General features: G+C 64.1%; 199 protein-coding genes, 3 tRNA genes and 4 pseudogenes (1 of these 206 only partly in view). 80 read left to right on the forward strand and 126 right to left on the reverse strand.

The window, feature by feature from the left end; genetic code table 11:
- Window positions 1–158: 158 nt before the first annotated feature.
- The gene (locus tag EJB06_RS32525; RefSeq protein WP_126074677.1) at window positions 159–809 is read right to left on the reverse strand and encodes a DUF4124 domain-containing protein; all 651 of its coding nucleotides are present in this window, start codon (window positions 807–809) and stop codon (window positions 159–161) included.
- 256 nt (window positions 810–1,065) lie between these two features.
- On the opposite strand from EJB06_RS32525, the gene EJB06_RS14080 reads away from it, so the two are divergent.
- The 11 genes from EJB06_RS14080 (at window position 1,066) to EJB06_RS14130 (ending at window position 11,221) form a co-directional block, all read left to right on the forward strand.
- Window positions 1,066–2,553 (forward strand): B12-binding domain-containing radical SAM protein, encoded by a 1,488-nt coding sequence (locus EJB06_RS14080; RefSeq protein ID WP_126074678.1) that lies wholly within the window; start codon window positions 1,066–1,068, stop codon window positions 2,551–2,553.
- Window positions 2,554–2,658: 105 nt separating this feature from the next.
- Window positions 2,659–3,792 (forward strand): MlaE family ABC transporter permease, encoded by a 1,134-nt coding sequence (locus tag EJB06_RS14085; RefSeq protein WP_126074679.1) that lies wholly within the window; start codon window positions 2,659–2,661, stop codon window positions 3,790–3,792.
- Window positions 3,793–3,848: 56 nt separating this feature from the next.
- Entirely contained in the window at window positions 3,849–4,664 is an 816-nt protein-coding gene (locus EJB06_RS14090; RefSeq protein WP_126074967.1) for an ABC transporter ATP-binding protein, read from the forward strand.
- Window positions 4,665–4,667: 3 nt separating this feature from the next.
- On the forward strand, window positions 4,668–5,627 hold the full coding sequence (locus tag EJB06_RS14095; protein WP_126074680.1) for an MlaD family protein: 960 nt from the start codon (window positions 4,668–4,670) through the stop codon (window positions 5,625–5,627).
- A gap of 8 nt (window positions 5,628–5,635) precedes the next feature.
- Window positions 5,636–6,271: an ABC-type transport auxiliary lipoprotein family protein gene (locus EJB06_RS14100; protein WP_307720451.1), complete on the forward strand. Its 636-nt coding sequence runs from the start codon at window positions 5,636–5,638 to the stop codon at window positions 6,269–6,271.
- Window positions 6,268–7,464 carry a VanZ family protein gene (locus EJB06_RS14105; protein ID WP_126074682.1) on the forward strand — a complete coding sequence of 399 codons (1,197 nt, stop codon included), beginning with the start codon at window positions 6,268–6,270 and terminating at the stop codon, window positions 7,462–7,464. Before EJB06_RS14100 ends, EJB06_RS14105 begins: the two co-directional genes overlap by 4 nt.
- Window positions 7,461–7,778: a (2Fe-2S) ferredoxin domain-containing protein gene (locus EJB06_RS14110; protein ID WP_126074683.1), complete on the forward strand. Its 318-nt coding sequence runs from the start codon at window positions 7,461–7,463 to the stop codon at window positions 7,776–7,778. Before EJB06_RS14105 ends, EJB06_RS14110 begins: the two co-directional genes overlap by 4 nt.
- A gap of 26 nt (window positions 7,779–7,804) precedes the next feature.
- On the forward strand, window positions 7,805–8,470 hold the full coding sequence (locus EJB06_RS14115; RefSeq protein ID WP_370660130.1) for an alpha/beta hydrolase: 666 nt from the start codon (window positions 7,805–7,807) through the stop codon (window positions 8,468–8,470).
- 55 nt (window positions 8,471–8,525) lie between these two features.
- Window positions 8,526–9,671 carry a D-alanyl-D-alanine carboxypeptidase family protein gene (locus EJB06_RS14120; RefSeq protein ID WP_126074684.1) on the forward strand — a complete coding sequence of 382 codons (1,146 nt, stop codon included), beginning with the start codon at window positions 8,526–8,528 and terminating at the stop codon, window positions 9,669–9,671.
- Between the two features lie 306 nt (window positions 9,672–9,977).
- Window positions 9,978–10,904, forward strand: a complete 927-nt coding sequence (locus EJB06_RS14125; protein ID WP_126074685.1) for an aldo/keto reductase — start codon at window positions 9,978–9,980, stop codon at window positions 10,902–10,904.
- Between the two features lie 17 nt (window positions 10,905–10,921).
- Window positions 10,922–11,221: a metal-sensitive transcriptional regulator gene (locus tag EJB06_RS14130; RefSeq protein WP_126074686.1), complete on the forward strand. Its 300-nt coding sequence runs from the start codon at window positions 10,922–10,924 to the stop codon at window positions 11,219–11,221.
- Window positions 11,222–11,227: 6 nt separating this feature from the next.
- Here the strand turns inward: EJB06_RS14130 and pssA are convergent, their stop codons facing one another.
- A complete protein-coding gene (pssA, locus tag EJB06_RS14135) occupies window positions 11,228–12,007 on the reverse strand; it encodes a CDP-diacylglycerol--serine O-phosphatidyltransferase (protein WP_229427082.1) in 780 nt (259 codons plus the stop codon).
- 149 nt (window positions 12,008–12,156) lie between these two features.
- Between pssA and EJB06_RS14140 the strand changes: the two genes are divergently transcribed.
- Window positions 12,157–13,104 (forward strand): CAP domain-containing protein, encoded by a 948-nt coding sequence (locus EJB06_RS14140; RefSeq protein WP_126074688.1) that lies wholly within the window; start codon window positions 12,157–12,159, stop codon window positions 13,102–13,104.
- A 74-nt stretch (window positions 13,105–13,178) separates the two neighbouring features.
- Window positions 13,179–13,811: an Hpt domain-containing protein gene (locus EJB06_RS14145; protein WP_164557917.1), complete on the forward strand. Its 633-nt coding sequence runs from the start codon at window positions 13,179–13,181 to the stop codon at window positions 13,809–13,811.
- A 14-nt stretch (window positions 13,812–13,825) separates the two neighbouring features.
- Here EJB06_RS14145 and EJB06_RS14150 read toward each other — a convergent pair whose 3' ends face one another.
- The 14 genes from EJB06_RS14150 to rpmH form a co-directional block, all read right to left on the reverse strand.
- On the reverse strand, window positions 13,826–14,032 hold the full coding sequence (locus EJB06_RS14150) for a hypothetical protein (protein WP_126074690.1): 207 nt from the start codon (window positions 14,030–14,032) through the stop codon (window positions 13,826–13,828).
- A gap of 273 nt (window positions 14,033–14,305) precedes the next feature.
- The gene (locus EJB06_RS14155; RefSeq protein WP_126074691.1) at window positions 14,306–14,857 is read right to left on the reverse strand and encodes a DUF1439 domain-containing protein; all 552 of its coding nucleotides are present in this window, start codon (window positions 14,855–14,857) and stop codon (window positions 14,306–14,308) included.
- A 48-nt stretch (window positions 14,858–14,905) separates the two neighbouring features.
- Window positions 14,906–16,198, reverse strand: a complete 1,293-nt coding sequence (locus EJB06_RS14160; protein WP_126074969.1) for an RNA polymerase sigma factor — start codon at window positions 16,196–16,198, stop codon at window positions 14,906–14,908.
- 15 nt (window positions 16,199–16,213) lie between these two features.
- Window positions 16,214–17,062, reverse strand: coding sequence for a YciI family protein (locus tag EJB06_RS14165; RefSeq protein WP_126074692.1), 849 nt, complete (start codon window positions 17,060–17,062; stop codon window positions 16,214–16,216).
- Window positions 17,063–17,148: 86 nt separating this feature from the next.
- Window positions 17,149–17,562 carry a YciI family protein gene (locus EJB06_RS14170; protein ID WP_126074693.1) on the reverse strand — a complete coding sequence of 138 codons (414 nt, stop codon included), beginning with the start codon at window positions 17,560–17,562 and terminating at the stop codon, window positions 17,149–17,151.
- Window positions 17,563–17,575: 13 nt separating this feature from the next.
- Window positions 17,576–18,061, reverse strand: a complete 486-nt coding sequence (locus EJB06_RS14175; protein ID WP_126074694.1) for a VOC family protein — start codon at window positions 18,059–18,061, stop codon at window positions 17,576–17,578.
- A 30-nt stretch (window positions 18,062–18,091) separates the two neighbouring features.
- Window positions 18,092–18,271, reverse strand: coding sequence for a hypothetical protein (locus EJB06_RS14180; RefSeq protein ID WP_126074695.1), 180 nt, complete (start codon window positions 18,269–18,271; stop codon window positions 18,092–18,094).
- 102 nt (window positions 18,272–18,373) lie between these two features.
- Complete coding sequence (locus EJB06_RS14185; protein WP_126074696.1) at window positions 18,374–19,165, reverse strand: EAL domain-containing protein; 792 nt, start codon at window positions 19,163–19,165, stop codon at window positions 18,374–18,376.
- Window positions 19,166–19,279: 114 nt separating this feature from the next.
- Window positions 19,280–19,837 (reverse strand): riboflavin biosynthesis intermediates N-glycosidase, encoded by a 558-nt coding sequence (gene ybiA, locus EJB06_RS14190; RefSeq protein ID WP_126074697.1) that lies wholly within the window; start codon window positions 19,835–19,837, stop codon window positions 19,280–19,282.
- Window positions 19,838–19,881: 44 nt separating this feature from the next.
- Window positions 19,882–21,261, reverse strand: coding sequence for a tRNA uridine-5-carboxymethylaminomethyl(34) synthesis GTPase MnmE (mnmE, locus tag EJB06_RS14195; RefSeq protein WP_126074698.1), 1,380 nt, complete (start codon window positions 21,259–21,261; stop codon window positions 19,882–19,884).
- 110 nt (window positions 21,262–21,371) lie between these two features.
- A complete protein-coding gene (gene yidC, locus EJB06_RS14200) occupies window positions 21,372–23,045 on the reverse strand; it encodes a membrane protein insertase YidC (protein ID WP_126074699.1) in 1,674 nt (557 codons plus the stop codon).
- An 11-nt stretch (window positions 23,046–23,056) separates the two neighbouring features.
- Window positions 23,057–23,317, reverse strand: coding sequence for a membrane protein insertion efficiency factor YidD (gene yidD, locus EJB06_RS14205; RefSeq protein WP_126074700.1), 261 nt, complete (start codon window positions 23,315–23,317; stop codon window positions 23,057–23,059).
- On the reverse strand, window positions 23,314–23,742 hold the full coding sequence (gene rnpA / locus EJB06_RS14210) for a ribonuclease P protein component (RefSeq protein ID WP_126074701.1): 429 nt from the start codon (window positions 23,740–23,742) through the stop codon (window positions 23,314–23,316). The genes yidD and rnpA overlap by 4 nt, the downstream gene beginning before the upstream one ends.
- 32 nt (window positions 23,743–23,774) lie before the next feature.
- Window positions 23,775–23,909 (reverse strand): 50S ribosomal protein L34, encoded by a 135-nt coding sequence (gene rpmH, locus EJB06_RS14215; protein WP_010401996.1) that lies wholly within the window; start codon window positions 23,907–23,909, stop codon window positions 23,775–23,777.
- A gap of 518 nt (window positions 23,910–24,427) precedes the next feature.
- Here rpmH and dnaA point away from each other — a divergent pair.
- The 12 genes from dnaA (at window position 24,428) to EJB06_RS14275 (ending at window position 40,526) form a co-directional block, all read left to right on the forward strand.
- The gene (dnaA, locus tag EJB06_RS14220; protein WP_126074702.1) at window positions 24,428–25,843 is read left to right on the forward strand and encodes a chromosomal replication initiator protein DnaA; all 1,416 of its coding nucleotides are present in this window, start codon (window positions 24,428–24,430) and stop codon (window positions 25,841–25,843) included.
- A 181-nt stretch (window positions 25,844–26,024) separates the two neighbouring features.
- Window positions 26,025–27,131 (forward strand): DNA polymerase III subunit beta, encoded by a 1,107-nt coding sequence (gene dnaN, locus EJB06_RS14225; RefSeq protein ID WP_126074703.1) that lies wholly within the window; start codon window positions 26,025–26,027, stop codon window positions 27,129–27,131.
- A gap of 170 nt (window positions 27,132–27,301) precedes the next feature.
- Window positions 27,302–29,794 carry a DNA topoisomerase (ATP-hydrolyzing) subunit B gene (gyrB, locus tag EJB06_RS14230; protein WP_126074704.1) on the forward strand — a complete coding sequence of 831 codons (2,493 nt, stop codon included), beginning with the start codon at window positions 27,302–27,304 and terminating at the stop codon, window positions 29,792–29,794.
- A gap of 38 nt (window positions 29,795–29,832) precedes the next feature.
- Complete coding sequence (locus EJB06_RS14235) at window positions 29,833–30,390, forward strand: YcxB family protein (RefSeq protein WP_126074705.1); 558 nt, start codon at window positions 29,833–29,835, stop codon at window positions 30,388–30,390.
- Between the two features lie 304 nt (window positions 30,391–30,694).
- Entirely contained in the window at window positions 30,695–31,012 is a 318-nt protein-coding gene (locus EJB06_RS14240; protein ID WP_126074706.1) for a cupin domain-containing protein, read from the forward strand.
- A 5-nt stretch (window positions 31,013–31,017) separates the two neighbouring features.
- Window positions 31,018–31,617 (forward strand): TetR/AcrR family transcriptional regulator, encoded by a 600-nt coding sequence (locus tag EJB06_RS14245; RefSeq protein ID WP_126074707.1) that lies wholly within the window; start codon window positions 31,018–31,020, stop codon window positions 31,615–31,617.
- A 160-nt stretch (window positions 31,618–31,777) separates the two neighbouring features.
- A complete protein-coding gene (locus tag EJB06_RS14250; RefSeq protein WP_126074708.1) occupies window positions 31,778–32,935 on the forward strand; it encodes a hypothetical protein in 1,158 nt (385 codons plus the stop codon).
- Between the two features lie 252 nt (window positions 32,936–33,187).
- Window positions 33,188–33,799, forward strand: a complete 612-nt coding sequence (locus EJB06_RS14255) for a DUF2760 domain-containing protein (RefSeq protein ID WP_126074709.1) — start codon at window positions 33,188–33,190, stop codon at window positions 33,797–33,799.
- A complete protein-coding gene (locus EJB06_RS14260) occupies window positions 33,796–35,637 on the forward strand; it encodes an Hsp70 family protein (RefSeq protein ID WP_126074710.1) in 1,842 nt (613 codons plus the stop codon). The genes EJB06_RS14255 and EJB06_RS14260 overlap by 4 nt, the downstream gene beginning before the upstream one ends.
- Window positions 35,638–35,645: 8 nt before the next feature.
- Window positions 35,646–38,474 (forward strand): Hsp70 family protein, encoded by a 2,829-nt coding sequence (locus EJB06_RS14265; RefSeq protein WP_126074711.1) that lies wholly within the window; start codon window positions 35,646–35,648, stop codon window positions 38,472–38,474.
- Window positions 38,475–38,555: 81 nt separating this feature from the next.
- Entirely contained in the window at window positions 38,556–39,350 is a 795-nt protein-coding gene (locus EJB06_RS14270; RefSeq protein WP_126074712.1) for an HNH endonuclease, read from the forward strand.
- 177 nt (window positions 39,351–39,527) lie between these two features.
- A complete protein-coding gene (locus tag EJB06_RS14275) occupies window positions 39,528–40,526 on the forward strand; it encodes a phospholipase A (protein ID WP_229427084.1) in 999 nt (332 codons plus the stop codon).
- A 220-nt stretch (window positions 40,527–40,746) separates the two neighbouring features.
- Here the strand turns inward: EJB06_RS14275 and EJB06_RS14280 are convergent, their stop codons facing one another.
- From EJB06_RS14280 to EJB06_RS14290, 3 genes are read right to left on the reverse strand one after another with little or no spacing between them, the layout of a single operon-like run.
- On the reverse strand, window positions 40,747–41,511 hold the full coding sequence (locus EJB06_RS14280; protein ID WP_126074714.1) for a hypothetical protein: 765 nt from the start codon (window positions 41,509–41,511) through the stop codon (window positions 40,747–40,749).
- A 45-nt stretch (window positions 41,512–41,556) separates the two neighbouring features.
- Window positions 41,557–42,345, reverse strand: a complete 789-nt coding sequence (locus EJB06_RS14285; protein WP_164557918.1) for a DUF2491 family protein — start codon at window positions 42,343–42,345, stop codon at window positions 41,557–41,559.
- 1 nt (window position 42,346) lies between these two features.
- On the reverse strand, window positions 42,347–42,919 hold the full coding sequence (locus EJB06_RS14290) for a hypothetical protein (RefSeq protein WP_126074715.1): 573 nt from the start codon (window positions 42,917–42,919) through the stop codon (window positions 42,347–42,349).
- Between EJB06_RS14290 and EJB06_RS14295 the strand changes: the two genes are divergently transcribed.
- Window positions 42,912–43,328 (forward strand): hypothetical protein, encoded by a 417-nt coding sequence (locus EJB06_RS14295; RefSeq protein WP_126074716.1) that lies wholly within the window; start codon window positions 42,912–42,914, stop codon window positions 43,326–43,328. The two genes, EJB06_RS14290 and EJB06_RS14295, sit on opposite strands and share 8 nt — an antisense overlap.
- A gap of 65 nt (window positions 43,329–43,393) precedes the next feature.
- A complete protein-coding gene (locus tag EJB06_RS14300; RefSeq protein ID WP_126074717.1) occupies window positions 43,394–43,879 on the forward strand; it encodes a phage regulatory CII family protein in 486 nt (161 codons plus the stop codon).
- Window positions 43,880–43,900: 21 nt separating this feature from the next.
- Here EJB06_RS14300 and EJB06_RS14305 read toward each other — a convergent pair whose 3' ends face one another.
- Together EJB06_RS14305 and EJB06_RS14310 are read right to left on the reverse strand one after the other, a co-directional pair.
- Entirely contained in the window at window positions 43,901–44,314 is a 414-nt protein-coding gene (locus EJB06_RS14305; RefSeq protein WP_126074718.1) for a hypothetical protein, read from the reverse strand.
- 120 nt (window positions 44,315–44,434) lie between these two features.
- On the reverse strand, window positions 44,435–45,622 hold the full coding sequence (locus EJB06_RS14310) for a GGDEF domain-containing protein (protein ID WP_126074719.1): 1,188 nt from the start codon (window positions 45,620–45,622) through the stop codon (window positions 44,435–44,437).
- A 160-nt stretch (window positions 45,623–45,782) separates the two neighbouring features.
- Between EJB06_RS14310 and EJB06_RS14315 the strand changes: the two genes are divergently transcribed.
- From EJB06_RS14315 to EJB06_RS14330, 3 genes are all read left to right on the forward strand, one after another.
- The gene (locus EJB06_RS14315) at window positions 45,783–46,784 is read left to right on the forward strand and encodes a 2-hydroxyacid dehydrogenase (RefSeq protein ID WP_126074720.1); all 1,002 of its coding nucleotides are present in this window, start codon (window positions 45,783–45,785) and stop codon (window positions 46,782–46,784) included.
- A gap of 847 nt (window positions 46,785–47,631) precedes the next feature.
- The gene (locus EJB06_RS14325) at window positions 47,632–49,860 is read left to right on the forward strand and encodes an AAA family ATPase (RefSeq protein ID WP_164557919.1); all 2,229 of its coding nucleotides are present in this window, start codon (window positions 47,632–47,634) and stop codon (window positions 49,858–49,860) included.
- The gene (locus tag EJB06_RS14330; RefSeq protein ID WP_126074722.1) at window positions 49,842–51,740 is read left to right on the forward strand and encodes a UvrD-helicase domain-containing protein; all 1,899 of its coding nucleotides are present in this window, start codon (window positions 49,842–49,844) and stop codon (window positions 51,738–51,740) included. Before EJB06_RS14325 ends, EJB06_RS14330 begins: the two co-directional genes overlap by 19 nt.
- 564 nt (window positions 51,741–52,304) lie before the next feature.
- Here EJB06_RS14330 and EJB06_RS14335 read toward each other — a convergent pair.
- The 6 genes from EJB06_RS14335 to EJB06_RS14360 form a co-directional block, all read right to left on the reverse strand.
- On the reverse strand, window positions 52,305–52,694 hold the full coding sequence (locus EJB06_RS14335; RefSeq protein WP_126074723.1) for a contractile injection system protein, VgrG/Pvc8 family: 390 nt from the start codon (window positions 52,692–52,694) through the stop codon (window positions 52,305–52,307).
- A gap of 405 nt (window positions 52,695–53,099) precedes the next feature.
- Window positions 53,100–53,840 (reverse strand): DUF4142 domain-containing protein, encoded by a 741-nt coding sequence (locus EJB06_RS14340; protein ID WP_126074724.1) that lies wholly within the window; start codon window positions 53,838–53,840, stop codon window positions 53,100–53,102.
- 250 nt (window positions 53,841–54,090) lie between these two features.
- Window positions 54,091–54,900 (reverse strand): response regulator, encoded by an 810-nt coding sequence (locus EJB06_RS14345; RefSeq protein WP_126074725.1) that lies wholly within the window; start codon window positions 54,898–54,900, stop codon window positions 54,091–54,093.
- Window positions 54,901–54,927: 27 nt separating this feature from the next.
- The gene (locus EJB06_RS14350; protein WP_126074726.1) at window positions 54,928–55,269 is read right to left on the reverse strand and encodes an Hpt domain-containing protein; all 342 of its coding nucleotides are present in this window, start codon (window positions 55,267–55,269) and stop codon (window positions 54,928–54,930) included.
- Window positions 55,266–55,652 carry a response regulator gene (locus EJB06_RS14355; protein WP_126074727.1) on the reverse strand — a complete coding sequence of 129 codons (387 nt, stop codon included), beginning with the start codon at window positions 55,650–55,652 and terminating at the stop codon, window positions 55,266–55,268. The genes EJB06_RS14350 and EJB06_RS14355 overlap by 4 nt, the downstream gene beginning before the upstream one ends.
- Window positions 55,653–55,676: 24 nt before the next feature.
- Window positions 55,677–57,704 carry a PAS domain S-box protein gene (locus EJB06_RS14360; protein ID WP_126074728.1) on the reverse strand — a complete coding sequence of 676 codons (2,028 nt, stop codon included), beginning with the start codon at window positions 57,702–57,704 and terminating at the stop codon, window positions 55,677–55,679.
- Window positions 57,705–58,019: 315 nt separating this feature from the next.
- Here EJB06_RS14360 and EJB06_RS14365 point away from each other — a divergent pair, with 315 nt between their 5' ends.
- The 7 genes from EJB06_RS14365 to EJB06_RS14395 all read left to right on the forward strand — a co-directional run bounded on the left by EJB06_RS14365 (window position 58,020) and on the right by EJB06_RS14395 (window position 64,947).
- Window positions 58,020–58,607 carry a hypothetical protein gene (locus EJB06_RS14365; protein WP_126074729.1) on the forward strand — a complete coding sequence of 196 codons (588 nt, stop codon included), beginning with the start codon at window positions 58,020–58,022 and terminating at the stop codon, window positions 58,605–58,607.
- A 125-nt stretch (window positions 58,608–58,732) separates the two neighbouring features.
- Window positions 58,733–58,803: transfer RNA gene (locus EJB06_RS14370), tRNA-Cys, on the forward strand.
- Between the two features lie 45 nt (window positions 58,804–58,848).
- The gene (locus EJB06_RS14375; protein ID WP_126074730.1) at window positions 58,849–59,997 is read left to right on the forward strand and encodes a DUF1565 domain-containing protein; all 1,149 of its coding nucleotides are present in this window, start codon (window positions 58,849–58,851) and stop codon (window positions 59,995–59,997) included.
- A 372-nt stretch (window positions 59,998–60,369) separates the two neighbouring features.
- Window positions 60,370–62,253 (forward strand): carbohydrate-binding module family 20 domain-containing protein, encoded by a 1,884-nt coding sequence (locus tag EJB06_RS14380; protein WP_126074731.1) that lies wholly within the window; start codon window positions 60,370–60,372, stop codon window positions 62,251–62,253.
- 147 nt (window positions 62,254–62,400) lie between these two features.
- Window positions 62,401–63,705 (forward strand): cation:proton antiporter, encoded by a 1,305-nt coding sequence (locus tag EJB06_RS14385; protein ID WP_126074732.1) that lies wholly within the window; start codon window positions 62,401–62,403, stop codon window positions 63,703–63,705.
- Between the two features lie 95 nt (window positions 63,706–63,800).
- Window positions 63,801–64,463 carry a hypothetical protein gene (locus EJB06_RS14390; protein WP_126074733.1) on the forward strand — a complete coding sequence of 221 codons (663 nt, stop codon included), beginning with the start codon at window positions 63,801–63,803 and terminating at the stop codon, window positions 64,461–64,463.
- A gap of 37 nt (window positions 64,464–64,500) precedes the next feature.
- Window positions 64,501–64,947: a hypothetical protein gene (locus EJB06_RS14395; protein ID WP_126074734.1), complete on the forward strand. Its 447-nt coding sequence runs from the start codon at window positions 64,501–64,503 to the stop codon at window positions 64,945–64,947.
- Window positions 64,948–64,997: 50 nt separating this feature from the next.
- Here EJB06_RS14395 and EJB06_RS14400 read toward each other — a convergent pair.
- Window positions 64,998–65,273, reverse strand: a pseudogene (locus tag EJB06_RS14400) (transposase); the annotation flags it as partial.
- 55 nt (window positions 65,274–65,328) lie between these two features.
- Window positions 65,329–66,720 (reverse strand): thioredoxin family protein, encoded by a 1,392-nt coding sequence (locus EJB06_RS14405; RefSeq protein WP_164557920.1) that lies wholly within the window; start codon window positions 66,718–66,720, stop codon window positions 65,329–65,331.
- Window positions 66,721–66,831: 111 nt separating this feature from the next.
- Between EJB06_RS14405 and EJB06_RS14410 the strand changes: the two genes are divergently transcribed.
- Both EJB06_RS14410 and EJB06_RS14415 read left to right on the forward strand, forming a co-directional pair.
- Complete coding sequence (locus EJB06_RS14410; RefSeq protein WP_164557921.1) at window positions 66,832–68,679, forward strand: AsmA family protein; 1,848 nt, start codon at window positions 66,832–66,834, stop codon at window positions 68,677–68,679.
- A 112-nt stretch (window positions 68,680–68,791) separates the two neighbouring features.
- Window positions 68,792–69,610 carry a hypothetical protein gene (locus tag EJB06_RS14415; RefSeq protein WP_126074738.1) on the forward strand — a complete coding sequence of 273 codons (819 nt, stop codon included), beginning with the start codon at window positions 68,792–68,794 and terminating at the stop codon, window positions 69,608–69,610.
- A 64-nt stretch (window positions 69,611–69,674) separates the two neighbouring features.
- On the opposite strand, the gene nudC is transcribed toward EJB06_RS14415, so the two are convergent.
- Window positions 69,675–70,487 (reverse strand): NAD(+) diphosphatase, encoded by an 813-nt coding sequence (gene nudC, locus EJB06_RS14420; protein ID WP_126074971.1) that lies wholly within the window; start codon window positions 70,485–70,487, stop codon window positions 69,675–69,677.
- Between the two features lie 211 nt (window positions 70,488–70,698).
- Here nudC and EJB06_RS14425 point away from each other — a divergent pair, with 211 nt between their 5' ends.
- Window positions 70,699–71,700 (forward strand): glycosyltransferase family 9 protein, encoded by a 1,002-nt coding sequence (locus EJB06_RS14425; RefSeq protein ID WP_198420834.1) that lies wholly within the window; start codon window positions 70,699–70,701, stop codon window positions 71,698–71,700.
- Between the two features lie 200 nt (window positions 71,701–71,900).
- On the opposite strand, the gene EJB06_RS14430 is transcribed toward EJB06_RS14425, so the two are convergent.
- From EJB06_RS14430 to EJB06_RS14445, 4 genes are all read right to left on the reverse strand, one after another.
- Window positions 71,901–72,995: a glycosyltransferase family 9 protein gene (locus EJB06_RS14430; protein WP_229427085.1), complete on the reverse strand. Its 1,095-nt coding sequence runs from the start codon at window positions 72,993–72,995 to the stop codon at window positions 71,901–71,903.
- Window positions 72,992–73,798 (reverse strand): glycosyltransferase family 2 protein, encoded by an 807-nt coding sequence (locus EJB06_RS32530; RefSeq protein ID WP_229427086.1) that lies wholly within the window; start codon window positions 73,796–73,798, stop codon window positions 72,992–72,994. The genes EJB06_RS14430 and EJB06_RS32530 overlap by 4 nt, the downstream gene beginning before the upstream one ends.
- Complete coding sequence (locus tag EJB06_RS32535) at window positions 73,795–74,412, reverse strand: DUF4254 domain-containing protein (RefSeq protein WP_126074740.1); 618 nt, start codon at window positions 74,410–74,412, stop codon at window positions 73,795–73,797. Before EJB06_RS32535 ends, EJB06_RS32530 begins: the two co-directional genes overlap by 4 nt.
- 99 nt (window positions 74,413–74,511) lie before the next feature.
- Window positions 74,512–75,735 (reverse strand): pyridoxal-phosphate-dependent aminotransferase family protein, encoded by a 1,224-nt coding sequence (locus EJB06_RS14445; protein WP_126074741.1) that lies wholly within the window; start codon window positions 75,733–75,735, stop codon window positions 74,512–74,514.
- A 746-nt stretch (window positions 75,736–76,481) separates the two neighbouring features.
- Here EJB06_RS14445 and EJB06_RS14450 point away from each other — a divergent pair.
- The 3 genes from EJB06_RS14450 (at window position 76,482) to EJB06_RS14460 (ending at window position 82,135) form a co-directional block, all read left to right on the forward strand.
- On the forward strand, window positions 76,482–77,834 hold the full coding sequence (locus EJB06_RS14450) for an NAD(P)-binding domain-containing protein (RefSeq protein WP_126074742.1): 1,353 nt from the start codon (window positions 76,482–76,484) through the stop codon (window positions 77,832–77,834).
- Between the two features lie 250 nt (window positions 77,835–78,084).
- Entirely contained in the window at window positions 78,085–81,309 is a 3,225-nt protein-coding gene (locus EJB06_RS14455; protein ID WP_126074743.1) for an AAA domain-containing protein, read from the forward strand.
- Window positions 81,310–81,601: 292 nt separating this feature from the next.
- Entirely contained in the window at window positions 81,602–82,135 is a 534-nt protein-coding gene (locus EJB06_RS14460; RefSeq protein WP_126074744.1) for an isochorismatase family protein, read from the forward strand.
- Here the strand turns inward: EJB06_RS14460 and EJB06_RS14465 are convergent.
- Window positions 82,132–83,001, reverse strand: coding sequence for a DUF2306 domain-containing protein (locus EJB06_RS14465; RefSeq protein ID WP_126074745.1), 870 nt, complete (start codon window positions 82,999–83,001; stop codon window positions 82,132–82,134). The two genes, EJB06_RS14460 and EJB06_RS14465, sit on opposite strands and share 4 nt — an antisense overlap.
- A 141-nt stretch (window positions 83,002–83,142) precedes the next feature.
- Here EJB06_RS14465 and EJB06_RS14470 point away from each other — a divergent pair, with 141 nt between their 5' ends.
- Window positions 83,143–84,186 carry a sensor histidine kinase gene (locus EJB06_RS14470; protein WP_126074746.1) on the forward strand — a complete coding sequence of 348 codons (1,044 nt, stop codon included), beginning with the start codon at window positions 83,143–83,145 and terminating at the stop codon, window positions 84,184–84,186.
- Window positions 84,183–84,953 (forward strand): LytR/AlgR family response regulator transcription factor, encoded by a 771-nt coding sequence (locus EJB06_RS14475; RefSeq protein WP_126074747.1) that lies wholly within the window; start codon window positions 84,183–84,185, stop codon window positions 84,951–84,953. The genes EJB06_RS14470 and EJB06_RS14475 overlap by 4 nt, the downstream gene beginning before the upstream one ends.
- Before the next feature lie 38 nt (window positions 84,954–84,991).
- Here EJB06_RS14475 and EJB06_RS14480 read toward each other — a convergent pair whose 3' ends face one another.
- The 3 genes and pseudogenes from EJB06_RS14480 to EJB06_RS14490 form a co-directional block, all read right to left on the reverse strand.
- Entirely contained in the window at window positions 84,992–85,354 is a 363-nt protein-coding gene (locus EJB06_RS14480; protein WP_126074748.1) for a glyoxalase superfamily protein, read from the reverse strand.
- Between the two features lie 172 nt (window positions 85,355–85,526).
- A pseudogene (locus EJB06_RS14485) lies at window positions 85,527–85,685 on the reverse strand (M24 family metallopeptidase); the annotation flags it as partial.
- A gap of 57 nt (window positions 85,686–85,742) precedes the next feature.
- Window positions 85,743–86,195, reverse strand: coding sequence for a hypothetical protein (locus EJB06_RS14490; protein ID WP_126074749.1), 453 nt, complete (start codon window positions 86,193–86,195; stop codon window positions 85,743–85,745).
- Between the two features lie 158 nt (window positions 86,196–86,353).
- Between EJB06_RS14490 and EJB06_RS14495 the strand changes: the two genes are divergently transcribed.
- Window positions 86,354–86,578, forward strand: coding sequence for a hypothetical protein (locus EJB06_RS14495; protein ID WP_126074750.1), 225 nt, complete (start codon window positions 86,354–86,356; stop codon window positions 86,576–86,578).
- A gap of 43 nt (window positions 86,579–86,621) precedes the next feature.
- Window positions 86,622–87,269: a hypothetical protein gene (locus EJB06_RS14500; protein ID WP_126074751.1), complete on the forward strand. Its 648-nt coding sequence runs from the start codon at window positions 86,622–86,624 to the stop codon at window positions 87,267–87,269.
- Between the two features lie 32 nt (window positions 87,270–87,301).
- On the opposite strand, the gene EJB06_RS14505 is transcribed toward EJB06_RS14500, so the two are convergent.
- The 4 genes from EJB06_RS14505 to abiEi form a co-directional block, all read right to left on the reverse strand.
- The gene (locus tag EJB06_RS14505; RefSeq protein ID WP_126074752.1) at window positions 87,302–87,991 is read right to left on the reverse strand and encodes a glutathione S-transferase family protein; all 690 of its coding nucleotides are present in this window, start codon (window positions 87,989–87,991) and stop codon (window positions 87,302–87,304) included.
- Between the two features lie 85 nt (window positions 87,992–88,076).
- Window positions 88,077–88,634: a hypothetical protein gene (locus EJB06_RS14510; protein WP_126074753.1), complete on the reverse strand. Its 558-nt coding sequence runs from the start codon at window positions 88,632–88,634 to the stop codon at window positions 88,077–88,079.
- Between the two features lie 270 nt (window positions 88,635–88,904).
- On the reverse strand, window positions 88,905–89,819 hold the full coding sequence (locus EJB06_RS14515; protein WP_198420835.1) for a nucleotidyl transferase AbiEii/AbiGii toxin family protein: 915 nt from the start codon (window positions 89,817–89,819) through the stop codon (window positions 88,905–88,907).
- Window positions 89,812–90,351 (reverse strand): type IV toxin-antitoxin system AbiEi family antitoxin, encoded by a 540-nt coding sequence (gene abiEi, locus EJB06_RS14520; protein ID WP_126074755.1) that lies wholly within the window; start codon window positions 90,349–90,351, stop codon window positions 89,812–89,814. The genes EJB06_RS14515 and abiEi overlap by 8 nt, the downstream gene beginning before the upstream one ends.
- 209 nt (window positions 90,352–90,560) lie before the next feature.
- On the opposite strand from abiEi, the pseudogene EJB06_RS14525 reads away from it, so the two are divergent.
- Window positions 90,561–91,444, forward strand: a pseudogene (locus tag EJB06_RS14525) (IS3 family transposase).
- A 272-nt stretch (window positions 91,445–91,716) separates the two neighbouring features.
- Here the strand turns inward: EJB06_RS14525 and EJB06_RS14530 are convergent.
- Both EJB06_RS14530 and EJB06_RS14535 read right to left on the reverse strand, forming a co-directional pair.
- Window positions 91,717–95,526 (reverse strand): DUF4132 domain-containing protein, encoded by a 3,810-nt coding sequence (locus EJB06_RS14530; RefSeq protein WP_126074756.1) that lies wholly within the window; start codon window positions 95,524–95,526, stop codon window positions 91,717–91,719.
- 130 nt (window positions 95,527–95,656) lie between these two features.
- A complete protein-coding gene (locus EJB06_RS14535) occupies window positions 95,657–95,845 on the reverse strand; it encodes a hypothetical protein (RefSeq protein ID WP_126074757.1) in 189 nt (62 codons plus the stop codon).
- Window positions 95,846–96,205: 360 nt separating this feature from the next.
- On the opposite strand from EJB06_RS14535, the pseudogene EJB06_RS32540 reads away from it, so the two are divergent.
- Window positions 96,206–96,428: pseudogene (locus EJB06_RS32540) on the forward strand (IS3 family transposase); the annotation flags it as partial.
- An 89-nt stretch (window positions 96,429–96,517) separates the two neighbouring features.
- Here EJB06_RS32540 and ssb read toward each other — a convergent pair.
- Window positions 96,518–97,024: a single-stranded DNA-binding protein gene (ssb, locus tag EJB06_RS14540; protein ID WP_126074758.1), complete on the reverse strand. Its 507-nt coding sequence runs from the start codon at window positions 97,022–97,024 to the stop codon at window positions 96,518–96,520.
- Window positions 97,025–97,406: 382 nt separating this feature from the next.
- On the opposite strand from ssb, the gene uvrA reads away from it, so the two are divergent.
- Complete coding sequence (gene uvrA / locus EJB06_RS14545; RefSeq protein WP_126074759.1) at window positions 97,407–100,253, forward strand: excinuclease ABC subunit UvrA; 2,847 nt, start codon at window positions 97,407–97,409, stop codon at window positions 100,251–100,253.
- 10 nt (window positions 100,254–100,263) lie between these two features.
- On the forward strand, window positions 100,264–100,752 hold the full coding sequence (locus EJB06_RS14550; RefSeq protein WP_126074760.1) for a P-loop NTPase family protein: 489 nt from the start codon (window positions 100,264–100,266) through the stop codon (window positions 100,750–100,752).
- 119 nt (window positions 100,753–100,871) lie between these two features.
- On the opposite strand, the gene EJB06_RS14555 is transcribed toward EJB06_RS14550, so the two are convergent.
- The 4 genes from EJB06_RS14555 to EJB06_RS14570 all read right to left on the reverse strand — a co-directional run bounded on the left by EJB06_RS14555 (window position 100,872) and on the right by EJB06_RS14570 (window position 107,175).
- On the reverse strand, window positions 100,872–102,248 hold the full coding sequence (locus EJB06_RS14555) for an efflux transporter outer membrane subunit (protein ID WP_229427087.1): 1,377 nt from the start codon (window positions 102,246–102,248) through the stop codon (window positions 100,872–100,874).
- A complete protein-coding gene (locus EJB06_RS14560) occupies window positions 102,245–103,447 on the reverse strand; it encodes an HlyD family secretion protein (protein ID WP_126074761.1) in 1,203 nt (400 codons plus the stop codon). The genes EJB06_RS14555 and EJB06_RS14560 overlap by 4 nt, the downstream gene beginning before the upstream one ends.
- A gap of 3 nt (window positions 103,448–103,450) precedes the next feature.
- The gene (locus tag EJB06_RS14565) at window positions 103,451–105,127 is read right to left on the reverse strand and encodes an MFS transporter (protein WP_229427088.1); all 1,677 of its coding nucleotides are present in this window, start codon (window positions 105,125–105,127) and stop codon (window positions 103,451–103,453) included.
- A gap of 182 nt (window positions 105,128–105,309) precedes the next feature.
- On the reverse strand, window positions 105,310–107,175 hold the full coding sequence (locus tag EJB06_RS14570; protein ID WP_126074762.1) for a phosphoenolpyruvate carboxykinase (GTP): 1,866 nt from the start codon (window positions 107,173–107,175) through the stop codon (window positions 105,310–105,312).
- Between the two features lie 367 nt (window positions 107,176–107,542).
- On the opposite strand from EJB06_RS14570, the gene EJB06_RS14575 reads away from it, so the two are divergent.
- Window positions 107,543–108,577, forward strand: a complete 1,035-nt coding sequence (locus EJB06_RS14575) for a D-2-hydroxyacid dehydrogenase family protein (protein ID WP_126074763.1) — start codon at window positions 107,543–107,545, stop codon at window positions 108,575–108,577.
- 65 nt (window positions 108,578–108,642) lie between these two features.
- Here the strand turns inward: EJB06_RS14575 and EJB06_RS14580 are convergent, their stop codons facing one another.
- Complete coding sequence (locus EJB06_RS14580) at window positions 108,643–109,407, reverse strand: L-asparaginase (RefSeq protein WP_126074764.1); 765 nt, start codon at window positions 109,405–109,407, stop codon at window positions 108,643–108,645.
- A 151-nt stretch (window positions 109,408–109,558) separates the two neighbouring features.
- Here EJB06_RS14580 and EJB06_RS14585 point away from each other — a divergent pair, with 151 nt between their 5' ends.
- Window positions 109,559–110,044 carry an asparaginase domain-containing protein gene (locus tag EJB06_RS14585; protein WP_126074765.1) on the forward strand — a complete coding sequence of 162 codons (486 nt, stop codon included), beginning with the start codon at window positions 109,559–109,561 and terminating at the stop codon, window positions 110,042–110,044.
- Between the two features lie 135 nt (window positions 110,045–110,179).
- On the opposite strand, the gene EJB06_RS14590 is transcribed toward EJB06_RS14585, so the two are convergent.
- The 3 genes from EJB06_RS14590 to EJB06_RS14600 all read right to left on the reverse strand — a co-directional run bounded on the left by EJB06_RS14590 (window position 110,180) and on the right by EJB06_RS14600 (window position 113,067).
- Window positions 110,180–111,076: a recombination-associated protein RdgC gene (locus EJB06_RS14590; RefSeq protein WP_126074766.1), complete on the reverse strand. Its 897-nt coding sequence runs from the start codon at window positions 111,074–111,076 to the stop codon at window positions 110,180–110,182.
- A gap of 147 nt (window positions 111,077–111,223) precedes the next feature.
- Window positions 111,224–112,297 carry a DNA polymerase IV gene (gene dinB / locus EJB06_RS14595; protein WP_126074767.1) on the reverse strand — a complete coding sequence of 358 codons (1,074 nt, stop codon included), beginning with the start codon at window positions 112,295–112,297 and terminating at the stop codon, window positions 111,224–111,226.
- Between the two features lie 92 nt (window positions 112,298–112,389).
- The gene (locus EJB06_RS14600) at window positions 112,390–113,067 is read right to left on the reverse strand and encodes a TetR/AcrR family transcriptional regulator (RefSeq protein WP_229427089.1); all 678 of its coding nucleotides are present in this window, start codon (window positions 113,065–113,067) and stop codon (window positions 112,390–112,392) included.
- Window positions 113,068–113,353: 286 nt separating this feature from the next.
- Between EJB06_RS14600 and EJB06_RS14605 the strand changes: the two genes are divergently transcribed.
- On the forward strand, window positions 113,354–114,265 hold the full coding sequence (locus tag EJB06_RS14605; RefSeq protein ID WP_126074768.1) for a lipase family alpha/beta hydrolase: 912 nt from the start codon (window positions 113,354–113,356) through the stop codon (window positions 114,263–114,265).
- A 10-nt stretch (window positions 114,266–114,275) separates the two neighbouring features.
- Window positions 114,276–115,196, forward strand: coding sequence for a lipase secretion chaperone (locus EJB06_RS14610; RefSeq protein WP_229427090.1), 921 nt, complete (start codon window positions 114,276–114,278; stop codon window positions 115,194–115,196).
- A gap of 77 nt (window positions 115,197–115,273) precedes the next feature.
- Here the strand turns inward: EJB06_RS14610 and EJB06_RS14615 are convergent, their stop codons facing one another.
- The 5 genes from EJB06_RS14615 to EJB06_RS14635 form a co-directional block, all read right to left on the reverse strand.
- A complete protein-coding gene (locus EJB06_RS14615; protein ID WP_126074769.1) occupies window positions 115,274–117,097 on the reverse strand; it encodes a S8 family serine peptidase in 1,824 nt (607 codons plus the stop codon).
- Window positions 117,098–118,458: 1,361 nt separating this feature from the next.
- Window positions 118,459–119,328, reverse strand: coding sequence for an REP-associated tyrosine transposase (locus EJB06_RS14620; protein ID WP_126074770.1), 870 nt, complete (start codon window positions 119,326–119,328; stop codon window positions 118,459–118,461).
- A gap of 283 nt (window positions 119,329–119,611) precedes the next feature.
- On the reverse strand, window positions 119,612–121,831 hold the full coding sequence (locus tag EJB06_RS14625) for a TonB-dependent receptor (protein ID WP_126074771.1): 2,220 nt from the start codon (window positions 121,829–121,831) through the stop codon (window positions 119,612–119,614).
- A 216-nt stretch (window positions 121,832–122,047) separates the two neighbouring features.
- A complete protein-coding gene (locus EJB06_RS14630) occupies window positions 122,048–122,902 on the reverse strand; it encodes a helix-turn-helix domain-containing protein (protein WP_126074772.1) in 855 nt (284 codons plus the stop codon).
- A gap of 130 nt (window positions 122,903–123,032) precedes the next feature.
- Window positions 123,033–124,340 (reverse strand): glycerate kinase type-2 family protein, encoded by a 1,308-nt coding sequence (locus EJB06_RS14635; RefSeq protein ID WP_126074773.1) that lies wholly within the window; start codon window positions 124,338–124,340, stop codon window positions 123,033–123,035.
- Between the two features lie 104 nt (window positions 124,341–124,444).
- Here EJB06_RS14635 and EJB06_RS14640 point away from each other — a divergent pair, with 104 nt between their 5' ends.
- From EJB06_RS14640 to EJB06_RS14660, 5 genes are all read left to right on the forward strand, one after another.
- Window positions 124,445–126,574, forward strand: coding sequence for a S9 family peptidase (locus EJB06_RS14640; protein ID WP_229427091.1), 2,130 nt, complete (start codon window positions 124,445–124,447; stop codon window positions 126,572–126,574).
- Between the two features lie 151 nt (window positions 126,575–126,725).
- Window positions 126,726–126,801 (forward strand) — tRNA-Val (locus tag EJB06_RS14645).
- Window positions 126,802–126,849: 48 nt separating this feature from the next.
- A tRNA-Asp gene (locus EJB06_RS14650) sits at window positions 126,850–126,926 on the forward strand.
- A gap of 76 nt (window positions 126,927–127,002) precedes the next feature.
- On the forward strand, window positions 127,003–128,088 hold the full coding sequence (locus EJB06_RS14655) for a hypothetical protein (RefSeq protein ID WP_126074775.1): 1,086 nt from the start codon (window positions 127,003–127,005) through the stop codon (window positions 128,086–128,088).
- Window positions 128,079–128,714, forward strand: a complete 636-nt coding sequence (locus EJB06_RS14660) for an ABC transporter ATP-binding protein (protein WP_126074776.1) — start codon at window positions 128,079–128,081, stop codon at window positions 128,712–128,714. Before EJB06_RS14655 ends, EJB06_RS14660 begins: the two co-directional genes overlap by 10 nt.
- Before the next feature lie 81 nt (window positions 128,715–128,795).
- On the opposite strand, the gene EJB06_RS14665 is transcribed toward EJB06_RS14660, so the two are convergent.
- The gene (locus EJB06_RS14665; protein ID WP_126074777.1) at window positions 128,796–129,956 is read right to left on the reverse strand and encodes a GGDEF domain-containing protein; all 1,161 of its coding nucleotides are present in this window, start codon (window positions 129,954–129,956) and stop codon (window positions 128,796–128,798) included.
- Between the two features lie 237 nt (window positions 129,957–130,193).
- Between EJB06_RS14665 and EJB06_RS14670 the strand changes: the two genes are divergently transcribed.
- Both EJB06_RS14670 and EJB06_RS14675 read left to right on the forward strand, forming a co-directional pair.
- Window positions 130,194–130,676, forward strand: a complete 483-nt coding sequence (locus tag EJB06_RS14670; RefSeq protein ID WP_126074778.1) for a cyclic nucleotide-binding domain-containing protein — start codon at window positions 130,194–130,196, stop codon at window positions 130,674–130,676.
- Window positions 130,673–131,791 (forward strand): AI-2E family transporter, encoded by a 1,119-nt coding sequence (locus tag EJB06_RS14675; protein ID WP_126074779.1) that lies wholly within the window; start codon window positions 130,673–130,675, stop codon window positions 131,789–131,791. Before EJB06_RS14670 ends, EJB06_RS14675 begins: the two co-directional genes overlap by 4 nt.
- A gap of 125 nt (window positions 131,792–131,916) precedes the next feature.
- On the opposite strand, the gene EJB06_RS14680 is transcribed toward EJB06_RS14675, so the two are convergent.
- The 10 genes from EJB06_RS14680 to EJB06_RS14725 form a co-directional block, all read right to left on the reverse strand.
- A complete protein-coding gene (locus EJB06_RS14680) occupies window positions 131,917–134,724 on the reverse strand; it encodes an EAL domain-containing protein (protein ID WP_126074780.1) in 2,808 nt (935 codons plus the stop codon).
- Between the two features lie 298 nt (window positions 134,725–135,022).
- Window positions 135,023–137,302 carry a YgiQ family radical SAM protein gene (locus tag EJB06_RS14685; protein WP_126074781.1) on the reverse strand — a complete coding sequence of 760 codons (2,280 nt, stop codon included), beginning with the start codon at window positions 137,300–137,302 and terminating at the stop codon, window positions 135,023–135,025.
- A gap of 152 nt (window positions 137,303–137,454) precedes the next feature.
- Entirely contained in the window at window positions 137,455–137,826 is a 372-nt protein-coding gene (locus tag EJB06_RS14690; protein WP_126074782.1) for a DUF4404 family protein, read from the reverse strand.
- A gap of 7 nt (window positions 137,827–137,833) precedes the next feature.
- A complete protein-coding gene (locus EJB06_RS14695) occupies window positions 137,834–138,049 on the reverse strand; it encodes a VF530 family protein (RefSeq protein WP_126074783.1) in 216 nt (71 codons plus the stop codon).
- Between the two features lie 100 nt (window positions 138,050–138,149).
- Window positions 138,150–138,533, reverse strand: a complete 384-nt coding sequence (locus tag EJB06_RS14700) for a hypothetical protein (RefSeq protein WP_126074784.1) — start codon at window positions 138,531–138,533, stop codon at window positions 138,150–138,152.
- A 65-nt stretch (window positions 138,534–138,598) separates the two neighbouring features.
- On the reverse strand, window positions 138,599–139,024 hold the full coding sequence (locus EJB06_RS14705; protein ID WP_126074785.1) for a hypothetical protein: 426 nt from the start codon (window positions 139,022–139,024) through the stop codon (window positions 138,599–138,601).
- Entirely contained in the window at window positions 139,021–139,395 is a 375-nt protein-coding gene (locus EJB06_RS14710) for a hypothetical protein (protein WP_126074786.1), read from the reverse strand. Before EJB06_RS14710 ends, EJB06_RS14705 begins: the two co-directional genes overlap by 4 nt.
- Window positions 139,383–139,661 carry a hypothetical protein gene (locus tag EJB06_RS14715; protein WP_126074787.1) on the reverse strand — a complete coding sequence of 93 codons (279 nt, stop codon included), beginning with the start codon at window positions 139,659–139,661 and terminating at the stop codon, window positions 139,383–139,385. Before EJB06_RS14715 ends, EJB06_RS14710 begins: the two co-directional genes overlap by 13 nt.
- A 46-nt stretch (window positions 139,662–139,707) precedes the next feature.
- Window positions 139,708–140,370 carry a dUTP diphosphatase gene (locus EJB06_RS14720; RefSeq protein ID WP_126074788.1) on the reverse strand — a complete coding sequence of 221 codons (663 nt, stop codon included), beginning with the start codon at window positions 140,368–140,370 and terminating at the stop codon, window positions 139,708–139,710.
- On the reverse strand, window positions 140,351–140,716 hold the full coding sequence (locus EJB06_RS14725; RefSeq protein WP_164557922.1) for a helix-turn-helix domain-containing protein: 366 nt from the start codon (window positions 140,714–140,716) through the stop codon (window positions 140,351–140,353). Before EJB06_RS14725 ends, EJB06_RS14720 begins: the two co-directional genes overlap by 20 nt.
- Before the next feature lie 66 nt (window positions 140,717–140,782).
- Between EJB06_RS14725 and EJB06_RS14730 the strand changes: the two genes are divergently transcribed.
- Entirely contained in the window at window positions 140,783–141,994 is a 1,212-nt protein-coding gene (locus tag EJB06_RS14730; protein WP_126074790.1) for an N-6 DNA methylase, read from the forward strand.
- Window positions 141,995–142,033: 39 nt separating this feature from the next.
- On the opposite strand, the gene EJB06_RS14735 is transcribed toward EJB06_RS14730, so the two are convergent.
- The 17 genes from EJB06_RS14735 to EJB06_RS14815 form a co-directional block, all read right to left on the reverse strand.
- Entirely contained in the window at window positions 142,034–142,939 is a 906-nt protein-coding gene (locus tag EJB06_RS14735) for a hypothetical protein (protein WP_126074791.1), read from the reverse strand.
- Window positions 142,939–144,891: an ORC-CDC6 family AAA ATPase gene (locus tag EJB06_RS14740; protein ID WP_126074792.1), complete on the reverse strand. Its 1,953-nt coding sequence runs from the start codon at window positions 144,889–144,891 to the stop codon at window positions 142,939–142,941. Before EJB06_RS14740 ends, EJB06_RS14735 begins: the two co-directional genes overlap by 1 nt.
- Window positions 144,892–144,896: 5 nt before the next feature.
- Window positions 144,897–145,796, reverse strand: coding sequence for a phosphoribosyltransferase-like protein (locus EJB06_RS14745; protein WP_126074793.1), 900 nt, complete (start codon window positions 145,794–145,796; stop codon window positions 144,897–144,899).
- A 267-nt stretch (window positions 145,797–146,063) separates the two neighbouring features.
- Window positions 146,064–146,552 carry a hypothetical protein gene (locus EJB06_RS14750; protein ID WP_126074794.1) on the reverse strand — a complete coding sequence of 163 codons (489 nt, stop codon included), beginning with the start codon at window positions 146,550–146,552 and terminating at the stop codon, window positions 146,064–146,066.
- Window positions 146,553–146,562: 10 nt separating this feature from the next.
- On the reverse strand, window positions 146,563–147,840 hold the full coding sequence (locus EJB06_RS14755; protein WP_164557923.1) for a tetratricopeptide repeat protein: 1,278 nt from the start codon (window positions 147,838–147,840) through the stop codon (window positions 146,563–146,565).
- 55 nt (window positions 147,841–147,895) lie between these two features.
- The gene (locus EJB06_RS14760) at window positions 147,896–148,933 is read right to left on the reverse strand and encodes a hypothetical protein (protein WP_126074796.1); all 1,038 of its coding nucleotides are present in this window, start codon (window positions 148,931–148,933) and stop codon (window positions 147,896–147,898) included.
- Window positions 148,934–149,054: 121 nt separating this feature from the next.
- On the reverse strand, window positions 149,055–151,211 hold the full coding sequence (locus EJB06_RS14765; protein ID WP_126074797.1) for a M3 family metallopeptidase: 2,157 nt from the start codon (window positions 151,209–151,211) through the stop codon (window positions 149,055–149,057).
- 98 nt (window positions 151,212–151,309) lie between these two features.
- Window positions 151,310–153,433, reverse strand: a complete 2,124-nt coding sequence (locus EJB06_RS14770) for a M3 family metallopeptidase (protein ID WP_126074798.1) — start codon at window positions 153,431–153,433, stop codon at window positions 151,310–151,312.
- Between the two features lie 184 nt (window positions 153,434–153,617).
- Window positions 153,618–153,821: a SlyX family protein gene (locus tag EJB06_RS14775; RefSeq protein WP_126074799.1), complete on the reverse strand. Its 204-nt coding sequence runs from the start codon at window positions 153,819–153,821 to the stop codon at window positions 153,618–153,620.
- Between the two features lie 37 nt (window positions 153,822–153,858).
- The gene (locus EJB06_RS14780; RefSeq protein WP_126074800.1) at window positions 153,859–154,740 is read right to left on the reverse strand and encodes a DUF4214 domain-containing protein; all 882 of its coding nucleotides are present in this window, start codon (window positions 154,738–154,740) and stop codon (window positions 153,859–153,861) included.
- A gap of 61 nt (window positions 154,741–154,801) precedes the next feature.
- Window positions 154,802–156,439: a DUF4214 domain-containing protein gene (locus tag EJB06_RS14785; protein ID WP_126074801.1), complete on the reverse strand. Its 1,638-nt coding sequence runs from the start codon at window positions 156,437–156,439 to the stop codon at window positions 154,802–154,804.
- Window positions 156,440–156,685: 246 nt separating this feature from the next.
- Window positions 156,686–159,898, reverse strand: coding sequence for an Ig-like domain-containing protein (locus EJB06_RS32230; protein WP_126074802.1), 3,213 nt, complete (start codon window positions 159,896–159,898; stop codon window positions 156,686–156,688).
- Window positions 159,899–160,137: 239 nt separating this feature from the next.
- Entirely contained in the window at window positions 160,138–162,573 is a 2,436-nt protein-coding gene (locus EJB06_RS14795) for an Ig-like domain-containing protein (RefSeq protein WP_126074803.1), read from the reverse strand.
- Between the two features lie 168 nt (window positions 162,574–162,741).
- Window positions 162,742–163,227 carry a cache domain-containing protein gene (locus EJB06_RS14800; RefSeq protein WP_229427093.1) on the reverse strand — a complete coding sequence of 162 codons (486 nt, stop codon included), beginning with the start codon at window positions 163,225–163,227 and terminating at the stop codon, window positions 162,742–162,744.
- 76 nt (window positions 163,228–163,303) lie between these two features.
- Complete coding sequence (locus EJB06_RS14805) at window positions 163,304–165,364, reverse strand: UvrD-helicase domain-containing protein (protein WP_126074804.1); 2,061 nt, start codon at window positions 165,362–165,364, stop codon at window positions 163,304–163,306.
- A gap of 98 nt (window positions 165,365–165,462) precedes the next feature.
- Window positions 165,463–167,046 (reverse strand): integrase, encoded by a 1,584-nt coding sequence (locus tag EJB06_RS14810; protein WP_229427094.1) that lies wholly within the window; start codon window positions 167,044–167,046, stop codon window positions 165,463–165,465.
- 170 nt (window positions 167,047–167,216) lie between these two features.
- Complete coding sequence (locus EJB06_RS14815) at window positions 167,217–168,209, reverse strand: zinc-binding alcohol dehydrogenase family protein (protein ID WP_126074805.1); 993 nt, start codon at window positions 168,207–168,209, stop codon at window positions 167,217–167,219.
- Between the two features lie 100 nt (window positions 168,210–168,309).
- Here EJB06_RS14815 and EJB06_RS14820 point away from each other — a divergent pair, with 100 nt between their 5' ends.
- Window positions 168,310–169,245: a LysR family transcriptional regulator gene (locus tag EJB06_RS14820; RefSeq protein ID WP_126074806.1), complete on the forward strand. Its 936-nt coding sequence runs from the start codon at window positions 168,310–168,312 to the stop codon at window positions 169,243–169,245.
- On the opposite strand, the gene EJB06_RS14825 is transcribed toward EJB06_RS14820, so the two are convergent.
- Window positions 169,242–169,778: a DUF1003 domain-containing protein gene (locus EJB06_RS14825; RefSeq protein WP_126074807.1), complete on the reverse strand. Its 537-nt coding sequence runs from the start codon at window positions 169,776–169,778 to the stop codon at window positions 169,242–169,244. The two genes, EJB06_RS14820 and EJB06_RS14825, sit on opposite strands and share 4 nt — an antisense overlap.
- A gap of 143 nt (window positions 169,779–169,921) precedes the next feature.
- On the opposite strand from EJB06_RS14825, the gene EJB06_RS14830 reads away from it, so the two are divergent.
- Window positions 169,922–170,407 carry an SRPBCC family protein gene (locus EJB06_RS14830; RefSeq protein WP_126074808.1) on the forward strand — a complete coding sequence of 162 codons (486 nt, stop codon included), beginning with the start codon at window positions 169,922–169,924 and terminating at the stop codon, window positions 170,405–170,407.
- Window positions 170,408–170,433: 26 nt separating this feature from the next.
- On the opposite strand, the gene EJB06_RS14835 is transcribed toward EJB06_RS14830, so the two are convergent.
- Window positions 170,434–171,876: a dihydrolipoyl dehydrogenase gene (locus EJB06_RS14835; protein ID WP_126074809.1), complete on the reverse strand. Its 1,443-nt coding sequence runs from the start codon at window positions 171,874–171,876 to the stop codon at window positions 170,434–170,436.
- A gap of 182 nt (window positions 171,877–172,058) precedes the next feature.
- Here EJB06_RS14835 and EJB06_RS14840 point away from each other — a divergent pair, with 182 nt between their 5' ends.
- Entirely contained in the window at window positions 172,059–172,958 is a 900-nt protein-coding gene (locus EJB06_RS14840) for an ArgP/LysG family DNA-binding transcriptional regulator (RefSeq protein WP_126074810.1), read from the forward strand.
- 240 nt (window positions 172,959–173,198) lie between these two features.
- On the opposite strand, the gene EJB06_RS14845 is transcribed toward EJB06_RS14840, so the two are convergent.
- Window positions 173,199–175,220 (reverse strand): primosomal protein N', encoded by a 2,022-nt coding sequence (locus tag EJB06_RS14845; protein WP_126074811.1) that lies wholly within the window; start codon window positions 175,218–175,220, stop codon window positions 173,199–173,201.
- A 739-nt stretch (window positions 175,221–175,959) separates the two neighbouring features.
- The gene (gene hemE / locus EJB06_RS14850; RefSeq protein ID WP_126074812.1) at window positions 175,960–177,045 is read right to left on the reverse strand and encodes a uroporphyrinogen decarboxylase; all 1,086 of its coding nucleotides are present in this window, start codon (window positions 177,043–177,045) and stop codon (window positions 175,960–175,962) included.
- A 131-nt stretch (window positions 177,046–177,176) separates the two neighbouring features.
- On the opposite strand from hemE, the gene EJB06_RS14855 reads away from it, so the two are divergent.
- From EJB06_RS14855 to EJB06_RS14880, 6 genes are all read left to right on the forward strand, one after another.
- Window positions 177,177–179,165 carry a dipeptidyl-peptidase 5 gene (locus EJB06_RS14855; protein WP_126074813.1) on the forward strand — a complete coding sequence of 663 codons (1,989 nt, stop codon included), beginning with the start codon at window positions 177,177–177,179 and terminating at the stop codon, window positions 179,163–179,165.
- A complete protein-coding gene (locus EJB06_RS14860; RefSeq protein ID WP_126074814.1) occupies window positions 179,162–183,301 on the forward strand; it encodes a DEAD/DEAH box helicase in 4,140 nt (1,379 codons plus the stop codon). Before EJB06_RS14855 ends, EJB06_RS14860 begins: the two co-directional genes overlap by 4 nt.
- Before the next feature lie 67 nt (window positions 183,302–183,368).
- Entirely contained in the window at window positions 183,369–183,854 is a 486-nt protein-coding gene (locus EJB06_RS14865; RefSeq protein ID WP_126074815.1) for a hypothetical protein, read from the forward strand.
- A gap of 111 nt (window positions 183,855–183,965) precedes the next feature.
- Complete coding sequence (locus EJB06_RS14870) at window positions 183,966–185,837, forward strand: DUF885 domain-containing protein (RefSeq protein ID WP_126074816.1); 1,872 nt, start codon at window positions 183,966–183,968, stop codon at window positions 185,835–185,837.
- A gap of 10 nt (window positions 185,838–185,847) precedes the next feature.
- Window positions 185,848–186,636 (forward strand): alpha/beta hydrolase, encoded by a 789-nt coding sequence (locus EJB06_RS14875; protein ID WP_126074817.1) that lies wholly within the window; start codon window positions 185,848–185,850, stop codon window positions 186,634–186,636.
- A gap of 148 nt (window positions 186,637–186,784) precedes the next feature.
- On the forward strand, window positions 186,785–187,384 hold the full coding sequence (locus EJB06_RS14880; RefSeq protein WP_126074818.1) for a hypothetical protein: 600 nt from the start codon (window positions 186,785–186,787) through the stop codon (window positions 187,382–187,384).
- 7 nt (window positions 187,385–187,391) lie between these two features.
- Here the strand turns inward: EJB06_RS14880 and EJB06_RS14885 are convergent, their stop codons facing one another.
- Together EJB06_RS14885 and EJB06_RS14890 are read right to left on the reverse strand one after the other, a co-directional pair.
- On the reverse strand, window positions 187,392–187,928 hold the full coding sequence (locus EJB06_RS14885) for a DinB family protein (protein ID WP_164557933.1): 537 nt from the start codon (window positions 187,926–187,928) through the stop codon (window positions 187,392–187,394).
- 19 nt (window positions 187,929–187,947) lie between these two features.
- Window positions 187,948–188,409 (reverse strand): hypothetical protein, encoded by a 462-nt coding sequence (locus EJB06_RS14890; protein WP_126074820.1) that lies wholly within the window; start codon window positions 188,407–188,409, stop codon window positions 187,948–187,950.
- 318 nt (window positions 188,410–188,727) lie between these two features.
- Between EJB06_RS14890 and EJB06_RS14895 the strand changes: the two genes are divergently transcribed.
- From EJB06_RS14895 to EJB06_RS14905, 3 genes are all read left to right on the forward strand, one after another.
- The gene (locus EJB06_RS14895) at window positions 188,728–190,461 is read left to right on the forward strand and encodes an extracellular catalytic domain type 1 short-chain-length polyhydroxyalkanoate depolymerase (RefSeq protein ID WP_126074821.1); all 1,734 of its coding nucleotides are present in this window, start codon (window positions 188,728–188,730) and stop codon (window positions 190,459–190,461) included.
- 201 nt (window positions 190,462–190,662) lie between these two features.
- Complete coding sequence (locus EJB06_RS14900) at window positions 190,663–191,220, forward strand: hypothetical protein (protein WP_126074822.1); 558 nt, start codon at window positions 190,663–190,665, stop codon at window positions 191,218–191,220.
- A gap of 33 nt (window positions 191,221–191,253) precedes the next feature.
- A complete protein-coding gene (locus EJB06_RS14905) occupies window positions 191,254–191,907 on the forward strand; it encodes a hypothetical protein (RefSeq protein ID WP_126074823.1) in 654 nt (217 codons plus the stop codon).
- A gap of 113 nt (window positions 191,908–192,020) precedes the next feature.
- On the opposite strand, the gene tatC is transcribed toward EJB06_RS14905, so the two are convergent.
- The 30 genes from tatC to EJB06_RS15055 all read right to left on the reverse strand — a co-directional run bounded on the left by tatC (window position 192,021) and on the right by EJB06_RS15055 (window position 222,658).
- Complete coding sequence (gene tatC, locus EJB06_RS14910) at window positions 192,021–192,776, reverse strand: twin-arginine translocase subunit TatC (RefSeq protein WP_126074824.1); 756 nt, start codon at window positions 192,774–192,776, stop codon at window positions 192,021–192,023.
- A 6-nt stretch (window positions 192,777–192,782) separates the two neighbouring features.
- Window positions 192,783–193,268, reverse strand: coding sequence for a Sec-independent protein translocase protein TatB (tatB, locus tag EJB06_RS14915; RefSeq protein ID WP_126074825.1), 486 nt, complete (start codon window positions 193,266–193,268; stop codon window positions 192,783–192,785).
- A gap of 48 nt (window positions 193,269–193,316) precedes the next feature.
- On the reverse strand, window positions 193,317–193,535 hold the full coding sequence (tatA, locus tag EJB06_RS14920) for a Sec-independent protein translocase subunit TatA (protein WP_126074826.1): 219 nt from the start codon (window positions 193,533–193,535) through the stop codon (window positions 193,317–193,319).
- An 88-nt stretch (window positions 193,536–193,623) separates the two neighbouring features.
- On the reverse strand, window positions 193,624–193,995 hold the full coding sequence (locus EJB06_RS14925) for a histidine triad nucleotide-binding protein (protein ID WP_126074827.1): 372 nt from the start codon (window positions 193,993–193,995) through the stop codon (window positions 193,624–193,626).
- Window positions 193,996–194,019: 24 nt separating this feature from the next.
- On the reverse strand, window positions 194,020–194,358 hold the full coding sequence (locus tag EJB06_RS14930) for a phosphoribosyl-ATP diphosphatase (RefSeq protein WP_126074828.1): 339 nt from the start codon (window positions 194,356–194,358) through the stop codon (window positions 194,020–194,022).
- A 10-nt stretch (window positions 194,359–194,368) separates the two neighbouring features.
- Window positions 194,369–194,800, reverse strand: coding sequence for a phosphoribosyl-AMP cyclohydrolase (gene hisI / locus EJB06_RS14935; protein ID WP_126074980.1), 432 nt, complete (start codon window positions 194,798–194,800; stop codon window positions 194,369–194,371).
- A 17-nt stretch (window positions 194,801–194,817) separates the two neighbouring features.
- Window positions 194,818–195,579 carry an imidazole glycerol phosphate synthase subunit HisF gene (gene hisF / locus EJB06_RS14940; protein ID WP_126074829.1) on the reverse strand — a complete coding sequence of 254 codons (762 nt, stop codon included), beginning with the start codon at window positions 195,577–195,579 and terminating at the stop codon, window positions 194,818–194,820.
- A 16-nt stretch (window positions 195,580–195,595) separates the two neighbouring features.
- Window positions 195,596–196,372, reverse strand: a complete 777-nt coding sequence (gene hisA / locus EJB06_RS14945; RefSeq protein ID WP_126074830.1) for a 1-(5-phosphoribosyl)-5-[(5-phosphoribosylamino)methylideneamino]imidazole-4-carboxamide isomerase — start codon at window positions 196,370–196,372, stop codon at window positions 195,596–195,598.
- Between the two features lie 65 nt (window positions 196,373–196,437).
- Window positions 196,438–197,076, reverse strand: coding sequence for an imidazole glycerol phosphate synthase subunit HisH (hisH, locus tag EJB06_RS14950; RefSeq protein ID WP_126074831.1), 639 nt, complete (start codon window positions 197,074–197,076; stop codon window positions 196,438–196,440).
- A 77-nt stretch (window positions 197,077–197,153) separates the two neighbouring features.
- Window positions 197,154–197,756: an imidazoleglycerol-phosphate dehydratase HisB gene (gene hisB, locus EJB06_RS14955; RefSeq protein WP_126074832.1), complete on the reverse strand. Its 603-nt coding sequence runs from the start codon at window positions 197,754–197,756 to the stop codon at window positions 197,154–197,156.
- An 11-nt stretch (window positions 197,757–197,767) separates the two neighbouring features.
- Window positions 197,768–198,862, reverse strand: coding sequence for a histidinol-phosphate transaminase (gene hisC / locus EJB06_RS14960; RefSeq protein ID WP_126074833.1), 1,095 nt, complete (start codon window positions 198,860–198,862; stop codon window positions 197,768–197,770).
- A gap of 89 nt (window positions 198,863–198,951) precedes the next feature.
- Complete coding sequence (locus EJB06_RS14965) at window positions 198,952–199,767, reverse strand: DNA-methyltransferase (RefSeq protein ID WP_126074834.1); 816 nt, start codon at window positions 199,765–199,767, stop codon at window positions 198,952–198,954.
- Window positions 199,764–201,086 carry a histidinol dehydrogenase gene (gene hisD, locus EJB06_RS14970; RefSeq protein ID WP_126074835.1) on the reverse strand — a complete coding sequence of 441 codons (1,323 nt, stop codon included), beginning with the start codon at window positions 201,084–201,086 and terminating at the stop codon, window positions 199,764–199,766. Before hisD ends, EJB06_RS14965 begins: the two co-directional genes overlap by 4 nt.
- 26 nt (window positions 201,087–201,112) lie before the next feature.
- Window positions 201,113–201,790, reverse strand: coding sequence for an ATP phosphoribosyltransferase (hisG, locus tag EJB06_RS14975; RefSeq protein WP_126074836.1), 678 nt, complete (start codon window positions 201,788–201,790; stop codon window positions 201,113–201,115).
- A gap of 11 nt (window positions 201,791–201,801) precedes the next feature.
- The gene (murA, locus tag EJB06_RS14980; RefSeq protein WP_126074837.1) at window positions 201,802–203,052 is read right to left on the reverse strand and encodes a UDP-N-acetylglucosamine 1-carboxyvinyltransferase; all 1,251 of its coding nucleotides are present in this window, start codon (window positions 203,050–203,052) and stop codon (window positions 201,802–201,804) included.
- Between the two features lie 13 nt (window positions 203,053–203,065).
- The gene (locus tag EJB06_RS14985; protein WP_126074838.1) at window positions 203,066–203,302 is read right to left on the reverse strand and encodes a BolA family protein; all 237 of its coding nucleotides are present in this window, start codon (window positions 203,300–203,302) and stop codon (window positions 203,066–203,068) included.
- 15 nt (window positions 203,303–203,317) lie between these two features.
- On the reverse strand, window positions 203,318–204,082 hold the full coding sequence (locus EJB06_RS14990) for an ABC transporter permease (RefSeq protein WP_126074839.1): 765 nt from the start codon (window positions 204,080–204,082) through the stop codon (window positions 203,318–203,320).
- Window positions 204,079–205,008: an ABC transporter ATP-binding protein gene (locus tag EJB06_RS14995; RefSeq protein ID WP_126074840.1), complete on the reverse strand. Its 930-nt coding sequence runs from the start codon at window positions 205,006–205,008 to the stop codon at window positions 204,079–204,081. The genes EJB06_RS14990 and EJB06_RS14995 overlap by 4 nt, the downstream gene beginning before the upstream one ends.
- Window positions 205,009–205,157: 149 nt before the next feature.
- On the reverse strand, window positions 205,158–205,454 hold the full coding sequence (locus EJB06_RS15000) for an STAS domain-containing protein (protein ID WP_229427095.1): 297 nt from the start codon (window positions 205,452–205,454) through the stop codon (window positions 205,158–205,160).
- A gap of 13 nt (window positions 205,455–205,467) precedes the next feature.
- Window positions 205,468–206,106: an MlaC/ttg2D family ABC transporter substrate-binding protein gene (locus EJB06_RS15005; RefSeq protein ID WP_126074842.1), complete on the reverse strand. Its 639-nt coding sequence runs from the start codon at window positions 206,104–206,106 to the stop codon at window positions 205,468–205,470.
- 71 nt (window positions 206,107–206,177) lie between these two features.
- Entirely contained in the window at window positions 206,178–207,044 is an 867-nt protein-coding gene (locus EJB06_RS15010) for an MlaA family lipoprotein (RefSeq protein WP_126074843.1), read from the reverse strand.
- A 5-nt stretch (window positions 207,045–207,049) separates the two neighbouring features.
- The gene (gene mlaD / locus EJB06_RS15015; protein WP_126074844.1) at window positions 207,050–207,514 is read right to left on the reverse strand and encodes an outer membrane lipid asymmetry maintenance protein MlaD; all 465 of its coding nucleotides are present in this window, start codon (window positions 207,512–207,514) and stop codon (window positions 207,050–207,052) included.
- Window positions 207,515–207,566: 52 nt separating this feature from the next.
- The gene (gene mlaE / locus EJB06_RS15020; RefSeq protein ID WP_126074845.1) at window positions 207,567–208,346 is read right to left on the reverse strand and encodes a lipid asymmetry maintenance ABC transporter permease subunit MlaE; all 780 of its coding nucleotides are present in this window, start codon (window positions 208,344–208,346) and stop codon (window positions 207,567–207,569) included.
- Complete coding sequence (locus tag EJB06_RS15025; protein WP_126074846.1) at window positions 208,343–209,146, reverse strand: ABC transporter ATP-binding protein; 804 nt, start codon at window positions 209,144–209,146, stop codon at window positions 208,343–208,345. The genes mlaE and EJB06_RS15025 overlap by 4 nt, the downstream gene beginning before the upstream one ends.
- A 1,050-nt stretch (window positions 209,147–210,196) precedes the next feature.
- Window positions 210,197–211,660 (reverse strand): glutamate synthase subunit beta, encoded by a 1,464-nt coding sequence (locus EJB06_RS15030; RefSeq protein ID WP_126074847.1) that lies wholly within the window; start codon window positions 211,658–211,660, stop codon window positions 210,197–210,199.
- A 66-nt stretch (window positions 211,661–211,726) separates the two neighbouring features.
- Complete coding sequence (locus EJB06_RS15035) at window positions 211,727–216,481, reverse strand: glutamate synthase-related protein (protein ID WP_126074848.1); 4,755 nt, start codon at window positions 216,479–216,481, stop codon at window positions 211,727–211,729.
- Window positions 216,482–216,707: 226 nt separating this feature from the next.
- Window positions 216,708–217,409 carry a transposase gene (locus tag EJB06_RS15040; RefSeq protein WP_126074849.1) on the reverse strand — a complete coding sequence of 234 codons (702 nt, stop codon included), beginning with the start codon at window positions 217,407–217,409 and terminating at the stop codon, window positions 216,708–216,710.
- Between the two features lie 134 nt (window positions 217,410–217,543).
- Window positions 217,544–218,227, reverse strand: coding sequence for a response regulator transcription factor (locus EJB06_RS15045; protein ID WP_126074850.1), 684 nt, complete (start codon window positions 218,225–218,227; stop codon window positions 217,544–217,546).
- 44 nt (window positions 218,228–218,271) lie between these two features.
- Window positions 218,272–219,459: a PAS domain-containing sensor histidine kinase gene (locus EJB06_RS15050; protein WP_126074851.1), complete on the reverse strand. Its 1,188-nt coding sequence runs from the start codon at window positions 219,457–219,459 to the stop codon at window positions 218,272–218,274.
- Window positions 219,460–219,547: 88 nt separating this feature from the next.
- Complete coding sequence (locus EJB06_RS15055) at window positions 219,548–222,658, reverse strand: DEAD/DEAH box helicase (RefSeq protein WP_164557934.1); 3,111 nt, start codon at window positions 222,656–222,658, stop codon at window positions 219,548–219,550.
- Window positions 222,659–223,024: 366 nt separating this feature from the next.
- Between EJB06_RS15055 and EJB06_RS15060 the strand changes: the two genes are divergently transcribed.
- Complete coding sequence (locus EJB06_RS15060) at window positions 223,025–223,495, forward strand: YegJ family protein (RefSeq protein WP_126074853.1); 471 nt, start codon at window positions 223,025–223,027, stop codon at window positions 223,493–223,495.
- On the opposite strand, the gene EJB06_RS15065 is transcribed toward EJB06_RS15060, so the two are convergent.
- The gene (locus EJB06_RS15065) at window positions 223,414–223,950 is read right to left on the reverse strand and encodes a serine hydrolase (RefSeq protein WP_126074854.1); all 537 of its coding nucleotides are present in this window, start codon (window positions 223,948–223,950) and stop codon (window positions 223,414–223,416) included. The two genes, EJB06_RS15060 and EJB06_RS15065, sit on opposite strands and share 82 nt — an antisense overlap.
- Before the next feature lie 161 nt (window positions 223,951–224,111).
- Between EJB06_RS15065 and EJB06_RS15070 the strand changes: the two genes are divergently transcribed.
- The 4 genes from EJB06_RS15070 (at window position 224,112) to EJB06_RS15085 (ending at window position 228,019) form a co-directional block, all read left to right on the forward strand.
- Window positions 224,112–226,463 (forward strand): Tex family protein, encoded by a 2,352-nt coding sequence (locus EJB06_RS15070; protein WP_126074855.1) that lies wholly within the window; start codon window positions 224,112–224,114, stop codon window positions 226,461–226,463.
- Between the two features lie 3 nt (window positions 226,464–226,466).
- A complete protein-coding gene (locus EJB06_RS15075; protein ID WP_126074856.1) occupies window positions 226,467–226,949 on the forward strand; it encodes a GNAT family N-acetyltransferase in 483 nt (160 codons plus the stop codon).
- A gap of 160 nt (window positions 226,950–227,109) precedes the next feature.
- Complete coding sequence (gene grxD, locus EJB06_RS15080; RefSeq protein WP_126074857.1) at window positions 227,110–227,421, forward strand: Grx4 family monothiol glutaredoxin; 312 nt, start codon at window positions 227,110–227,112, stop codon at window positions 227,419–227,421.
- Window positions 227,414–228,019, forward strand: a complete 606-nt coding sequence (locus tag EJB06_RS15085; RefSeq protein WP_126074858.1) for a UbiX family flavin prenyltransferase — start codon at window positions 227,414–227,416, stop codon at window positions 228,017–228,019. Before grxD ends, EJB06_RS15085 begins: the two co-directional genes overlap by 8 nt.
- Window positions 228,020–228,136: 117 nt before the next feature.
- On the opposite strand, the gene EJB06_RS31890 is transcribed toward EJB06_RS15085, so the two are convergent.
- The 3 genes from EJB06_RS31890 to EJB06_RS15095 all read right to left on the reverse strand — a co-directional run.
- Window positions 228,137–228,307 carry a hypothetical protein gene (locus EJB06_RS31890; protein ID WP_164557924.1) on the reverse strand — a complete coding sequence of 57 codons (171 nt, stop codon included), beginning with the start codon at window positions 228,305–228,307 and terminating at the stop codon, window positions 228,137–228,139.
- Between the two features lie 333 nt (window positions 228,308–228,640).
- Entirely contained in the window at window positions 228,641–229,048 is a 408-nt protein-coding gene (locus EJB06_RS15090) for a hypothetical protein (RefSeq protein ID WP_126074859.1), read from the reverse strand.
- 253 nt (window positions 229,049–229,301) lie between these two features.
- Window positions 229,302–229,962, reverse strand: partial view of an MBL fold metallo-hydrolase gene (locus tag EJB06_RS15095; protein WP_126074860.1) — the 3' portion only. Its footprint extends 392 nt past the window's final position; only the last 661 of its 1,053 coding nucleotides appear in the window; its start codon lies off the right edge, out of view; the stop codon is at window positions 229,302–229,304.

The raw sequence follows: 229,962 nt of genomic DNA on the forward strand, positions 1-229,962 counted from the left end.
TGCAGCGTTTCGCGTTTCTCGTCAACCCCTTCTTTTTTACTACCGCCTCGTTCGAGACGCCCTTTACAAGCCGCCAACTACTTGATTTCGTTAACGTTTTCTGCGGGGAGGCGAACTATAGCAAAGGGGCGGGATTTCCACAAGCCATCTTCGGCAAATTACCGGGGCTTGTAAGTGATCAGCGGCAGGGCCACGTCCGGATTATTGACAACATCATTGCCGCCACCCGACATATCGATGGTTGCCTTGTCGCACCATTTGATCTGGCCAGCATGGCTCTGGGCCAGCACCTCGGTCATGGCTTCCTGAATCTTGGCCGCCACTTCATTTTGTAATGCCGTCCGCCTGGCGGGCGCCATATCCGCCATGGCGCGCCGCTGCTTCTCGATAAAACTGCCATTGCGCAGCGTCCAGCCATTGCCTGCGGTCACGAATCGCTTACTCTGGGGCAAAGCCTTGGTGCACACGGGCTCGAACTTGACAGCCACTTCCGACATGAGCGACACCACCAGCACCGCATGCTGGAGCTCGGGCGACGGTATGCCGGCAGCCGAGATGCCGCTGCCCGGCCCATCAGCCGCGCCCGACTTCGACGGCGCTGCGATCTTGGGCTGGGGCGGCACCGGGCCTTCGACCGCGCGCAGCACCGAGCCCTTCATCACACTGACCTTGAGCTTCTCGCCGTTTTGAGGGCGATCGGAAAACGTGATCTTCCCATCCGGACCGACGGTCTTGTACATTTGCTGCGCGGATGCGGCGCAACAAACCAGGGCAGCGGCGATGACAAAAATGGGCGGTAATTTCTTCATGTGACAAAAAGTGGCAGGACGCACCACGCGATGAGGTTCGATTCATATACTAACGTAGCATGCGCTCAGGAGATGTAAATATATTTCCCATACGCACGTTCCTGAGCTAAAAACACAACAGCTTGCTCATCGCCCCTATCCGCATGCAAGATGTATGCCCGATTACTTTGCGCCATAGCAACATCCCGCTGCCGGCTGCCTGAGCGCCTGGGCTTCACGCAGGTAGAATGGCAGCTTTCTCCAACGCCGCCCTGCCATGACCATCCTGCTCTCGACCCTGAACGCCCGCTACGCCCATGCATCGCTGGGGCTGCGCTATCTGCTGGCAAACATGGGGCCCCTGCAAGAGCAGACCAGCCTGCACGAATTCGTGATCGGCGCCAAGACCACCGAAATCGTCGAACGCCTGCTGGCGCAGTCGCCGCGCATCATCGGCTTCGGCATCTATATATGGAACGTGGAAGAAAGCACCAGGGTCGTCGCCATGCTCAAGCGCGTCGCGCCGCAGGTGACCATCGTGCTGGGCGGGCCGGAAGTGTCGCACGAGCCGGGCGAGCAGGAGATCGTGCGGCTGGCGGACTACCTGGTGACCGGCTGGGGCGACGTGACCTTCCCCAAGCTGTGCGGCGAGATCCTGCACGGCCCCAAGCCGCTGATGAAGGTCCACGCCGGCGTGCAGCCGCCGATGGCCGAGATCGCCATGCCCTACTCCCTCTACACGGATAACGATATCGCCAACCGCACCCTGTATGTGGAAGCCTCGCGCGGCTGCCCCTTCAAGTGCGAGTTCTGCCTGTCGGCGCTGGACAAGACGGCCTGGCCCTTCGGCCTCGACACCTTCCTGGGCGAGCTCGACACCCTGCACGCCCGCGGCGCGCGCCTGTTCAAGTTTGTCGACCGCACCTTCAACCTGAATATCAAGACCAGCCTGAAGATCATGCAGTTCTTCCTCGACAAACTCGCAGCGAACCCGGACGACCCGGTCTACGCCCACTTCGAGCTGGTGCCCGACCACCTGCCCGATGCGCTCAAGGACGGCATCCGCAAGTTCCCGCCCGGCGCGCTGCAGTTCGAAATCGGCATCCAGAGCTTCAACCCGGCGGTGCAGGCGCTGGTCAGCCGGCGCCAGGACAATGCCAAGGCCGCCGAGAATATCCGCTGGCTGTGCGAAGAATCGCACGCCCACCTGCACGTCGACCTGATCGCCGGCCTGCCGGGCGAAGACATCGACAGCTTCGCGCGCGGCTTCGACCAGCTGGTCTCGCTCAAGCCGCACGAAATCCAGTTCGGCATCCTCAAGCGCCTGCGCGGCACCCCGATCATCCGCCACACCGAAGAACACGGCCTGGTGTTCGATCCCTACCCGCCTTACACCATCCTGGCCACCAAGCTGATCGACTTCCAGACCATGCAGCGCCTGGTGCGCTTTGCGCGCTACTGGGACCTGGTGGCCAACTCGGGCCGCTTCGCCAACACCCTGGCGCAGTTGCTGGGCGAGTCGCCGTTCGCCAATTTCATGGCCTTCTCGGACTGGATCTACGCCAGGACCGACGCCACCCACCGCATCGCGCTCGAGCGCCTGGCCAAGCTGGTCGCGCAATGGCTGGAGACGCGCGGCATGCAGCGCAGCGACGCCGAAGCGCTGGTCGGCAGCGATTACGCCGGCCGCGTCGACGCCCCGGCCGAAAAAGCCAGGCCGGCGGCCAGCGTGCCGCAGCGCCAGGCGCGCCACCTGGCCGCTTAAGCGGCGTGCATACAGCGGCCCGGCCACGGTGCGCTGCCGCACCCTGCGCCGACCCGCGCACGAACTCCTATAGCGGCCGCGGCGATTCTCTTTTACACTGGCGCAATGCAGATTGAAAATGCGCCAACTTTAACCCTCCAACCGCCTGATGCAGGCTCGCCCCAATCGGTCGTCGCCAACGGGATCTGGCAGGTCCACGCGCTGGCCCAGTGCGGCGCGATCAAGACCATCAACGCCACCCTGGCCTCGCTCAAGGACAAACCGGAGCTGGTGTGGGACCTGAGCCAGATCGTCCGCCTCGACCACATCGGGGCCCAGATGTTCTGGAACGCCTGGGGCAAGAAGCGCCCCGCCCAGCTGCAACTGGCCGAAAAACAGGAAGAACTGTTCAATCGCATCGAAGAAGCCGGCAAGCTGCAGCTGCCGCGCCCGCGCGCCAGCCGCTTCAACTGGGTCATGACGCTCGGCAGCGGCATGCTCCACTTCTTCGAGCACGCGCAAGGCTTCATCCGCCTGATCGGCCAGGTGGTGCAGGATATCGGGCGCTTCATCCGCCATCCGATGACCGGGCCGTGGCGCGAGGTGTCGGCGAATATTTTCCACTCCGGCTTCCAGGCGCTCGGCATCACCGCGCTGGTCGGTTTCCTGATCGGGGTGGTGCTGTCCTACCTGTCGGCCCAGCAGCTGCGCATGTTCGGCGGCGATATGTACCTGGTCAACATCCTCGGCATGAGCGTGATCCGCGAACTCGGACCGCTGCTGGCGGCGATCCTGGTGGCGGGCCGCTCCGGCTCCTCGATCACCGCGCAGCTCGGGGTGATGCGGGTGACCGAGGAACTCGACGCCATGCTGGTCATGGGCATCTCGCACGGCTACCGCCTGATCATGCCGAAAGTGGTCGCGCTGGCGATCTCGATGCCGCTGCTGGTGGTGTGGACCGACGCCATGGCCCTGATCGGCGGCATGGTCTCGGCCAAGGTCGAACTGAACCTGTCGGCGCGCTACTTCCTGCAAAAGCTGCCGGACGCGGTGCCGCTGTCGAACTATGTCATCGGCCTGCTCAAGGGGACCACGTTCGGCATGCTGATCGCGCTGGTATCCTGCCACTTCGGCCTGCGCATCAAGCCGAATACCGAAAGCCTCGGGCGCGGCACCACCACCTCGGTCGTCACCGCGATCACGGTGGTGATCCTGGCCGACGCGGTCTTTGCCATCATCTTCAGCGGAGTCGGTTTCTGATGGACGAACAGAAGACAGAAGCGCACGACGCGGAACCCAAGCGCCAGCGCCTGAACATGCGGCCCGACGAAGATGTCGGCCCGCCGGTGGTCCAGATCACCAAGCTGTGGACCAAATTCGGACGCACCGTGGTGCACCAGGACCTGAGCCTGGATATTTACCAGGGCGAGATCCTGTCGATCGTGGGCGGCTCGGGCACCGGCAAGACCGTGCTGCTGCGCCAGATGCTGGGCCTGGAGACGCCCGCCAAAGGCTGCGTGCGCGTGTTCGGCGAAGACATCAGCGAGGCCGACGCCGAACAGCTGCAACGCATGCGCAACCACTGGGGCATGCTGTTCCAGCAGGGCGCGCTGTACTCGGCGCTGACCGTGTTCGACAACATCGCCCAGCCGCTGCGCGAACTGCGCGCCCTGCCCGAGGACGTGATCCGCGACGCCGTGCTGCTGAAAATGAACATGGTCGGGCTGGGCATCGAGCACGCCATGAAAATGCCGTCCGATCTGTCGGGCGGCATGATCAAGCGGGCCTCGCTGGCGCGCGCGCTGGCGCTCGAGCCGCAACTGCTGTTCCTCGACGAACCGACGGCCGGCCTCGACCCCGACCTGTCGGACGCCTTCGTGGCCCTGATCCAATCGCTGCACCGCGAACTGGGCCTGACCGTGGTCATGGTCACGCACGACCTGGACACCCTGTTCGCGCTGTCGACCCGGATCGCGGTGCTGGCCGAAAAACACGTGATCGCGATCGGACCGACGCGCGACTTGCTGAAAGTGGACCATCCCTTCATCAAACAATTCTTCCTGGGTGCGCGCGGCCAGCGCGCCCTCGAAGTGCTCGACGAATACGACGCCGAGCACGCACCGGAGCACTAGCATATGGAAAACAGATCGCACGCCCTGATGACAGGTTTCTTCACGATTGCCCTGCTGGTGGCCACGGTCCTGGCGGGCATCTGGTTCAACCGCGACCGGGTCGAGCGCGTGCCCTACCAGATCGCCACCATCCAGTCGATTCCCGGCCTGAACCCGCAGGCGGCGGTGCGCTACCGCGGGCTGGAAGTGGGCAAGGTCGACGCCATCAGCTTCGACACCAATACCCCCGGCCAGATCCTGATCCACCTGGCGGTCGACGCCGAAGCGCCCATCACCAGCAGCACCTTCGCCACCCTCGGCTACCAGGGCGTGACGGGGATCGCCTTCATCCAGCTCGACGACGACAAGACCGGCTCGCCCCTGATGGCCAGCAGCGAAGAGAAACTGGCGCGTATCCCGCTGCGTCCGGGCCTGCTCGACCAGCTCGAAAAACGCGGCCTGGTCATCCTCGACAAGGCCGAAGAACTGGCGACCCGCCTGGACGCCATGGCCGCGCCGGAAAACCAGAAGATCATCCTGGACGCCTTTGCCAATGTGAGCAAGGCGGCCATCGCCTACGGCGAGATCCCGGCCAAGCTGGAACCGACCCTGGCGCGCCTGCCGCAGCTGACCGCCAAGGCGGAACAGAGCTTCGCCGCCTTCGACACCTTCAGCAACAACGCCAGCACCATGACGCGCAGCTACACCAAGCTGGCCGAGGACCTGCAGGCGCCCGACGGCGCCATTGCGCGCCTGAACAGCACCGTGGACCGGGTCGGCGGCTCGCTCGAAGCGGTCACCACCGATCTCGAAATGCAAACCCTGCCCCACTTCGTGGCCATGACCGACGAAGCGCGCACCTCGCTGCGCGCGGTACGGCGTACCATGAATTCGCTCAACGACCGTCCGCAAAGCCTGCTGTTCGGCGCCGCGCCCCCGACCCCGGGGCCGGGCGAGCCAGGATTTACCGCACCGACCAAATGAGGACCACCGTGAATCACACCCCGCGCCCATCCACCCCTGTCCGCCGGCTGCTGCTGGCCGCAAGCGCCGGCGCCGTCCTGCTGCTGGCCGGCTGCGCCAGCGACAAGCCGGCCCAGAACACCACCTTCGACTTCGGCCCGGCCGCCAACCCTGTGCAAAGCGCGCGCGCGCCGATCGCCGCCGTCGTGGTGGGCGAGGTCACCGGCTCGGCGGCCCTCGACAGCGAGCGCATGTACTACCGCCTGAACTACAGCGACCCGCTGCAGGCGCGCGCCTACGCCAACAGCCGCTGGAGCGCGACGCCCTTGCAGATGGTGACCCAGCGCCTCAAGTCGCGCATCGCGCAGTCGGGCGCCAAGGTCCTCAGCGTGAGCGACGCCTCCGACGGCGTGCCGATCCTGCGCCTCGAAATCGACGACTTCAGCCACCACTTCGAGAGCCAGACCAGCAGCCACGGCCAGCTGGTGCTGCGCGCCTCGCTGTTCCAGGGGCATAAGCTGATCGACCAGAAAACCTTCGACCGCAAGACCCCCGCCACCAGCGCCGACGCCGGCGGCGGCGCGCGCGCGCTGGCCGGCGCCACCGACACGGTCGCCTCCGACGTCATCGCCTGGCTCGCCGCGCTGCCCCTCAAAAAAGAATGACCGCGCCGGACGCGCCCGCGCACGACACACCGGCCAGGGCCGCCGCGCGCGGCTCGCCGGTGGCGCGCGCCTCGCTGCTGGCCTACATGCTGCTGATCGTCTACGCCAGCTGGTTTCCGTTTTCGGGCTGGCGCGGCAGCGGGCTGTCGCCCTTCATTTTCCTGACCCTGTCGATGCCGCGCTACTGGACCGGCTTCGACGTGATGGTCAACATCATCGGCTACATCCCGCTCGGCACCCTGCTGGTGCTGGCCCTGTACCCGCGCGTGCGCGGGGTGTGGGCGGTCCTGCTGGCCGCCGTGCTCGGGGTGCTGGTCTCGGGCACGATGGAAGCGGTGCAGACCTACCTGCCCAGCCGCGTGCCATCGAGCCTGGACTTCATCACCAACGCGGCCGGCGCGCTGGCGGGGGCGGTCATCGGCGCCCTGGGCGCCCGTTCCTTCCTCGACCAGAGCCGCCTGTACAAGCTGCGCCAGCGCTGGTTCGCGGCGCACGCCAGCCAGGGCCTGGTGCTGCTGGCCCTGTGGCCGCTGGCCCAGATCTACCCGCTCGGCTACATGTTCGGCCATGGCCAGCTGCTGCCGATCTTTTCGGAATGGCTGTCGGCCTGGCTCGACACCGACATCGACCTGGTGACCATGCTGCGCCCCGGTGCGGCCATGAGCGTGGAGCAATACTGGCTGTCGGAAACCATCATCACCGCCTGCGGCATGACCGGCGCCGTCCTCACCATGCTGTGCCTGCTGCGGCGCGGCGCCCCGCGCCTGCTGCTGATCGGCGCCATGCTCGGCGCGGCCCTGCTGACCAAGACCCTGGCCAGCTCCCTGCTGTTCCGGCCCGACAATGCGCTGGCCTGGATCACGCCCGGCGCCCAGGGCGGCTTTTTGATCGGCCTGATCATGCTGTCGGGCCTGGCGTTCGCGCCGGAAGCGACGCAGCGGCGCCTGGCGGTGCTCACCCTCGTGCTCAGCCTGCTGGTAGTAAACACGATCCCGGTCAACCCTTACTTTAGTGCCACGTTGCAAGGATGGGTCCAAGGCAAGTTCCTGAACTTTAATGGCGCGGCGCAATTCCTGTCCCTGCTCTGGCCGTTTTTTGCGATCTGGTTCCTGCTGCTGCCCTCGCATAAACTCAATCGGCGCGAAGAACGCGTATCATTGCGCCAGCCTTCACAGAAACAGGAACCACCATGAGCGATACCCCCTACTTCGAGCAGCACGTCTTTATCTGCATGAATGTGCGCGAGGATGGCCGCCAGTGCTGCGGCAAGCTCGGCGCGGAAGTTGCGCAAAAGCACGCCAAACGGCGCATGAAGGAACTCGGCCTGAACGGGCACGGCAAGGTGCGCATCAACCAGGCCGGCTGCCTCGACCGTTGCGACGAAGGCCCGGTGCTGGTGGTCTATCCGCAAGGCACCTGGTACACCTATGTCGACACCAGCGACATCGATGAAATCATCGACTCCCACCTGGTTGGCGGCAAGGTCGTCGACCGCCTGAAAATCTGACGCCTCCCACTTGATTCTTCCGCTACATGAACACTGCCACGCATAATCTGCTGAACAAGAACGCCGAAAAATTCACCCTGGCCGGCGGCGCCGGACCGATGGAATGCCTGCTCGACCTGCCCGCCGGCGCGCCGCGCGGCATCGCCCTGGTAGCCCATCCGCACCCGCTGTACGGCGGCACCATGGACAACAAAGTGGCCCAGACCCTGGCCCGCACCTTCGTCGCGCTCGGCTACGTGGTGGCGCGCTTTAACTTTCGCGGCGTGGGCGCCTCGGCCGGCGTGCACGACGACGGCATCGGCGAGACCGACGACATGGCCCTGATGCTGGCGCACATGCAGGCGCAGTATCCGGGCCTGCCGGTGGCGCTGTCGGGCTTCTCCTTCGGCACCTTCGTGCAAGCCCAGCTGCAGCAGCGCCTGATCGCCGAAGGCCGGCCGGCCGAGCGCCTGGTGCTGGTCGGCACCGCCGCCGGCAAATGGCCGATGCCCGAGGTGCCGGCCGACACGATCCTGATCCACGGCGAAGTCGACGACACCATTACATTGACGCAAGTGCTGGACTGGGCGCGGCCGCAAGACATCCCGGTCATCGTCATTCCCGGCGCCGATCATTTCTTCCACCGCAAGCTGGGCCACATCAAGACACTGGTGGTCCAACTGTGGCGGCGTGAGGGCGCAGCTGCGTTGTAGCCACTATAATTGGGCGCCCTTTTTTTCGCACCACCTTTATTGAGTACACCTTCCCATGAGAAAACTAATTGCCGCACTGGCTGCCAGTGTCCTGGCGCTATCGACCGCCGTTGCGCAAACCATGCCGCCGCCGACCATCGCGGCGCGCTCCTGGCTGCTGCTCGACGCCACCAGCGGGCAAGTGATCGCCTCGCAGGATCCGAACGCCCGCATCGAACCGGCCTCGCTGACCAAGATCATGACGGCCTACCTGACCTTTGCCGCGCTCAAGGAAAAGAAGCTGGCCCTGAACCAGATGATCAACGTCTCGGTCAGGGCCTGGAAAGTCGACGCCAGCAGTTCCAAGATGTTCATCGACCCGGCCACGCCGGTCTCGGTGGACGACCTGCTGCACGGCTTGATGGTGCAGTCCGGTAACGACGCCGCCGTGGCCCTGGCCGAAGCGGTGGCCGGCGACGAAAGCGCCTTCGTGTTCCTGATGAACCGCGAAGCCCAGCGCATGGGCCTGAAAAACACCCGCTTCGCCAACCCGCACGGCCTGCCGCATCCCGACAACTTTTCCACCGCACACGACCTGTCGGTGCTGGCCGCGCGCGTGATCGCCGACTACCCCGAGTACTACAAGATCGACTCGGTCAAGAGCTTCACCTACAACAAGATCACCCAGCCGAACCGCAACCGCCTGCTGTGGCTCGATCCGACGGTGGACGGCATGAAGACCGGCCACACCGAAGCGGCCGGCTACTGCATGATCGCCTCGGCGCGCCGTCCGAACGGCGCCAGCCAGCGGCGCCTGATTTCGGTGGTGCTCGGCACCAACTCCGACCAGGCCCGCACGCAGGAAAGCCAGAAGCTGCTGAACTGGGGCTTCCAGAACTTCGACACGGTCAAGCTGTACGCCAAGGGCCAGGCGATCCAGACGCCGGAAGTGTGGAAAGGCTCGGCCAACACGGTCAAGATCGGCTTCAACAACGACGTGCTGGTGACGGTACCGAAAGGTGTCGCCGGCAAGATGAAACCGGTCCTGGAGCGCAACGACCCACTGGTCGCCCCGCTCCCGCTCAACAGCAAGGTAGGGACCCTGAAGATGATGGTCGACGGCAAACCGGTCCTCGAGTTGCCGGTGATGGCGCTGGAAGAGGTGCCGCAAGCCTCGATCTTCGGCCGCGCCTGGGACTCGATGCGCCTCTGGCTCAAATAAGCCGCAAAAGTTGCTTCATCACAGTCAGGCCCCAGCACCGGGGGTCTGACCTCCGACTAGCCAGTACCGCCTACAACCGCGATCAGAACTCCTACAACCGGGGTCAGAGCTTTTATTAGCAACTAGTTGCTGAACAGACTGATTGCACGGTGAATCCAGCGAAATACTGCGCACTGGCAGCATTCAACGTCGCCAAGTGAATAAACCGTCGTCATAATCGGACGACTAGCCCCAGGGCAGTATTTTTGTTGCTAATTAAAGCTCTGACCCCGGTTAGGACATGTTTTTAATAGAAGAAAGAAAACGATGACTGCTGCCTTGCCCGCCGATCTGTTTTGCCCGCGCGCCCATACCCGTGCGCAGGGACCCGCCCTGTCGCGCATCGTGGCCGGGATGTGGCGCATGGGGGAGTGGGGCATGTCCGCCGAGCAGCGCGTCGCGTTCATCGAGCAGTGCCTCGCGCTCGGTGTCACCAGCTTCGACCATGCCGATATCTACGGCAATTACGGGGTCGAGGGCTTGTTCGGCGATGCCCTGCGCCTGCAACCCTCGCTGCGCGATCGCATCGAACTGGTCAGCAAGTGCGGGATCAAGCTGGTCTCGCCGCAACGCCCGCAACATGCGATCCAGCACTACGATACCAGCGCCGCCCACATCGTCGCCTCGGTCGAGGAATCGCTGCGCCAGCTGCACACCGACCGCCTCGACCTGCTGCTGATCCACCGTCCCGATCCGCTGATGGAGTTCGACGAGATCGCCGCCGCCTTCGCCAGCCTGCGCCAGGCCGGCAAGGTGCTGCATGTCGGGGTGTCGAATTTTTCGCGCCACCAGTTCGAGTCGCTCAACCGCCGCATCGCCCTGGCCACCAACCAGGTCGAGTTCTCGCCGCTGCACACGGCGCCGATGTTCGACGACACCTTCGACGGCCTGCAAGACCTCGGCGTGGCGCCGATGATCTGGTCGCCGCTGGCCGGCGGACGCCTGTTCGCCAGCAGCGACGACCATGCCGACCGCCTGCGCCTGGTGATCAAGGGGATCGCCGACGAGCTGAACCAGCCGTTCGCCAGCGTGGTCTTCGCCTGGATCATGCAGTTGCCATGCCGCCCCCTTCCGCTGACCGGCAGCGGCCGCATCGAAGCCATCGCCGTGGCCGTGGCCGGCACGCGCTTCACACTCAGCCGCAGCGACTGGTTTACCATCCTGCGCGCCGCGCGCGGGCACGAAGTCGCCTAGGCAAGGCGGGCGCGGACATGTCGGACATCGTCGAAAGCAGCGCCCTCGGCGCCATGCAAAAGAAAGACTTGCTGCACCGCCTGGCGCGCATCGAGGGCCAGTTGCGCGGGGTCCAGAAGCTGGTCGCGCTGGCGGCCACGCCGGCCGACTGCGATGCCGTGGCCCAGCAGATGGCGGCGGCGCGCAAGGCGCTCGACCGCTCTTTCGTCCAGTTGCTCACCAATACCATGCAAACCCAGAGCGCCAACGCGGCGACCCTGGCCGAGGCGCAGGCGGCCGCCGCCAGGCTGGCCGCCATGCTCGATAAATTCGCGTAGCCGTCCCTAGTCTTCGTACACCGCCGGCGCCGGCACGCCGCGCCAGCCGAGTTGCCATGCGATATTGAGCAACAGGGTGAAGCTGATGTACAGCACGAAAAACAGCACGAAGAAGCGCGTCTGCAGCCAGGCCAGCAGCGCCAGCCCGACCCCGATCACGAGGAACAGCCCCAGGCTTTTCGGCTGCTTGGAGCTGGGAAAGCGCACGGTCGAGACCATCAGCGTGCCCACGCCCACCATCAGGGCCATCACCAGGTAGCCCTGCAGGGCGGTGGTCAGCGGCGCCGGCCAGGCCACCACGACGGCGGCCACGCAGGCCGCGCCGGCCGTGATCGGCATGCCGACGAAGTAGCGCGGATCGGTCCGCCCCACGTTGACGTTGAAACGGGCCAGGCGCAGCGCGCCGCAGGCGACGAACACGAAACAGGCCAGGCCGCCGGCGCGCAGCAGGGTCGGATGGTCGACTCCGAGTTGCACGAAACCGTAGCAGTACAGCAGCATCGCCGGGGCGCAGCCGAAGTTCATGACGTCGGCGATCGAGTCGAGCTGCATGCCGAATTCGGACGAGGTATTGGTGGCGCGCGCGACAAAGCCGTCGAGCGCGTCGAACACGCCGGCCAGCACCAGCAGGATGGCCGACATGCGGTAGTCGGCGGCCAGGCCGACGTGGGCATTGTCGACCGACATGACAATGCTGCCGAAGCCGCAGGCGATCGATAGCAGCGTGACAAAGCTCGGCAGGGCAAACTTGGCGCGCGCGAGGCGCTGCTGGCGGGTGGGTTTCAAGTGGTTTCGCAATCGCATCAAAGAGGGTGTTGGTATTTTACAGCGTGATCCTGTCTGCGCCAGATCAATCCCGGGCAAACAAATCTCACCGATTTTCAAATTCCCCTAGAATCGATTCTCAGGGAATTTTTCTGCACGGAGAGCTCGGTATGAACGGATTTCAACGCTCCAGCATGGCCGCCGGTCTGGCATGCGCGCTGTTGCTGTCCGCCTGCGGCGGCGACAACGACACGCGCACCACCTCGCCCCAGAGCAATGCATCGGCCGCGCTGGCCCAGATAGCGGGCGCGCCCCTCGCGACCAACCAAACCGCCATCGACGGCTTGAACTGGATTAATTTTCGCCGTACCCAGATCGGCCTTCCCGCACTGGCGCGCAACGTCAGCATCGACCGCGCCGCCCAGGGCCATTCCGACTACCAGAAGAACAATAACAAGGTGACCCACGACCAGGTCAGCGGCGCCGCCGGCTTTACCGGCGCGCAGCTGATCGACCGCCTGAACGAGGCCGGCTACGTGTTCGCGCCGACCGAGCGCGCGTATGGCGAGGTGATTTCGGCCACCTCGAACGCGTCCGGCTTTTACATGGCGGAAGAATTGATCACGGCGATCTATCACCGCTTTGTGATGTTCGAGCCCAAGTTCAAGGAAATCGGGACCGGCGCGGCGGCCAATGCGAGCGGCTACATCTACTTTACCAGCAACTTTACCGCCAATAACGGCTATGGCCCGGGCATGGGAAGCGGCAAGATCGCCACCTGGCCGGGCGATGGCCAGACCGGCGTGACGCCCAATTTTTTCAGCAACTATGAAGAACCGGACCCGGTCGAGAACCTGAACGAAGTCGGTTATCCGATCAGCGTGCACGCCGACCTCGACGCCGCGCTGACGGTGGAAAGCTTCACCGTGCGCCCGCGCGGCGGCGCGCCGCTCGCCGTCAAGCTGCTCAAGCTCGGCGTCGACAGCCATACGCCCAAGTCGGCGGCAGCCATCATACCGCTCGGCGTGCTGGCCGCGCGCACCGTCTACGACGTGCGTTTTTCGGGCACCATCGACAATACGCCGATCACGAAAAACTGGTCTTTTACCAGCAAATAGGCTGCGATCGCTGCGGTTTCGGATGCAAAGTCTGCTATCTTTGTACTCTCCAGCTCATGAATACCGCCCCCGCCATGCTACCGAGAGACCCGCCGCCCGCCGCCATCGCCCTGCGCGCCGACGCCGCCACGCGCGAGGCGATCGACATGGCGGACGGCATCGACCGCATCATGGGCGACCGCGAGCTGTACGCGCGCATGCTCAAGCGCTTTCGCAGCGACTATGCGCATGGCGCTCTGCCGATCGGCGCGGCCCTGGCCGACGGCGATGCGGTCCTGGCGCACCGCCTGGCCCATACCCTGAAAGGCGCGGCCGGCATGATCGGCGCGCATCGCCTGCACCGCCACGCCTGCGCGCTGGAACTGGCGATCCGCACCGATCCTCCCGCCCAGCAGGCGGCGCTGGCGGCGCTCGCCGTTCCCTTCGACGAGGTCTTGCACCTGCTCGACCAGGTGCTGGCGGGCCGCGCGCCCGAGGGGTGTGCGCTGGAGATGCCGCAGCGCTCCCTGATGCAGGATCCGGCCTTGCTGGCGCGGCTGGTGCAATTGCTGATCGACGCCGATGGCGCGGCGGTCGACCTGCTGGAAGAGTCGGGAGCGAGCCTGCGCGTGATCCTGGGCGAGGCCAGGCTGGCGCGGGTCGCAAAGGCGGTGAATGACTTCGATTTCGATGGCGCCCTGCATGCGCTCAGGCAATCGGGGGCCTGAGCCGGACCAGCGCTTCAGCGCGTGTATTCGGCTTCCTCGTCGAAGGCGTCGGCGCACTCCTTGCCGCAGAAGCGCTTGACGCTGTCGAGCGGCTTTTCGCAGTACCAGCACGAACCCTTGGGCGGCAGGGCCTGGCGCGGCCGCACCGGGGCCGACGGGGCCGCGGACGGGAGTGCGGTCTCCGCATCCTTTTCCGGAAAACTTTCCTCTATCGTCCCCACAAGTCACCCCCAGAATGGCAGTCCAACGAATTCTCAAAGCAAGATTACTGTAGCGGAATACTTCGGACATGAGAATTCGCAAGTCCTGCGGCATTCGGTGAAACGGTCACGATCCATCCCAAGTTTGCACGCAATATGCGGCTGCCGCAATCAAGGGAAAACACACTTTCGTTGCGACGCAACAACCACGGAAATACCCGACAGTGCGTAAAAACGAGGCACTGCCATGCGGGCCAGGCGTGGCTGCACGGAAACAGGTGAAGCGGCGGGGATTTACTTGACCGGCTCGACCGTGACGACCAGGGACGAGGGCGTGGTATGGATGCGGGTCGGCACGAATTGCACACCGGCATAGCGCAAGTCCTCGGGGCGGAAGCGGTAGACCGCCACATCGGCGGCGACCTTGTTCATCAGCACGTTGGCGGCGGCCGCGAGCTGGCGCTGGCGCGCCGCGTCGATGCCGTCGATGGCGAAGCGGTCCACGCGCGGCTCGGCCATCAGCACGGCGTTGCGCGCCGCATCGATGAAGGGCCGGCCGGACATGGCCAGGCTGCCGCGCCAGGCCTGGCGCGCGAAGGGCGACGAGAGCGCCGCGTCCAGGGTGACGCCGACGCGGCCGTTGCCGGCGGCCAGCGACAGTTGCGGGCGATTGAGCTCGATGTCGATCACTTCCAGCGCCCGGTTGGTGATGGGGAAGCGCCGGTCCATGCCGGCTTGCAATTTTGCCAGCGGCAATTCGATCTGGCGCGGACCGATCACGCTGGCGCAGGAAGCCAGCAAGCCAGCCAGCGCCAGCAGGGTGCAGCTGCGGAACGGGTTGTTCATGGGGCGAAGGCTAGCACGATTCGGGCGCGGCGGGCGCTTGCACGAGCGTCAGCGGCCGGCATCGGCGCCGCAGCCCTGCGCCCGCGCCAGCAGCAGCGCCCGTTCGCGCAGGTTGTTGGTCAGCGCCGCGGCCTGTTCGAACTCGGCGCGCGCCTCGTCCATCCGTCCCAGGCGCGCCAGCAAGTCGCCGCGCACGCTGGGCAGCAGATGATAGTTGCGCAGCGCGTCGCTGGCGATCAGGACGTCGACCAGTTCCAGCCCGACTGCCGGTCCGTACGCCATCCCCAGCACCACCGCGCGGTTCAGTTCCACCACCGGCGAGGGCATCAGTTGCGCCAGCGCATCGTACAGCGCGGCGATGCGCTGCCAGTCGGTCTGTTCGGGCGTGAGGGCGCGCGCGTGACAGGCGGCAATCGCCGCCTGCAGCGCATACGGCCCGTACTCGCCCAGCCGCCCGGCCCGCTCCAGCGCCGCCAGCCCGCGCCGGATCAGCAACTGGTCCCAGCGGCTGCGGTCCTGGTCGAGCAGCAACACCGGCTCGCCCTGCGCCCCCAGGCGGGCACGGGCGCGCGAGGACTGGATTTCCATCAGCGCCACCAGGCCGTGCACCTCGGGTTCGCCGGGCAATAATCCGGCCAGGATGCGGCCCAGCCGCAAGGCTTCCTCGCACAGCTTGGGCCGCATCCAGTCGCCGCCGGCGCTGGCCGAATAGCCTTCGTTGTAAATCAGGTAGATCACTTGCAGCACCGATGCCAGGCGCGCCACCAGCTGGTCGGCGCGCGGCACCTCGAACGGCACGCGCGCTTCGGCCAGGCTGCGCTTGGCGCGCACGATGCGCTGCGCCACGGTCGCTTCGGACACCAGGAAGGCATGGGCGATTTCATCGGTGCTCAGCCCGCCCAGCAGGCGCAGGGTGAGCGCCACCCGCGCCTCGGTCGACAGTACCGGATGGCAGGAAATGAAGATCAGGCGCAGCAGGTCGTCGCCGATATCGTCGTCCAGCGCGGCGTCGGGAACGGGCGCGGCATCCTGCAGCAGGGTTTCGATTTCGTAGGTGAGTTCGGCTTCCTTGTTGCGCTGCAAGGCGGCATGGCGCAAGTGGTCGAGCGCGCGGTTCCTGGCGACCGTCATCAGCCAGGCGGCCGGATTGTCGGGAATGCCCGCCTCGGGCCAGCGCTCCAGCGCGCTGACCAGGGCATCCTGCGCCAGTTCCTCGGCCAGGCCGACGTTGCGCAGCATGCGCGCCAGCGCCCCGATGATGCGCGCCGATTCGATGCGCCAGACCCCGTCGAGCACGCGCGCGGTGGCCTGTTTGCTGTCGCCGGTCCGCTCTGGCGGCATCTCCTGGCGCATGCGCTAGCGCGCGTCCGGCGCGCCGCTGGCCGGCTGGGTGCGCATGGGCTGCGCGGACCCGAGCGCATCGGTTTCGGCCGTTTCGGCTGCTTCCGCCGATTCAGCCGATTCGGCCGCTTCGGCCAGCTGGCGGATTTCCACCTCGACCGGGGGACCGTCCGGATAGGGATTGCGTTTGGCCCAGGCGATGGCGTGCGCCAGCGACGGCGCGCGGATCAGCCAGTAGCCGGCGATCATTTCCTTGATCTCGGTAAATGGGCCGTCGACCACCGTCAGCTTGCCCGAGGCCAGCCTGACGCGCGCGCCGAACGCGCTCGCGCGCAGTCCGTCGGCGCCCAGCAGCACGCCCGCGCGCGCCTCGGCCGCATTGTGGGCGTCGAGCGCGTCGAGGCGCTCGCGGGCGACCGCGGCTTCGTCTTCCAGCGCGCGGTTGGAACGCAGCAGGATGGCGAAACGCTGTCCCTCGGCATCGGGCCCGGCGGCGGCGTGGACGTCGACGCAGCCGCCCGGGCAGCCGCTCAGCCGTACCTCGACCTCGGCCGGCCCGCCATCCCCGGGCGGCCAGCGCGCCGCCCAGTCCAGCGCCGCTTCTCTGGAGGCGACGTCGATCACGGCGAAGCCGGCGATCAGTTCTTGCGTGCGGGGAAAGGGGCCGTCGAGCACGGCGGCGCGCCCATCGGCCAGCGACAGGCGCACGCCGCTGGCGCTGGGGAGGAAGTGCTCGCAGCCGTGCAGGATCCCGGCCTCGGCCATCTGGCGGGTGTAGGCGGCCAGCGCCGCGCGCGCGGCGGCCGACGGCGGCTGGCCGGCCTCGAGAGCCGGGTCGGATCGCCGCAAGAGCATGTAGCGCATGGTGTTCTCCAGGTTGGGCGCAGTGGACGGAAGGTGGGCGACGCCGTTCCCGCCCGGCCGGGCGGCCGGGCGGGAGCGGCCCGGGCCTACATCTGTGCGCGCAGGCGCTTTTCCTGCTCGCGCAATTCCGGCGTGAATTCGGCGCCGAAATCGTCGTCGTCCAGCACTTGCCGGATTTCGATCTCGGTGTCGCTTTCCATCGGATTCGGACAGCGCTTGACCCACTCGATCGCTTCTTCCTTCGACTTTACCTGAATCAGCCAGAAGCCGGCAATCAACTCCTTGGTTTCGGCAAACGGACCGTCGATCACGGTGCGCTTGCTGCCGGAGAACCGGACGCGCGCGCCGCGCGAACTCGGATGCAGGCCTTCGCCGGCGAGCATCACCCCGGCCTTGACCAGGTCTTCGTTGAATTTGCCCATTTCAGTCAGCAACTGTTCGCTGGGCATTTTTCCAGCTTCGGACTCGGCATTGGCTTTGACGATGATCATGAATTTCATGGCGGGTCTCCTCTCAGGCGCCGGGCTTGTTGCACGGTTCGGCCGCGGCGGCGGCGGCCTGCATTTCTTCCAGGCTCATGTCGCGCACATGGTGGGCGATCGACCAGCTGTGGCCGTACGGGTCCTTGACCATGGCATAGCGGTCGCCCCAGAACATGTCGTCCGGCGGCATGACGACGGTGGCGCCGGCGTCGACCGCGCGCTGGAAGGCGGCGTCGGCATCCTGCACGTACAGGTGCAGGGTGACGGGCGAGCCCTTCAGGGTCAGGGGGCCGACTGCGCCCCACTCCGGGGTTTCTTCGGCCAGCATGATGGCGGAGTCGCCGATGCGGATCATGCCGTGGATCAGCTTGCCATTCGGCGCCAGCATCTTGCCGGCATCGGTGGCGCCGAAGGCCTTGACGTAAAAATCGATGGCGGACACGGCGTCCGCGCACACGATGTGCGGGGTCACGCTGTGCATGTCCGAGGGAATGCGTTCGACGGCGGGTGTGCTCATGGCGATGTCTCCTTGCGGTTAAGGGTTTAGTCAGTCAAAGGGCGATGAAGTTCCGTGCGCCAGCGGGCGAAGCGGGTTGCGCTGCGGACCGCTGGCGTACGCTTCCCACCGTCCAGGCGCTTTCTCGAGGCCCCGCGCCTTGAGAATGTCGAGGCGGACGACGGCCGCCTGCAGCGGGTCGCTGCGGGTGATGAAGGGCGTGCCGAGCATAGCGTTTCTCCTTGAAGAGTGGGTTGCTACTACGACGACGAAGCAGCCGCCGCGACATCGACAGCCTGTTGCATTATTTTTTCAGTTTTTTTGCATGCCCGTTCACGCGCCCCGCCATGCGGCGGGATCGACCACGCCGATGGCGCGGAAAGCGGGCTTGCAGAACAGATAGCCCTGCATCAGGTCGACGCCGGCATCGCGCAAAAAGTCGCGCTCGCCCGGGGTTTCGATGCCTTCGGCCAAGACCGCGATGTCCAGGCTGGCGCAGATGCCCACGATGCCGGCCACGATGGCTTGCTTGGCGGGAATGGTATCGATATCGCGCACCAGTTGCATGTCGATCTTGATAATGTCCGGCTGGAATTCGGACAGCAGGTTCAGGCCGGCGTAACCGGCGCCGAAATCGTCGATGGCGCTGCGGAAACCGAAGCGGCGGTATTCCTCGAAGATATTCACCAGGTGCGGGCGGTCCATCACCTGTTCGCTTTCGGTGACCTCGAAGATAATCCGCTCGATCGGAAAGCCGTAGGCGCGCGCGGCGTTGAAGGTGCTGCGGATGCAGGCTTCGGGCCGGTACACGGCATTCGGCAGGAAGTTAATCGACAGCAGCTCGGCAATGCCCAGTTCGGCCGCCCCGCGAATGGCGCGCACCCGGCAAGCCTGGTCGAACATGTAGCGGTTGCTGTCGTTCACCTTGGACAGGACCGAATACGCCGATTCGCCGTTCGGCCCGCGCACCAGGGCCTCGTGCGCGTACACGGCGCGCTCGCTCAGCCGGACGATGGGCTGGTAGGCATAGTCGAAATCGAAGCCGAGTTCCTCGTTGTTCCTGCATTGCACGCAAGCGGGAACCGGCTTGACGTGGGCATCGTCGGCGGGGCAAATGGGGATCATCGGGCGGCCGGTCCTGGAAATGCGGCGAATGAATCACTATAGCAAATCAGCGGACGCATGCGCGCACCGTGCGAGCGCGCACCGCCCGCCGCGCGCCGCCCGCCGCCCGCCGGATCATGCCGCCTGCAATTGGCGGCGCGCGGCCATCAGGGCGAAGCCGAGCAGGTTCGGCCCTTCCCACTGGTTGGGGTCGTTGGAGCGGGGATCGTCCGCCGCCAGGCCGGTGCCCCAGATGCGGTCGAGCGGGCTGGCTTCCACCAGCACGTGCGCGCCGGTGCCGACGAGAAAATCGCGCAGGGCCGGCTGTTGTCCGAATTTGGCCACATTCGCGCGGCGGACGATCTCGACACGCTGCGCCAGCCAGTCGGCCTCGACGAAATTGGCCACGCCGCGGCCGAGCACCTTGGCGGCGCCGGGCGTGGGCGCGGCCAGCACCCTGGCGCGGGTCGCCTCGTCCCGGAACAGGCGCGCCTTGGCGGCCATCATGTAATGCTCGGCGGTGGGATAGCGGTCGCCGTCGAGTTCGAACGGCGCCTCGTACCACTGGCTGAAGCAGCTGCGCGTGATGGCGCCATCCTTGGGCGGGGTATGGCCCCAGAAGTGCAGGAAGGAAAACGATTCGCCCGCGTTATAGCGGCTGCGCAATTCGTCCAGGGTCTCGGGCAATGCCATCTCGATGACTTTCTGTTGGTAGGGGGTGAAGGGCGCCGGAGCGCCTATTTGCCGATGCAGAAGCGGCTGAAAATGACGCCCAGCAAATCATCCGAGGAAAACTGCCCGGTGATGCTCGACAACTGCGCCTGCGCCAGCCGCAATTCCTCGGCGAACAGGTCGAGCGACTGGTCGTTTTGCGCGGCATGTTCGCCGGCCAATGCCAGATGCCGGTGCGCCGAGCGAAGGGCGATCAGATGCCGTTCGCGCGCGAGGAACAGCGATTCGCCGGTCTGTTGCCAGCCGGCGATGCGCAGCAGTTCGGCGCGCAGCAAGTCCAAGCCCACGTGCTCATGCGCCGACAGGTAGATATTGGTCGCTTCCCCGGTCGGGTCGACCGAGGGCTTGTGGCCCGACAAGTCGATCTTGTTCCACACGCGCAGCACCGGTACGCCCGGCGGAAAGGCGGCGACGATGCCGTCGTCGGCGCGGGTCGGGCCGAGGTCGGCGTCGAGCAGGTGCAGGATCACGTCGGCCCTGGCTACTTCGCCCCAGGTGCGTTCGATGCCGATGCGCTCGACCACGTCGACGCCGTCGTCGATGGGGCGGATGCCGGCGGTGTCGATGATATTGAGCGGAATGCCTTCGATCTGGATGGTTTCGCTGACCTTGTCGCGCGTGGTGCCGGCGATCGGCGTGACGATGGCCACGTCGGCCCCGGCGAGGGCATTGAGAAGTGAAGACTTACCCACGTTGGGCTGGCCGACCAGCACCACGTTCAAGCCTTCGCGCAGCAGCGCGCCCTGGGCCGCCTGCTGGAACACGCGCTCGAGCGAGGCCACGATCACGGCCAGCTGGCCGCGCGCATCGGACTTCTCGAGGAAGTCGATTTCTTCTTCCGGGAAGTCGAGGGTGGCTTCGACCAGCATGCGCAGGCCGATGGTCTGTTCCACCAGGGTATTGATGGTCTTCGAAAACGCGCCGGACAGCGATTGCGTGGCCGACTTGGCGGCCGCTTCGGTGGAGGCGTCGATCAGGTCGGCCACGGCTTCGGCCTGGGCCAGGTCGAGCTTGTCGTTCAGGAAGGCGCGCCGCGTGAATTCGCCGGGCTCGGCCAGGCGCAGGCCGGATGCCGCGCCCGCGTCGAGCACGCGCGCGAGCAGCATCTGCAGCACCACCGGGCCGCCGTGGCCCTGCAGTTCGAGCACGTCTTCGCCGGTGTACGAGTGCGGCCCCTTGAAATACAGGGCGATGCCCTGGTCGATCACGGCGCCGTCGGCCTGGGTGAAGGGAAGATAGGTCGCGCGGCGCGGGGTCAGGGTGACGTCCGGGAACAGCGCGGCCAGCAGCGGCGCCAGCGCTTTGCCGGAGGCGCGCACGACGCCGATGCCGCCGCGGCCCGGTGCGGTGGCGATCGCGGCAATGGGGGAAGTATCGAGTTTCATAGCTGTGATTGTAGTTTAATTGCCGCAACAGGCTGGCGCCATTGTCCTTGCCGCGCGCCCATAAAAAAAGCCCGTGGCGACCACGGGCTTCTTGGCGACGGGGCGGACGCTTATTTCTTGGCTGCCGCGTCTTCGAATTTCTTGGTGATCACCCATTGCTGGCCGATCGACAAGATGTTGTTCACCACCCAGTACAGCACCAGGCCGGCCGGGAAGAAGATGAACATGACCGAGAATGCCAGCGGCATGAACAGCATCATCTTGGCCTGCATCGGATCGGCTGGCGCCGGGTTCAGCTTGGTCGTGATGTACATCGAGATCGCGTACAGCACCGGCAGGATGAAGTACGGGTCCGGTGCGGTCAGGTCGGTGATCCAGCCCACCCATGGGGCGCCGCGCATTTCGGCGGACGCCTGCAAGACCCAGTACAGGGCGATAAAGACCGGCATCTGGACCAGGATCGGCAGGCAGCCGCCCAGCGGATTGATCTTTTCGGTCTTGTACAGCTCCATGGTGGCCTGGTTCATCTTGGCCGGGTCGCCTTTGTACTTTTCGCGGATCGCCTGCATCTTCGGCGTGACCACCTTGATGCGCGCCATGCTCTTGTAGCCGGCGGCCGAGAGCGGGAAGAACAGCAGCTTGATCAGGATGGTAAAGGCGATGATGGTCCAGCCCCAGTTACCGATCACCTTGTGCAGCTGGTCCATGACCCAGAAAATCGGCTTGGCGATGATCGTCAGCATGCCGTAATCCTTGACCAGTTCCAGGCCCGGAGCGATCTTTTCCAGCTTGTTCTCGTCCTGCGGGCCGGAATACAGCCTGACCTGGTTGGCCAGGCTGGCGCCCGGGGCGATATTACCCAAAGGCATGATCGTACCGATCGCGTACAGGTTGACGCCCACTTTCTTGGTGTAGATCTCGCGCTGCATCTTGGCCGGCGGCAAGAAAGCCGACACGAAATAGTGCTGCGAAATCGCGACCCAGCCGTCGTCCGCCTGCTTGGCGTGCTCGGCCGTGCCTTTTTTCTCGATGGTTTCGAACTGCAGCTTCTGGTAGTGATCGGTCGGGGTGTACATGGTCGGACCGGTGTAGCTGGAGTTGAAGTAGGACTCGCCCTCCGGCTTGTTACCATGGTGCAGCAGCTCGACGAACAGCGAGGGGGCGACCGGGGTCGCGCCGACGTTGGCGATGTCGTGGCGCATGTCGATCAGGTAGTCGCCGCGCTTGAAGACGTAGGTCTTGGTCAGCTTGAGGCCGCCCTGCTCGGCTTCCAGCACGAGTTGCACTTCGTTGGCGCTGTCGAGCGCGCGCGGGCCCGACTTGGCGCTGAAGCCGGTGAACTGGGTCGGCACCGGCTCGCCCGGGGCGTTGCGCACCAGGCCGGTCTGGGCCACGTACGCGCCTTTCGGATTAACGTCGAACAAGACCTGGTTGCGGCTCTTGTCGTGCGCGTCCTTGAATTTGAGCAATTCCAGGCGCTTGATCACGCCACCGAGGGTATCGATGTCCACTTTCATGACATCGGTGGTGATGGTGATGATGTCGTTCTTGAACGCGGCCGGCGCGGCGGCGCCAGGCACGCCCGGCGCACCGGGCACGGCGGCGCTGCCGGCGGCGGCCGGCAAGCCGGTGGCCGGCGCGGGATTGGCGACGGTCGCGGTCTTCACCGGCGGCGCCCATGGGTAGATCGACTGTTTGCCGTTCGATACCATCCAGTCGTTCCAGAGAACCACCAGCGATACGGAAAACACGATCCACAGGATAGTACGTTTATTGATTTCCATTGAGGTATTGGTCAGGAGTGGTTGCAACCGCAAGCGGCTGTAGAAGAATTCTTCGGGTGCGCGGGCGGCACCGGATCGAATCCGCCATCATCCCACGGATGGCAGCGGCACAGGCGGCGTGCAGTCAGCAGGCTGCCGCGCGCGGCGCCGTGGGTGCGGATCGCTTCGATCGCATAATTGGAGCAGGTCGGGTAAAAGCGGCAGCGCTGTCCCAGCATCGGGGATAACAACAGCTGGTAGCCACGCAATAACCAGACGAGCAGGGAATTCATGGAGATGCCTTTAGCTCGGGCGCCGCGTGGGGCGTCGCGCCAGGCGGCGCCGCACGCGGCGCCTGCGACAGGAACAGGCGCGCGATTTCCGCGCGCAGGGTCGCCTTGAGCGCGGCGGTGGTGGCCGGGCCTTGCTTGGTATTGACCGGGCGCGCCAGGCGCACGATGCAGTCGACGGCCGGCAGCGGCGCCATGCGGAACAGCTCGCGCGTCACGCGCTTGATCGTATTGCGGGTGACGGCACGGGGCGCAAAGCGCTTGGCCACGACCACGCCGAGCCGCGCATGCGGCAAGTCGTTCGAGCGGGTGTAGAGCACGAAATGGGCCGTTTTTTGGGCGGGGCGCAAACGAAAAACGGATGAAAATTCATCCGTTTTAACGATGCGCCGAACGCGCGCGAAGTCGTGTGAACCTTCGCTAGTCATAGCCAACCGCGATCGGGCAGTAAGTGCCAGACTTATACAGCCAGGCGTTTGCGACCCTTGGCGCGGCGTGCATTGAGCACATCGCGACCGCCACGGGTAGCCATACGGGCGCGGAAGCCGTGCGTACGCTTGCGACGAACGACGGAAGGTTGGTAAGTACGTTTCATGGTGGTCTCGCTTAAAGCAAAATAAAATGCAAAATCGGGTCTGACGTCCCGTCAGTTTTCGGCGCCAATGACATTTCGCAGATGTTAAGCCAGCGTCACGCCACAGCAAAAATACTCATATTTACCCGCTAAGCCACAGCTACGAGTCGATGCGGACTGACTCATTTGCACGGAGTACGGGCGGGGAACCTTGGATTAGAACGCATTTTGCCCCGTTTTGTCAAGGATGGCGGCGCTTTGGCGGCCCGATAGCCGGATTTTCGGATGGCAATTGTGGACAGGAAAACACAGCGCGCGTTGCAGGGACCCGACGCCCGGCTTGCTTTCAAGACAACTTGATTTCCGGCCATTTCCTCTCTGCCACGTTGTCCCTGCATCGAAAATAAGCGGCGTGCCTGTGGATAACTCGGGCGGTCGCGGGTAGAATAGCGTGTTACGTGTGGCGAACCGCTCGCAAAGCATGCGCTAGCGAAGCATCATCGAACCGCCCCTCCACACCTTATTCAGACAGAAGATTCATGGAAAATTTTTGGCAGACCTGTTCCGCGCAGTTGGAACTGGAGCTGACGCCGCAACAATTCAGTGCGTGGATCAAACCGCTGGTTGCCCTCGACTACGAGGACGGCAAGTTGCGCATCGCAGCACCGAACCGCTTCAAGCTGGACTGGGTGAAGTCGCAGTTCGCCAACCGCATCACGGCCCTGGCTTCCCAGTACTGGGAAGCGCCGACCGAAGTGCAGTTCGTGCTCGACCCGCGTAACGCGCTGCCGAAAAAACCGGTGGCGCCGCATCCGGCCCCGAACGACGGCCCGCTGCCCGGCACCATCAACCCTGGTCCCGGCAATGGCAGCGGCACGGCCGACAATCTAGCCGCTCCGGAAATGTTCAACATCGGCAATTCCCCGCGCCGCGAGCAGAGCCGCGTCAATACCGACCTGACCTTCGACAGCTTCGTCACCGGTAAGGCCAACCAGCTGGCGCGCGCCGCCGCGATCCAGGTGGCCAACAATCCGGGCGTGAGCTACAACCCGCTGTTTTTCTACGGCGGCGTGGGCCTGGGTAAAACCCACCTGATCCACGCGATCGGCAACCAGGTGATGGCCGACCAGCCGGGCGCCAAGATTCGCTACATCCACGCGGAACAGTATGTACGCGACGTCGTCACCGCCTATCAGCGCAAGGGCTTCGACGACTTCAAGCATTACTACCATTCGCTGGACATGCTGCTGATCGACGATATTCAATTCTTCGGCGGCAAGAGCCGCACCCAGGAAGAGTTTTTCTACGCCTTCGAGGCGCTGATCGCCGCGAAGAAGCAGATCATCATCACCAGCGATACGTATCCAAAAGAAATTACGGGCATGGACGACCGCCTGATTTCGCGTTTCGATTCCGGCCTGACGGTGGCGATCGAGCCGCCGGAGCTCGAAATGCGGGTGGCGATCCTGCTGAAGAAAGCCCAGTCCGAAGGCGTGACGTTTTCGGACGACGTGGCGTTTTTCGTGGCCAAGCACCTGCGCTCGAACGTGCGCGAGCTCGAAGGCGCGCTGCGCAAGATCCTGGCGTACTCGCGCTTCCACGGCAAGGACATCACCATCGACGTGGTGAAGGAAGCGCTGAAGGATTTGCTGTCGGTACAGAACCGCCAGATCTCGGTGGAAAACATCCAGAAGACGGTGGCCGACTTCTTCAGCATCAAGGTGGCCGACATGTATTCCAAGCGCCGTCCCGCGAACATTGCGCGGCCGCGCCAGATCGCGATGTACCTGGCCAAGGAACTGACCCAGAAGAGCTTGCCGGAAATCGGCGAACTGTTCGGCGGACGCGACCACACCACGGTCTTGCACGCGGTGCGCAAGATCGCGCTCGACCGCACCAAGAACGCCGAATGCAACCATGAATTACACGTCCTGGAACAGACACTGAAGGGCTAAAGTTCAAATTAATGTGCGAACGGCAATTTCTGGCAAAATATAGCATTAGCAGCAAGGTTACCGTGGCCCTGTTGTTGCGTTGTCAGCCCCGGGGCAAGCCTGCTTGCCGGGGGCGGCGGGCGTGGCGGCACTGCTTACCGGGCCATACAGTACATTTCTGACAACTCTACCGAGGATTACTATGCAATTGGTCAAAACCACCCGAGATACCCTTCTCCGGCCACTGCAGATCGTGAGCGGTATTGTCGAGCGTCGGCACACTATGCCGATTCTGGCCAATATCCTCATCCGCAAGGACGGCGAAAACGTCTCGTTCCTGTCGACGGACACCGAAGTGCAGATCACGACGCACGCCAGCATCGGCTCGGGTGCCGATGTGGCCGGTACCACCGTGGCCGCGCGCAAGCTGCTCGACATCCTGCGCGCCCTGCCCGAGTCGGGCGACGTCACGATGACCCTGCTGAACAAGCGCCTGACGGTGCAGACCGGCAAATCGCGCTTCGCGCTGCAAACCCTGGCGGCGGAAGAATTTCCGACCGTCTCGGTCGCGGACACCTACAACGCCACGGTGACCCTGCCGCAAAAGACGCTCAAGCACCTGTTCAACATGGTGCACTTTTCGATGGCGCAACAGGATATCCGTTACTACCTGAACGGCCTGCTGCTGGTGCTCGACGGCCACAACGTGATCGCCGTGGCGACCGACGGCCACCGCCTGGCGTTCTGCCAGGTCGAGACCGAGCAGGAATTCACGCGCCAGGAAGTCATCATTCCGCGCAAGACCATCATCGAGCTGCAGCGCCTGCTGGAAGAAAGCGACGAAACGGTCCAGCTGGATATTTCGACTTCGCAAGTCAAGCTGACCTTCGCCGACATCGAGCTGGTCTCGAAGCTGGTGGAAGGCAAGTTCCCGGATTACACACGTGTGATTCCGAAGGGCTACAAGAACGACTTCACGATCGGCCGCGATGAGCTGCTGCGTTCGCTGCAACGCGCGGCGATCATGACCAGCGACAAGTTCAAGGGCGTACGCTGCATCATCAGCCCGGGCAGCATGAAGATCAGCTCGACCAATGCGGACCAGGAAGAAGCGGTCGAAGAACTGGAAATCGATTACGGCGGCGACAGCGTCGACATCGGTTTCAACGTGACCTACCTGCTGGACGTGTTGAACAACCTGAAGTGCGACCAGATCAACATCGCGCTGGGCGATTCGAATTCGTCGGCGCTGATTTCGATTCCGGATAACGCCGACTTCAAGTACGTCGTCATGCCGATGCGGATTTAAGCAGGAAGCAACACCGGGAACCTAAGATCCGTCGTTCCCGCGAAGGCGGGAACCCAAGTTCGTAGCGCTACCTGCGGCGCATGCAACTTGGGTTCCCGCCTGCGCGGGAACGACGGGCTAGCGGTTCCGACACTTAGCACCCGATACATCGTTTTTTGAGAAAGCAGTCCATGTCCGAGAACACACCAGCAATCCCCGCCAAGACCGAAGAATACGGAGCCGCCTCGATCCAGATCCTCGAAGGTCTGGAAGCGGTGCGCAAGCGCCCCGGCATGTATATCGGCGACACCTCGGACGGCACCGGCCTGCACCACCTGGTGTTCGAAGTGCTGGACAACTCAATCGACGAATCGCTGGCGGGTCACTGCACCGAAATCCACGTCACGATCCATTCGGACAATTCGATTTCGATCACCGATAACGGGCGCGGCGTACCGACCGGCCTCAAATTCGACGACAAGCACGAACCGAAGCGCAGCGCGGCCGAAATCGTCATGACCGAACTGCACGCCGGCGGCAAGTTCGACCAGAACTCCTACAAAGTCTCGGGCGGCCTGCACGGCGTGGGCGTATCCTGCGTCAACGGCCTGTCGAAACTGCTGAAACTGACCATCCGCCGCGACGGCAAGGTCCATTACATGGAATTCGTGCGCGGCGTGCCGCAAAACCGCGAAATCGAGATGATCGACGGCGTTGCCGTGTCCCCGATCAAGGTCATCGGCGAAACCGACAAGCGCGGCACCGACGTCCACTTCTGGGCCGACGAAGAGATTTTCACGCACGTCGAATTCCACTACGAAATCCTGGCCAAGCGGATTCGCGAACTGTCGTTCCTGAATAACGGCGTCAATATCAAACTGACCGACCAGCGCACCGGCAAGGAAGAAGTATTCGCCTTCGAAGGCGGCACGCGCGGCTTCGTCGAATACATCAACAAGGCCAAGACGGTGCTGCACCCGACCGTGTTCCAGGCCACCGGCGAGCGCCAGTCCGACCAGGGCACGAATATCAGCGTCGACGTGTCCATGCAATGGAACGACGCGTATAACGAACAGGTGCTGTGCTTCACCAATAACATCCCGCAGCGCGACGGCGGCACCCACCTGACCGGCCTGCGCGCGGCGATGACGCGTGTGATCAACAAATACATCGACGAGCACGAATTCGCCAAGAAAGCCAAGGTCGAAATCAGCGGCGACGATATGCGCGAAGGCCTGACCTGCGTACTGTCGGTCAAAGTGCCGGAGCCGAAATTCAGCTCGCAGACCAAGGACAAGCTGGTATCGAGCGAAGTGCGCGGCCCGGTCGAGGAAATCGTCGCCAAGACGCTGACCGACTACCTGATGGAAAAGCCGAACGACGCCAAGATCATCTGCGGCAAGATCGTGGAAGCGGCGCGTGCGCGCGAAGCGGCGCGCAAGGCGCGCGACCTGACCCGCCGCAAAGGCGTGATGGACGGCCTGGGCCTGTCGGCCAAGCTGGCCGACTGCCAGGAAAAAGACCCGGCCCTGTGCGAACTGTACATCGTCGAGGGTGATTCGGCAGGCGGCTCGGCAAAGCAGGGGCGCGACCGTAAATTCCAGGCCATCCTGCCGCTGCGCGGCAAGGTGCTGAACGTGGAAAAGGCGCGCTTCGAAAAGATGCTGTCGTCGGAACAGATCACGACCCTGATCGCAACGCTCGGCACCTCGATCGGACCGGACGAATTCAACGTCGACAAGCTGCGTTATCACCGCATCATCATCATGACCGATGCGGACGTCGACGGCGCCCACATCCGCACCCTGCTGCTGACCTTGTTCTACCGCCAGATGCCGCAACTGGTGGAACGCGGCCACATCTACATCGCGCAACCGCCGCTGTACAAGGTGAAGGCGGGCCGCGACGAGCGTTATCTGAAGGATGACGTGGAAGAAGCGAGCTATATGATGACGGTGGCCCTGAACAGCGCCGTCCTGACCCCGCGCGAAGGCGGCGACACGATTTCGGGCGAGCCGCTGGCGGAACTGGTACGCCAGTTCAACCTGTCGAATGCGATCATGATGCGCCTGACGCGCGTGATCGACCGCGCCGCGCTGACCGCCATCATGACCGGTGTCTCGCTCAATCTCGATACGCTGGAAAACGCCGAAGTCTCGGCGGCCGCGATGGAAAAGATGATCGACGACAAAGCCGTCAAAGTGACCGTGCGCTCGGACGACCTGAGCGAAAAACACGCGCTGCGCATCGAGCGTATGCACCACGGCAATATCCAGGTCAGTTCGATCGACGCCGACTTCGTACAGGGCGCCGATTACGCGACCCTGGCCAGTGCGGCGGCGACCTTCCAGGGCTTGATCGGCGAAGGCGCGTTTATCCGCCGCGGCGAAGGCGACCGCATGAAGGAATCGGCGGTCGACGACTTCCACCACGCGATGCAGTGGCTGCGCGACGAAGCCGAACGCACCGTGACCAAGCAGCGCTACAAAGGGCTGGGCGAGATGAATCCGGACCAGCTGTGGGAAACCACGATGGACCCGACCGTCCGCCGTTTGCTGAAGGTACAGATCGAGGACGCGATCGCGGCGGATCAGATTTTCACCACCTTGATGGGCGATGAGGTTGAGCCGCGCAGGAACTTTATCGAGTCGAATGCGCTGCGGGCGGGGAATATCGACGCGTAATCCGGCGCTCGCCAGGTACCTATCCTGGTGACAGCGACATGCTTTTTTTCAGCAGTCCAGGTTATGACTGGATTGCTGAATATTGGCTCAGATCACAAGCAGGAGTGCGTTTGCGCGTCGAGTTCGAGCTTGGGTTCAAGGACCTGTTGATATTCAACGTTACGCACCAGCTTCGGTCGTTGACGGTGCATTTGTTCTTGGCTCTTGCACCACTGCTGTTGTTTTTCTTTGCCGATGCGGATGAGCCGATTGTCGTCACGTCCCTGATGGCTGTAATGGCCTTTCTGGCCTGCTGGATCATTCAATTGATTTTCCTGGCGATCTATCTTCGTTTAGGAAACAACCAGACAATGCTGACGCGTAAAGTGATCGAACTCCGTCACGACGCGCTGTATGAAGAATCAAGGTTTGCGAAATCATTGCACTTTTGGCAATGGATGCGAAAAGCCGTGCGCAGGCACGGATACATTGTCATTTACACGACGTCGCTTACCGCGTTTGTCATCCCAAAACGCGCCTTCCATGACGAGGGCGACCACGAGAAGTTCTGGGTAGCAGTCAATCGGAAGATGGTCCTCAGTACTGAGGCGCCATGACCGCATTTTCACGCGAACATGAGATTCTCCCGTTCTTTACCGACCCGTGGATGTACCCCGGACTCCCGGTGCGGCCCAGCACGTCCTGTCGACTGGCTTTTGATGAGATGTCATTGAGGGCGGCATCGGGCCCGCGCCTGCCCTGACCTCGGCCATCGCTCCAGCATCTTTCGCTATTTCCGCAAAGCGGTTCCGATAAATCCGCAATAGCCTCCTCTCGATTCATGCTCAGGTGGGTCATTGTTGACAACCTAACGAACGTTAGTTAAAGTTGCGCCTATCGATTATTTACCGGAGTCGTAAAATGATGTTGGCTAGACAAGAAGAACGCGCCTGGACCGATTCGGGCATTACCGGCGTGCAGATCTGCCCGACCTGGAACGGCAACGATGGCGATGGCGGCTACCTTGCCAGGTTTCAGGCTGGAGCCCGCTTCCCCACCCACTCCCATCATGGATGGGAGCAGATCTTCGTGATAGCGGGCGCGATTCGCTTTAACGATGTCGAGATGCGCGCCGGAGATGTGCTGCAGGTTCAGGGAAGCGATGCGCATGAAGCTTGCGCACTGGAAGAAACGCTGCTGTTCGTCGCCCACCACGGCGGCATCGAGATGCTGGAGTAAACGCCATGCCCCCTGCGAAAAAAAGCCATTCCCCGCTCACCCGCGAAACCATTCTCGGCGCCGCGATCGGCCTGTTCCAGGAACGTGGATTCAGCGGACTTGGCATGCGGCAGATCGCCGACTGCCTGCAAATCAAAGCACCCAGCCTGTACCACCATTTCACATCGAAAGAAGACCTGGCGCGCCAGGCGCTGCAACTGTATCGGGAGGACCAGGCCGCCCGTCTGTCGGCCATCGCGGCGACCGGGCCCGCAAGCGAGCAGCTCCGGCTGTATGCCGAACTGTTCGCCGGCATGCTGGACGATGGCAGCCGTCCGTGCCTGTACCTGATGCTGGTGCGCGAACCGTCGTTCCAGGAGCAAGCCTGCATTGACGAGTTGCGCCTGTTTGTGAAGCAAAACGTCGACTGGCTGGAGGCCGTCTTGCGCAACGGCAAAGACGCGTTGCGGTTGCCAAGCGGCATACCTGAACGCGATCTCGCGGAGACCATCTTTGCCTCTTTCGAAGGCATCATGGCAGTATCCTTGATGCACAGCGCGCCGGCCGCGGCATTTCGGGAAAGGGCAAATACGGTCCTGAAGCTGGTGACGAACCCCGCACCATAAGGGCAAGCGGAACGGATTTCACGGCCTCGCCCGACTCGGACAGGCCTGATGCCCCTTCATCCTTCACCGTGTTGCATTCGCCACAGTAAAGCATCATTCATCGGGCTATAGTTACCTTTAGTTAAGTATCTATTCTATAATGCAAGTGCTATCAGCTTAGATGCCGCGCGTTTCCTGCGCATCAGACCATTTCCCCTGTCTCCGATCCCGATGTGCCGCCCAGCGGCCACGCATCGACCAATCACTGTCAACGATGAACGCCACCCTCCGCACGCTCTTCCTGCCCCTTTTCGTGACCGCGATCTCCGCCGTCGCCATTCCTTCCTTCGCCCAAAACAGCACCGAACCAGGCGCGCCTGCCGCAGCGCCTGCCGGCGCCCGTGGCTTTGTATCAAAAGGGCCCGTGCTGTTGTATGTCACCTCCACCGGGGAGGACCTGACCATGCTGCATATCGTGCGCCGCTCGCATGTAGTCGGCGGCAACATCGGGCGCGTCGCCCTGTCGGTGATCGGGGGCAGCGGACAGATGCACGGCAAGGAAAGCTATCTGGGCGACCCTGTAACAGATTCAGGCAAGCCGCAGAATCTGGTCAGCCCCCTGCTGACAGACTTGCCCAAAGCGCTCGATGAAAAAATCACTGCCGTACTGGCCGAAAATGAAGGCAGCGGTGCTACCCCGCGCAAAAATGCGATGGTCATCACGCCGCTCGGCTGGCATTTGCTGTATCACGAGCTCATGGCCGATCAGGCGCACGAGGAAGAATATGTGCTGCGTTTCTCGGCCCGAATCAGCAAACGCCCCGAAGGCGCGACCGACACCTTCTTCCGCAAAGTGCCGGATACCGTGCGCAACTGCACGTATGTCTCCACGCCGCGCACGCTGAGCGCGTGGAAGGCAAACGACTACGACGCCGTCGCCACCCTGCAAAAAGTGGCAACCCAGACCTGCCTCGACCAGCTGACGCCGGAACTGCCCGCCTTCCTGGGCCTCGATACCGGCGCCAAAATCAAATCGGCCAAACTCAATTGCCAGACCGAGATGAACCTGTGCGTTGCCGAAGCCGATACCACGGCCGATCCCAAGGCCGCCAAAGTCGAATGCAAGGTGGAATACAAGCAGTGCGTCAGCGAGGATGTCCAGCCGCTGGTCGACAGCACCCCGCTGGGCGCCTGCAAGGCCACCTACGCCAGCTGCAAAACCGCCGTCAAGGAGAAAGCCCAGGCCACCAATCCAGGCATCAAGCCGGAAAAGTCGGAATTCCTGCCGTGCGCGAACGCATACCGCGCCTGCGTCAAAACCGTCAAGGAAGCACGCTAAGCGGCCAGGCGCGCTCATCCGAGCGCACCGGCACAGCAAAACCAGGCCGCGCGCCTGGTTTTTGCATTCAGGAGCAGGAGCGCCATCGCGCATTTGCGCCATCAAATGATTTATACTGCCGCGCAGCATAAATTCAGGCCGTTCGCAGATTCAGGCCTTATACAGCATACAATCCCGGTTCCGGCCCTGCGGCTCGCTAGCCCGGCCAACCACATCAGTCCGACATACAGCCGGCATACTCAGGAGTAATTGATGATCGACTCGTCGCCGAATTCGCATCACCCGTCCCCGGACAACAACCCGCCTTCTTTCCTGCGCCGTATTCCGATCGCTTTCGGCGCCTTTTTCGGCGCGCTGTCGGATGCCGGCTTCGCCGGCCGCATCGAACGCGTGCGTGATGGCATGCCCGCGCCAACTCCCGCGCCAGTCGCTCCGGCCGCAGCGCCAGCACCAGCGCCTGCGCCTGTGCCAAAACCAATCGCCCCGACGCCGGACACCGCCCTGCAGCTGCTGTCCCTGCTCCAGCGCGATGCCCGCCTGATCGACTTTACCCAGGAAAACCTGAGCGGCTTTTCGGACGCCGACATCGGCGCCGCCGCGCGGGTGGTCCACGAAGGCTGCGCCAAGGTGCTGCGCGAACACTTCACCATCGTCCCCGTGCGCGACGAAGCCGAAGGCAGCCGCGTCACCCTGAACGACGGTTTCGACGCCCGCGCCGTACGCCTGACCGGCAACGTGGTCGGCAAGGCCCCGTTCAACGGCAGCATCAGCCATCGCGGCTGGCGCGCGGCCGAGGTGCGCCTGCCCACCCTGGCCGCCGGCCACGACGCCACCGTGCTGGCCCAGGCGGAGGTGGAACTGTGAGCAACGCCTGCTTCTCGATCGGCATCGATCTCGGCACCACCCACTGCGCCCTGGCCTATGTCGACCTGACCGCCAGCGATGGCGAAAAGACCTCCCACGGCGTGCTCGAGATTCCGCAACTGGTCGACGCCGGCGCGGTCGGCAACGGCCACCTGCTGCCCTCCTTCCTGTACATGCCGCACGGCGACGAATTGCCGCCCGGCGCCCTCAACCTGCCATGGACCAGCGGCCAGGACTACGCCGTCGGCGAATTCGCCCGCGCGCGCGGCGCCCAGACCCCGATCCGCCTGGTGTCGAGCGCCAAGAGCTGGCTGTGCCATCCCGGCGTGGACCGCCGCGCCCCCATCCTGCCGAGCGACGCGCCGCCGGAAGTGACAAAGCTGTCGCCGCTGGAAGCGTCCACCCGCTACCTGGCGCACCTGCGCAACGCCTGGGATGCTGCCCATCCGGAAGCGCCGTTCGACGAGCAGGACATCACCGTCACCATTCCGGCCTCGTTCGACCCGGCCGCGCGCGAGCTGACGGTGGAAGCGGCCAAGGCCGCCGGCTACGTCAACCTGACCCTGCTGGAAGAGCCGCAGGCGGCACTCTACAACTGGATCCAGAACAGCGGCGGGCGCTGGCGCAAGGATGCCAAGCCGGGCGACATCATCCTCGTCATCGACGTCGGCGGCGGCACCAGCGACTTTTCGCTGGTCACCGTGCTCGAGCGCGACGGCAACCTGGAACTGCACCGCATCGCCGTCGGCGACCATATCCTGCTCGGCGGCGACAATATGGACCTGGCGCTGGCCCACCTGGTGGCGCGCAAGGTCGCGGCCACCGGCACCCAGCTGGACGCCTGGCAAATGCGGGCGCTGGCCTATGCTTGCCGCGCCGCCAAGGAAAACCTGCTCAGCGACGCCAACCTCGCCACCCAGCCGATCGTCGTGCCGAGCCGCGGCTCCAAACTGATCGGCGGTTCGATCCGCACCGAGCTGACCCAGGACGAAGTGCGCGCCACCATCCTCGAAGGCTTCTTCCCGCAGGTGGAAGCGGCGGCGCGCCCGGTCAGCCGTCCGCGCGGCGGCCTCGTGCAGCTGGGCTTGCCCTACGCGCAGGATGCCGGCGTGACCCGCCACCTGGCCGCCCTGCTGGGCCGCCAGGCCAATGCCACGGCCGAGCTGGAAGGCTTCGCCGGCACCACCAGCGAGGGCGCCAGCTTCCTGCACCCGACCGCCGTGCTGTTCAACGGCGGCGTGTTCAAGTCGGACGTGCTGGCCGAACGCACGCTGACCACCCTCAACGACTGGCTGGCCGGCGAAGGCGCGCAACCCGCGCGCATGCTCACCGGCGCCGACCTCGACCTGGCCGTGGCGCGCGGCGCCGCCTACTACGGCTACGTGCGTCGCGGCAAGGGCATCCGCATTCGCGGCGGCACCGCGCGTGCCTACTATGTGGCGATCGAATCGTCGATGCCGGCCGTGCCCGGTTTCGAACCGCCGATCCAGCTGCTGTGCGTGGCACCGTTCGGCATGGAAGAAGGCATCGAAGCCCAGCTCAAGACCCAGCAGTTCGGCCTGGTGGTCGGACACGCGATCACCCTGCGCTTCTTCGGCTCGTCGGTACGGCGCCAGGACCGCCTGGGCGACCTGCTCGACTTCTGGCATCCGGACGAGATGCAGGAAGTCGGCGAAATCCAGGCCACCCTGCCCGCCGAAGGCCGCCAGGCCGGCGACGTGGTCGCGGTGACCCTGGCCGCCGTTGCCACCGATACCGGCACCCTGGAACTGGTGGCGCAAGCCGTCCAGGGCGAGGAGCGCTGGAAGGTGGAGTTCGACGTGCGCGGCAACAACTAGGGCAGGACGTGGCGCGCCAGTACATCGTCGGCATCGACCTCGGGACCACCAATACCGTGGTGGCGTATGCGCCTGTCGATGGGCCTGAGGGGCGCGCCGCGATTACCCTGTTCGAAATCGAGCAACTGGTGGCGCCGGGGCAAGTGGCCGCCCTGCCGCTGCTGCCCTCGGTACGCTACCACCCGCTTGACGCCGAATTGCCGGCGGCCGATACGCGCTTGCCGTGGCAGCAGGATGCTGCGCAAACCCAGCCGGTGGTCTTCGGCCAGCTGGCGCGCCGTCTCGGTGCGCAAGTGCCGGGACGCCTGGTGGCCAGCGCCAAGAGCTGGCTGTCGCACACGGCGGTCGACCGCCTGGCGCCGATCCTGCCGTGGGGCGCCGCACCCGAGGTGGCCAAGGTGTCGCCGGTCGATGCCAGCGCCAGCTACCTGGCTTACCTGCGGGCGGCGTGGAACAGCAGGTTTCCCGCCAGTCCGCTGGAACAGCAGGACCTGGTGCTGACAGTCCCGGCCTCCTTCGACGAAGGCGCGCGCGCACTCACCCTGAGCGCGGCGCGCCAGGCCGGGCTGCCCCGGCTGCGCCTGCTGGAAGAACCGCAAGCCGTCTTCTACGACTGGCTGTTCCGCCACCGCGGCGAGCTGGCCGGCGAACTGGCGCAGACGCGCATGGTGCTGGTGTGCGACGTCGGCGGCGGCACCACCGACCTGAGCCTCATCAAGGTCGACCTGCACGATGGCCAGCCGCAGCTGACGCGCATCGGCGTGGGCAACCACGTGATGCTCGGCGGCGACAATATGGACCTGGCGCTGGCCCATGTGACCGAGGCAAAAATGGCGCAGATGGCGGGCCCGGACCAGGCTCGGCCGCAACTATCGTCGAGCGCCCTGTCGCAACTGATGGAACGCTGCCGCGCCGCCAAGGAACAATTGCTGGCGGCCGACGCACCGGACCAGGCGCAGGTGACACTGCTCGGTTCCGGGTCGCGCATGATCGGCGGCATGCGTTCGGTGGCGCTGACGAAAGAAGAAGTCGGCAGTATCATCGTCGACGGTTTTTTCCCGCTGGCGGCGGCAACCGACCGCGTGCAGCAGGCGCGCGCCGGCATCGTCGAGTTCGGCTTGCCGTACGCGCGCGACGCGGCCGTCACCCGCCACATCGCCGATTTCTTGCGGCAGCATGCCAGCGCCCTGCAAGCGGCGCAGGACGACGGCTCGGCCATGCCCGACACCCTGCTGCTCAACGGCGGGGTGTTCCGCGCCGCCGCGCTGGTGGAACGCTTGCAGGAAACCCTGGGCCACTGGCGCGGCGCGCCCTTGCGCCTGCTGCACAACGACAATCCGGACGTGGCCGTGGCCCGTGGCGCGGTGGCGTATGCCCTGGCGCTGCAAGGCGAGGCGCCGCGCATCGACGCCGGCGCGGCGCGCAGCTATTTTCTCGTGCTGGACGAGGCCGAGGCCAAAAAAGGACCGAAGCGCGGCATCTGCATCCTGCCGCGCGGCAGCGAAACCGGGCGCGAAATCCTGCTCGACGGCCGCACCTTCGCCCTGCGACTGGGACAGCCGGTGCGCTTCCATGTGATGAGCTCGAACGCCGACGGCGCCGATGCCCCGCCCGCGCCGGGCGAGCTGGTCGACCTCGACGATCCGAAATACGTGCGCCTGCCGCCGATCGCAACCGTGCTGAAAGGCGCCAGGTCCGCAGGCAACAAGCAGGAAACCGCGGTGCAGCTGGCGACCGCGCTGACCGAAGTCGGCACCTTGGAAATGCACTGCGTCAACCTCACCGATGCGAGCCAGCGCTGGCTGCTGGAATTCGACCTGCGCCACGACAACGCCGCCGGCGAAAACGACAGGGCGGAAGGGGCGCCATCGCCGCAACTGACGGCCGCGCTCGAGAAGATCGACCGCATCTTCGGCAAGAAAGGGCAGCAGGTCACGGCGAAAGAGGTCAAGCAACTGCGCGCGCAGCTGGAACAACTGCTGGGCGAGCGCGAGCAATGGCCGACGTCGCTGCTGCGCCAGCTGTTCGACGCCCTGTGGCAACGCGCGCGCGGCCGGCAGCGCTCGGCCGAGCATGAACGCGTCTGGCTGAACCTGGCCGGCTATTGCCTGCGCCCGGGCTTCGGCCATGCGCTCGACGACTGGCGCCTGGAGCAATTGTGGACCCTGTTCGAATCCGGCGTGCGCCATGCCGACGACAAGCAGGCGCGCGCCGAATGGTGGACCCTGTGGCGCCGCGTCGCGGGCGGTCTGGGCGCGACCGAACAGCTGCGCCTGCTCGACGATTTCGCCTTCAACCTGCAGACGAACAAGGAAGGCGGCGAGGCCAGCGCTACCGTCGTGGCGGGCAGCGACGAGGACATGCTGCGCCTGGGCGCCTCGCTCGAACGGATTCCGGTCGACTACAAGGCCGAGATCGGCGGCTGGCTGCTCGAGCGCATACAGGCGGCGCCGGCCGTGACAGCAAAGGACAACGCCAGCGCCAGCCGCTACCTGTGGGCGCTGGGCCGCATCGGCGCGCGCCAGCCCTTCCACGGCAGCACGCACGACGTGGTGCCGACCGAGGTGGTGGAAGGCTGGCTCGACGCCATCCTGGCGCTCGACTGGAAAAAGGTCGAGTCGGCCGCCTTTGCCGCCGTGCACCTGGCGCGCATGACCGACGACCGCGCGCGCGACCTGCCGCCGGCACTGCGCGAACGCATCGTCCAGCGCCTGCTGGCGATCAACGCGCCGCCGGCCACCATCACCATGGTGCAGCAGGTGGTGCAGCTGGACCAGGCCACCGAGCGCTGGATCCTGGGCGAATCGCTGCCGCCGGGCTTGAAGCTGATCGCCTGACGCTGATTCTCTTATGCAAAAAGAAATTGAACACCTGGTACACTGGCTGCGTTCCCTTATCGAGCGTGCCCAACCGTCCAGATGCCAGTTTCTTCTCCGCCCGAGGCGTCGACCAAGAGTTCGGATTGGACCGACGCGGAACTGGCCGCCTCGGTGCGCGCCTACGTGGCGATGCTGCGCCGCGAGCTGGCTGGCGAGTCCATCAATAAAGCGGAAGTGAACCGGCAATTGCGCGAGACGGCGCTGGCCGGGCGCACCAAGTCCGCTGTCGAATTTCGCATGCAAAATATTTCCTCCACCTTGTTCGATTTGCGCCTGCCGCACATTGCCGGTTACCGGCCTGCACGCAACGTCGGCAGCAGCGTTAAGTTGCGCATCGAACAGATGCTGGAAGCGAACGGCCTGGAAACGCTGACGATGTTCCAGCGCACCGCCGACGAACGCGAACTGGCGCACAAGGTCACGGCACTGCTGCGTCAACCCGGCACCGGCAGCGTGCCGCTTGGCTCGGCCGCGCCCGCGCAAGTGCTGACGCAGTCGCTGCGCTATGTGCGCGATCCTGCGGTCAAGGCCTGGGTGCTCAAGGTCGCCGACGGCATCTGCGAAGGCTGCGACATGCCGGCGCCGTTCATGGGCACCGATGGCTTTCCCTACCTGGAAGTGCACCACGTCATGCCGCTGGCCAGCCACGGTTCGGATACAACCTCGAACAGCGCCGCCCTGTGCCCGAATTGCCATCGGCGTTGCCATTTGTCCCTGGACCGCGACGAATTCCGCCTGATGCTGTACGAAAAAATCCGCCGCCTCGTGCTTGAAGTGCCGGAATCCATCCTGCTCGATAACGCCGAGTTCATCGACGAGCGCGACGATGCGTAAAGCGACACCGCACGCATCAAATCATGCAGCGCGACATCTTTTTCCGGCTTGCGCTACAGTAAGCTCCCTTTTGTCATTTTAGAAACATCCCACATGCGCGCCGCCCGATTGCCCCTCCTTCTTACTACCCTTTTTATTTCCACTGGCATTGCCCAGGCGGGCGAGCTGGAGCAGCAAATGCTGCGCTGCTCCGTGCTTGGCGACCCGAGCGCGCGGCTGGGATGTTTCGACACGCTGACCAAGGCCGCGACGGCCGAGACGGTCGCCGGCAACCCGACGCCGGACCCGACCGTGGCCGCCGACCCGGCCAAGCGCGCGGCAGCCGCCGCCGAGCCGGCCAAGCCGATCCCGGCTGTCGCATCGGCTACCCCGGCGCCGCCGGAAACGCCGATTTCGCGCCTGGAGCAATTGTGGGAGCTGAGCGACGCCTCGCGCCGCGGCACCTTTGCCGTGCGTCCCCACCGCGAGAACTACCTGCTGGTGGCCAACTACAGCACCTCGTCGAACGACGCGCCCTACCGCGACTTCACTCCGTCCGGCCTGAAAACCAAGCGCGTCGAACTGACCTATCAGCTCAGCCTGAAAATGAAGGCGGCCGAGAAAGTCGCCGGCTTGCCGGTCGATATCTGGCTCGGCTATACCCAGCAGAGCTTCTGGCAGGCGTACAACCGTTCGCAATCGAGCCCCTTCCGCGAAACCAACTACCAGCCGGAAGTCATGGCGGTGGTGCCGATCAATAAATCGTTCGGCGGGATGAACCTGCGCTTCGTCAATTTCGGCCTGATTCACCAGTCGAACGGCCAGACCTCGACCCTGTCGCGCAGCTGGAACCGGATGTACACCGAATTCGGCGTCGATAACGGCAATTTCGCCCTCACCGCGCGCCTGTGGCGCCGCCTGGATAACGCCAAGTCCAACAACGATAATCCGGACATCACCGACTACCTGGCGCGCGGCGACGTGCGCGCCAGTTATCGCAAGGATGGCTATGAATATTCGATCATGGCGCGCCGGAATATGTCGACCGACCACGGCGCGATCCAGGCCGCGATCGCGTATCCGCTGGCGACCAACCTGAAAGGCTATGTGCAGGTGTTTTCGGGTTACGGACAGAGCCTGATCGACTATAACTACTCGCAGCGTTCGGTGGGCGCCGGCTTTACCGTCGATTTCTGATCCGCCTTCTGGCGTCAGTATAAAAAACGGCCTCGAAAGAGGCCGTTTTCACGTTGACCGCCGCCGCCTGGCTCTGTCATTCTCGGCCTCGGCGGGCCCCTTGGCGGAAAATCCAAGTTTGTCGCTAGGCGGGCATGGCTTGGATTCCCGCCTGCGCGGGAAGTCATTTCTGCCGATGGCGGGAATGACGGTGCTACCGGCAGTGGCCGTGTTACTGACCTTATGCAACCGCCGGTTTACCCGACAGGCGTTGCAGGCGTTGCAGCGCGGTTTCGCCGGCCGTATCGTTCTGCACCGACTTGCGGATCGCATCGAGTTCCGCAGCCTGGTCGAGCGGCTTCTGGCCGATGTCGGCGACGATGCGCATGCCTTCGGCTTCGTTGCTCACTTCCTGGGCGCGGCGCGTCAGGGCGTTCAGGGCGGTCGAATTGCCGCGCATGCCGGTCAGGCCGGCCAGCTGGCTCTGGCGCTCGGCGCGCATCGCCTGCAGATCCTTCTGGGCCTGGGCCGCAGCCAGCTGCTGCAGCGCTTTCTTGGCCTGGGCGTCGAACTCGGCGAGCTGCTTGGAGAGCGCGTCGATGACCTTTTGCAGCTCGTCCATGTAGGCCTTGGCATCGGCTTCTTCCTGGATTTCTTGCGGCAGGCGGCTCTTGTTCGCTTCGAGTTCGTCGCAGAACAAGGTCACAGTCGCTTCCGAAATCTTGCCGGCGGCCAGGCGCTCGGCCAGGGTTGCCGTGGCTTTTTCGTCGTTGTCGATCAGGGCGCGCAGTTTGACCACATCCTGGTGTTCCTTTTCGAAAGAGGAACGCGCCGATGCCAGCACTTGCGCGGTGGCGCGCAGGGTGTCCGCCAGGCGGTCGCGGTCGGCTTCGGTCGCCGTTTCAGGGTCAAAATTGGCGATCGCTGACGATATACGGTCGCCCAGCACGCCGAAGTGCTTCGAAATCAAACGCGCCGTCAGTCCCCATCCACTTGCATTGCTCATCTTGAATCCCTTTCGTTGTTAAATAAAACTGCCTTTACCGCGCCGTTACTGGATAACGACCCGTTCTTGCTCCACCGGTAAGCCAATGACGAAATCGACATGGATACCGCGTTTCGAGTGATCGCCATTCACGCTGGAGAGGATCTCCGTCGTGATCAGCAAATATTCGCTGCCGCCGCCCGGCAATTCGCGCACGTACGGCATGAAATACATTTCCTGCTTGAGTCCCTTGACTCCGCCGGCATCGTCGATCCGGGTTTCGGTGCCCTTGAAGGGACTCACGAAAGCGGCATTGCGCTCGCCCGCGTCGCGCACATAATCGAGGCGGTCGCTGTCGCCGAATACCGTGGCCAGTTCGTCCGCGCTCAGGCCGACGTCGCCGAGCTGCTCGCGCCACAGGGTGTAGGTCTGGTCGCCCAGGCCATAGCCGGCACGGCCGGTGTAGGCATCCTGGTCGTCCGCCGTCTCGGGAATCACGCGCGCCAGCTGGGTGCAGTACATGATCTCGGCGACCTGGTTTTTTTCGTCGGCGTACAACTGCAAGAACTTCTCCTTGGCGTCATCGTCGCCCTTGGCCAGGTAATAGCGATACAGGCCGCCCGCCAGATTGAGCTTGATCTGCGATACCGCCTGGATCAGGGTATCGGTGTCGCGCGGCATGGCGATCAGCGAGCCGTTGGCCTGGGCCCGGATCAGCGGCGACATCTGCAGCTTGAGCATGCCGCCGATGCGCGCCCCCATGGGCAAGCCCTCGTCTTCGCGCCGGACCTTGCCATCGGCGCCATGTTTGCCGGCGATGCCGCGCATATAGTCGAATGCGTTCTTCCAACCCATCTCAGTTCCTGTCAAAAGAATAGTTTGCCGTGCTTGGCGCCTTGCCGCGCCTTAAAAACTTCCATCCCAGATAAGCGATCCAGCCCAGCACCGACAGAATCACCAGCCACACGAAGGTGCGCAGCATCGATGCGCCGAGCGAGCGTTCCGGCGCTGCCTGCACCGCGCCGGCGGGGCCGGGCATGCTGGCGCTGCTGCCCGGTGCGCTGCCGGTCATGCCGCTGTTGCTGGTATTGCCCGGATAGCCGCTGCCCGCATGCGAATTGGACATCGAGCGGCCCAGCAGGAAACCGAGGATCGCATTGCCCATCCCGTTGTTATTATTCTGCGGGACGATAATCGGCGCCGGCATCGAATTGCCGTTGTACTGGCCATTCCGGTTACCGCTGTACTGCCCACTATTGCCATACTGCCCACTATTGCCATACTGCCCCGCCCCCTGCGATCCGTACTGGCCGCCCGGCTGGATCGGCGGCACCGGCCGGATGTCGCGCGGCGCATTCGCCGCCTGCTCGGCCGCGCGGCGCGCTTCCAGGGTGCGCAAGGCGTTCGCCTCGGCGCTGCTCTTGTTCAAGCGCTGCGACAGCACCGAATCCGACTTTTGCTGCGCGCCGCTGTCTTGCCGGGCCGGCGCCCCGCCAAAGGAGCCGAAACCGCCGAACGATCCCTTCTTCTCCGCCTTGCCCGACTCCGCACTGCCGCCCTGCGACCAGGCCGAACCCGACTTTTGCGGCGCCGGCTCCGAAGAACGGCTGCCGAAGGAGCCAAACGACGTGTTCTTCGACGATGTTGACCGATTGCTACTTGTAGGACTGGATTTTTGGGAGGAAAATCCACTCTTGAACGAGCTCGAACCTGAGCTCGACCGCGAACTCGAACTGGACGACGGCTTCGCCGCGGCCGTGACGGTGGTCGCGGCGGGTAGCAGCAGCGCCAGCAGCAACATGATCTGGGTTGACTTCATTTTTCGTAGGCCGGGTTGAAGGTTGAAAGAAGCATAACAGCACATAGTCTGCCAATGCACCGGTAAAAACAGGCAAGATTCACCATGACTCGTAAATATCTGGACATGAACCAGCACGATGCGCTGTACAGCGTGGCGCGCCGCTATCCGGGCGGCCTGGAGATGCTGGCCAAGGACATCGGCATTTCCGCCAATGTCCTGCGCAACAAGCTCTCGCCCACCATTTCATCACATTACCCCTCGTTCGAGGAAGTTTCCGTCATCGTCGAGCATTGCCACAAGGCCGGGGTGCAGGAAGCGATGATGCCGCTGCATGCCCTGCTGAACCGGCACGGCATGGCCGCCTTCATCGTGCCGCAGCCGGAACAGGTGGGCCGCGACGACCTGTCGCAGACGGTGTGCCGGGTCATGAGCGAAGTCGGGGCCGTGGCCGAGGCCGTGTCTGAGGCGCTGATGGATGGCGTGGTCACCAGCGCCGAAGCGGACCTGATCGAGCGCGAATTTCATTCCGCTTTGTCGGCCTTGGGTGAATGGCGCGCGCGCTTGCGCATGCGGACCGGCGCGACCTGAGGTCGCGGCCTGGCCGGCGGCCTAGCGCGCCGGCGGCGGCGGTGCGGACGGCTTGAGCGAACGCAGGAACAGGCCGAGTCCGCCGATCGCCAGCACCAGGATGCAGATCAGTTCGAAGGCCGACATGGTGCGCAGGCTCATGTTGACCGAGGAAATCACGCCGAAGACCAGCGCCGCGAACGAGCACAGGGCGATCAGCCAGCCGAGGTAATTCCTGGAATTGTAGAACACCATGCCGATGCCGATCATCATCGGAATCATCACCATCCCGCCGCTGATCCCGTAGCCGGAGCCGACGCTGAACAAGCGCGAGCTGAAACCGAAATTCGAGCTGACCACGATTCCGTTAAGCAGTAAATAGAAGCCCCCGCACATCATGATCAGGCCGAGAAAAAACTGGCCCGTGCCGCCGCTGGTGCCACCTGCTCCATTCATGTGCAAATCTCCGCTGTTCAAATAATGTCGACACTATAACAAAAAGTAATTGCGGTAAACATATCCACTGAATGGGAAGATGAAACAAGGTGTTGCCGGACGGCTTATGTCTGTTCTCCGCTACACCAGCGCGGGAACCGGTTCGCTGACCACCACGCGGTTGCGGCCCTGGCGCTTGGCCTGGTACAGGGCCTGGTCGGCGGCGCGCAGCAGGGCTGCGGCATTGTCGCCGGCGCAGGGCAGGCCGATGGTCACGCCCACGCTCACGCTCAGGCTGCCCAGCTCGCTGTCGAGATGCGCGATCCGCAGCGCCGCCACCGCCGCCGCCAGCGCCTCGCCCATGGCCCGCAATTCGCCGGGGACCGGGTCGTACCACACCACGGCGAATTCCTCGCCGCCGTAGCGCGCGGTCAGGTCGAGCGGGCGGCGCGCCTGGGCGGCGATGACATCGGCGACGGCTTTCAGGGCGGCGTCGCCGGGCGCGTGTCCGTAGCGGTCGTTATAACGCTTGAAATAATCGATATCGATCATGGCGATCGCCACCGCCTGGCGGTCGCGCAGGGCCTGGCGCCAGATGCGCTCCAGATGGATATTCAGGGTGCGCCGGTTGGACAGTCCGGTCAGGCCGTCGAGGGCCGCCAGTTCATGCAGCAGGGTATTGACCAGGAAGGTGGTGCGGATGCTGTGTTCCAGGAAGTAGGCGCCGTACGCGCCCACCCCATTGGCCGCGCACATGAACACGATCTGGTACAGGCGCGCGCGGGGATCGGTTTGCAGCCAGAATTCCATGATCACGAAGGCGCACAAGGTCACCACATTGACCAGCAGCGCGCGGCGCCATGTGAGGCCGGCGATCAGGTACACGAACAAGGCCACCAGCAGGATGCCCTCGTACGGGATCTGGTAGCCGACAGCGAGCGCGCTGCCGATCACCGCGACGGTACTCAGTCCGATGACCAGGGCGGCCGCGAAGACCGCCGTTCCCAGATGCGCACGCCAGACGGCGCGGTAGCTGGCCAGCAGCACCACGATCAGACTCGGGATAATCAGCGCGAGGCGGATGCTGACCGTGCGCGCCGACACGTACGCCGGCAAGGTGGCCAGGTCGAGGATCACAAACAGCAGGAACAGGACGATGCACATATACGTCACCAGGCGCACGCGCGCCACATGCCCCTGCAGATAGAATGCGCGGAATTGCTGTTCCAGCTCGTCGTCGAAACGCAGCCAGCGATATCCCTGCTCCAGAGCGCGCCGGTGCGGCGACAGGCTGGCGTTATTGAGTAACTCCGGATCGATTTTCAGCATGGGCGGCGCGGAAGATGAGTTGAGGCGGCCAGCCCATCATACGCGTGAGCGTGCGCGCACAGCGCATGGCTTGCATGCATGTCGTTATCCGCGTGCGCGTGGAGATACAGGCCGGTCCGGGCTATGATGAATCATCTCAATCAAGCGGAAAGCAAGGACCATGAAAATCGCCATTTTCAGCACCCAGCCCTACGACCGGCGCTTTCTGGACGAAGCGCTGGCGGCGCGCGATGCGGGCCGGGATATCGAACTGGTGTACCAGGAAGCGGCGCTGGCGCTGCACACGGTGGCGCTGGCGCAGGGCTGCGACGCGGTATGCGCTTTCGTCAACGACCGGCTCGATGCGCCGGTACTGGAAGCACTGCACCGATTGGGCGTGCGCGCGCTGCTGATGCGTTGCGCGGGGTTTAACAACGTCGATATCGAGGCCGCGCAGCGGCTGGGATTTTTCGTCGCGCGCGTGCCGGCCTATTCGCCGGAAGCGGTGGCCGAACATACGCTGGCGCTGATCCTGACGCTCAACCGCAACACGCACCGCGCGTATGCGCGTGTCCGCGAGGGAAATTTTTCGCTCGATGGACTGCTGGGCAGCAATCTGCACGGAAAGACCGCCGGGGTGGTCGGGACCGGCAAGATCGGGCTGGCCACGGCGCGCATCCTGAAGGGCTTCGGCTGCCGCGTACTCGGGCACGATCCGTATCCGGCGCCCGAATTCGACGCGCTGGGGACGCTGGTGGACTTGCCGGCCTTGCTGGCGGAATCGGACATCGTTTCGCTGCATTGTCCGCTGCTCGATGCGACCCGGCACATGATCAACCGCGACAGCCTGGCGCGCATGAAGCGCGGAGCGATGCTGGTCAATACCTCGCGCGGCGCGCTGATCGATACGCCGGCCGTGATCGAGGCCCTCAAATCGCGCCAGCTGGGCTTCCTGGCGATCGACGTGTACGAGCAGGAAGCGTCGCTGTTCTTCCACGACCGCTCGGGCGATATCATCGAGGACGATGTGTTCCAGCGCTTGATGACCTTTCCGAACGTGCTGGTCACAGGGCACCAGGGTTTCTTTACGGTGGAGGCGATGCGCGAGATTGCGGAGGTGACGTTGGGGAATATCGAGTGTTTTATTGGAGGCATACATTGTGCTAATAGAATCGCTCCTTGAGCCCATCCTGTCGGCACAAGCCGGAGACCGTACATGACTGGAATAATCAGCTCCTAATGACACTGTGATGGTTGGGCGAGCGGAGCAAGCCTTCCGCGATGCCTTTGAGCGCCTCAAATCGAATCAGCCACTTCGGCTGGCGAAAGGCACTTTGATGTCCCAGAATAACGTTGCCAAGGACACTGGCTGCGATCCGTCTGCCCTCAACAAATCGCGCTATCCAGCCCTGATAGCCGAAAGACAACCTGGCTCCACGATCACCCTGTTGTGCCAGGCAAATCGCAAGCGAAAACTATTGCCGGTCAACGGAACAAGAATCGTTCCCAGAAGTTTCGAACTGATGAAGTGACTGCATAACGCGATCACGCTATGTCCCTCTTGGTGGTGGCTGACGCCAAGATTTTGGAACTCGTTCAAGAAAACGCTCGGCTTCGCGCAAGACTGCCGTCATCGAACGTCGTCGACCTCCCGCTTCAAGGGGTACGGAAGCAGGCTGACTTGGGTTTCCCTGTAGACGGTTTTGACTGACAAATCTGCACCAGCGATCGCGTCGCCGGGAGTCTCCAGCGCCCGGGTGCGCATTAGTGACGACCTGGGGTTTGGCTCGCGCGCAGCTGTAGCGTAAACGCGCTTGTGGTTCCATTCGAAGCCCTTCACGTTATGTCATCGCCTCCCGCCAAGCTCTGTGACATTCTGAGATTTTTTCGGACCAGCAAGGTGTTATGCTGGACAGCAAATTAGCAGACTCTTGCTTCCGCAACTACGTAAAAAATGGTTGCAAGATCAATCATGCCCACTCATTTGGCGTGGTTATCCACTTTCGCTTCTATTTCCCCAAGAGATCATCGTGAAGCTGACAAAACTCCAGATTAAGAACTTCCGTTCGCTTAACAACCTAGAAGTTGATCTTGAAGAATATATATCGATAATTGTTGGCAAGAATAATTCAGGAAAGACATCGCTTCTCCTATCTCTTGAACGTTTCCTATCGGGGCCACAATCGCGCTTTGAATTTGACGACTTCAACATCGGGTTTCAGAAGCATCTAATTGAGCTCATGAAAGATAGGATACCACCGCCCGAGCCCTATCTCTTCTGCGGAATATCGTTGAGATTTTTTATAGAGTATAGCGACGACGATGATCTCGCAAACGTCGGGAATAAAGTTATCATGGACTTGGATCCGGCAAATCGATGGATTGTCTTGGATTTTCTTTACCATCTACCATCTGAAAACCTCGACATCCTGAAAAGAGACTTCGCGGCGCAACGTGACCAAAAGAAGGATCGAGCGAAAGATGCACTGACCTTTCTGCAGGAGAATTACGGACGCTACTTTAAGCTGACGCGTCGAAGCGTTCTATTCGATCATGTAGCCCAGAATGTGAAGGAAGACACATATGTCGACCTCGCCAAAGAGGACGTACGTATTGAGGACATCATTTCGTTCAAACGCATCAACGCACGACGCTCAGTGTCGAACAAGAATTCTGACCATGGTCTTTCCTCCATGTCGGCCAAAATCTACTCGGCCATGTCGGACGATGCTGGTGCCGAGGAAGTGTTTGAGACTTTCAAAGAAGCACTGGGGGATACAGACGGTAAGCTCGACAAGATTTACAGTGACCTCTTCAAAGATGTAATTGCCGACGTCCAGCGATTCGGTGGAATCCAGCAAGGGGAAACTCAGATCAAGATAAAGTCGACGTTGAGACATCGCGAATTGCTTGAGGAAAACACGACCGTCAAGTATGGACAAAGCACAGAGCCGCATTTCCTACCTGAGAGCCACAATGGATTGGGATACCTGAACCTGATTAGTATCATCTTTGAAATAAAAATCATCCTGAATGAATTCAAACGCGGAAAATTACCGAAGCCCGCTGACATCAATTTGCTATTCATTGAGGAGCCTGAGGCACATACCCACCCACAGATGCAAGCAGTCTTTATCAAGAACATAAAAAATTTGATAGGCAAATTCGTTACAAATGCCAACGGGATCACCAGGCCGTTGCAGACCTTGGTATCCACTCATTCCGCCCACATTGTTGCAGAGTCGGATTTCGATGACATTAAGTACTTTCTGAAAACTGAAAAAGGGACGTGCGCAAAAAGCCTTCGAGACTTGGATGCGCTCTATAAAACGTCTGGCAGGGGAAATCACTATACATTCCTCAAACAATATCTCACGCTTCACCGTTCCCAACTATTCTTCGCGGACAAAGCGATCTTGTTCGAGGGGGACACCGAACGGATTCTGTTACCAGCAATGATGCGAAAAAAAGATCAGTTAGATGAGATGGTCGCATGGAAGTCCGGCTCGATGGCAGCCCTTTCTTTGCTTTCGCAAAACATATCGCTAGTAGAAGTTGGCGCACACGCACAAATCTTTGAGATTTTTTTAGATTTCATCGGAGTCAAAACTCTTATCATCACTGACATAGATGCGGCGATTCACGTTCCCCGACTTGATGATAAAGGTAATCCCAAAGTTACCAAAGATAGAGAGCCCATTACAGACCTATGTACCCATCCAGTTAGCGGCGCTACACACACGACTAATCACGCACTTAAGTTCTTCTTCGGAGTTGGCGCGGAGCTACCCTACTTCGTGGGCCTTGCCACAAATCAAAAAACCGTGAGGAGACGAGACGCCAAATCGTGGGAGCCGCACGCAAATGGACTTGTTATGTGTGTTTATCAAGTTTCTGAAGCGGACGAGGATAAAAAGGACTACCACGCTCGTAGCTTTGAGGATGCGTTCTTCCATGTGAATCGTGTGTTTATGAAAACAGCGTGTGGCGATGCTGGGAACTTTAACTCAAGCACGTTTCCTAGCTTAAAAATGAAGCATCTCGAGAAATATTTAAACGGTGGGAGCTCATTCGAGATGGCATCGAACGGCATCAGCAAAAAACCATCGTTTGCGATAGAAGTCCTGCTTAACAGTGACACGATAAAGTCGATAGCGACAAACCCAGAGGGTAAGGCACAAGAGTTTGAAATTGAATTCAGTAACTGGCAAATACCTAAGTACATTGAGGAGGGACTCGCATGGGTCAAGACGGCGTAAAACTGGAACCCGAAGTCGTCGAGGTCCTTAGACACGTCCGCGACGGGAGAAATTTTTTACTAAGCGGGGGTGCAGGAAGCGGTAAGACCTACTCCCTTGCACAGGTCATCGGTGAACTCTTACGAACGGATCCGGTCGCCGCCATCGCATGTATCACGTATACGAACGCAGCGGTTAGAGAAATTGAGTCCCGAGTTTCGGATAAGCGACTTTTTGTCAGCACGATTCACGATTTCTTATGGGCGGCCATCAGTCCCTACCAGGCTGAGCTTCGCAACGTTCTAATCGAGCTGATGAAAGGAGAAGCTCCGAAAATCAATCCAGGCAGCACCGCCGTTTCGAACGGAATGCTTGAAGGTAAAGCGATCCAGTACAAGGAATATCGGATCCTGGACAAAGGATTTATCTCGCACGATGAAGTGCTTGTTCTAGCTTTTGCTTTCTTTGAACAATTCCCTAAGATCCGGAACATCTTACGTGATAAGTATAGATACATTCTCGTTGATGAATATCAGGATACGGACCCAGCTGTCATCAAAATCCTGCTTGACGCCCTCCCTCAAAGTCGACGCAAAGGAGTGTGCGGTTTCTTTGGTGACGCCATGCAATCGATCTACGACGAGGGCGTGGGAAACATCAAGAGCTACATCGACTGCGGCGTTGTAAGTGAAGTTCGAAAAGAGCAAAATCGACGCAACCCCCGACTAGTCTACGAACTCGCCAATCAATTAAGAGTTGACGGACTGGAGCAGCGCGCTTCTGACGATATCACCGCACCCAACATGAACAATGGCGTTGTTAAGCAGGGAACGATACGCCTTTACTACTCGATGGGCGAGGACGACAAAGTTAGCGCCGTTCGCAACGATCTGAATTGGGACTTTAGCGACATTCTCGAGACAAAGGAACTTAATCTCACCCACAATTTGATCGCCCCTCAAGCTGGATTCGAAGCCCTAATGGATATCTACAATGGGGACGGCGTACTGGCGTTTCGCGATCGCATCGTCAAATATATTAAGGAGTCTGGAGATATCGGCAGCTATGATGAGCAGACATTTGGGGAAGTGATCGCTGCGTTACAAAAAGATAAGACCGGTAAGGCACTCAAGTCCGTTAGCCCCACACCTTTAATGGACACCTTCATCGCCGCGCATCCTCAACTATTGGCCGAAGCGAGCAACATCAATTTTCTCGAGTTCCGTCGAATGTTTGTCAATAAGGATCAACTCGTGGATGACAAGAAGCAGAGTGAGGATGAAGTTGCCCGCAAGGGCTCACAGCGATGCAACTTCATTAATCATGTGTTTAAGATTATGACGGTTGTCCATTTATACAAGCAGCGACAGTTCAATGAATTCTTAAAGCGGACAGAGTTCCGTCTCAAGAGTGCAAGCGATAAGGCGCTTCTCAAGAAGAATATCGACGCCGTTATCGCAATGTCGGAGCGCCCAATCATTGAGACTATCGATTTTGCACATGAAAACGGGCTATGCATTAAAGATGATCGGTTCGAGGAATTTCGCATACGAAGAAGTTACTTGTTTAACCGACTGATCAAAGTTCCTTGCTCTGTCTTTCAAAAACTTTTCGAATACCTGGAGGGGCGAACTGCATACTCGACTCAGCATAAGATCAAAGGAAGCGAATTCGAGCGGGTATTGGTTGTCTTAGATGCTGGAGACTGGAGCAAGTACAATTTTAACTATCTGTTCGAGGGTAGCGGTAAAGACTCTGTTCGTGAGCGGACTCAGAAGCTGTTCTACGTGTGCTGCACGCGGGCCAAGGACTATTTGGCGGTTTACTTCCGAGATCCATCAGAGGCCTCCCTCACACAAGCAAAAGCATGGTTCGGTGACGACAACGTAATCAAAATCTAGGCGACAAGACAGCTGCGTTGGAGCAGGTCATAAAAGACTCGCGAAATTACGCTCCACGCGCCCGGAATGTAGCAATGTGCAAAGCGGAGAAAGCAAATGTCCTTCGATAGAAAGATGTGCTCCGAGTGCGTGCGAAACGGGTACCTGAGACAAGAGATCAAGGAAGAGTGGGGCAACATTAAAGCGTGCGACTATTGCGATAACACTGGGCCCACCATTGAGATTGGGGAGCTCGCACAAACGTGTGACAACGTCATCGATACATTTTTCGAGCTCTCTAGAATGACCAACGCCGTATTGAATTGGGGAGAGATCCGGACGGTGATGAACGAATTGGCCTGCTCAAAAAATTGACAGGAGTTGATGGTGCCGCGTTAGACAGTTGGGGCCTCAATGCCATTTCTTTACTGCAGCTGAATTCCGGATTTGAACATCTACGCCAACGACCACTACAATGGACTAAAACGCGAAAGCCGTCCATGAAAAACCGGTCAACTATGGACAGCTCATGGTTCGCTGCGCCGCCCTGAATACCCGAGAAATTCGCTGTCCACACCATTGCAATTAACCTGTGTCGGGCGGTCTGCTGATACAGCGCATGCTCAGATAGTTGCACCAAGGCCCCAGGCGCGCTTCGTAGTACGACACGCCGCCATCGACCGTCTTCAGGCTGAAGCCGAAAACAATACCGGTGAAATAGCGCATGCTGCCATCCTTGCGCACCAGCTGAACGCACAGCATTTTTCCTTGCAGGCTTTTGAGCGGGATCGTCGGTACATCCGAGAGCAGCTCGACCATGTACTCGAAGGGGCGGGACAGCCCTTCCGACGCCTCGATCGCGTTGACCAGCAACTGCGCGGCTGGCCCATCGCCGTGCGGGAACGACAGCCGCAGGAGGCGCTTGTGCTGGCGATCGCCGATCAGGTCGCGCAGGCTGTCCGGCGCTTCGCTCATGCCGGCGCCCTCCCACACGCGAGGTCACGGAGCGGGCTGCGGCAGGACAGGACGGCGGCGGATGACATGAGGATCCCGAAAAATTGAACGATCGGTGAATGCGGATGTCTGACTGTATGCGCCGCATGTCATCGCTCGGATGATCGGGAACAAAGTTTCTATGTGGAATTTAAATTTGCCTGCCATGCGTGTCGGCAGGCATCGAACGGGAGGGGATCAGTGCGATAAATACGACAGACAAGGGAAACGCCAAGGGATAGCGCAGGCGGGACTGGGAAGACGGTCAGTCCAGCAGGGCCGAGCAATGCCCGGACCGAAGGCATGGATCGAGGGTGTCGGCCGGGCCGGCACCCTCCCCCTGCGCAGCGCTGCCCGCCGCGCCTGGGCGTACGGGCAATCGACGCCTTAGCGCTTGCCGGCGTTCTGCTCGTTGGCCTCGCCCACCACCGGCGGCTTGACGCCAGCGGCCGGGGCCGGCGTTTTGGCGCCCACCTTGGCCGCGCCATGCCCTGCGCCATGGGCCGCACCGGCAGGCGAGGTGTGATCGTTCGCTTCGCCGGTGACCGGGGCCTTGCCGCCTTTGGCGCCACCCCGGGTGCCTGCCAGGTCGGTGGCCGCGTGCAGGTGCTGTTCGACTGTGGGCAGCATCTTGGCGGCCAGCGCCTTGACGTCCGGATCCTTGGCCTTGGCTTCGAATTTTTTCAGCGCCGCGTGCACGGCCTTGTGGTCGCCCACGCCGGCCTGGGCCATGTAGGCCTTGTCGAAGGCATCGCCATTGAGTTTGCCCAGCTTGGCGGCCATGGCTTTGTGCTTGCTGTCGAGCTCGGTTGGAAGCGTGACACCCTTGCTTTGCGCCAGTTGCGTCACGTCGCCCAGGGCCTTGGTGTGGTCGTCGATCATTTGCTGGGCGAAGGCCTTCACTTGCGCATTCTGGCTATTGGTCAGCGCCAGTTTGCCGGCCTCGATCTCGGCCATGTTGGCGCGCGCCATGTCGGCCACGATGGTCTGGTCGGCCTTGTTCAGCGCGCTCGCTGCGGGCGTATCCATGGTCGCCTTGGCATTCTGTGCGTAGCTGCTGGCCGGCATGGCGAAGGTTGCGGCAAGGGCGACGCCGAGTGCGCATTGCATGACATTCTTTTTGAGCATGGGGATCTCCTTGAGTGAAAAATGGTGCCATTGAAACAAGGGCACGGCGCAGCCAGTCTAGCCGCGCACGTCATTTCCCAGCGCCCGGTAGCCGTCACGCAAGCTTACTTTCTGGCTGGCGACGAATTGCTGCGGGCGCCATGTTCGCAAGGAGACAAAGGGAGGCATTGCTCCGCAATGGCGGCGCGCCGACCCGGGCGTGCGCCAGCGCGCAGCCCGCCGGGCGGCAGGCCGCTCCTTGCTGGCGAGGTCAGATGCCGACCACGCTCTGGATGCAGGAATACAGCGTTTCCCATTCGAAGGGTTTGAAAATGTAGGCGTCGGCGCCGGCCTTCAAGCCTTTCATCACCTGGTCGTCGGAGACTTCCGACGTCACCATCACCACCGGCGCCTTGGCCCAGCCCGGGTTGCGGCGGATGGCGCTCAGGAGGTCGAAGCCATCGGTGCCGGGCAATCCCGGCAAGACGATGTCGAGCAGCACCAGATCGGGCGCCATCGCGGTGTGCACCACTTCCAGCGCATCGTTCATATCGCCTGCCGTATGCACGGTGAAGCCCTTCTCGCTCAGCAGCACCACCAGCAGTTCCGACAGTTCCTCGTCGTCCTCGACCACCAGGGCGGTGAGCGCATGTTTGCTCGCTCCCAATTGCGCCTTGTTTCCGTACGAATAGAAGCCGGTATTTTTCAGTTCCTTCGCGCCACGCCGCGCCTGGGCCCAGGCTTCCACGCTTTCCTGCGGGCTCAGCTCGGTCACTTCGAGGGTGGGCAGGGTTTCGGAAAAATCGAGGCCGTCATCGTGCGCGGCCACCCGCTGCTGGGCGGCCGGCAGGCTTTGCTGGGCGCCGCCGAACACGCGCACCAGGCCCAGTTTGGTGAGCGCGTCGAGTTCGCTGACGATCTTGTCGAGGTGCATCCCGCCGAGGGCGAGAAAATCGCGCACGCTCGAGCGCCCGTTAATCATCGATAGCACCCGGGCCGCATCGCGGGACAGGTTCTTGCACCCGTTTTTCAGCTCCGTCATGCCCTTGGAAGTCTTGCTGTAGATCGTCGATGTGTCCATGGTTTCCTTTTCCTGCCCGATAAGTCCTTACGCCGCCGGTGCGGGCGGCGTCATGTGTGCAAGCGCTGCCAGGTCGGCGCCGATGTCATTCAGATTCTCGATGCTGCAATCGTTTTGGGCAAGCAGCGTTTTGATTTTTTCTTCGATGCGGCGCGCCGCCAGTCCCATCTCCGGCGCGCCGAAGGTGCCGGCCGCGCCGCCCAGCGAATGCAGCAGGCGGTACAGTTCCTGCCAATGCGCGCTGTCGCTCATATCGCCGCGGCACAGCGCATACGCCGCATCCATCTGTTCGAAGCGGGCCGGCAAGCGTGTGCGGAATCCCTGCGCCAGCAAGGCCAGCCTGGCTTGCAGGTCGCCCGGCGCGCTCATGTCATGGCCTCGTCCCACAATGCCTTCACCTGCACGGGCAGCTGCATCGGGTCGAAGGGCTTGGCGATCACCCCGATGGCGCCCAGCGAGCGGTAATGCGCCACTTCGCCGGCCTGCACCTTGGCGGTCATGAAAATGACCGGCGTGCTTCCGGTATTGGGCAGCTTGCGCAATTCGGCCAAGGTGGTCGGCCCGTCCATCCCCGGCATCATGACGTCGAGCAGCAGCAGGTCCGGCCTGCATTCGGCCGCCGCCTGCAGCGCTTCGCGCCCGGAACTGCAGGTGCGCAGGGTGAATCCGCCGACCATTTCGAGCGCCATCTGGGCGACGGTCTGGATATCGGGGTCGTCTTCGACGTACAGCAGCAGCGAGAGCTCGGGCATGACAAGGGTCCTGGTAAAAGGCGACTAGGGCGCCGGCGCCGCGAGCGGCAGTTCAAAGAAAAATTCGGTGCGCACGCCGCATTCGCTGACGAAATCGATGCGGCCGCGGTGCCGTTCGATGATGGCTTTCGAGATATTCAGGCCGAGGCCGGTGCCGCCTTTCGGGCGGCTGTCCGAGCCGTCGGCCTGGGCGAATTTTTGAAAGATGCGGTCGCGGAACTCGACCGGAATCCCGGGCCCGTGATCGGTCACCGACAGGCGCGCATATCCCGGCAGGCGCACCAGCCGCACCTCGACCACGCCGCCGGCCGGCGCGAACTTGGCGGCGTTCGAGAGCAGGTTGACGATCACCTGGATCAGGCGGTCGGAATCGGCGGCGATCATCAGTTCGCCGCTATCGGAGCGCAGGTCGAAACTGACCCGGAACGGCGAGGCAAAGGCGTGGGTGGCGGCGATGGCTTGTTCCACCAGCGGCAGCAAGGGCTGCACCAGCGGCTCGAAACGCATGTTCCCGGATTCGATTTTCTCGACATCGAGAATATCGTTGATCAGGCGTACCAGGCGGTCGCAATTCTTGCTGGCGATATCGAGCAGCACCTTGGCGCGCACCGGTATCTCGCCGGCGGCGCCGCCCGCCAGCAGGCCGAGCGAGCCCTTGATGGAGGTCATCGGGGTTCGCAGTTCGTGCGAGACCGTGGACACGAATTCGTTCTTCATGTTCTCCATCTTCTTGCGTTCGCTGATGTCCTGGGCGATGCCGACAAAGCCGGACAGCGCATTCTCGTCATCCCACACGGCGGAAATGGACAGCATCACCGGCAGGCGGCTGCCATCCTTGCGGATATACGTCCATTCCGCCTCGTCGGGAATGCGCTCGCGCGCCTTGGCGATGAACATCTCGGGCCCGGGCCGGATCGGGCGCCCCAGTTCGAGCGAGAGCGCATGCACGCGCGCTTCCAGCTCGGCCGGGTCGTGCAGCACCAGCAGCGAGGCCTGGGTGCGCATCTCGGCTTCGGAATAGCCGAGCATGCGCTGGGCGCCGTCGTTGAACATGATCACCTGGCCATGCGCATTGACGTAAATGATGGCGTAGTTATTGCTGTTCAAAATCGCCTGCTGCAGGCTGAGCGTTTCCGCCAGGCGCCGGTTCAGGCGTTTCATTTCGTCGGCATTGCGGCGCCGCGCCGAAATATCGCGTACCAGGCCGGTAAATGCGCGGCGCCCGTTGATATGCATCTCGCTGACCACCAGGTTGGCCGGAAAACGGGTGCCGTCGCTGCGCTGCCCGAATACCTGGCGGTTGATGCGCGCGGTCTCGCCCATGCCGTCGCGCGCCAGCGCATGCACATAGCTGGCGACGGCGGCGCGGTAATGGCGCGCCACCAGCACGTCGAACGGGGCGCCGATGACCTGGTCGGGCCGGTAGGCGAACAGGCGCTGCGCCTCGGGATTGAAGGTTTCGACCAGGCCGTCGTCGTCGATGGTGATGATGGCGTCGCCCGCGTGTTCCACGATCGCCCGCAGGCGCGCTTCCTTTTCGCGGCTGACCAGGGTGGCCTGCCTGATCGTGTACACATTCAGTTCGAGTTCGGCCCATTGCGCCAGGTCGCACAGGGCCGCGATCTCGTCGTCGGAAAAACTGCGCGGCACGCGGTCGATCAGGCACAGGGTGCCGACCAGGGCGCCGTTATCGGCGCGCAGGGGAATGCCGGCGTAAAAACGGATATGCGGGGCGCCGGTCACCAGCGGATTATCGGCAAAGCGCGGGTCGCGCGCCGCGTCCGGAATGATGAAGGGGAAATTGCGCAGGATCGCGTGGCCGCAGAACGAGACATTGCGCGGCGTTTGCGGGGCGTCCAGCCCGATGCGCGACTTGAACCACTGGCGCTCGCTGTCGACCAGGGTGACCAGCGCGATCGGACAGCCGAAGGCGCGCTGGGCGGTGCGCGTGATGCGGTCGAAGCGTTCCTCGGGCAGCGTGTCGAGGATATTCAGGCCGCACAAGGCGGCCATGCGCTCGCTTTCGTCGGCAGGGACTGGGGCATCAAGCAAGGTCGTCGTTTCCAGGTAGGGCGCCCGCCCCCGGACAATCCGGCCGGGGTCTTCAATCCAGGTCTGGCGCGGTCCCGCCGCTATCGTCCGTTCACGCTGCAGATAGCTATCGGTAATGATCAAATATACCCGATTCTCTGCGCCCGTGGTGTCGCTTACGGGACGCGCCAGGGGCGCCGGTCCGACTTTGCCGCACGCTGTGTTGTGTTTCCGTCAGGAAGTTATTTATTAGTGAATGCTGATCGATTTATTATATTATCGGCACAGCTTGCAGACGCCGGCCCCTGATAAAAACGACTAGACGAAGGAATTACCATGAACATCACCTCCAAAGCATTGTTCTTTGCTTCATGCCTGTTTGGTGCGGTATTGTTACAAGGCTGCGGCTCCACCAAAATCAAGGCTTCCTCGGCCAGCAATCCGCCGCCATCCGAAGCGTTTTCGGCGTTCGGCCGGATCGAAGTCAGGCCGGTGGTGTTCGGACCCGATGTCAAGGCCGATCCGGATGGGCTGAACAAGATCGAAGCGAATATCCAGAAGGATCTGTCGGCCTCGCTGCTGGAATGGAATGCGCGCCCGGCCAACGGCCGCACCCTGGTGATCCAGCCGGTCATTGAACAGATGAGCTTCAAGCGCGGCGCCAAGCGCGTGCTGCTGGGCCCTCTGGCGGGCAGTTCGGGCGTGCTGTTGCGCCTCAAGATTGCCGATAACAGAGGCCGCGTGGTCGCCAATCCGGAATTCTTCCAGCGTGCCGGCGCGATGTCGGCCGGCTTCACCCTCGGCGTGCACGACAACCTGATGCTCACCCGCGTGGCCAACCTCGCGAGCAACTATGTGATCGGCAACTACCGCCGCGCCGAAGGCGGCCCGACCGGTGCCGACAGCAAGGCCATCGAACCGTAATCGCGCGCTTTGTCGAGCGAGCACAGGCGGCCCCGCGAGGGCCGCTTTTCTTTGGCCGCCGTACCGACACGTTGTTTGATCCAGTCGGCCCGGCGGCGGGCGGCGCGGGGGGACACTAGCGCCATGGCGGAGTAGCAAAATGGCAATGCACCAGCTTGCAACGCTGGGGAAGCCGGTTCGATTCCGGCATCCGCCTGCAGCCTTCACCTTCCAGCACGATCCGGCGAAAAGGACACTGTCGATGAACCGATCCAGGCCCCACCACCCCTTCCTGCCGGCATCGCTCCTTGCCGGCCTGGCCCTGCCGCTGGCCGCCCCGGCCGCCCCGGCCGCTTCCCCCGCCGCGGCGCCCGCGACGTACCACTACTACGTTGCGAGCAACGGTTCCGACGCCAATCCCGGCACCGCCGCCCGGCCTTTCGAAACCATCGTGCGCGCCTCCAGGGTGGCCCTGCCCGGCACCACGGTGCATGTGGCGCCGGGCACGTATGCGGGCGGCTTTCGCACCAGCATGAGCGGCAGCGCGGAGCGGCGCATTGCCTACGTCTCCACCACGCGCGGCGGCGCGCGCCTGGTGCCGCCGCGCGGCTCGCTCACCAAGATGGCATGGGAAAACCGCGGCAGCTTCGTCGACATCGTCGGTTTCCAGGTGGACGGGCGCCACGCCCACGGCGGGGTGCGCTGGACCTACGGCATCTACAGCGCCGGCTCGGACTCGCAGATCCGCAACAACCACGTGCACCATGTGGGCCAGGACGTGCCCTGCACCAGCGCCGGCGCGGCCGGGATCAGCGTCGACAGCTACTACAAGGGCCACCTGAGTACGGTGAGCGGCAACACCGTGCACGACATCGGCCCCACCGACTGCCGCTTCGTCCAGGGCATCAACATGAGCACCACCGGCAGCGTCACCAACAACGTGCTGTACGCCATCGGCGGCGCGGCGATCCAGATGTGGCACGACGCCACCCGGGTCGTGGTCAGCCACAACACGATCGCCCGCTCGATGACCGGGATCCTGGTCGGCGGCGGCGACCCCTACTACATCAAGGGGCCGAACGATTTCACCAGGGTGCATAACAACATCGTCTTCGACAACAAATACGGCATTTCGGAACAGGGGGCGACCGGCCCGAACAACAGCTACCGCAACAACCTGGTCTACCTGAACGCCGCCGCCGACTGGCAGTTGAACAATGGCTTGCGGCACATCGGCACGGTGGCGCAAGCGCCGCAATTCATGCGCTACGGCAAAGGCGCAGTGCCCGACTTGCGCCTGCGCGCCGGCTCGCCCGGGGTCGGCCAGGGCAGCAGCGAGCACGCGGCCGCAGTCGACATCGCCGGCAAGCCGCGCGCCGGCGCCATCGATATCGGGGCGCACCAGCGTTAACGACTGCGGCAGGCAGCGCGCGCCGTAAAGCAGGCACAGGCCGGGGATGATGCTCCGGCCTTTTTGTTTTGGGCGAGGCGAAGATATGTAGATTTGCTACACAATATTTCGACGACGTCCAAAAATATCTTTAATGACTGGGCAAAAATGAAACATGGCACAACACTCAGTTTACATTTTATGTAGTTGTGCTACATTCATCCTCCGGAGACCGACAAGGGCCCAGCCCGCCGCCTCCTGACGGCGCCCACCCGGCGCCGCATTGACATCCTCGTGTCGAACGGCCGCATCCCATGCATGGAGACAGATGGGTGCGCACACCGCCGCTGTAACTGTTGTGCATTCCACTAGCAAAAACCATAAGGAAGCAACATGACATCTTTTCGCACCTCGCCCCTGGTCCGCTCGCTGATCGCCGCCGGCATCCTGTTCGGCGTCCCCGCCGCCCATGCCGGCGCGGCCGGTTTCAACGCGCCGGACACCTCGGTTCAAATGTTCCGCTGGAAATGGAACGACATCGCCCGCGAATGCACCGCCTGGCTCGGCCCGCAAGGCTACGGCGCGGTCCAGGTATCGCCGCCGCAGGCATCGGCCAGCCTGGGCACCTGGTGGGACATCTACCAGCCCGTCAACTTCACTTCGCTCAAGAGCAATATGGGCACCGAAGCCGAATTCCAGACGATGATCGACACCTGCCACGCCGCCAGGGTGCGGGTGTACGCGGACGTGGTGGTCAATCACATGGCGGCCGGCGCCGGTACCGCCACCAACGGCTCGGCCTGGAATGCCACGGCACTGGGCTATCCCAACTTCAGCGGCCAGGACTTTCATCCAGCCTGCGACATCCAGGGCGGCGACTACGGCTCGCCCGGCAACCGCAACAGCGTCACCAATTGCCGCCTGAGCGGCCTGCCCGACCTCGACACCGGCAGCAGCTACGTGCAGGGGCAGGCGCGCAACTTCTTCAACAAGCTGGTGGCGATGGGCGTGGACGGCTTGCGCATCGATGCCGCCAAGCACATGACGCCAGGCGACATCGGCGCCATCCTGGCCGGCACCAGGCGCACCACCACCTCGGGCGAAGCGCTGTGGCTGACGCAGGAGGTGATCCCCGACAGCAACGTGGTGCGCTCGGGCTACTTCGGCAACGGCACCCTGAACGAATTCCAGTACGCGTACGCCATGAAAGCCGTGTTCCGCAACGAAAACGGCGCCAACCTGGCGCAGATCCGCGCCATCATGGGGACGCCCGGCAACTGGGGCGGGACCTGGGGCTTCGTGCCGAGCGACAAGGCGACCGTGTTCGTCAACAACTGGGATACCGAACGCAACGGCAGTTCCCTGGTGGCCAGCAACTATGTCCCCGGCCAGCCCAACGATACCCAGGGCAGCAAGCGCTATGACCTGGCGAATATTTTCATGCTGGCCTGGCCGTACGGCCACGCGCAGCTGCATTCGGGCTTTCGCTTCAGCAGCTACGACCAGGGTCCGCCGGCGGCGAGCCCGTTCGACGCCAACGGTCATCCGCTCATCAACCAGTCATGGGATTTCATCCACCGCTGGGCCGATATTGCGAACATGGTGGCATTCCGCGCGGCCACGGCGGGACAAGGCGTCGACCATTTCGTCAACGGCACGCCCAACCAGATCGCGTTTGCGCGCGGCAGCAAGGGCTTTGTCGCCATCAACAATGACGGCGCGGGCTGGAATGCTTCCCTGCAGACACTGCTGCCTGCCGGCACCTACTGCAATGTGGTCACCGGCAAACTGAATGCCGCGCAGACGGGCTGCAGCGGCGACAGCGCGACCGTGGGCGGCAACGGCATGGTCCAGGTGAACCTGGCCGGCAACGGCGGCGCCAGCGTGCCGGCCCTGGCCCTGCACGTGAACCAGAAAGTCGGCGGCGGCACCACCCCGCCCGCGTGCGGCACGGTGGCGGTGACCTTCCGCGTGGCCAATGCGAATACCGTACCCGGCCAGAACGTGCATGTGACAGGCAACCGCAACGAACTGGGCAACTGGACCGCGACCAACGGCAACCAGCTGGCGATCGCCGGCACGGGCGCCAATGCGCCATGGTCGCGCACGGTCCAGCTGCCGCCGTCGACGCCAATCGAGTACAAATTCCTCAAGCACGGCGCGGTGGCCGATGTGTGGGAACGCAGCCAGGCAAGTTCCAGCGGCAATCGCGTGGCGACCACGCCGGCATGCGGCGCGCCCGCGCTGCTGCTCGATGCAGGGAGTTTTGCCTTCTAGGCCAGGGCGGAAGCCCCCATGCCGTCGCCGCCCACGGCGCCTGCGCGGGGGCGGCGCAGGCCCTTCGATCCGTACGGCAACAGCGCGTAAGAAAACAGTTGTTATCTGTAGAATCGGCCCACTTTCACCCTCGGGCCGACACTCCCCATGACGACTATCCACTGGTTCATCCTGATCGGCTGCCTGATGCTGGCGCGGGGCCTGATGGCCACCAGCATTTCCCGACTGCCGTTCACATCGGCCATCGTCTACCTGGGCGTCGGACTCGTGCTCGGCCCGATGGTGCTGGGCATCTTTTCCTTCAGCCCGGTCGCCCAATCGCACCTGCTCGAAACCCTCACCGAAGTCGCGGTGCTGGTATCCCTGTTCTCGGCCGGGGTCAAGATGCCGGTGCCGATCACGCGCCAGCGCTGGATGCCGGCGATCCGCCTGGCCTGGGTCTCGATGAGCCTGAGCGTCGGCCTGATCGCCGCCTTCTGCTACTTCGTCCTCAACCTGCCGCTGGGCGCCGGCGTGCTGCTCGGCGCCATCCTCGCCCCCACCGACCCGGTGCTGGCCACCGACGTCCAGGTGCGCCATCCCGACGACCGCGACCAGCTGCGCTTCACCCTCACCTGCGAGGCGGGCATGAACGACGGTTCGGCCTTTCCGTTCGTGATGCTGGGCCTGGGCCTGCTCGGCGCCCATGAACTGGGCGACCTGGGCTGGCGCTGGGTGCTGGTCGACGTGCTCTGGGCCACCCTGGCCGCGATCGCCATCGGCACCCTGGGCGGGGCGGCGCTGGGCCGCATCGGGTGGATGCTGCGCGGCAAAGACCCCAAGCACGAAGTGCTCGACGACCTGGTCGGCCTGGGCCTGATCGCCGTGGTCTACGGCCTGAGCGTGATCTTCGTGGCCTGGGGCTTCCTGGCCGTGTTTTTCGCCGGCGTGGCCCTGCGCCAGACCGAGCTGGTGTTGTCGGGCGCCCACAAGGACCGCCAGGGCTTGCTGGTGCCCGAGAAAGCCAGCGACGACCCGGGCGCCGAAGCGCCGCCGGCCGAGGTGCCGCTGACCGTCAGCGCCGAATCGCTGGTGTTCAAGGAGCATCTGGAGCGCCTGTCGGAACTGACCCTGGTGTTGCTGCTGGGCGGCATGGTGTCGATGCACGACTGGAACTGGCGCAGCATCGGCACCGCCCTGTTCCTGTTCGCCGTGGCCAGGCCGCTGAGCGTGCTGGTCGGCCTGGCCGGCTCGGACAGCTCGATGCGCATCCGCGGCATCACCGCCTGGTTCGGCGTGCGCGGCATCGGCTCGCTGTATTACCTCATGTACGCCCTCAACCACGGGCTGCCGCCCTCCCTCTCGCAAGAGCTGATCCAGATCACCGTGGTCGTGATCATGCTCTCGATCGTGGTGCACGGCACCAGCGTCAAGCCGCTGCTCGATCGCTTCTGGAAGCGCAAGCCGCGCTGACGGCGCGGCGCGCATGAGGCAAGCCAAACCGGGCCTGCGGGCCGCGCCTACAATCGAACTCGTCCCTGGTCATTTTCCCCGAGGCGGTGACGGTCATGGCTACTTTTCCCGGTGCATCCATCGCGTGGGCCGCGCTCGCCCTTTCCAGCGGCATGGCGACGGCGCAGCCGCGTTTCCCCGACGACCCGGCCCGCTTCGGCAGCGCCGACAGCGCCTGGCTGAGCGAGCCGCCGCGCTACACCACGGGCGCGGCCGCCGCCATCGCCAGGCCGCTCGGGCTGGGGCGCGACATGCGCCTGAGCACCAGTGCCTGGTGGGGCATGGCCAGCGGCTACGACAGCAACTACGCGGTCGGCGGCCTGACCGTCATGCTCGGCGCCGAGCCCGGCTCCGGCGCGCCGTTCGACATGGCGCGCCTGCTGGCCCGGCGCGCCCTCGATACGCCCCTGCCATCGTCCTCGCCCTGCGTGGTGCCGTGGCTGCAGTGCGCCGCGTTCGGCAGCGTGGAAGCGCGCATGCGCGAGCAACATGCTTTCCTGAACGGACGCCAGGCCGGCGACGAGGCCCTGGCGGGCCGGCGCAATGTCGTGCGCGCGCTGAGCGCCGGCATGCGCTTTCATTTCCCCTACACGCGCAGCGCGCAGCACGGGCCCTGGTTCGTGCAACTGCGCGTTTCGCGCCGGTCGCCGGAGTTCAGAAGCAGCCTGCCCCGGCCGCGCCGGGCCGGTGTATCCTTGACCATCGGCACCGAGTTCTGATCTATACTTGCTGGCATTACTCCACAGGGAAGCGATCATGCGCAGGTTCTCGATTGTACTGACGCCATTGCTGCTGGCCGGCTGCGTCAAGGGTTCGGCCACCTACTATATTAACGAGAGCAGCAACGAGCACGTGATCACCGTGCGCGCCGAGCAGGAGTACTTCTGGAAAAAGGAAATGACCCTGACCCTGGTCGCCTCGCACATGCCCGAATGCCAGCGCGCATTTCCGATGGAGAGCGTGGCGCTGGACGAGGTGTCGGTCGAATTGTTTTCGAACGGCGACGATGTGTATTCGGTGCGCTCGGGCGGCGAATTGATGCAGATCGACACGCTCACCTGCGTGCAACTCGACGAGCCGAAGCCGACCGCGCTCGGACAACCGGTCGGCACCTTTTTCATCGATGAAAAAACCGTCAGCTTCGAAAAGGCGGCCGCACCCGCAGCGGGCGCCCCTGCCCCCGCTCCCGCCGCCGGGGGCTGACCTCAGCGCCGGCCCAGCATCTTGTGCAGGGCCGCGACGGCGGCAGGCCGGCCGACCCGCTCCAGCGCGGCCTCCAGCAACATCGGCTCGCCGGGCCGCAGCGCCGTCCACTGGGTAAAGTATTCGTGCACCGTGCGCCAGGGCGGAAAGCCCGCCGGCACGCCGCGCCAGGCGCTGCCGGTTTCCAGCAGATACAACACGGCGCAAAACACATCGTACAGATCGTGCTTGCGCGGCCGCGTCCTGCGGCGTGCCGCTTCCAGCATGCCGCGTACGGATTCAAACTCTTCGCGCGAAACGTCGCTCGCGAACTCGGGTCGTGCCATCGTCGTTAACCTCAAATACCATTTGAGGGTCTGATCTGGAACAGGTTCCCTGAATTTATTCCTTGATGCGTAATAAAAGCGACTTTTTTAAGGCCTCGACTTGCTCGCTGGCACCAGTCCAGGCATCGAGCCTGCCCAGCATGCGCGCCAGCTGGGTGCCGTTGCGGCGGCAGTTGGCGTCTGGCATGCCATCCAGCTCGGCCAGCAGGGCGGCGGCCGCGGCGCCGATGCGGGCGCTGTCGGCCGGCGCCGCATCGAGCATGGCCAGCAGGGAGGTGGCGCCCCATTGCAGGCGGGTGGCCGGGCCGCTGCTCTGCTCCCAGGCGCGCTGGTACCAGTCCAGCATGGCGCCGGTGTCGCCGCGTTTTTTCGCGCTGGCAGCGAGGGTATGCATGAAATAGAAAGGCGCGTGCGAGCTGGCCAGGGCCGTGTGCAGGACGCCGTCGGCATCGTCCAACAAGGCGGCGTCGACCAGCATGCCGGCGGCGGTGTTGAGCACCTGATGGCGCAGCGCCGGTTCCTGCGCCGCCGCCAGCGCGGCGGCAACGCGTGCGCGCAGCAGCGCTTCCAGACCCGCGACCGGCGTGCCGAGGCGCGCCATGCGCACCCGCACGCGCAGGGCGGACAGGCGGTCGTCCATATCCAGCTCGCCTGACGATGCGAGCTGCTCCAGCGCAGCCGACCACGCGTCCGTCAAGGCCGTCCGCTGCGCCGATTGCGGCGCGGTCAGCGCGCGCACCAGGTCGACCGCATAGCCGGTGACCAGGTCGAACTGCGCCAGCACCGCCTGCGGGTCGGCCAGCGTGCGCAGCAGCATGGCGCCGGCCTCGTGCTGGTCCGGCGCAGCCTTGGCCGAGACAGCCGCGTGCAGCGCGTGCCAGGCCAGGCGCAGTGCCGATGCCGGCTCGTCGCAGGCGGCGCGCAAGGCGGCCAGGGTGGCGGCCAGGTCGCGTCCGGCCAGCAGCTGGCCCTCGTCGGTATCCCACGCATAGCAGGCCAGCAAGCGCCATTCGTCGGCGCACAGGGTGCGCTCGCCCGACAAGGCGGCGTGCAGCGATTGCGCCGCGGTAAACGGCGCCGCCAGCGCCAGTTGCAGCAGTTGAAGAAAGCGCGGCCCCGTCAGTTCGCACGGCAGGCGCGTGATGGCGGCGCCGTCGGGGCGGTACAGCACCAGGGTCGGATAGCTGCGCAGATGAAAGCGCTCGGCGGCGCGCTGGGCGCCTGGCGCATCGCCATCGATGTGCAAGGGCACGAACGCCGGCGCGAGCGCGCCGAAGCCGGGCTGCGTCAACACCGCCGCCTTGAGCCGGTTGCACGGTGGACACCACATGGCGCCCCAGTACAGGAACACCGGCCGGGCGCCGGCGCGGGCCTCGGCAAAAGCGGCGTCGGCGTCGTGATGCCAGCCGATGACGGAGGTAGTCTGCGCGTTGGCGTCGTTCGCCATGGTCTTGTCCCGGGAGTGTTGAAAATGGCGAGAGTATATCGAAAACAGGGGCATGCCATCGGGCTTGCCCGGTGCTACACTCGACGCCTTCTCCAGCCTCCGAGTTTCGTCATGCAAGCACGCATCAGGATCGCCGTTATCGCGCTGGGCGCCACCGTGCTGGTGCTGGGCAGCGCCCTCGGCATCGTGGCGGCCCGCTTCGACCCGAACGCCTACAAGAGCGCCATCGTGGAGCGCGTGCAGGAAAAGACCCGCCGCACGCTGACGATCGGCGGCGATATCAAACTGGCGCTGTACCCGCGCCTGGGCGTGAACCTGGGCAAGGCCAGCCTGTCGGAACTGGGCGGCAAGGGCGAATTCGCCGCGCTCGACAGCGTGCGCCTGTCGTTCGCGCTGATGCCGCTGCTGCTGCGCCAGGAAGTCGTGGTCGACCGCATCGAACTGCGCGGCATGCGCGCCACCCTGGTGCGCGAGACGGATGGCAGCATGAATATCGACGACCTGACCGCCGCGCGCGTCAAGACCGGATCGGCCGCGCAGGCTGCCGGGAATGCCGGCGCCGGACCGGCCAGGGTCCGCTTCGCGGTCGACAGCATCCGGGTCGACAACGCCCATCTGCGCTTCGACGACCGCAAGGCCGGCCGGGTGTTCGACATCGCGCGCCTGAACATCGATTCCGGGCCGCTCGCGCATGGGGTACCGAGCCGGGTCGCGCTGTCGGCCAATATCGGCGTCGACAAGCCGGCCTTCAATACCGTGCTCATTTTCGACAGCGGCTTTTCGCTCGACCGCGACACGCGCCGGGTGGCCATGACGGGGCTCGACGCCAACCTCGACCTGTCGAGCCGGGCGGGGATCGAGTCGCGCGCCAAACTGAAGGGCAACATCGAGATCGACTTCGGCCAGGAATCGATCGCGGCCGCGCTCAATGGCAAGATCGACGACAGCGCGGTCAGCGGCAAGGGTGCGCTGCGCAACGGCATCTTGCAGCTCGACATCGATATCGACCGGGTCGACCTGGCCCGCTACCGCGCGCGCGCCGTGCCCGGCGCGGCGGGCGAGGTGCCGGCTAGCGGGTCGGCCGGCGATAGCGCGCCGGACCAGCCCATCGACCTGTCGGCGCTGGCCAGGTTGCGCGCCAGCGGCACCCTGCAGGTGGGCGAGCTGACCGTAGGCGGGGTGCGCGCCGCGAATGTGCACGCGGTCTTGCTGGCCGAGGCCGGCAAGACCAGCATCAAGCCCTTATCGGCCACGCTGTACGGCGGCAACGGCAACGGCGCTGTGAGCATCGACTTTGCGGACGACGCCGCCAACCCGCGCATGACCCTGGTGCAAGACTTGCGCGGCATTTCGCTCGGCCCCCTGCTGCTCGATGCCACCGGCACGACGCCATTGAGCGGACGCGGCGACGTGCAGCTCGACCTGCACACACGCGGCGCCAGCAGCGGCGCCATGCTGGAGGCGCTGGGCGGCACGGCGGCGTTGCGCCTGCGCGAAGGGGCCATCGGCGGAATCGACCTGGGCCGGCTGGTGCGCGAGGCCAAGGCTGCCGCCGGCGTGGGCAGCAGCGCCGAATCGACCAGCTTCAGCGAATTGAGCGCCAGTTTCCGGATCGACGGCGGTATTGCCCACAACACCGATGTGGCGGCCAGCACGGCGCTGCTGCGCATCGGCGGCGAAGGCCGCTTCGACCTGGCGAAGGGCACTGTCGATGCGCGCTTGCGTTGCACGGTGGCAGCGGGCCCCGCCGGCCAGGACGGTCCCGCCGCCGCCGTGCTGGGCGGACTGACGGTGCCGGTCGCGCTCAGCGGCCCGCTGACGCGGATGGCGTGGCAGGTCGATGTCGCCGCGCTGGGCAGCGAAGCGGCGCACAAATTGGGAACGAGCACCCCGGGCGGCGGCAAGGACAAAGCGAAGGAAAAGGCCAGGGACGCGCTCGGCGGACTGTTTGCGCACTGAGCGTGGCGAGCGCGCCACACTGCCGCATTTTTTGAGCAAAGCCGTGCCGCAGGAGGCGGCTTTGGGCTAGGGTCGGACATGGCAAGCCCTTGCAAACTCATCGGGAGAAACTATGTTCGGCAGCACAGTTCTTGAAGTCGCGGTCGGCCTGACCTTTTGCTACGCGACGGTGGCATTGATTGTCAGCACGGTGCAGGAAGCGCTGGCGTCGGCGCTGAAAATGCGCGCACGCGGGCTGCTCGAAGGCATCAAGAGCATGCTCAACGACCCGAATTTCAACGCCATGGCGCGCACCGTGTACGCGCACGCGCTGGTCAATCCGCATGGCAACCCGGCCCAGCCGGCGCAGGACCATGTCGGCACGAAGCCGTCCTACATCAAGCCCGAGCATTTCGCGATTGCCCTGATCGATGCGGTGCAGACGATTCCGGGCGACTACGACCAGCTCGGGCGCGACATCGACGCCATTGCCGATCCGCAGATCAAGAGTGCGCTGCAGAGCATCTACCAGCGCGCCGGCGGCGACATGGCGCGCTTCCATGCATCGGTGGAAAGCTGGTTCGACAGTGCGATGGAGCGCGTGTCGGCCGTCTACAAACGGCGCTCGATGATGATCAGCGTGCTGCTGTCGCTGCTGCTGGCGGCGCTGTTCAATATCGACAGCATCCACCTGTTCCGTACGTTGTGGGCGCATCCCTCGCTGGCGGCGCAGATCGGCGCGGCGCCGGACACGCTCAATCCGCAGGCGCTGCAGATGTTGTGGGCCTTGCCGATTGGCTGGGAACGATTTCCGCCGGTGCTGGACCGGCAATTCGCGCTCAGTGTCGCGGGCTGGATGCTGACCGCCTCGACTGCGCTGTTCGGCGCCCCGTTCTGGTTCGACCTGATGAAGCGCACGGTGCAGATACGGGGTACCGGACCCAAACCATAGAACCACCCCCCACAGTGTCCAGCCCGTGTCCACCCCGGTGCCTGGCACCGGGGTGGACACGGGCTCAGGCTGGGCGGTGGGCGTCGACCAGGACGGAGGAAATGGAGAAATGCGGCACGCGCTCGGGCCATTCGTCATGCGGCCCGAACCAGCGCGCTTCGATGATTTCACTCGGGTCGATCCGGATCTCGCCGTCGAGGTAGTCGGCAGTGAAGGCGATCATCAGGGAATGGGGAAACGGCCACGACTGGCTAGAGAAATACTGCAGGTTATGGACCCGCAAACCGACTTCTTCGAAGACCTCGCGGTGCACCGCTTCTTCCACCGATTCGCCCGCTTCGAGGAAACCGGCCAGCGGCGTGAAGCGCTTGGCGGCCGAGGCGGCGTGCAACGCCAGCAAGACATGGTCGCCCTTGCGGATCAGCACCATCATCGCCGGCGAGATGCGCGGATACGCCATCATCCCGCAGGCGCCGCACACAAAGCAGCGCTCGCCCGCCTTGAGCTGCATCGGCTGGGCGCAGGCGCCGCAGTAACGGTGCGTGCGCGCCCATTCGGCTATCTGGCTGGCACGGCCCGCCACACTCAGCAAGCCTTCGTCGAGCGCGCCGAGCAGGGAGCGCATGCTGCGCCATGCATAACCGGGCAAGGCCAGCTCGTCGCTATCGCGCCAGACGGTCTGGCAATAGCGCTCACCCAGAAGACCGACCGCATGCGGCGTCCCAGCGATCTCCAGACCGGCCAGCTCTCGCGCCGAAGGCAGCGCCAGGTCGGCCTCGCGCAGCAACAGGCGGCTGCCGTGGAAGACGAAGGTGACAGGATCAGGGTGGGATTGCGCCGTAATCAGCGGCGTAAAACTTGAGGGCATGTGCAGCATGCGGCCGGCCTTGTGGATGTTGTGGACTGCAGGCAGCATACCGCATTTTTTAAAGCACAGATTGCGCGGCCACGACAGCGCCACGCGCGCACGATGCGATCTGCGTCAAGTCCTTGCGCGCTGCGGGGAACGAGAGCGACAGCGCTTTGTCATACCGGATGCATGGCCGTGCCGCGCGAGGGCGCTACGGATGCTCGCATGAATGATTCCCATGACTTCCTCCTGGCTACACCGGCATGACAAGGCCACCGTGGTGATTTTCCGCGCGCTTCAGCTTGGCGATATGCTGTGCGCGGTGCCGGCCCTGCGTGCCCTGCGCGCGGCCATGCCGCGCGCGCGCATCAGCCTGGTGGGACTGCCTTGGGCGGAGCAGTTCGCCTGCCGCTTCAGGCGCTATATCGACGAGTTCATTGCCTTTCCCGGGCACGCAGCGTTTCCCGAACAGCCCGTCAGGCTCGCGCAGTTGCATGACTTTTACGCGGGCATGCGCGCGCGCCGCTTCGACCTGGCGCTGCAGATGCATGGCAACGGACAGTACAGCAACGCCGTGGTGCGGGCGTTCGGGGCGCGGGCGATGGGCGGATTCGGGGCCGTTGCGGGCGGCACGGATGAGTGCCTGATTCCCTTTCCCGAGACCGGGGCGGAACCGCTGCGCTTGCTGGCGCTGGCCACCGGACTCGGTGCGCCGGCCTGCGGTCCGCAGCTCGAATTTCCGATCACCGGGGAAGACGAGCGCGCATTACATGCGAGCGGCGTGCTGCGCACACTGGCGCCGGGAAGCTATGTGTGCATCCATCCCGGGGCGCGCTCGGCCGACAAGTGCTGGCCGGCGGCGCGCTTCGCGGCGGTGGCGGACCAGCTGGCGATCCGGGCGGGACTGGACATCGTGCTGACCGGATCGCCCGCAGAGGCCCCGCTGACCGCCGCCGTCGCGCGGCTGATGCGGCGCGCCCCGGTCGATGCGGCAGGTCCCCTGTCGATCGGCGCCATGGCGGCCCTGATGAGCCGCGCGCGCCTGCTCATTTGCAACGATACGGGCGTGTCGCACATCGCGGCCGCACTCAGGCTGCGCAGCGTGGTTATCTTCAGCAAGGCGGACATGCGGCGCTGGGCGCCCCTCGATCAGCAATTGCACCGCTGCCTGTGGGATCCGTTCGGCGAACGGGAGAATACCGTGGTCGATCAGGCGAGGGCCTTGCTGATGCTGCGATGAGCACGAGGCCGCGAGGACAGCCTGCAATCGCAGTGCCGCATCGTCGGGGCGGGGAGGTTTCTGCCGCCGCTTCCAATCGACAATCATCAACATTCAATCAACATTCAAGCAACATTCAAAGCGACCATCACCTTTCTGCGGCATGCATGCGGCGGTATCTTCTTGCGACATACCGCCTTGCAATGTGCTGTCCCCGGCCTTCAGACTGCCAGCGCCATGCTGCGGCTGTCACGCAGCAAGCCCAGCGCCAGCGCATTCACCTCCTCCTGCGTGACGCCGTCGACAAAGCTGGCGTCGTGCGCGCAGCGCGTCTTGATGTTCTCTTCCCCGCAGACCCGACAATGCACGCGCAGCGCCACCGCCGCCCGGTGGCCCTCCTGCCTCAGCGGGCCGGATTCGACCAGGTTGGTCAGCCAGTAGATGCCGACGGCGGGCGTACCGATCGCCAAGGCGAGGTGCAAGGGACCGGTATCGTTCGATACCACCAGCGCGCTGCGCGCCAAGATCCCGCACAACGCACCGAGCGAGGTCTTGCCGCTCAGATCGATTGCCGGATGGCGCATCGCCCCGATGAGCTCGCGCACCAGCGGTGCTTCTTGCGCGCTGCCGTTGACCGCCACCAGCGCCCCTTCCGCTGCCAGCAGATCGCCGAGCGCCGCGAAGCGCGCCACCGGCCAGCGCCGGCGCGGGTCGGTGGCGCCCGGCTGCAACAGGACCAGCGGCCGCTCGCTCCCCGGCTGCAATACACGCGCCGCCTGCGCCAGGTCGTCTGCGGTGACGTGCAACTCGCGCCGCATCGGCCATGCCGCCGCGCCGGCCAGGGCCGCCACTTCCAGCAGTTGCAAACGCCGGTTGACCAGGCCTTCGTGGCGGACGTTGCGGTCGAGCGGCTCGGCGTCGGCGGCGCACATGCCGACCGCCAGGCGCGCGCCAAGACGGCGCACGAACGGGTTGGCGTGGCGCCCGCCACCGAACAGTTGCACGGCAAGATCGATCCTGCGCGCGCGCAGCCTGTCGACAAAGGCGTCGGCGGCGCGGGCGGCGTCCCCGTCCCGCCCGCCCGCACCGATGCCGGGATACGGCGGCATGAGCGCCACCTCGTCGACCGGCCCCGGCCGCCCTGCGAGGAAAGCCGCATGCCACGGCAGGCCGATGTAGGTCAACTGCGCTGCCGGATAGCACTGCTTCAGCGCATGCAAGGCCGGCAGGCAAAACACAAAGTCGCCCAGCGCATTGGGCCTCAGCACGGCAATCCGGCGCACGTCGGCCAGCGGCGCGCGCTCGGCGCCGATCACAGCAGCACCCTGGGCGCGTCGACCGTGCGCGAGACGACCGTGGTCGGCAATTCCATGTGATACGCGCCCGAGGGAATGATGCCGCAGCCGCCCCAGCGCGCCATCACGCGCAGTTGCGCCAGCACGTCCTCGCCGCAGTGTTCCGGCGGCAGCGCGTCCCAGAAATCGAAACCGCCCGCCGCGCGCAGTTTGGCCGTGTCGAACAACACGCAACCGCCGATCCAGGCAATCCGGTAAGCGCGCGTGGCATCGGGCCCGATGCCCAGCCGCCGCTGCAGGTGGAACAGGTTGGCCGCGCTGTGCAGGTGGTGCCGCTCCCAGGCGCTGCCGCCCGGCGCAATCGTTTCCGGCTCAACCTGCCCTTCCCAGAATTCGATGGCTTGCTGATGCGGACGGACGTCGTGCGCGTGACTGAGCCCGTGCAGGGCGCTGCCGACAAAACCGCAGCGCTGCTGCAGCATGGTGCGCGCCATGCGTTCGACCAGGTCGCTTTCGATGATGACGTCGTCGTCGAGGAACAGGCAGTACGGCGCGGCGGCCTGCGCCAGCAGAAAGGCGCGCTGCTCGGCCATGCCGCGCCGCGGCAGGTGGCGCAGCATGGCCACGGGCAAGCCGCGCGCCGCCAGGTAGCGCAGCACGGCGCCCACCTCGGCGCTGGCGGCGGCGCCGCCGCCATCGGACTGGTCGGACACCACGATGCGCAAGTCGCGCCGCGTCTGCGATGCCAGCGCCGTCAGCGTCACCGCCAGCGCCGGCGCGCGATTGCAGGTCGGTATCAGCACGTCGATGACGGCCTCGCTCACGATGCGGCCCCGCCGCGTTCGTGCGCCGGCGCCGCTCCGTACAGCCAGGGATTGAGCGCGGGGTCGTTATACATCTTGAACTGGCGGTAGACCTTGAAATACGCGCGCCCGCTGGCGGCCTCGGCCAACAGGCGGTCCAGGCAGCACGCCAGGTCGTGCCGCTGTGCCAGCAACCGCTCCAGCTTGGCCGCGCAGGCCGCCACATGCGCGGCGCCAGCCTCCACGCGCCGGCTCTGGGCGCGCATGTGGAAGATTTTGAGCGCCAGGATGGACAGGCGGTCGACCATGGCCCCTGGCGTCTCGCTGCTCAGGCGCGCGCCGGCTTGCGCCACGATGCCGTCCAGCTGCGCGAGCAGGGCTTCGTCGAGCGCTTCGACCGCATCGTTGCGCAGCTGGTTGTGGCGGTCGATCAGGCGCTTGCTGGCGGCGATGGCGGCACTGCCGGCATCGGTGCGGCGCGCGCGGTCTTCTTCATCCCACAGCAGGCGGTTGTGCCGGTGATTGGCTTCCACCCAGTGCCAGACGGGACTGCCCGCCGGCGCCGGCCAGGCGTCGTCGCCAAGCCTGGCGTCGTGCCACCGCAACAACGATACCGCGTCGACATCCTTGAGCATCGCAATCCTCCCTGGGCAAATCCGGATGCCGGCGCAACCGGATACAGCTTGGAGTGCCGCCGCGCGCGCAAAGTTCCCGCGCCGGTGCGATCGATGCCGTCAGCCCTGCGCCGCCTGCGCCACCGCATGGCGCGACAGCGACCGTTCCAGTTCGGCCATGCCGGCCGGCAGGTCGAGACTGGCGCCGCCGGCCTGCATGCTCGAACCGAAGGCGTGCAAGGTGCGGAACAGGTTGTGCGCGCGGCTCTGCTCGCCCATCTGGCCGATGCGCAGGATGTTCAGGCCGAAGGCGCCGGAAATTTCCACCTTGTGCACGCGCGACATATGGGCCCGCACCACGTCGGACGAGACATGCGCGGGCGTGACGATGCCGATCACCGAATTGAGCCGGTGCTGCTTGGGCACCAGCAAGTCCAGCCCGAGCGCTTCGATGCCGGCCTGCAGCGCTTCCGAGCATTGCTGGTGGCGTGCGAAACGACGCGGCAGGGTCTCGGCGCACACCAGGCGCAGCGCTTCGTGCAGGGCCAGGATGCCGGACACGGGCGCGGTGTAGTGATACGACTTCTGGTTCCAGAACTGGTCGGCCAGTTGCGCATCGAGGCACCAGTGAAACGGCTGGTGGCTGCGGGTGGCGATCTTGGTGGCCCAGGCATGTTCCGAGAACGCCAGCAGCGACACGCCCGGAATCGAGGACAGCCCTTTCTGCCCGCCGGTAATGACGGCGTCGACTTTCCAGGCATCCATCTCGAGCGCCATGGTGCTGAGCGTGCAGACGGCGTCGACGATCACCAGGCAGCCGTGCTCGTGCGCCATACGCGCGATGCTGCCCAGGCTGTGGTTGCAGACCGTGTTCGAAGTCTCGCCCTGCACCAGGGTAATGGCCGCATAGCCGCCCCTGGCCAGTTCGCGCTGCACCAGCGCGACGCTGGCGCCTTCGTTGTTGGCGATGTGCAGCAAGGTCGGCTCGCCGCGCACGCGGCTGACCATCTCCGCCATGCGCTTGCTGAAGTAGCCGTTGCAGATGCACAGCACCTTGTCGCCCGGATGCACCAGGTTGGCGATCGCCATTTCCATCGCCGCCGAGCCCGGGCCGCCGACGCCCATCACGTGCGAGGAGCGGGTCTGGAACACATAGCGCCCCATTTCCTTCACCTGCGCGATGACCTGGTTCATGGTGTCGCCCAGGTGGTTGATGACGATCGAGTTGGCGGCCGCCACCGCGGGCGGAATCGGCACAGGGCCCGCGCCCATCATCAACAGGGGTTCATCCGGCAGGATGTGTTCGAGCGGAACGATGTCGGGAACGTGGATTGCCTCAAGCATGCATGGACTCCTTCAAATGGGGGTGAGCGATCGTCCATCATAGCTTGCAATCGATTAACAAGTTTCCGCCGAGGATTTTTGCCGCCGCCAGCAGCAGGCGCGCCGTCCGATTTATGCAATGCGGATCATTTTTTCTTCCTCCGCATGATTTAGATCAATAGTTCGCCGAATATGCGTCAATACAACCATTTAAAGCGGGTTTTGGCATAGCGCTGGCGTGCGCTTGATTATGGCGCCGCGTATTTAATCGGAATCGGCACAATAAACAGGCACAGCATTATGACGGGGGGATGACAATTATGGTCTTTTTACCATAATTATTAATGTTCAATTAATTCATCGCGAATGGGTGGCAGCCCTTGTCTCAGCCATTCCGCGCGGTGCTCAAATTTTCAACATCGCAATTGGCGCAACTACAACAGCGGGAAATAGAAGCGAAAACCAAATTCCTTTCCTTTCAATGACTTATCGCATTTTCTTATGCGACATAAATTGCCATTGCTAATATCTGCCGAATACTGATTGACACTCCGATGCCAAATCGTTTTTAATCCCCCCGCGAAATAACAATATTTCGCCAAAATGCCGGACCCGGCATTAACTACGCGTTCCCGGCGGGCGCAAAACGCCCGCCGCTTTCATTGATCCGTCCTGCGAGTGATGAATACGATGTCCCTGATCCGATCTGTCGATGCGATGTCCCGATCCTGGCAATTGGCGTTTCCCGCGCATGCGGAGATGGCCCGATGAGCGCCGCCCTGCCCACCTTTGCCGACCTGGCCGCGCGCGTGGCCGGCGGTGTCATGAGCCGCCCGCGCATCGCCATCATCGGCGCCGGCAGCAGCGGCATGGCGGCCGCCGCCGAGATGCTGCAGCGCGGCCTCGACCCGGTCCTGTTCGAGGCCCGCTCCGAGCCGGGCGGCCTGTGGGGCAAGGACCCGCTCTCGGCGGTGTATCCGGACCTGGTCCAGTCCGCCGCCGCGCAATTGCCGCTGTCGCATCCGGGCAGCGCCAGCTGGGCCGCCTACACCGAACAATGCCTCGACACCATCAAGCGCCAGGGCCTGGCCTCGCGCATCTTCACCTCGACCAAGGTGCTGTGCGTGACGCCCTCGCTGCACGCCGGCGGGGCCGAGCTGCTGATCGCCAGCGCCGACCAGGCGGCCGCGCCCCTGCTGCGCCACTTCGAACACGTGGTTTATGCGGGCGGGCTGTACCACACGCCGCGCATGCCGGAGCTCGCCGGCGCGGCCAGCTTCGGCGGGCGCATCGTCCATTCGTCCGATGTGCGCGACCTGAGCCGCTTTGTCGGCCAGAAAGTGCTCATCATCGGCCTCGGCAATACCGCCATGGAATGCGCGGCCAAGCTGTTTCCGGTGGCGCAGCAACTGGTGCTGTCCGGCCGCAGTCCCACCTGGCTGGTGCCGCGCCTGATTTACGGCAGCCCGATCGACGTCGCCACGCGCGCGCTGAAAGACAGCTTCCGCCACAGCTACCAGGCGCGCCTGTGGGACGCCTGCCGCGAGCACGGCGCGGTCGGCCATGCGGTCGATCCGTCCAGCCACGAGATCGATATCGGGCGCCAGCGCATCACGGTCAGCGACAGCATGCTGGGACCGGTGCGCAGCGGCATGGTGCCGCTGCGTCCGGCCGTGCTGGACGTCGGCCAGCACAGCGTCCATTTCGCCGACGGCAGCAGTTGCGAGGCCGACGTGATCGTCTGCTGCACCGGCTACCGCAGCCAGGGCATCCTGGCCGAAGGCAGCGAAGAGCCGCAGCAACTGGTCGGCAACGTGCTGCATGCGCGCTATCCCGGCCTCTGGTTCACCGGCGCGCCGGCGCTGTGGGGCAGCCCGGCCCCGATCGCCAAGAAGCAGGGGCGCCTGATCGCCCATGCCATCGCCATGGGCTGGCGGCGCGACGAACTGGCCCAGGCCGTGCGTCCCTACGTCAACTACGACAAGGCGGCCATCCGCCTGCCCTTCGGCTTCGACGTGGCCGACTTCAACGGCTATGCGCACATGGTGGACCAGGCCAGCGCCGATCCCGGCGGCGCGCATGCGCTGGTGGCGGGCGACCCGGTCGATTACGCCGGCTAGGCCGCGCGCGCAGCGGGCCGAGCATCGGCCCGAGCATCGGTCCGACCATCGGTCCAAGCATCGGTCCAAAGGCGCTGCGCGGCGCCGACGTGCGCAGTCCTGGCCGGATGCGCGCATCATTGTGAAATCAAACGATTTTTTGCGGCGAGTGAAGTTACAATTCCGCCTTGTCAAATGATCGCCAGCACGGTCATGCAAGATGGCCGTGCGCGCGCTTTCATCGGCCGGCCACACTCCCCGGAAAACGCCTATGCCTGCACAGTATGTCAACACGCTTCGCTACTGGTTCGATGTCGAAGCGCTCATGTATCCGGACATTCCCAAGCCAGGCAAGCGCCCCGCCGTGTCCAGGCGCTACGACGATCCGCTGCCGTGGCTGCCCGCGCCGCGCGGCACCCTGGCCGACGATGCCGTGCACGGCAGGCACAAGTATTTCGTCTGGTTCGGCCTGGTCGAGAAAAGCGTGCTGGAGGCCGAACTGGTCGAGATGTTTCCGCTCGACCCGAACCAAGAACAATTCAGCGGCAACCACCTGCGCCCCTCCAGGGGCAACACGTTTCTGTGCGCCATCGAGATCGCATCGGACGGCCGGCCCGATGTCGACAGCTTGCAGCTGAGTGCATTCGCGGTCGCCTTTGCGGAAAAGAAAAACCAGACCCGCCTCAGCTACGGCGCCATCCTGCTCGGCCTGAAAAACACGCTGCACGAACTGGCCATGGGCAACCACGGCATCGCCGACGCCGGCTGGTTCGAACAGGTCAGCGGCTACCTGATCGCCGAGCTGGACTGGAAACCGCGCACCCTGATGGCGCGCGCGCAATTGTGCGCCCACGAAGTCGCCCTGTTCGACCGGCGCGGCAAGAAGCTGGCGCGCGAGCCGGAGATGGACCCGGTCAACTCCTTCTATCTCGACGACCTCGAGCGCCTGCGCCAGGACGCCGAACACGGCGAAGGCTCGGCCCAGGTCCAGGCCTACCTGGACGGCCACGAGCGCAGCGCCGCGCGGCGCGACATCACGCGCCCGGGCTCGGTCAACGCCGCGCTCGACCCGCGCCGCTTTCCGGCGGGACGCTGGCCCAGCGATTTTCCGCTGTTCCTGATGCAGCAGGTGGCCGTCAACATCGGCCTGGAAACGCTGGCCGGGGGCGGCATCTTTTCCGTCAACGGCCCGCCCGGCACCGGCAAGACCACCCTGCTGATGGACGTGATCGCCGCCCGCGTGGTCGAGCGCGCCAGGATCCTGGCCGAGTTTGCCCATCCGGAAGCGGCCTTTTCGCGCAGTCCGCAGCAGATCGCCTATCCGGCCAACAGCCAGGGTGTATCGCTCAAAGGCAATTGCTACCACCTCGACGCGCGCCTGCTCGACACCGGCATCGTGGTCGCCAGCGCCAACAACAAGGCGGTCGAAAACATCACGCTCGACCTGCCCAACATCAAGAAAGTCTCGCCGCAAGCGCTGCAGTTGAACGGCGCGCCGTTCGACTACTTCGGCGCCAGCGCCGAAGCGATCCTCAACGAAGAAAAGAAAAAGCAGCCCGGCGAGGCCGACGGCGAGACGCCCGATGACAGCGGGCGCGACGAGCACGGCAAGATCCGCTGCTGGGGCCTGATCTCGGTCCCGCTCGGCAAAAAAGCCAACCGCAGCCTGGTCGCCAGCCGCCTCGGCTTCTTCAACGAGCTGGGGCTGGCCAAGCAACTGGCCGCCGCCGGCAACACGCTCGACTGGGAAGCGGCGCGCGCCCACTTCCACAGCGCCGTGGCCAGGGTGGAAGCGCTGCAGGCCGCCATCCTCGACTACGACCAGGCTCTGCCCGAGCGCAAGGCGGCCGAGTCCCTGTGCGCCGCCGCCGATGCCGCCGCCGACGCGGCCGGCCTGCGCAACGCGCAAGCGGCTGCGGCGCTGGCCGCGCTCGAACGGCAGGGGGCCGGCAACGCGGACGCCATCGCCGTCAACCTGCGCGAGCGCGAGCTGCACGCCAGCGAATGGCCGGCCTGGCGCCAGTTGCTGGCGCGCTTCTTCCGCAAGGCACGCTTCGCCGACTTCGTGGCGCGCCAGCAAGCCTTGTCGGACGAGTACGACAGCCTGCGCAGCGAACGCGCGCGCCTGAAAGTCGCCCAGCTCGCAGCGACGAGCAGCGCCGGCACCTGCGCCGCCAGCTGGCAGAAGGCCCAGGCCGAGGCCGCCACGCGCGCGCACGCGCTGCACGCGCTGGCACAGCGCGTGGACGCGCTGGCGGCCAGCCTGGGCGAGGCCGCCTTCGACCCGGCCGCGTTCGCCGCACTGCCGGTCGAACAACAGCAAAAGTCCCTACCGCGCAGCAACGCCGACCTCCATGCGGCGCGGGCCGAGGTCTTCATCGCGGCGATGCATTTGCACAAGGCTTTCCTCAAGCATGCAGGCAAGCCCTTCGAGACCAATTTCCGGCTGGCCTTGGCCATGCTGGCGCAGGAAGGGCATGTCCAGCCGCACCTGCCGGCCATGGCGCGCCATCTGTGGGCCAGCTTCTTCCTGGCGGTGCCGGTGGTGTCGAGCACCTTCGCGTCGGTGTCGCGCTGTTTCGCCGACCTGGGCGAAGGCGAGATCGGCCTGCTGCTGGTGGACGAAGCCGGGCAGGCGGTGCCCTCGCACGCGCTGGGCGCCATCTGGCGGGCGAAACGCGCGCTGATCGTGGGCGACCCGTTGCAGGTCGAACCGGTGATCACGATGGACAGGAAGCTCGACTACGGCATCCTGTCGTACCACCAGGCGCCCGAGCAGCATCGATTGACGGCGTACTCGGCGCAGCACCTGGCCGACCGCGGCAACCGCTTCGGCGCGAATGTGGTGCAGTACGACGGCAGCGATTTATGGGTCGGCGCGCCGCTGCGGGTGCACCGGCGCTGTGCCGATCCGATGTTCTCGCTGTCGAACCGGATCGCCTACAACGGCAAGATGGTGTACGGGCCGGCGCGCGCCGAAGAAGAACAGGCCACGGCCAGCCGGCCGCTGCTCGGTCCCTCGTGCTGGCACGACATCGACGCGGGCGAGTTCGACGATCATTACAACCGGCGCGAAGGCGCGCTCGCGGCCGATATCGTGGTGCGCTACGCGAGCGAAGGCTGGATCGGCCAAGGGCACGGCTTGCCGGAGCTGTTCCTGATTACCCCGTTCAGATCGGTGGCGCAAGGGCTGACCGGTTTATTGCGCGCGCGGGTGGAGGAGTGGGCGGGCGAAGCGGACGACGAGGCCGTCGGCAAATGGCTGCAGGGGCACGTCGGCACGGTGCACACCTTCCAGGGCAAGGAATGCGAGACGGTGGTGCTGGTCCTCGGCGGCAAGAGCGACGGCGCGCGCCAGTGGGCGGCGGAGCGGCCCAACCTGATCAACGTCGCCGCGACGCGCGCCAGGCGGCGCCTGTACGTGATCGGCAACCGCCGGCAATGGTCGCGCACCCCATTCGGCCGCCAGCTCGCCGACGCCATCCCCCTTCCATGACACGCCACCGCAACACCGCAACGGCAACACCGGGGTCAGAGCTTTAACTTGCAATATTTCCAGGCTAGAGCAGCGTCAGGTCTCCGATTTAATGCGTTTAAGCGCCTGATTCAAGACGTTGCCGCTCTATTCGGCAGTTTTCGTTTCTGTCTGGCTTTTATTGCTAATTAAAGCTCTGACCCCGGTTGTAGGATTCGCAAGCGGGGGTTCGGATTCTGCGAATCCGGCGGGGGTTTATCCGAGGAGGAGTCTGGGTAAGACTGGCGTCTCTCCAATCTTTTCCCTGGATTTCATGAAAACACTGCTGATCATCGACATGCAACAAGCCTGGCTGGACAACCCCGCCAGCCCCTGTTTCGACACCGACCACGTGGTCCATCGCATCAATCACGCCGCCAGACACATCCGTGCGCAGGGCGGCACGGTGCTCTTCGTCCAGCATGCGAACGCCGATGCCCCGCTCGGATCGCGCGCCTGGCAAACCATCCCGGGGCTGGAACAGGCCGCCACCGACGGGGTCGTCCACAAGCTGGCCGCCGACGCCTTCGCCGCGACCGACCTGGCGGCCCGGCTCGACGCCATCGGAACCTCCACGTTGTATATCAGCGGCTTCGCCACCGAGTTCTGCGTGGATGCCGCCGTGCGCGCGGCCAGCTCGCGCGGCTTGCAGGTGGTGGCCTTGTCGGACGCGCACACCACCGCCGACCGGCCGCACCTGGCGGCGCCGGCCATCGTCGCGCATCACAACTGGGTCTGGGCCGGACTGCCGGTGCCTGCCGGCAGCAGCCTGGCCGTGCGCACGACGGCCGAGGCGTTCCCGGGCTAGATCGTCCTTGACAGGTGCGGCAGCCACAGGATCATCGCCGCGGCCGCCACCCCGGCCGCCGTCGCCAGGCTCAGCACCAGCATGGCGCCCGCCATCGCGATGCGCGCCGCCACCCTGGCGCTGGCCTGCGCGCGCATATACAGTTCCAGCACCGCCAGCGGCAGCAGGTACTGGGCAAACGCCAGAAAGCTCAGGAACGGCCCCTCGAAGCTCACCGGATCGAATCCGGCCGGGCCGCAGTTGGCGACGATCCATGCCATCAGGCCGATCCGGAAGAACCACACGCCGCTGACCGCCAGGAACAGCCGCAGCGCCCAGCGCCGGTGCAGTGCGATACGGCCGGCGCGCGCATGCTGTACGGCAAATACCGCGCACAGCACGATCAGCACGCCGTTGATGCTGATCCCCACATGCTGCGCCAGGCCACCCACCGCGCCGCGAAACCACACCATGTACAGGCCGATGAGGCTGGACACCACCGCCAGCAGCACGTATACGCGCCCGTTCCAGCGGTGCAAGCTGGGCGCCAGGCGCCGCAGCGGCGCGAGCAGCTGGAGCGCGCCGCCGATGACGATCACGACCGTCACCAGCACATGCACGCCGATGGCGGCATTGCCGGCCGTGTCGCCGGCGACATAGCCGCGCGGCATGACGGCGTTCCAGCGCGCCGGCTCGCCCTGTACCAGCGCTCCGCCGTAGAGCACGGCGACATACCAGGCAAACAGCAATTGCCCGCCGACGGCAACGGCGAACCACAGGCGCGCCGACCACGCCAGCGCCGTGCCCGCCCTGTCGCGCTGCGCGCTGGCGTCGGCAGGTGTGTTCGGCGGCGTGCGCGGCGGGATCGCGATGGCAGGGGAAATCATGAAAGGCTCCTTTCGGTGGGATGGCGACTGTGCCCACGGTAAAGGCCAGCGGCGGCGCCGGCGAGCGCGCGCGCCGATCGGTGCGACGGACAGCGGTTTTGCGGGCTTGAACGACGGCCGGCGAACGGTTATTGTGGCGGCATGAGCAAGCTGCCGCCCCCTTCCCCGCCCGCGCGCCATCCGGCCCTGCCGACCCGGCGCCAGGCACTGGTGGCGCTGCTGATCGCGCTGCAATTGTCGTGGATGCTGTCCGCGCTGACCTCCGGCCCCTTCCTGTCGGTACTGCTGCGCATCGGTTTCATCGGCCTCGCTTTGCTGCTGACCTACGCGGCGAGCGCCACGCTGGGCCGGCCCTGGCTGCGGCTGCTGGCGGTGGTGCTGGTGGCGCCGCTGGCAACGCTGGCGATTTTCTTGCTGACCGAGAAAGTGCCGGCCAAGCGCGAGATGGTACTCGGCTACATCTTCCTGTCGCTCCTGTCGGCCGTGGTCGGCACGCTGGCGAGCCTGGTGGCGCTGCGTTTCGAGCGCAAGGCGGCCGAGCGCGCGGCGCGCCTGCAGGCCGAACGCGAACGGGAAACGCTCGAACGCGAACTGACCACCGCGCGCCTGCGCCTGCTGCAGGCGCAGATCGAACCGCACTTCCTGTTCAATACCCTGGCCAATATCGCGGCGCTGGTCGACGCCAAGTCCGATAACGCGGGTCCGGTGCTGCGCCACCTGATCGCCTACCTGAAGGCCGCGATGCCGCGCCTGAACGAGGCCGACGCCACCCTCGCCACCGAACTGCAGCTGGTGCGCGCCTACCTGGAGCTGATGCACATGCGCATGCCCGACCGCTTGCAGTTCGAGGTGGCGATGGCGCCGGAACTGCACAGCCTGCCCTTTCCGGCCATGGCCTTGCTGACCCTGGTGGAAAACGCGGTGCGGCACGGCATCGATCCGAGCCTGGAGGGCGGACGTATCGAGGTCGGCGGCAAGGCCGACGGCGCCAGCGGCCGTGTCAGCCTGTGGGTCGTTGACACCGGCCAGGGCATGGCCGAGTCGGCCCAGCCGGGCACGGGCCTGTCGAATGTGCGCACGCGCCTGCAAGCGTTCTACGGTCCCGGCGCGCGCCTCGACCTGCACGAAGAGACGCCGCACGGCGTGCACGTCGAACTCACTTTCACCCCACGGAGCGCCGCATGAGCCACCCGACCGCCCTGATCGCCGACGACGAGCCGCTGCTGCGCGAGCACCTGCGCGCCCAACTGGCACGGCTGTGGCCGCAACTGGAGATCGTGGCCGATGCGCGCAACGGCCACGAGGCGGTCGAACTGTTCGACCAGCACCGGCCGGCCATCGTGTTCCTGGACGTGCACATGCCGGGGCTGAACGGGATCGAGGCGGCGCGGGCGCTGGCGCGGCGCGCCCAGATCGTGTTCGTGACCGCCTACGAGCAGTACGCGCTGCAGGCGTTCGAGCAGGGCGCCATCGATTACCTGGTCAAGCCGGTCGAGGCGGCGCGCCTGGCCGACACGGTGCAGCGCCTGCAGGCGCGGCTGGGACGCGCGCCGGATGCCGGTCCAGCCTTCGACGCGGTGCTCGAACGCATGGCCGGCGAATTGCGCCAGCGCGGCGGGCCGCGCCAGTGGCTGCAGTGGATCCGGGCTTCGGTCGGCAGCCGCGTGCGCCTGATTCCGGTGGAGCAGGTGGTCTTCATGCGGGCCGAGGGCAAGTACACCTCGGTGGTGTGGGACGATGGCGAGGCGCTGATCCGCAAGAGCATCCGCGAACTGGGCGATGAGCTCGACCCGGACCGCTTCGTGCAGATCCACCGCTCGGCCATCGTCAATCTGCATTATGTGAGCGAAGTGGTGCGCGGGGTGAACGAGACGGCCGATGTGCACCTGCGCGGACGCAGCGAGGTGCTGCCGGTCAGCCGCAGTTATCTGCATCATTTTCGCCAGATGTAGGGCGCCTGCCGCTGCGGCGCCGGCCGGCCCTTATTGCCTTACGGCGGCGGCTGGCAAAAGCGGATGCGGTTGCCGAAAGGATCGCCGACCTGCATCACCCTGCCCCACGGCAAGTCATCCACGCCGGGGCGCGCGTACGGATAGTTCTTCGCGATCAACTCCCGCTGCAGGGTGTCGATATCGCCCACATGCACGAAGATGGTCGAGCCCGGCGTGGCGTCGCCATGATGCTCGCTCAGGTGAATCACCAGGTCGCCGCGCCGCACCTCCATGTACAGGGGCATGCCGTCCTCGAAACGGTGCTCCCACTCGCAACTGAAGCCGAGGAAGTCCAGGTAGTGTTCCCTGGCTTTTTGCTCCGAGAAAATGCGCAGGATGGGAATGGCTGGGGAAATCGTCATGCGTCGCTCCTGATGAAGTTGATCCGGCCAGCCTGCGGCATCCGTCGCGACTTGTCAACGCAGCCCGCGTCGATGTCCGCCACCGTCTTGGGCAGGCCGGCACGCCCTGGTCGATCCGCTTTTGCGCCGGCGAAAAGCGCCCGCTGAAGGGGAAGGTGCGGGTGTTGTCGGACGCGTAGCCGTCGAGCTCGCAGCCTGCGTCGATGAGCAGCAGCTCGCCGTCGCGCATGACGCTGCGGCCCGGATTGTGGTGCGGCACGCAGGCATGCGCGCCTGCCGCCACGATCGTCCGGCGGGCCGGGGCGGTGGCATGCCTGGCGGGCGAGATCATGGCCGCATTGCGGCCTCTGCGGATGGCAGCCTGACGCCGCGCCAGGAGGCAAACACATCAGCGCCGCAGCGAGGGGAATTTCCAGAGCAGGACCAGGGTACCGATCAGGGCCATGACGAAACCGATGGCGCCCGCGCCCAGCACGGCGCTCACGATGCCTTCCTTGGGATCGCGCGTATCGAATTCGGTCTTGAACACGCTATCGTCCGGCTTGCCGGTGGCAAAGGCGACCTGCACCGGCGATGCCGCCATTTTCTCGGCTTCCTCCGGCGTATCGAACCATTCCGTGTCGATCTTGAACGTGGCGCCATCGACGATATAGCTGTAGTTCACCTGATAGGTGACGCGGCTCTTCTTGGTTTTCTTGGTGATGCCATCCGGCGTGGCCAGCACGAAGACCGGCGACTTGGCAATGGCGTTATGGGTATCGATCTTCTTGATGTTGACCCAGGTAAAGACGGCAAAGGCCAGGGCAAAGAGGACGAGGAAGGTGAGGAGCGGTTTCTTCATGATGACTTACGGATATTATGTAGTTAAAAACGCAACAAGTATCCCATGCTCACCGTAAATACGCTCGCAATTTATTGCATTTTTGCGATTTTTGTTTCATTATTGCAACATGGGAAATTGGCTCACCATTGCCGCTTCATCGCCCTACGTCGTCGATCATGTGGTCAACGCCGTCCGATGGCCCGTCGGCCATTCCCGCCTTGCCGCAGGCGGACAGCGAGCCTGGCCCCAGCCTGCGGCTGCACGCCTCATCGTACGGCGCCCATGCCGCGATCGTGATCGACCGCGCCAGCCTGGTCGCCATCGGGCCGGCGTCGATTGTCGAGTTGCCGCTGGCGTGGCTGGAGCGGGCATCCATCGATGTCGAGCGCAGTTGGCAGTAGAATGCACGCCTTTTCATCGTTTTGGCATCCGACAGTGCGGCCTATGTTCTCTTCCAGCTATTCTCACCGCGCAGCGGTGGTGTTGTTCACTTCCCTGGTCATGGCGGGTTGCGCCGCCAGGCCGGAGACGCTGCGGCGTCCCGCCAATGAGCGGGTCTTGCAGATCAAGGAGACTGTGACATGGAAGCTGGGGTTCTGGGACGTCGCCCTGGTCCCGGGAACGTATGTCGAAAAATACGAGGATGATGCAGGAGCCTACTTCATGGGTCCCCCCATGTGCGTGTATATGGCAGGCCGGCCTCGCAAAGAGGACGCCCTGGCCGGCAACGCGTGGGAATGCGGCATTCTGCTGCCGAAAAAGCCGGGCAATGAACCGACCGTGGTTCATATTATCGGAACACAGCGGCCATTGACCGTGTTTCATGCGGACGACACGCCCGATTTTTCGGCAGTTGCGCCACGCGCGCCGCGCCCGGACGGCACGTTCGACGTCAGCACGACGATCAACAGCATGCCTGTCCTGACCGTCCCGGGGATTGCCGCGGGAGCCCTGACCGGCGCCGCCCTGGGAGCCATCCTCGAGGCCGAACAAGGTACGTTCAGGGATTTTAAAACCCAGCCGGCCAAAGGCTGGCTGGTGCAAACGCCGGCCAGCGCAGCGGAAGCGCCTGCGCGCAGCGGCGTTCCGTAAGCGCAGCGCGCCTTCGCCCCATCTGCGACAACTCAGGCGGCGTCCGGGTCGAAGAAACGCCGCGACAAACCGCTACGCCCAGGAAAAAACTTGAAGAAGGGGCGCGCCTGGTCGATGGTCGCCGCCACCGAGGGGCGGTCCATCAAGCGCTCGACATACGCCGCCAGTTGCGTATGCCGGGGCGGCGGCGGCACGTAGGCCATGGCGTAGAACAGGGCGGGCGCGGCGGCGCAGTCGGCCATGCTGAAGGCATCGCCGGCGATCCAGCTGCGGCCCTCCAGCTGACGGTCGATGAAGGCGTAGGCCGTCGCCAGGCCGGCGCGCGCCTGGGCCGTGGCGCGCGGGTCGCGCTCGCCTTCGGGGCGCAGCAGGTCGGCGGTCAGCGCCTGCATCGGCGTCATCACGTACAGGTCGGACAGGCGGTCCCAGAGGCGCACGTCGAGCGCGGCGTCGGGCGCATCCGGGATGAGCGTGCGGCCGTTGCGGGCATGGTGGCGTTGCAGGTATTCGATGATGATGCTGGTTTCGGGCACCGGACGCGCGCCGTCCGTCAGGAGCGGCATCTTGCCTGTGGGGCACAGCGTCAGGTGCGCGGCGCGCTCGCCGGGGTCGCCCAGGTTGAGCAGCCGCTTCTCGACCTCGATGCCCAGTTCGTCGAGCGCGATCAGCACCTTGTGGCAGCAGGAAGACAGGGGGTGGTAGTGCAGCGTGAGCGCATTCATGAGACGGCCTTTGCTTGTCGAAAATGGCAAGTATGTGCCCGATCTCGCGCCGGGTCAAAGACGGCCAGCGCACGTGGTGGGCTGCTCATGCCGTCCGGCGCGGATAGCCGATCCCGGCCGCATCGGCGTAGGCGGCGTCGACGTCCGCATCCGGGTTGAGCTTGCGGATCATCGCGCCATCCAGGGGAACATGGCCGAACACGGCGGACACGGTGTCAAGGTCGACCGGCACTTCAAAATACGCCTCGGCCCACGCCTTGTAGGCCGATGGCCCGGCGACCAGGAGCGACAGCATGTCGCCCGCACCGTCATCCTCGCGACCGCCTTGCACCTTGTGCCAGCTCGCCTCGTCCGCGCCGCGCCAATAGCAGAACGTCGCGTCCTGCATCGAAAAAGCCGGCTCGTTCAGGAATGCCGAAAATGCGCCGGGAACCTGGGCCTGCAGCATTGCGCCGACATGCTTGTCGCTCAATTCGTGGGCAAATCCTTTCAGGGCGGCGCCAGCCCGATCGAACAGCAGGAACCAGTCATCTCCGCAGCCGTTGCGCATCGACGCCATGTGCATGCCCGGCGCCCAGGCCTGGTCGAAACTGACATACCGGTATTCCCATTCCGGGCAGAGAATCGCATCGAGCATGGCCAATGAGCGGGTTCTGGCGCGCAGGTCGGAAATCGAAGGCAGGCAGATTGGTGTCATGTCCATCCGTGGTCGCAACAGGGCAAAGAAAAGCCCGGGCTTCCGGCGAAGAACGGGCTTTCGTCAAACAATACGGCGTTTCCGGACTTAGAACGGTTGTACCTACCTGCGGACGTAAACAACCATGTCAACAACTGCGCCGTGCCCGTAGCTTAGGGCTCCCTGCGCACCTTTCACTGGGCAATCTGCCCGCGCTTTGTAAACAACGTGGCTCCTCTACATCTTGAAGCCATGGCCAGCCTTGTTGAGCGCTTCGTTGAGGTGGGCGGCCATGGAATTGAAAACCTGGCCGACTGTATTTTTAAGGTACTCCGCAAACTTGGGTTCGCGCAGCGTGCGCGCAAGCGTGTCCGCATCGATAAACCTGGTCATCTGCTCCACGAATGGTTTCCCGTCGATGAGATCGGGAAGCCTGCTGATCGCGTCCTCAAGCAGCTGCGCGTAGTCCTCGATGTGGTAGTCTTCGATCTTGCGCTCCACGAGACTCGGATCGAGCTTGGCCCCCTGCTGCTGAAGCCAGGCGATGTCCCAGATGTCCCGGTACCGGATGTTCTTGACAGACGCCGGAAAGGCCACCACCTTATCCGCGAGAATCTCGTCGATCGACTCTGCAATGACTAGCACTTGGCCGTAGCCGAGCAGGAAGTCGTAGTTCTGGCGGAGCGGGACCAACTCACTGGTATATGCAGGGATGTTCGCGATCTCAAGCTTGATTCGTTGGCGTGGCATGTCGCGCTGCTCCGGCGACGTCTCGACGCTCACTTGCCACTTGTCGACGCGGACGTTTTCGTAGTCAGGCAAGGTGGCCATCTCCTTCGGCTCCTTGACCTCGACGACGAGTCCGTATCGTGCGCCGAGATGCTTCTCGATGCAGGCCTTGATAGCCTCCATTTTTTGCGAGGTGAAATCGCGGCCACCAGCGAAATCGAGATCCTCGCTAAAACGACTTGATCCGCGGCACAGACGCAAGGACGTGCCGCCCTGGAAGACCAGGTCCTTGAGGAGGCCAGCCGCATCAAGCGCGTAAAAAATATCGTAGTGAAGGATTTCCTTCTCCACCACGGGGCGCATGGCAGTGCGGCCTGGCTGCTGCATCGCGACGTCGACTAGTTCGTTAAAGTTTTCAGTCATTGTCAAGCTCATTCATGTCGATCATGTTGGTATTGCGGCCGGCGCGCATGAGGTCCGCCACCGCGGCTTGCCTAGTGGCGATGCGCAGTGGCCGCCCTTTCACCGAGACAGTGCGCGCAATGAGCTCCGCCGGCCTGCGCTTCGTATGGGTAAACTCGATGGTTCCATATGGCGTCTCGTAGAGGCCATTCGCGCCCGTGGTCATGATCGTGACGCGGCTCACGGGCACTTGGGAGATGATGCCGTATTCGGACAGAATTGACTCCCTGGTCACGTAGGAAAAATGCCCCCTACGTAGAACTGAGGCGATGTCCTCGATGACCTGGCCCTTTTTGGACTTGGCCATGGTGCTGACGTAAACGCCCTTGGCAACCCGCTGCAGGAGCCCATCGAACACCAAGCGCTGCAGCGATTTCTCGAAAGCTTTCTCCTTTTCATAGGGAAAGGCCTTGGCGAGGTCCCCCTTGGAGAGGACGTACACACCAACGCGATCCAACGCAGCTAGCTTCTTAATGGCTTCCATCTTGTTCATAGCAAACTCCTCGGCTACATCCTTGGTGCCATCATACCCTAATGATATGTAGGGTATCAACCAACTTAAACAGATTTTGTTCGAGTTTACCTGTGTTCTGTTAGCGCCAGCATTTCCGACAAGTCTACTAAGTTACAGACCTGAATCGCCCCGGGTTGTGAGGAGGCTCCATTATTTGAGAGAACGGAGTCATCGAGCGCGCCGTGCGCATGGGCAGCGAAGCGGGCAGCCGGTACGAGTCACACTGGGCTGCCATTCCCGTCGATCGCGGCCAACATCTGCTGTACGCCCGAGACGCTGCGCCGCTGGGTACGCCAGCAAGAGCGTGATACCGGCCAGCGTCCCGGGCCGACAACTGCTCAAGAGGAGCGCGTCAAGGCCCTTGAGCGCGACGACGTGCTGACCGTCGACATCGAGCGCGTCTGGCAGGCGAACTTGCAGGTCGACGGGGCCGAGAAGGTGTGGCGCCAACTGCGGCGTGAGGGAAAGGACGTGGCCCGCTGCACGGTGGCGCGCTTGATGCGCAAGGCCGGCCTGCGCGGCGTCATGCGCGGCAAGGTTGTGCGCACGACGGTTGCCGATGCCAAGGCGCCATGTCCACGCGACCGGGTCAACCGGCAGTTCAGGGCGCAGCGGCCGAACCAGCTATGGGTCGGCGATTTCACCTGCGTCGCGACATGGCAGGGTTTCGTCTATGTCGCCTTCGTCATCGATGTGTTTGCCCGGCGCATCGTCGGCTGGCGGGTGAGCAGTCCGATGCGGACCGGCTTCGTGCTCGATGCGCAGGGGCTCGCAATATGTGTCGATAAAGTACAGCGAGCGCTTGGCTGAAGCCGGCATCGATCCATCTGGGGGCAGCAAGGGCGACAGTTACGGTAACGCCCTGGCCGAGACCATCAACGGGCTCTATAAAGCAGAGTTGATCTAGCGCCGCGCTCCCTGGAAAACGCGTGAGGCCGTCGAACTGGCCACGCTGGAATGGGTGTTCTGGTTTAACCACCACCGTCTGCTGGAACCACTCGGCTATATACCGCCAGCTGAAGCTGAGGAAAACTATTACAAGCAAGAGAACAGTCAAGCCATCCCGGCCTGACTCACACTAACCGGCCTCCACGAAAGCCGGGGCGATTCGGTTGCCACCCCAACTGGCATTGATTGGTTAGGTTACCAACAGTCGAGACTTGCACTCCCACGTCGCGCATAAGTTCTCAGCTCATCAATACCGTGAACGGATCGGTTACTCCAAATTAAACGTGCGGCTACATTCCTGCAGGGCTTGCTTGCTGTTAGTGAAATTAAAAACATACATTATCGCTCATGCATACTTTCATGGCGCGGTTACAAACCCGTGCAGACGCCACCAGCCTATGCACACAGCCCGGCGATATCGCGTATCAATTCGCTCAGGGCAATCGGGTCGAGCGTGGACAGGCTTTCTGTCGGCGAAGGAAAACCGTCCCGGTTGGCCTTGCCGTACTGTACGAAGGCGAGCGTCTGCTCCGGATTCTCGGTAAGATTGCCCGTATAAATGCCGGGACCAAAGGAAAGCATGGCCGCCTTGTCAGTGCCGATCGGCTTGCAGAAGTAATACATGCAGCCGTGGTCTTCCGCACTGCCGCGGCGCCAGCCCCGGTTGACCAGACCGAGTATCCGGCCGGTCGGCACCACCTTGCCCTCCCACCTCTGCAATGTGCACCCGTCCAGCTCGTCTGCTTCAGCGCGATAGCTGTCGCGGCCGAGCTGCGCGAATGGCTGCAGCAATTCGTAGTCGGCGAAAAGCTGGCCAAAGGCAGTAGCGTCACTGGCGGGCAGTTCCAGCGCATGAGGAATGCCGATCCGCACGTCGGAACCGCCGGGCAGTACAAAATCCTCGTCGCCGGCGCCGGTATAGAAGCCCTCCGGCGTCACCCGGAAACAGGCGACCAGGCGCGCCCGCTCCTGCGCCACCTGCTGGTACACGCCCCATACCAAGCGTTGCACAATGTGGCGCAGCAGCGGATGCTGCGCCAGGACGGCCACGAAGACTTCGGCAGTCCAATGACGTGGCGTGCACATCGCGCACTCGAGCCGGAACACCTGCTGCGCCGCGATCACCTTGGCATCCTTCTTTAGCAGCTTGAAGCGCGCCACCGCTTCTGCCGCCAGGGCCTGGTCGTCGCTGGCTTTCGGTTTCGGCAGGTCTTTCAGGCGCGCCCCGCTGTCGTCGCGCACATAGGGATTGAGCGTCTCGTCAAAGCCGACCGTAAACCGGCGCGGCCCGAAGTCCAGTTCGAGCTTGCCGTTATCGTCCAGCCCCAGGTCCGGCGCCAGCCGGTCCTCGAGCTCATCGATGCTCAAATTGCGCGCTTCGGCGATCTGCTCGATCTTGGCCCGTGCGCGGTCTTGCAGGGCCTTGAACTTGAGTTTTTTGGCGATGCCGTTCAGGAGCATGAGCGCCGTATCGGTGCCGATGGCAGCCAGTATGTCCAACCCTGCTGCCGCGCGTGCGTGTTGCGACTGGCCGGGCCACGCCCGCACCAGCGGCGTCAGTTTGCGCGCGCTGTGATCGTTGCCCAGCATCCCCAGCGCGAGAAAGGCCCAGCCCTCCTTGGCCGGGGCGCCGGCGTCCATCCAGGCCATGAACAGATCCCAGGCGAAAGCGTCCAGCGAATCGGACGTGCACGCGGCCTTGACGTCGACGATGCCGGCGTAGGGGCCTTCAATGGTGGGAAAGCGCAGCATGGTCCCGAGATGGTCGAGCGCCTGGTCGGGCAAGCCCTTGCCACTAGCGGCGAGGATTGGACGGGTCCATCCGGCCGGCTGCCAGAAATCGGGCGCCTTGATGCGCTTGTCGGGGTAGCGCTCGAGCGGATCTTCGTCCAGCAGCGCGCGCACGCGCAGCGCTACGGCCGGATCGGGGTAGCGCTTCGCCACCGCCATCAGCAGAGCGTCGTGGCCTTCCGCCGCGAGCAGGCGCAGCGCCAGCACTGCGCAGCGGCGCTCCGCTCCAGGCGCCGCGAGCGCATACGCGATCAGGCCGCAGGCGGCATGTTCGGGAAACGCCAGCAGCCACTGGCGCGCGGTATCGCGCACCGTCTTCAGCTCTGCAAAGGCACGCGCGACGGGCAGCGCCAGTTCGATCGCCCCCAGGTGCAGCGCGAGGTGGAGCGTTTTCAAGGCACGGAACGTGCAGACGAGGACCATGCCGGGGATCGCGCCGACACCTGACCGGGCAAGGACAAAATCGATATCGTAGTCCTCCTGGCAGGCTAGCTCATTCCAAAACGCCAGCCCCGTTGGCTGCGGCATCAGCATGGCGCCGCGCGCACTGAAATAAGGGCACTCGTCGCGGCTGTCGCGAAGCTCGATCCACAATGCGGCCAGGTTAGCGCCATCGTGCTTCGCCAGGCAGCGCGCGACACGGTCAGTGTTCTTCGTGCCGAGGCGGAACCAGTCGATCAGCCCAGGCAAGTTGCCCAGCTTTTCGCTCAGCGTCCGGTCCCACTCGCTCGGCACAAGGAGGGCCTCGCGTTCGCCCTCGGCCCACTGTTCGACAGGCGCCAGGTCCAGCAGATCGAGCTCCATCGGTGCCGGTGCGCGGCGCCCTGGCACCGTCCATGGCGCCACGGCCAGCACCCGCGGCAAATCGGCCGGCCCGGCCAGATCGGCGCGCCCGCCAATTTGCGCGCTCAATATGTCGATGACCTTGTTGGCCTCGTCCGAGAGCCATGGCCTCAGCGCGGCCAACATGTCGGCTTGGCTGCGCAGCAAGGTCGCGAGCATGGGCGCGAACGCCGTCATGACCTTGCGCTCGGCGCCGATCATCTCGCTCAGCCCGGCAATGCCAGCTAGCGGCCAGCACTGCACGGCAGCGGTGAAGCGCGCCATCGCCTCTTTGCCGGTCCTGCTCGCCCCGGCCAGCGCGCGCATGGACGAAGGCGTCCCGATACAGGCCAGGCCCTCGGCAGCCAGGTCATTTTCCGGATACGCGACCAGCAGCGCCTCGGCAGCGAGGCCGCGTTCCTGCAGCAGCGTGGCGACCAGCCGGGGGTAGGTGAAGCCCGATTCAGCGCCACGGTATGAGGGCGGCGCATATGTTGTCAGGCGCACGGTTTCCGGCGAGCTTGCCCCCAGTTGCAACCAGTACGCGGGCGTAAAGTCCGGAGTGGCCGCGTAGTCCCGTATCAGCTGCTCGCACCAGCCGGGCTGCTCGGAAAACAGCAGGCCGAACAGTGGACGGCGCTTGACCGGCAGGCCGGGCACGGCTGCCTGGCAAAGCGCCAGGCATTGATCCCAGGTAGCTTGGTCGGCATGGGCCAGGTGTGCGCGATAGGCCAGTTCGGTGGCCGTGTAAATACCGTTATTCGTGTAGTTGAAGGCATTTTCGTCGGCGTCGGTGAAGCTGAAGTAATACCCATTCGATTTGTGCTCGACGGTGCAGCTCCAGCGCTCCATCTGCAACAGCACGTCCAGCGCGTAGGCCAGGCCCTTGCGGGCCACCAGAAAATCGACGAATGCCGACCCGGTGCTGCGCGCCGCCTTGCTGTAGGAAGGTAATTTTGCTTCGGCTGCAAGCAGTATCGCGTCCGATTCGAGCGAGCCTTCCCATTGGTCCTGATGGAAGCGTGTAGCAGCCTCGTTAACGGCGGGTTTGAAAGCCTTGGAGGCCACGTCGTACTCGGGATAACAAAAGCTCTCGGCCATCGCTTCGCAAAATTTGTCCCACAGTTTTGCCAGGTCGTTGCCTGGCTTTTTGCCGGGAAAGCGGCGTGACGGCAGCGCCAGCGCGGCCAGCTTCGGCGGTATGACGACGAGGGTGTCGAGTGCCAGCCACGGGGCGATAGCAGTGCGCGCGCCAGGGGACGCGGGCGCTGCCTCAACCGGAGCGATGGGTTCCGGCGTCACACGTGGCGTCGCTGCCTCCGCAGCCGGCACCGGCGCTGCGACAGGGGCACCGGCACCTGTTTCGACATATCCCTTTGCGGTCTTCTCCTTGACCAACTTGGCCAGCGCGGCAGCCGCCTTGGCCGCATCGGCATGAACCTTGGTCTGGCGCTGGCCGGTCGTACCGAATTTGCCAAAGCAAACGTCAAGCTCGCAATCATCCTGTTCAATGCTCCAGAATTTCCGGGATGTGCCGTCGTCAAACTCGAAATGCCGCATGCGTTCCGCCTTCATGTTGTGTGCGTCGGTCAAACTAATAACATTGTATTATCGCTCATGTATATCGGCAGGCGCGGTTACAAACCCGTGCAGTGGCCGACTGTCCTAAATGCACAGTATGGTGAGGTCTCTCCAGGAGAATCGGGCACCATTCGATCGCTGCTCAAAAGCGCGCGCAAGTCCCATAATATTTACGCGCTTTTACAAACCCGCTAACAGCTTCGGTAATCAGCGGCCAGGTCAAGCCTGTTTCCTTCATGGATTGGAAGCCGATGAACGGCAGATGAAGCGCGAAGTCCATTTTCTCAAGCGAGACCCCCATCCGCTGCGGCACCATGGTCGAGCTGAACATGTTTGGCTCAACACGGAACAGTTCATCGGCAAGTGACTCCTTTTGGCACACGTCCAAGGCGCGTATCGATATGATGGCGCTTGAAAGCGCCGCACGAAAATGCGGCTCATTTCAATTGCCTTCCCGAGACCCGCCGCAAAGCCCGTGATCCAGTAAGAACGGAGTCAGACCCTGCTGGACTCCCAATATTGTTAGACTGCGTTCTCGGCAATAGGCGCAGTCCGGGAAGATCGAAGTTGATGGTCAATCGCCAATCGTTTCGCTTCTTCTTCAACGTATTGCTACCGAAAAATATCTTTTCTTGGGCGGTTCATGTCCATCACGCATGGTAGACATCCGGCGTCAAGGTGAGTTTCTTAGGAAGGCCACCGCGTACTTTGCGAGGGAGTCGCTGCCCGGTACGCGTTCATGAAGTCGCTGCGACTCGACTACCCACTTAGTCTTCGACGTGTCGCGCAGCGGATACTACGCGGCAGTGGACCGCCCGCCGTCCCAGCGCGCGCAGGACGATGAGCGGTTGAAGGTGGCGATCAAGGCTGCTTGTTTACGTCGTGCGCGGGTACGTGCAAGTGCCAAACCGTTGTTTACATCTAGACCGTCCCATAATGAAAAAAACCCCTGTAACTTCAATCAATTACAGGGGCTTATTTACATTACGGCGTTAGGTACGTACTAAAACGGAATGTCGTCATCCATGTCCGAGAAATTCGGCGCCGGTTTCGGTGCCGGACGGGCTGGCGGCGGAGGCGGCGCCTGGCGCTGTGGCGCCGGACGGCTCTGCTGCGGCGCATCGTAGCCGCCATCGTCCATGCCGCCGCCACCGCCGGCGTCGCCGCCCATGCCCTGGCGTCCGCCCAGCATCTGCATCTGTTCGGCAACGATTTCGGTCGCGTACTTCTCGACGCCATCCTTGTCGGTGTATTTACGGGTCTGCAGGCGGCCTTCGACGTAGACCGAGGAACCTTTTTTCAGGTACTGGCCGACGATTTCAGCCAGGCGGCCGAAGAAGGAAATGCGGTGCCATTCGGTCAGCTCTTTTTGCTCGCCGGTATTGCGGTCCTTCGATTTGTACGAGGTCGCGACGGCGATGTTGGCGATGGCGTCACCGCTGGGCATGTAGCGGATTTCCGGATCGCGCCCCAAATTGCCGACGATGATGACTTTATTGACTGATGCCATGTATTACTCCTGTTTGAACTGCTGCGGCGGGCGTCCCGCGGCGCGATGATGTTTTGCCAGACGAGGATTATATGTCAGCCGGGATGCCAAATGTCTATTCTACGCGGCGCCCTCACCCTCCCCGCCGCGCCGCCTGACCACGCGCACTGTCAAGTCAGACAACAAAACCGGCGCGGAGTTCCGCCCTTGTCGACACGTCATCCGTTTGCTGGCGGCATGAATACTGGTATTATATACAGTGAAAATAAAATACAAAGCTGCACAATCCCTGAGCAAGATCAATACGCCCCTGGCGCAACTGCGGACGCGGCAATCGTCCCCGCAGACGTCGCTTTCGAAACACAGCTATAGTATGAGCTGACCCGTTTAAGGCACACAACACATGGAACAGATCCGCATTCGCGGCGCACGTACGCACAACCTGAAGAACATCAATCTCGACCTGCCCCGCAACAAGCTGATCGTGATCACCGGCCTGTCCGGCTCCGGCAAGTCCTCGCTGGCGTTCGACACCCTGTACGCCGAGGGGCAGCGCCGCTATGTCGAATCGCTGTCGGCCTATGCGCGCCAGTTCCTGCAGTTGATGGAAAAGCCCGACGTCGACCTGATCGAGGGCCTGTCGCCGGCCATCTCGATCGAGCAGAAAGCCACCTCGCACAATCCGCGTTCGACGGTCGGCACAGTCACCGAAATCCACGATTACCTGCGCCTCCTGTACGCGCGCGTCGGCACCCCTTACTGCATCAACCACCCGGACCACGCGCTGGCCGCGCAGACGGTGTCGCAGATGGTCGACGCGGTGCTGGCCATGCCCGAAGAGACCAAGCTGATGATCCTGGCGCCGGTGGTGGCCAACCGCAAGGGCGAGCATAGCGACCTGTTCGCCGCGATGCAGGCCCAGGGCTTCGTGCGCTTCCGCATCCAGAGCGGCACCCATGAGGCCAACATCTACGAAGTCGACGACCTGCCCAAGCTGAAAAAAACCGAGAAGCACACCATCGACGTCGTCATCGACCGGGTCAAGGTGAGCGCGGAGATCAAGCAGCGCGTGGCGGAAAGCTTCGAGACCGCGCTGCGCCTGGCCGACGGGCGCGCCGTGGTGCTCGAAATGGACGGGGGAGCGGAACACGTCTACTCCAACAAGTTCGCCTGCAACACCTGCGGCTACTCGCTGCAGGAGCTCGAACCGCGCCTGTTCTCCTTCAATAATCCGATGGGCGCCTGCCCGGAATGCGACGGCCTCGGTCACATCGAATTTTTCGACCCGCGCCGCATCGTCGCCTTCCCCAACCTGTCGCTCGCTTCGGGCGCGGTAAAGGGCTGGGACCGGCGCAACCAGTTCTACTTCCAGATGCTGTCGAACCTGGCGGCGCACTACGAATTCGATATCGACATGCCGTTCGAGCAGCTCGACCTGGCCTCGCAGCAGGCGGTCCTGTACGGCTCCGGCAAGACCTCGATCCCGTTCACCTACGTGAACGAGCGCGGCCGCACCGTGATCCGCGAGCACACCTTCGAGGGCGTGGTCAACAACCTGCAGCGGCGCTACCGCGAAACCGACTCGATGGCGGTCAAGGAAGAACTGGCGAAGTTCATCAACGAGAAGCAGTGTCCCTCGTGCGAAGGCGCGCGCCTGCGCGTGGAAGCGCGCTACGTCAAGGTCGGCACCGGCAAGCAGCAGCGCGCCATCTACGAGGTCGCGCGCAAACCGCTGCGCGAGTGCCTGGACTTCTTCGAAAAGCTGACCCTCAAGGGCGCCAAGAAAGAAATCGCCGACCGCGTGGTCAAGGAGATCGTCTCGCGCCTCAAGTTCCTCAATAACGTGGGCCTCGACTACCTGTCGCTCGACCGCAGCGCCGATACGCTCTCGGGCGGCGAAGCGCAGCGCATCCGCCTGGCCTCGCAGATCGGCTCGGGCCTGACCGGCGTGATGTACGTGCTCGACGAACCGTCGATCGGCCTGCACCAGCGCGACAACGACCGCCTGATCGAGACCCTCAAGCACCTGCGCGACATCGGCAACAGCGTGCTCGTGGTCGAGCATGACGAAGACGCGATCCGCACCGCCGACTACATCGTCGACATGGGCCCGGGCGCCGGCGTGCATGGCGGCGAGATCATCGCCGAAGGCACGCTCAAGGACATCCTCAAGAACAAAAAATCGCTGACCGCGCGCTACCTGAATGGCACGCTCGGCATCGCGGTGCCCAAGAAGCGCCACGTGGCGGACAAGAACAAGCAGGTGGTGATCACCGGCGCCACCGGCAACAACCTGAAAAAAGTCACCCTCAAGCTGCCGGTCGGCCTGATGACCTGCGTGACCGGCGTCTCGGGTTCGGGCAAGTCGTCGCTGGTGAACGACACGCTGTACCCGGCCCTGTCGCGCCACCTGTACGGCTCGCAGACCGAACCGGCGCCGCACGATGCGATCAGCGGGCTGGAACACTTCGACAAGGTCATCTCGGTCGACCAGGCCCCGATCGGGCGCACGCCGCGTTCGAACCCGGCCACCTACACGGGCCTGTTCACGCCGATCCGCGACCTGTTCTCGGGCGTGCCGGCGGCCAAGGAGCGCGGCTACAGCGCCGGGCGCTTCTCGTTCAACGTCAAGGGCGGGCGCTGCGAAGCCTGCCAGGGCGATGGCGTGATCAAGGTCGAAATGCACTTCCTGCCCGATGTCTACGTGCCGTGCGACGTCTGCCACGGCAAGCGCTATAACCGCGAAACGCTGGAAGTGCAGTACAAGGGCAAGAACATCACCGAAGTGCTGGGCATGACGGTGGAAGAAGCGCACGAATTCTTCAAGCCGGTGCCGCTGATCGCGCGCAAGCTGCAAACCCTGCTCGATGTGGGCCTGGGCTACATCCGCCTCGGCCAGAGCGCGACCACCCTGTCGGGCGGCGAAGCGCAGCGCGTCAAGCTCTCGCTGGAACTGTCCAAGCGCGACACCGGGCGCACCCTGTACATCCTGGACGAACCGACCACCGGCCTGCACTTCCACGATATCGACCTGCTGCTCAAGGTGATCCACCGCCTGCGCGACCAGGGCAATACGCTGGTCATCATCGAACACAACCTCGATGTGATCAAGACCGCCGACTGGATCGTCGACCTCGGTCCCGAAGGCGGCGCAGGCGGCGGCAAGATCATCGCCGCCGGCACGCCGGAAGAGGTGGCGGCCAATCCGGACAGCGTCACCGGCAAGTACCTGGTGCCGCTGCTGGCGTAAAAGGATAGCGATGCGCGTTCTGATCATGGGCAATTCGGGATCCGGCAAGTCGTGGCGCGCGCGCGAGCTGGCCGCGCAGCACCAGCTGATCCACCTCGATCTGGACACCATTTACTGGACCCCGGGCGCGGTGGCGGTGGCGCGGCCGGCCTACGCAGTGCTGGCCGACCTGTACGGATTCGTGCGCAGCCATACCGACTGGGTGGTGGAAGGCTGCTACGGGGACCTGATCGAAAAGGCGCTGCCGTTCTGCACCCAGCTGGTATTCATCAATCCGGGCAAGGATGCCTGCATGGCCAACAACGCGCAGCGCCCGTGGGAGCCGCACAAGTACGCGTCCAAGGAAGAACAGGACAGCATGCTGCCCTACCTGATGAAATGGGTGGGCGAGTACGACGTGCGCGACGACACCTGCTCGTATGCCTTCCACCGCCGCGTGTACGACGCCTTCCAGGGCGCCAAGCGCGAAGACGCGCCGCTGTCGGGCGACGCCGCCTGAAAAGACACAATCAGGCGGGCGCCGCGTTGTCGCCGAACAGCGCCGCCAGGGCGGGCGCTTCCAGCAGCGGTCCGGCCAGGTCCAGGCTGGCGTTCCTGCTGTTACTGCTGTTACTGCTGTTACTGCGCGCCGGCGCTCCAGCCGCCGCCCAGCGCGCGGTACAAGGCCACCAGATTGTTCACCTGGTTCTGGCGCAGGGTCACCGCATTGAGTTCGACCTGGTACAGATTGCGCTGCGCATCGAGCACTTCCAGATAGGAGGCATAACCGGCCTGGTAGCGGTCCCTGGCAAAGTCCAGCGTGCGCGCCAGGATGTCGCGGCGCTGCTGCGCATGCGCCATCTGGGCTTGCAGGCGCGTCACGCCGCTCAAGGCGTTTTCGACCTCGCTGAAAGCGGCCAGCACCACGCCGCGATAGGCATACGCCGCCTGGTCGCGCTGCGCGCTAGCCACGTCCACCTGGGCGTTCAGGCGGCCGGCGGAGAAGACCGGCGCCAGCACGCTGCCGCCGAGGCTCCACACGGTCACGGGATCGTAATCGCGGCCGTTGGTAAACAGCTGGCCGAACTTGGCGCTGATGGTCACGTGCGGCAAAAATTCGGCGCGCCGCACTGCCAGCGTGGCGTCGCTCGCGGCCAGCAGCAACTGGCCCTGCGCCACGTCGGGCCGGCGCGCCAGCAGGCTTGAGGGAAGCGCCGCCGGCACCGGCAGCAGCGGCAGGTCCTGGAAGCGGCGCTCGCGCGGCAGCGCGCCGGGCAAGTCGCCGACCAGCACGCGCAAGCTGTTTTCCTGGCGGCGAATCGCCAGTTCGAGTTCCGGAATCGCTTGCAGCACCGCTTCGTTTTCGTTCTGCGCCTGCGTCAGCTGCAGCTGCGAGGTGTAGCCCACGCGCGCCTGGTCGGACGCGAGGCGCAGCGCTTCGGCGCGCGAGGCGGCGGTCCCTTTGGTGATCTCGAGCTGGGCATCGAGCGCCAGCAGGCCGACGTAGGCCTGCGCCGTGCTGGCCGCCACCGACAGCGCCACGCCATCGCGCTCGGCCTGGGTGGCCTGGTACTGCAGCGAGGCGGCGCGCGACTGGTCGCGCAGGCGGCCGAACAAATCGAGCTCCCAGCTGGCCTGCAACTCCGGTTGCAGCGAGCGCGCATTGACCAGCGCCGCGCCGGCCGGCGCACGTGCCGACGCCGCGCCCAGCACCGCGTTGACGGCCGGCAGCGCAGCCGAATCGGCCACGCTCGCCAGCGCGCGCGCCTGCTCCACGCGCGCGACGGCGGCGAGCAGGTTGGTGTTGTGCGCCAGCGCCGCTTCCACCAGATTCGTGAGGGTCGGGTTGCCGAAGGCGCGCCACCACTGCGCGTCGACCGCCGCCTTCCCGGCAGGGCCGTCGCGCCAGGCATCGGGCACGGTGATGTTCGCGAGCGGCGGTGCGGGACGCAGGGCCGGCATGCAGGCGCTCAGGCCGCAGGCGGCGCCGGCGGCCAGGAACAGGCGGCGCCTCACGGCTGCTGCTCCGCCGCGCCGGCGGTATCGACCTTGACGATCACCGACATCCCGGGACGCAGGCGGCGCGCCAGTTCCTGGTTCGGATCGATGGCGATGCGCACCGGCAGGCGCTGGACCACCTTGGTGAAATTGCCGCTGGCGTTATCGGCGCGCAGGACCGAAAACTCGGAGCCGGTGGCCGGCGCGATCTGCTCGATATGCCCGCCCAGGGCGGCGCCGTTGAAAGCGTCGACGGTGAACGTGGCGCGCTGGCCGATGCGCATTTTCCAGGTCTGGTTTTCCTTGAAGTTCGCCACGATCCACATGCTGTCGGGGACCAGGAACAGCAATTGCGAGCCGGCCGTGACGTACTGGCCCAGGCGCACCGACGCCTCGCTCACCTGGCCGTCGCGCGGCGCCTTGACCACCGTGTTGGACAGGTCGATTTTGGCCAGCGCCAGCTGCGCTTCGGCGGTCTTGACCTGCGCTTCCAGGCCGCCGCGCGAGACCGTGGTGGCCTTGACGGTTTCTTCGGCGATCGCGATATCGGCCTTGGCCTTGAGCACATTGGCGCCGGCCAGCTGGGTCGTCATGCGCACGCGGTCGCGCTCGTTGAGCGACACCGATCCCTTGGCCGCCAGCTCCTCGACCCGTCCCAGTTCGGCGCTAGCGCGATTGCGCTCGGCCTGCACCGCCACCAGGGTGGCGCGCGCGGCGCCGCCACGGGCGCGGTTCTGGGCCTGGGTCTGGGTAAAGTTGTCCAGCGCGGCGATGGCGCCGTCGCGCTGGGCCTCGGCCTGCTCCACGCGCGCCTTGTAGATGCGGTCGTCGATGCGCAGCAGCGGCTGGCCGGCCTTGACGAACTGGAAGTCCTTGACCAGCACGTCGGCCACATAGCCATTGACCTGCGGCGCGAGCACCGTGATCTGGCCGCGCACATACCCGTTGTCGGTCTGGACCAGGGTACTGTCGAAGGGACCGAGGCGCCAGGCCCACATGATGAGCACAATGCCGACCAGGGCGACGCCGGCCATCAGCACCACGGTCCACGGCTTGGGCTTGATGTATTTGGGTGGCGGCTCGGGTGCCACCGGCACGGCGGCCGGCGGAATCGGGGCGCCCGTGTTGCTGGAGTCGCCCGGCAGCGGCGGATTGGCCTCGCCTGAGGTATCGTCGGCAGCGGGCTCGCCGCGCGAAGGAGGAAGTGGATTGCTCATGGTTTATCCGGCAGGGGCGCCCGCGGGCGCCTGTTTAAGTAAGGCTGCGGCTTCGCGCTTTTGCCGGCGCGCGAGGCGCACGGCGACAAACAGCGACCAGCCGAGGAACAGGATGGCGATCACGCCGCTCAGGGCGAAGACATCGTTAAAGGCGAGCACATTCGCCTCGCGCCGGCTGATCTGCGCCAGTTGCCCGACGCCCTGGGCGGCGCGCAGGGCCGGGTCGGTATTGACGCCCTGGTAGACCTGCTGCTGCAGGCGCAGGCGCTGCGCGACGACCGGATCGGCCGGATTGAGCTGGGCGTTGATCTCGGTCGAATGCACATGCTCGCGGTGCAGCTGGTAGGTGCTGAGCGCGGCGGCGCCGGTAAAGCCGCCCAGGCTTTGCGTCATCGCCAGCATGACGACGAAGGTCACCACGTGGTCGGCGCCGAATTTGAGCGCCTGCATGATGCCGATCATGATCATCGGTCCCATGAACATGCCCGCGCCCAGCGCCACCAGGAACTGGCTCACAAAAAAATCGTGCGGGCGATCGAGGCTGGTGCGGCCGTAATCGAGCCAGGCGGCCACGCCGAACAGCAGGATCGAGAACAGGATTTGCGGGATCACGGTCTTGGGGCTGAAGGTGATCGAACTGGCGACCATGCCGCAGATGGTGCCGGCCAGGATCACCGCGAACAGCGGCTGCATCTGGTCCGGCCCCATGCCGAGGGTGCGCAGCAGGCCGACCGCGCCGTAGGTCTGTTCGGAAGTCAGAAAGCGGATCAGGAAGGCGCCGATCATGAAGCGGATGGTCGGCCCCATCATCAGCCAGCGCGTCTGGATCAGGGGATTGGCGCGGTGGTGCTCGATGAAGAGGGCGATCGTCAACAGCAGCACGGCGGCGATCAGCAGCCAGGCCAGCCAGGGCGTGTCGAACCACCAGCGCGTGAAACCCTGGGCCAGCACGGCGACGATCATCGCCACCGCCGGGGCGACCAGCGCGAAGGTGACAAAGTCGAGCGGCTCGATCACCTTGATGTGGATCCCGGGCGGCAGCTTGAGCACCACCACGGCGGCCAGCGAACACAGGGCCAGGCCCGCTTCGAACAGGTACAGGTTGTGCCACTGGCCCATGTCGAGCAGGGCCGGCGACATCAGCCAGGCCAGCGGCGTGGCGATCTGCGCGATGCCCACCCCGAGCACCAGCATCTTGCCTGTATATTTTTTGGGCGCGGCCTGCAGCATGTAGAGCATGGCCAGGGTGCTGGTGGTGGCGGCGGCCAGGCCGCTGGCGGCGCGCACCAGGATCGCCATCTCGAAGCCGCCCACCAGCAGGTGCAGCAGGGTGACGAAGGCGTACAGCGACAGGCCGATCTCGGCGAACAGGCGCAGGCCGTACTGCTGGCGGAACTTGAACACCATCAGGTTCGAGGTGACGTTGACCATGATGTAGGCGGCCGGCAGCCAGGCCGCTTCGGCCGGGGTCAGGCCGAGGGTGCCCTGGATGGCCGGCAGGTTGGCCGACACCAGCGCGTTGCCCAGGCCGCCGGTAATGCCGACCAGCAGCGCCACGCAGGCGTAGGCAAAGCGGATGTGGGGCGGATGCCAGGGCATCGACGCCGAACCCGGCATGGTCGGTTTTTCGTGTTCTTCCCAGGCGGGAGTCGGTTTCAGGTACTGGGGCGCTGCTGCCATGCTGGCGGACTCCGGGCGACGGGCCGGCGATGTCGAGCGCATCGGCTCTGGGATTGATAGTGGGAAAATTATAAGATAAATTGCCCACGGCCGTAGCGCACCCGCGCTCAAGCGTGCGGACGAAAAAAAGCGCGTCCGAAGACGCGCTTTTTTCATCCGGTCTTAGCCGGGGTCTACGCCGCTTAAGCAGCCAGCCGCTTTTCGAGCGTGGCTTTGGTCTCCACCAATTCTTGTGGCAGGTGATAGGCCAGCTTCTCGAACAGCTCGTTGTGCAGCTTGAGCTCTTCGTTGAAGGCGTCCTTGTCGATCGAGGTGATGGTGTCGAACTGTTCCTGCGTGAAGTCGATGCCGTCCCAGTTCAGGTCGGCAAAATTCGGGGTGGTGCCGAACACGTTCTCGGTGCCGCCCGCCTTGCCTTCGATGCGTTCCAGCATCCACTTCAGCACGCGCATATTGTCGCCGAAGCCAGGCCAGACGAACTTGCCTTCGGCATCGGTACGGAACCAGTTCACGCAGTAGATCTTCGGCAGCGCGGCCGGGTTCATGGCGTCGATCTTCTTGCCCATGCTCAGCCAGTGCTGGAAGTAGTCGCTCATGTTGTAGCCGATGAACGGCAGCATCGCGAACGGATCGCGGCGCACGATGCCCATCTGGCCGGCAGCGGCGGCGGTGGTTTCGGAGCCCATGGTCGCGGCCATGTACACGCCTTCGACCCAGTTGCGCGCTTCGGTCACCAGCGGCACGGTGGTCGAACGGCGGCCGCCGAAGATGAAGGCCGAAATCGGCACGCCGGCCGGATCGTCCCAGGCGGCGTCGATGACCGGATTCTGGGTCGCCGCCACGGTGAAGCGCGCGTTCGGGTGCGCCGCCTTGGTGCCGGACGCCGGGGTCCAGTCCTTGCCCTGCCAGTCGATCAGGTGCGACGGCGCTTCCTTGGTCAGGCCTTCCCACCAGACGTCGCCATCGTCGGTCAGCGCGACGTTGGTGAAGATGGTGTTCTCGTTCATCGAGGCCATGCAGTTCGAGTTGGTGCGGGTGTTGGTGCCCGGCGCCACGCCGAAGTAGCCGGCTTCCGGATTGATCGCGTACAGGCGGCCGTCGGCGCCCGGCTTGATCCAGGCGATGTCGTCGCCGATGGTGGTCACTTTCCAGCCGCCGAAGCTCGCCGGCGGAATCAGCATGGCGAAGTTGGTCTTGCCGCAGGCCGACGGGAAGGCGGCCGCGACGTAGTGCTTCTTGCCTTCTGGCGATTCGACGCCGAGGATCAGCATGTGTTCGGCCAGCCAGCCGGTACCGCCGGCCTGGGCTTCCTGGTGACCCATGTTGGACGCGATGCGCAGGGCGAAGCACTTCTTGCCCAGCAGCGCGTTGCCGCCGTAGCCGGAACCGTAGGACCAGATTTCGCGCGTTTCAGGATAGTGAACGATGTACTTGGTCGGGTTGCACGGCCATGCCACGTCTTTCTGGCCGGCGGCCAGCGGTGCGCCGACAGTGTGTACGCAAGGGACGAACTCGCCGTCCGCGCCCAGCACGTCGTACACCGCCTTGCCCATGCGCGTCATGATGCGCATATTCACCGCCACGTAAGGCGAGTCGGACAGTTCGACGCCGATGTGGGCGATCGGGGAACCCAGCGGCCCCATCGAGAACGGCACCACGTACAGGGTGCGGCCGGCCATGCAGCCGTCGAACAGGCCGTTCAGGGTGGTGCGCATTTCCGCCGGGGCCATCCAGTTGTTGGTCGGGCCGGCCTGCTCCTTGGTTGCCGAGCAGATGTAGGTGCGGTCTTCCACACGGGCCACGTCGGTCGGATCCGAACATGCCAGGTAGGAATTCGGACGCTTTTCCGGATTCAGCTTTTTCATCGTGCCGGCGGCCACCATCTCGGCGCACAGGCGGTCGTACTCGTCTTGCGAGCCGTCGCACCAGTAGATGCGGGCCGGCTTCGTCAGGGCAGCAATTTCGCTGACCCAATTGATGAGCTTTTGATGTTTGATGTAAGCTGGGACGTTCAGTGTTGCAACGCCACCCATCACGGGCTGATTCATAGTACCTCCAATGCCAATAAGAATTCTTTCTTGTCCCGGCACGGCAGGATCGTCGTCAGCGTTTCGGCTTGCGCTCAAGAATCCATTCCCTAAGAAAGGTTCGGCGATACGGCGGTCATGTCGACAACCTCGATGAGGGCGAGGTTGGTGGAACGGTAGTGCGGGGACTTGCGGGGGGCAGGAAACAGGGCCACGCACGCGGACAAATCCCGAAATTAGGGGGCGATTGTACACCCGCTATTAGCGGTTTTAAATGCTAAAAGGCCAAAAATGTAGGAATAATAGTTGAGTAACGTAGTAGGCTATTTGGAATATTCCGTATCCTGTTATTTACCTACGAAGATTAATTTAACTTCTGCCATCTCCCATGAAAATAGCGATTCTCGACGATTACCAGGACGCGGTCCGCCAGCTCGATTGCTTCAAGCTGCTCGACGGCCACGATGTCAAAGTATTTAACAGTTCGGCCAAGGGCGCGGGCCAGTTGGGCATCCGCCTGGCGCCTTTCGAGGCGCTGGTGCTGATCCGCGAACGCACGGCGTTTCCGGCGGCCTTGCTGGAAAAACTGCCGAACCTCAAGCTCATTTCGCAGACCGGCAAGCTGGCCGGCCATGTGGATGTGGCCGCCGCCACGGCGCGCGGGGTGGCGATTGCCGAAGGAATCGGCTCGCCGGTGGCGCCGGCCGAGCTGACCTGGGCGCTGATCATGGCGGCCAGCCGCAAGATCGTGCCGTACGCAAATAACCTCAAAGAGGGACAGTGGCAGACGGCGTCGGTCAATCCCCTGCTCAACGGCCTCGGACGCACGCTCAAGGGCCGCACCCTGGCGATCTGGAGCTACGGCAAGATCGGGCGCATGATCGCCGGCTACGGCAAGGCCTTCGGGATGCAGGTACTGGTCTGGGGTGGCGAAGCGAGCCGCGCGGCGGCGCTGGCCGACGGCTTCGAGGCGGCCCCGAGCCGCGCAGCCCTGTTCGAACGCGCGGACGTGCTGAGCCTGCATTTGCGGCTGGCGGACGGCACGCGCGGCATCGTGACGGCCGAGGACCTGGCGCGCATGAAGCCGGATGCCCTGTTCGTCAATACCAGCCGCGCCGAGCTGGTGGCGCCGGACGCGCTGGAAGCGGCCCTGCGCCTGGGGCGCCCGGGCAATGCGGCGATCGACGTGTTCACCAGCGAACCGCTGGCGCCGGACGCGCCGCTGCTGCGCATGCCGACCGTGCTGGCGACGCCGCACATCGGCTACGTGGAAAAGGATAGTTACGAGCTGTATTTCCGGACCGCGTTCGACAATGTGCTGAACTTTGCGAACAGCACCCCGTCTAACATTCTGAACCCGGAAGTCCTGCGGAAGGAGGAAAGGGAAAGGGGTCAGACCCCGGTTTTTCCTTTAGGGGTCTGACCCCGGTGTTACCGAAGGCCAGGGGTCTGACCCCGGTGTTACCGCACTGCCGGTATTCCCCCTCGCTACGACGGCTCGCGCAGCTTGCGCTCGCCGGTAACATCGATCGGCGGCGCCGGCATGACGTGCGCGCGCGTCCACAGGCCGGCCCAGCCGGGAGGCCAGGCCAGTGCCGGGCCATCGTAGGCCGGCAGGCTGGCGCGCACCGGCACCACCGGCACGGGCGGCGCTTCCTGCAAGCCGCCGGCGCCGGGGCGCTCCATGTTCAGGCTGTACATATAGCCTGGCAGCAAGAGCTTGCACGCGCCGTCGAACCATGCGCTGTGGTCTTCGTCGCGGCCGAGCGCCTGCGCCAGGCCTTGCGGGTCGAAGCGCGCCAGCGCGGTGACCAGCTCGTCGGTGGTGGCGCCGGGCGAATCGCCCCAGCCCATCACCGGGTTGACGTTGTAGTCGGCGCCCGAGCCGTACCAGCCCTCGCGCCAGGGACGCTGCATCCAGTCGCGCTGGCCGGTGAACAAATGCCAGCGCCAGTGCAGGCCGGACGGCTTCGGCCAAGAGTAGAGATAGAGTTTTTCGTAGCCGGCCTGGTGCAATGCGCGCACCATCGCCATCAGGCGCGCGTGCGGCATGCGGTCGGGCGGGGCGCGCCGGAACAGGATCGCTTCGCCATCGGCGTGCTGCACGTCGTCGGTCGACAGGTTCAGGTCGAGCGTGCGCGCTTCGCTGCCGAAGCGCGCGGAGATCCAGCCGGTCAGCAGGTTGACGTGCGTGATGACGCCATAGCCACGATGGCGATGGAAAATGACGGTTCCGGGGGCAAGGGCTTTCATGGCTTTTTGAAGGACAAAAAAATGAGTGGACTCATGCGCAGTCGACGATTCTAACGCACCGGCAAGTTGCGCGTCCGGGATGGCGCATTTCGACATCGCCGACGCTACACGTTATCATACGGCACCTTCTTTTTACGAAATCCAGACCACTATGAGCTTGCGCATCATCGCCACCGGCGGCACCTTCGACAAACATTATGATGAACTGACCGGTAAGCTCGGCTTTGCGGAAAGCCATCTGCCCGCGGTACTGGCGCGCACGCGCATGACGGTGCCTGTCGAACTGGAGCAGCTTCCCCTGCTCGACTCGCTCGACATGCAGGACGCCGACCGCGCGCGCGTGCTGGCCAGTTGCCAGGCGGCGCCGGAAAAGGCGATCGTGATCGTGCACGGCACCGATACGATGCCGGAAACGGCGGCCGTACTGGGCGCCGCCGCGCTCGGCAAGAGCATTGTCTTGACTGGGGCAATGATTCCGTACGAGATTGCAAATTCGGATGCGCTGTTCAACCTCGGCTGCGCCAGCGCCGCCGCGCAGATCCTGCCGCCGGGGGTGTACGTGGCGATGAACGGGCAGATTTTTACCTGGGATAACGTGACCAAGAACCGCGCGGCCGGGGTGTTCCAGCCGCTGTAATCGTGCTGGCGGGGCGGGCCCCTGTGAGTAATGCCGCCAGGATAAGCTCTTTTGCCCCCGCGCCTTTGCTCCGCCATTCCCGCGCAGGCGGGAATGGCGGAGCTCAAGTGAGCGCCATCAGGCTCCTGTGAGCGATTACGCCTTCGCTTCCCCGCCCAGCGCTTCCACCACGTCGCTCATCATCTTGGCCAGTTCGCCGGTCATGAGCATCATGTCGTTGTCGAAGCGTTCTTCGTCGTTGCGCGTGCTGGTGTCGCTTTCCTTGATCACGTCGAGCGGCTTGATGCCCTTGATCGCCAGCGACTCGGTCAGCACGAAGGAAATCTTGTCGTCCCAGGTCATCGCCAGGCGCGTGCACTGCTTGCCTGCCGCGATGTGACGGCGGATATCTTCCACTTCCAGCGCATGCTTCACGTAACGCACGGCGGCCTTGCTTTCGCCGGTGGCGCGCAATTCGGTATCCTGGTCGATGGTGAAACCCACCGGCGCTTCGTCGGTTTCCAGCCAGGCCGTCATCACGGCTACCGGCGAGCGCTGCACGCGCAGGCTTTCCAGCGGCATGCGGTCGACCGCCTTGAGCAAGAGCTTGATGACTTCGTCGGCCTTGGCCGGGCTGGCGGCGTCGACCACCAGCCAGCCGTTGACCGGATCGATCCAGGTGAAGGTGTTGCTGCGGATGCTGAAGGCGCGCGGCAGCAATTCGTCGGCCACCCTTTCCTTGAGTTCCTTCATGGCTTTCTTGCCCGGCGCGAAGCCCTGGGCTTCTTCCAGCTCGGCCGCCTTGGCCTTGGCCACCTGGTTGATCACCGACGAGGGCAGCAGTTTCTTTTCGGTGCCCAGCAGGATCAGCATCTGCTTGTTGACGGTGTGAACCAGCATGCCGTTGTTGCGCGGCGAATCCCAGCCCTGGCGCAGCAATTCGTTACTGGTGGCCGGAACGAAACTCATGGGCGCCAGCGCCGCTTCGAGTTGCTCGGGAGTGAAGGCCCACGGTGCGGGAAGGCGGTAAATCTGAAGATTCTTGAACCACATTGTGCTTTACCTTGTTTGAGTCAGTATTTACAGCGGGGTGAAGCAGGAAGGCGCGCGACAGCGCTGCCACTTCCTGCGTAACGGCCTGCCCCGGAGGCAGGACTTGCGTCGTCCGCGACAAATCATCTGTGCGAAGGGAACGACATTTTACACGTCCGCATCGGCGAACAGGCTTAACTGTTCGAGGTTTTCGGCCTCGCCCAGGCGGACTCCGACGCCCAGCAAGCGCACTGGCTGCTTGCCGCGCGCATAGCCGGTTTCCATCAGTTTGGCGTATTGCCCCACATGTGGCGCGGTGCCAACACATTCCACGGTGGTCTGGTGAAAGTCGGAAAATTTGAGTTTGACGAATAACTTTTGCACGCTCTTCTGGGCGCCGGCGCGGGCGATGCGCGCGTTCAGGTTGTCGAACAGTTCCGGCAGCAGGGCGATGCAGGCCGGCAGGTCGGGCACGTCGGGGGTGTAGGTCTCCTCCACGCTGACCGATTTCCTTTCGCGTTCGTTGCACACGGCGCGGTTGTCGATGCCCCGGCACAAGTCGTGCAGGCGGGTGCCGAAGCTGCCGAAGTGGTGCTGCAGTTCGAGCATGGTCCAGTTGCGCAGGTCGGCGCAGGTCTGCGCGCCCAGCTTGTTGAGCTTGGCGGCGGTGACCTTGCCCACGCCGTGCAGTTTTTTGACCGGCAAGGCGGCCACGAAGGCGTCGACCTCGTCCGGGCGCACCAGGCACAGGCCGTCGGGCTTGTTCCAGTCGCTGGCGATCTTGGCCACGAACTTGTTGGGCGCCACGCCGGCCGAGGCGGTAATGCCGACCGTCGCGAAAATGCGCTTGCGGATTTCCTGCGCGATCAGGGTGGCGCTGCCCTTGCAGTGGGGCGAGTCGGAGACGTCGAGATAGGCTTCGTCGAGCGAGAGCGGTTCGATCAGGTCGGTGTAGTCGCCGTAGATCGCCAGGATCTGGCGCGAGGCGATGCGGTATTTTTCCATGGCCGGCGGGATCACCACCAGGTCCGGGCACAGCTTGAGGGCCTGGGCGGTGGCCATGGCGGAATGGATGCCGTAGCGCCGCGCTTCGTAGTTGCAGGTGGCCACCACGCCGCGCTGGTCCGGGCGGCCGCCGACGGCCAGCGGCACCTCGCGCAGGGCGGGATTGTCGCGCATCTCGACGGCGGCGTAGAAACAGTCGCAGTCGCAATGGATGATTTTTCGGGCTGGGGCGTTCACGCGGACGGGTGTGCCTTGTCAGGGCAACTACTGTAATTGCATACAGTATTCACTGAAATCCGAATTGTTGCAAGCAGGAAGGGAGTTGTCGGCTAAGCCAGGTGGCTGCGGATCACCGCCAGCGTGCTGTCGGCAAAATCGTCCACATGCACCTTGGCCGCGCGGTATTTCCAGCGCTTGATGTACCAATCCTGGAACATGGCCACGATATGGGCCGCCAGCAAGTCCGGCCGGCCATGCGGTGCTGGCTTCAGCTGGCCGATCATGTCGGCGATCTCGGACTGGATCGACAGTTCCGACTGCTTCGCCATGCCGCGCTGCTCGAAATTGAGGACGCGCGAATCCATGTACACGAAATAAAACCATGGCTGCAAGATTTCGGACAGGTAAATCGTCGCCCGCACCAGCGATTCGAGCCGCTCCAGCGGCGCTTGCACGTGCAGGAACATGCGCGGCAATTCCAGGCTCGCATGGCGCACCACGTCCTCGATCATTTCCGCCAGCTGATCCTTGCTGTCGATATAGCCGTACAGCCCGCCCATCGACAAGCCGGTCTCGCGGCACAGGTCGCGCAAGCTCATCGCGCGAAAGCCGACTTCGTTGGCCAGGCGGAACGTGGCGCCGAAGATTTTTTCCATGTTTTCCAGCGCCGGCTTGCGGCGCTTGACGCCGATCCGCTCGGCGTGGCGGTCGACGATGTAGGCCCAGATGGTGTCGCCGTTGAGCGGCGTCATCTTTTCGAACTGGGCGAAGTCAAAGCGGGTGGACACCGGCGTTCCCATAGTTGCGTCTACCGCTAGAGTTGGTTTCGAGAATGATTATAGCTCGTTAAAACCACAGATCAATTCAAAGGCCAAAAGAACCGCGCCGGATGCTGCACTGCGCGATGCTTTCCGCATACGCCGGTGCTACATTCAAAAAACCGAGCGCTCGCTCTAATTCGTTAAACAGCCTGAACAGGGGTGTTTGCCCGGTAGCCGGAGGAATGCCCAGCTTGAACTGCGCAACTCCGGTTTCCTTCGTCAACTTCACACAAAACCATCAATGGAGACAACAATGATGAATCGCTTTTGGAAGTGCCTGTCCGTTTTTCTTCTCGCCATCCTCGTCCTCCCGGCCCAGGCCCAGGCCGCGGGTTACACGCAAACCAAGTATCCCATCGTGCTGGTGCACGGCCTGTTCGGCTTCGAAAAGCTGGGGCCGGTCGAATACTTCTACGGCATCCCCTCGGCGCTGCGCAGCGGCGGGGCGAAAGTCTATACCGTCACCGTGTCGGGCGCCAACAGTACCGAAGTGCGCGGCGAACAATTGCTCTCGCAAGTGAAGCAGATCATGGCCGCCACCGGCGCCGCCAAGGTCAATCTGATCGGCCACAGCCATGGCGGACCGACCATCCGCTACGTCGCCTCGGTGGCGCCCAACCTGGTCGCTTCGGTCAGCTCGGTGGCCGGCGTGAACCGCGGCTCCAGGGTTGCCGACATCCTGACCGGCAACGCGCCCGAGGTGGGCAATGCGCTGGCCAACGCGGTGGCCGCGCTGATGGACTTCCTGACCGGCCGCTCCGGCCTGCCGCAGGATGGCGAGGCCGCGCTCAAATCGCTGACCACGGCCGGCGCGGCCGCCTTTAACAAGCGCCATCCGCAGGGCGTGCCGACCACCGCCTGCGGCGAAGGCGCCAACTATGTCAACGGCGTGTACTACTTCTCGTGGAGCGGGGCGCAGCCGTACACCAATGTGTTCGATGCGATCGACCCGTTCATGGCGCTGACCGGCGCCGCCTTCGGCGGCAAGAACGATGGCCTGGTCAGCAGCTGCTCGAGCCGGCTGGGACGCGTGATCCGCGACGACTACGCCATGAACCACCTCGATGAAGTGAACCAGTTCATCGGCATCGTGCACCTGTTCGAAACCAGTCCCGTGACCGTGTTCCGTCAACAGGCGAACCGCCTGCAGGCGCTCGGTCTGTAAGGAGGCTGCCATGACCGCACGCATGCACTGGAAAACATGGGGCGCCGGCGCGCTGGCGGCCGCGCTGGTGGCCGTCGCTTACCCGAGGCCCGAGGTGGCCGCCGTGGCGGCAGCGCCGCCGGCGGCGGCCGACCCGTTTGCGTTCGTGCGGTCGATGGAAGGCACCCGGCCCGATGGCGACGTGCGCCTGGACGCCGGCGGCCAGCTGGTGATCGACGCCGAACTGGGGCATCTGTTCGACTACTACCTGGCCGGGCTGGGCGAGAAGGATTTGCGCGCCATCCGCGCCGAGATCGAGCGCGAGCTGGAACGCCGCTTCGCGCCCGGACCGGCGGCGCAGGCCAAGCGCCTGCTGGGCAGCTATCTCGATTACAAGCGCGCGCTGGCCGATGCCGAAAAAACGCTGGCGCCGCAGGCCGACCTGGCCAGGGCGGCGCGCGCGCGGCTCGAACTCAAGCAGCGCCTGCGGCCGCAGTTTTTCAGCGCGGCCGAGGCGAGCGGGCTGTTCGGCGCCAGCGATGCGTACGACGCCGATACGCTGGCGCGCCTCGACATCGAGCAGGATGGCACGCTCACGCCGGTGCAGCGCGAAGAACGGATGGCGGCGCTGGACCGGCGCATGCCGGCCGCGCTGCGCGAAGAGCGCGAAGCGCCGACCAGGGTGATCCGGATGGAAGCGTCGGTGCAGAAGCTGCGCGAACAGGGCGCCGGCGACGACGAGGTGTACCGGCTGCGGGCGGCGGCGTTTTCGCCGGAAGCGGCCGGCCGTCTGGCCGAGCTCGATCGCGAAGAGGCGGCGTGGAAGGGGCGCATCAAGGCCTACCTGGCGCAGCGGGCCGAGGTGGGGACGGGCTCGGAAGCGCTGCAGCAGCAGGTGCGCGACCGGCATTTTTCGGCCGAGGAGCAGCGCCGCCTGGGCGCCTACGAGTAGGCGCAACAAGGAGACGAGCGGCAAGCCGGTCGTCCCCTTGTTTTCATGCGGCGGCCAGGCCGCCGCAGTCGCTTACATTACCACGACAGTTTCAGCGAGTACGTACCGCTGGTGGCGCCCGTGCCGCCGCTGTAGTACTTCACGCGTACATAGCGGATGGCGGTGGTGGTGCCGGTATTGGTGGTGCTCAGGCTGTCGGCCACGCCGGCGCCGTTTTCGCTCAGGGCGACCTGGGTGCTTGCGCTGTTGTAGGCATACAGGTCGTAGTCGGCGCTGCTGTTGTTGATGGTCAGCGCTGCCGTCAGGGTTTTACCCGCTGGCAGTTGCACGACGAAGAAGTCGGAATCGGTGCTCGAACCCATATTGCCATTGACGGTCGTGCCGCTGACCGTCACCGCATTCGCGCTCGTCGTACCGTTGTTGCTTTCCGTTTCGTTGATGGTGGTGCCGGCTGGCGGCGGCGTGGTGCCGCCGGTGACCGACTTCACCGCTGCCAGCGCATCGACGATCCCCGTGCCGCAGCTGTTGCAGGTGGCAGGGAAGGCGCGCGCGGTCGACTTCAGCTTGCTTTCGATTTCGTCCGGCGTCAGGGCCGAATTTTTCGACAGCATCAGCGCAGCGACACCGGCCACGTGCGGCGTTGCCATCGAGGTACCGGCGTAGTTGGCGTAGTTGTCCGCGCCAGGTGCGTTGGTGCCGGCGTTCAGGGTCGACAGGATCAGGCCGCCGGTGTCGCCGCCAGGCGCAGCCACGTCGATCAGGGTGCCGTAGTTGGAGTACGAAGCGCGGCCGCCGTCCTTGCGGGTTGCGGCGATCGCCACCACGCCCGAGCAGTTGGCCGGGCTCGAACCGCTCACGTTCACGTTGTCGTTACCCGCGGCGACAATCACCACGGTGCCGCGCGAACGGGCGCCGTTGATGGCGTTCTGGGTGGTGGTGTCGCAAGCGCCGCCGCCGCCGAGCGACATATTGATCACGCGCGCCTTGTTGGGATTGGCTGGCACGCCGGACACGGTGCCGCCCGATGCCCAGGTGATCGCATCGGCGATATCGGAGGTGTAACCGCCGCATTTGCCCAGCACGCGCAGCGGCAGGACCTTGGAATTGAACGCCACGCCGGCCACGCCGACGCCATTGTTGGTCTTGGCGGCGATGGTGCCTGCCACGTGGGTACCGTGCCAGCTCGAGTTCTGGTTCTGCAGCGGACGGCCGTTGCCGCACTCGCCGGCGACGACGGCGTCGCCCGGATCGCTGGCATCGCTGTCGCGGCCGTTGCCGTCGTTGGCGATCTTGGTGTCGGTGATGAAGTCGTAGCCGCCGACGAACTGGCCGGACAGGTCAGCGTGCGGACGGAAGCCGGTGTCGAGCACGGCGACGACGACGCCGGTGCCGGTCGCCAGGTCCCACGCCGCAGGCAGGCGCAGGCCGCCGGTGGTGTCGCCGTAGTGCCACTGCTCCGAGTAGCGCGGATCGTTCGGGGTGAACAGCGGATGCATGATGCGGTCCGGCTCGGCGTATTCGATGCTGCTGTCGCGCTCCATCAAGTCCTTGGCGATGGCAGCGACTTCCTGCACGTCCATCTTCTTGTCGAGCTTGAGAATCTGGGCGCCATTGGCGGTGGTGTGCAGGGCTTGCATGGTCAGGCCGAACTGCTGGCCCGAACGCTGGACGATCGCCAGGCGTTCCTTGCTCGGTGCGGCCATGATGGCGGCGCCCGGCACGACAGGGCCGGTCTGCTTGTACTTGACGATCATGCGGTCGGTGGTGGTCGCTGCCGGCTGGACCTTCGCGTTCGATTCGATATCGAGCACGCTGGCGTGGGCGAACACGGGACCGACCGTGATCACGGCGGCGGCGCAGAAGGTCAGAAAGGATGGGTACTTCGATTGCGAATGCTTCATTGTCGTTCCTTAAGTTTTCCGATGAACATTTTATAAAGGATAGGTGGCAGCGCTTAGCCGTCGCCTTCCCATTGTCTCCACGTTGTTCTGCAACGTAGCCCCGCCTTTTGTCAGCGAGCGTTGTACATTACTTTGATTCATGACGATTTTTGGAAATTTCCAACCGGATTCGGCGGTTTCGCAACACAAAAAGCCAAAAATTTTTCTGCGAGCAAAGTTAATTTGGCAAGTTTTGCTTTTTTCCAAATGCAAACTTGTTCATTTTTGTCTATTTCTGAACATTCGACTGTTAATTGTCTAAAAATGAACAGTTTTTGATAAGCAATGAACATTGCATCCCGGATGAAGGACGAGATCGGATGAATGATTTAGAACAATTTCCTGTGCTAACGTGAATATGCTGTAGACCGTCGGCATCTGCCAAAAGTTCAGGCAGGCCCATACAGGCGATGGCGGGGGTGGCGGTGGTGTTCAAGGAAGTGAGACGCTGTTGCGCCGTTCGACGCAAGCCGATGCGGCAGGGCTTTTTCTCCTATGAAGGAGGCGCCAATGGACGGTGAAAATTCCGACAGTCGGGGAGAAAGTCATCGGTACTTTTGGCGTCCAGTCTGACAGACTGCAACGATATTGGCTTACTTCCGCCCAATCCCCCATCTGACAGATGGGCACGCAATATTCCTACCAAAATCAGCAAACTCCGCAAATGTCCACATCGGTGCCAGGTCTGACTTTCGGACACGAGCTCATCCGACAGGGGCAACATGTCCACATCGGTGCCAGGTCTGACTTTCGGACACGAGCTCATCCGACTGTCCACATCGGTGCCAGGTCTGACTTTCGGACGCGAGCTCATCCGACAGGGGCAACATGTCCACTTCGGTGCCAGGTCTGACTTTTGTCCACTTCGGTGCCAGGTCTGACTTTTGGACACGAGCTCATCCCGTAGGCGCAAAATTCCCCTGGCCGGCACTGCGGTCGAGGTGTACGTCGGTTCAGGACTTTGCCAGGATGGCAGCTTCTGTCCACTTCGGTGCCAGGTCTGACTTTTGGACACGAGCTCATCCCGTAGGCGCAAAATTCCCCTGGCCGGCACTGCGGTCGAGGTGTACGTCGGTTCAGGACTTTGCCAGGATGGCAGCTTCTGTCCACTTCGGTGCCAGGTCTGACTTTTGGACACGAGCTCATCCCGTAGGCGCAAAATTCCCCTGGCCGGCACTGCGGTCGAGGTGTACGTCGGTTCAGGACTTTGCCAGGATGGCAGCTTCTGTCCACTTCGGTGCCAGGTCTGACTTTTGGACACGAGCTCATCCCGTAGGCGCAAAATTTCCCTGGCCGGCACTGCGGTCGAGGTGTACGTCGGTTCAGGACTTTGCCAGGATGGCAGCTTCGGATCGTAATGCGGCTTCGTAGCGGTGCACCGCCCGGCTGACGGTCTTGTACGACACGCCGAAATGTGCGCCGATCTGTTTCATCGTGAACGCAGTGCTGCGGAATGCACGCGCCATGGCCTCGTCGCGCTCCGGAAATTGACTTTGGAATTGCGTGAGAGACATTACAGAGATGCAACGCTGCAGCCTGACGATGTCGGAAGATGCACGGCTGGCGACAGCGTGAACCTCTTCCATCGACAGTGGCGTACCCAGAAGCAAGGCATGCCTGGCATCCTTAAGCGGACTATCCGCGCCAATCCCGCGTGCGACAAAGTCACGGTAGGCAGCCACCGCCGCGCCGGGCGTTGCAGCGAGTTGTCCCAGCAGCCATTGCGTGTCGAGCCAGGACGGCGCATGGACATGGTTCACCGTCCAGCGGTAGCTGCTCCATTCCCAATCCTGAGGCGAGGCGACAAGCCCCGCGCGAACCGGGTTGAGCACGATATAGCGCGCGACCTCCAGCAAATAGCTTTCTTTCTGTACCAGCAGGGCGTGATACCGGCCTTGAAACAAATGCCCGACAGTGCCGTGGCGCCGGTTGAAGCCGCGCGCATAGCTGCCGTTGAGCTGCCCCATGAACGCCGACAGCCTGGCATCGATGGTTTCGATGAGCAAATGAAAATGATTTCCCATCTGACAGTAAGCATGCACGACGCTGTTGTTGCGTGCGCACGCATCACGCAGTACACCTAGCCAGGCGCGGCGGTCAGCGTGATCCAGGAAGATCGGATGGCGACGATTTCCACGTGCGGTAACGTGGTATAGCGCCCCGGGGAATTCGAGTCTGAGCGGTCTGGTCATCGAGCGACTCTAGCAACAGTTTTTCGCTCGCTGCTTGAGCACACGCAGCATCTAGCCACATTGCGATGATCAGGACGGATTTAATGGATGAGTGCGTGTCCGATTGTCAGACCTGGCACCGAAGTGGACATTAATGGATGAGTCCGTGTCCGATTGTCAGACCTGGCACCGAAGTGGACATTAATGGATGAGTCCGTGTCCGATTGTCAGACCTGGCACCGAAGTGGACACGGACGAAAAAAAAGCCGCGATCGCGCGCGGCTTTTTGTCCTGCCCAGGCAGCTTAGAAGTTGCCCTTGAACTGAACACCCCACAGGCGCGGCTCGTTGGTGAAACCGGTCAGGTTGTTGAAGTCGATACCGCCGACAATCCTTTCGGTGCCGGTAATATTGCGGCCGTAGGCGGCCACTTCGTACTTGCCGCTATCCCAGGTGTAACCGACGCGCAAACCACCTTCGACCAGCGGCTTGCCCGTGAATTCCTTCGCTTCGTACAGGAAGAAATTGATCTTGCTGCGGTATGCCCAGTCGGTGAAGACGAACAGTTGCCCTTCGCCCAGGTCCATCGAGTAACGCGCGGTGGCGTTGAGGATCCACTTCGGGGCCTGCGGCAATGGATTGCCGTCGATGACGACGCGTCCGGCGGCATTGAGCGGATCGGTAATCGTGCACTGCGCGCACTTGTTGACCGAGATGCTGCCGTCGCGGATTTCGGTGAAGTTGTAGCTGCCGCCCGCCGAGACCTTGAAGTTGCTGGTGACGAAACCTTCAAAGTCCAGCTCGGCGCCACGGCCGTTGGTCTTGGCCGCGTTGATCAGGCGGTTGACGTTGGAGTTGCCGCCGACCACGGTCAGCTGCTGGTTCTTGACCTCGTAGTCGTACACGCTGAAAGCCACGCGCGCGCGGCGGTTCCACAGGTCGGCCTTGACGCCGGCTTCGACCGAGGTGATGGTTTCGGCATCGGCCACGGTGATCGGCACCGAGGCCGATGCCGCCGCGATACTCGGCGCGCGGAAACCGGTCGCGACGCGCGCGTAGACGTTGACATCCTTGTTCAGCTTGTAGGTACCGCTCAGGTCCCAGTTGGCCTTGTTGCTGCTCTCGCCCACCGAACCCGGGCCGATCTGCACCACGTTCCACGCCGAGACGGTGTTGAAATCCTTCTTGTCGTTGGTGTAGCGCAGGCCGCCGCGCAGGTTGAAGGCATCGCTGATGACGTAGTTGACCGAACCGAACGCCGCCCAGGCGGTATTCTTCTGGTGGCTGACCAGGCGCGAGGTGTGCGCGCCGGTGGCGCTGTTGTAGTTGTCGGTGGAGCCGGTGGCGTCTTCGTTGAAGTAGTACAGGCCAGCCTGCCAGTTCATCGGGCCGCTGTTTTTCGATTCGACACGCAGTTCCTGGCTGTATTGCTTGACGTCGCCGATGCCGCCGGCGGTTTCGACCTGGAACGGGATCACGCCCGGACCGGCCGGCACGCCGCCGTCGATGTCGCCGCGGCTCAGGTAGTGGTCCACGCCTTCGTAACCGGTGATCGAGTACAGCTTGAGCGCGCCCAGGTCCCACGACAGGCGCACGTTGGCGCCGTTGGTGCGCAGGGCCTGGAAGTTCAGGCCGTTGTTGGCGATCTTGGCGGCGTCGAAACCGTCGACCAGGTCGTTCGTGCCCTTCTTGATGATATTCGCGCGGAACAGACGCGAGCTGCCCGTGGTCGAACGCTGGTGCACATTGAACAGGGCGTTGAAGGTCGTGTTCGGCTTGTACAGCACTTGCAGGCGTTCGGCGTGCTCGTTGTAGCCTTCCAGCGCGTCTTCCTGCTTGGTAAAAGTGTTGTCGACGAAATCGTCGCGGTGCTGGCGCAGGGTCGAGAAGCGCGCCGCCCATTCTTTGCTCAGCGGAATATTCACGGCGCCGTCGACGTTGACCGTGTTATGGGTCGCCACCGACGCGTTGTAGTAGCCGCCAAAGCTGTCGAGCTTCGGCTTCTCGGATTCGAACTTGACCACGCCGGCCGGGGTGTTGCGGCCGAACAGGGTGCCCTGCGGGCCGCGCAGCACTTCCACGCCGGCCAGGTCGAAGATCGGGTAGCCTTTCAGGATCGGGTTCTCCTGCACCACGTCGTCGTAGATCAGCGAGACCGGCTGCGAGGCGAAGGTATTGAAGTCGGTATTGCCGTAGCCGCGCACGTAAAAGCGCGGGAAGGTGCGGCCGTTCGACGATTCCACGTTCAGGCTCGGCACTTTGCCGGCCAGCACGCGGATGTCCTGGCCGCCGGAGACGAGCACGTCGAGCTTCTCATCCTTGAGCAGGGTGACGGAGACCGGCACTTCCTTGATGTTCTCGGTACGGCGCTGGGCGGTCACGGTCACGGTTTGCAGTTCCGGAGCAGCCTGCGCCTGGACTTGCGCCTGGGCCATGGCCGACGCGACCGGCAGCAGTGCCGTCAGGGCCAGCACGGCGCCGTGCGCGCCGATAACGCGCTTGTGCATCTTGGACATCTTGATCATTCGAGTTCCCTGGAAAAAGTTGATGAAGCGTACGACGAAAGAATTCCTGTCTCCTGCTCTACTCTTTTTCTGGACGTACTCGCATGCTGCCAACGCGCGGCGATGAACGCCGTCGGCACCGCATCTTGTCGATGTCTGTGTTGCCGACCTTATATGGCCGGTATTTTCAGCGATCACCGCTGTGAATGGCAAGGAAGTTCATTCGCCGCGTGATCTTCACGCAACATTTTTTGCAATAAACCACTGTTTACTGGCGTCGTCGGCGGGGAAAAAGGATTCGAGGCGCAATTCGTGCACCGTGACATCGTGCGGCGTGCCCATCGTGGTGATCGTCGTGAACAGGTTCAGTTCGACGCCGTCCTTGCGGATGGTGAGCGGCAGAAACGGCAGCGCGCGCCTGTCGAGATTGGGCGCGTGGCTTGCCGCGCCGATGGCGTCGATGCCGGGCAGTGCCGCCAGTTCGGCCAGCAGGGCCGTCGCTTCGCTGCAAGGACCGTCGCCCATGGCTTCGCGCTGGATCCAGTGCAGGGCGTCGGCGCAGACGGCGTCCCCGTTGACGAGGTACCGGCGCAGGCCGTCCGGGTCGAGCATGAGCTTGAGGACGTTGAGGGCCCCGTTGCCGGGAATCGGCTGGCCGGCGGGCAGGTCGAGCAGCCAGCCGAACAGGCGGGCCGCGGGCGCGTTATGGAGTTGCAGCTTCCACAGGCGGTCGACCACCAGCGCGGGGTATGGCGCCTGCTGGGCCAGCATGAAGTCGAGCGCCTGGCGCACGGCGGCCAGTTCGGGGTCGGACAGGGTGCGCTCCTGGTAGGCCGGCGCGAAACCGGCGGCCAGCAGCATGATGTTGCGCTGCCTGAGCGGCACGTCGAGCGCCACGCCGAGCTTGAGGATCAGTTCCCTGCTGGGCTGGGCGCGCCCGCTTTCGAGGAAGCTGATGTGGCGCTGCGACACCGCGCTGACCGTGGACAGATGCAGCTGGCTGTAGCCGCGCTTGGCGCGCCAGTAGCGCAGCGCGGCGCCAAAGTCGCCGAAGTACGCGCGCGCGTGAGTCGATGGGCTGGCTGTGGTCATGGTGTTTTCCTGTCGATTCCCGTTGGCGGCGCGGCCGGCGCCGGAGCGGCCCCGATACAGCGCTGCAGATCCGCATTCACCCGCTTGCCTGGCTTGACCCGATTCTCGCGCGCCCCCGCAGGCCTGGCGATTACCTCCCGGGTAATCGATCCGCGCCCGGCTCGATCAATATCGCGCGCAAGTCGTTGACGTTGGTGCGGGTCGGCCCGGTCACCACCAGGTCGCCCAGCGCGGCGAAAAAGCCGTAGCCGTCGTTGTCCCGCAGCCGCGCACCCGCATCGACGCCGGCCAGCGCGGCGCGCGCCAGCGAGGCCGGATCGAGCAGCGCGCCGGCGTTGTCCTCGGTGCCGTCGATGCCGTCGGTATCGCAGGCGATCGCATGCACGCCGTCCATGCCCTTGAGGGCGACGGCCAGCGCCAGCAGGAATTCGGCATTGCGCCCGCCCCGCCCCTGGCCGCGCACGGTGACCGTGGTTTCGCCGCCCGACAGGATCACGCAAGGCGCGGCCACCGGCTGCCCGTACGCCGCCACCTGGCGCGCGATGCCCGCGTGGACGATGGCCACCTCGCGCGCCTCGCCCTCCATGCACCCGCTCAGGATCAGCGGCGCATAGCCGGCCGCGCGCGCGGCGGCGGCGGCGGCATCGAGCGCATGCTGGGCGCTGGCGATGACCACCGCGCGGTTGCCGGCGAGGCGCGCATCGCCTGGCGCCGGCGCGGCCAGCGTTGCATCTTCCAGCACCGCGCGCACCGCCGGCGAGACCGCGATGCCGTAGTTGGCGAGCAGCGCCAGCGCATCGGCCGCGCGGCTGCCGTCGGGGATGGTCGGCCCGGACGCCACCACCGCCGGATCGTCGCCCGGCACGTCGGACACCACCAGGGTCAGCACGCGCGCCGGATGGCAGGCCAGCGCCAGGCGCCCGCCCTTGATCGCCGACAGGTGGCGCCGCACGCAATTGATCTCGCCGATCGGCGCGCCGCTGGCCAGCAGGCGGCGCGTCAGTTCGCGCTTGTCGTCCAGGGTGATGCCGGGCGCCGGCAGCGACAGCAGCGCCGAACCGCCGCCGGACATCAGGCACAGCACCAGGTCGTCCTCGCGCAAGCCGCGCACCAGCGCCAGCATGCGCTGCGCCGCCGTGGTGCTGGCCTCGTCCGGCACCGGATGACCCGCCTCGATCACCTCGATCCGCCGGGTCGGCGCGCCATGGCCGTAGCGCGTGGCCACCAGGCCTGTCAGCTCGCCCTGCCAGTGCCGCTCGACCGCCTGCGCCATGCGCGCGGCCGCCTTGCCGGCGCCGATGACGATGGTGCGTCCCTTCGGCGGCGGCGGCAGGTGCGGCGCCAGCACGGCCAGCGGGTCGACCGCCGCCAGCGCGCTGTGGAATAGTTGCATAAGCAGCTCGTGCGGCCGGCTGCGCTGCGATCTGTCAGGGTTCATCGCGGTTCTCGGTCTGTGGGTGGCAAGGGCGGCGCGAAAGAGCTATCTTTTTTGACGCCGTCTGGCCTATGATATTGACACAAAAATATCTATCAGGAGTATTCGTGCCAACCCAGATCCCCGCCATTCTCACCGCACTGACGATCGCCATGAGCAGCACCCTTCCCGCCTTTGCCGCCGACAGCGCGGCGCCGCCCGTGGCAGCGACCGCCGCGTGGCAGGAGACGCGCCACGGCGACGTCGTCACCGACGACTACCGCTGGCTGCAAAAGAAGGACGACCCCAAGGTCATCGCTTACCTGAACGCCGAAAACGCCTACACCGAAGCGGTGACGGCCGATATCGCGCCGCTGGCCGACAAGCTGTTCGCCGAGGTCAAGGGCCGCATGCAGGAAGTGGACCTGTCGGTGCCGGCGCGGATCGGCAACTACTACTATTACACCCGCTTCGAAGCGGGCAAGCAGTACCCGATCAATTGCCGCCGCCCGGCCGGGGCCAGGCTGGCCTATGACGACAAGGCGCCCGAGGAAATCCTGTTGAACCAGAACGAGATGGCCGAAGGCCACAAGTTCTTCGCCGTCGCCGGCACCTTCGTCAGCCCCGACGGCGCGCTGATGGTGTACCTCACCGATACCACCGGTTTCCGCCAGTTCGAACTGCACGTCAAGGACCTCAGAACCGGCAAGCTGCTGCCTGACAGCGCGCCGCGCGTGACCTCGGTGGCCTGGGCGCTGGACAACAAGACCATCTTCTTCGTGCAGGAAGACGCCACCACCAAGCGCTCGGACCGCCTGTTCCGCATGACGCTCGGCAGCGCCCCGGTCGAGGTGTACCACGAGCCGGTCGAGCAGTTCAGCGTACAGGTGGAAACCTCGCGCGACGGCAAGTTCATCATGCTCGACATGGGTGCGACCGACACCAGCGAAACGCGCCTGCTGGCGGCCGACAAGCCGCTGGGCGCCTTCCGCACGGTGCTGGGACGCGAAAAAGGCCACCGCTACGGGGTCGAACACCGCAACGGCGAGTTGTTCATCACGACCAACAAGGATGCCAGGAACTTCCGCCTGGTGCGCGCGCCGCTGGCCACCCCGGGCCCCGCACACTGGAAGGAGCTGGTCAGGCACGACAAGGCGGTCATGGTGCGCGAAGTCGACGCCTTCCGCGACTTTCTGGTGGTGATGGAAAAATCGAATGCGCTCAACCGCGCGCGCATCTACAACTTCAAGAACAAATCGTGGAAGACGGTGCAATTCGACGATCCGGTCTACATGGCCACGCGCATGCGCACGCCCGCCTACGACGCCACCAGCTACCGCATGGCGTACCAGTCGCCGGTGACGCCGTCGACGGTGCTCGACGTCGACATGGCCAGCGGCGCGCGCACGGTCCTCAAGCGCGTCGAGGTGGTGGGCGGCTACGATGCGAGCCGCTTCGAAAGCCGCCGCCTGTGGGTGACCGCGCGCGACGGCGCCAGGGTGCCGCTGTCGGCGGTCTACAAGAAGGGCGTGAAGTTCGACGGCAGCGCGCCGATGCTGCTCACGTCCTACGGTTCCTACGGGATTCCGACGGAAGCGAATTTCTCGATCGGGCGTCTGAGCCTGCTGGAACGCGGCGTGATCGTGGTGCAGGCGCACATCCGCGGCGGCACCGACATGGGCCAGGCCTGGCATGACGACGGCATGCTGATGAAAAAGAAGAACACCTTCTACGACTTCATCGACGCGGCCGACTTCCTGGTCAAGGAAAAGTGGACCAGCCCGAATCGCCTGGTGATCCAGGGCGGCAGCGCCGGCGGCCTGCTGATGGGCGCCGTGGTCAACCTGCGTCCGGAGCTGTTCCGCGGCGTGCACGCGGCCGTGCCGTTCGTGGACGTGATGAATACCATGATGGACGCCACCCTGCCCCTGACCACCGGCGAGTACCTCGAATGGGGCAACCCGACCGAGAAGGCGGCCTACGACTACATGCGCAGCTATTCGCCGTACGATAACATCGAGCGCAAGGCCTATCCGGCGATGCTGGTGACCACGGGCCTGAACGACAGCCAGGTGATGTACTGGGAGCCCGCCAAGTACGTCGCCAAGCTGCGCGCGCACAAGACCGACAGCAACCAGCTGCTGCTCAAGACGAACATGGGCGCCGGCCACGGTGGCGCCTCGGGGCGTTACAACGCGGTCAAGGAAGGCGCCTTCAACATGGCGTGGATGCTGTCGCAGTGGGGCATCAAGGAGTAATCGGCGGACCGGGCGCGCGCGGGATGTTTGCGGGATTTTTCACTTTTTTCGCAAAAACCCTTGCGCACTTCCCGAACTCTGGATATGATTCGTGCCTCTTCAGACGTGGTGACAAACGTCGGATGCAGTCTCTGAGGTAAGCGAAGTTTTCGGGTGCTTAGCTCAGTTGGTAGAGCAGCGCCCTTACAAGGCGCGGGTCGGGAGTTCGAGCCTCTCAGCACCCACCACCATCAGAGACGGTGCATCATGATCAGCAGTACCGATCAGAGTAACACGGAGTGGTAGTTCAGTTGGTTAGCATACCGGCCTGTCACGTCGGGGGTCGCGGGTTCGAGTCCCGTCCGCTCCGCCAGCATCAAGAAAGGGCCCGATTCGTCGGGCCCTTTTTCTATTCCCCCTTTGGTTTTGCCTTCATCTTCGGAACCGCCTTGGCCCACGCCTACGTCACGTTTCGCCGCCGCCTCGCCATCCACGCGTTCCGGCGCTTTGCCGCCAGCCTGAAAAGTTCGGCCGAGATCCTGCTGCTGGTGTTCGCCCAGGTGGTCCTCGGCCTGTTCGCGCTGGCCGCCCTGCCCCCCATGTACGCCGCCTCGCAAGCCGGGTTGCCCGCCATCGGCCTGCTGCTCGCGCACGGCCTGGCGATGGCGCTGCCGGCGCTGCTGGTGCGCAAGCGCGTGCTGCCGCTCGACGTGGTGTACTGGCTGCGCCGCCTGCCGGTGCCGCCGTCCACGCGGCTGGCGGCCGATGCCCAGGTGGCCGCGATGATGGTCGGCCCGCTGGCGCTGTTGTACGCGGTGTCGGCGGCCATCTGGCTGTGGCAGCGGCCCGACTGGCTGCTGCCTGTGCGCGGCGTGCTCGGCACGCTGTTCTCGCTGCTGCTCTCCTACGCCTGCACGGTCGCGCTGCTGTGGCTGCGCGCGCGCCGCGCCCCGGCCAGCGCGCGCTGGCAGCGCCGCCTGGCGCCGCCGCCGCTGCGCTATGCGGCGCGCCAGTGGCGATGGCGCGTGCCGATGCTGTGGCATCGCCTGTTCTGGCTACCCTTCTGGCGCAACGAGAACATGGTGGGGCGCCAGCAAAGCCTGATGCTGGCGGCGGCCGTGGGCTCGGCGCTGCCGTGGATGCAGGCGCCGCCCGGCATCGCGCGCGCGCTCCTGGCGCTGGCCACCAGTGCGCTGATGGTGCTGCTCACCGACCGTGGCGACAAGGCCGTGCGCGAGCAGATCGGCGCGCTGCGCCCGCTCATCGCGGCCTGGCCGCTGCAGGCGCGCGCGCTGGAACTGGCGGCGCGCGCGTTTGCCCTGCTGCCCGCGCTGCTGGTGCTGGCGATCGTGTTCGCCGGCGGCCTGCCGCATGGAGTGTGGACGCGTCCGGCCGGCCGCGTGTACCTGCTGCTCGGCTGCGTGGCGCAACTGCTGCTGGTGGCGATTCCGCGCTTTACGCCACGCGCGCGGGTGGGTTTGGTGGTGGTGCAGATTCTGGTGTTGACGGCGGTGGGGAGCGAACTATGGCAGTAGAACAGAAGGACGGTCCGCTGCTGCGCATCGCGGGCGTGCATTTTCATTTCGATACGCGCCCGGTGTTCGCCGGTTTTTCGGCGGCCATCGGGCCGGGCATCACCTGGCTGCGCGGCGCCAACGGCATGGGCAAGACCACCCTGCTCAAGCTGGCGGCCGGCGCGCTCACGCCCAACCGGGGCAGCATTGCGCTGGACGGCATCGATTGCGCGGCGCAGCCGCTGGCGTACCGGCTGGCGGCGTTTTACTGCGGCGGCGACCTGCCGGATCTGCCGTGGCTGGCGGTGCAGGAATTGCTCGACCTGCACCTGGCCCTGTATCCGGCTGCCGACGCGCGCCTGGTCGAGCGCCAGCTCGATGCGTTCGGGGTGGCGGGAACCCTCGGCCAGGCGCTGTCGACCCTGTCGCTGGGACAGCACAAGAAGGTGCAGCTGGCGCTGGCGCTGGCCCTGCCGGTGCGCCTGCTGCTGCTCGACGAGCCGTTCAACGGGCTCGATGCGGCGGCGGTCGAATACCTGCGCGGGCAGCTCGGCGAACTGGGGGCGCGCCAGGATGTGTGCGTGCTGCTGACCAGTCACCTGGAGCCGCTGGTGGCGGTGCGGCGCATGCTGGACCTGGCCCCCTGAACGCATGGCCGCTCATCTTGAATCCGTCTTCCCCGCGCTGGCGGGAACGACGGCGCCCGCGCCTCTCTGCGGAAACGGCGGCTATGCGCACTGCGGCATCGGCTGCCCCGCCTCGACCCGGTTGCGCCCCGCGCTCTTGGCCGCGTACAGCGCGTGATCGGCGCGCGCCAGTGCGGCGTTGATATGTTCGCCCGGCTCGATCGCCACCACGCCGATACTGACCGTCATCGCATACGCGTCCTCCAGTCCCGCCAGGTGCGCGCCCTGCACCGCCAGGCGCAGCCGCTCGGCCGCCTGCAGCGCGCCCGTCAGGCAGGTCCCCGGCATGACCAGCGCGAATTCCTCGCCGCCGAGCCGGCCCATGATGTCATGCTCGCGCAGGCTGGCCTGCGCCGTGGCGCTGAACACGCACAGCGCCTGGTCGCCGGCGGCGTGGCCGAAGCGGTCGTTGAGGCTCTTGAAGTGGTCCAGGTCGAGCATCATCAGCGCGACCGGGCTGCCCAGGCGCGCGGCCAGCATGCGCGCGCTCTCGGTGCGTTCGAAGAAGGCGCGCCGGTTGACCAGGCCCGTGAGGCTGTCGATGGTGGCCAAGAGCGCCATGGCGCGGTCGTCCTTCTCCTTGCACAGCAGCAGGAAGCCGAAGCCGTTGACGATCATGAGCAGGTAGCCGGCGATATAGGCCACGCCTTGCACCACGCCCGGCGCGCCGCCGACCACGCCCAGGCTGGCATGGCTGAAGCAGGCGCGCAGCGCCATCGCCGCCGAGAACACCAGGTTGTTGATGCCGATGATGCGCTGCAGGGCCGACGCCTCGCGTCCGGGGCGCAGCAGCGCGGCCGCCATCGCGCCGCTGAACAGCGCGACCATCAGCGACAGCATCACGCCCAGCTCGCGCGCGCCGGCGCCGGCCAGCGGCGCCAGGTGATACAGCAGCAGCGCCAGCGCGGTCAGGGGAAACAGGATCCGGCGCCAGCGCTGGAAGCCGAAAAAGGTGCAGTACGCCGCCGCTTCCATCGCGATGCCCAGCACCAGCACCGAGGCCCCGCCCACGCCCATCCACAGCGGGGCGGCGTCGCTTTGCAGGTAGGCCAGCAGGTTGGCCACGCCCTGCACCAGCTTGGCCCACTTCCACGTCCGCATGGCCGGATGGACGGCGCCGGAACGCGCGTAACCCGCCATCAGCATGGCGAAGGCAATATTGCCGACGGCCAGTACCAACATGAAGGTCTTGATATCGATCACTGCGCGTTCCCCGGGGATGAAGCATGGCCCGCCCGCGGCTTGTCCAGCGCGATCGCTGGGCCGGAGCAAGAATGTATAAATTCTAATAGATGTTACCGTGTGGCATCATACTACACTACTTATCGCCTCCGTACTTACTGTGGCAAAATTATGGAAAGCATGCACGCCTGGCACACAGGGCGCCGCATGGGCGCATAATCGAGCTCGTGCGTGTCATTTCCCCCCTCTGGAGTTACCTTGATCTTTGGTTTTTTGAAATCGCCGCCGCTGTCGCCCCGCCTGCACCGCCTCAAAAGTTCGGTCCTGTTCAATTCCCTGACCCCGCTCGAACTGAAGATCGTCGATGGCCTGATGCACGAGCGCCGCTACCTGCTCGACGAAATCGTCTTCGACCAGGGCGAGGAAGGCCAGGCGCTGTACCTGGTCACCTCGGGCAAGGTGGCGATCAGCCGCGCCCAGGGCAGCGCCTTCATGGTGGTGTCCGAACTGGGGCCGGGCAGCGTGTTCGGCGACATGGCGCTGCTGGACGACTCGCCGCGCACGGCGCAGGCGCGCGCGATGGAAAACTGCGAGCTGGCGGTGTTCTTCCGCGCCGACTTCCTGGGCCTGATGGAAACCGACGCCGTGATCGGCTATAAGATTTCGCTGACCCTGGCGCGCCTGGTCGGCCAGCGCCTGCGCGACTGGATGGGCGGCAGCCCGCAGGTGGAAGCCTTATGACCTCGCGCGAACGCGCCGGACCGGTGGTCTGGTGCGGCATCATTGCAGTCACCTGCCTGCTCCTGATCCTGCTCGAGCACATGCTGTGGCTGGCCATTCCCTTCATCTTCGGCACGGTCCTGTACTACATCCTGCTCGCGCCCATGCAGCGCCTGATCCGCGCCGGCGTCGGCCAGGACCTGGCCGCGCTGACCGTCGGCGGCGGCTTCGTGGCGGCCATTTCGCTGGTGCTGGTGCTGGTGTTCTCGTACGTGGCGGTGCCGGAAGAATCGTGGCAGGCGCTGCTCGGGCATTACCTGGAAGGCGGCGTGACCTTCGTGCGCAACACGATGCAGCTGCTGGAGCAGAAATTCCCGGTGCTCGAACAGATGAAGCTGACGCGCCTGGTGAACCGGCGCTTCAAGTCCTTCACCGACAACTTCGCGCAGCAGCACCTGGCGGGCCTGCTGGTGGCGGTCGCCGGCTGGCTGCCGTCGCTGCTGCTGGCGCCCTTCCTGACCTTCTTCTTCCTGCGCGACGGCGCCAGCTTCAAGCGCTTCCTGGCGCGCGCGGTGCCGAATGCGTTCTTCGAAAAGACCCTGTTCCTGCTGCACGAAGTCGACCAGACCGCGCGCCGCTACTTCCAGGGCCTGATCAAGCTGACCGTGATCGACACCATCATGCTCTCGCTCGGGCTGTGGCTGATCGGCGTGTCCTCGCCGCTGGCGCTGGCGCTCATTTCGGCGATCCTGGCCTGGGTGCCCTTCGTCGGCTCGGTGGTCGGCTGCATCATGGTGGTGGTGGTGGCGGCCACCGACGCGCCTTCCAATCCGGTGATCGGCTACGGCGCCATCGGCGTGTTCGTGGCGGTGCGCCTGCTCGACGACTTCATCTTCATGCCGCTCACGCTCGGGCGCAGCCTGCAGATCCATCCGCTGATGACGGTGCTGATGATCTTCGTGGGCGGCTCGCTGGCCGGCGTGGCGGGGCTGATGCTGGTACTGCCGCTGCTCGGCGTGGTGATGGTGGTGGGCGAGACGCTCGGCTGCCTGGTGACCAATGCGCGCCTGCGCGCGCGCCACCGCAACGCCATGGCGCTGCGCGTCAGGCAGGCCAGCGTGGGACTGGCCAAGTAGCTCGTGTCCCGAGTCGGCAATTCGTTGATGATGAAATGTGGCGAGATCGTACCGGGACAAGGAGCAGAGCGCAGACAGGCCGGGGCCTGGCGAGCATGGGTGACGCCGGCCCGCCGGGACAGGCGCTAGGACGATTGCGCGGCGGCCGCCGCCAGCGCGCGCGACTGGGCCACCAGCATGGCGTTGAATTCCTCGGCCGGCACCGGGCGCGCGAACAGGTAGCCCTGGCCGTAGTCGCAGCCGGCCGCCAGCAGCAGCTCGCGCTGCCGGTCGGTCTCGACTCCTTCGGCGATCACGCGCAGGCCCAGCTTGTGGGCCATGACGATGATCGCTTCCGAGAGCGCCATGTCGCTCGATTCGGGCGCCAGGTTGCGGGTAAAGGAACGGTCGATCTTCAGGTAGTCGATATCGAATTTTTTCAGGTACGAGAGCGAGGAGTAGCCGGTGCCGAAGTCGTCCAGCGCGACCTGGATGCCGGCGTCGCGCAGCTGCAGCAGCTTGTCGGTCACGCCGCTGCTGGCGTCGAGCAGCAAGCCTTCGGTGATCTCCACCACCACCGCCTGGCCCGACAGGCCGAGCTCGCGCAGGTGCGCCAGCCAGCCTTCGTAACCCTTGCCTTCGCGCTGGAATTCGAGCGGCGACTGGTTCACGCTGACCTGGAATTCGGGATGGTGCTCGCGCCGCCACAGGCTGGCCCAGCGCGCCGATTCCTTGAACACCCACTCGCCGATATCGAGAATCAAGCCGCTCGACTCGGCCAGCGGAATGAATTCCAGGGGGCTTACCAGGCCGCGCTGCGGGTGCTCCCAGCGGATCAGGGCTTCGGCCTTGTGGATCTTCCCGCTGCGCAGGTGCACGATCGGCTGGAAGTAGACGCGGAACTGGCCGCCCTTGAGGGCGCTGCGCAGGTCGTTGGTCATGCGCATGCGGTTGATGGCCGCCACCTGCAGCGCCGGCGTGAAGTAGCTGAAGCGGTTGCGCCCGGCGTCCTTGGCCGCGTACATGGCCTGGTCGGCGTGCTTGAGCAGGTCGTCGATGTCGCGCGCGTCGTCCGGATACACGGTGATGCCGACGCTGGCCGAAATGTAGGCCTGCTCCTGCCCCAGCGCGAACGGCGCCTGCAGCACGTCGAGGATCTTTTGCGCGATCGCGCCGACGCTGCCGGTTTCCGCCAGCTGCGGCAGGATCACGGTGAATTCGTCGCCGCCCAGGCGCGCCACCGTGTCCGACTCGCGCACGCAGGCGCTGATGCGGCGCGCGGCGTCGACCAGCAGCACGTCGCCCTGCTGGTGGCCGAGCGTGTCGTTGACTTCCTTGAACTGATCGAGGTCGATGAACAGGATCGCCACGCGCGTGCCGTCGCGCCGGCAGCGCAGGATGTCGTGCTCCAGGCGGTCGTGGAACATGCGCCGGTTGGGCAGCTGCGTGAGCGGGTCGAAATTGGCCTGCTGCCAGATCAGCGCTTCCGAGGTCTTCTTTTCGGTCACATCCTCGATCATGCACAGGTGGTGCGCGGCGTCGGCCGGGGCATCGATGGCGGCGATCGACATGTCGACCCAGACCACGCTGCCGTCGGGACGCAGCAGGCGGCGCGCGCTCTTGAAACCGGTGATGCCGCCCGCGCCCAGCTGCGCCATGCGCGCCGCCTCGCTGGCCACGTCGTCGGGATGGGTGATGTCGTCGCAGCGCCCGCGCTTGAGTTCTTCCGGCGAACGTCCGCTGATCTGGGCGAAGCGCGGGTTGATGTCCTTGAACTGGCCGCTGGCCGAATCGATCAGGGCGATGCCCATCGGCGCTTCTTCGAACATGGTGCGAAAGCGCAGTTCGCCCTGGCGGATGCTTTCCTGCGCGCGGCGCCGTTCGCGCGCCAGCAGCGACACGTGCACCGCCGCGCCGCCGACCAGCAGCAGGCCGGCCGCCAGCAGCGAGCGGTACAGCCAGGTCAGGTAGCTGGCCGCCGGGTCGGTGCTGTACATGAAGCCGTCGAAGGACGCATTGCGCGGCAACATGCCCAGGTCGGCGTAGATATCGGCGATGTGGCGCCAGCGGTCCGGATTCATGTAGCCGATTTCGACCAGCACCGGCTGCACCAGCGGCTCCATCTGGCGCGCTTCGAACAGCAGGTGCTGGCGGTCGTGGCGGCGGGTGTACTTGGACAGGATCAGGTCGGCGATTTCGCCCTGGTTGGCCATGGCGTAGGCCCAGCCCTTCATGCTGGCGGCGCGGAAGGCGCGCACGCGTTCCGGGTGGGCGGCGATCTGGCGCTCGCTGGTAAACAGGTTGTCGCCGTAGAAATCGATGCCCGCTTCGCGCGGGCTGTGCACGTCGTAGGCGAAGCCGAGGCGGTCCAGGTAATCGGGCTCGTTGGTGATGTAGGCCGAGTAGGCGTCGACCTTGCCCTTGACCAGGTCGTCCGGGTTGAAGCTGTGCTCGACCCGCACCAGGCTCTTGGGGGGCACGCCTTCCTTGTTCAGGTAGGCGATCAGTTCGTCGGCCTGGGTGAGTTCGTCCGTGAGCGAGCCGATCATGACGCGCTTGCCCTTGAGGCTGCGGATGTCGGGCCGCTCCTCGCTTTTGCGCACCAGCAGCACGTAGGGCGAATGCTGGAACACCACGCCCAGCACCACCAGCGGCTTGCCGGCCAGGCGCGCCAGCAGCAGGCTGCTGCTGCCGACGCCGAATTCGGCCTTGCCGGCGCTGACGTTGCGTTCGGGTTCGTTGCCGTCGGTGCCTTCGGCGATGTGGACGTCGAGGCCGGCGTCGCGGTAAAAGCCTTTTTCGAGGGCGGCGTAGTAGCCGGCGAACTGGAACTGGTGGGTGTGCTTGAGCTGGAGGGTGACCCTGTCGCGCGCGTGGGCGGGCGCGGCGATGCACATGGCAATTGCCAAGGCAAAAGCCGTCGACAGGCGGCGGGCCAGGGGGAGTCGGGTCATCGGTCGGTCACACGGCTAGGTGTGCACAAAAGCAACGTATGAAGCGATTGTACTGACCTTCCCGGCCGGGACAGCGGAAAATGCGAACTGTGTGCGTGGCACAACAGGGGGTGTTGCAAAAGCGATGGCGACAGCGGCGGTGGGAGGGATTTGCGCTCGCAGCATGCCGTGACCGCCTCCACCCCAAGAACGTCGTTCCCGCAAAGGCGGGAAAAACGTTTTGCGGGTTGTGATCTCAACCCGCATCAGGCAAGGCATTGAACCGAAGGCGGCTGCGATTGGCGGCGAACTGCCGCCCTTACTTGCGGCGCGCCCCGGCCTTGGCTGCCGGCGCGGCCTTCGGCTTGGTCTTGATGGTGGCCAGGATCGACGGCCGCACCTTCGATTCCGGCGCGATGAACGGCGACGGCGCCAGCGCGCGTTCGGTCTTGCGCTTGGGCGCCGCCACGAACTTGTCGAGCGTGCCCGCCCCCGAGGTCTGGCGCTTGCGCTCGCCCGCAGCTAACCCGCCGTCTTCCGACGCCTGCCAGCTCGGCACCAGGTGCTTGTCGCCATTACCGATCAGGTCGCCACGGCCCATCTTCACCAGCGTTTCGCGCAGGATCGGCCAGTTGGCCGGGTCCTGGTAGCGCAGGAAGGCCTTGTGCGAACGGCGCACCTTGCCGCTCTTGGCGGTTTCCACGATTTCGGAATCGGCCGTCACTTTTTTCAGCGGATTCTTGCGCGAATGGTACATGGTGGTGGCCATCGCCATCGGCGTCGGCATGAAGGTCTGCACCTGGTCGAGCTTGAAGTTGTTTTTCTTCAGCCACAGCGCCAGGTTGAGCATGTCTTCATCGGTCGTGCCCGGATGCGCCGCGATGAAGTAAGGAATCAGGTACTGCTTCTTGCCGGCTTCCAGCGAGAAACGGTCGAACATTTCCTTGAATTCGTCGTAGGCGCCGATGCCCGGCTTCATCATCTTCGACAAGGTGCCTTCTTCGGTATGCTCGGGCGCGATCTTGAGCAGGCCGCCCACGTGGTGGGTTACCAGTTCCTTGACGTATTCCGGCGACCGCACGGCCAGGTCGTAGCGCAGGCCCGAACTGATCAGCACTTTCTTGATGCCAGGAATCGCGCGCGCCTTGCGGTACAGCGAAATCAGCTTGCTGTGGTCGGTGCCGAGGTTGACGCAGATGGTCGGGTACACGCACGACAGGCGGCGGCAGGACACTTCGATTTCCTTGTCCTTGCAGGCCAGCCGGTACATGTTCGCGGTCGGCCCGCCCATGTCCGAAATGGTGCCGGTGAAACCCTTGGTCTTGTCGCGGATGTGCTCGATTTCGCGCAGGATCGACGGTTCGGAACGGCTCTGGATGATCCGTCCTTCGTGCTCGGTGATCGAGCAGAAGGTGCAGCCGCCGAAGCAGCCGCGCATGATGTTGACCGAAAAGCGGATCATGTCCCAGGCCGGAATCTTGGCCTTGCCGTAGCTCGGGTGCGGGGCGCGCGCGTAGTTCATGTCGTACACGCCGTCCATCTCGTCCATGGCCAGCGGCAGCGGCGGCGGATTGAGCCAGACGTCGCGTTCGCCGTGCGCCTGCACCATCGCGCGCGCATTGCCGGGGTTCGATTCGAGGTGGAACACGCGCGAGGTGTGCGCGTACATCACCGGATCGGTGCTCACCGTTTCGTAGGACGGCAGGCGCACCACGGTCTTGTTGTGCTTTTCCTTGGCCATGGCCAGGCGTTCTTCGCGCGACATGATGCGGATCGGCTTGATCACTTCCTTCGGCTGGGCATTGTCGGTGGCGCAGGCGCTCTTGTCTTCCTGGGCCATCGCGTACGGGTCGTGGTGGGCATCGATCTTGCCGGGCACGTCGACCCGGGTCGAATTGTGCACGCCCCAGTCCTCGCCCGGCAGCCAGCCGGACGGCACCATGAAGGCGGTGCCGCGCAGGTCGCGGATATCCCTGATGTTTTCGCCGCTTGCCAAGCGGTGGGTCAGGTCGACCAGGGCGCGTTCGGCGTTACCGAACAGCAGCATGTCGGCCTTGGAATCGGGCAGCACCGAACGGCGCACCTTGTCGGACCAGTAATCGTAGTGGGCGATGCGGCGCAGCGAGGCTTCGATACTGCCGATGATGACCGGCACGTCGGGAAAGGCTTCGCGCGCGCGCTGGGCGTACACGGTGACGGTGCGGTCCGGGCGCTTGTTGGGCTCGCCGTTGGGCGTGTAGGCGTCGTCGGAGCGGATCTTGCGGTCGGCCGTGTAGCGGTTGACCATCGAGTCCATATTGCCGGCCGTGACGCCGAAGTACAGGTTCGGTTTGCCGAGCACGCGGAAGGCGTCGGCCGAGAGCCAGTCCGGCTGGGCGATGATGCCGACCCGGAAGCCTTGCGCTTCCAGCAGGCGGCCGACCAGGGCCATGCCGAAACTCGGATGGTCGATGTAGGCGTCGCCCGTCACGAGGATGACGTCGCACGAATCCCAGCCCAGGGCGGCCATTTCGGCGCGGGACATGGGAAGGAAAGGCGCAGCGGGAGCGCGGCTAGACCGTTTCGGGACGGTCGCAAACAGATTGGTTGGGGAGTTCATTGGGCGGTATTGTACCGGAAAACCTTCCGGAACAACTCGGCCCCACCCTTTTTCAAGGGTGTTTGCAGCGAAAAAACGTCTTATGTTTCAATAACTTGTGACGTTTGTGCCACATTAAGAGGCAGCCGGAGGGACGCTTGGGTCCCCCTGGTTCAGATACCCATGTTCGACAGCATGCGGCCCAGCTCGCGCAGGGCGGGTTCCAGGCGCGGATGTTCGGCCGCGAATTTGGCCGTGATTTCCTGGCTGCGCTCGGCCAGGCCGTAGGTCGTGGTATCGGGCGGTTCGGCCAGCAGGGCGGCGGCCGGGTCGTCCCGTTCGGCCGCTGCGGCCTGTTCGGCCAGCGCTTCATCGCTCAGGGCAGCCTGGGCGGCGGCGGCGCGCTTGTCCAGCAGGGCCTGGATGTCGCCGTCGAGCTGGAGCAGCAAGCCTTGCAATTCTTCGTCGACCTGTTCCGTCTGCGCCAGGTTGGCATGCAGGGTTTTCAGGTGCGACTTCAGGTTCGCTGTGTCGTCGTTCAACATGTCATCCTCATTCATCGGTAAATTTTGTCGCCAGAAACAGTTCTTCGACCTTGGTGCGTGCCCACGGCGTCTTGCGCAGGAATTTCAGGCTCGACTTGATGCTCGGATCGCTGATGAAGCAATTGATATCGATCCGCTTGCCGAGTCCATCCCAGCCGTAATGCGCGACCAGCCTGGTCAACAGCGATTCTAAGGTAATACCGTGTAAGTCGTGAACACTCATTGCTGCAATGGATCCTATGGCGCGTGGGGCGAAAGCCGATACCGTCCTTATACACCCAAATCGCGGCCATATCCATGCGCAGAATGCCGCAGCGGCGTCCCTATTCGCGGAAAATGCGCACCTCGGTGTCGCATGCTTGGGCGTGCTCGACCATGTGGACGGTGCCGCGCGCGCAGCCGGGCTTGCCGTAATCGGCGTGGAAGGCCAGCACCAGGTCGACGCCGCTGGCCAGCATGCGCTGGTTCAGGCCGCGCCACGCTTCGCCGGGAAAGGCGCGCTGATCGGCGCGGTTCTTCTTCATGCGCGTCACCTCCAGGCCCAGCTCGGCGGCGATGGCGACCGCGCAGGCGTCGGCGCCCGGCGTGTCGCCGGTCACGATCCTGCTGCCCGCCGGCAGCGCCGCCAGGATGCGCCGCATGCTGGGGAGATTGTCCCAGGTGGTCGAGCCGGTCACCAGGACAGAGGATGGCAGGCTGTCATTCACCGGCGCCCCGCCTCAACGGGTAAACGGCCATTCGCCGCTGGCCTGGCTCCGTAGTTCCGGCCACCTTACATCACGATCGAGAAGTTGAACTTGCCGCCGGCCGCTGCCGCTTCCTGGGCGTAGGCAATGCTCTCTTCGAGTTCCTGCACGATCTCGCCGTGCGCATTGTCTTCCTCGCCGAAAACGATGTTCTTTTCCTGTATCGTCGCAAGCAATTGTTCGAGGGCATCAAGGGCAACGCCGGCATCGGTCCACACGCCGTCGACGGCCATCAGTTCGTCGGTCGATTCGAAGCCGTCGGGAAGCTCGTCCTCGTCGCCGATGTTAAATGCCAGGTCGGTCGAATCGCACCACTCGGACAAGGGCACGAGGCCGGCGTCGCGGCAGATCTCGTCGAGCTGGTCGAGATGTTCGTGCAGCGCATATTTGTCGGACTGATCGGAACTGACCACGCCATCGACCAGGTAATTGGCCCACAACACTGTGCTCATAAGACTCCTCGCAATAGCAAACGTGATTGGAACGGCATTGAGCCGTGAATCCGGATCGACCAGGCCAGCGCAGGCGACGTCGACGGCATACAGCGGCAACAACAGGCACATTCTATCAACAGATTTCGCCACATAAACTTATTCGTCAGGCTGAGTTTGCCGGCACCCGGAAGCAGTCCGAACGGCGATCCGGCCTGCGCCAGCGGCAAGGGCCAGAACAGGGAGACCAGATGCACGCCGGCCAGCAAGTCGGGCACGGGATGGGAACAGGCGGCCACGGCCAGCGCCAGGCGCGCGCGCGGCGGGGCCGTCGGCGCATGGGCGACATCGACGGCCCCGCCGCTGGCCGCATGGCCGATCAGCGACGACACGCGCGCGCCAGCAAGGTGGCCACGCCCCACCAGAAGGCGCCCCACAGCAGCAGCACGCAGGCCCAGCCCAGCTCCGACGGCCCGGCCCAGCCGCCGCCGGACGGGCCGTTGCCGAACACCGGCAGGCCCAGCGCATCGAGCAGGAACAAGGGGCCGTAGATGGTGGCAGCGATGGCCGGGCCCAGCGTGCCGCCGCCGGCCCCGATCCACGACGCCAGCGCGTGAATGCCGGCCAGGCCGCTGAACAGCACGGCGCGCAACTTCATATCCGAGAGCTATGATAACTCGACGTTTGTTTGCCCATTCAGAATGTCAACGTTGCCTATATCGCATGGACAGCGCATTGTATAGTTCTGTACTAAAATTTGCGCTCGCAACATCGAGAGTTGCGACAATGTCAACTAGATGGATGTTGTCTTCCTGTCCTGACCATTCCTTAATATATGTGCCCGTCTTGTATCCGTGATCTTGCCTGAAGATGTTTAGGACATTTTTCGACACATACTGGACAAGTATTTGGTCCCACGTCATTTCGAACGCATCGAAGCATGCTTCAAGAACGGGGAGTTCGTTCCGCCGACATACAGCCAAACCAGCAAGCAATTCAAACAAATTTCTAGGATCATTTCTGGACAACATCCATCGGGATCCATCAAACTCTACTGCATCACAGCTAGGATGTGACATGCTCACCAAGTGCTCGGCTGCACGTTCCAAATCTCCCTTCGCTGCTACCAATTCATGCGACAACATGAAGTGAAGGATGTCGATCAATTCAACGACTACTTGTTGCAAATCTGAAGATTCTTTCTTCCACCACTTCCAGCCTAAGTGATCCAACGCCTCGCCAACCTCAACCACAACGGCACGCAAGAAAGGGTAGCCGGCATTCAACCAATCTGTATTGACAATAGAGTTCATCTGAGATTGAAGGGCAAGCAATTGCCGTGCCTGTTCAAGTTGTAGTGGTTTCATATAGTTCCTTTTTTGCTCGCTCTAGCCTAGATGATTGATAAGTTATCGTATCATTGGGGCCAGAAATTGAATCGAGAATTTGGTTGATCGCTGCGCGAACGTCTGCGAACGCAGTACCAGAAAAATCAGTACGAATGCGGTCCGCTAGCGCAGACGCCGAAATTTCGAGGCTGAGCTGAAAACCGCATCTATTCATACAGAGAATAATTACATCCGTGGGCGGTATAGCGCGGCCAGAGATGTACTTCGATAACATTGGTTGGCTTTTGCCCAAGAGCTTGGCGAAATCCTCTTGAGACAGGCCGGAATTCTGCAAGGCGATCTTCACAATGTCCTTAGGTTTCATACTGTTCTTGACAGAAATTTTCATTAAGATACTATTCGTCACAAGAATAACATCGTACAAATAATCATGCAATGGTCCATTGATAGCGGTCGGGGTAACAGGGCAGTAGGTCAGTTTGCAACACCCGATTGGGTTGCACAGCTACTCTGTTCTCGGTTGCGCACGCCTCCTACCATCGCGGCCGACCTGGGGATCGGAAAGGGCGCGCTTTCGCTAGCCCTAGCAGAACGATTTCCTGGGGTGCGGATAGTTGGTGTGGAAAACTACTCAACGCCGCGGAGAAGCCAAGCCGCAATGCGAAGCGAGGGAATAACTCTTGTGCGTCGAGATGTAGCCGCTGCGTCCTTTTCTCCATGGTTTACTAAAATGTACGGAAAGATGGACACGATCATCTGCAATCCGCCGTTCACCTATATCGACAACCATCCTTCTATTCATCAACTACTCAGCAGCTATAGGATGCGGGCTAACAGGGAAACAAAGTATCAACGCTTAGACTTAGTTTTCCTAGCCCATGCGATGAAGTTGTTAAAATCTAGCGGAGAAATGGCGTTCATTCTTCCGATTTCGGCCTTCAGCATGTCCCGATCGTTCACAAATCTCCAGGCGATGGTCAGCCACTTCGGCCTGCAAGAGATTATCAGTCTACCCCGCACCCTTTACCAAGATGCCGAAGTCGAAACCGCAGTGCTGGTTTTTCGCCCCAAGTCGAACGCGAATGCGCTTGACAGATTTACAGTCTATGCTGCGGACTCTCAAGGATCTCTAGACAAGATTGGACAATTTTCGTGTCGGGCACTAGCTCAGGAATTTTCTCCGATAACCCATAGCGAGGTTGCAAGGCCAAACTCACTAGGAGAGCTCGGAGGCGCTATAGCTAGAGGGCGGCATTCTTCTCGGGCACTATCACATCAGGGCGTCTCTCACTTTCACACCACTTCGTTCCAACAGTATCCCAACGCAGAGATCAGTTTCGACAGAATGAGCGAACGAAATGATCATAAAATAGATGCTCCGGCTAGGGAGGGAGACATTTTGATACCGCGAGTAGGGACTCGTTGCTTAGGACGTGCCGCAATCGTAGTTAGCGGAAGTCAGTACATCTCCGACTGTATTTTCCGAATTTCCGTACCTGTTGCGAAGCGCAGGAAAATTTGGGAGTTTATTTCTTCAGAAGCAGGAAGTGCATGGCAGTTGAGCCTTGCTCGTGGCGCGTGCGCGAAATTCATTACGCAGCGCGACCTACTCTTCGCCTCGTTGCCATCAACAGTTAGATAGCAGTACAATAATAACTGTCGAAAATTTAAGTTAAGGATATCATATATTAATCCTGACAATGTATCTGTGCCATACATTTACGCCCGAAGATCGTTTAGATTTCTTGCGTGGATGATCAAATAGGATGCCCGCCTCATTTGGAAAGAGACTAGCAAACACAGCAGTCGCAATACCACAAGGTTTAGTCCCGATGGGCGCGATAAACATTTTACTACCTCGCGATAAAGAGTTACGAGTACGCTGAAGGCAGTCAAATGCGGAGCCAGGATCATTAGCCGAACAATAGGCTACATCAAAACCGCTTTGCTCAGACAGCATCGGAAGATGTGGAACGATCGCGTTAAGCTCCCATCCGGCCTGAAAAGCAGGAACCCCAAAAACAACCTTAACGGTTTTTTCCACAATCATTTGATATTCGCTAAGGGCACGCGCCATCCTCTCAGGCTCATACCCAAGAAAGAACACCCCAGCCTCCACTTCGTCACTTGACAAATCAACAACTGCGTGGGGTATCGGATGGTATCCAGAAATCAATTCTGACAGTGCAAATGATTCACCTCCGACAGGCTGCGTGTAGTCTCTGGGCTCAACATAAATAATTTGAAAAATCCGGACGCCCAACGCGATTAGGCCGCGTATCACGCAGAACAATTCAGCAAAGCCGAGCGTAGTAGCTTCAAGCACTATTTGTCGGCCATCGATGTAATTCTGCAGCAGACCAGCACATACATCGGCGCTTGAAGTCACTCCATCGACGCTTAGTGCCATATTTTGAATGTCATAGCTCACCAACACTTTATCGTGTGCTGGCGCGCCCTCAATCTTTATTGCTAATTCTTCCCGCTGATCTACTGGGATACCATGGAAAAGAACGGCATCTTGACGCATCCCCAATTCTTCAACGCTATCATGGTGACTGGAGTAAAAATGAGCAGAACTAGCCATTACCAAAACCCCATCTGCTGAGTAGTTATTGGAGCAGGTACCTCTTTTATCAATCGAGCACACAAATTACGATATTCATCTTCAGTACCCAGAGCCAATACATGAAAATCTTCCACGGATATCTCAATTTTTCTTTTTCTGCGATAACTTATCTGAAAATATGGAGCATACATTGGATTAAGTTGATAATCCATTATATCGCCGCCAATAAAGCCTTTTGTTTTTGTTTCAAGCTGCTCAATAAGAATTGCATACTTCATTGCTTCTCGCATAAAGCGAATTTCTTCTTGGGAAGGAGAGCGAGCACCAGAGTTTATCGTGAATTGATTTTGTTCTGACTCACTCATTGCGGGCTGCGCCTGAAGAGCACGGAATGCCCCTCCAAGCCGCAGAACGAACATACGCAAACGTTCACCATATACTCCAAACGTCTTTACTTCGTCTATTAGCTTCTCGGCCGCTTCGTAAGCTGCTCTAGCCTGAATATCAATAGCAAAAATCTCAACATCGCGATCAAGAAGTTCAGTGACCTCAAGAGCCTTGTAAGCAAGAATCAGAAAATGACGAAGATTGTTACTTGCCATTGTGCAAAATGTATCAAATCCGCTATAAATTGGACATACGGCTTGATAAGGACGGTACAACTCCAACAACGCCCCAACCAGGTTATTGTGTATCCAGGTGGACTCAAAATAGCCTCGACCATTATGCCTATATTTTCCAAGCTCCTCAAGTACATGATCAGGAGTACGAGACGAGCGGTTAAGAAGTGCAGGTACAATTACAAGAGCGTCGGGAATATCTTTATATTTCATAAACATATCCGCACTAACGCTCGTCTTTTTCTTCTCCAAAGCCCGGTCGATTCTATCCTCGAGGATTCTCAAGATCCGTGGTTCCTCTAGCGCGTCCTTTGCTAACTGTTTCGAAGTCTTAGATGGGAACCGAGCACGAATAGTGCGTAAAGTCTCTCCACGATAGGAATCCGTATGGCGCAATGACAGCTCATCTGGAGAGAGCAGCGATTGGACTAAATGTCCTTGCTGATTACCTGCCGCAATGTCAAGATTCGCCAGATAAACTTCCGCAAAAAACACGTTTCGACTCTGCTCATCCATTAGCTCATCGAGCGCAACAAGTCGGAAATCATGAGTAGCATTTACCGATTCCGGCCCCGTAGTGGCACTTTCATCTGAAAGTTCCTTGGATGTGAAGCTAACAATAAAGGGTTTTTGACTATGCTTGAGGTAAGAATTTAAGACCTGACGTTGGTAGGGAACCAGATTCTCGACTTCGTCTACGTAAATATAGAAAGCGATATCGCTTAGTGCAAGTATATTTTTTAAGTCGGAGATTAGCGCATCGATAAATACGCGACCCGGAGGAAGTAGTGGCTGCGGCATTGATGTCATATTGGACACCCAAGTCGAAAAAAGACGCCGACGGCCCTCCAGGAATTTTTCTAATTCGATTGGTTTTGTAGGAAAATCGGGATGAAAATCAGCGGCACAACCAAATTCCAGATTTTGAAAATCTTGATTTGTAAATCCAACGTAAGCGCTTTCTGAGATCGCCCGGGTAGCGCGAATAATTTCCGCCGATACAACAAGTGAAAAATAGCTTTCAAAGACCGATTTCCATTGCTGATCATCAAATCCTCTGGACTTTAATGAATTACAGAATTGGGTATCCACTCGCCAATAAATTCCGATGTGCTTCAGCTCATCATCTGGAATCTCCTTCCTACGTGGCGAAAATGCAGTATGGTAATCCATATATTTAAGCAGCATTGTCTTACCACATCCACGTTTTCCAACAATATACGTAGATCTCGTCGCGGATTTCAATCCCAGCTTATTGAAATATGGAGGAATAAAAAATTTTCCCCATACGTCAGCCTCGTGCTCCTCTGCTCGAGTTTTAGCGAGGATTGCGTAGTCAATAAACTTCATTCTGATTACCTATCAAAAAGAGGAGACCAAGTATCAGATTTATCCCAAAGAAGTTGCAATGAATCATCAGGGACGCCATGTTCATATGCGACAATTAACCCGAGGCCACCAAATCCGAGCGGTTGGTTAACTTTAAACCGTCCCTTTTTTTCGATCACACTTTGATAAACATCAAGGGGCGAAGATTCTTCGTAGGGCCAACGTCCGCTGTCGATCCACCGCTGAGACAGCGCGACCAATCCGTCTTGATAAGTCATTTTTTCGCCATAGAAAACGGGAATTCCGGGATAGTTTCGACGCAAATTTTTCAATGCTGCCTCATGTGCAATAGAAACCACAATCCCAGTTTGATGAGGGGTTTTCATCATTCCTGCGAAGGTCCCAACAAATTTAGTGAACTGATCGCCGGTGAAAGTACCGTCATCGATCATCAAATAGCGCTCGTCAGGGGGCAGTTCGGTTACCATTCCCGGATATTGAATTTGATTTGAAGTTACGGAAAAAATTTGTTTAAGTAAACGAATTATTAGCTCCCCACTTTTACCCGGTTTTGTAAAATCATGTGCTGGGGGACCAAAGTAAAAACTCAGTTTTGCCTTACCTGCAAGTATGTCCCTCCAGTTAAGGTTCTCCCGATCAGTATCATCTAGTGCAAAGTGCAACGCCATTTTGCGAAGAGCCTGGGTGAGCGTCGATTGAATTTGATCGGTAGTCCGGTAAATTAAATGGCGCAATATAAGCAGTGCTAATGTTTGTTCGGGACCTGCATCGAACTGTTTTAACCAAGTCTTTACCCGCTCCATTGTAAGCGACCTGCGCACGCCGGTTGAACACAAAAGTTGGATTGCCCGCTTCAGTTTTAGATCATCAGAGTGAATCATCGGGCCCGCGAGTGGGTTAGCCATCGTTCGATTTAAGAAATTAGATAGCACAGTCTACACCGGTCTGGACCGTATTGTCATGCGTTAAAACTACCAAACATATAAAAAACATGTTACGTATTCAACATATTTAACGCGAACAAACCCACAATGGTTAAAGCGAATTTACAGCTTTGAGCGTCGTCCATCCCCACGTAATGAACTCGCGTCGTCCATATCAATACCGATAAACCACATACTAAGTTATTTATTGAGCTACGCTCAGTGTCGGTACATGGCAGCGCAATTTAATTATTTGGGCGCAGGTATGGAGCACTTGATTGGCTTGAGCTGGGCGGCGGCCACCATCGCGCCGGCCTGCGACCAGCCCCACGCGGCCAGCACCAGCGGGGCCAGCGCCAGCAGCAGGTGGGCGGCGCCGATCAGCCTGGCGGCCATGCCGCGCCGGATGCGGATGGACCGGAATACCCTGGTCCCGGCGGCAGGATATTGCCCGCTGCGCAGGGTCTGGTAAGCGGGCCGGCCGAGCACCGCGCCGAACACCAGCGCCACCAGCAGCGGCAAGCCGACGAACGAACCGTAAAACAGCAGCGTGACGCCAGGCACGCCGCCGATTTCGCGGCACCCGGCCGTCGCGGCGAACGCCGTCAGCCAGGGGAAGAACCAGAACCTGGCCGCCAGCAGAAAGGCGGCGCCGGCGGGCAGGATCAGCAGCGCCAGGCGCACGCGCTCGGCGCGCGTGTATTGCTCGGCAAACTCAGCGGCCTTGTGTGTGCTCACTTGTGTGTGCTCACTTGTGCTTGCGCGCGCCGCGCGGCGCCGGCAGGGCGCACTGCTGGACAAAGTCGTGGGCGTCGCGCACATACGATCTGGCCTCCTCGTCCCTGGCGGCCGACGCTTCCAGCTGGGCGGCGATGCGGCGCACCTCGGCGTCGAGCGCGGTGCTGGCGCCGCAGCCGCCGCCGGTCTTGCGCTTGAGCGTGGCGGCCAGCAGGGCCGAGCGGCCGTGCTTGACGCTGTTGGGCATGGTCGCGCGCCGGATCGCCAGCACTTCCTCGAAGCGCAGCAGGGCCGCCGGGGACTGCCCCTGGTGCTGCAGCATATTGCCGATGTCGTTGAGGATGGCGACCGTGTCTTCGGACTGCGCGCCGTAAGCCTGCACGGCTTGCGGCAGCATCGCTTCGAGCAGTTCCTGGGCGCGCTTGTGGTTGCGCTCGGCGCTGTAGCTCATCGCATGGGCGGCGCGCACTTCGAGCGTGACCGGGTCGGCCATGCCGAGCGTGGCGCCGTACACGGCGATGGCGCGCTCGTACCACGCGCGCCCGGCCGGATTGTCGTTCTGGCGCATGTAGCTGCCGCCCAGGTTCACATAACTCATGCCGGCCTGGTAGCTGTTCTCGCCATAGGCCTTGCGCCGCATCTCCATGCCCTCGTTCAGCAGGCGGCGCTCGCCGGCCAGGTCGCCGCCGATGCCCATCAGGCGCCCCAGCGCATCGGTGGCGTCGGCCTCGATCTGGGCGTTGGCGTTCTTGCGCGCCTGCGCCAGCACGGCGCCGATGTCGGCCTGGACCTTGTCCAGTTCCTTCATCTGCATGCGTTGTTCGGCGCTGTCGAGCAAGGCTTGCGCAGCCTGGTCGGATTCGTTGCCGAAACCGGCGCGGCAGGCTTGCACGGCGGCCGCCAGTCCGGTGCGGGCGGCGGCGGCGTCGCCGCGGTCGCCGGCGCGCTGGGCCTCGAGCGCGTAGGCGTGGCACAGCACGCCTGAGGCGTCGTGGGTGCGGATCTTTTCGGCGCGCGCGCCAGCGATGGCTTCTTTCAGGGCGCTGGACGAGGCCGGGCCCTTGCCTTCGTTGTCGAGCGCCAGGGCGCTGCAATACTGGCGCTGCGGCGCGAATTCGAGCGCTTCGGCGTCGCTGCAGCAGTCGGCGCCGCTGCAGCGCGGGCCGGCCTCGCCCGGCTCTTCGGTCAGCTGGACTTCGGGCGTCCGTACCGGTTCGGTGGAACAGGCCGCCAGGCCAAGGGCGCATAACAGGACGGAAGCGAGCGGGAGAAGGCGAGGTGTCAGCATAAGGGCAACGTTTCGGAATGAAGGACGTGCCACATTATAAAGCATTGTTCCTATGCTAATTTCCAGTGGCCGGCGCCTGCTTCAGGTGGCCGATCAGGCCTTCGACATGGCGCACCTTGTCGATGCCCATGAAACCATGGCGGTGCACCTGGCGCTCGATCGGGATGGCGTGGCCGGCGCTGGCCTCCAGCCGCAGGTCGCCGCTGCCGCCCGGGCCGTCGGCGCAGCGGGCATGCACCAGGCCCGCCGGCGCGTAGGTGCGGACCAGCGGCGCGCCGTTGAGGTCGATGGTCAGGGCGCGCGCGGTGGTAATCGCATGCACCACGCCGAGCGCCTCCCTGCGCATCCGGAATGGCTGGACCAGGTGGTGGAGACCGATCCACAGGAAGAGCACGGGCACGCCAATCACGAGCAAGCGATCCCATCCTCCCAAGCCCGCATTCCACACGGCCGGGGCTCCCACGACGATGAGGAACAAGGTAAACAGCGTCCATGGAATAAAGAAGAACCACTTGCGCAATCCTTTTTTCAGATAACTGGCGGGAATCGGCTGCGCCGCCCAGACCAGGCGTTCGCCCGGCCCCAGTTCGGCCTGCAGCGCCTGCCGCAGCCTGGCGGGCAAGGCGCCGGTGGCGGGCGCCAGGAGCGCCTTTTGAACGCCGGCATGCGCGCTGCGCGGCGCCAGCGGCAGGGTGCTGGCCAGCGCGGCGACCAGGCCGTGCACGCGGCGCACGCCGGCGATGGCGAGCAAGCCGTGGCGCTCGGCCGTGTAGCCGCCATCGTCGTCGGACAGGTACGCGGTCTCGAGTATCAGGTCGCCCCAGCCGCCCTCGTGCTCCGTGCGTTCGAGCTGCTGCAACTGCGCCGGCAAATAGGAGCGGACGCTGTCGGCGTCGTCGCCGCCGCCGAGCAGGATCACGCGCGCGCCGGTGATGGCGTACGCGGTGGAAGCGGGCAGCGCCGGGTAGCCGTAGGCGCTTCCCTTGAAGCGGGCGGCGATCGGCCGGCCGACCCAGACCAGGCGTTCGCCCGGATGCAAGGCGGCCCGGAGGCGGTTTTGCAGCAGGGTCGGAAGGATGGCGATATCGGTCAAGCAGGCTCCATGGAGGAAATCGGCGTGCCCATTATCGCGCATGGCAGTCGGCGGCCGGCAACGGCGCCGGACGAAAAAAAATGCCGTTCGCAGGGAACGGCATGTCGGGGGTCACGCCAGCTTACTTGGCGTTCAGTCCGCGGCGTTCCAGCAGCGGCTCGATCTTCGCATCGCGGCCGCGGAAGTTGCGGTACATCTGCATGGCGTCGAGCGTGCCGCCTTTCGAGAGCAGCATCTTGCGGAAGTGATCGCCGTTCTTGCGCGACAGGCCGCCGTTTTCATTGAACCATTCGACGGTATCGGCATCGAGTTTTTCACTCCACAGGTAACCGTAGTAACCGGCCGAGTAGCCGCCCGAGAACACGTGCGAGAAGTAGGTGGTGCGGTAGCGCGGCGGCACCGGCGCGAAGTCGACGCCCGCCTCTTTCAGCGCCCCCGCTTCGAAGGCCACGACGTCGGTCGGGATGTGCGCGGCGCTCAGCTGGTGCCAGCGCTGGTCCAGGATCGAGGACGCCAGATACTCGGTGGTGCGGTAGCCTTCGTTGAACTGTTTCGAGGCGATCACCTTGTCGAGCAATTCCTTCGGCATCGCTTCGCCGGTCTTGTAGTGCTTGGCGTAGTTGCCCAGCACTTCAGGCCAGACCGCCCACATTTCGTTGACCTGCGACGGGAACTCGACGAAGTCGCGCGGCACGCCGGTGCCGGCGAAGCGCGGGTATTTCACGTCCGAGAACATGCCGTGCAGCGCGTGGCCGAATTCGTGGAACAGGGTGCGCAGTTCGTCGTAGGTGAGCAGGGTCGGCTCGCCGGCGGCCGGCTTCGGAATGTTCAGGTGGTTGCCGATCACCGGGCGCGTGCCCATCAGGTGCGACTGGGGCACGTAGGCATTCGCCCAGGCGCCGCCGCGCTTGTTGCCGCGCGCGTAGAAGTCGGCCACGAAGATCGCCAGCGGCTTGCCGTTGGCGTCGATCACGTCGAACACGCGCATGTCGGGGTCGTACACCGGCAAGTCCTTGCGTTCCTTGAAGGTGAGGCCGTAGACCTTGCCGGCGGCGTAGAACACGCCGTTGGTCAGCACGTTGTTCAGCTCGAAGTACGGGCGCAGCTGGCTCTGGTCGAAATTGAAGCGCTCGGCGCGCACCTTGTCGCTGTAGAAGGCCCAGTCGTGGGCGGCCAGCTGGAAGCCGCCCTTCTCGGCGTCGATGACGTTCTGGATATCTGCCGCTTCCTTGCGCGCGTTGGCCACGGCCGGCTTGGCCAGTTCGCCCAGCAGCTTGTTGACGGCGCCGGTGTCCTTCGCGGTCTGGTCTTCGAGCATGTAGGCGGCGTGGTTGGGGTAGCCGAGCAGGGCCGCGCGTTCGGCGCGCAGCTTGGCGATCTTGAGGACGACGCCGGTGTTGTCGAACTCGCCGCCACGGCTGCCGCGCGCCAGCGAGGCCGCCAGCAGGCGTTCGCGCACCGCGCGGTTGCTCAGCACCGCCAGCGGCGCCTGGCCGGTGGTGTTGGTGACGGGGATGGCGAACTTGCCGTCCAGGCCGCGCTTCTTGGCCACCACGGCGGCGGCATCGATGGCGGCGTCGGACATGCCGGCCAGTTCGGCGCGGGTATCGACCACCAGCGCGGCGGCGTTCGCTTCGCTCAGCACGTTCTGGCTGAAGGTGGTTTGCAGGGTCGCCAGTTCGGCGTTGTAGCCTTTGAGCTTGTCCTTGTCGGCGGCGCTGAGCTTGGCGCCGGCGCGCACGAAGTCCTTGCGGTAGCGTTCCAGCAGGAAGGCCGATTCGGCATCCAGGCCCAGCTTGGCGCGCTTGGCGTACAGGGTTTCGATGCGGTCGAACAGTTTCTGGTTCAGCAGCATGGCGTCGCGGTGCGCGGCCAGCTTGGGCGCCAGTTCGCGCTCCAGGCCCTTGATGGTGTCGTTGGTGTTACCGCCGGCGAAGATGCCGAAGGCGCCGCTGGTGCGCGCGAGCAGCTTGCCCGAGCGTTCCATGGCGACGATGGTGTTCTCGAAGGTCGCCGCTTTGCGGTTGTTGGCGATGGCGTCGATGTCGGCGGCGTGCTGGCGCATGCCTTCGGCAAAGGCCGGGCCGAAGTGCTCGTTCCTGATCTTGTCGAAGGCCGGATAGTTGAACGGCAGGGTGCTGATTTTTGCGAAAGGGTTGGCGGCGTCGAGCGCGGCGGCGCCCGGCGCGGCGGCGCCCGGCGCGGCGGCGGGCGCGGCGAAAGCGAAGTTAGCCACGGCCAGGCTGGCCGCGACGATCATGAGTTGGGGACGGGTCATGGTGTTCTTTGTCGAGGTGAGCCGTCGTTCCCGCGCAGGCGGGAACCACGGTTTTGAGGATAGCGAACTGCTTGAAACGGTGACGCCTGGGCGCAGGCTCAGTTACCGTTCAGACCGCGGCGATTGAGCAGCGGTTCGATTTTCGGTTCGCGGCCGCGGAAGTTGCGGAACAGGTCGAGCGCATCGGCCGTGCCGCCGCGCGAGAGCAAGGTCTTGCGGAAATGGTCGCCGTTCTTGCGCTGCAATCCGCCATTTTCCTTGAACCATTCGACCGTGTCGGCGTCCAGCTTCTCGCTCCACAGGTAAGCGTAGTAACCGGCCGAATAACCGCCCGAGAAACTATGCGAGAAGTAGGTGGTGCGGTAGCGCGGCGGCACCGGCGCGAAATCGACGCCGGCTTCCTTCAGCGCGGCCGCTTCGAAAGCGAGCACGTCGGTCGGGACTTGCGCCGCGCCCAGCTGGTGCCAGCGCTGGTCGACCAGCGAGGCGGCCAGGTATTCGGTGGTCAGGAAACCCTGGTTGAATTTCTTCGAGGCGATGACCTTGTCCAGCAATTCCTTCGGCATCGCTTCGCCGGTCTTGTAGTGCCTGGCGTAGTTGGCCAGCACTTCCGGCGCGATCATCCACATTTCATTGACCTGCGAGGGGTACTCGACGAAGTCGCGCGGGACGTTGGTGCCCGAGAAGCGCGGGTATTTCACGTTCGAGAACATGCCGTGCAGCGCGTGGCCGAATTCGTGGAAGGTGGTCTTGACTTCATCGACCGTCAGCAGGGTCGGCTCGCCCTTCGGCGGCTTGGGAATGTTGAGGTGGTTGGCAACGACCGAGCGCGTGCCCATCAGGCCCGACTGCGACACGTATTCGTTCATCCACGCCCCGCCCTGCTTGTTGCTGCGTGCGTACATATCGGCCAGGAAGATCGCCAGCTGCTTGCCGTTGGCATCGAACACGTCGAACACGCGCACGTCCGGGTTGTACACCGGCAGGTCCTTGCGTTCCTTGAATTTGAGGCCGTACAGCTTTTCGGCCGCGAAGAACACGCCCTTGACCAGCACGTTGTCGAGCTCGAAGTACGGCTTGAGCTGGTTCTCGTCGAAATTGAAGCGCTGGGCGCGCACCTTGTCGGTGTAGAAGGCCCAGTCGGCCGCGCCGACCTTGAATCCACCCTTCTCGGCGTCGATGACTTTCTGGATATCGTCCGCTTCCTTGCGCGCATTGGTCACGGCCGGCTTGGCCAGTTCCGACAGCAGCTTGTTGACGGCGCCCGTATCCTTGGCGGTCTGGTCTTCCAGCGAGTAGGCGGCGAAGTTCGGATAGCCGAGCAGGGCCGCGCGTTCGGCGCGCAGCTTGGCCAGCTTGACGACCACGCCACGGTTGTCGAATTCGCCGCCGCGGCTGCCGCGCGTCAGGGACGCATTCATCAGGCGTTCGCGCACGGCGCGGTTGGTCAGCACCGCCAGCGGCGGCTGGCCGCTGGTGTTGACCAGGGCGATGGCGAATTTGCCTTCATGGCCGCGCGTCTTGGCGTCGGCGGCGGCGGCGTCGATGGCGGCCTCGCTCATGCCGGCCAGTTCGGCGCGGGTGTCGACGATCAGCGCCGAGGCGTTGGTTTCCTTGAGCACGTTCTGGGTGAACGTGGTCTGCATGGTGGCGATTTCGCTGTTGAAGGCTTTCAGCTTTTCCTTGTCTTGCGCCGACAGCTTGGCGCCGGCGCGCACGAAGTCCTTGTGGTAGCGCTCGAGCAGGTGCTTCGATTCGGCGTCCAGGCCGAGCTTGGCGCGCTTGTCGTACAGGGTCTTCACGCGCTGGTACAGCTTGTCGTTGAGGAAGACGGCATCGTTGTGCGCGGCCAGCTTGGGCGACATTTCGCGGTCGATGGCATCGAGCGTATCGTTGGTGTTAGCGCCCTGCAGGGCCGAGAAGGTGGTCGCCACGCGCGTGAGCAGCTGGCCCGAGCGCTCCAGCGCCACCACGGTGTTCTCGAAGGTCGGCGCCTTGCGGTTGTTGGCGATGGCGTCGACTTCGCGCAGGTGCTCGCTCATGCCGGCCGCGTAGGCGGGCAGGAAATGCTCGTCCTTGATCTGGTCGAAGGCCGGGTAGTGGAATGGCAAGGTGCTGAGCTTGGCGAACGGGTTCGCGGCGGCCAGCGAGGTGGCCGGGGCGGCAGGAGCGGCGACGGCGGCGACATTGACCAGCGCCAGGCTGGCGGCAAGGATAAGCATGTTTGGACGGTTCATGGCATCTTTCACGGGCGCTAAGTAAAAGCTGCCGACGGGTAGCCGGCAGCGCATCAGCGCACGATCATAGCAGCATGGTCACACGCCTGTCATCCGCAATAAGATATGCATATCGATATGCATATTCGGGCAACAAGGCCCGTATTGACGGGCGGCTTGGGGGGAACGGTCAGTAGTGCGGGGGGCGCTCGTTGAGCAGGTTCGGGCCCGACTGGGCATTGTTGCGGATGTGCTCGGCCAGCTTGTTGACCATCGCTTCGAGCTGGTCGATGCGACGGCCTTGCTGGTACACCATCCGGTTCAGGGATTCGACCAGGTCTTCCTGGTGCGCGAGCTTGATCTCGATATCGACAAAACGGTCTTCCTGGCTCACGGCGGCGTCCTTGGGGGCAAAGCCGCCATTATGCCAGTCAGGCCAGGGCGAAGGCGTCGCCCCATTCCGGCGGCGCCTGGCCGACCAGCTGCAGCGGGATATCCATCCCGGCCTCGGGCGGCGGCGTGCCGAAGGCGGCGGCGAGTTCGCCGGCCATGATCGACAGCATCTGCTTGATGACCGCCTGGAACGGTCCCAGGTCGCTGTCGGCGCTGACCGTGGCCAGCATGGCGCGCACGATCGAGGCGGCCAGGCTGCCCGCATAGCCGGCGATTTCGGAATCGCGGTCGAGCGCCAGGGTGAAGTCGGACGCGACCGCCAGGGTGTTGTCGATGCGTTTGGCGTCGAGCAAGCCCTGCGGCGTGGTGTTCTGCAGCGCGCCGGCCATGATCGACAGGGCCGCATTCGCTTGCGAGAGCACGCCGCTGTCGATCGCGTGGCTCCAGAAGGCCAGGCCCTCGGCGTCGGCGCTGCGTCCGAGCACGTTCTTGTAGACGGCGCCGACGAAGGCTTCCACGCCGTCCGGATACAGGGCGTCCGATTCGGCGCTCTTGCCGAAACTGTCGATCAGCTGGCGCAGGGCCGGATTGCTGCCGTAGGCCCTGTTGAGGCCGACGATATCGTGCGGCGCGTCCAGCCTGGCCAGCTGCTCCTGGAAGCTGCCCATGCCCTTGGCGTCGGCGGCGCGGCCGAAATAGCCCACGTACAGCGCCTGCACCACCTCGTCGTATTCGACGTTGACGGTGCTGTCGGAAAACTTGAACAGCTCGACGCCGACCAGCAGGGGGATGCCGCCGCCGGCGCCGCTCTTGGGCAGCACGGCGTAGCCGTCGGCCGTGCTGGTGATGTTGTAATCGGCGCGCTTGCCGGCAAAGCCGAACTGGTCGACACCGGCGCCGCCGTTAAATTGAGCATGCATGGAAAGTCCCTTCGATCCGAACGCGACGGCGCCGCCACCGCGGCCGGCGCCCTTCCCCCCACTATACCAGCGTCGCTTCCCAAGGCTGGTAGCCGATCCCAATCAGTTCCGCGTGCGCGATAGGCAGATCATCGCCGACGCCGGCGGCCGGCTTGGCGATACCGAGCGACATCACCTTCAGGGTGGCGCCGATGGTGGACTGGAACGCCAGCATGTCGGTGCTCGGGGTGAGCGTGCCGAGCATGCTGCGCACCGACGCGGCAGCGGTCGCGCCGCTGTAGCCGGCGATTTCCTGGGCGGTGTCGATCATCAGGGTGAAACCCGAGGCGGCGCTCAGCTTGTTGTTGACCAGCTTGGCGTCGAGCATGCCCTGGGTCGTCTTGTTGTCGAGCGCGCCGGCCATGATCGAGAGCGAGGCGTTGGCGCGCGACAGGCCGCCGCTGTCGATGGCATTGCTCCAGAAGGCCAGTCCGCCGGCATCCGGGGCGCGTCCGAACACGTTCTGGTACAGGGCCTTGATGAAGGTGCCGGTATTGCCCGGATACAGGGCGGCCGACTCGGCGCTGCTGGCGAAGCTGTCGATCAGCCCGCGCAGGCCGATATGCTTGCTGTAGGCATCGGCCAGGCCGCGCAGGTCGGCCGGCGCGCCCAGGGCATTCAACTGCTGCTGGAAGCTCTGCATGCCGTTGTAATCGGCCGCGCGGCCGAAATAGCCGACGTACAGGGCTTGCACCACCGACTCGTAGACCAGGGACATGCTGCGGTCGGCAAACACCAGCGATTCGATATTCGTCAGCACGTCGCGCCCGTCATCGCCGACGCGGTCGGTGACCACATAGCTGCCGTCGATCTTGGTAATGTCGTAATGCGCGCGTACCCCGCCGAAACCGGCTTCGTCGATACCGGCCAGGCCGTCGATGCTGTCGTCGCCGGCGACGCCGTCGAGCCGTTCGTTGCGCGCCGTGCCGCTGAGGCGCTCGTCGCCCTCGGTGCCGGTGAGGTATTCCATGCTGCCGCCCATGCCGTACTTGCCGCGCAAGCCATCGCCGCCGTAGATGAAGTTGAAGGCGGCGATATCGTACTGGCTGTAGGTGCTGTAGTAGACCTCATCGAGATGGTCGTAGGACATCAGGGTATTGGCGGTGTAGTCATCCTCGTAGGGCAGCTCGATGCCGCCCTCGAAGGGGTGCTTCAGGCCCATCATGTGGCCCAGTTCGTGCAGCAGCACCTGGTAGCCCGCCCCGCCCGGGGCCAGGTCGGCATTCTCGGCGCGAAATTCCACATTGTCGAGGTAGACATAGGCGTTGGCGCGGTAATCGCTCACCAGCGCGCTGCCCCAGGTGCTGCGCGGCGGCGTGTAGTAGGTGTACCAGCTGGACAGGCCGGTGACGTTTTCCTTCTCGATATTTATCTGCGCCAGGTGAATCTGGGCGCTGCTGCCGATCGTGGTTTCCTGGAACTGGACCCCGGTCACGTCGCTCAGGTAGGCAAAGGCCTTGCGCGCCCAGGCTTGCTGGGACGGCGAAAACGCGCTCTGCCCGCCCTGGTCTTCTTCATTGCCGCTGGCGATGGAAAAGGTATAGCTCAGGTAGGGCCTGGTGACGCCGAGGAAGTTCCAGTCGGGTCCTTCGCTGAGCAGGGCGTCGATGTGGTTGAAGCCGGACAGGTTGGTGTCTTTGATGTCGGAAAGAGTGGTCATGGAAGCGCTATGCGAGAAGGCGGGCCGGAGACGCGCTGCGCCGCGCAAGGGCGCGGGCGGGCAGACTGGCGGAAGGCATGGACCGGGGAGATTACCGGCGGATACCAGAAGTATCTCAAAAGAAAGTATTGACGTCAAATATTTGCTTATAAAACAGGCAGAAAGGGCCGCGCGTGCACCGATAAACCACAAAAAAAACCGGCGCTGCCCGCAAGGGGGAGCGCCGGCGGCCGAGGGGCGGCGGTGTTACAGCGGCAGGTCGGTCCAGCCCGGGCTGTGCGTTCCGACCAGGCCGATCTCCTGCTCCGGCAGTGCGGGCTCGTAGGCGGACGCGCCGCCGCCGCCGCGCACCCCGGCGCCGCCCATCTTCAGCAAGGTGCTGGCGATGGTGGCCTGGAAGGCCGCGATGTCGGTGCTGGCGCTGACCGTGCCGAGCATGGCGCGCACGGCGGCGGCCGCGGCCGCGCTGGTGTAGCTGCTCACTTCGGCCGAGGTATCGATGGCCAGGGTGAAGTCGGAAGCGATGGTGATCTTGTTGTTGACCAGCTTGGCGTCGAGCACGCCCTGGGCGCTGGTGTTTTGCAGCGCCCCGGCCATGATCGACAGCGAGGCGTTGGCGCGCGACAGGTTGCCGCTGTCGATCGCGTTGCTCCAGAACGCCGCGCCGCCGGCGTCGGGCGCGCGGTTGAAGATGTTCTTGTAGACGGCGTCGATGAAGGCGCCCGTGCTGCCCGGATACAGCGCCGCCGACTCGGCGCTGGCGCCGAAGCTGTCGACCAGGCTGTGCAGTCCGGCATCCCTGTCGTAGGCCGCGCTGATGGCCGCAAACGTGGTCGGCGCCTTGAGGCCGCCCAGTTGCGACTGGAAGGCCTCAAGGCCGGCCGAATCGGCCGCGCGCCCGAAGTACGCCAGGTACAGCGCCTGCACCACGTCGTCGTAGTCGAGCCGGAGCATGGCGCCGTTGAAGTTGATGCTCTCGATATTGCGCAACACATTCACCGCGCCGCCCGTCCCCTTGTCGGTCACCACGAAACCGCCATCGCCGCGCACCACGCTGTAGCCGGCGCGCGGGCCGCTGAAGGTCACCGTGTCGCTGCCGGCGCCGCCATCGATGAGGTTGCTGCCGGCAGGCAGGCGAAACACATCGTTGCCGGGCGTGCCGGCGAGCGTGCCGGGCGTGGCCGGCGTGGCTGGCGCGCCGACCGCGAACACCAGGTGACTGGCGGCCGTGCTGGCGTTCCCGGCCTGGTCGAGCGCGCTGACTGTCAGGTCGTAATTGCCCTTGGCCAGGACGTTGCCGCCCAGGTTCCAGCTGCCGTTCGCGCCGGCCGTGCCTTCGGCGATGACGGCATTGCCGTTGCTCAGGCGGATCGTGCTGCCGGCTTCGCCGCTGCCGCTGAAGCGCACCGCGCCGTCGGCCGCGACGATCGCGCTGGCCGTCGGCGCCGCTGGCGCCACGGTGTCGACGCTGAACGCCAGCGCCGCGCTCTTGGCCGAGACATTGCCGGCCGCATCAGTGGCGCGCACGGTCAGCGCCAGGTTCAGGCCATCGGCCAGGGCGCTGGTGGCGACCGACCAGGTGCCGCTGGCGCTGGCCTTGGTGGTGGCGACCACGCTCGCGCCGTTGAGCACCTCGACCTTGGCATTGGCTTCGGCGCTGCCGCTGAGAACCGGCTTGTTGCCCGCCACAAAACCGTTGGCGTTCTTGACGACGCTGGCCGTCGGCGCCGCCGGCGCGCTGGTGTCGACCGCAGGTGGCGTGACCGGCGGCGGGGTCACGACCGGCGGCGGGGTCACGACCGGCGGCGGGGTCACGACCGGCGGCGGGGTCACGACCGGCGGCGGGGTCACGACCGGCGGCGGGGTCACGACCGGCGGCGGGGTCACGACCGGCGGCGGGGTCACGACCGGCGGCGGGGTCACGACCGGCGGCGGGGTCACGACCGGCGGCGGGGTCACGACCGGCGGCGGGGTCACGACCGGCGGCGGGGTCACGACCGGCGGCGGGGTCACGACCGGCGGCGGGGTCACGACCGGCGGCGGGGTCACGACCGGCGGCGGGGTCACGACCGGCGGCGGGGTCACGACCGGCGGCGGGGTCACGACCGGCGGCGGGGTCACGACCGGCGGCGGGGTCACGACCGGCGGCGGGGTCACGACCGGCGGCGGGGTCACGACCGGCGGCGGGGTCACGACCGGCGGCGGGGTCACGACCGGCGGCGGGGTCACGACCGGCGGCGGGGTCACGACCGGCGGCGGGGTCACGACCGGCGGCGGGGTCACGACCGGCGGCGGGGTCACGACCGGCGGCGGGGTCACGACCGGCGGCGGGGTCACGACCGGCGGCGGGGTCACGACCGGCGGCGGGGTCACGACCGGCGGCGGGGTCACGACCGGCGGCGGGGTCACGACCGGCGGCGGGGTCACGACCGGCGGCGGGGTCACGACCGGCGGCGGGGTCACGACCGGCGGGGTCACCACCGGCGGTGGCGTGACGACGGGCGGCGGCAGCACCTGGCTGGCCTGCACGCTGCGGTCGTCGAACTTCAGCACTTCCACCGAAGTCAAGGTATCGACGCCATCGGCGCCGCTCACGCGCAGCTTGCCGCCGCCCAGGTCGGCGAAGGTGTAGGACGCATACTTGCCGCGAAACACGGCGGTATCGCTGCCGTTGCCGCCGTTGAGGGTATCGTTGCCGGCGCCGCCTTCGAGGCGGTCGTCGGCGGCGCCGCCGGCGAGGCTGTCGGCGCGGACGGTGCCGGTGAGGTAGCGTCCGCCGCCTGTCGCGTTGATGCCGAGCGCGCCGCCCAGGCCGTCGCCGCCATACAGCCAGTTCAGGGCCGCCACGTCGTACGGGCTGAAGGTGGAATACGGGCCGCCCGAGTTGGTGTACGACAGCAGCGTGTTGCTGGTGTTGTCCTCGGCGGACGGCAGGCGGATGGCATCCTGGAACGGGTGTTTCAGGCCCATCATGTGGCCCAGTTCATGCAGCAGGATTTCCAGGCCGCCCGAGCCGGGCGCCAGGGTGGCGTTGCCGGCGGCGGCGGCGGCGGTGTCGTCCAGGTAGACGTACGCTTCGGCCTGGTAAGTGACCAGGCGTTCGCCCGAGTAGGTGAAACTGGAACTCCAGCTGGCCAGGCCGGCCGTGCCGCCGCCCAGGTCCTTGGCGGCCAGGTGCACGTCGGCGTCGGCGCCGTTGGCCGTTTCGGCGAACACGATGCCGGTGATCGCGCTCAGGGTGGCCAGGGCTGCGCGCGCGCCGCTCTGCTGGCCCGCGCTGAAGGCCATCAGGCCGTTCGCGGCGCTGTTGTCGCCTTCGTTGTGGGAAGCGATGGAAAAGGTATAGCGGATGGTGTTGCCCGCAGGCGTCACATAGTTCCAGTCGGGACCGCTGCCAAGCAGGGCGTCGATGTGGTTCAGGCCGGAAAGGACGGTGTTCAGATCGGAGACGTTTGCCATGAAATTTACTCGTATTGGATGTGGAAAGCTTTCCAAACGAGGACTTGCGTTGAACGCCCGGCAACAGATTGGAATGTTGCCGCGTTTACTCGACAAGCGCGCAGTATTCCAAATTTCAGTATTGACGTCAAACAAATTATGAAATGTGCATGTCCGGCCACACGCGCGGTAAAAAAAAGCCGGCGCCGCCCGCAAGGGACGGCGCCGGCCTGAACGCGGCTGGCCTGGCGCGCCGACGCTTACATCGGCAGTTCGATCAGGGAAGCGCTGTGCAGTCCGACCAGGGCGATCTGCTGCTCCGGCAGCGCCGCTTCGTACAAGGACGACGCCGCGGCGGCCCCGGCCCCGGCGCCGCCCATCTTCAGCAAGGTGCTGGCGATGGTGGCCTGGAAGGCCGCGATGTCGGTGTTGGCGGTGACGGTGCCGAGCATGGCGCGCACGGTGGCGGCGGCCTCCGCGCTGGCATAGCTGCCCACTTCGGCCGGGGTGTCGATGGCCAGGGTGAAGTCGGAGGCGATGACGATCTTGTTGTTGACCAGCTTACCGTCGAGCAAACCCTGGGCCGTGGTGTTTTCCAGCGCGCCGGCCATGATCGACAGCGAGGCGTTGGCGCGCGACAGGTTGCCGCTGTCGATCGCATTGGTCCAGAACGCCGCGCCGCCGGCGTCCGGCGCGCGGTTGAAGATGTTCTGGTAGACGGCCGTGATGAAGGCGCCGGTGCTGCCCGGATACAGGGCCGCCGATTCGGCGCTGGTGCCGAAACTGTCGATCAGGCTGTGCAGGCCGGCATTCTTGGCGTAGGCCGCGCTGACGGCCGAAAACGTCAGCGGCGCGTTCAGGCTCACCAGTTGCGACTGGAAGGCCGACAGGCCGCCCGAATCGGCCGCGCGCCCGAAGTACGCCAGGTACAGCGCCTGCACCACGTCGTCGTATTCGAGCTTGAGGGTGCTGTCGCTGAACTTGACCGCCTCGACATTGCGCAGCAGGTCGGTGCCGCCGCTGCCGACCTTGTCGGTGACCACGAACCCGCTGTCGTCGCGCACCACGTCGTAATTGCCGCGCGGCGTAGGGTAGTTGATGGTGTCGGTGCCGGCGCCGCCGTCGATGGTGTTGTTGCCCGTGGTCGGCTGCAGGGTATCGTTGCCGGCGCTGCCGCCGATCATGCCGCTGGCCCCGACCGTAAACAGCAGGTGCTTGGTGGCGACGCTGCTGTTGTCGGCCTTGTCGAGCGCGCTGACCGTGACGTCGTAACTGCCGTTGGCCATGACATTGCCGCCCAGGCTCCAGCTGCCGTTCGCGGCGACCGTGCCTTCGGCGATGATGGCGTTGGCATTGGTCAGGCGGATCGTGCTGCCGGCTTCGCCGCTGCCGCTGAACTGGACCGCGCCGTTGGCCGCGACCGTCACATTGGCGCTCGGCGCCGCCGGCGCCACGGTATCGACGCTGAACGCCAGCGCCGCGCTGGGAAGCGAGACATTGCCGGCGGCATCGGTGGCGCGCGCGCTCAAGACCAGGTTCAGGCCATCGGCCAGGGCGCTGGTGGCGACCGACCAGCTGCCGCCGGCGCTGGCCGTGGTGGTGGCGACCACGGTCGCGCCGCTGAGCACCTCGACCTTGGCATTGGCTTCGGCGCTGCCGCTGACGACAGGCTTGTTGCCGGACACAAAGCCGTTGGCATTCTTGACCAGGCTGGCCGTCGGCGCGCCGGGCGCGGTGGTGTCGCCCGGCGTGCCGGCCTGGGGCGCCGGCACGCTCTGGTCGTCGAACTTCAGCACTTCGACCGAGTTCAGGGTATCCATGCCGTCGGCGCCGGTCACGCGCAGCGAGCCGCTGCCGAGGTCGGTAACGGTGTAGGACGCGTAATTGCCGCGGAAGACGGCGGTATCGGTGCCGCTGCCGCCGTTGAGCGTATCGTCGCCGCCGTCGCCTTCCAGGCGGTCGTTGCCGGCGCCGCCGGTCAGGGTGTTGGCGAAGCTGGTGCCGGCGATGTAGCGCCCGCCGCCCGTCGAGTTGATGCCGAGCGCGCCGCCCAGGCCGTCGCCGCCGTACAGCCACTTGAGGGCCGCCACATCGTAGGGGCTGAAGGTGCTGTACGGGCCGCCCACGTTGGTGTACGACAGCAAGGTGTTGGACGTGTTGTCGTCGCCCGTCGCGAGATTGGTGCCGCCTTCGAACGGATGCTTGAGGCCGATCATATGGCCCAGTTCGTGCAGCAGGGTCTGGTATCCCTCGGTGCCGGGCGTGAGGTTGGCGTTGGTGGCGCCGAACTCGGCGTTGTCGAGATAGACATAGGCTTGCGCATCGTAGGCGGTCAGGGTGCTGCCCTGGTAGTTATAGCTCGACGCCCAGCTGCACAAGCCGCTCGTATTGGCCCCCGCGATATTCACCGAGGCCAGGTGCACATCGGCCGCCAGGCCGTTCGCGGTTTCGGTGAAGGTGATCCCGGTCAGCGCCGCCAGGGTCGCGAACGCCGTGCGCGCGTGGGCTTGCTGGGAAGCGGTAAACGCGCTCTGGCCGCTCTGGTTCGCTTCGTTGCCGGAGCTGACGGAGAAGGTGTACAGGATGGTGTTGCCGGCCGGCGTGAGATAGTTCCAGTCGGGGCCAGAGTCGAGCAGGGCATCGATGTGGATCAGGCCGGAGGTGGGGGTTACGGTGATGTCGGATACGGTCGCCATGCTGTGTGCTCGTCATTGGAAGTGAGGGGGACCAAATGACGCGCAACCGGCGCGCGGACAGGCGCCGGCAGGCGGATTTGGAAAGTGGCGGGCGCGTGCGCCGGCGGTGAATTCAGTATTTCAAACTCGCTAGTTACCGTCAAACAAAATTTGAATCGTGCGTGCAATTTATCGCAAATAAACACCACCGCAGACGATCACATCCTCGCTTGGCTGGCAATACATTGCCTTCGGTTCAATCTTGCCGCTCACCGGATTAGTGAACTTATATTCTTGCCAGAAAGAAGGATTCTTTTTCGCCATCTCGACCCGTTCTTTCACGAAGGCCTTGCCGTCGATGTCCTTCAACTCCATCAGGTTTTTGTTGAGCATTTTCGGATTGGCGCCGTGCGCGCGCACCACGCCGTCGAAACCGTAGGCGACCATGTACAGGTCGCGGTCGGTGAAGGGACCGTCCTTGCGGTTGATCTCGCTGTAAGTCTTTTCCTTGCCGTTGGCCTTCATGTAGGCGATGGTCTTCCTGACCATGGCTTCGGCTTCCGGCTTGGTGGCGAATTCGTCGGCGCTGGCGGGCAGCGCGACGCACAGGGACAGGGGCAGGGACAGGATGGCGCCGACGATGGCGCGATGCGACATGGCACTGAATTTCAACATAGAAACTCCCTTCGGCGAAGCGCGCCACGGCGGCGCGCCGGTCCATCCTAGCACTTCTGCGAGGTGCTGCCGAGCGTTAAGTTTTGGGTGTTGCAAGCAGGGCCTTGAGGCTGGCCAGGCGGTCCTTGGGCGAGAGCGTTTCGGCCTCGGTGGGCGGGGCGTCGCCGACGTCGAGCGCCATTTCCTTGATGAAACGCGAAACATCGCAATGCACCTGTTCGCCGGCGCGCTTGCGCTTCTTGCACCAGGTGATGTACAAGGTGCGCTGGGCGCGCGTGATGCCCACGTACATCAGGCGCCGTTCTTCCTGGATGCGCGCGCCGATGGTCTCGACCGAGGCGTCGGGATCGCCCTTGTGCGGCAGGATGCCCTCTTCCACGCCGACCAGGAAGACGTGCGGAAACTCCAGTCCCTTGGAGGCGTGCAGGGTCGACATGCGCACCGCGTCGGGCTCTTCGTCCTTGCCTTCCAGCATGCTCATCAAGGCCACCATCTGGGTCAGTTCCAGCAGGTTTTTTTCTTCGCCGGATTTATCCTTGCCGCCGCAGCCGCGCTCCTTGAGCCAGTTGGTAAATTCGAGCACGTTCTGCCACTTGCTTTGGGCGGCGCGGTCGTCGAAGGTATCGTACAGATAACTCTCGTAGGCGATCTCCTTCATCATGTCGTCCAGCACGGCGGCCGCGTTCTCGCCGCTGCCGGACGGACCGGGACGGCTGGCGCGCGCTTCGAGCTGGTTGATGAAGTTGCAAAATGCGCGCAAGGGCAACAACTGGCGGTCCGGCAATTTGGCTTCGATGCCGCCCTTGAAGGTCGCCTCGAACAGCGAGCAGTTCCACTGCTTGGAAAACGCGCCCAGCACTTCCAGCGTCGCCATGCCGACCCCGCGCTTGGGCGTGGTGACGGCGCGGATGAAGGCCGGGTCGTCGCCATCGTTGGCGATCAGGCGCAGGTAGCTGATGATGTCCTTGATCTCGGCCTTGTCGAAAAAACTCTGGCCGCCGGAAATCGTGTACGGGATGCGTTCCTTGCGCAGGCATTGCTCGATCACGCGCGCCTGGTGGTTGCCGCGATACAGGATCGCGTAATCGGACCACTTGTTCTTGCGCTGGAAGCGGTCGGCCGAAATCATGATCGCCACCTGCTCGGCTTCCTGGTCGTCGGTCTGCATGCCCAGCACGGTGATCGGCTCGCCCAGGCCGTGCTCGGACCACAGGGCTTTTTCGAACAGCTTGGGATTGTTCGAAATGACCGCGTTGGCCGCCTGCAGGATGCGCGTGGTCGAGCGGTAATTCTGTTCGAGCTTGATGACGCGCAAGTCCGGGAAATCGTCGCCCAGGGTCTTCAGGTTTTCCACCGAGGCGCCGCGCCAGGCGTAGATGGCCTGGTCGTCGTCGCCCACGGCGGTGAACATGGGTTTCTTGCCGATCCCGGTGACCAGCAGCTTGACCAGTTCGTACTGGCAGGTGTTGGTGTCCTGATACTCGTCCATGAGCAGGTAGCGCAGGCGGCGCTGCCATTTGTCGCGGATCGGATCGTTGTTGCGGAACAGTTCCACCGGCAGGCGGATCAGGTCGTCGAAATCGACCGCCTGGTAAGCCGCCAGGGTCGCCACGTAGCTGCGGAACACGCGCGCGGCCGAGGCTTCGTCTTCATCCTTGGCATGCCGGATCGCGTCTTCCGGGTCGACCAGGGCGTTTTTCCAGAGCGAAATGGAATTCTGGATGCTGCGGATCAGTTGCTTGTCGGTGGTGATGGCCAGGTCCTGGACCAGGCCGAAGCAATCGTCGCTGTCCATGATGGAAAAGCGGTCCTTCAGGCCCACCCCGGCCGCTTCCTGGCGCAGGATTTTCACGCCCAGCGAGTGGAAGGTGGAGACGGTGAGCTGCTTGGCCTGGCGCGGCTGCTTGAGCAGCTTGGCGATGCGCTCCTGCATTTCCAGCGCGGCCTTGTTGGTGAAGGTCAGGGCGGCGATGGTGCGCGGATCGTAGCCGCGGTCCTCGATCAGGTGCGCGATTTTTTGCGTGATCACGCGCGTCTTGCCCGAGCCGGCGCCGGCCAGCACCAGGCAGGGGCCGTCGAGATACATGACCGCTTCGCTCTGGGGAACGTTCAGGCCGAAACTGGGGGTGGTGGACATCGGGCGGGGCAATCTGGTGGGGGACAACTGCCCATTGTAACGTAAGGACAGGGGGTTTCCGGCTAGGACATCGCGCCTGCGCCAGATCGGACCTGGCGTCAGCCCGTCTCAAGCAATTCGACGCACGCGAGCGGGTTGGCGGCATCGGCCAGCGCCAGGGCCACGTTGGCTTTGGCGACCAGATCGAGCGGCTTCAGATGCTGGACGTAGTGTCCATGGGTGACACGATCCATGCCGGCGCCGGCCAGTTTTGCCACCGTGCGCAGACCCGGGGTCAGCGCCACGCTGTCGAGCTTACCCCCATGCAAAATCAGGTTTCTCTGCCGATACAGCCGATGGAAGGCATCGGAAATCACTTCCCGGATGACGTCCAGCTCCACCTTTGGATTTTGGAACAGTTTGCGCATCCGCGTCACGGCGGCCTGATCGCTCAAGCCCGGCAGCGGCGGCATGCTGCCGGCAATGATCATCGCGCCGACAAGGCGAGCACGTTCGCGATTGCTCGCCGCACTGTCGAGCGCCTGAGAACGACCCGGGCAGTGCCGCCGGACCAGATGCGCCAATCTGGTCAGTTCGGCGCGCGGGAAGGAACAGGTCACGAGGGCGGCCAGGTTGTCCGCCGCTGCCGATCGGTCGCTTGGCGGCGCCAGCAAGCCTTCAATCGCGCCCCAGCCCCCCGCCACCGCCGCCACCGGCGAGCTACCGTCCAGATGGGCAAGCAGTTCCAGCGCAGCATCGACGCTTTTGTTGGTGTCGGCAGAGAAGATCCGGTCTTCCCGATACAGCTCCTTGACTTCGACACCACGGCGATCGTGGTTTAGATCGAATGGCGCGGCGGCGCCTGCCACCCATAGCTTAGGTAAGCGGTTCAACTGCTGGCCGGTTGCCAGCAATGCGCGCGCCGCGTAGCGGTCGGATTCGCTGCGCGCGCGCTGCGCCGCCCCTTCCAGGTCGCGCGCCCTGACCTTCAGAACCAGCGCCACCGGGGCACGAACGCCGGCGGTATCGAAGCCGTGCGCCCTCAGCCAGCCAGTGACCTGCGGTCCTTGCAGCCAGGATGGCGGCACCCCGCTTACGAGCCGGGGGATCGTGCCGAACGCGAGCAGCACGTCCATGTCGCGTGGCGGACTGGCGGTCATTTCCCGATGCAGATCGCCGCACAGTTGCGCAAGCGAAAAGGGTGTGCTCTCACGAATGCGTGCGTTGATGAAGTCGCGCAGGAACTGCCCCGAAAACCCGGCATCAAGCAGGTGGCCTGCAACGCTGCGTGCAAAGAATTCCACAGTCAGATTGCCGGAAGCGACTACCCGTTCCCACCTCAGCAAGTAATCGGTCGAGACCAGGGCGGACATCTGCCGGATGGTGTAATGGGCAACGCTGTCAGGGCGAGGCACCTGCTGAAGCTGCTGATGAAGCACCTTCTTTTCCGCACCGGTGAATCCGGGGTGCAATCCAACCCGCTTGTTCAGCGACGAGATCAGCCGCTTGACGGCAGCTTCGCTGAGATGCCCCTGAGCCATGACCGCGCAGGCCTCATACAGCTCGTCGAGCGCCAGCACGACGCCGATACCCCAGAGGGAGCGGCTCCACGAACTGCTGTCGGAAAGGAACTCGAGCAGCCGTACAAGCGCCAGGTTTTCAAGCGGATTGACAGAGGTGGTCATCGGATGGAAAATACGCATTCGGCTAGTCAGTTACCGATCACTCTCTAGCCCCACCGTCTATGTGGGGTTCGACCCAAACCAAGGTGATAGTTTAACCGCTCACTGTCATTGGCTCGTTCCCCCAGCTACAAAAAAAGCCCTGCGTTGAACGTCGTTCAACACAGGGCTTTTTTGCGCGGTGCCGTCGACTAGAATCCCGACAACACGATCTTCCCGATCGTCCGCCCCGCCTCCAGCGCCGCGTGGGCGCGCGCCAGGTTGGCGGCATCGATCCTGCCGCCGTTTTCCCCCAGCGTGGTGGTCAGCACGCCGGCGTCGACCAGCGCCGCCACCTCGCCCAGCAGCGTGTGCTGTTCGATCATGTCGGCGGTGCCGAACATCGAGCGCGTGAACATCATCTCGAATACCATCGTCACGCTCTTGGCGAACAGCAGGTCCATCGGCAGCGGCCGCTCGTTGCGCACGATCGCGCAGATCTTGCCCTGCGGCGCGATGGCCGTGGCCATGGCCGCGAAATGCGGGTCGATATCGTTCAGGCACAGGATGAAATCGACTTGCGCCAGGCCCAGCGCGGCCAGCTGGGCCGGCATGTCGCCATGGTGATCGATCACATGGTCGGCCCCCAGCGCCCGGCACCACTGGCTCGAGGCGCGGCGCGAGGCGGTCGCGATCACGTTCAGCTTCGCCAGTTTCTTGGCCAGCTGGATCGCGATCGAGCCGACCCCGCCGGCGCCGCCGATCATCAGCACCGACTTGCCCTCATCGGCGCCGCTGCGCGACACCCCCAGGCGCTCGAACAGCGCTTCCCACGCGGTGATGCTGGTCAGCGGCAGCGCGGCCGCCTGCTCCGCGCTCAGGCTGGCCGGCTTGCGCCCGACGATGCGCTCGTCCACCGCATGGAACTCGCTGTTGGCGCCCGGACGCACGACGCTGCCCGCGTAGTACACCGCATCGCCCACCTTGAACAGGCTGGCCTGCGGGCCGACCGCGCTGACGGTGCCGGCCACATCCCAGCCGAGCAGCTGCGGCTCGCCATCGTGGGCGGCAGCCTTGCGCTGCTTGAAGTCGACCGGATTGACCGAGATCGCCTCGACCCGGACCACCAGGTCGCGCCCTTGCGGCTGCGGGACCGGCAGATTGACGTCGTGCAGCGCTCCGTTGATGACGGCAATGGCTTTCATGTTGTTTCCTTGTTTGGTTGACAGATGAGCGAGTGTAGAGCGCGCCGATTCGATTGATAATTGGCATAATGATTGAATATCTCTTCACCAAAACAAGACAATGCATCTCGACCTGACCGATGTGGCGCTGTTCGTGCGGGTCTGCGCCACCCGCAACCTGTCGGCCGCCGGACGCGAATTCGGCCTGTCGCCGGCCGCCTCCAGCGCGCGCATGGCCCAGCTCGAACGCCAGCTGGGCGCGCGCCTGCTGCACCGGACCACGCGCCAGATCGCCCTGTCCCAGGATGGCGAAACCTTCCTGGAGCGCGCCGTGGCCCTGCTCGACGCCGCCGAACAGGCGCACGCCTCGGTCGGGACCGGACGCGAACCGCAGGGCTTGCTGCGGGTGGCGGCCTCGGTCTCCTTCGGACGCTTGCACCTGATGCCCTGGCTGCCGGCATTCATGGAGCGCTATCCGGGCCTGCAGCTCGACCTGCGCCTGTCGGACAAGGTGATCGACCTGGCCGCCAACGGCATCGACGTCACCATCCGCAACGGGCCGCTGCACGATTCGGCCCTGGTCGCGCGCGTGCTGGCGCCCAGCCGCCTGCTGCTGGTGGCCTCGCCCGGCTACCTGGCGCGGCACGGCACGCCGCAGCGCCCGCAGGACCTGGTACGGCACCAGTGCCTGGTGTTGGAAGGAATCAATCCATGGAATTTCCGCGATACTGACGGCAGCCTGCTCAGCGTGCGGGTGGGCGGACGGATGCGCAGCGATAACGGCGAAGCGATGCGCGACGCCGCCATGGCCGGCCTGGGGATCGCGCTGCAATCGACCTGGGCGGTCTATCAGCAGCTCAAGAGCGGCGCCCTGCTGCCGCTGCTGCCGGGGTATCCGATGGCCTTGCATTCGGTGGTCTCGGCGCAGTATCTGAACCGCAGTTTCCTGCCGCCCAAGACGCAAGCCTTCATCGATTACTTTGCCGCGCGCTTCGGGCCGACCCCGTATTGGGACGAGGGCTTGGCGCAGACCGGCCTTGACGGCATCGGCAATTAACCGGCCGCCTCGTTGTCCTCGCACAGCAGGTTGAGCAGGCGCAGCTGTTCATGCTGCATTTCGAGCAACTGCAGCTTGAAGGCATCCATCTTTTCGTGCAGGGCCATGATTTCCAGCTCGGCCTTGAGGTTGATTTCGTAATCGTTACGGGCGTTGAGGCGGTCGATTTCGCCCTGGCGGTTTTGCGACATCAGGATCACCGGCGCCTGGATCGAGGCCAGCATCGAGAGAAACAGGTTCAGCAGGATGTAGGGAAAGGGATCGAAGGGCTTGGCGCCGCCGCGCGTGAGCAGGAAGGAATTGAGCACCACCCAGGCCACCAGCACCAGCGCGAACAGCAGAATGAAGGTCCAGGAGCCGCCGAAGCGGGCCACGGCGTCGGCCGCGCGCTGGCCGAAGGTGGCGTCGTCCTCCGGATCGGGCTGGCTGGGGGTGAGCGCGCGCCGTTCGGCGATGTGCCGCGCCACGGTGTCGTCGCTGCGCTTTTGCATTTCCTCGATGTGCGCCAGGTAATCTTTACGGGTGGTCCTCATGGGCTGTTCTTCGCTGATGGTGCGGACAGGTTGTCTGCTCGATAACAGTGTATCCGCAGATCACTTTTCAGCGCGCACAGATCGCTTGCGTTACCATCGCACTATCCGGGCTGCCATGCCCTTCAACGACGAGTCGGAGCTCCATGAAATTTGAACATTTGATTGAAATTAACGATCCCTTGAACCCGCTGATCGATGCGCTCACGCGCGAGCAGCTGTGGCGCGGGCTGGTGCTGTCGGCGGAAATGCCCAAGCTGTTCGTGCCGCACCTGGACGAATGCACGATCGACGAGCGCGACAGCGGCAGTTTCCGGCGCAGCCGGCGTTTCGGCGAGCTGGTGGTGGTCGACCGCGTGCTGCTCACGCCGCTGCAGGAAGTGCGCTACGAGGTGCCGGAACAGGGCGAGATCGCCGCGTCCAGCCTGACCGTGACGATCGAAGCGCCGGCCGAGCACACCCTGTTCGTGCGCTTCAGGTACGACGACGGGCACGACGAAGAGACCGACCGGGTCAATGCCATGTACGACGAATACAAGAAATCGGCCTACCAGGAGGCCGATATCGACACCATCCGCATCGTGCGCGAGATGGCGGCGGCGGGACGGCTCGATGCCAGTTACCTGAACTGAGGGGCGGGACGCGACGGCCAGGCGCTTTATACGCCCGGCGTATTGTCCGGTGCGCTGCTCGCCCTGGGCGCGCCTTTTTCCAGCTCCAGCGCCAGGTCGCGCAGCGCGGTACGCACGCCCTCCTCGATCACCGGATGGTAGAACGGCATGTCCAGCATCTGCGCCACCGTCAGGCGCGCCTGGCAGGCCCAGGCCAGCAGGTGGCCCAGGTTTTCCGCGCGCGGCCCGATCATCTCGGCGCCCAGGAAGCGTCCGGTGCCGTACTCGCCATAGACGCGCAGCATGCCGTGGTTCTGCAGCATCACCCGGCTGCGCCCCTGGTTCTCGAAGGACACCTTGCCGACCGCGAACTTCGGTTTGCCTTGCGCGCACAATTCCCTGTAGGTCTCGCCCAGGGTCGCGATCTGCGGCTCGGTGAAGGCGATCGTCAGCGGCGTGCGGCGCAGGCCGGGGCGCACGTCGGGGTAGCGGCCGGCATTCTCGCCCGCGATCTTGCCGTGGTCGGCCGCTTCCGGCAGCACCGGGCGCTCGTTGTTGGCGTCGCCCGCGATGAAGATGTGGCTGGTGCCGCACTGCATGGTGCTGGCATCGAACAGCGGAATGCCGCGCTCGTCCAGTTCCAGGCCCGCATGCTCGATGCCGATCCGGTCGACATTCGGCGTGCGCCCGGCCGCCACCAGCACGTAGGCGTAGCGGTCGGTACGTTCGGCGCCGGCGGCATCGCGCGTGGTCAGCACCACTTCCTCGTTCTCCTGGCGGGCGCCGACGATCAATTGCTGGAAGCGCAGGTCGAGTTCGCGTCCCAGGGCCTTGCCGGCCACGTGCAGCACCTCCGGATCGCTCAGCTGGGCCACGCTGCCGCCGCGCGCGAACACGCTCACGCGCACGCCCAGGCGATGCAGGGCCTGGCCCAGCTCCAGGCCGATCACGCCGGTGCCGATCACCGCGACCGATGCCGGCAGGTCGGTCCAGTCGAACACGGCGTCGCTGACGATGACGCGCTCGCCCACGTCCTTGAGCTGGGGCAGCATGACCGGGGTGGAACCGCTGGCGATGACCACGCGCGCCGCCTCGATGGCGGTATGCTGGTCGACTTGCAGCGACTGCGGACCGGTGAAGCGGGCGTGGCCGCGCAGCTTGTCCTGGTCCGGAATATTGTCGACGCTCTCGAGCACGAAGCCGACGAAACGGTCGCGTTCGCTGCGCACGCGCGCCATGACCGCCTTGCCGTCGATGCGCACCGGCCCCGGATGGACGCCGAAGGCGGGCGCCAGCGCCAGCATATGGGCCGCCTCGCTGGCGGCGATCAGCAATTTGCTGGGCATGCAGCCGACGCGGGCGCAGGTGGTGCCGTAGGGGCCGCTTTCGATGACGACGGCGGTTTTCCCCTGGGCGCGGGCGGCGCGGTAGGCCGCGAGGCCGGCGGTGCCGGTGCCGATGATGGCGACGTCGACGTGTAACTTGTTCATGGCGGACTCTTTTTCAACTGGACGTACAAAGGATGCGGGCGGGTGCCGTTTTCAGGCGTCAACGATACGCCAATTTTCGGTTTTCCGTGGTGCGCGGCGCTTGCCCGGCCGTTGCGCGTTGGCATCAAGGGCTGAAGCGTATTAGTATTGCTAATCGAATTCACCATGGATAAGCGTTTCTGATGAACAATCTCGACTATCGCGGCCTGGCCGTGCTCGACGCGGTGGCGGCGAGCGGCAGTTTCGACAAGGCGGCGCTGCTGCTGGGCATCAGCCAGTCGGCCGTCTCGCAGCGCATCAAGGCGCTGGAAGACAGCTGCGGGCGCCTGCTGGTGGTGCGCGGCGCGCCCTCGGTGCCGACCGGGCTGGGGCAGCGGCTGGTGGTGCATTTCCGCCATGTCAAGCTGATGGAAGCGGCGCTCGACATCGACCTCGGGCGCGACGCCAGCCTGCCCGCGCTGGCGCTGGCGCTCGACGCCGACAGTCTCGCGACCTGGTTTGCGCAAGCGCTGCCGGCGTTGCTGGCGCCGCCGCGCTGCCAGTTCGACATCGCCCTGGCCGACGGCGAGCGTGCCCTGCGGCTGGTGCGCGAAGGCGCGGCGTTCGCCTGCGTGGCCGAGGGCGATGGCGCGGGCGACGCGGCGGTCGGCACCACTGCCACGCCGCTGGGACTGTTGCGCTACACCTGCGTGGCCACGCCCGCGTTCGCGGGGCACTGGTTCGGCGACGGCTGGCTGGCCGAGGCGGTGGCGCTGGCGCCGGCGGTGGTCAGCGAGCGCAAGCAGCTGGCGCGCTTCGTGGCGCAGGAATTCGGCGCCGAGCTGGCCTTCCCGCACCACACCATGCCGGTCTCGGCGGCGCTGGACAACTGCATCCTGCACGGCGTGGCGTACGGCCTGATGCCCGAACTGAGCGCGCTGAGCCGGATTGCGGCGGGCCAGCTGATCGATCTGGCGCCGGGGCGGAGCTGGAGCACGGAATTATGGTGGCACGCCTGGAACATCGACACCCCCTTCACCCGCGCCCTGACCGAGCACATCGTCACCAGCGCGCGCCGCTACCTGCCCCAAAAAATTTCCTAACCGGGTCAGCGCTCCGATCAGCAACGCCTTCACCATTTCCCCGGCAAACACCTACAACCGGGGTCAGAGCTTTAACTTGCAACTAGTTGCTCAACTAAGCTGAGAAATGGAAGCGGGGAAGGATTCGGCGCAAAACGGTCGAATTATGTGCGTTTATTCGACAAAAAAGTTGTAATAAACAGACAAAACGCGGTCGCCAACATTTTTGTTGCACTATAAAGCTCTGACCCCGGTTCGGGCTCAGATGTCGAGGGGGTCGACTTCGAGCGACCATTTGACGCGGCTTTTCATGGCGCGCAACAGCGCCAGCCATTCTTTCAAAAACCCTTGCAGCGCCGGCCGCGAGGGGCTTTCGACCAGCAGCTGCGCCCGGTCGACGTTGTGCACCCGCGTCATCGTCATCGGAATCGGGTCGTTCAGGGTGATGCCGTCGAATGCCAGCGCGTCGCGCGCGTTCTCCAAAAAGCCGATCGCCGTTTCCAGCTCCGGCGCTTCGGCCCGCAACAGCGCCTGGTACAGGTAGGGCGGCAGCGCCGCCTGGCGCCGCTCTTCCAGCAAATCGCTGGCAAACCGGTCGTAGTCGTGGTTGACCACCGCCGTGTACAGCGGATGGCTGGCATAGCGCGTCTGGATCAGCACTTCGCTCACGCTGCCTCCCTCGCTGCGCGCCGCCCGCCCCGCCCGCCCCGCCACCTGCATCAGCTGCGCGAACAGGCGCTCGCTGGCGCGGTAATCCTGCGAGAACAAGGCGGTATCGGGATTGAGGATCCCCACCAGCGTCAGTTTCTTGAAGTCGTGCCCCTTGGCGACCATCTGGGTGCCGATCAGGATATCGACTTCGCCCCGGTGCACGGTGTCGAACGCGGCCTGCGCACTGCCCTTGAGGCGCGTCGAATCGGCGTCGATCCGCAAGATGCGCGCCTGCGGAAAGACCTGCTGCAAGCCTTCTTCGACGCGCTGGGTGCCGCGCCCGAGCGGCTGCAGGTCGACGTTGCCGCAGGTCGGACAGTGGCGCGGAATGCGCAGCTCCAGGCTGCAGTGGTGGCAGCGCAGCCGGTGTTCGGGCTTGTGCAGCACCATGAACGAGGTGCAGCGGGTGCAGTTGCTGATCCAGCCGCACGATTCGCAGCAGATCACGGGCGCGTAGCCGCGCCGGTTCAGGAACAGCAGCGATTGTTCGCCGCGTTCCAGACGCTGGCGCAGCGCCGCCATCAGGTGGGAGGTGATCCCGTCGACCGGTTTGTCGCGCTCCATGTCGAGCAGCTTCACGCGCGGCAGCACCGCGTCCTTGACGGCGCGCTCGCGCAGTTCGAGCTTGCGATAGCGCCCGGAGCCGGCGTGGTGCCAGCTCTCCAGCGAGGGCGTGGCCGATCCGAGCACGATCGGAATCTTGAGCTGGCGCGCGCGCCACACGGCCAGGTCGCGCGCCGAGTAGCGCAGCCCTTCCTGCTGTTTGTAGGAGGGGTCGTGCTCTTCGTCGATGACGATCAGTTTCAGCTGCGGCAGCGAGGCCAGGATCGCCAGGCGCGTGCCGAGGACGATGCGGGCCTGCCCCTGGTGCGCGGCCAGCCAGTGCAGCATGCGCTCGCCCTCCGACAGGCTGCTGTGCAGGGTGGCCAGCATCACGCCGGGAAAACGCGCGCGGATGTTCCCCTCCAGCTGCGGGGTGAGGTTGATCTCGGGGACCAGGATCAGGATCTGGCCGCCCTCTTCGCGCGCCAGCACCTGGGCGCAGGCCTGCAGATAGACTTCGGTCTTGCCGCTGCCGGTCACGCCGTACAGCAGGAGCGGGGTATAGCCGCGGGCCCCGCCGATGGCGTCCGCCGCCTGCCGCTGCGCGCCGTTCAGGACCGGCATGTCGAACGGCGTGTGGTCATGCGCGGGCGCTGTCTTGCCCAGTTTTTTCAGCGCGCGGTCGAGCGCCACGGTGGTCAGCACGCGCAGGTTCTTGGGCAGCCCCGGCAGGGCGACTTCGCCGAGCGGGCGCTGGTAGTAGTCGGCGGCAAAGGCGGCCAGCGCGATCCATTGCGGCGACAGCGCCGATAGCTGGCTGCGCACGGCCAGCGCATCTTTGAGCTTGTCGGCCGGGACCTCGGTGTCGTGTTTGATGGCGACGATGAGCCCGACTACCTCGCGCCGGCCGAAGCTGACCAGCGCCAGCTGGCCCACCAGCGGCTCCTCGCCCGGCGCGCACGGCCAGCGGTAATCGAAGCAGCTGGTGAGCGGCGTGTCGAGCGCGATGTGGAGGATGCAGTACGCCATCTGGGTCGTGTCGGTCAGGGTGGTGGAAGGTCGGAAAGCCCGTCCTCATGGATGTCCAGGACATCCTTTAAAGCGGCCTCAGCTTGTGGACAACTTTGTGGACAAACAATTTGTGCGAGGCCAAAAGCTTTGTGCTTGCACAATAGATGAGCCTTACAACCGAAAATCAAAGAAATTTAATCCTTCAGAATCAATCACTTGGAAAAATCTTCAGAGGAAGCCCGAAAAACCATGTTTTACCGCCGTTCTGTGCATAAGTGAGGCGCGATGCACCGACAATGTAGTCGGACTGGCTGCCTGCGCCTGTGTAGCCATCCTGCCGTACGGCATGATTGGCTGATCCGCAGGACACCCCTTGGCGCCTGCGCCGACACAGTCGGCGGCCATCATGCATCGCAGCAAATCCTCAAGTAAAACCTTAACAATGACGCTAAGTCGCGGTAAACGCGGGACTTTTCATTTTTATCCACACTGCCTGTTGATAACTTTGTGGACAATGCTGGAAAATCGCCGTTTTCCCTCTGTACCTTGTCCACATTTTCACCGGCCGGCTGGACAGCAAAATTTTATAAACGCTTTAAAATCAAGCACTTGCAATTTAAAGAAACTTTTCCTTGGCGCCTGATTTTTAATCAGCGATGTCCAGGAAAATTGTGAATAAGTGGGATATTGTCATTCAGAAAACGTCTACCGCGGTGCAGCGGCGCCACCGTGTCGCGGTGGCGCCGCTGTAGCCAGACTACAGGCCGGCGCGTTGCTGGCGGCTGAAGCTGTGGACCGCCTCGACCATGGCGCTGACCGACTCGGGCGGGGTAAATTGCGAGATGCCATGCCCCAGGTTGAACACGTGACCTGAGCCGTCGGACGGCTTGCCGTAGCTGCTCAAGGTACGCTCGACCTCGGCGCGGATCTGCTCCGGGCTGGCGAACAGGATCGCCGGGTCCAGGTTGCCCTGCAGGGCGACCTTGTGGCCGACCAGCGCGCGCGCGCGGCCCAGGTTGACGGTCCAGTCCAGGCCGACCGCATCGGCGCCGATGTCGGCGATCTGGTCCAGCCACAGGCCGCCGCCCTTGGTAAATACCACCGCCGGGATGCGCACGCCGTCTTTTTCGCGTTTCAGCTGGCTGACCACCTGCTGCATGTACTGCAGCGAGAAGGCCTGGTAGGCGCCGTCGGCCAGCGCGCCGCCCCAGGAATCGAAGATCATCACGGCCTGCGCGCCGGCGTCGATCTGGGCGTTCAGGTAGGCCGCCACCGCGCTGGCGTTGGTCGACAGGATGTGGTGCATCAGGTCGGGGCGGTTGTACAGCATCTTCTTGATGGTGTGGAATTCCTTGGAGCCGCCGCCTTCGACCATGTAGCAGGCCAGGGTCCAGGGGCTGCCGGAAAAGCCGATCAGCGGCACCCGGCCATTGAGGGCGCCGCGAATCTGGGTGACCGCCTTGAAGACGTAGTCGAGCGAGTCCAGGTCGGGCGCGCGCAGGGCCATGACATCGGCTTCGGTGCGCAGCGGACGCTCGAACTTGGGGCCTTCGCCGTCGACGAAGTACAGGCCCAGGCCCATCGCGTCGGGCACGGTGAGGATGTCCGAGAACAGGATCGAGGCATCCAGCGGGTAGCGGTCGATCGGCTGCAGGGTCACTTCGGTGGCGTAGTCGGGATTCTTGGCCAGGCCCAGGAAGGAGCCGGCCCGCTCGCGCGTGGCGCGGTATTCCGGCAGGTAGCGGCCAGCCTGACGCATCAGCCACACAGGGGTGTAATCGGTCGGTTGGCGCAGCAGCGCGCGCAGGAATGTGTCGTTCTGGAGCGGGGCGAATTGGGGCATGGGGGAACCGTCGAAAGCTTGGAGAAAGGCGCTATTATCGCATTCTCCCGCCGCGCGCCGCGCGAGCGCATTTGCACGGGCGCGGGGTATTAACTATCATGCCATACCGCCCCCAACCGAGTAGAACCCCCATGACAGCTTCGACCAGCCAACAGAACGCCGCTTTCGGCCTCTGGCCCTCCCCCATCAGCGCCGCCGTCGTGGCCGCCGGCGCCACTCCGCTGTCGCAGCCGCAGGCCGACGGCCAGGATGCTTACTGGCTGGCCGGGCGCGCCAGCGAAGGCGGGCGCACCACCCTGCTGCGCCAGCGCGGGGCGGAACTGGTCGAACTGACCCCGGCCCCGTTCAATGTGCGCAGCCGCGTGCACGAATACGGGGGCGGCGCCTACCTGGTGGCGGCGGGCACGGTGTACTTCTCGCACTTTGCCGACAACCGTATTTACACGATCGCCGCCGGCGCGGCGCCGCAGGCGCTTACCGAGCCTGGCAGCGCGCGCTACGCCGACTTTGCGCACGATGCGGCGCGCAATCGCCTGCTGGCGGTGCGCGAGGACCATGCGGGCGGCAGCGCTGCATCGGACCGGCAACCGGTCAACACCCTGTGCGCGATCGGCGCCGACGGCAGCGAAACCATCCTGGCGCGGGGCAGCGACTTTTACGCCGCCCCGCGCCTGTCGCCGGACGGGCGCTCGCTGGCCTGGCTGAGCTGGGACCATCCGCGCATGCCGTGGCAGGGCACCGAACTGTGGCTGGCACAGGTGAACGCGGACGGCTCGCTGGCCGCGCCTACCCTGGTCGCGGGCGGCCCCGAAGAAGCGATCTGCCAGCCCGAGTGGTCGCCGGCCGGGGTGCTGCACTTCGTGTCGGACCGCAGCGGGTGGTGGAACCTGTACCGCCTGGCGGGCGCCAGCGTGCAGCCGCTGTGCGAGCGCGCCGCCGAATTCGGCTCGCCCCACTGGACCTTCGCAGTGTCGATGTACGGCTTCAGCAGCAACAAGGACAGCGACGGCGAGATCGTCTGCACCTATATCGAAAACGGCGTGAGCCGCCTGGCCCGGCTCTCGCCCGACAGCGGCAAGCTGGCCCCGATCGCCAATCCGTACCAGGAAATCCGCGAGCTGCGCGTCGGCGGCGGCGTGGCCCTGATCCTGGGCGGCTCGCCCACCATCCCGCTGGAGCTGGCGCGCTTCGAGCTGGCCAGCGCCACGCCCCAGGTGCTGGCGCGCTCGATCGCCGAGCTGCCTGCGGACGGCTACCTGTCGGTCCCGGAAAGCATCACCTACGCCAGCGGCGCCAATGGCCAGCGCAGCGCGCACGCGTTCTACTACCCGCCGTGCAATGCCGACGTCACGCCCGATCCTGCGGCCCGGCCGCCCCTGATGGTAATCAGCCATGGCGGGCCGACCGGGATGGCGACCAATACGCTCAAGCTGGCCACGCAGTACTGGACCAGCCGCGGCTTCGCGGTGCTGGACGTGAACTACGGCGGCAGCAGCGGCTTCGGACGCGCCTACCGCGATGCGCTCAAGGGCCAGTGGGGCGTGGTCGACGTCGACGATTGCGTGGCCGGCGCGCGCTACCTGGCCACGCGCGGCGTGGTCGATCCGGAACGCCTGGTGATCCGCGGCGGCAGCGCCGGCGGCCTGACCACCCTGTGCGCGCTCACCTTCCACGATGTGTTCAAGGCCGGCGCCAGCTACTATGGGGTGTCGGACCTGAAGGGCCTGGACGACGACTCGCACAAGTTCGAATCGCACTACAACGAATACCTGATCGCGCCGAAGCCGGAATCGGACACCCTGTACCTGCTGCGCTCACCGATCAACCACGCCGACAGGCTGACGCGCCCGATGATTTTCTTCCAGGGCCTGGACGACAAGGTCGTGCCGCCGCAGCAGTCGGAAGTCATGGTCGCGGCACTGCGCGCGGCCGGCGTGCCGGTGGCGTACATGACGCTCGAAGGTGAAGGCCACGGCTTCCGCAAGGCCGACAGCATCGTGCGCACGCTGGAAGCGGAGCTGTATTTCTACCTGCGCATCTTTGGCTTGACCACGCCGGCCCAGGCGGCGGTGGTAGCGATCGAGAACCTGCCTGTCGTTGCACCAACCGGCAAGGCATGAACGAACAGGAAGCGGCAGGCATGCGCGCGCAGTTCGCGGCACTCGACGACGTCGAAAAACATATCGTCGCGATGCTGGCGATGGCGGGCGAGCCGATGGGGCGCATCCGCCTCCAGGAGCACCTTGCCGGCGCCGGCATCGCGGTCGCCAACGAGCGCATGGTCGAGGCGATGGAGTCGCTGCGCAGCGCCGGCATGGTGGCCGAGCTGCAGCACCGCGGCTGGATCGCGATGCCCGAACTGAGCTGGCCGGCGCTGAGCGCCGCGCTGGACGACGGCAGCTTCGGCCCGCTGGCGATCGCCTACGACAAGCTGACCCCGCTGCGCCGCAACTGGGAAGGCTTTGCGATCCTGCGCAGCTACCGCCAGGGCGTGGCGCTGCTGCGCATCGCCCTGGCCAGCGGCCAGGGACCGGAGCAGGTCGGGCCGCTGCTGGCGGCCTGCATGAACTGCCACGAGGCGGGCTACCTGCATCCGCTGGTCGATATCTGCGCGCGCCCGTTCGAGCCGGCGCTGTTCGCGCGCATCCACCCGCGCATGCGCGACGAGGTGCTGACGGTGCTGCTGGAGAACGCCCAGCGCGAACCGGCCAGCGCGCCGCAGCTGCGCGCCTTCGCCGAACGCCACCTGGCGCAGGGCGCCTCCTCGATGGCGCTGCGCATCGTGATGGCCGAACACCTGATCCTGTGCGGCCGCCTGGACGACGCCGCCAGGCTGCTGGCCGACCTGGACGATTCGATGGCGCAGTTCTACCGCAGCGTGATCCTGCTGCTGCGCGACCGGCATGCAGAAGCGCTGGCCGGCTTCGACCAGGCGCTCAAGGCGCTGCGGCGCGAAACCGGCAAGCGCAAGATGGCGTTTCCCGGCATCGGCGGCCACCTGTACGTGCTGGCGCTGCTGCGCAGCCCTGACCCCAAGCACGCCAAGGCGGCCGAAGCGTATCTGGACATCGTCACGCGCACCGTGCAAAGCCACGACACGGCGGCTTACCAGCAACTGAACATGCTGCGCCAGATCCGCGGCGGCACGGTGGACGCGCAGGTACTGCCCACGCGCAGCTGGGAAAGCGCGCTGCAGCCCTTCATGTTCCGCGCGCTGCTGCACTACTGGCTGGCCTTGCCGCAGCTGAACGACAAGCGCGCGCAGCTCGAACAGATGATGACGCAGGCGCGGGAGGCCGGCTTCGACCTGGTGGCGGCGCAGCTGGGCGCCCTGCTGGGCGGCATCGGCGCGGTTTCGCGCGAGCAGGAAGCGATCGCCCTGCGCCAGCGCCTGGGCCTGGCCGACATGAGCGCCTGGTTCGAGCGCGAGGAGCCGTGGGAACGCCAGCTCAATGCGCTGATCAACCTGCAGCCGGCGGTGAACGTGGAAGTGGTCAAGGAGTCGCGCCTGGTGTGGGGCTTGCGCTTCGATCCGCTGTACGGCATCCAGGACATCGAACCGCGCGAACAGAAGCGCGACGCCCAGGGCGGCTGGAGCCGCGGGCGCGCCATGGGACTGAAACGCCTGTCGGAAGACGCGGCCAGCTTCGACTTCCTGACCTCGCAGGACCTGCACGTGGTGGCCAGCCTGAATCCCTACAAATACTACAGCGGCGGCGGGGTGCGCTACGAATTCGACATGGACAAGGCGGTGGCCGCGCTGATCGGCCATCCGCTGCTGTTCTGGATCGATGCGCCGGGCACGCGCGTGGAACTGCTGCCGGGCGAACCGGAACTGATGATCAAGGCGCGCGCCGGCAATGTGACCATCACCATGCAGCCGCCGATCCTGGACAACACCGACGACGTGTGCGTCACGCGCGAGACGCCGACCCGCCTGCGGGTGGTGCGCATCAGCGACGAGCACCGCCGCATCGGCGCCATCGTCGGCACCGGCCTGGTGGTGCCGCTGCACGCGGAAAAGCAGGTGCTCAAGGCGATCGGCGCGATCTCGTCGATCGTCACGGTGCAGTCGGACATCGGCGGCAGCGCGGCCGACATCGCCCAGGTGGAGGCCGACAGCCGCCTGCACGTGCACCTGCTGCCTTACCAGCACGGCCTGAAAATGCAGGTGCTGGTGCGTCCCTTGCCGGACGCCGGCGCCTACTACCCGCCCGGTTCCGGCGCCGAGAGCGTGATCGCCGAGCTAGGCGGCGCGCGGGTGGAAGCGCGCCGCAACCTGAACGCCGAGCGCGAAGCGGAGCGCCAGCTGGTCGGCGCGCTGCACGCGCTGGAGCAGGCCGAAGCGGACCACGGCGAATGGCTGCTGGCCAATCCGGTCGAATGCCTGGAACTGCTGGCCGAACTGCAGGAACTCGATGCGGCAAAGGTCCTGCTGGCGTGGCCCGAGGGCGAGCCGTTCCGGCTGGCGAAGAAGGCGGATTCGAAGTCGGTGCGCCTGTCGATCAAGCGCGACAAGGACTGGTTCGCGGCCAGCGGCGAAGTGCAGATCGACGAGAACCGCATCATGGACCTGCGCACCCTGCTCGATCTGCTCAAGGAAAACGGCAGCCGCTTCGTGGCGCTGGGGGACAACCAGTTCATGGCCCTCACCTCCGAACTGCACCGGCGCCTGATGGAGCTGGCGGCGTTCGGCACGGCGAGCGCGGACGGGGTCAAGGTGCATGCGCTGGCCAGCTTCGCGCTGGAAGAACTGGCGCAGGATGCCGGCAGCGTCACCACCGACAAGGCCTGGAGCCGGCACCTGGCGCAGATGGAAGAGAACGCCGCCTTCGTGCCGCAGTTGCCGAGCACCCTGCAGGCCGAGCTGCGCGACTACCAGGTCGAAGGCTTCGAATGGCTGGCGCGCCTGGCCCACTGGGGCGTGGGCGCATGCCTGGCCGACGACATGGGCCTCGGCAAAACGCTGCAGGCGCTGGCGCTGCTGCTCGCGCGCGCGCCGCAAGGCCCGGCGCTGGTGATCGCGCCGACCTCGGTGTGCATGAACTGGATCGGCGAGGCGGCGCGCTTTGCGCCGACCCTCAACGTCAAGCTGTTCGGCAGCGGCGACCGCGCCGCCATGCTCGACGAGGCCGGACCGTTCGACCTGGTGATCGCCAGCTACGGCCTGCTGCAGCTGGAAGCGCCGGCGTTCGCCAGGGTGCGCTGGAACAGCATCGTGCTCGATGAAGCGCAGGCGATCAAGAACACCGCCACCAAGCGCTCGCAGGCCGTGATGGCGCTGCAGGGCGCGTTCCGCATGGTGGCCACCGGCACGCCGCTGGAAAATCACCTGGGCGAGTTGTGGAACCTGTTCCGCTTCATCAATCCGGGCCTGCTCGGCACCAGCGACCAGTTCAACCTGCGCTTCGCGGGACCGATCGAGCGGGCCCAGGACAAGCGCGCCGAAGCCGGTGCGCGCCTGCGCCTGCGGCGCCTGATCCAGCCGTTCATCCTGCGCCGCACCAAGGCCCAGGTGCTGGCCGAACTGCCGCCGCGCACCGAGATCGTGCTGCCGGTCGACCTGACCGAAGAAGAAAGCGCGCTCTACGAATCGCTGCGGCGCGATGCGATCGCCAAGCTGGCCGCGCTGGAAGCGCCCGAGAGCCAGAAGTCGATCCAGATCCTGGCCGAGATGATGAAGCTGCGGCGCGCCTGCTGCAATCCGGCGCTGGTGGCGCCCGAACTCGGTCTGCAAAGCAGCAAGCTGACCGTGTTCGCGCGCCTGCTCGACGAGCTGCTCGACAACCGCCACAAGGTGCTGGTGTTCAGCCAGTTCGTCGACCACCTGACCCTGATCCGCAAGCACCTGGACGAACGCGGGATCAGGTATCAGTACCTCGATGGTGCGACCCCGATGCAGGAGCGCAAGAAGCGGGTCGACGCGTTCCAGGCCGGCGAGGGCGATGTGTTCCTCATTTCGCTCAAGGCGGGCGGGGTCGGGATCAACCTGACGGCGGCCGACTATGTGATCCATATGGACCCGTGGTGGAATCCGGCGGTGGAAGACCAGGCCTCCGACCGCGCGCACCGCATGGGCCAGCAGCGGCCGGTGACCATCTACCGGCTGGTGGCGCGGCACACGATCGAGGAAGGCATCGTCGAGCTGCACAAGCACAAGCGCGACCTGGCCGACAGCCTGCTGGAGGGGACCGATGTGTCGGCGCGCATGACGCCGGGGGACATGCTGCGCATGCTGCAGGAGGGCTTGCGCTGAAGCGCCGGAGTGGCGCCCTGCGCCATTCCATGACATCATGTGTTTTTATCAAGCGACGCCACACTCCATGGAAGAAGATAACGCATCGAGAAGCTCCCCCGACGCCCGCGTGATCGGCGTGAAGTCCTGGCTGGCCTACACCGGCGTGGTCCTGCTCGGCGTGCTGCTGTTCGGCGTGGCCCTGCCGCTGGCGTTCCAGTGGAACGAGATCGCGGCGGCCGCGGTCTTCGCGATCTCGGCGATCGTGGTCGGCTACCGCTTCCTGCTGCTGCGCAGTATCCAGCTGTATTACGACGATGTCGGCGTGTGGCTCTACTCCGGCGTGCTGCCCTGGAAGAAAGGCATCACCGGCGTCAAATGGCGCGACATGGAAGACGCCAGCTTCACGCAGGGCTTCTGGAGCTGGGTGACGCGCTCGTACACGGTGCGCATCGGCCACCGCTTCACCAAGTCGAGCGAGATCGTGCTGACCAATATCGCCAACGGCAAGCACACGGCCGCCACCCTCAATGCGCGCCAGCAGGAATTGATCCGCGCCGGCGTGATCGACTGAGCCCCGCCCCAATCGGGACAAAAGCGCGCAAGCGGCGCGATTGATGCTAATCTGACGCCCCGCCGCATGCATGCGGCCGCACCTGTCCCTGTCACTACAAGGCCAAACACAATGATGAAAACGAAAATTGCGCTGGCTGTTTTAATGACGTGCTTCGCGCTGGCGCCCGCAGGCGCTGCCAAGCCGAAAAAACAGTCGAAAGCCAAAGTCACCAAGCCGGTCAAGGCCGCCAAGCAAGGCAAGGCCGCCAAGGCCATCGCCGCGCCGGCGGCAGCGGCCGCCGTGGCCAGCGCGCCCGCCGCCGGCGCCGAACGCACGCAGGACCGGCGCTTCAATACGGTCAGCATGCAGTTCCTCGGCGCGCTCTGGCGCATCGATCCGGAAAGCGCGATCTATTCCGGTAAATACGATGGCGCCGCCAGCCTGACCATCCCGAGCGCGGCCACGCGCAGCGCGCAACTGGCGTTTGCCGACGAATGGCTGCAAAAGCTGGGCAAGCTCGATACGCGCCAGCTCTCGGTCAGGCAGCGCACCGACCACGCCCTGCTGGTCAACAAGCTCAATGCCGACCGTTTTTACCTGACCACCCTGCGCGAGTTCGAATGGAACCCGGCGCTGTACAACATCGCCGGGCCGATCGACCTGATCATGGGTTCCGAATACGCGTCCAAGCCGCAGCGCCTGCGCACCCTGCTCAAGCGCATCGCCAACGTGCCGGCCTACTACCAGGCGGCGCAGGCGAGCATCGTCAACCCGACCCGCGAGCACACGCAACTGGCCTTGCAGCAGGCGCCCGGCACCATGACCGTGCTGGCGGACCTGGGCAAGGCGGCGCAGGAATCGATCCTGAACCAGGCCGAAAAAGACCTGTTCGCGCGCCGCATCGCGGCCGCCGGCGACGCCCTGATCGGCTACGTCAACTTCCTCACCGATCTCGATAAGACGCAGCAGGCCAATAACAGCGCGCGTTCCTTCCGCATCGGCAAAGCGCTGTACGAACAGAAGTTCGGGCACGATATCCAGGCCGGCGTGAGCGCGGAACAGATGTACCAGAAGGCGCTCGCCGCGCGCGAACAGCTGCTGGCGCGCATGGACACCCTGTCCGACGAGCTGTGGACCAGGACCATGGGCGGCGCCGCCAGGCCGGCCGACCGCGTCCAGAAAATCGGCATGGTGATCGACAGGCTGTCGGCCAGACACGTCTCGCGCGACGAGTTCTTTCCCGAGATCCGGCGCCAGATTCCGCTGCTGCAGGACTGGGTAGTGAAGAACAACCTGCTCACGCTCGATCCGAAAAAGCCGCTGGTGGTGCGCGAAACGCCGCTGTACCAGCGCGGGGTGGCCGGCGCCAGCATCGATGCGCCGGGGCCGTATCGCCCGCAGGACCGCACCTTCTACAACGTGACGCCGCTCGACGGCCTCTCGCCCGAGCAGGCCGAAAGCACCCTGCGCGAATACAACCACTGGATCCTGCAGATCCTGAACATCCACGAAGCCATTCCGGGCCACTACGCGCAGCTGGTGTATGCGAACAAGTCGCCATCGCTGATCAAGTCGCTGTTCGGGAACGGCGCCATGATCGAAGGCTGGGCGGTGTACGGCGAGCGCATGATGCTCGAATCGGGCTATGGCGACAACACGCCGGAAATGTGGCTGATGTACTCGAAGTGGAACCTGCGCGTGGTCACCAACACGATCCTCGACTACAGCGTGCACGTGCTGGGCATGAGCGAAGCCGATGCGATGGACATGCTGACGCGCCAGGCCTTCCAGACGCGCAGCGAGGCGAGCGAGAAGTGGCACCGCGCCAAGGTCAGTTCGGTGCAGCTGACCAGCTACTTCAGCGGCTACAGCGAAATCATGGACCTGCGCGAGCAGCGCCGGCAGGCGCTCGGGCCGCGCTTCGACCTGAAGCAGTTCCACGAGCAGTTCCTCGGCTACGGCAGCGCGCCGGTGAAGATGATCAAAGAACTGATGCAATAAGGAGGGCGCGATGCGCATGACAATCGGTGTGATTCTCGCGGCGCTTGCCTTGTATGCCGTCGCCTGCGTCGGCCTGTTCCTCGCGCAGCGCTCCCTGATCTATTTTCCGCAGCCGCGCCGTTTCGGCGCGCCCGAATCGGTCATCAAGCTGCCGGTCGACGGCGCCGTGCTCGATGTGTCGGTGCGGCCCGAGACCGGGCCGCGCGCGGTGCTCTACCTGGGCGGGAACGCCGAGGATGTCTCGGCCAGCCTGCCCTCGCTCGGCACGACCTTTCCGGGACAGGCGCTGTATCTGCTGCATTACCGCGGTTACGGCGGCAGCAGCGGCACGCCGAGCGAGGCGGCGCTGTTCGCCGACGCGCTGGCCCTGTTCGACATGGTGCGGGCGCGCCATCCGCAGGTGACCGTGATCGGGCGCAGCCTCGGCAGCGGCGTGGCGGTGCATGTGGCGAGCGTGCGGCCGGTGGCGCGGCTGGTGCTGGTCACGCCCTACGACAGCATCGCCGGCATCGCGGGAATGCAGTTCCCGTGGTTTCCTGTGACGCTGCTCCTGCGCGACAAGTTCGAATCGGGCACGTATGCCGCCAGGGTGAATGCGCCGACCACGATCATCGCCGCCGGCAACGACGAGCTGATCCCGCGCGCGAGTTCGGAACTGCTGATGACGCGCTTCAAGCCCGGCGTGGCGCGCTATATCAATGTGCCGGAAGCGGGGCACAACACGATTTCGGACAGCCCCTTGTACGGGCCGGGACTGGCGGGCGAGATGGCGCCGCAGCCTGCCTTGAAGGCGAACTAGGGTCTGTCCCGGACTCGGCCCGATACGTTCATCCGGTCTGTGGTATTTTCGGCGAGCTCCGATGATGTTGACTATAGGCAAGTTACTTGCCTTAATGCATCGTTAGAATGTGTGAAGTTTCTTTTCAACTCCACACAAAGGACACGCCATGACGCCAGGCCCAAACCCCGCCCTGCTCATCGCCCTGGCAGCCATGGCCCTGGCCGGCTGCGCCGGCAAGCCGCCGCCGGCCGCCGCGCCGCCCGCCGGCATCAAGGCCCCCAACAGCCAGCTGGAACATTGTCCGCGCGTCCTGGGAACGCTGAGCTTCGGCAAGGACGCCGAACTGTCCGGCACCCTGCCGCTGCTGCGCCTGATGGTGCGCGCGTCGAACTGCTTTACGCTCTCCGCTGCCGATTCCAGGCACAGTAAGCGCCCACTCGCGCTGGCCGACTACACCGCCACGCCCTCGCTCAGTTTCCGCAGCGAGCCCGCGATCGGGCGCATCGCTTCCCTGCACGATGGCGCCCTGCATCCCTCGACCCAGCTGACGCTGACCGACAACCGCTCGGGCGCCGAACTGGCCGTGGTCCAGGGCAGCGCCAGCCACTGGCGTTTCGGCGCGGCGGGCGGCTTCTTCAACGGCGGCTTCGCGGGCGCCGACGGCTATACCCGCACGCCGCAGGGCAAGCTGCTGGCGGCCGCGCTGCTGGACTCGTACAACCAGATGGTGCGCTCGCTCAAGCGCCAGGCGGCACGGGGCGCTTGAGCCGAACTCAGGCAGGCGCTGCCGGCGCGCCATGATCGGCCACGTTCTCGATCAGCATCAGCAGGTCGGTCACGCCGAGGTCCACGCCCGCCTGCGACAGCAAGGTACTGGCTTGCCCGCGATGGTGGGTCTGGTGATTGAAAAAATGCAGCAGCAGGTCGCCGAAACGCTTGTGCGAGCGGATCCCTGTGGTGCTGGCGTAATCCAGTACATGGTCGAGATCGGCGTCAAGCAGCTGCGCGGTCCATGCGCCGATCAGCTGGTCCAGCATGCGCCGGTGCGCGCCCAGCAGCGCCAGGTCGGCGCTGTGGATGGCGCCCAGCCCGGCCGGGGCGGGCAGCGCCAGCACCGGCTCGAGCGCGGAAAAATGCGTGGGATGGGCGGCAAAGCGCCGCAGCCAAATGGTGTCTGCCGCCACCAGGTGATTCAGGGTGCCGAGCAGCGAGCCGAAGAAGGCGCCGCGCTCGGCCGCCAGGTCGTGCGCGGGCAGCGTGGCGGCGGCGTCATACACTGCCTGGTTCATCCAGGCGTTGTAGCGGGCCATCAGGCGCAGGTGGGCCAGTTCAGACACGCTGGCCCCGCGCGCGCAGTTGCCGCAGCACGGCGCCGTGCCCGCTGAGCAGCACCGACACCCGAATCACGCTGCCGCTGCGAAACCGGAGCACGTACATGCCGCACCAGGAACGGTAGTGCACGCTGCGCAGGTCGCGCCAGGCCTCGTCGCGCCTGCCGCCCCACGGCGTGATGAACAGAATGCCGGTCTCGTCCACCTTGCCTCGCGTCATGATGCCTTCGCACAGGCAGTAGACGCCGCCGATCGCCAGCGCCACGGCCAGCGCGATCAGGGCCGGATAATTGTCGTGCTCGCGCGACAGGCCCACCCAGGCCAGCACTGCCACCCCGAGCAATTGCAGGATGCCGAGCCGTTCCAGGAAGGGCGCGAACACCAGGCTGCCGTCGCCGGCGCCGATGCGCAGGCGCGCGCCGATCCAGCGCACGGCGAACCAGGCGGCAAAGGCACCCAACAGACCTGCGGCAAGCACCGACACATTCACTCCCCAAGTAAGGCGGCGAAGCGCCGCGCGGCTTGCCATTGTGCCTCACATCGCGCGCCTCCGCTGCGGCCACTGTGCAATTTCGCACAGGCAGGGTGCTAGTACGCTCCGGTCCGCTTGACGATTTGGCGGGGCTTCTCCGGTAGACTTATTTCCGGCTGTTACTTCCCGTGAACCGTCCCGAAGGCTGGCCGCCCAGCGCGGCATCCCCTCTACGCCCCCACCGAGCTCTTCCCTGCAAGCACCCGCAGCCTTCCCGTATTTTCAATATAGAAAAATGGAGACATCATGGCAATCAACAAGGTGTTCGGCCGCTGCGCGGCTTCTTTAGTGCTGTGCCTGCCTGTAAGCGCGCTGGCCCAGGTCCAGGCCGGTCCCGGCGCCTGGAGCGGCAACCAGACCTGGGGCGCGGACAGCGTCAACGGCGGCAACCTGAGCGGTTACTTTTACTGGCCCGCGAGCCAGCCGGTATTGGGCGGCAAGCGCGCCCTGGTGATGGTGCTGCACGGCTGCCAGCAAACGGCGGCCGGCGACGTCATCGATTCGGGATCGGACAAGGGCTTCAACTGGAAAGCCGTGGCCGACCAGTACGGCGCGCTGATCCTGGCGCCGAATGCCACCGGCAATGTCGCAGGCAGCCATTGCTGGGACTACAGCATCAGCAAGCACAACCGCGCCAGCGGGCACGATGGGGTGCTGCTGGACCTGGTCGGCCGTTTCCTGGCCGATGCGCGCTACGCCATCGATCCGAACCAGGTGTACGTGACCGGGCTGTCGTCGGGCGGCGGCCAGACCATGGCCCTGGGCTGCCTGGCGCCCGATGTGTTCGCCGGCATCGGCATCAATGCGGGACCACCGCCGGGAACCACGATCCTGCAGATCGGCAGCGTGCCGTCCGGCTTCAGCGCCAGCACGGCGGCCGGCAAGTGCAGCACGATGGCCGGCGCCCAGCAAGGCAAGTTCGCCACCCAGATCGCCAGCGTCATCTGGGGCAGCAACGATTACACGGTGGCGCCCGCCTACGGGCCGATCGATGCGGCGGCCATGCGCATCGCCTACGGCGGCGTGTTCACCAAGGGCGCGCAGGTCCCCGTGCCTGGCGGCGGCAGCAACACGCCGTATACCGACAGCACGGGCAAACTGCGCACCTCGGAAATCGTGGTGACCGGCATGGGGCACGCATGGCCGGCCGGGCCGGGCGGCCAGAACGGCCACTTCGTCGATGCCACCAAGGTCAATTACCCGGCCTTTGTGATGGATTTCTGGTTCAAGAACAACTTGCGCGCGCATGTCATCGCGGCGCCGGTGATGACGGCCTGCAAGGCCAGCGTGTCGGGCAATGCCGCCACCATCAGCGGCGCGGCCGCCGATGCGGGCGGCGCCATCGCCAGCTACCGCGTGGTGCTGGACGGCGCCACCCCCGTCAATGACGCGCAAGCAGGCAGCGGCGCCAGTTTCAGCATCGGCTACGCGCTGGCCAACGGCTACTACAGCGGGACCGTCACGGCCACCAGCGCCGCCACCGGACAGAGCTCGGCACCCTGCATGCTGCCGCAATTTTTGGTGGGACCGGTACCACCCGTGCAGCCGCCCACCGGCCTCCAAGCCGGGAGCGCCGGCGCCAGCAGCATCGCCCTGTCGTGGAGCGCGGCCAAGGGCGCGAGCGGCTACAATCTCTACCGCAACGGCAGCAGGCTCACGCCGACGCCGCTGACAGGCACCGCGTACACCGATACCGGGCTGGCGCCGTCCACCAGCTACACCTATCAGGCTTCCTCGGTCGCGGACGGGGTGGAAAGCGGCTTGTCGGCCGGCGTGGCCGCCAGCACGACCAGCGGATTTACGTGCAGCACGGTCACGGCCAGTAACTTTGCCCACGTGCAGGCCGGCCGCGCGCACGACAGCGGCGGCTATGCCTTCGCCAAGGGCTCGAACCAGAACATGGGCCTGGACAACCTGTTCTACATCCAGACCCTGGCCCAGACCTCGGCCGGCTACCATGTGATCGGCAGCTGTCCGTAAAGTAAGCCTGGGTGCCGCTTGCCGCCGACGCCATCGCGACATGCTCGAAGCGGCAAGGGACAGCGCCCGGGCCCGATTAACGCACCGCGACGATTGATACACCTCAGGTGCGCGATCGCTGCGGCTCCTAGTCTGGAAGTGCCGGCGTGCGTCGTTCGATTGCGACGCGCGCCGCGCACGACACCACTACAAGGAGCCGCCATGTCTACTCGCCTTCCCCCGTCCCGCGCCGCGCGCCAAGTGCGCCTGGGCGCCGCTCTCATGCTCGCCGCGCTGGCCGTTCCCGGCCTGGCGCTGGCAAGCAGCAACTGGTCCTCCGTGGGATCGACCGGCACGCCCGACGAGACCTGCAGCGGCCGGGTATCCTTCAACAACAACGACGCCGGCCTGGTCGGCGGCGCCACGGCCCTGACCTGCACCATCCGCTACCAGGTGCACGACACCTGGGACGGCAACGGCATCCTGGGCGTGTATTCGGGCGCGCGTTTCACCGACAACGGCATCTATTCCGAAGTGCGCACGCGGCTGCGCTCGCACAATACCGCCACCGGCGCCCTGAGCACGCTGGCGACCCTGTCGAGCAACAGCTATGCGCCGGCGGCCACCCCGCAAACGCGCTACCTGAGCAACTGCGTGCCGCTCAATTTCAATGCCAACAGCTATTTCATCGAGGTCGACCTGGTGCGCACGGCGTCGCCGAGCGGGGCCATTCCCGGCCTGCCGGTGCTGGGACAACTGCGCCTGCTGCGCTGCCAGTAAGCCGGTGCGGCCAAGGCCCAAGGGAGATTGACAATGCGACAGATTCCCGCAACGGCGCTGCTGGCCGTGATGCTCGTGCTGGGCGCCTGCGGCGGCGACGACGACCCGCCGGCCGCACCATCGAGGGCGCCGGCCCTGGCCGCCGCCGCCCCGGCGCCCGGGCCGGCACGGAGCGTGCCGGCGCCGTCCCCGCCCCCACCGCCACCGCTGCGCACCGCGCCGCCGCCAGGCACGCCGGCGCCGACCGACCTGGCGCAGCTGCGCCAGGAAGTGGCCAGCCTGCGCCGCGAGGTGGCCGAGCTGCGCATGATCCTGACGCGCGCGCCGCTGCCCGCCCAGCCTGCGGGCGCGCTGGCGGTGCCGCTGACGACCGACACGCCGGCGGTGGCGCCGGCCGAAACCATGTTCCGCGCCGAGCCGGTGGACCATGCGTGGAGCAACCAGGCCTCGGCGGCCGTGCGCGCGGCGCTGGCGCGCACCAATGGCGAGCTGGAAACGCAGGTCAGGCGGCTCGAATGCCGCACCAGGACCTGCCGCATCGAGGTCAATCCGGCCAGCGCCGACCAGCTGGAAAGCGCGATGCCGGCCGTGCTGGCCAATCTGGGAGCGACCTTGCCGAACATGACGGCAACCCAGGTGGGGAGCGACGATGGCAGCGCGGCGACGGTGCTGTACCTGACGCGCTAAGTACTTGACCGGAAATAAAGGTGAGTTCCGGCAGCCAAAAACACATGGATTGATGGGCGAGTACTTGGCGCAATGCGCGGGCACGCCGCCGCAGGGCGCGGCGGCGCAGGCCCTTACGCCGGTTCTTCCGGCGCCTGGGTGGCGCGCACGAAGGCGGGCGCGATCAGCAGGCCGAGTTCGAACAGGACCCACATCGGCACGGCCAGCGCAAACTGGCTGACCACGTCCGGCGGCGTGACGATGGCGGCGATCACGAACGCGCCGACGATCACGTAAGGACGGATTTCCTTGAGCTTGGCCACGCTGACGATGCCCATGCGCACCAGGATCACCACCACCACCGGCACCTCGAAGGTGGCGCCGAAGGCCAGGCACATGGACATGACGAAATCGAGATAGTTTTCGATGTCCGGCGTGACCGCGATCGAGGTCGGCGAAAAGTCCGAGATGAACTTGAACACGCGCCCGAACACGAAGAAATAGCAGAACGCCACGCCGCTCATGAACAGCAGCGAAGACGAGATGACCAGGGGCAGCACCAGGCGTTTTTCGTGCTGGTACAGGCCGGGCGCGATGAAGGCCCACATCTGGTAGAACACCCACGGCAGCGCCATGATAATCGACAGCACCAGGGTCACTTTCATCGGCACCAGGAACGGTGCGATGACGCCGGTGGCGATCATCTTCGAGCCGACCGGCAGCGCCGCGATCATCGGCTGGGCGATGATGTCGTAAATATGGGCCGGTCCGGGCCACATCATCAGCGCGGCGCACACGATGGCGATCCCGATGCAGGCCTTGACCAGGCGGTCGCGCAATTCGACCAGATGAGAGATAAAGGTCTCTTCGCCCGCTGCTTTATCTGTCATGTAGAATTAAAAGAAAGACGAGGTGGAAGAGGAGCGCGGGCGGAATTTTTTGACCCGCGCGGCGCCCGACATGATGTGGGCCTTGCCGCCGTGGCGCTGCTTGTACCAGCCCGGCACGGCCGAATTGCGTACCAGCTTCTTGCGGCGGAAGTCGCGCGCCTTGCGCTCCAGGTCGCTCATGGTGGCGCTGGGCGCCGTCGACGAGGGCAGGTCGCGCCAGGCGGCCTCGACATCGTCAATGTTCTGGGCGATGGTGTTTTCGACGCTGTCCTTGAACGACTGGGCCGTTTCCTGGACTTCCTTTTGCAGGTTGCGCAGTTCGTCGAGCTCGATCTCGCGGCTCACCTCGGACTTGACGTCATGCAGGTAGCGCTGGGCGCGTCCATACAGGGTGCCCGCCATGCGCGCCACCTTGGGCAGCTTTTCAGGGCCGATGACAATAAGTGCAACCACGCCGATGATGGCGAGTTTAGAGAGTCCAAGATCGATCATGGCGTCTGGAAGTATCGGACAACACGCGTGCCGGGGCACGCACGCTCATCAGAACTTCGTTTTCTCTTTCGATTCGCCGTCGATGGTCGTCTTGTCCGCCACCTGGGAAGGAACCGGCGGCTTGTCGTCGTCGCCGCGTACGCCATCCTTGAAGCCTTTGACGGCCTTGCCAATATCGCCACCCATATTGCCGAGTTTCTTGGTGCCGAACACCACGACAACGACCAGCAGCACGATCAGCCAATGCCAAATACTCATGGAACCCATCATTTTCTCCTTGCGAGGCGCAAACGCCCGAATTCGTGAAAGCGTACGCCGCGTATTCTACGCGATGCCGGGCATTCCTGCCGCATTGTCAGCGTTGGCCGGTCCAGGGACGGGCGCCGCCGATCACGTGCAGGTGCAGGTGGTAGATTTCCTGGCCGCCATCCGGACCGCTGTTGATAAGCGTCTTGTAGCCGCCGGCCGGGCTGCCGTCAGTGTTGTAGCTGACGTCGCAACCGTGCTCTTTGGCAAGTTTTGGCGCCAGCGCCAGCAGCTTGCCGAGCAGCGCGCCATGCGATTCGTTGCAATCGGACAAGGTCGCGACGTGGACCTTGGGAATGAGCAACAGGTGCACCGGCGCGGCCGGATGGATATCCTTGAATGCCAGTAATTCTTCATCCTCGTAAACTATGCTCGATGGAATTTGCTTGGCGGCGATTTTGCAAAACAGGCAGTCGGTCATGGACGGTTTCCCCAGGGTTGAATGTCAGGTCGGACGGGCGGCTTTTTCGGCCAGGCCGGAGAGGCCTTCGCGCCGTGCCAGCTCGTCGAGCACCTGCTGCGGCGACAGGTTGAACTGGGCCAGCAGCACCAGCGAATGGAACCACAGGTCGGCGCATTCGTACAGCACCTTGGCGGAGTCGCCATCGGCGCGCGCATCCTTGGCGGCCATCACCAGCTCGGTCGCTTCTTCGCCGATTTTTTTCAGGATCGCGTCGTCGCCCTTGGAAAACAGGCGCGAGACGTAGGAGGTGGCGGGGTCGCCGCCGTTTTCCAGCTTGCGCGATTCGATCGTTTGCGCCACGCGGGCGAGGGTCTGGCTCATGGGGTGCCCTTCATGGGGTGCTCTTCTTGGAATTGGCGTACATCGTTTCCGGATCCTGCAGCACCGGCTCGACCACCTGCCAGTCGCCGGACCTGGCGTCGCCCTCGAACTTCTGGTAGAAGCAGGAATGGCGCCCGGTATGGCAGGCGATGGAACCGGCCTGCTCGATCTTGAGCAGGATCACGTCCTCATCGCAGTCGAGGCGGATTTCCAGCACCTTCTGGGTGTGGCCCGACTCTTCGCCCTTGTGCCACAGCTTCTTGCGCGAGCGGCTCCAGTACACCGCTTCGCCCAGTTCCACCGTGCGCGCCAGCGCGTCGCGGTTCATCCAGGCGAACATCAGCACATCGTTCGAACCGGCTTCCTGGGCGATCACCGGCACCAGGCCGTTCTCGTCCCACCGGACCTTTTTCAGCCAGCTGAAATTGGCCGCACTACTCATCGTGGTCGCTATCATGTTCAATCCAGACGCATGGGAATGCCCTGCGCGGCCATGAAGCGCTTGGCTTCGCCGACCGTGTGCTGGCCGTAGTGGAAAATGCTCGCCGCCAGCACCGCGTCGGCCTTGCCGATCTTGATGCCGTCGGCCAGGTCCTGCAGGCCGCCCACGCCGCCCGAGGCGATCACGGGAATGCCGATCGCGTTCGACACGGCGCTGGTCAATCCCAGGTCGAAGCCGACCCTGGTGCCGTCGCGGTCCATGCTGGTCAGGAGGATCTCGCCGGCGCCCAGGCGCTCCATGTTCATCGCCCATGCGACCGCATCGAGGCCGGTGGCATTGCGCCCGCCGTGGGTGAAGACTTCCCACTTGCCGGGCGCGGTCTGCTTGGCGTCGATGGCCACCACGATGCACTGCGAACCGTGCTTTTGCGAGGCCTCGAACACCAGGTCCGGATTGGTGACGGCCGAGGTGTTCATGCTGACCTTGTCGGCGCCGGCGTTGAGCAGGCGCCGCACGTCTTCCACCTTGCGCACGCCGCCGCCGACGGTGAGCGGGATGAACACGGTGGAGGCCACCGCTTCGATGATGTGCAGGATCAGGTCGCGCCCGTCCGAGGACGCGGTGATGTCGAGGAAGGTGATTTCGTCGGCGCCCTGCTGATCGTAGCGGCGCGCGATTTCGACCGGGTCGCCGGCGTCGCGCAGCTCGGTGAAATTGACGCCCTTGACGACGCGGCCATCGGTCACGTCGAGGCAGGGAATGATGCGTTTTGCGAGCATGGTGTGTTCTTCCGGCTTAGGCCAGGTCGCCTTCGGTGAGTTCGTCGGCGCGCGCCTGGGCCTGGCCCAGGTCGATCGTGCCCTCGTAGATCGAACGGCCGCAGATCACGCCCTCGATGCCCTCTTCCTGCACCGCGCACAGCGCTTCGACGTCGCCCAGGTTGTGCAGGCCGCCGGAAGCGATGATCGGAATGCGCACGGCCTGGGCCAGCTTGACGGTCGCTTCGATATTGATCCCGCCCATCATGCCGTCGCGGCCGATGTCGGTGTAGATGATCGATTCGACGCCGTAGGCTTCGAACTTGGTGGCCAGGTCGATCACTTCGTGGCCGCTCATCTTGCTCCAGCCGTCGGTGGCGACCTTGCCGTCCTTGGCGTCCAGGCCGACGATGATGTGGCCCGGGAAGGCGCCGCAGGCGTCGTGCAGGAAGCCGGGATTCTTGACGGCGGCGGTGCCGACGATGATGTAGCTGATGCCGTCGTCGAGATAGCGCTCGATGGTGTCGAGGTCGCGGATGCCGCCGCCCAGCTGGACCGGGATTTCGTCGATATCGTTATCGACGGCGAACTCCTGCACCACCTGCAGGATGGATTTGACGGCGGCTTCGTTCTTCGGCTTGCCGGCGAAGGCGCCGTTCAGGTCCACCAGGTGCAGGCGGCGCGCGCCCTGCTTGAGCCAGTGCAGCGCCATTTCGGCGGGGTCTTCGGAAAAGACGGTGGCAAGTTCCATATCGCCCTGTTTGAGGCGCACGCAGTGACCGTCTTTGAGGTCGATGGCAGGAATGAGCAGCATGATCGGTTATCGCTTAGTTGGGTTGGGTGATTGGAACATCGGATGACGGGATAATCGGAGGACCATCAGGGATTCCAGTGGACGAAGTTCTTGTACAGCTGCAGGCCCGCGCCGGCGCTTTTCTCCGGGTGGAACTGGGTCGCGAAGATATTATCGCGGGCGACGGCGCAACAGAAAGGCGCGCCGTAATCGGTTTCGCCGGCGGTGAGGCTGGCATCGTCGGGCTGGACATAGTAGCTGTGCACGAAATAGAAGTAGCTATCGTCGAGGATACCCTGCCACAGCGGATGCTGGCGCACTTGTTTCACGCGGTTCCAGCCCATCTGCGGCACCTTGAAGCGCGAACCGTCCGGCTGCAGGCGGCCGTCGAGCCGGAAGCGCACGACTTTGCCGGGCAACAGGGCCAGGCCGGGGGTGTCGCCTTCCTCGCTGACGTCGAACAGCATCTGTTCGCCGACGCACACCCCCATCACGGGACGGGTCCGGGCGGCGCGCAGCAGGGCTTCCTCGACGCCGGACTGGCGCAGGCTGGCCATGCAGTCGCGCATGGCGCCCTGGCCGGGCAGGACGATCCGGTCGGCCGAATCGATATCGGCGACGTCGCCGGAGATGCGTACATCGGCTTCAGGAGCGACGGCGCGCAGGGCTTGCGCCACCGAGCGCAGGTTGCCCATGCCGTAGTCGACCACAACAATTTTATTCATAGCAATTCAAATGTACCGTCGTTCCGCCTGCGCGGGAACGACGGGGATAGAGGGGACCGCATGATGACCGGATGACCTTACAGACTACCCTTGGTCGACGGGATGGTGCCGGCCGAACGCGCGTCGAGTTCCGCGGCCATGCGCAGCGCGCGGCCGAAGGCCTTGAACACGGTTTCGCACTGGTGGTGGGCGTTCTCGCCGCGCAGGTTATCGATATGCAGCGACACCAGCGCGTGGTTGACGAAACCCTGGAAAAACTCGTGCGCCAGGTCGACGTCGAAGTTGCCGATCATCGAACGCTTCCAGGGCACGTGCATTTCCAGGCCCGGACGGCCGGAGAAATCGAGCACCACGCGCGACAGCGCTTCGTCCAGCGGCACGTAGGCGTGGCCGTAGCGGCGGATGCCCTTCTTGTCGCCGATCGCCTTGGCCACCGCCATGCCGAGCGTGATGCCGGTATCTTCCACCGTGTGGTGGGCGTCGATGTGCAGGTCGCCCACGCATTCGATATCGAGGTCGATCAGGCCGTGGCGCGCGATCTGGTCGAGCATGTGGTCCAGAAAAGGAACGCCCGTGTTCAGCTTTTGCTGGCCGGTGCCATCGAGGTTGATGGCGACGCGGATCTGCGTCTCGTTGGTGTTGCGCGTGATACTTGCGGTGCGGTCTGCGGTGAGGGTCATGGGAGGCTCGGTTAGTGCGAAGTCAGCGATGCCTTGATGGCATCCAGGAAAACAGCATTTTCTTCAGGTGTGCTCACGGTCACGCGGATGCATCCGCCCAATCCGTTCATTTTACTCACATTTTTGATCAACACCTTTTGCGCATCGAGGCGTGCGACGGCGGCGTCGGCGTCCGGCAGGCGCACCAGCAGGAAGTTGGCGGCCGAGGGAAACACGGTCACCCCGGGCAGCGCGCCCAGGTCGGCCGCCAGCTGCTCGCGTGCGCCGATCAGCAGGGTGGCCTGGTCGTTCAACACCTCGATGTGATCGAGTGCGAATTCGGCGGCGGTCTGGGTCAGCACGTTGATGTTGTAGGGCGGGCGTACCTTCTCGAACTGCGCCAGCAGCTTGGGCGCGGCGCTCATGTAGCCGAGGCGGATGCCGGCCAGGCCCAGTTTCGAGACGGTGCGCATGACCACCATGTTTTCGAACTCGGGCAGGCGCTGCATGAAGGAGGTGCGCGCGAACGGGCCGTAGGCTTCGTCGACGACGACGATGCCGGTGTCGCCGGCGGCGCGGATGATCTCGACCATCTCATCCGGGTCGAACAGGTTGCCGGTCGGGTTGTTGGGGTAGGCCAGGAACACCAGCGCCGGCTTGTGCTCGGCGATCCTGGCGAGCATGGCGGATTTGTCGAGCGTCATGTCGGCGCGCAGCGGCACGCCGACGAAATCGGCGCCGGCCAGCATGGCCGAGCGCGAAAACATCACGAAGCCGGGCGTGGGCGCCAGGATCACCGGGCGGCGCGCGCCGCCCGCAACGGCGGTGGCCATGATCGAGATCAGTTCATCGGAACCGTTGCCGAGGATGACGTCGTAGCCGCCCGGGACGCCGAGGCGGGTGCAGATCTTGTGCTTGAGCGTGGCGTTGCTGGGCAGCGGGTAGCGGTTCAGGACAGCGGCGGCCAGGCGCTGGCCCAGTTCTTCGCGCAGGTGGGCAGGCAGCGAATACGGGTTTTCCATCGCATCGAGCTTGATGTAGCCGTCGGCGTCGGCGACGACGTAGGCATGGTCGGCCTGGACCTCGGGACGGATCGTGTTGGCGATCAGCGTGTCGATGAAACTCATGCTGCTTTGCTCCTTAATTTACCGTCGTTCCCGCGCAGGCGGGAATGACGGCGCTGGTGGCGGTGGTGGCGGTGGTGGGAATGACAGTACTATGCATTTTGAGCCTGCGCAGTCTTCTTGGCCGGCTTGCGCTTCTTGACCATCTCCTGCTCCGGCGGCGCGGCCAGGCGCGCGGCGATGATGTCGCAGTAGGCGGCATTGAGCTCGAAGCCGACAAAATTGCGTCCGCAGCGCTTGGCCGCCATGGCCGTGGTGCCGCTGCCCATGAACAGGTCCATCACCACGCCGTCCGGCGGGCAGGAAGCCTTGACCATGCGCTCGATGATCTCCAGCGGTTTCTGGGTCGGGTGGTCGGCGCGCTCCGGGTGTTCCTTGTGCAGGCGCGAGACGCTCCACAGATCCTTGGGGTTGTAGCCCACTTCCAGCCACTTGGCGCCGACGAAAATCGAGCGCGAACGGGCCTTCTTGGTGGCCGCGTCGTAGGGAATGCGCACCGCGTCCAGGTCGAAGTAGTAATCCTTGCGGTTGACGAAGAACCCGATCGTGTCGTGCACCGAACTGAAACTGCGCACGCTGCCGCCCATCGACGGCACCCGGCGGTCCCAGATAATCTCGTTCATCATCGTCATGCGCTGCTTGAGCATGACGAAAATCTCGGGCGAAAAGCGCCACGTCAGGAAGATGTACAGGCTGCCGTTGGGCTTGAGCTTGGGCAGCGCCTTCGCAATCCATTGCTCGGTCCAGGCCAGGTAGTCGGCCACGCTTTGCTGGTCGGAGTCGTTGCCGTAGTCCTTGCCGAGGTTATACGGCGGGTCGGTCAGAATCAGGTCGATGGCGCCGTCCGGAATGCGCGCCAGTCCGGCCAGCGCATCCTCGCAAAATACCCGATTGAGCCAGTCGCTCATGCCGCCGGTCGCAATCGGAGCTCGGCGCTGCGGGCGTGCGCCTGCAAGCCTTCGCCGTAGGCCAGTTCCGCCGCGACCTTGCCCAGCGTCTGGGCGCCGGCTTCGCTCACGAAAATGACGGACGAGCGCTTCTGGAAATCGTACACGCCCAGCGGCGACGAAAAACGCGCGGTGCGCGAGGTCGGCAGCACGTGGTTCGGGCCGCAGCAGTAGTCGCCCAGCGATTCGGACGAAAAGCGCCCGAGGAACATGGCGCCGGCGTGGCGGATCTTGTCGGCCCACTGCTGCGGGTCCTCGGCCGAAATTTCCAGGTGCTCGGCGGCGATGGCGTTGGCGATGTCGCACGCTTCCTGCATGTCGCGCACCTTGACCAGGGCGCCGCGCTCGCTCATGGAGGTGCGGATGGTGTCCGCGCGCGGCATGCTCGGCAGCAGCTTGTGGATGCTCGCTTCGACCCTGGCGATGTAAGCGGCGTCCGGACACAGCATGATGGCCTGCGCCAGTTCGTCGTGCTCGGCCTGGGAGAACAGGTCCATCGCGACCCAGTCCGGGTCGGTGCTGCCGTCGCACAGCACCAGGATTTCGGACGGGCCGGCGATCATGTCGATGCCGACGGTGCCGAACACGCGGCGCTTGGCGGCGGCCACGTAGGCGTTGCCGGGGCCGACGATCTTGTCGACCGGGGCGATGCTGGCGGTGCCGTAGGCCAGCGCGCCGACAGCCTGGGCGCCGCCGATGGTGATCACGCGCGTCACGCCGGCAATCGCGGCGGCGGCCAGCACCATCTGGTTCTTCACCCCGTCCGGGGTCGGCACCACCATGATGATCTCAGCCACCCCGGCCACCTTGGCCGGCAGCGCGTTCATCAGCACCGACGACGGGTAGGCCGCCTTGCCGCCCGGGACGTAGATGCCGACCCGGTCGAGCGGCGTGATTCTCTGGCCCAGCAGCGTGCCATCGGGCTCGATGTAGGTGAAGCCGCGCAGTTCTTCCTTCTGGCGTTCGTGGAAGACGCGGATCCGTGCGGCGGCCGTTTCCAGCGCCGCGCGCTGGGCCGCCGGCAGCGCAGCGAGCGCCGCCTGCAATTCGGCTTGCGGCACGTCGAAGGCGGCCATGCTGGCGGCGCCGCCGGGAATGCGATCGAACCTGTTGGTGTAGTCGAGGACCGCGGCGTCGCCCCGCTGTCTGACGTCATGCAGGATCGCCGCCACCGATTGTTCAATCGCTTCATCGGTGGACGCTTCGAAGGCCAGCAGGGTATCGAGGCGTTGCTTGAAGTCCGGCTGGGCCGAATCGAGGTGGCGGATCTGGATGGTCATGATAGTGTCGTTGTTCAGCTTGGTTGTTAAGCTTGGTTGTCTAGTCGCGACGCGCGTTCGAAGGCGTCCAGGATCGGTTGCAGGCGCTCGCGCTTGAGTTTGAGCGCGGCCTGGTTCACCACCAGGCGCGAGGAGATGTCCATGATCTCTTCGACTTCGACCAGGTTGTTGGCGCGCAGGGTGCTGCCGGTGGAGACCACGTCGACGATCGCATCCGACAGGCCGACCAGGGGCGCCAGCTCCATCGAGCCGTACAGCTTGATCAGGTCGACGTGCACGCCCTTGGCGGCGAAGTGCTCGCGCGCGGTCTGGACGAACTTGGTGGCCACGCGCAGGCGCGCGCCCTGGCGCACCGCCTTGTCGTAGTCGAAGCCGGCGTTGACGGCCACCGACATGCGGCATTTGGCGATGTTCAGGTCGATCGGCTGGTACAGGCCTTCGCCGCCATGCTCGAGCAGCACGTCCTTGCCGGCCACGCCGAAATCGGCCGCGCCGTACTGCACGTAGGTCGGCACGTCGGAGGCGCGCACGATGATGACGCGCACGTGCGGATCGTTGGTCGCCAAAATCAGCTTGCGCGAGGTCTCCGGGTTTTCGGTGACGGTGATGCCGGCCGCTTCCAACAGGGGCAGGGTGTCGTCGAAGATGCGGCCTTTCGACAGCGCCAGGATCAGGGAATTGGCCGGCTTGCTGAATGTACTCATCGATGTAGTCTTTACTTGATGCGGACGATATCGGCGCCCACCGCCGACAGCTTCACTTCCATGCGGTCGTAGCCGCGGTCGAGGTGATAGATGCGGTCGATGATGGTGGTGCCCTGCGCGGCCATGGCGGCGATCACCAGCGAGGCCGAGGCGCGCAGGTCGGTCGCCATCACGGGCGCGCCCACCAGCCTGTCGACGCCCTTGACGTGGGCGGTGTTGCCCTCGGTCTGGATCGACGCGCCCAGGCGGTTCATCTCCTGCACGTGCATGAAGCGGTTTTCGAAAATCGTCTCCGTAATGCGGCTGCTGCCCGAGGCGATGGTGTCGACCGCCATGAACTGGGCCTGCATATCGGTCGGAAAACCCGGATATTCGGTGGTGCGGAACGACACCGGCTTCGGACGCCCGCCCATCTGCGCGCGGATCGACTCCGGTCCCATGGTCATCACCACGCCGATCTCGCGCAGCTTGTCGAGCGCCACGTCGAAGTAGTCGGTGCGGGTGTTCCTGAGCAGGATGTCGCCGCCGGTGGCCGCCACCGCGCAGAGAAAAGTGGCCGCTTCGATGCGGTCGGAAATCACCGCGTGCCTGGCGCCGTGCAGTTCGGCCACGCCCTGGATCACCAGGCGGTCGGTGCCGATGCCCTCGATCTTCGCGCCCATGGCCACCAGCAGGTTGGCCAGGTCGGTCACTTCCGGCTCGCGCGCGGCGTTCTCCAGGATGGTTTCGCCTTCGGCCAGGGTGGCCGCCATCAGCAGGTTCTCGGTGCCGGTGACGGTGATCATGTCGGTGCGGATGCGCGCGCCCTTGAGCTTCTTGCACTTGGCGTAGATGTAGCCGCCTTCGATGGTGATGTCGGCGCCGAGCGCCTGCAGGCCCTTGATGTGCTGGTCGACCGGACGCGAGCCGATGGCGCAGCCGCCCGGCAGCGAGACCTTCGCTTCGCCGAAGCGCGCCAGCAGGGGACCGAGCACCAGGATCGAGGCGCGCATGGTCTTGACCAGTTCATACGGCGCTTCCAGCGTGGTGATGGCGCTGCCGTTGAGGGTGACCTTCTCGTCGTCCTGCGTCACCGTCAGGCCGGTCTGGGCCAGCAGCTTGAGGATGGTCTTGACGTCGTGCAGGCGCGGCACGTTCGACAGTTCGAGGTCGCCCGAGGTGAGCAGACCGGCGCACAGGATCGGCAGGGCCGCGTTCTTGGCGCCCGAGATGACGATGTCCCCTTCGAGGCGTTTGCCTCCGACCACTTGGAGCTTGTCCATGCTGATTATCCTTTTATCCTTGGTATTCTTCTGGGGTGAGCGTTTTCATCGACAGCGCGTGGATTTCTTCGCGCATGCGGTCGCCCAGCGCCGCGTAGACGATCTGGTGGCGCTGGATCGGGCGCTTGCCGGCAAACGCCGGCGAGACGATGACGGCGGAGAAGTGCTGGCCGTCGCCCTCCACTTCGAGGTGGGTGCATTCGAGACCGGCGCTGATGTAGCCGTGGATGAGTTCTGGTGTGGTAGCCACGATAGGTTCCTCTGATTAGTGGCGCAGGTTGTAGCCGCGCTTGAGCAGGTTGATGGCGATACCCGCGAGTACCGCGAAGAAGGCCGACACGATCGCCAGGCTGGTCCACGGCGACACATCGGACTGGCCGAAGAAGCCGTGGCGGAAGCCGTCGATCATGTAGAAAAACGGATTGAAGTGCGACACGGTGAGCCAGAACGGCGGCAGCGAGTGGATCGAGTAGAACACGCCGGACAGGAAAGTGGCAGGCATGATCAGGAAATTCTGGAACGCGGCCAGCTGGTCGAATTTTTCGGCCCAGATGCCGGCAATCACCCCCATGGTGCCGAGGATGGCGGCGCCCAGCACGGCGAAAGCCAGGATCCACAGCGGCGCCGCGAACGACAGCTTGGCGAACCACACGGTGGCGATGAAGACGCCGAAGCCGACCGTCAGGCCGCGCACCACGGAAGCGAGCACGTAGGCCGACAGGATCTCCCAGTGCGACAGCGGCGGCAGCAGGATGAACACCAGGTTGCCGGTGATCTTGGACTGGATCAGCGAGGACGAGGAGTTGGCGAAGGAATTCTGCAACACGCTCATCATCACCAGGCCGGGAATCAGGAAGGCGGTGTAGTTCACGCCGCGCACGTTGACGTGCCCTTCGAGCACGTGGCCGAAGATCAGCAGGTACAGCATGGCCGTGAGCACCGGCGCGGCCACGGTCTGGGTGGCCACCTTCCAGAAGCGCAGCATTTCCTTGTAAAGCAGGGTCTGGAAGCCCACCGAGAACATATTCATAGTGCGCCCTTGTCCATAATCTGCAGGAAGATATCTTCCAGGTCGGCCTGCTGCAGCTGCATTTCGTCGATGACGGCGCCGCTCTCGCGCAGGCGCGCCAGGATCTGTTCGACTTCGCCGTACTCGTTCACGCGCAGGCTGTATTTCATGCCGCTGCCGCCGCCGTTGCCGCTATCGCGTTCGTCGTGCGAGACCAGGTGGCGCAGGTCCTCGGGCAGGCTGCCGCTGGCCAGGTGCACGATCAGCTGCGAACCGGAGATGCGGCGGATCAGGGCCGACATGGTGTCGAGCGCGACCACCTTGCCGCCCTTGAGCATGGCCACGCGCTGGCACATGGCCTGCGCTTCTTCGAGGTAGTGGGTGGTCAGGACCACCGTGTGGCCTTCGCGGTTCAGGCGCGAGATGAACTTCCACAGCGTCTGGCGCAGTTCCACGTCGACGCCGGCGGTCGGCTCGTCGAGCACGATCACGGGCGGCTTGTGGACCAGGGCCTGGGCCACCAGCACGCGCCGCTTCATGCCGCCCGAGAGCGCGCGCATGTTGACGTCGGCCTTGTTGGTCAGGTCCAGGTTGCCCATGACCTCGTCGATCCACCTGTCGTTGTTTTTCAGGCCGAAGTAGCCCGATTGCAGGCGCAAGGTTTCGCGCACCGTGAAGAAGGGATCGAACACCAGCTCCTGCGGCACCACGCCGAGCTTCTTGCGCGCTTCGCGGAAATCGCCGACGACATCGTGGCCGTGGATGGCGACCGAGCCCGCGTCAGGGCGGATCAGGCCGGCGATGGTGGAGATCAGGGTGGTCTTGCCGGCGCCGTTCGGGCCGAGCAGGCCGAAGAACTCGCCTTCTTCAATCGTCAGGGAGACGCCACCCAAGGCTTTCAGGGCCTTGTAGCTTTTCTCGACGTTGGTAATTTGAATCGCTGTCATGCGTCTTTTTTGGGTGAGCAAATGTCTATACAGCATGCACAGACATTGCGGGGTGAGCCGTCAATTATAGGGGAAATCGGGAGAAACAGAGTTGCCTGGGGTTACAGGCAGAGGGAGTGGAGAGGCGGACACGCCTCTCCGAGGCAGGATCAATGGTGGTGCAGGTTGGCGGGAGTGTCCACCAGGAAGGCATCGACGCCGTACAGCGCGGCCAGGCTTTTCAGGCTGTCCGGAAGATTGACATAGGACAGCACCACGCCGGCCGTGCGCGCGGCGCGCTGCCAGGCCAGCAGGACCGCGACGGCGGACGAATCGGCCACCTTGACGGAGCCGAAATCGAACACGGTCTGGCCCGCCTTGATGGCATCGTAACCCTGGACCAGCGCCGCCTTGGCGTTGTGCACGGTCAGGGTATCGATGTTCTCGAGCTTGTTGGTTTGAGGCACGGCTTGAACCATCTTATTTGAGTGGCTTGGCCAGCGGCTTGCTTGCCAGCTTCTTGTTGCGCTCGGCCAGGGTCTTGATCAGGCCATCGATGCCGGACTTGTTGATTTCCGACGCGAAAGTGCCTTTATAGGTTTCCACCAGCCACGCGCCCAGCACGTTGATGTCGAAAATCTTCCAGCCGGCCGGGGTTTGCGCCAGGCGGTAGTTCAGGGTGACCGGCTCGCCGCGCGCCACGTTCACCTGCGAACGGACTTCGACTTCCTTGTCTTCCGGCGCGGCGCGCAGCGGCTTGAACTCCACGGTCTCATTCTTGATCTGCGACAGCGCGCCCGAGTAGGTGAAGATCAGCAGGGTGCGGAACTCGTTCGAGAGCTGCTTTTGCTGTTCCGGGGTGGCATCGCGCCAGAAACGGCCGGCGGCCAGCTGGGTCATGCGCATGAAGTCGACGTGCGGCAAGATCTTGCTTTCAACCAGGTCCATGACCTTTTTCTGGTTGCCGGCCTGGATATCCTTGTCGGTCTTGGCGGTGTCGATGACGTCGGCGCTGATGCGCTTGACCAGCGCGTCCGGCGCTTCGGCAGGGGCGGCAGCGGTGGCGCTGGTGGCGATGGCGACGGTCGCGAGGGCGATAAGTTGTTTGATCAGTTTCATAAGCTCTTTTCGAAAAGGTGGCGTGTTGACCGGTACTGGACTGTGCTGTGACAGCCCAGTTTAACGGTTAACTACTTCGAGGGCGTTTCGGATGACACAGCCGGTGCGGCAGGCGTCGGGGCCGGGGCGGTCGGGGCGGCCGGGGCGGCATCGGTAGCCGGCGCGTCGTCGGCGTAGGCGGCGCGGATGCTCCTGGCGTCGGCCGGGCCTTCGTTGGCTTCCTTCAGCGCCTTGCGCGAACTTTCGCCGTCGAACACCTGGCTCTGGCGGCGCTGCAGGTAGCCGTCGCGGATGAATTCATAACGGTCGAGCGCGGCTTCTTCCATCAGGTTCGAGGCATCGAGCAGGTTGGCGCGCACATCGATCACGCGGATCGCGGTCCCGATGTTGCGGGTCGACGAGGGATCGACGTAAGACCAGCCGTTGGCGGCCATGTCGACCGGCAGGCCGCCGGTATCGCGCACGGTCGACGGGCCCAGCAGCGGCAGCATCAGGTAGGGGCCGCTCGGCACGCCCCAGTAGCCGAGGGTCTGGCCGAAGTCTTCATTGTGCTTTTTCAGGCCCGCTTCGGAAGCGATGTCGAACAGGCCGCCGATGCCGAAGGTCGAGTTGAGGGCAACCCGGGTCCAGTCGGACATGCCTTGCTCGCCCTTGCCTTGCATCAAGTTGTTAGCGCCGGTCCAGACATCGGACAGGTTGCCGAAGAAATTGTTCACGCCGGTCTGCACGAAGCTCGGCAACACCTTCTTGTAGGCGGTGGCGGCCGGTTTCAGCGCGACCTGGTCGATCGTGTCGTTCACCTTGAACATGGTGCGGTTGAACGGTTCGAGCGGATCGCGCGGATTGTTGGTGGCGCAGCCGCTGAGGGTGGCGATGGCCGCCAGGGCGGCGGCGCTGGCGCGCCAGGTGGAGGCGCGGTTCGGCGTAGCGAAGGTCATTGCTCTTATTCCTTTCCGTCAGCGGCCTTGCTGTAGATGAACTGATTGATCAGGTCTTCCAGCACGGCGGCAGATTGAGTACTGTTGATCCGGTCGCCATTGACCAGATTGTTGGTGTCGCCACCCGCCTGGATTCCGATGTACTGTTCACCCAGCAAGCCGGCGGTGAGGATTTTGAGAGAGCTATCTTTTGGAAAGTGATAGCCCGTCTCCAGTTCCAAGGTTACCAGTGCCTGATAAGTTTTGTCATCAAACTTGATATCGCCGACGCGCCCGACCACCACACCGGCGCTTTTCACCGGCGCCTGCGGCTTGAGCCCGCCGATATTGTCGAACTTGCCCGTCACCAGGTAGGTCTTGCCGAAGGACAAAGTGCTCATATTCCCGGCCTTGAGGGCCAGGAACAGCAGCGCTGCCAGACCCAGCAGAACAAACAGGCCGACCCAGACGTCGATGGATTTACGTTGCATGTGATTTCCTCACTCTTGTTATGCGGCCTTGTGCGCCGCCAGATTCATGTATTTAGTTGAACATCATCGCGGTCATCACGAAGTCCAGACCCCAGACGGTCAGCGACGCGATTACGACGGTACGGGTGGTGGCGCGCGACACGTCTTCCGGCGTCGGCTGGGCCTGGTAGCCCTGGAACAGCGCGGTAAAGGTAACGGCGATGCCGAACACAAAGCTCTTGATGATGCCGTTGACCACATCGTGCTGCACATCCACATTGGCCTGCATCTGCGACCAGAAGGCGCCTTCGTCGACCCCGATCAGCTGCACGCCGACCAGGTAGCCGCCGACCACCCCGACCGCGCTGAAGATGGTGCCGAGGATCGGCATCGCAATGACGCCGGCCCAGAAACGCGGCGCCAGCACGCGCTGCACCGGGTTAATCGCCATCATTTCCATGGCCGAAAGTTGCTCGCCGGCTTTCATCAAGCCGATCTGGGCGGTGAGCGAGGTACCGGCGCGGCCGGCGAACAGCAGCGCGGTCACGACCGGCCCGAGTTCGCGCACCAGCGCCAGCGCGACCACCTGGCCGAGTTTCTGTTCGGCGCCGTAGGGGGTCAGGGTGATATAACCCTGCAAGCCGAGCACCATGCCGACGAACAGGCCGGAGACGATGATGATCACCAGCGAGTAATTGCCGATGAAATGAATCTGTTCGGCGATCAGGCCGGGACGGCGCAGTGCGCCGCCGGTCACGCCCAGCAGGGTGAAGAAGGAGCGCGTGGCGAAGCCGACGCTGGCGATATTTTCGCGCACGGACTGGCCGATGGCGCCGAGGAAGTTAGCGATCACTTGCGCTCTCCCAGGCCCAGGTCCTCGGCCAGCGACTTGCCGGGGTAATGGAAAGGCACGGGGCCGTCGGGTGCGGCGTTGACGAACTGCTTGACGTAAGGGTCTTCGGACACGCGCATGTCGGCCGGCGTACCCTGGGCAACAATCTTCCCAGCGGACATAAAGTACACATAATCAGCGATCGCAAAGCACTCGTGCACATCGTGCGACACCAGGATCGAGGTGGAGCCGAGTGCATCGTTGAGCCTGCGGATCAGGTTGGCGGTAACGCCCATCGAAATCGGGTCGAGGCCGGCGAAGGGTTCGTCGTACATGATCAGTTCCGGATCGAGCGCGACGGCGCGGGCCACGGCCACGCGGCGCGCCATGCCGCCGGAGATTTCGGCCGGTTTCAGGCGGGCGGCATTGCGCAGGCCAACCGCGTTGAGCTTGAGGAGCACCAGGTCGCGGATCAGTTCGTCGGGCAGGTCGGTGTGTTCGCGCAGCGGGAAGGCGACGTTTTCGAACACGGTCAGGTCGGTAAACAGGGCGCCGAACTGGAACAGCATGCCCATCTTGCGGCGCAGGCGGTACAGGTTATCGGTGTCGAGTTCGTGGACGGTTTCGCCGGCCACGGTGACAGCCCCTTTCTGCGGACGGATCTGGCCGCCGATCAGGCGCAGCACCGTGGTCTTGCCGCAGCCGGAGCCGCCCATGACGGCCACGACCTTACCGCGTGGGAAGTCCATCCGGAGGTTCGACAAGATCGAACGGTCGCCGTAAGAAAAATGTAGATCGCGGATTTCGACAAGATTAGACACGGCGCTGTTCGTATTTGGGAATGGCGTATTGTAGTGCAGAAAGGGCAATCTCTGCTGAGGGGCCCCCGATCCACGGTGGGTACGCGAGGCCAGAATACAACACTACTGAACGGCGGGTCAGATATTTTCGCGGCTAAGTGCTTGTTTTTGTTGGGATAGAAGCCCAAAGAAAATTGGTTCGGAAGTGAACTTATTTCTCTTATCCAACAATGCGTTTATGTAACTTTACATTACTTCATGCATACAAGGACGGTGAAATCCGTCAAAAAAGAGACACTTTCACTGCACCTCCAGATGGAAATGTCCACCCCGGTGCCAGGTCTGACAATCGGACACGGGCTCAGCCTCAGAAAATCATTTTTTGGGTTAAAGCCGAGCTTGTGTCCGAAAGTCAGACCTGGCACCGAAGTGGACATGTTCGCTTTAAAAGCTGAGCTTGTGTCCACCCCGGTGTCAGGTCTGACAATCGGACACGGGCTCAGCTTCGAAAAACCATGTTTAGCTTTAAAGCTGAGCTTGTGTCTGAAAGTCAGACCTGGCACCGAAGTGGACATTTTTAGCTTTAAAGCTGAGCTTGTGTCCGAAAGTCAGACCTGGCACCGAAGTGGACATGTTTACTTTAAAAGCTGAGCTTGTGTCCACCCCGGTGTCAGGTCTGACAATCGGACACGGGCTCAGCTTCGAAAAACCATGTTTAGCTTTAAAGCTGAGCTTGTGTCTGAAAGTCAGACCTGGCACCGAAGTGGACATTTTTAGCTTTAAAGCTGAGCTTGTGTCTGAAAGTCAGACCTGGCACCGAAGTGGACATGTTTAGCTTTAAAGCTGAGCTTGTGTCTGAAAGTCAGACCTGGCACCGAAGTGGACATGTTTAGCTTTAAAGCTGAGCTTGTGTCTGAAAGTCAGACCTGGCACCGAAGTGGACATGTTTAGCTTTAAAGCTGAGCTTGTGTCTGAAAGTCAGACCTGGCACCGAAGTGGACATGTTTAGCTTTAAAGCTGAGCTTGTGTCTGAAAGTCAGACCTGGCACCGAAGTGGACACGGGCTGTTCGTTAGCGCGGCAGGACCGATTCGCCCATCAGGAACTCGTCGACGGCGCGCGCGCACTGGCGGCCTTCGCGGATCGCCCACACCACCAGCGACTGGCCGCGCCGCATGTCGCCCGCCACGAACACTTTCGGCACCGACGTCGCGTAGCAGCCGTCGCCCTCGGTTGTGGCCTTGGCGTTGCCGCGCGCATCTTTTTCCACGCCGAAGGCATCGAGCACCTGTTGTACCGGCGACACAAACCCCATGGCCAGCAGCACCAGGTCGGCCTTCATCTCGAATTCGGAATCCGGCACTTCGATCATCTTGCCGTCTTTCCACTCGACGCGGCAGGCGACCAGCTTCTCGACCTTGCCGCCCTTGCCTTCGAAACGCTTGGTGGCGACCGCCCAGTCACGCTCGCAGCCTTCTTCGTGCGAGGAGGAGGTGCGCAGCTTGGTCGGCCAGTACGGCCACACCAGCGGCTTGTTTTCCTGCTCGGGCGGCTGCGGCATCAGTTCGAACTGGGCCACCGACAGCGCGCCATGACGGTTCGAGGTGCCGACGCAGTCGGAACCGGTATCGCCGCCACCGATCACGACCACGTTCTTGCCGCTGGCCTTGATCTGGTCCTTGAGCTTGTCGCCGGCATTGACCTTGTTTTGCAGCGGCAGGAAATCCATGGCGAAGTGCACGCCCTTGAGCTCGCGCCCCGGCACCGGCAAGTCGCGCGGCTGCTCGGCGCCGCCCGCCATGACGATGGCGTCGAAGTCTTTTTCCAGGTCTTCCGGGAAAATCGTTTCCTTGGCCCAGTTATTGACCGAGGCGGGGAAGTCTTTGCCGACCAGCACGCTGGTGCGGAAGGTCACGCCTTCGGCTTCCATCTGCTTGACGCGCAAATCGATGTGGGACTTTTCCATCTTGAAATCGGGAATGCCGTAGCGCAGCAGGCCGCCGACGCGGTCGCTCTTTTCGAACACGGTGACAGCGTGGCCGACGCGCGCCAGTTGCTGCGCCGCCGCCAGGCCGGCCGGGCCGGAGCCGATGATCGCGACTTTTTTTCCGGTCACTTTTTCCGGCGGCTGCGGCACTACCCAGCCGTGTTCCCAGCCGGTATCGATGATCTTGTGCTCGATCGATTTGATGCCGACCGGGTCGTTGATGATGCCCAGGGTACAGGCCGACTCGCAGGGCGCGGGACAGACGCGGCCGGTGAATTCGGGGAAGTTATTGGTCGAGTGCAGGTTTTCCAGCGCGGCGCGGTAATTGCCGTGAAAGACCAGGTCGTTCCAGTCGGGGATGATGTTGTTGACGGGACAGCCGCTATTGCAGAAAGGGATGCCGCAATCCATGCAGCGCGCCGCCTGCACCTTCGCTTGCGGGTCGCTCAGGTGCAGAACGAATTCCCTGTAGTTCTTGACCCGTGCCGCAGGCTCGAGATAGCCCTCGTCCTGACGCTTGAATTCCATGAAGCCGGTGATTTTACCCACGATGTTTTTCCTTGTGTTCTATGCGGCGGGCGCCTGGCGCCCGCCCGGACTGTCTTGAGCGCGCTCTTATGCGGCGATCCTGGCGACCTTGGCGACCGTATCGATCTTGTCGTTGGCTTCTTCCATGCTGCTGTTGTGCAGTTCTTCCAGCGCCCGTTTGTATTCGGTCGGGAAGACCTTGACGAACTTGGCGCGTCCCGTCGCCCAGTCGTCCAGCAGGTTGCGCGCGCGGGTCGAGCCCGTGTGCTTGAAGTGGCGTTCGATCAAGCGCTTGAGGATGGCTTCGTCCGATTCCGGATCGCTGGCGCGGCTCTGGCTGTGCCAGCCGGCACGGTCGCTCTGCTCCTTGGTGCTGAGCACGCGCTCCAGGTTGACCATGGCGGTGTTGCATTTCTTTTCGAAATCGCCCAGCGGATCGTAGACATAGGCCACCCCGCCCGACATGCCCGCCGCAAAGTTGCGGCCGGTCGCGCCCAGCACCACGACGGTGCCGCCGGTCATGTATTCGCAGCCGTGGTCGCCGCAGCCTTCGACGATCGCGGTGGCGCCGGAGTTGCGCACGGCAAAGCGTTCGCCCGCCACGCCGTTGAAGAAGGCTTCGCCGGCAATCGCGCCGTACAGGACCGTGTTGCCGACGATGATGTTATCCACCGCCCAGCCGCGGAACTCGGTGTTGGGACGCACGATGATGCGTCCGCCCGACAAGCCCTTGCCGACGTAATCGTTGCCCTCGCCCACCAGGTCCAGGGTGATGCCGGCCGCCAGGAAGGCGGCGGCGGACTGGCCGGCCGTGCCTTGCAGCTGGATGTGGATGGTGTCGTCCGGCAAACCGGCGTGGCCGTAGCGCTTGGCCACTTCGCCCGACAGCATGGTGCCGACGGTGCGGTTGACGTTGCGCACCGGCGAGATAAAGGAAACGCGCTCGCCTTTTTCCAGGGCCGCCTTGGCCTGGGCGATGAGCTTGTGGTCCAGGGCTTTTTCCAGGCCGTGATCCTGCTCTTCGACCTGGCGCAAGGCGCCGCCGGCCGGCACGTGCGGCTGGTAGAAGATGTTGGAAAAGTCCAGGCCGCGCGCCTTCCAGTGGCTGATGGCTTTCGATTTGTCGAGCAGGTCGACCCGGCCGATCAGTTCGTCGTAGCTGCGGATGCCGAGCTGGGCCATCAACTGGCGCGCTTCTTCGGCCACGAAGAAGAAATAGTTGACCACGTATTCAGGCTTGCCCGAGAACTTGGCGCGCAGCACAGGATCCTGGGTCGCGACGCCGACCGGGCAGGTGTTCAGGTGGCATTTGCGCATCATGATGCACCCTTCGACCACCAGCGGGGCCGTGGCGAAGCCGATCTCGTCGGCGCCGAGCATGGCGGCAATCACCACGTCGCGTCCGGTTTTCATCTGGCCGTCGGCCTGCACGCGGATGCGGCTGCGCAAGCCGTTCAGCACCAGGGTTTGCTGGGTTTCCGCCAGGCCCAATTCCCATGGCGTGCCGGCGTGCTTGACCGAGGACAAGGGCGAGGCGCCCGTGCCGCCGTCATGGCCGGCCACGACCACGTGGTCGGCCTTGGCCTTGGTGACGCCGGCGGCCACCGTGCCGATACCGACTTCCGAGACCAGCTTGACCGAAATCGAGGCGCGCGGATTGGCGTTCTTGAGGTCGTGGATCAATTGCGCCAGGTCTTCGATCGAGTAGATATCGTGGTGCGGCGGCGGCGAAATCAGGCCCACGCCCGGCACCGAGAAGCGCAGGCTGGCGATGTATTCGCTCACCTTGTGGCCCGGCAACTGGCCGCCCTCGCCCGGCTTGGCGCCCTGCGCCATCTTGATCTGGATCTGGTCGGCCGAGTTCAGGTACTCGGCGGTGACGCCGAAGCGGCCCGAGGCGACCTGCTTGATGCGCGAACGCAGGGAATCGCCTTCCTGCAGCGGAATGTCGACCACCACATTGTGCTCGCCGATGACGGACGCCATGGTTTCGCCCTGCTTGATCTTGATGCCTTTCAATTCCTTGGTATAGCGGAAGGGATCTTCACCGCCCTCGCCCGTGTTCGACTTGCCGCCGATGCGGTTCAGCGCGATCGCCAGGGTGGCATGGGCTTCGGTACTGATCGAGCCCATCGACATGGCGCCGGTGGCGAAGCGCTTGACGATCTCCTTGGCCGGTTCGACTTCGTCGAGCGGGATGGCTTTGGACGGATCGAGTTTGAACTCGAACAGGCCGCGCAGTGTCAAATGACGGCGGCTCTGGTCGTTGATGATTTGCGCGTATTCCTTGTAGCTCGAAAAATTGTTGCTGCGGGTGGAGTGTTGCAGCTTGGCGATGGCGTCAGGCGTCCACATGTGTTCTTCGCCGCGCACGCGGAAGGCGTATTCGCCGCCGGCATCGAGGGCGTCGAGCAGCAGCGGATCGTTGCCGAAGGCCAGGGTGTGCAGGCGCAGCGCTTCTTCGGCCACTTCGAACACGCCGATGCCTTCGACGTTGGACGAGGTGCCCTTGAAGTATTTGTCGACCAGCGATTTGTTCAGGCCGATGACTTCGAAGATCTGGGCGCCGCAGTACGACATATAGGTGGAGATGCCCATCTTCGACATCACCTTCATCAGGCCCTTGCCGACGGCCTTGGTGTAGTTATAGATGGCGGTCTCGCCCGACATTTCGCCGCTCATGCCCTGGGCCAGTTCGACCAGGGTTTCCATGGCCAGGTAAGGGTGGACGGCTTCGGCGCCGTAGCCGGCCAGCAGGGCGAAGTGGTGGGTTTCGCGGGCCGAGCCGGTTTCCACGACCAGGCCGGTGGAGGCGCGCAGGCCGCGTCCGACCAGGTGCTGGTGGATGGTGGAGGTGGCCAGCAGGGCCGGAATGGCAACCTGTTCGGCCGAAACGGCGCGGTCGGAGACGATCAGGATGTTGTGGCCGGACTTGACCGCGTCCACCGCTTCGGCGCACAGCGAGGCGAGCGAGGCTTCGATGCCTTCCTTGCCCCAGGCGACCGGGTAGCAGATGTTCAGCTCGTACGACTTGAACTTGCCGCCGGTGTGGGCGCTGATGTTGCGCAGGCGCGCCATGTCGTCGACGCCGAGCACCGGCTGCGACACCTCAAGGCGCATCGGCGGGTTGACGTTGTTGGTGTCGAGCAGGTTCGGCTTGGGGCCGATGAAGGATACCAGCGACATGACCATGGCTTCGCGGATCGGGTCGATCGGCGGGTTGGTCACTTGCGCGAACAGTTGCTTGAAATAGTTGTACAGGGGCTTGAGCTTGTTGGACATGACCGCCAGCGGCGAATCGTTGCCCATGGAGCCGGTCGCTTCTTCGCCGAGCACGGCCATCGGCGCCATCAGGAATTTCAGGTCTTCCTGGGTGTAGCCGAAGGCTTGCTGGCGGTCGAGCACGGACGCCGGGGCTTTTTCGCCCTGGGCCGGGGCGCCGTTGCGCGCATCCCTGGCGCGGTTGTGGCCGAGCTGGCTCTCGCTGAGCTTGATTTCGCCGAGCTTGATGCGCACCGAGTTGATCCACGCCTTGTAGGGCTTGGCGTTGGAATAGGTGTCCTTCAGTTCCTTGTCGTCGATGATGCGGCCCGCTTCCAGGTCGATCAGGAACATCTTGCCCGGCTGCAAGCGCCATTTCTGGATGATTTTCGATTCCGGAATCGGCAGCACGCCCGATTCCGAGGCCATCACGACCAGGTCGTCGTCGGTGACGATGTAGCGCGCCGGCCGCAAGCCGTTGCGGTCCAGGGTGCCGCCGATGTGGCGCCCGTCGGTAAACGCCATGGCGGCCGGGCCGTCCCACGGCTCCATCATGGCGGCGTGGTATTCGTAGAAGGCGCGGCGGTTGTCGTCCATCATGGTGTGATTTTCCCAGGCTTCCGGGATCATCATCATCATGGCCTGGGCGATCGGGTAGCCGGCCATGATCAGCAGTTCGAGCGCGTTGTCGAAGCAGGCGGTGTCGGACTGGCCTTCGTAGATCAGGGGGAACAGCTTGTGCAGGTCGTCGCCCAGCACGGCCGACTTCATCACGCCTTCGCGCGCGCGCATCCAGTTGAAGTTGCCTTTGACGGTGTTGATTTCGCCATTGTGGGCGATCAGGCGGTAGGGGTGGGCCAGCGGCCATTCGGGGAAGGTGTTGGTCGAGAAACGCTGGTGCACCAGCGCCAGCGCCGAGATGCAGCGCGGATCCTGCAAGTCCTTGTAATACACGCCGACCTGGTCGGCCAGCAGCAAGCCCTTGTAGACGATGGTGCGGGCCGACATCGACGGCACGAAGAATTCCTTGCCGTGCAGCAGTTTGAGCGCCTGGATCGCGTGGCCGGAGGACTTGCGGATCACGTACAGCTTGCGTTCGAGCGCGTCGGTGACCATGATGTCCGGGCCGCGCCCGATGAAGATCTGGCGGATCACCGGTTCCTTGTCGCGCACGGTCGGCGACATCGGCATGGTGTCGTCCAGCGGCACATTGCGCCAGCCGAGCACGACCTGGCCTTCGATGCGCACGGCGCGTTCGATTTCTTGTTCGCAAGCGATGCGCGAAGCGTTTTCTTTCGGCAGGAACACCATGCCGACCCCGTATTCGCCCGGCGGAGGCAATTCCACGCCCTGCTTCGCCATTTCGTCGCGGAAGTACTGGTCCGGGATCTGGATCAGGATGCCGGCGCCATCGCCCATCAGCTTGTCGGCGCCGACGGCGCCCCGGTGGTCGAGGTTTTTCAGGATCAGGAGACCCTGCTCGATGATGGAATGGCTCTTGTTGCCCTTGATGTGGGCGATGAAGCCGACGCCGCAGGCATCGTGTTCATTGGACGGATCGTACAAACCTTGGGCAATCATGCGCATTCTCCACAGCTTTTTAAAATCGAACACCAACATTAGTGCAATGCAGCAGAATGGGCAAGCGGATTAATTAGGGTCGGAGTCGAATTAATTCAGCTCGCGTCGCTCGGAAAATTAAATAGGGACATAGTCGATGGATTTGGCGTTGCAGGCATGCCGGCTTGGGGAAATGGGCTGTTTTGCCCATTTCCGCAGGCCAAAAAAAACGCCCCGAAGGGCGTTGTCAAAGGGCCGGAGCCTTGATTTTGAACGGTCTGCCGCGCTTGGCGGGGAGCACCTGCCGTTTGGCGCGGTGTTGCAATTCTGTCTTAAAAGCATCGGAGCCCAGGGGCCAGCCCTTGAGTACGGCGCCGTCGATCCGGTCGAGCTGCTCGCGGGTCAGGGCTGGACGGCTCAGTTCGATGTAAGCGGCTTCGCGCTGGAAGGGCGTGTTGCCCAGGGCCCAGTACAGGGCGTGGTCGGTGATCAGCCTGTCGGGCTGGGCGCCGGCGTGGTGGGGGTAGCTCGACCAGGGGTAGTTCAGGGGATCGGACACCAGCTCGCTGCGCACCGGATTGTGTTCTATATAGCGGCTGCAAAGCAGGAAGTAGGCGGCGGCGTCGATCGGCGAGGTTTTGAAGCGCCCCTGGAACAGGCCGCCGCTGCGGCCGTACTTGGCGTTGAACCAGGGAACGTAATAGCGGCCGACCCGCTGCATGGTCTGGGCCAGGCCTTCCACGGTCGAGGGCGAGGCCAGCAGGTGCAGGTGGTTGGGCATCAGCACATAGGCGTGGATGGCGACCTTGAATTCCCTGGCGCTGTCGTTCAGCCAGCCGAGAAAGCGCTGGTAGTCCTCGGCCTCGCGGAAAATCGGCTGGCGGTCGTTGCCATGCTGGATGATGTGGTGCGGCTGATTGGGAATGACGAGACGGGGAAGACGGGCCATGGCGGTACGCAATTGAACGGATCGCGCCATGTTACCGCATCGGCGCGACTCTGTCCCTGATTAAAAAGGGATGCATCGCCAACCGTCCCGGCTCTGTCCCTGTTTAATCGACAATGTAACCGTTTACGTCGCGCTTACGCGAGTGTGAAGCCGGCGGACAGGCTGTAGCCTTCCCCGTAGGCGCTGCGCAGGGGCAGGTCCTGGCCGAGGCCGGAACGGGCTTTCTTGCGCAGGCGGTAGACCAGCATGTCGACCCGGCGGCTGGCATCGGGATCGTCGCCGCCCATGCCGGCCACGATCACCTGGCGCGGCACGGGACGGGTGTTGAGCGTGAGCAGGTGCAGGAAGTTGCATTCCTTTTCGGTCAGGTCGATCACCGCCCCCATCAGTTCGAGCTGGCGCGCGCTGACGCGCAAGGTCCACTTGCTCGGCAGCTGGGCCGCCGGCTCGGGCGGACGCACGCGCCGGTCCAGCGCCTCGATGTGCGCTGCCAGTTCCGGAAACTTGATCGGCTTGGTCAGGTAATGGTCGGCGCCCAGGCGCAGACCGAGGATGCGGTTGTCGAAGGCGACCCTGCCGGTCAGCACCAGCAGGCCGATTTCGGGATACAGCTGGCGCATGCGCGGGATCACGTTGAAACCGTCTTCGTCGGGCAAGCCGAGGTCGAGCACGACCACGGCGGTCGGCGTCTTGGTCAGCGCCGCCCACATCTCGGCGGCGGTGGTCGCGATCATGACTTCATGGTTGAGTTCCGTCAGAAACTCCGCCATATCGCCGGCGTAGTCGCCGTTGTCCTCAACAATCAATATCTGCGTCATGGGTTGGCCATTTTCTTCATTTCATTACCCCGTGCGTAGAATCCCTACTTGCGCGCGGTGCCTTCCCTAGTATGTTGATTACCGGAATTATCACTGTTGCTACCAACTGGCGCAACTGTTTTCCCCGCCGCCCGTTGCGCGGGGAGCCAGATTTTGAACACGGCGCCCGACGATGGCCCGTTTTGGACGTCGATCGTACCGCCGTGCACCTCGATCACCGAACGCGCCATATACAGGCCCAGTCCGGAACCCTGGCCGACGGCGTTGCTCCCACGATACCCCTTGTCGAAAATCGTGGCAATCTCCGCTGCCGGCACACCGTTGCCCCGATCGCGTACCGACAGTGCGATGCCGTCCGCCGTGGCGTGCCCGGCCAGGAGAATCGGCTGTCCGGGCGGCGAATATTGCAGTGCGTTATCGACCAACACCTTCAAGGCCAAGCGTAGCGCGGACGGCTGGGCCCGGATCAAGGGGGGCAAGCCGCTACGCTCGACAAGCGCCTGGCCGCCGGCCGCGCCGACCTGGGCCGCCGCTTCCTCCAGCAACAGCGCGGGAGAGACGCTGTCCGGCTGGCGCTTGCTGCCGATCTCGTCCATACGGTCGGGCGACAGGTACTGGTCGAGCATGCCGATCAGCCGGTCCACCGCCGCCTGGATCTTGCGGTAGCGCTGGCGGGTCGGCTCGTCGGCCTGCGTCGCGGTCGCTTCCAGGCGCTGGACGGCGCCGTCGATGGTCGACAGGGGCGTGCGGAATTCATGGTTCAGCATGCTGGCGAAGCGGCGTTTTTCATCGGCACGTGCGCGCTCGGCCGTGGCATCGCGCAGCACGCCGACCAGGGCGCCGGGCTTGCCGCCGGCATCGCTCAGCAGGGTCGAACGGACCTCGACCGGCACCATGCCCCCATCCGGACGCACGAGCTCGAAGTGGCGCAGCAGCTCGCGCCGGCTCAGGTCGCCCGCCGCAAACCGGGCCAGCCGTTCGGGCAGCCCGGCGCACAGGGCGCTCAGCGGCGCATCGGCGTCCTGGCTGGCCAGTTGCCTTGCGACATAGGCAGCGTCGTAGCCGAGCAGCTCGCGGACCGAGGGGCTGATGTAGCACAAGGCACCGGAGGCGGCGTCGACGATCCAGGCCACATCGCCGCGCAGCTCGGCGATGGCGCGAAATTGTTCCACGAGCGCATTGTCGCTCGGCCGCACCGACCCTTGGCTTGCCTCGCCGACACTGTTATCCATGGAACGCTTTCGCTAATTGTTCAAAATGAGACTCCGCTAGTATATCGCCAACGTTGCAGTAAAGTATATGAACACCAATCTGACACGGCTACTCGTCGAGCGGGGCGAAAATGGCTTGCAGGTCTTCTTGCGTCAAGCTCATTTTCTGCGATTCGCCCTCGGCCAGGATCGACTGCGCCAGGTCGGATTTCTTTTGCTGCAAGAGCTGGATCTTTTCTTCCAGCGTGCCCTTGGCGATCAGCTTGTAGACGAACACCGGCTTGTCCTGCCCGATGCGCCAGGCGCGGTCGGTGGCCTGGTTCTCGGCGGCGGGGTTCCACCACGGATCGTAATGGATCACGGTGTCGGCCGCGGTCAGGTTCAGGCCGACGCCGCCCGCTTTCAGGCTGATCAGGAAAATCGGCACCGCGCCCTGCTGGAAGGCGGCCACCTGGGCCGCGCGGTCCTTGGTGTCGCCGGTAAGCAGGGCGTAGGGGATGCGGCGCGCGTTCAGTTCTTCCTCGATCAGCGCCAGCATGCTGGTAAATTGCGAGAACACCAGGATCTTGCGCCCTTCTTCCAGCAAATCGTCGACCATCTGCATCAGGTCGATCAGCTTGGCGGAGCCGCTGTCTTTCTTCTTCGCCGGCAGCGCTTTCACCAGGCGCGGGTCGCAGCAGACCTGGCGCAGCTTGAGCAAGGCTTCGAGGATGACGATCTGGCTGCGCGCCACGCCTTTTTTGTCGATCTCGTCGCGCACTTTCTTGTCCATCGCCAGGCGCACGGTTTCGTACAGGTCGCGCTGGGCGCCCGACAATTCCACCTTGCGCACCATTTCCGTCTTGGGCGGCAATTCCTTGGCGACATTGTCCTTGGTCCGGCGCAGCAGGAAAGGCCGGATGCGGCGGTTCAGCAGCGCGCGCCGCAGCGGGTCGTCCTGGCGCTCGATCGGATGGCGGAACTGGCTGTTGAAGGTTTTCTCGTCGCCCAGCAGCCCCGGCAGCAGAAAGTGGAACTGCGACCACAGCTCGCCCAGGTGATTTTCGAGCGGCGTGCCGGTCAGGCACAGGCGGTGGCGCGACTTGAGCAGGCCGGCGCTCTGGGCCGCCTTGGAGCGGTTGTTCTTGATGTAGTGCGACTCGTCGAGGATGACGAGGTGGAACTCGTGCTCGCGCAGCTTTTCTTCGTCGCGCGGCAACAGGGCGTAGGTGGTCAGGACCAGGTCGACTTCTTCGATCTTGTCGAACTGTTCCAGGCGCTCCTTGCCTTGCAGCAGCAGCACGCGCAGGCCTGGGGCGAAACGGGCCGCTTCGTCCTGCCAGTTGGTCATCAGGCTGGTGGGCGCGATGACCAGGGCCGGATGGGTCAGGCGGCCGGCTTCTTTTTCGATCAGGATGTGGGCCAGGGTTTGCACCGTCTTGCCCAGGCCCATGTCGTCGGCCAGGATGCCGGCCAGGTCGTATTCGCGCAGGAATTGCATCCAGGCCAGGCCATCGGCCTGGTAATCGCGCAAGGTCGCCTGCAGCCCGGCCGGGGCCGGCACCTTTTGCACGGAACCGAACAGGCTCAGCTTGCGACCGGTTTCGCGCAACTGCTCGCCGCCGAACCAGCGCAAAGCGGTTCCGCGCGCCAGTTCTTCGAGCCGGCCCGCATCCAGGGTCGAGAGCCTGACTCTGGCTTTGATCTTGTCGCTGAAATAAAGTTCACCGAGCGTGTTGAGAATCGGCTTGAGGCGGCCCCAGGGCAGCGCCACGCGCAAGCCGTCGGGCAGGGTGGCCAGCATCTGGTCGGCGTCGGCGTGGGCCGCCAGCACCTCGGGATCGAAGTCGCTCGGGGCGCTGCGGATCAGCTGCACCAGCACCGGCAGCAAGGGCACGCGTTTCTGGTTGACCACGATGCCCAGTTCCAGCTCGAACCAGGCGTTGCCGGCGTCGGCCGGTTCGTCGATCTCGGCGTACCAGTCTTCGACCGCGACCACGTCGTAGCGGTATTTGTTGGATTTCTGCACATGCCAGCCCGCTTCGACCAGGCCGGCCAGGTCGCCTTCGGCAAAGCGCAGCCAGTGCGCCTGGCTTTCCAGCTGTTGCGCGCCGGCCAGGGCGTTGAGCGGCGGCGTGCCGGGCTTGCGGAAACCGAGGGCGGCCAGTTCTTCCAGCGCGGCCCCTTCGGCCGCGCTGTCGCGGGCGATGACTTCGGTCACGTCGCCGACCTGGCGCACCACGCGCTGGGCCGGGTCGAAGGAGACGCGCTCGCCATCGTAATCGAAGGACAGCACGGCGTAATCGTGCCAGCGCTGGTGCGAGCCGTCGGCCAGCGGCACGCTGTCGAGCAGCAGGTGCGGACGCGGCTTGACGTCGTCGCGCAGGCGCTGGATCAGCGGTTGCGGCAGCGGCATGAGTTGCTGCAAGCCATGGGCCAGCAACAGTTGCGACACGCGCTTCTTATCGTTGCCGCTCAGCGCAGGGGCTTGCGCCACCAGCGCCTGCAGGTCGGCCAGGGAAATCTCGACCCCGCCACGGTTGAGCGAGAGCGCGCCGCAGGACAGGTTGTCGATGTACCACGGCGGATCGGTCGGCAGCATGTAATCGATCTGGTCGGCGGCGGTGTGGGTCGCGCCGCCGGCGGGCTGGACTTGCCAGCCGAGGCGGGCGGTGCGGCCTTCTTCGCGCCAGACCAGGTTGGCCTCGCGCACGGGACCGGCCTGCAGCGGGTAGATCAGGCCGTTGGCCATGTCGGCCCAGGAATTCGCCCACAGCAGCTTGTCTTGCTCCAGCAACATTTGCAGCAGGATGGCGCCGACCTTGCCTTTCGGTTCGGTCGCGCTGCCGCCCTGGGAGGCGGCGCCGCTGCGCATGGCGATGAAGAAACGCACCAGGTCTTCATCGTCGCCTTCGAGATAGGCGGGCGGGGCCGACAGGAGGGAAAATACTTCGCTGACCGGGCTGGCGGCGGCGACTTCGCCGTTCGGGCGCAGGCGTGCCTTGCACAGGCACAAGGCCACGTGGCGGCCGCCGCTGGTCGGCGCCAGCACATAGACGAACTTGTACTGGGCGACTTTGGGATCCTTGACCTCCAGGTCGAGCTTGGGCTGCGGGTGGGCGGCGGCCTCGACCCGTTGCAGCCAGCTGGCGATCGGCGCGGGCAAGGCCGACGCCGGGGTGGCGTGCGGCGCAGCGGTGGCTGGGCGTCCTTCGCGGGGTTCGTCGCGCGTTAAATCCATCGTGTGCATGTGTTCTGTAAGGGCAATATCGGAGACGATAACACCCGATATTATCCGACATAAAGACGCTTGTGTTCTGTTCTCTTTCGCACGAAGGGACGCTTGTTTGCGCTGTTGGCGCAGGGCGGCACGGCATTCATGCCGCAAGGGTAAGCGCCGCTCCCGCCGCCGCCAGAAAAGCGATCGCGCCGGCAGGAAGGTCATCGCCCGCTTCATACGCGGCAGGAAAAGGGGCGCCAAGGGGCGCCAAGGGGCGCGCTGTCAATTCCAAGCAACAATATTGCTATTTATCTATTATGTGCATAAAATAACAACTCCCCGCGGCGGTATCTATTCGTTGCGCTTTCTCCTCTCCATTGGAACATCATGAAACTGTCCGCCGTTCTCGCACTGCTGCTGTTGACCGCCACCGCCAATGCCCAAATCGGAGACCGCGTGGTCATGGCCAAGGATGAAAGCCCGGTGATGGCCGCGGCGATCGCCAAGGCCCAAGGCTCGCTCGATACCTTCCTGGCGACCTACGCCAAACCGCCCGCCGGCGCCGATATGTTCCGCCTCAAGGTCAAAATCACCGACGAGAATGGCAGCGAACATATGTGGGTCATGCCGTTCAAGCAGACCAAGACCGGCTTTACCGGCACCATTTCGAACGACCCGCAGATCGTCGAAAGCGTCGAGAACGGCGAAGAAATCACGTTCAAGCGCGCCGACATTTCGGATTGGGGTTATGTGCAGAACGGCAAGCAGAAAGGCAGTTATACCGTCTGCGCCCTGTTCACCACCATGCCCGCGAATGTGGTCAAGCAGTATCGCGAACAGCACGGTTTCGAATGCTGATGTGAGGTCCTGCCAGTGCGGCGATGCGCAGCGCTTGGCCGCCGCGCCGGCAGCCGCATCGGCAGGGTATTGAATCCCCATAAGCCACCGCTGTGAAACACCACGTCGGCGCCGTTGCGCTCGATCATCTCCAAGCCGAAACGGTAGGCCGGCAGCGTGCCATCGGCCAGCGGCGATGGCTGCAGCATCGCATGCAGCAAACTGTCGCGATCGGCCCACTGGCGATGCCATGCGCGCACCAGCGCCAGCACGCAGGCCGCCGTGAACTGCTTCGATTCCGAGGCCAGGTACCAGGCCGATTTTCCCGACAGCGGCACCTGCCATTCCAGCGAGGCCATGCCATGATGCAGCTCGCATGCCACCGCACCGTGGTCCAGCACCAGCGCACTGAAACCCGGCCCGTCGGGCGGTAATGTCGATTGAAGTTCGAGAAAATACCGGCGCAATTTTTCCATCGTTTTTTTATGCGAATCGAGAGGACGGAGGCAAGGTACACTGTCCGCTTTTAAACAGCCAGGACGGCGGTCGCCGTGCACACCGTTCCGGCACTGTCAAGACTGGCGCATTCGCCGCGATTGCGTATCATTCCGTGCTTGACTCATCAGGATGTTCTCCCATGCTCCCAACTATCGAACAACGTCTCGCCATCGAACTTGCCGCCAAGCCTGTCCAGGTTGCCGCCGCCATTGCCCTGCTGGACGAGGGCGCCACCGTCCCCTTCATCGCGCGCTACCGCAAGGAAGCGACCGGCGGACTGGACGATATCCAGTTGCGCCTGCTGGAAGAACGCCTGCGCTACCTGCGCGAACTGGAAGACCGGCGCGCCGCGATCATTTCCTCGATCACCGAACAGAACAAGATGACGCCGGCCCTGCTCGACGCCGTCACCCACGCCGAAGACAAGACGCGCCTGGAAGACCTGTACCTGCCGTACAAGCAGAAACGCCGCACCAAGGCGCAGATCGCGATCGAAGCGGGCCTGGCGCCGCTGGCCGACGGCTTGCTGGCCGACCCCGGCATCGCGCCCGAAGAAGAAGCGGCCAAGTACCTGCGCGACGCCTTCACCAGCGACGACGGCAACAATCCCGGCGTGGCCGACACCAAGGCCGCGCTGGACGGCGCGCGCCAGATCCTGATGGAGCGCTTCGCCGAAGACGCGACCCTGCTGCAGTCGCTGCGCGAATACGTGCAGGAGCACGGCATCGTCGAATCGAAAGTGGTCGAGGGCAAGCAGGACGAAGGCGAAAAATTCGCCGACTACTTCGACTATTCCGAAACCATCTCGACCGTGCCCTCGCACCGCGCGCTGGCCCTCCTGCGCGGGCGCCGCGAAGGCATCCTCGACGTGGTCCTGCGGCTCGACACCGAAGCCGAAAAACCGAAGTGGGACGCGCCGCACAACCCCTGCGAAGGGCGCATCGCCGCGCGCTTCGGCATTAAGAACCTGGGCCGCCCGGCCGACAAATGGCTGGCCGACACGGCGCGCTGGACCTGGCGCGTGAAGAGCTTCATGCACCTCGAAACGGAGTTGATGGGCGCCCTGCGCGAACGCGCCGAACTCGATGCCATCAACGTCTTCGCCCTGAACCTGAAAGCGCTGCTGCTGGCAGCGCCCGCCGGCCCGCGCGCCACCATGGGCCTGGACCCGGGCCTGCGCACCGGCGTCAAGGTGGCCGTGGTCGACGCCACCGGCAAGGTGGTCGACACCGCCGTCATCTACCCGCACCAGCCGAAGAACGACTGGGACGGTTCGCTGCGCGTGCTGGGCGAGCTGGCCGCGAAGCACAATGTGTCCCTGATCTCGATCGGCAACGGCACCGCCTCGCGCGAAACCGACAAGCTGGCGCAGGACCTGATCAAGCAGCGCGCGGAACTGAAGCTGACCAAGATCGTGGTGTCGGAAGCCGGCGCCTCGGTCTACTCGGCCTCGGAATTCGCCTCGCGCGAACTGCCCGACATGGACGTGTCGCTGCGCGGCGCGGTCTCGATCGCGCGCCGCCTGCAGGACCCGCTGGCCGAACTGGTGAAGATCGATCCCAAGTCGATCGGCGTGGGCCAGTACCAGCACGACGTGAGCCAGACCCAGTTGGCGCGCTCGCTCGACGCCGTCGTCGAGGATTGCGTGAACGCGGTCGGGGTGGACGTCAACACCGCCTCGGCGCCGCTGCTGGCGCGCGTGTCGGGCTTGTCGTCCAGCGTGGCGCAGGCCATCGTCACCTACCGCGACCTGAAAGGCGCATTTACCTCGCGCGCCGACCTCAAGGCCGTGCCGCGCCTGGGCGAAAAAACCTTCGAACAGGCGGCCGGTTTCCTGCGCGTGATGGGCGGCGCCAATCCGCTCGACGCCTCGGCGGTGCACCCGGAATCGTACCCGCTGGTCGAGAAGATCCTGGCCGATATCAAGAAGGAGATGAAGGCCGTCATCGGCGACGCCTCGCTGCTCAAGACGCTCAACCCGGCCAAGTACGCGGACGACAAGTTCGGCGTGCCGACCATTACCGACATCCTGAAAGAGCTGGAAAAGCCGGGCCGCGATCCGCGCCCGGAATTTACCACCGCCACCTTCAAGGAAGGCGTGGAAGAGATCCGCGACCTGCGTCCGGACATGATCCTGGAAGGCGTGGTCACCAACGTGGCGGCCTTCGGCGCGTTCGTCGACATCGGCGTGCACCAGGATGGACTGGTGCATATTTCGGCGCTGTCGAACACCTTCGTCAAGGACCCGCACACGGTGGTCAAGGCCGGCCAGGTGGTGCGCGTGAAGGTGCTGGAGGTGGACGAGAAGCGCAAGCGCATCGCCCTGACCATGCGCCTGACCGACAGCGCGCCGCAGGCCGGGTCCCGGCCCGAGCAGCGCGGCGACCGCACCGACGGCAAGCGCCTGGCGCAGCACCAGCAGAAGCAGGAGCGCGCGCCGGCGCCGGTGGGCGGCACCATGGCGGCGGCCTTCGCCAAGCTGCGCGGATAAGCCATGATCGCGATAACCGCCTGCGATCCGGATAGCCCGGATGCGCGCGCGCTGGTCGACGAACTGTCGGCCGCGCTGGCGGCGATCACGGGCGACAGCGGCAAGGCCTCGTTTGCGGCGGACGATGCGCGGGTGGCGCGGTCGCTGTTCGTCGTGGCCCGGGGCGCGGCCGGGCAACTGCTCGGCTGCGCGGCGCTACGCCCGCTGGAGGGCGACGTGGGCGAGGTCAAGCGCATGTTCGCCCGGCCCGGTTCCGGCGGCGCCGGCGCGGCCCTGCTGGCGCACGTGGAGCAGGCCGCGCACACGTCTGGCTACACGCAACTGTGGCTGGAAACGCGCAAGGTCAATACGCGCGCGGTGGCGTTCTATGAAAAACACGGCTACCGCACGATTCCCAATTACGGCAAATACGTGGGGCGGGACGATGCGGTTTGCCTTGGCAAATCGCTCGATGGGATGAGTGGCCGAGGCGGCCGAGGGGTCTGACCCCGGTGTTTCCGGGCGAAGCGACGGAAGCGGCCGCTGCCCCCTACCTCGAAGTACCTATTTCCCCCTACTCCCAACGCCGCCGGCCCCCAAACGTCCGCCCCCCGCCGTTTTCTTATAAAATGTCGGCATCTACCCAATTTTCCCACCGAGGCAAGCCATGAGCGACGTACAAACCTGGATCAAAGACACCGTAACCTCCACGCCCGTGGTGCTGTTCATGAAAGGAACCGCCCAGTTCCCGCAATGCGGCTTTTCCGGCCGCGCCATCCAGATCCTGAAAGCCTGCGGCGTCGAGAATATCGCCACCGTCAACGTGCTGGAAGATCCGGAAGTGCGCCAGGGGATCAAGGACTATTCGAACTGGCCGACCATTCCCCAGCTCTACGTCAAGGGCGAATTCATCGGCGGCTCGGACATCATGAACGAGATGTTCGAATCGGGCGAACTCAAAGCCCTGCTCGATGCCTGATCTGCGCCCGCGGCGCCTGGTTGTCGCCATCACCGGCGCCACCGGCGCCATCTATGGCGTGCGCCTGGTCCGGCAACTGGCCGCCACGCCCGGCATCGAAACCCACCTGGTGGTCTCGGACGCCGCCGTCCTGACCCTGCACCAGGAACTGGGCATGCAGCGCCGCGAGGTCGAGGCGCTGGCCCATGTCGTGCACAAGAACCGCGATGTGGGCGCCTCGATCGCCAGCGGCTCGTTCCAGTCCGACGGCATGATCATCGCCCCCTGCTCCATGAAAACCCTGGCCTCCGTGGCCCTGGGCCTGTCCGACAACCTGATCGCGCGCGCGGCCGACGTGGTGCTCAAGGAGCGCCGCCGGCTGGTGCTGATGGTGCGCGAAACCCCGTTCAACCTGGCGCACCTGCGCAATATGACGGCGGTGACGGAAATGGGGGGGGTGATCTTTCCACCGCTGCCGAGCTTTTATCACAAGCCGGACAGCATCGACGCCATGGTCGATCATACGGTGGCACGGGTCATGGACCTGTTCGGCGTGGTGCACACGCTGGCGCCGCGCTGGGCCGGCATAAAGCCGGGTGCGGACGGCGCGGACGCTTGACCGGCCCGGAACGGGCCGCAGCCGGCGGCCATGCGGGTGGAAACCGGCCGGCCGCTGCGCGGGCAAACGGGCGACCGCGCCAGCCTTGGCGGCGCCGCCCTGCCGCGCTTGCCGCGATCAGCGCTTGTCGTACTGCCAGCTGTCGGCCTTTTTCATTTCTTTTGCTTCCTCGACCATCCGGCGATGCGCGATCCGCTTGCGCATCACTTCCGCGTGCTGCGCGGCGGTCATCGGAGGAACAGTCATCAGGTCCTTGAGTTGCGCGGTGTTGCTGTAGTTACTTTTCATAAGACGGCTGGATCCTCGGCTTGTTGCGTAACGGGATGACAAGACTGCAAGTGCTGTTGTGATTATGATCCACAATGCCGTTTTTGTGCGGCACAATATAAATTCATTGCGTCCGAGAAACCCGAAGCGCTCTGACCATTGTGCATGAATTTGATGGCATCGCCATGACAAATCATAAACGGCGGTCGATTTTGTCGAGGCTGGCAGCGTGAATTGGTATTGATGTGACGCAGAAAGCGTCAATGAACAGTGCGCCACCGGAATCGGGGCGCCTGGCGTCGGAATTACTTAATTTTTATCAACATCGAGAATGTCAATACAGCCACTAAATATCTACTTTTGGTAATTAATTCGTACCAGCATGCGAATGAATTCGCGCGCAATTTGACGATGATGTTCGTCAAGTCGCTGCAAATCGGCAATTAATTTAACGTCGGCCGATTCGAAACGCGACAGGCCGGCACCGCCCTCGTTGTTCGCCGCCGCATTTTCGTCCCCGCCAAAGCGTAACCATTCCGCGGGTACGCCCAGCCATTGCGCGATCATGCGCAGCTTCTCCTGGGTGGGTATAGCCTCTCCGACGAGCCATTTCCGGGCAGCATGCACCGTGATTGGCCGTCCATCGAAGCGAATGTTAAATTCCCGCGCCAGGCGCGTCGGGCTGTCGGGTGAGTAGTGAGCGTTCTTCAGTGCCTGCTGCAGGCGCTCACTAAAGCTTTCGCGTTCGTTGGATGAATTCATGGGTGGCACTATTTCATGCAACGGCATGAAAGTCAGTCTCTTGAGGGTTGAGACCAATTGTGACAAGCAACTTTTGCAATGTAACAATCTAGTGAGAATTGTACATGCATGCACAGGGCGCGAAAACACCTGAGAATATTAATTCTTAAGCAATTTTTCACACACCAGGCACGTGATTGAATGTCATCGGTCGGGAAAACCAGTGTAGGCGCGCGACTCGCGTGCCATCCCACGCACGATACGCTGGTTTGGCCTAGATCAGATGGAAGCGCAGGATGCCGTCGCTATCCTGGCTGCGGCGCAAGATACCGTCGTACCAGAGCTTGTGCAGGTGCGCCAGCGCCTCGCCCAGCGCAAAGGTGAGCTGGTGGGCGTCGAGCGGGCGGCGGAACATCAGCGGGACGATGTCGGCGGCCGAGGCCGGCTGGCGGCAGGCCTCCACCACCTCGGCCAGGCGCGCGTCGTGGTGGGCGCGCAATTGCGCAATGCGCGTATGCAAGCCGGTGAAGGGCCGCCCGTGCGAGGGCAGCACCAGCGTATCGGCCGGCAAGGCGTCGAAGCGGGCGAGCGAATCGAGATACAGCTGCAGGGGATTGCCTTCCGGCTCGACCGCGAACACCGACACGTTCGTCGAAATGCGCGGCAGCACCATATCGCCCGACACCAGCACGTTCAGGGCCTCGCAGTACAAGGCGGCATGCTCGGGCGAGTGCCCGAAGCCGGCGATCACGCGCCAGTCGCGCCCGCCGATGGCGATACGCTGCCCGTCCTGGATGCGCGTGTAGGCCGCCGGCACGGCCGGCACCAGGGTCGGATAGTAACTGCGGCGCTCGCCCAGTTGCGCGCGCAGCGCCGGGTCGGCCAGGCCGTGCCGCTCGAAGTGGGGAAGCGCCGCCGTGCCGTCGACGCCGGGC

Origin of the sequence: Massilia atriviolacea (assembly GCF_003953935.1) — a bacterium.
In the GTDB taxonomy this organism is placed as follows: domain Bacteria; phylum Pseudomonadota; class Gammaproteobacteria; order Burkholderiales; family Burkholderiaceae_D; genus Telluria_A; species Telluria_A atriviolacea.

What these genes read in the sequence shown, in the direction of transcription:
- EJB06_RS32525 (WP_126074677.1), bottom strand. Translation starts at nt 809, where the DNA reads ATGAAGAAATTACCGCCCATTTTTGTCATCGCCGCTGCCCTGGTTTGT.
- EJB06_RS14080 (WP_126074678.1), top strand. Translation starts at nt 1,066, where the DNA reads ATGACCATCCTGCTCTCGACCCTGAACGCCCGCTACGCCCATGCATCG.
- EJB06_RS14085 (WP_126074679.1), top strand. Translation starts at nt 2,659, where the DNA reads ATGCAGATTGAAAATGCGCCAACTTTAACCCTCCAACCGCCTGATGCA.
- EJB06_RS14090 (WP_126074967.1), top strand. Translation starts at nt 3,849, where the DNA reads ATGCGGCCCGACGAAGATGTCGGCCCGCCGGTGGTCCAGATCACCAAG.
- EJB06_RS14095 (WP_126074680.1), top strand. Translation starts at nt 4,668, where the DNA reads ATGGAAAACAGATCGCACGCCCTGATGACAGGTTTCTTCACGATTGCC.
- EJB06_RS14105 (WP_126074682.1), top strand. Translation starts at nt 6,268, where the DNA reads ATGACCGCGCCGGACGCGCCCGCGCACGACACACCGGCCAGGGCCGCC.
- EJB06_RS14110 (WP_126074683.1), top strand. Translation starts at nt 7,461, where the DNA reads ATGAGCGATACCCCCTACTTCGAGCAGCACGTCTTTATCTGCATGAAT.
- EJB06_RS14115 (WP_370660130.1), top strand. Translation starts at nt 7,805, where the DNA reads ATGAACACTGCCACGCATAATCTGCTGAACAAGAACGCCGAAAAATTC.
- EJB06_RS14120 (WP_126074684.1), top strand. Translation starts at nt 8,526, where the DNA reads ATGAGAAAACTAATTGCCGCACTGGCTGCCAGTGTCCTGGCGCTATCG.
- EJB06_RS14125 (WP_126074685.1), top strand. Translation starts at nt 9,978, where the DNA reads ATGACTGCTGCCTTGCCCGCCGATCTGTTTTGCCCGCGCGCCCATACC.
- EJB06_RS14130 (WP_126074686.1), top strand. Translation starts at nt 10,922, where the DNA reads ATGTCGGACATCGTCGAAAGCAGCGCCCTCGGCGCCATGCAAAAGAAA.
- EJB06_RS14140 (WP_126074688.1), top strand. Translation starts at nt 12,157, where the DNA reads ATGAACGGATTTCAACGCTCCAGCATGGCCGCCGGTCTGGCATGCGCG.
- EJB06_RS14145 (WP_164557917.1), top strand. Translation starts at nt 13,179, where the DNA reads ATGCTACCGAGAGACCCGCCGCCCGCCGCCATCGCCCTGCGCGCCGAC.
- EJB06_RS14155 (WP_126074691.1), bottom strand. Translation starts at nt 14,857, where the DNA reads ATGAACAACCCGTTCCGCAGCTGCACCCTGCTGGCGCTGGCTGGCTTG.
- EJB06_RS14160 (WP_126074969.1), bottom strand. Translation starts at nt 16,198, where the DNA reads ATGCCGCCAGAGCGGACCGGCGACAGCAAACAGGCCACCGCGCGCGTG.
- EJB06_RS14165 (WP_126074692.1), bottom strand. Translation starts at nt 17,062, where the DNA reads ATGCGCTACATGCTCTTGCGGCGATCCGACCCGGCTCTCGAGGCCGGC.
- EJB06_RS14170 (WP_126074693.1), bottom strand. Translation starts at nt 17,562, where the DNA reads ATGAAATTCATGATCATCGTCAAAGCCAATGCCGAGTCCGAAGCTGGA.
- EJB06_RS14175 (WP_126074694.1), bottom strand. Translation starts at nt 18,061, where the DNA reads ATGAGCACACCCGCCGTCGAACGCATTCCCTCGGACATGCACAGCGTG.
- EJB06_RS14180 (WP_126074695.1), bottom strand. Translation starts at nt 18,271, where the DNA reads ATGCTCGGCACGCCCTTCATCACCCGCAGCGACCCGCTGCAGGCGGCC.
- EJB06_RS14185 (WP_126074696.1), bottom strand. Translation starts at nt 19,165, where the DNA reads ATGATCCCCATTTGCCCCGCCGACGATGCCCACGTCAAGCCGGTTCCC.
- ybiA (WP_126074697.1), bottom strand. Translation starts at nt 19,837, where the DNA reads ATGGCATTGCCCGAGACCCTGGACGAATTGCGCAGCCGCTATAACGCG.
- mnmE (WP_126074698.1), bottom strand. Translation starts at nt 21,261, where the DNA reads ATGAAACTCGATACTTCCCCCATTGCCGCGATCGCCACCGCACCGGGC.
- yidC (WP_126074699.1), bottom strand. Translation starts at nt 23,045, where the DNA reads ATGGAAATCAATAAACGTACTATCCTGTGGATCGTGTTTTCCGTATCG.
- yidD (WP_126074700.1), bottom strand. Translation starts at nt 23,317, where the DNA reads ATGAATTCCCTGCTCGTCTGGTTATTGCGTGGCTACCAGCTGTTGTTA.
- rnpA (WP_126074701.1), bottom strand. Translation starts at nt 23,742, where the DNA reads ATGACTAGCGAAGGTTCACACGACTTCGCGCGCGTTCGGCGCATCGTT.
- rpmH (WP_010401996.1), bottom strand. Translation starts at nt 23,909, where the DNA reads ATGAAACGTACTTACCAACCTTCCGTCGTTCGTCGCAAGCGTACGCAC.
- dnaA (WP_126074702.1), top strand. Translation starts at nt 24,428, where the DNA reads ATGGAAAATTTTTGGCAGACCTGTTCCGCGCAGTTGGAACTGGAGCTG.
- dnaN (WP_126074703.1), top strand. Translation starts at nt 26,025, where the DNA reads ATGCAATTGGTCAAAACCACCCGAGATACCCTTCTCCGGCCACTGCAG.
- gyrB (WP_126074704.1), top strand. Translation starts at nt 27,302, where the DNA reads ATGTCCGAGAACACACCAGCAATCCCCGCCAAGACCGAAGAATACGGA.
- EJB06_RS14235 (WP_126074705.1), top strand. Translation starts at nt 29,833, where the DNA reads ATGCTTTTTTTCAGCAGTCCAGGTTATGACTGGATTGCTGAATATTGG.
- EJB06_RS14240 (WP_126074706.1), top strand. Translation starts at nt 30,695, where the DNA reads ATGATGTTGGCTAGACAAGAAGAACGCGCCTGGACCGATTCGGGCATT.
- EJB06_RS14245 (WP_126074707.1), top strand. Translation starts at nt 31,018, where the DNA reads ATGCCCCCTGCGAAAAAAAGCCATTCCCCGCTCACCCGCGAAACCATT.
- EJB06_RS14250 (WP_126074708.1), top strand. Translation starts at nt 31,778, where the DNA reads ATGCCGCGCGTTTCCTGCGCATCAGACCATTTCCCCTGTCTCCGATCC.
- EJB06_RS14255 (WP_126074709.1), top strand. Translation starts at nt 33,188, where the DNA reads ATGATCGACTCGTCGCCGAATTCGCATCACCCGTCCCCGGACAACAAC.
- EJB06_RS14270 (WP_126074712.1), top strand. Translation starts at nt 38,556, where the DNA reads ATGCCAGTTTCTTCTCCGCCCGAGGCGTCGACCAAGAGTTCGGATTGG.
- EJB06_RS14275 (WP_229427084.1), top strand. Translation starts at nt 39,528, where the DNA reads ATGCTGCGCTGCTCCGTGCTTGGCGACCCGAGCGCGCGGCTGGGATGT.
- EJB06_RS14280 (WP_126074714.1), bottom strand. Translation starts at nt 41,511, where the DNA reads ATGAGCAATGCAAGTGGATGGGGACTGACGGCGCGTTTGATTTCGAAG.
- EJB06_RS14285 (WP_164557918.1), bottom strand. Translation starts at nt 42,345, where the DNA reads ATGGGTTGGAAGAACGCATTCGACTATATGCGCGGCATCGCCGGCAAA.
- EJB06_RS14300 (WP_126074717.1), top strand. Translation starts at nt 43,394, where the DNA reads ATGACTCGTAAATATCTGGACATGAACCAGCACGATGCGCTGTACAGC.
- EJB06_RS14305 (WP_126074718.1), bottom strand. Translation starts at nt 44,314, where the DNA reads ATGAATGGAGCAGGTGGCACCAGCGGCGGCACGGGCCAGTTTTTTCTC.
- EJB06_RS14310 (WP_126074719.1), bottom strand. Translation starts at nt 45,622, where the DNA reads ATGCTGAAAATCGATCCGGAGTTACTCAATAACGCCAGCCTGTCGCCG.
- EJB06_RS14315 (WP_126074720.1), top strand. Translation starts at nt 45,783, where the DNA reads ATGAAAATCGCCATTTTCAGCACCCAGCCCTACGACCGGCGCTTTCTG.
- EJB06_RS14330 (WP_126074722.1), top strand. Translation starts at nt 49,842, where the DNA reads ATGGGTCAAGACGGCGTAAAACTGGAACCCGAAGTCGTCGAGGTCCTT.
- EJB06_RS14335 (WP_126074723.1), bottom strand. Translation starts at nt 52,694, where the DNA reads ATGAGCGAAGCGCCGGACAGCCTGCGCGACCTGATCGGCGATCGCCAG.
- EJB06_RS14340 (WP_126074724.1), bottom strand. Translation starts at nt 53,840, where the DNA reads ATGCTCAAAAAGAATGTCATGCAATGCGCACTCGGCGTCGCCCTTGCC.
- EJB06_RS14345 (WP_126074725.1), bottom strand. Translation starts at nt 54,900, where the DNA reads ATGGACACATCGACGATCTACAGCAAGACTTCCAAGGGCATGACGGAG.
- EJB06_RS14350 (WP_126074726.1), bottom strand. Translation starts at nt 55,269, where the DNA reads ATGAGCGCGCCGGGCGACCTGCAAGCCAGGCTGGCCTTGCTGGCGCAG.
- EJB06_RS14355 (WP_126074727.1), bottom strand. Translation starts at nt 55,652, where the DNA reads ATGCCCGAGCTCTCGCTGCTGCTGTACGTCGAAGACGACCCCGATATC.
- EJB06_RS14365 (WP_126074729.1), top strand. Translation starts at nt 58,020, where the DNA reads ATGAACATCACCTCCAAAGCATTGTTCTTTGCTTCATGCCTGTTTGGT.
- EJB06_RS14375 (WP_126074730.1), top strand. Translation starts at nt 58,849, where the DNA reads ATGAACCGATCCAGGCCCCACCACCCCTTCCTGCCGGCATCGCTCCTT.
- EJB06_RS14380 (WP_126074731.1), top strand. Translation starts at nt 60,370, where the DNA reads ATGACATCTTTTCGCACCTCGCCCCTGGTCCGCTCGCTGATCGCCGCC.
- EJB06_RS14385 (WP_126074732.1), top strand. Translation starts at nt 62,401, where the DNA reads ATGACGACTATCCACTGGTTCATCCTGATCGGCTGCCTGATGCTGGCG.
- EJB06_RS14390 (WP_126074733.1), top strand. Translation starts at nt 63,801, where the DNA reads ATGGCTACTTTTCCCGGTGCATCCATCGCGTGGGCCGCGCTCGCCCTT.
- EJB06_RS14395 (WP_126074734.1), top strand. Translation starts at nt 64,501, where the DNA reads ATGCGCAGGTTCTCGATTGTACTGACGCCATTGCTGCTGGCCGGCTGC.
- EJB06_RS14405 (WP_164557920.1), bottom strand. Translation starts at nt 66,720, where the DNA reads ATGGCGAACGACGCCAACGCGCAGACTACCTCCGTCATCGGCTGGCAT.
- EJB06_RS14410 (WP_164557921.1), top strand. Translation starts at nt 66,832, where the DNA reads ATGCAAGCACGCATCAGGATCGCCGTTATCGCGCTGGGCGCCACCGTG.
- EJB06_RS14415 (WP_126074738.1), top strand. Translation starts at nt 68,792, where the DNA reads ATGTTCGGCAGCACAGTTCTTGAAGTCGCGGTCGGCCTGACCTTTTGC.
- nudC (WP_126074971.1), bottom strand. Translation starts at nt 70,487, where the DNA reads ATGCTGCACATGCCCTCAAGTTTTACGCCGCTGATTACGGCGCAATCC.
- EJB06_RS14425 (WP_198420834.1), top strand. Translation starts at nt 70,699, where the DNA reads ATGACTTCCTCCTGGCTACACCGGCATGACAAGGCCACCGTGGTGATT.
- EJB06_RS32535 (WP_126074740.1), bottom strand. Translation starts at nt 74,412, where the DNA reads ATGCTCAAGGATGTCGACGCGGTATCGTTGTTGCGGTGGCACGACGCC.
- EJB06_RS14445 (WP_126074741.1), bottom strand. Translation starts at nt 75,735, where the DNA reads ATGCTTGAGGCAATCCACGTTCCCGACATCGTTCCGCTCGAACACATC.
- EJB06_RS14450 (WP_126074742.1), top strand. Translation starts at nt 76,482, where the DNA reads ATGAGCGCCGCCCTGCCCACCTTTGCCGACCTGGCCGCGCGCGTGGCC.
- EJB06_RS14455 (WP_126074743.1), top strand. Translation starts at nt 78,085, where the DNA reads ATGCCTGCACAGTATGTCAACACGCTTCGCTACTGGTTCGATGTCGAA.
- EJB06_RS14460 (WP_126074744.1), top strand. Translation starts at nt 81,602, where the DNA reads ATGAAAACACTGCTGATCATCGACATGCAACAAGCCTGGCTGGACAAC.
- EJB06_RS14465 (WP_126074745.1), bottom strand. Translation starts at nt 83,001, where the DNA reads ATGATTTCCCCTGCCATCGCGATCCCGCCGCGCACGCCGCCGAACACA.
- EJB06_RS14470 (WP_126074746.1), top strand. Translation starts at nt 83,143, where the DNA reads ATGAGCAAGCTGCCGCCCCCTTCCCCGCCCGCGCGCCATCCGGCCCTG.
- EJB06_RS14475 (WP_126074747.1), top strand. Translation starts at nt 84,183, where the DNA reads ATGAGCCACCCGACCGCCCTGATCGCCGACGACGAGCCGCTGCTGCGC.
- EJB06_RS14480 (WP_126074748.1), bottom strand. Translation starts at nt 85,354, where the DNA reads ATGACGATTTCCCCAGCCATTCCCATCCTGCGCATTTTCTCGGAGCAA.
- EJB06_RS14490 (WP_126074749.1), bottom strand. Translation starts at nt 86,195, where the DNA reads ATGAAGAAACCGCTCCTCACCTTCCTCGTCCTCTTTGCCCTGGCCTTT.
- EJB06_RS14495 (WP_126074750.1), top strand. Translation starts at nt 86,354, where the DNA reads ATGTGGTCAACGCCGTCCGATGGCCCGTCGGCCATTCCCGCCTTGCCG.
- EJB06_RS14500 (WP_126074751.1), top strand. Translation starts at nt 86,622, where the DNA reads ATGTTCTCTTCCAGCTATTCTCACCGCGCAGCGGTGGTGTTGTTCACT.
- EJB06_RS14505 (WP_126074752.1), bottom strand. Translation starts at nt 87,991, where the DNA reads ATGAATGCGCTCACGCTGCACTACCACCCCCTGTCTTCCTGCTGCCAC.
- EJB06_RS14515 (WP_198420835.1), bottom strand. Translation starts at nt 89,819, where the DNA reads ATGACTGAAAACTTTAACGAACTAGTCGACGTCGCGATGCAGCAGCCA.
- abiEi (WP_126074755.1), bottom strand. Translation starts at nt 90,351, where the DNA reads ATGAACAAGATGGAAGCCATTAAGAAGCTAGCTGCGTTGGATCGCGTT.
- EJB06_RS14535 (WP_126074757.1), bottom strand. Translation starts at nt 95,845, where the DNA reads ATGTTCAGCTCGACCATGGTGCCGCAGCGGATGGGGGTCTCGCTTGAG.
- ssb (WP_126074758.1), bottom strand. Translation starts at nt 97,024, where the DNA reads ATGGCATCAGTCAATAAAGTCATCATCGTCGGCAATTTGGGGCGCGAT.
- uvrA (WP_126074759.1), top strand. Translation starts at nt 97,407, where the DNA reads ATGGAACAGATCCGCATTCGCGGCGCACGTACGCACAACCTGAAGAAC.
- EJB06_RS14550 (WP_126074760.1), top strand. Translation starts at nt 100,264, where the DNA reads ATGCGCGTTCTGATCATGGGCAATTCGGGATCCGGCAAGTCGTGGCGC.
- EJB06_RS14560 (WP_126074761.1), bottom strand. Translation starts at nt 103,447, where the DNA reads ATGAGCAATCCACTTCCTCCTTCGCGCGGCGAGCCCGCTGCCGACGAT.
- EJB06_RS14565 (WP_229427088.1), bottom strand. Translation starts at nt 105,127, where the DNA reads ATGGCAGCAGCGCCCCAGTACCTGAAACCGACTCCCGCCTGGGAAGAA.
- EJB06_RS14570 (WP_126074762.1), bottom strand. Translation starts at nt 107,175, where the DNA reads ATGAATCAGCCCGTGATGGGTGGCGTTGCAACACTGAACGTCCCAGCT.
- EJB06_RS14575 (WP_126074763.1), top strand. Translation starts at nt 107,543, where the DNA reads ATGAAAATAGCGATTCTCGACGATTACCAGGACGCGGTCCGCCAGCTC.
- EJB06_RS14580 (WP_126074764.1), bottom strand. Translation starts at nt 109,407, where the DNA reads ATGAAAGCCCTTGCCCCCGGAACCGTCATTTTCCATCGCCATCGTGGC.
- EJB06_RS14585 (WP_126074765.1), top strand. Translation starts at nt 109,559, where the DNA reads ATGAGCTTGCGCATCATCGCCACCGGCGGCACCTTCGACAAACATTAT.
- EJB06_RS14590 (WP_126074766.1), bottom strand. Translation starts at nt 111,076, where the DNA reads ATGTGGTTCAAGAATCTTCAGATTTACCGCCTTCCCGCACCGTGGGCC.
- EJB06_RS14605 (WP_126074768.1), top strand. Translation starts at nt 113,354, where the DNA reads ATGATGAATCGCTTTTGGAAGTGCCTGTCCGTTTTTCTTCTCGCCATC.
- EJB06_RS14610 (WP_229427090.1), top strand. Translation starts at nt 114,276, where the DNA reads ATGACCGCACGCATGCACTGGAAAACATGGGGCGCCGGCGCGCTGGCG.
- EJB06_RS14615 (WP_126074769.1), bottom strand. Translation starts at nt 117,097, where the DNA reads ATGAAGCATTCGCAATCGAAGTACCCATCCTTTCTGACCTTCTGCGCC.
- EJB06_RS14620 (WP_126074770.1), bottom strand. Translation starts at nt 119,328, where the DNA reads ATGACCAGACCGCTCAGACTCGAATTCCCCGGGGCGCTATACCACGTT.
- EJB06_RS14625 (WP_126074771.1), bottom strand. Translation starts at nt 121,831, where the DNA reads ATGATCAAGATGTCCAAGATGCACAAGCGCGTTATCGGCGCGCACGGC.
- EJB06_RS14630 (WP_126074772.1), bottom strand. Translation starts at nt 122,902, where the DNA reads ATGACCACAGCCAGCCCATCGACTCACGCGCGCGCGTACTTCGGCGAC.
- EJB06_RS14635 (WP_126074773.1), bottom strand. Translation starts at nt 124,340, where the DNA reads ATGAACCCTGACAGATCGCAGCGCAGCCGGCCGCACGAGCTGCTTATG.
- EJB06_RS14660 (WP_126074776.1), top strand. Translation starts at nt 128,079, where the DNA reads ATGGCAGTAGAACAGAAGGACGGTCCGCTGCTGCGCATCGCGGGCGTG.
- EJB06_RS14675 (WP_126074779.1), top strand. Translation starts at nt 130,673, where the DNA reads ATGACCTCGCGCGAACGCGCCGGACCGGTGGTCTGGTGCGGCATCATT.
- EJB06_RS14680 (WP_126074780.1), bottom strand. Translation starts at nt 134,724, where the DNA reads ATGACCCGACTCCCCCTGGCCCGCCGCCTGTCGACGGCTTTTGCCTTG.
- EJB06_RS14685 (WP_126074781.1), bottom strand. Translation starts at nt 137,302, where the DNA reads ATGAACTCCCCAACCAATCTGTTTGCGACCGTCCCGAAACGGTCTAGC.
- EJB06_RS14690 (WP_126074782.1), bottom strand. Translation starts at nt 137,826, where the DNA reads ATGTTGAACGACGACACAGCGAACCTGAAGTCGCACCTGAAAACCCTG.
- EJB06_RS14695 (WP_126074783.1), bottom strand. Translation starts at nt 138,049, where the DNA reads ATGAGTGTTCACGACTTACACGGTATTACCTTAGAATCGCTGTTGACC.
- EJB06_RS14705 (WP_126074785.1), bottom strand. Translation starts at nt 139,024, where the DNA reads ATGAGCACAGTGTTGTGGGCCAATTACCTGGTCGATGGCGTGGTCAGT.
- EJB06_RS14715 (WP_126074787.1), bottom strand. Translation starts at nt 139,661, where the DNA reads ATGAAGTTGCGCGCCGTGCTGTTCAGCGGCCTGGCCGGCATTCACGCG.
- EJB06_RS14720 (WP_126074788.1), bottom strand. Translation starts at nt 140,370, where the DNA reads ATGAAACCACTACAACTTGAACAGGCACGGCAATTGCTTGCCCTTCAA.
- EJB06_RS14725 (WP_164557922.1), bottom strand. Translation starts at nt 140,716, where the DNA reads ATGAAACCTAAGGACATTGTGAAGATCGCCTTGCAGAATTCCGGCCTG.
- EJB06_RS14730 (WP_126074790.1), top strand. Translation starts at nt 140,783, where the DNA reads ATGCAATGGTCCATTGATAGCGGTCGGGGTAACAGGGCAGTAGGTCAG.
- EJB06_RS14735 (WP_126074791.1), bottom strand. Translation starts at nt 142,939, where the DNA reads ATGGCTAGTTCTGCTCATTTTTACTCCAGTCACCATGATAGCGTTGAA.
- EJB06_RS14740 (WP_126074792.1), bottom strand. Translation starts at nt 144,891, where the DNA reads ATGAAGTTTATTGACTACGCAATCCTCGCTAAAACTCGAGCAGAGGAG.
- EJB06_RS14745 (WP_126074793.1), bottom strand. Translation starts at nt 145,796, where the DNA reads ATGGCTAACCCACTCGCGGGCCCGATGATTCACTCTGATGATCTAAAA.
- EJB06_RS14755 (WP_164557923.1), bottom strand. Translation starts at nt 147,840, where the DNA reads ATGCTGACACCTCGCCTTCTCCCGCTCGCTTCCGTCCTGTTATGCGCC.
- EJB06_RS14765 (WP_126074797.1), bottom strand. Translation starts at nt 151,211, where the DNA reads ATGACCCGTCCCCAACTCATGATCGTCGCGGCCAGCCTGGCCGTGGCT.
- EJB06_RS14770 (WP_126074798.1), bottom strand. Translation starts at nt 153,433, where the DNA reads ATGCTTATCCTTGCCGCCAGCCTGGCGCTGGTCAATGTCGCCGCCGTC.
- EJB06_RS14780 (WP_126074800.1), bottom strand. Translation starts at nt 154,740, where the DNA reads ATGCATGCTCAATTTAACGGCGGCGCCGGTGTCGACCAGTTCGGCTTT.
- EJB06_RS14785 (WP_126074801.1), bottom strand. Translation starts at nt 156,439, where the DNA reads ATGACCACTCTTTCCGACATCAAAGACACCAACCTGTCCGGCTTCAAC.
- EJB06_RS32230 (WP_126074802.1), bottom strand. Translation starts at nt 159,898, where the DNA reads ATGGCAAACGTCTCCGATCTGAACACCGTCCTTTCCGGCCTGAACCAC.
- EJB06_RS14795 (WP_126074803.1), bottom strand. Translation starts at nt 162,573, where the DNA reads ATGGCGACCGTATCCGACATCACCGTAACCCCCACCTCCGGCCTGATC.
- EJB06_RS14800 (WP_229427093.1), bottom strand. Translation starts at nt 163,227, where the DNA reads ATGTTGAAATTCAGTGCCATGTCGCATCGCGCCATCGTCGGCGCCATC.
- EJB06_RS14805 (WP_126074804.1), bottom strand. Translation starts at nt 165,364, where the DNA reads ATGTCCACCACCCCCAGTTTCGGCCTGAACGTTCCCCAGAGCGAAGCG.
- EJB06_RS14810 (WP_229427094.1), bottom strand. Translation starts at nt 167,046, where the DNA reads ATGCGTATTTTCCATCCGATGACCACCTCTGTCAATCCGCTTGAAAAC.
- EJB06_RS14815 (WP_126074805.1), bottom strand. Translation starts at nt 168,209, where the DNA reads ATGAAAGCCATTGCCGTCATCAACGGAGCGCTGCACGACGTCAATCTG.
- EJB06_RS14820 (WP_126074806.1), top strand. Translation starts at nt 168,310, where the DNA reads ATGCATCTCGACCTGACCGATGTGGCGCTGTTCGTGCGGGTCTGCGCC.
- EJB06_RS14825 (WP_126074807.1), bottom strand. Translation starts at nt 169,778, where the DNA reads ATGAGGACCACCCGTAAAGATTACCTGGCGCACATCGAGGAAATGCAA.
- EJB06_RS14830 (WP_126074808.1), top strand. Translation starts at nt 169,922, where the DNA reads ATGAAATTTGAACATTTGATTGAAATTAACGATCCCTTGAACCCGCTG.
- EJB06_RS14835 (WP_126074809.1), bottom strand. Translation starts at nt 171,876, where the DNA reads ATGAACAAGTTACACGTCGACGTCGCCATCATCGGCACCGGCACCGCC.
- EJB06_RS14840 (WP_126074810.1), top strand. Translation starts at nt 172,059, where the DNA reads ATGAACAATCTCGACTATCGCGGCCTGGCCGTGCTCGACGCGGTGGCG.
- EJB06_RS14845 (WP_126074811.1), bottom strand. Translation starts at nt 175,220, where the DNA reads ATGGCGTACTGCATCCTCCACATCGCGCTCGACACGCCGCTCACCAGC.
- hemE (WP_126074812.1), bottom strand. Translation starts at nt 177,045, where the DNA reads ATGCCCCAATTCGCCCCGCTCCAGAACGACACATTCCTGCGCGCGCTG.
- EJB06_RS14855 (WP_126074813.1), top strand. Translation starts at nt 177,177, where the DNA reads ATGACAGCTTCGACCAGCCAACAGAACGCCGCTTTCGGCCTCTGGCCC.
- EJB06_RS14860 (WP_126074814.1), top strand. Translation starts at nt 179,162, where the DNA reads ATGAACGAACAGGAAGCGGCAGGCATGCGCGCGCAGTTCGCGGCACTC.
- EJB06_RS14865 (WP_126074815.1), top strand. Translation starts at nt 183,369, where the DNA reads ATGGAAGAAGATAACGCATCGAGAAGCTCCCCCGACGCCCGCGTGATC.
- EJB06_RS14870 (WP_126074816.1), top strand. Translation starts at nt 183,966, where the DNA reads ATGATGAAAACGAAAATTGCGCTGGCTGTTTTAATGACGTGCTTCGCG.
- EJB06_RS14875 (WP_126074817.1), top strand. Translation starts at nt 185,848, where the DNA reads ATGCGCATGACAATCGGTGTGATTCTCGCGGCGCTTGCCTTGTATGCC.
- EJB06_RS14880 (WP_126074818.1), top strand. Translation starts at nt 186,785, where the DNA reads ATGACGCCAGGCCCAAACCCCGCCCTGCTCATCGCCCTGGCAGCCATG.
- EJB06_RS14885 (WP_164557933.1), bottom strand. Translation starts at nt 187,928, where the DNA reads ATGGCCCGCTACAACGCCTGGATGAACCAGGCAGTGTATGACGCCGCC.
- EJB06_RS14895 (WP_126074821.1), top strand. Translation starts at nt 188,728, where the DNA reads ATGGCAATCAACAAGGTGTTCGGCCGCTGCGCGGCTTCTTTAGTGCTG.
- EJB06_RS14900 (WP_126074822.1), top strand. Translation starts at nt 190,663, where the DNA reads ATGTCTACTCGCCTTCCCCCGTCCCGCGCCGCGCGCCAAGTGCGCCTG.
- EJB06_RS14905 (WP_126074823.1), top strand. Translation starts at nt 191,254, where the DNA reads ATGCGACAGATTCCCGCAACGGCGCTGCTGGCCGTGATGCTCGTGCTG.
- tatC (WP_126074824.1), bottom strand. Translation starts at nt 192,776, where the DNA reads ATGACAGATAAAGCAGCGGGCGAAGAGACCTTTATCTCTCATCTGGTC.
- tatB (WP_126074825.1), bottom strand. Translation starts at nt 193,268, where the DNA reads ATGATCGATCTTGGACTCTCTAAACTCGCCATCATCGGCGTGGTTGCA.
- tatA (WP_126074826.1), bottom strand. Translation starts at nt 193,535, where the DNA reads ATGGGTTCCATGAGTATTTGGCATTGGCTGATCGTGCTGCTGGTCGTT.
- EJB06_RS14925 (WP_126074827.1), bottom strand. Translation starts at nt 193,995, where the DNA reads ATGACCGACTGCCTGTTTTGCAAAATCGCCGCCAAGCAAATTCCATCG.
- EJB06_RS14930 (WP_126074828.1), bottom strand. Translation starts at nt 194,358, where the DNA reads ATGAGCCAGACCCTCGCCCGCGTGGCGCAAACGATCGAATCGCGCAAG.
- hisI (WP_126074980.1), bottom strand. Translation starts at nt 194,800, where the DNA reads ATGAGTAGTGCGGCCAATTTCAGCTGGCTGAAAAAGGTCCGGTGGGAC.
- hisF (WP_126074829.1), bottom strand. Translation starts at nt 195,579, where the DNA reads ATGCTCGCAAAACGCATCATTCCCTGCCTCGACGTGACCGATGGCCGC.
- hisA (WP_126074830.1), bottom strand. Translation starts at nt 196,372, where the DNA reads ATGCTGCTCATTCCTGCCATCGACCTCAAAGACGGTCACTGCGTGCGC.
- hisH (WP_126074831.1), bottom strand. Translation starts at nt 197,076, where the DNA reads ATGAATAAAATTGTTGTGGTCGACTACGGCATGGGCAACCTGCGCTCG.
- hisB (WP_126074832.1), bottom strand. Translation starts at nt 197,756, where the DNA reads ATGACCCTCACCGCAGACCGCACCGCAAGTATCACGCGCAACACCAAC.
- hisC (WP_126074833.1), bottom strand. Translation starts at nt 198,862, where the DNA reads ATGAGTTTCATCGACACGCTGATCGCCAACACGATCCGTCCCGAGGTC.
- EJB06_RS14965 (WP_126074834.1), bottom strand. Translation starts at nt 199,767, where the DNA reads ATGAGCGACTGGCTCAATCGGGTATTTTGCGAGGATGCGCTGGCCGGA.
- hisD (WP_126074835.1), bottom strand. Translation starts at nt 201,086, where the DNA reads ATGACCATCCAGATCCGCCACCTCGATTCGGCCCAGCCGGACTTCAAG.
- hisG (WP_126074836.1), bottom strand. Translation starts at nt 201,790, where the DNA reads ATGAGTACATTCAGCAAGCCGGCCAATTCCCTGATCCTGGCGCTGTCG.
- murA (WP_126074837.1), bottom strand. Translation starts at nt 203,052, where the DNA reads ATGGACAAGCTCCAAGTGGTCGGAGGCAAACGCCTCGAAGGGGACATC.
- EJB06_RS14990 (WP_126074839.1), bottom strand. Translation starts at nt 204,082, where the DNA reads ATGAATATGTTCTCGGTGGGCTTCCAGACCCTGCTTTACAAGGAAATG.
- EJB06_RS14995 (WP_126074840.1), bottom strand. Translation starts at nt 205,008, where the DNA reads ATGACAGCGATTCAAATTACCAACGTCGAGAAAAGCTACAAGGCCCTG.
- EJB06_RS15005 (WP_126074842.1), bottom strand. Translation starts at nt 206,106, where the DNA reads ATGAAACTGATCAAACAACTTATCGCCCTCGCGACCGTCGCCATCGCC.
- EJB06_RS15010 (WP_126074843.1), bottom strand. Translation starts at nt 207,044, where the DNA reads ATGACCTTCGCTACGCCGAACCGCGCCTCCACCTGGCGCGCCAGCGCC.
- mlaD (WP_126074844.1), bottom strand. Translation starts at nt 207,514, where the DNA reads ATGCAACGTAAATCCATCGACGTCTGGGTCGGCCTGTTTGTTCTGCTG.
- EJB06_RS15035 (WP_126074848.1), bottom strand. Translation starts at nt 216,481, where the DNA reads ATGATTGCCCAAGGTTTGTACGATCCGTCCAATGAACACGATGCCTGC.
- EJB06_RS15040 (WP_126074849.1), bottom strand. Translation starts at nt 217,409, where the DNA reads ATGGCCCGTCTTCCCCGTCTCGTCATTCCCAATCAGCCGCACCACATC.
- EJB06_RS15045 (WP_126074850.1), bottom strand. Translation starts at nt 218,227, where the DNA reads ATGACGCAGATATTGATTGTTGAGGACAACGGCGACTACGCCGGCGAT.
- EJB06_RS15050 (WP_126074851.1), bottom strand. Translation starts at nt 219,459, where the DNA reads ATGGATAACAGTGTCGGCGAGGCAAGCCAAGGGTCGGTGCGGCCGAGC.
- EJB06_RS15055 (WP_164557934.1), bottom strand. Translation starts at nt 222,658, where the DNA reads ATGGATTTAACGCGCGACGAACCCCGCGAAGGACGCCCAGCCACCGCT.
- EJB06_RS15060 (WP_126074853.1), top strand. Translation starts at nt 223,025, where the DNA reads ATGAAACTGTCCGCCGTTCTCGCACTGCTGCTGTTGACCGCCACCGCC.
- EJB06_RS15065 (WP_126074854.1), bottom strand. Translation starts at nt 223,950, where the DNA reads ATGGAAAAATTGCGCCGGTATTTTCTCGAACTTCAATCGACATTACCG.
- EJB06_RS15070 (WP_126074855.1), top strand. Translation starts at nt 224,112, where the DNA reads ATGCTCCCAACTATCGAACAACGTCTCGCCATCGAACTTGCCGCCAAG.
- EJB06_RS15075 (WP_126074856.1), top strand. Translation starts at nt 226,467, where the DNA reads ATGATCGCGATAACCGCCTGCGATCCGGATAGCCCGGATGCGCGCGCG.
- grxD (WP_126074857.1), top strand. Translation starts at nt 227,110, where the DNA reads ATGAGCGACGTACAAACCTGGATCAAAGACACCGTAACCTCCACGCCC.
- EJB06_RS15085 (WP_126074858.1), top strand. Translation starts at nt 227,414, where the DNA reads ATGCCTGATCTGCGCCCGCGGCGCCTGGTTGTCGCCATCACCGGCGCC.
- EJB06_RS31890 (WP_164557924.1), bottom strand. Translation starts at nt 228,307, where the DNA reads ATGAAAAGTAACTACAGCAACACCGCGCAACTCAAGGACCTGATGACT.
- EJB06_RS15090 (WP_126074859.1), bottom strand. Translation starts at nt 229,048, where the DNA reads ATGAATTCATCCAACGAACGCGAAAGCTTTAGTGAGCGCCTGCAGCAG.